Annotated in this window: 197 protein-coding genes, 7 tRNA genes and 1 other RNA gene (2 of these 205 cut by a window edge); 119 read left to right on the plus strand and 86 right to left on the minus strand. The window is 42.3% G+C overall.

Features of this window, described 5'->3' with window-relative positions; all coding sequences use genetic code 11:
• From JMW61_RS07570 to JMW61_RS07590, 5 genes are all read right to left on the minus strand, one after another.
• Positions 1-300: the 5' portion of a hypothetical protein gene (locus JMW61_RS07570; protein WP_197101774.1), read on the minus strand. Its footprint begins 24 nt before the window's first position; only the first 300 of its 324 coding nucleotides appear in the window; the start codon lies at positions 298-300; its stop codon lies beyond the left edge, outside the window.
• A 35-nt stretch (positions 301-335) separates the two neighbouring features.
• Entirely contained in the window at positions 336-1,094 is a 759-nt protein-coding gene (locus tag JMW61_RS07575; protein ID WP_197101776.1) for an ATP-binding cassette domain-containing protein, read from the minus strand.
• 14 nt (positions 1,095-1,108) lie between these two features.
• Positions 1,109-2,215 (minus strand): iron chelate uptake ABC transporter family permease subunit, encoded by a 1,107-nt coding sequence (locus tag JMW61_RS07580; protein ID WP_201550148.1) that lies wholly within the window; start codon positions 2,213-2,215, stop codon positions 1,109-1,111.
• 36 nt (positions 2,216-2,251) lie between these two features.
• Positions 2,252-3,229 (minus strand): ABC transporter permease, encoded by a 978-nt coding sequence (locus JMW61_RS07585; protein WP_227687420.1) that lies wholly within the window; start codon positions 3,227-3,229, stop codon positions 2,252-2,254.
• 206 nt (positions 3,230-3,435) lie between these two features.
• On the minus strand, positions 3,436-4,461 hold the full coding sequence (locus tag JMW61_RS07590) for a siderophore ABC transporter substrate-binding protein (RefSeq protein WP_201550150.1): 1,026 nt from the start codon (positions 4,459-4,461) through the stop codon (positions 3,436-3,438).
• Positions 4,462-4,894: 433 nt separating this feature from the next.
• Between JMW61_RS07590 and JMW61_RS07595 the strand changes: the two genes are divergently transcribed.
• The 3 genes from JMW61_RS07595 (at position 4,895) to JMW61_RS07605 (ending at position 7,199) form a co-directional block, all read left to right on the plus strand.
• Positions 4,895-5,782, plus strand: a complete 888-nt coding sequence (locus JMW61_RS07595) for a hypothetical protein (protein WP_201550151.1) — start codon at positions 4,895-4,897, stop codon at positions 5,780-5,782.
• Between the two features lie 209 nt (positions 5,783-5,991).
• Entirely contained in the window at positions 5,992-6,663 is a 672-nt protein-coding gene (locus tag JMW61_RS07600; protein ID WP_201550152.1) for a MotA/TolQ/ExbB proton channel family protein, read from the plus strand.
• 134 nt (positions 6,664-6,797) lie between these two features.
• Positions 6,798-7,199, plus strand: a complete 402-nt coding sequence (locus JMW61_RS07605; protein ID WP_110923171.1) for an ExbD/TolR family protein — start codon at positions 6,798-6,800, stop codon at positions 7,197-7,199.
• 218 nt (positions 7,200-7,417) lie between these two features.
• On the opposite strand, the gene JMW61_RS07610 is transcribed toward JMW61_RS07605, so the two are convergent.
• Positions 7,418-7,951: a DUF2799 domain-containing protein gene (locus tag JMW61_RS07610; RefSeq protein WP_227687387.1), complete on the minus strand. Its 534-nt coding sequence runs from the start codon at positions 7,949-7,951 to the stop codon at positions 7,418-7,420.
• A 256-nt stretch (positions 7,952-8,207) separates the two neighbouring features.
• Here JMW61_RS07610 and JMW61_RS07615 point away from each other — a divergent pair, with 256 nt between their 5' ends.
• Together JMW61_RS07615 and topA are read left to right on the plus strand one after the other, a co-directional pair.
• Positions 8,208-8,801 carry a hypothetical protein gene (locus JMW61_RS07615; protein WP_201550153.1) on the plus strand — a complete coding sequence of 198 codons (594 nt, stop codon included), beginning with the start codon at positions 8,208-8,210 and terminating at the stop codon, positions 8,799-8,801.
• A gap of 307 nt (positions 8,802-9,108) precedes the next feature.
• Positions 9,109-11,778: a type I DNA topoisomerase gene (topA, locus tag JMW61_RS07620; protein WP_201550154.1), complete on the plus strand. Its 2,670-nt coding sequence runs from the start codon at positions 9,109-9,111 to the stop codon at positions 11,776-11,778.
• Between the two features lie 147 nt (positions 11,779-11,925).
• On the opposite strand, the gene JMW61_RS07625 is transcribed toward topA, so the two are convergent.
• The 3 genes from JMW61_RS07625 to lon form a co-directional block, all read right to left on the minus strand.
• Complete coding sequence (locus JMW61_RS07625; protein WP_201550155.1) at positions 11,926-12,483, minus strand: superoxide dismutase family protein; 558 nt, start codon at positions 12,481-12,483, stop codon at positions 11,926-11,928.
• A 192-nt stretch (positions 12,484-12,675) separates the two neighbouring features.
• Positions 12,676-13,203: a superoxide dismutase family protein gene (locus tag JMW61_RS07630; RefSeq protein WP_201550156.1), complete on the minus strand. Its 528-nt coding sequence runs from the start codon at positions 13,201-13,203 to the stop codon at positions 12,676-12,678.
• A gap of 238 nt (positions 13,204-13,441) precedes the next feature.
• Positions 13,442-16,087 carry an endopeptidase La gene (gene lon, locus JMW61_RS07635; protein ID WP_201550157.1) on the minus strand — a complete coding sequence of 882 codons (2,646 nt, stop codon included), beginning with the start codon at positions 16,085-16,087 and terminating at the stop codon, positions 13,442-13,444.
• A 470-nt stretch (positions 16,088-16,557) separates the two neighbouring features.
• On the opposite strand from lon, the gene JMW61_RS07640 reads away from it, so the two are divergent.
• Both JMW61_RS07640 and JMW61_RS07645 read left to right on the plus strand, forming a co-directional pair.
• Entirely contained in the window at positions 16,558-17,919 is a 1,362-nt protein-coding gene (locus tag JMW61_RS07640) for a Na+/H+ antiporter family protein (protein WP_201550158.1), read from the plus strand.
• Positions 17,920-18,094: 175 nt separating this feature from the next.
• Positions 18,095-18,556, plus strand: a complete 462-nt coding sequence (locus JMW61_RS07645) for a hypothetical protein (RefSeq protein WP_201550159.1) — start codon at positions 18,095-18,097, stop codon at positions 18,554-18,556.
• Between the two features lie 159 nt (positions 18,557-18,715).
• Here the strand turns inward: JMW61_RS07645 and JMW61_RS07650 are convergent, their stop codons facing one another.
• From JMW61_RS07650 to JMW61_RS07660, 3 genes are read right to left on the minus strand one after another with little or no spacing between them, the layout of a single operon-like run.
• Positions 18,716-19,165 carry a hypothetical protein gene (locus JMW61_RS07650; RefSeq protein WP_201550160.1) on the minus strand — a complete coding sequence of 150 codons (450 nt, stop codon included), beginning with the start codon at positions 19,163-19,165 and terminating at the stop codon, positions 18,716-18,718.
• A gap of 9 nt (positions 19,166-19,174) precedes the next feature.
• Positions 19,175-19,408 carry a hypothetical protein gene (locus JMW61_RS07655; protein WP_201550161.1) on the minus strand — a complete coding sequence of 78 codons (234 nt, stop codon included), beginning with the start codon at positions 19,406-19,408 and terminating at the stop codon, positions 19,175-19,177.
• Positions 19,408-20,058, minus strand: coding sequence for a 5-formyltetrahydrofolate cyclo-ligase (locus tag JMW61_RS07660; protein WP_201550162.1), 651 nt, complete (start codon positions 20,056-20,058; stop codon positions 19,408-19,410). The genes JMW61_RS07655 and JMW61_RS07660 overlap by 1 nt, the downstream gene beginning before the upstream one ends.
• A 198-nt stretch (positions 20,059-20,256) precedes the next feature.
• Between JMW61_RS07660 and fumC the strand changes: the two genes are divergently transcribed.
• Together fumC and JMW61_RS07670 are read left to right on the plus strand one after the other, a co-directional pair.
• Positions 20,257-21,660, plus strand: coding sequence for a class II fumarate hydratase (fumC, locus tag JMW61_RS07665; protein WP_010196317.1), 1,404 nt, complete (start codon positions 20,257-20,259; stop codon positions 21,658-21,660).
• Positions 21,661-21,810: 150 nt separating this feature from the next.
• A complete protein-coding gene (locus JMW61_RS07670) occupies positions 21,811-22,338 on the plus strand; it encodes a peroxiredoxin (protein ID WP_201550163.1) in 528 nt (175 codons plus the stop codon).
• Positions 22,339-22,630: 292 nt separating this feature from the next.
• Here JMW61_RS07670 and JMW61_RS07675 read toward each other — a convergent pair whose 3' ends face one another.
• The 5 genes from JMW61_RS07675 to JMW61_RS07695 form a co-directional block, all read right to left on the minus strand.
• Positions 22,631-24,436 (minus strand): ATP-dependent nuclease, encoded by a 1,806-nt coding sequence (locus JMW61_RS07675; protein WP_201550164.1) that lies wholly within the window; start codon positions 24,434-24,436, stop codon positions 22,631-22,633.
• Positions 24,437-24,657: 221 nt separating this feature from the next.
• Positions 24,658-25,470 carry a MipA/OmpV family protein gene (locus JMW61_RS07680; protein ID WP_201550165.1) on the minus strand — a complete coding sequence of 271 codons (813 nt, stop codon included), beginning with the start codon at positions 25,468-25,470 and terminating at the stop codon, positions 24,658-24,660.
• 114 nt (positions 25,471-25,584) lie between these two features.
• The gene (locus tag JMW61_RS07685; protein ID WP_201550166.1) at positions 25,585-26,565 is read right to left on the minus strand and encodes a rhomboid family intramembrane serine protease; all 981 of its coding nucleotides are present in this window, start codon (positions 26,563-26,565) and stop codon (positions 25,585-25,587) included.
• Between the two features lie 136 nt (positions 26,566-26,701).
• On the minus strand, positions 26,702-27,901 hold the full coding sequence (locus tag JMW61_RS07690) for an alpha-hydroxy acid oxidase (RefSeq protein ID WP_194197792.1): 1,200 nt from the start codon (positions 27,899-27,901) through the stop codon (positions 26,702-26,704).
• 38 nt (positions 27,902-27,939) lie between these two features.
• Positions 27,940-28,248, minus strand: coding sequence for a glutaredoxin family protein (locus JMW61_RS07695; protein ID WP_201550167.1), 309 nt, complete (start codon positions 28,246-28,248; stop codon positions 27,940-27,942).
• 207 nt (positions 28,249-28,455) lie between these two features.
• Between JMW61_RS07695 and mtgA the strand changes: the two genes are divergently transcribed.
• The 6 genes from mtgA (at position 28,456) to JMW61_RS07725 (ending at position 32,818) form a co-directional block, all read left to right on the plus strand.
• Positions 28,456-29,133, plus strand: coding sequence for a monofunctional biosynthetic peptidoglycan transglycosylase (gene mtgA, locus JMW61_RS07700; protein WP_110923155.1), 678 nt, complete (start codon positions 28,456-28,458; stop codon positions 29,131-29,133).
• Positions 29,134-29,236: 103 nt separating this feature from the next.
• Positions 29,237-31,411 (plus strand): polyphosphate kinase 1, encoded by a 2,175-nt coding sequence (gene ppk1 / locus JMW61_RS07705; protein ID WP_406947826.1) that lies wholly within the window; start codon positions 29,237-29,239, stop codon positions 31,409-31,411.
• A gap of 275 nt (positions 31,412-31,686) precedes the next feature.
• Positions 31,687-31,857, plus strand: a complete 171-nt coding sequence (locus JMW61_RS07710; protein ID WP_201550168.1) for a hypothetical protein — start codon at positions 31,687-31,689, stop codon at positions 31,855-31,857.
• A gap of 56 nt (positions 31,858-31,913) precedes the next feature.
• Positions 31,914-32,159, plus strand: a complete 246-nt coding sequence (locus JMW61_RS07715) for a hypothetical protein (protein WP_201550169.1) — start codon at positions 31,914-31,916, stop codon at positions 32,157-32,159.
• 97 nt (positions 32,160-32,256) lie between these two features.
• Entirely contained in the window at positions 32,257-32,556 is a 300-nt protein-coding gene (locus JMW61_RS07720) for a hypothetical protein (RefSeq protein WP_227687388.1), read from the plus strand.
• Positions 32,557-32,617: 61 nt separating this feature from the next.
• Positions 32,618-32,818, plus strand: a complete 201-nt coding sequence (locus tag JMW61_RS07725; RefSeq protein ID WP_201550171.1) for a hypothetical protein — start codon at positions 32,618-32,620, stop codon at positions 32,816-32,818.
• 186 nt (positions 32,819-33,004) lie between these two features.
• On the opposite strand, the gene miaE is transcribed toward JMW61_RS07725, so the two are convergent.
• On the minus strand, positions 33,005-33,745 hold the full coding sequence (gene miaE, locus JMW61_RS07730) for a tRNA-(ms[2]io[6]A)-hydroxylase (RefSeq protein WP_201550172.1): 741 nt from the start codon (positions 33,743-33,745) through the stop codon (positions 33,005-33,007).
• Positions 33,746-34,377: 632 nt separating this feature from the next.
• Here miaE and JMW61_RS07735 point away from each other — a divergent pair.
• The 12 genes from JMW61_RS07735 to JMW61_RS07790 all read left to right on the plus strand — a co-directional run bounded on the left by JMW61_RS07735 (position 34,378) and on the right by JMW61_RS07790 (position 49,825).
• Positions 34,378-36,576: a malate synthase G gene (locus JMW61_RS07735; protein ID WP_201550173.1), complete on the plus strand. Its 2,199-nt coding sequence runs from the start codon at positions 34,378-34,380 to the stop codon at positions 36,574-36,576.
• A gap of 617 nt (positions 36,577-37,193) precedes the next feature.
• The gene (locus JMW61_RS07740; protein WP_201550174.1) at positions 37,194-38,294 is read left to right on the plus strand and encodes a porin; all 1,101 of its coding nucleotides are present in this window, start codon (positions 37,194-37,196) and stop codon (positions 38,292-38,294) included.
• A 257-nt stretch (positions 38,295-38,551) separates the two neighbouring features.
• Positions 38,552-39,595, plus strand: a complete 1,044-nt coding sequence (locus JMW61_RS07745) for a porin (RefSeq protein WP_201550175.1) — start codon at positions 38,552-38,554, stop codon at positions 39,593-39,595.
• A 193-nt stretch (positions 39,596-39,788) separates the two neighbouring features.
• Complete coding sequence (locus JMW61_RS07750) at positions 39,789-41,423, plus strand: CTP synthase (protein ID WP_201550176.1); 1,635 nt, start codon at positions 39,789-39,791, stop codon at positions 41,421-41,423.
• 339 nt (positions 41,424-41,762) lie between these two features.
• The gene (kdsA, locus tag JMW61_RS07755) at positions 41,763-42,638 is read left to right on the plus strand and encodes a 3-deoxy-8-phosphooctulonate synthase (RefSeq protein WP_201550177.1); all 876 of its coding nucleotides are present in this window, start codon (positions 41,763-41,765) and stop codon (positions 42,636-42,638) included.
• A 39-nt stretch (positions 42,639-42,677) separates the two neighbouring features.
• Positions 42,678-42,932 (plus strand): heavy-metal-associated domain-containing protein, encoded by a 255-nt coding sequence (locus JMW61_RS07760; protein ID WP_201550178.1) that lies wholly within the window; start codon positions 42,678-42,680, stop codon positions 42,930-42,932.
• A 103-nt stretch (positions 42,933-43,035) separates the two neighbouring features.
• Positions 43,036-43,260 (plus strand): heavy-metal-associated domain-containing protein, encoded by a 225-nt coding sequence (locus JMW61_RS07765; RefSeq protein WP_197134577.1) that lies wholly within the window; start codon positions 43,036-43,038, stop codon positions 43,258-43,260.
• A gap of 222 nt (positions 43,261-43,482) precedes the next feature.
• Entirely contained in the window at positions 43,483-45,828 is a 2,346-nt protein-coding gene (locus JMW61_RS07770) for a heavy metal translocating P-type ATPase (protein ID WP_201550179.1), read from the plus strand.
• A gap of 336 nt (positions 45,829-46,164) precedes the next feature.
• A complete protein-coding gene (gene eno, locus JMW61_RS07775; RefSeq protein WP_194197807.1) occupies positions 46,165-47,481 on the plus strand; it encodes a phosphopyruvate hydratase in 1,317 nt (438 codons plus the stop codon).
• Between the two features lie 125 nt (positions 47,482-47,606).
• Complete coding sequence (locus JMW61_RS07780; protein WP_110923142.1) at positions 47,607-47,915, plus strand: FtsB family cell division protein; 309 nt, start codon at positions 47,607-47,609, stop codon at positions 47,913-47,915.
• A gap of 151 nt (positions 47,916-48,066) precedes the next feature.
• Positions 48,067-48,819 carry a 2-C-methyl-D-erythritol 4-phosphate cytidylyltransferase gene (gene ispD, locus JMW61_RS07785; RefSeq protein ID WP_201550180.1) on the plus strand — a complete coding sequence of 251 codons (753 nt, stop codon included), beginning with the start codon at positions 48,067-48,069 and terminating at the stop codon, positions 48,817-48,819.
• 382 nt (positions 48,820-49,201) lie between these two features.
• Positions 49,202-49,825, plus strand: a complete 624-nt coding sequence (locus JMW61_RS07790; protein ID WP_201550181.1) for a BLUF domain-containing protein — start codon at positions 49,202-49,204, stop codon at positions 49,823-49,825.
• Between the two features lie 311 nt (positions 49,826-50,136).
• Here the strand turns inward: JMW61_RS07790 and JMW61_RS07795 are convergent.
• The 4 genes from JMW61_RS07795 to pyrC all read right to left on the minus strand — a co-directional run bounded on the left by JMW61_RS07795 (position 50,137) and on the right by pyrC (position 52,761).
• Positions 50,137-50,212: transfer RNA gene (locus tag JMW61_RS07795), tRNA-Glu, on the minus strand.
• A gap of 54 nt (positions 50,213-50,266) precedes the next feature.
• On the minus strand, positions 50,267-50,464 hold the full coding sequence (locus JMW61_RS07800; protein ID WP_197102895.1) for a hypothetical protein: 198 nt from the start codon (positions 50,462-50,464) through the stop codon (positions 50,267-50,269).
• Between the two features lie 294 nt (positions 50,465-50,758).
• On the minus strand, positions 50,759-51,478 hold the full coding sequence (gene rnt / locus JMW61_RS07805; RefSeq protein WP_201550182.1) for a ribonuclease T: 720 nt from the start codon (positions 51,476-51,478) through the stop codon (positions 50,759-50,761).
• A gap of 212 nt (positions 51,479-51,690) precedes the next feature.
• The gene (gene pyrC, locus JMW61_RS07810) at positions 51,691-52,761 is read right to left on the minus strand and encodes a dihydroorotase (RefSeq protein ID WP_201550183.1); all 1,071 of its coding nucleotides are present in this window, start codon (positions 52,759-52,761) and stop codon (positions 51,691-51,693) included.
• Positions 52,762-53,154: 393 nt separating this feature from the next.
• Between pyrC and JMW61_RS07815 the strand changes: the two genes are divergently transcribed.
• Entirely contained in the window at positions 53,155-54,393 is a 1,239-nt protein-coding gene (locus JMW61_RS07815; protein ID WP_201550184.1) for an argininosuccinate synthase, read from the plus strand.
• Between the two features lie 139 nt (positions 54,394-54,532).
• Here JMW61_RS07815 and JMW61_RS07820 read toward each other — a convergent pair whose 3' ends face one another.
• Positions 54,533-55,795, minus strand: coding sequence for a hypothetical protein (locus JMW61_RS07820; protein WP_201550185.1), 1,263 nt, complete (start codon positions 55,793-55,795; stop codon positions 54,533-54,535).
• 205 nt (positions 55,796-56,000) lie between these two features.
• Between JMW61_RS07820 and JMW61_RS07825 the strand changes: the two genes are divergently transcribed.
• The gene (locus JMW61_RS07825; RefSeq protein WP_201550186.1) at positions 56,001-56,516 is read left to right on the plus strand and encodes a L,D-transpeptidase; all 516 of its coding nucleotides are present in this window, start codon (positions 56,001-56,003) and stop codon (positions 56,514-56,516) included.
• A 258-nt stretch (positions 56,517-56,774) separates the two neighbouring features.
• Here the strand turns inward: JMW61_RS07825 and JMW61_RS07830 are convergent, their stop codons facing one another.
• Entirely contained in the window at positions 56,775-58,418 is a 1,644-nt protein-coding gene (locus tag JMW61_RS07830) for a CYTH and CHAD domain-containing protein (protein WP_201550187.1), read from the minus strand.
• A 530-nt stretch (positions 58,419-58,948) separates the two neighbouring features.
• Here JMW61_RS07830 and JMW61_RS07835 point away from each other — a divergent pair.
• Positions 58,949-60,160 carry a DUF4349 domain-containing protein gene (locus JMW61_RS07835; protein WP_201550188.1) on the plus strand — a complete coding sequence of 404 codons (1,212 nt, stop codon included), beginning with the start codon at positions 58,949-58,951 and terminating at the stop codon, positions 60,158-60,160.
• Between the two features lie 284 nt (positions 60,161-60,444).
• On the opposite strand, the gene JMW61_RS07840 is transcribed toward JMW61_RS07835, so the two are convergent.
• Positions 60,445-62,031, minus strand: coding sequence for an isocitrate lyase (locus JMW61_RS07840; RefSeq protein ID WP_201550189.1), 1,587 nt, complete (start codon positions 62,029-62,031; stop codon positions 60,445-60,447).
• A gap of 754 nt (positions 62,032-62,785) precedes the next feature.
• Between JMW61_RS07840 and JMW61_RS07845 the strand changes: the two genes are divergently transcribed.
• A complete protein-coding gene (locus JMW61_RS07845) occupies positions 62,786-63,775 on the plus strand; it encodes a LysR family transcriptional regulator (protein ID WP_110923131.1) in 990 nt (329 codons plus the stop codon).
• A gap of 321 nt (positions 63,776-64,096) precedes the next feature.
• Positions 64,097-65,470: an NAD-dependent succinate-semialdehyde dehydrogenase gene (locus tag JMW61_RS07850; protein WP_201550190.1), complete on the plus strand. Its 1,374-nt coding sequence runs from the start codon at positions 64,097-64,099 to the stop codon at positions 65,468-65,470.
• 147 nt (positions 65,471-65,617) lie between these two features.
• On the opposite strand, the gene purN is transcribed toward JMW61_RS07850, so the two are convergent.
• Both purN and purM read right to left on the minus strand, forming a co-directional pair.
• Entirely contained in the window at positions 65,618-66,328 is a 711-nt protein-coding gene (gene purN / locus JMW61_RS07855) for a phosphoribosylglycinamide formyltransferase (RefSeq protein WP_201550191.1), read from the minus strand.
• Positions 66,328-67,377 carry a phosphoribosylformylglycinamidine cyclo-ligase gene (purM, locus tag JMW61_RS07860; RefSeq protein ID WP_201550192.1) on the minus strand — a complete coding sequence of 350 codons (1,050 nt, stop codon included), beginning with the start codon at positions 67,375-67,377 and terminating at the stop codon, positions 66,328-66,330. The genes purN and purM overlap by 1 nt, the downstream gene beginning before the upstream one ends.
• 340 nt (positions 67,378-67,717) lie before the next feature.
• On the opposite strand from purM, the gene JMW61_RS07865 reads away from it, so the two are divergent.
• The 3 genes from JMW61_RS07865 (at position 67,718) to JMW61_RS07875 (ending at position 70,697) form a co-directional block, all read left to right on the plus strand.
• Complete coding sequence (locus JMW61_RS07865; protein ID WP_201550193.1) at positions 67,718-68,824, plus strand: AI-2E family transporter; 1,107 nt, start codon at positions 67,718-67,720, stop codon at positions 68,822-68,824.
• A gap of 329 nt (positions 68,825-69,153) precedes the next feature.
• Positions 69,154-69,957 (plus strand): DnaA regulatory inactivator Hda, encoded by an 804-nt coding sequence (hda, locus tag JMW61_RS07870; RefSeq protein WP_110923126.1) that lies wholly within the window; start codon positions 69,154-69,156, stop codon positions 69,955-69,957.
• A gap of 56 nt (positions 69,958-70,013) precedes the next feature.
• Positions 70,014-70,697 (plus strand): DUF2057 family protein, encoded by a 684-nt coding sequence (locus JMW61_RS07875; RefSeq protein ID WP_201550194.1) that lies wholly within the window; start codon positions 70,014-70,016, stop codon positions 70,695-70,697.
• Positions 70,698-70,791: 94 nt separating this feature from the next.
• Here JMW61_RS07875 and JMW61_RS07880 read toward each other — a convergent pair whose 3' ends face one another.
• Both JMW61_RS07880 and JMW61_RS07885 read right to left on the minus strand, forming a co-directional pair.
• Complete coding sequence (locus JMW61_RS07880; RefSeq protein WP_110923124.1) at positions 70,792-71,271, minus strand: Dps family protein; 480 nt, start codon at positions 71,269-71,271, stop codon at positions 70,792-70,794.
• 230 nt (positions 71,272-71,501) lie between these two features.
• Complete coding sequence (locus tag JMW61_RS07885) at positions 71,502-72,161, minus strand: YcxB family protein (RefSeq protein WP_201550195.1); 660 nt, start codon at positions 72,159-72,161, stop codon at positions 71,502-71,504.
• Positions 72,162-72,394: 233 nt separating this feature from the next.
• Here JMW61_RS07885 and JMW61_RS07890 point away from each other — a divergent pair, with 233 nt between their 5' ends.
• The 6 genes from JMW61_RS07890 (at position 72,395) to JMW61_RS07915 (ending at position 78,946) form a co-directional block, all read left to right on the plus strand.
• Positions 72,395-72,586, plus strand: a complete 192-nt coding sequence (locus JMW61_RS07890; protein WP_201550196.1) for a hypothetical protein — start codon at positions 72,395-72,397, stop codon at positions 72,584-72,586.
• 17 nt (positions 72,587-72,603) lie between these two features.
• Positions 72,604-73,890, plus strand: a complete 1,287-nt coding sequence (serS, locus tag JMW61_RS07895; protein WP_201550197.1) for a serine--tRNA ligase — start codon at positions 72,604-72,606, stop codon at positions 73,888-73,890.
• A 13-nt stretch (positions 73,891-73,903) separates the two neighbouring features.
• A complete protein-coding gene (locus tag JMW61_RS07900; RefSeq protein WP_197102864.1) occupies positions 73,904-74,284 on the plus strand; it encodes a hypothetical protein in 381 nt (126 codons plus the stop codon).
• Positions 74,285-74,377: 93 nt separating this feature from the next.
• Positions 74,378-76,375 (plus strand): transketolase, encoded by a 1,998-nt coding sequence (gene tkt / locus JMW61_RS07905; protein WP_201550198.1) that lies wholly within the window; start codon positions 74,378-74,380, stop codon positions 76,373-76,375.
• 443 nt (positions 76,376-76,818) lie between these two features.
• The gene (locus tag JMW61_RS07910) at positions 76,819-77,703 is read left to right on the plus strand and encodes a DUF2971 domain-containing protein (protein WP_201550199.1); all 885 of its coding nucleotides are present in this window, start codon (positions 76,819-76,821) and stop codon (positions 77,701-77,703) included.
• Between the two features lie 217 nt (positions 77,704-77,920).
• On the plus strand, positions 77,921-78,946 hold the full coding sequence (locus JMW61_RS07915; RefSeq protein WP_227687389.1) for a nuclease-related domain-containing protein: 1,026 nt from the start codon (positions 77,921-77,923) through the stop codon (positions 78,944-78,946).
• 96 nt (positions 78,947-79,042) lie between these two features.
• On the opposite strand, the gene JMW61_RS07920 is transcribed toward JMW61_RS07915, so the two are convergent.
• Complete coding sequence (locus tag JMW61_RS07920) at positions 79,043-79,981, minus strand: LysR family transcriptional regulator (protein ID WP_201550200.1); 939 nt, start codon at positions 79,979-79,981, stop codon at positions 79,043-79,045.
• A gap of 161 nt (positions 79,982-80,142) precedes the next feature.
• On the opposite strand from JMW61_RS07920, the gene JMW61_RS07925 reads away from it, so the two are divergent.
• Together JMW61_RS07925 and JMW61_RS07930 are read left to right on the plus strand one after the other, a co-directional pair.
• Complete coding sequence (locus JMW61_RS07925; RefSeq protein ID WP_201550201.1) at positions 80,143-80,562, plus strand: nuclear transport factor 2 family protein; 420 nt, start codon at positions 80,143-80,145, stop codon at positions 80,560-80,562.
• 45 nt (positions 80,563-80,607) lie between these two features.
• Positions 80,608-80,835 carry a DUF2798 domain-containing protein gene (locus tag JMW61_RS07930; RefSeq protein WP_201550202.1) on the plus strand — a complete coding sequence of 76 codons (228 nt, stop codon included), beginning with the start codon at positions 80,608-80,610 and terminating at the stop codon, positions 80,833-80,835.
• Positions 80,836-80,935: 100 nt separating this feature from the next.
• Here JMW61_RS07930 and JMW61_RS07935 read toward each other — a convergent pair whose 3' ends face one another.
• The 10 genes from JMW61_RS07935 to exaC form a co-directional block, all read right to left on the minus strand.
• Positions 80,936-81,907 carry a DUF4424 family protein gene (locus tag JMW61_RS07935; RefSeq protein WP_201550203.1) on the minus strand — a complete coding sequence of 324 codons (972 nt, stop codon included), beginning with the start codon at positions 81,905-81,907 and terminating at the stop codon, positions 80,936-80,938.
• Positions 81,900-82,871, minus strand: a complete 972-nt coding sequence (locus tag JMW61_RS07940) for a peptide ABC transporter ATP-binding protein (RefSeq protein WP_201550204.1) — start codon at positions 82,869-82,871, stop codon at positions 81,900-81,902. The genes JMW61_RS07935 and JMW61_RS07940 overlap by 8 nt, the downstream gene beginning before the upstream one ends.
• Positions 82,868-83,935 (minus strand): ABC transporter ATP-binding protein, encoded by a 1,068-nt coding sequence (locus JMW61_RS07945; protein WP_265090108.1) that lies wholly within the window; start codon positions 83,933-83,935, stop codon positions 82,868-82,870. The genes JMW61_RS07940 and JMW61_RS07945 overlap by 4 nt, the downstream gene beginning before the upstream one ends.
• A gap of 1 nt (position 83,936) precedes the next feature.
• Positions 83,937-84,851 (minus strand): ABC transporter permease, encoded by a 915-nt coding sequence (locus JMW61_RS07950; RefSeq protein ID WP_194197835.1) that lies wholly within the window; start codon positions 84,849-84,851, stop codon positions 83,937-83,939.
• A gap of 156 nt (positions 84,852-85,007) precedes the next feature.
• Complete coding sequence (locus JMW61_RS07955) at positions 85,008-86,024, minus strand: ABC transporter permease (RefSeq protein WP_110923113.1); 1,017 nt, start codon at positions 86,022-86,024, stop codon at positions 85,008-85,010.
• A 164-nt stretch (positions 86,025-86,188) separates the two neighbouring features.
• On the minus strand, positions 86,189-87,829 hold the full coding sequence (locus JMW61_RS07960; RefSeq protein ID WP_201550205.1) for an ABC transporter substrate-binding protein: 1,641 nt from the start codon (positions 87,827-87,829) through the stop codon (positions 86,189-86,191).
• A 469-nt stretch (positions 87,830-88,298) separates the two neighbouring features.
• The gene (locus JMW61_RS07965) at positions 88,299-89,942 is read right to left on the minus strand and encodes a GMC family oxidoreductase (protein ID WP_201550206.1); all 1,644 of its coding nucleotides are present in this window, start codon (positions 89,940-89,942) and stop codon (positions 88,299-88,301) included.
• A gap of 218 nt (positions 89,943-90,160) precedes the next feature.
• Complete coding sequence (locus tag JMW61_RS07970) at positions 90,161-90,487, minus strand: DUF779 domain-containing protein (RefSeq protein ID WP_110923110.1); 327 nt, start codon at positions 90,485-90,487, stop codon at positions 90,161-90,163.
• 319 nt (positions 90,488-90,806) lie between these two features.
• Positions 90,807-91,835, minus strand: a complete 1,029-nt coding sequence (adhP, locus tag JMW61_RS07975; protein WP_173240509.1) for an alcohol dehydrogenase AdhP — start codon at positions 91,833-91,835, stop codon at positions 90,807-90,809.
• Positions 91,836-91,931: 96 nt separating this feature from the next.
• Positions 91,932-93,458, minus strand: coding sequence for an acetaldehyde dehydrogenase ExaC (exaC, locus tag JMW61_RS07980; protein WP_201550207.1), 1,527 nt, complete (start codon positions 93,456-93,458; stop codon positions 91,932-91,934).
• 341 nt (positions 93,459-93,799) lie between these two features.
• Between exaC and JMW61_RS07985 the strand changes: the two genes are divergently transcribed.
• From JMW61_RS07985 to JMW61_RS08000, 4 genes are all read left to right on the plus strand, one after another.
• Positions 93,800-95,734: an AAA family ATPase gene (locus JMW61_RS07985; protein WP_201550208.1), complete on the plus strand. Its 1,935-nt coding sequence runs from the start codon at positions 93,800-93,802 to the stop codon at positions 95,732-95,734.
• A gap of 171 nt (positions 95,735-95,905) precedes the next feature.
• On the plus strand, positions 95,906-97,069 hold the full coding sequence (locus tag JMW61_RS07990) for a type I glyceraldehyde-3-phosphate dehydrogenase (protein ID WP_227687390.1): 1,164 nt from the start codon (positions 95,906-95,908) through the stop codon (positions 97,067-97,069).
• A 165-nt stretch (positions 97,070-97,234) separates the two neighbouring features.
• Positions 97,235-97,325, plus strand: a tRNA-Ser gene (locus tag JMW61_RS07995).
• An 83-nt stretch (positions 97,326-97,408) separates the two neighbouring features.
• Positions 97,409-97,499: transfer RNA gene (locus tag JMW61_RS08000), tRNA-Ser, on the plus strand.
• 288 nt (positions 97,500-97,787) lie between these two features.
• Here the strand turns inward: JMW61_RS08000 and JMW61_RS08005 are convergent.
• From JMW61_RS08005 to JMW61_RS08015, 3 genes are all read right to left on the minus strand, one after another.
• The gene (locus JMW61_RS08005; protein ID WP_227687391.1) at positions 97,788-98,522 is read right to left on the minus strand and encodes a hypothetical protein; all 735 of its coding nucleotides are present in this window, start codon (positions 98,520-98,522) and stop codon (positions 97,788-97,790) included.
• A gap of 435 nt (positions 98,523-98,957) precedes the next feature.
• The gene (locus tag JMW61_RS08010) at positions 98,958-99,311 is read right to left on the minus strand and encodes a CopG family transcriptional regulator (protein WP_110924297.1); all 354 of its coding nucleotides are present in this window, start codon (positions 99,309-99,311) and stop codon (positions 98,958-98,960) included.
• Positions 99,312-99,502: 191 nt separating this feature from the next.
• Positions 99,503-99,578, minus strand: a tRNA-Asn gene (locus JMW61_RS08015).
• A 540-nt stretch (positions 99,579-100,118) separates the two neighbouring features.
• Here JMW61_RS08015 and JMW61_RS08020 point away from each other — a divergent pair.
• The 13 genes from JMW61_RS08020 to JMW61_RS08080 all read left to right on the plus strand — a co-directional run bounded on the left by JMW61_RS08020 (position 100,119) and on the right by JMW61_RS08080 (position 114,705).
• Entirely contained in the window at positions 100,119-100,463 is a 345-nt protein-coding gene (locus tag JMW61_RS08020) for a DMT family transporter (protein ID WP_201550209.1), read from the plus strand.
• 1 nt (position 100,464) lies between these two features.
• Entirely contained in the window at positions 100,465-101,040 is a 576-nt protein-coding gene (locus tag JMW61_RS08025; RefSeq protein WP_201550210.1) for a TetR/AcrR family transcriptional regulator, read from the plus strand.
• Positions 101,041-101,239: 199 nt separating this feature from the next.
• Positions 101,240-102,754, plus strand: a complete 1,515-nt coding sequence (gene betB, locus JMW61_RS08030) for a betaine-aldehyde dehydrogenase (RefSeq protein ID WP_227687392.1) — start codon at positions 101,240-101,242, stop codon at positions 102,752-102,754.
• A 116-nt stretch (positions 102,755-102,870) separates the two neighbouring features.
• Entirely contained in the window at positions 102,871-104,568 is a 1,698-nt protein-coding gene (betA, locus tag JMW61_RS08035; RefSeq protein ID WP_201550211.1) for a choline dehydrogenase, read from the plus strand.
• 476 nt (positions 104,569-105,044) lie between these two features.
• Positions 105,045-107,090, plus strand: a complete 2,046-nt coding sequence (gene betT / locus JMW61_RS08040; protein ID WP_201550212.1) for a choline BCCT transporter BetT — start codon at positions 105,045-105,047, stop codon at positions 107,088-107,090.
• Positions 107,091-107,286: 196 nt separating this feature from the next.
• Positions 107,287-107,775, plus strand: a complete 489-nt coding sequence (locus JMW61_RS08045) for a M48 family metallopeptidase (RefSeq protein WP_197099915.1) — start codon at positions 107,287-107,289, stop codon at positions 107,773-107,775.
• Between the two features lie 450 nt (positions 107,776-108,225).
• Entirely contained in the window at positions 108,226-108,648 is a 423-nt protein-coding gene (locus JMW61_RS08050; protein ID WP_201550213.1) for a tetratricopeptide repeat protein, read from the plus strand.
• Between the two features lie 68 nt (positions 108,649-108,716).
• A complete protein-coding gene (locus JMW61_RS08055) occupies positions 108,717-109,850 on the plus strand; it encodes a flavin monoamine oxidase family protein (protein ID WP_201550214.1) in 1,134 nt (377 codons plus the stop codon).
• Between the two features lie 8 nt (positions 109,851-109,858).
• Positions 109,859-110,803, plus strand: a complete 945-nt coding sequence (locus JMW61_RS08060; RefSeq protein WP_201550215.1) for a DMT family transporter — start codon at positions 109,859-109,861, stop codon at positions 110,801-110,803.
• 186 nt (positions 110,804-110,989) lie between these two features.
• Entirely contained in the window at positions 110,990-112,750 is a 1,761-nt protein-coding gene (locus JMW61_RS08065) for a potassium transporter TrkG (protein WP_201550216.1), read from the plus strand.
• A 69-nt stretch (positions 112,751-112,819) separates the two neighbouring features.
• Positions 112,820-113,524, plus strand: a complete 705-nt coding sequence (locus JMW61_RS08070) for a potassium channel family protein (RefSeq protein ID WP_201550217.1) — start codon at positions 112,820-112,822, stop codon at positions 113,522-113,524.
• 68 nt (positions 113,525-113,592) lie between these two features.
• Positions 113,593-114,135, plus strand: a complete 543-nt coding sequence (locus JMW61_RS08075; RefSeq protein ID WP_201550218.1) for a DUF3124 domain-containing protein — start codon at positions 113,593-113,595, stop codon at positions 114,133-114,135.
• A 156-nt stretch (positions 114,136-114,291) separates the two neighbouring features.
• Positions 114,292-114,705 carry a PaaI family thioesterase gene (locus JMW61_RS08080; protein WP_201550219.1) on the plus strand — a complete coding sequence of 138 codons (414 nt, stop codon included), beginning with the start codon at positions 114,292-114,294 and terminating at the stop codon, positions 114,703-114,705.
• A 100-nt stretch (positions 114,706-114,805) separates the two neighbouring features.
• On the opposite strand, the gene JMW61_RS08085 is transcribed toward JMW61_RS08080, so the two are convergent.
• Both JMW61_RS08085 and JMW61_RS08090 read right to left on the minus strand, forming a co-directional pair.
• A complete protein-coding gene (locus JMW61_RS08085; protein ID WP_201550220.1) occupies positions 114,806-115,123 on the minus strand; it encodes a hypothetical protein in 318 nt (105 codons plus the stop codon).
• A 129-nt stretch (positions 115,124-115,252) separates the two neighbouring features.
• On the minus strand, positions 115,253-115,606 hold the full coding sequence (locus tag JMW61_RS08090) for a hypothetical protein (protein WP_201550221.1): 354 nt from the start codon (positions 115,604-115,606) through the stop codon (positions 115,253-115,255).
• Positions 115,607-115,964: 358 nt separating this feature from the next.
• Between JMW61_RS08090 and JMW61_RS08095 the strand changes: the two genes are divergently transcribed.
• The 3 genes from JMW61_RS08095 to JMW61_RS08105 all read left to right on the plus strand — a co-directional run bounded on the left by JMW61_RS08095 (position 115,965) and on the right by JMW61_RS08105 (position 120,247).
• Complete coding sequence (locus tag JMW61_RS08095) at positions 115,965-117,182, plus strand: acetamidase/formamidase family protein (RefSeq protein WP_201550222.1); 1,218 nt, start codon at positions 115,965-115,967, stop codon at positions 117,180-117,182.
• A 427-nt stretch (positions 117,183-117,609) separates the two neighbouring features.
• Positions 117,610-118,785 (plus strand): M20 aminoacylase family protein, encoded by a 1,176-nt coding sequence (locus JMW61_RS08100; RefSeq protein WP_265090109.1) that lies wholly within the window; start codon positions 117,610-117,612, stop codon positions 118,783-118,785.
• 148 nt (positions 118,786-118,933) lie between these two features.
• Positions 118,934-120,247, plus strand: a complete 1,314-nt coding sequence (locus JMW61_RS08105) for a DUF3100 domain-containing protein (RefSeq protein ID WP_197216818.1) — start codon at positions 118,934-118,936, stop codon at positions 120,245-120,247.
• Positions 120,248-120,426: 179 nt separating this feature from the next.
• Here the strand turns inward: JMW61_RS08105 and JMW61_RS08110 are convergent, their stop codons facing one another.
• On the minus strand, positions 120,427-121,101 hold the full coding sequence (locus JMW61_RS08110; RefSeq protein ID WP_197099927.1) for a GntR family transcriptional regulator: 675 nt from the start codon (positions 121,099-121,101) through the stop codon (positions 120,427-120,429).
• A gap of 326 nt (positions 121,102-121,427) precedes the next feature.
• Between JMW61_RS08110 and madL the strand changes: the two genes are divergently transcribed.
• The 11 genes from madL (at position 121,428) to JMW61_RS08165 (ending at position 132,265) form a co-directional block, all read left to right on the plus strand.
• A complete protein-coding gene (gene madL / locus JMW61_RS08115; protein WP_201550223.1) occupies positions 121,428-121,829 on the plus strand; it encodes a malonate transporter subunit MadL in 402 nt (133 codons plus the stop codon).
• Between the two features lie 78 nt (positions 121,830-121,907).
• Entirely contained in the window at positions 121,908-122,666 is a 759-nt protein-coding gene (gene madM, locus JMW61_RS08120) for a malonate transporter subunit MadM (RefSeq protein ID WP_197131901.1), read from the plus strand.
• A 21-nt stretch (positions 122,667-122,687) separates the two neighbouring features.
• On the plus strand, positions 122,688-124,343 hold the full coding sequence (mdcA, locus tag JMW61_RS08125; RefSeq protein ID WP_201550224.1) for a malonate decarboxylase subunit alpha: 1,656 nt from the start codon (positions 122,688-122,690) through the stop codon (positions 124,341-124,343).
• Between the two features lie 22 nt (positions 124,344-124,365).
• Positions 124,366-124,683, plus strand: a complete 318-nt coding sequence (gene mdcC / locus JMW61_RS08130; RefSeq protein WP_110924275.1) for a malonate decarboxylase acyl carrier protein — start codon at positions 124,366-124,368, stop codon at positions 124,681-124,683.
• Positions 124,676-125,563, plus strand: a complete 888-nt coding sequence (locus JMW61_RS08135) for a biotin-independent malonate decarboxylase subunit beta (RefSeq protein WP_201550225.1) — start codon at positions 124,676-124,678, stop codon at positions 125,561-125,563. Before mdcC ends, JMW61_RS08135 begins: the two co-directional genes overlap by 8 nt.
• Positions 125,564-125,567: 4 nt before the next feature.
• Positions 125,568-126,284, plus strand: coding sequence for a biotin-independent malonate decarboxylase subunit gamma (mdcE, locus tag JMW61_RS08140; protein WP_197216823.1), 717 nt, complete (start codon positions 125,568-125,570; stop codon positions 126,282-126,284).
• A 31-nt stretch (positions 126,285-126,315) separates the two neighbouring features.
• Positions 126,316-127,041, plus strand: a complete 726-nt coding sequence (gene mdcG, locus JMW61_RS08145) for a malonate decarboxylase holo-[acyl-carrier-protein] synthase (RefSeq protein WP_201550226.1) — start codon at positions 126,316-126,318, stop codon at positions 127,039-127,041.
• Positions 126,968-127,855, plus strand: coding sequence for a triphosphoribosyl-dephospho-CoA synthase MdcB (mdcB, locus tag JMW61_RS08150; RefSeq protein WP_201550227.1), 888 nt, complete (start codon positions 126,968-126,970; stop codon positions 127,853-127,855). The genes mdcG and mdcB overlap by 74 nt, the downstream gene beginning before the upstream one ends.
• A complete protein-coding gene (mdcH, locus tag JMW61_RS08155) occupies positions 127,833-128,741 on the plus strand; it encodes a malonate decarboxylase subunit epsilon (RefSeq protein WP_201550228.1) in 909 nt (302 codons plus the stop codon). The genes mdcB and mdcH overlap by 23 nt, the downstream gene beginning before the upstream one ends.
• A gap of 126 nt (positions 128,742-128,867) precedes the next feature.
• The gene (locus tag JMW61_RS08160) at positions 128,868-129,671 is read left to right on the plus strand and encodes a sulfite exporter TauE/SafE family protein (RefSeq protein ID WP_201550229.1); all 804 of its coding nucleotides are present in this window, start codon (positions 128,868-128,870) and stop codon (positions 129,669-129,671) included.
• Between the two features lie 332 nt (positions 129,672-130,003).
• Complete coding sequence (locus JMW61_RS08165) at positions 130,004-132,265, plus strand: TonB-dependent siderophore receptor (RefSeq protein WP_201550230.1); 2,262 nt, start codon at positions 130,004-130,006, stop codon at positions 132,263-132,265.
• A 493-nt stretch (positions 132,266-132,758) separates the two neighbouring features.
• Here JMW61_RS08165 and JMW61_RS08170 read toward each other — a convergent pair whose 3' ends face one another.
• The 5 genes from JMW61_RS08170 to JMW61_RS08190 form a co-directional block, all read right to left on the minus strand.
• Positions 132,759-133,532, minus strand: coding sequence for a sulfite exporter TauE/SafE family protein (locus tag JMW61_RS08170; protein ID WP_201550231.1), 774 nt, complete (start codon positions 133,530-133,532; stop codon positions 132,759-132,761).
• Positions 133,533-133,685: 153 nt separating this feature from the next.
• Positions 133,686-135,191, minus strand: coding sequence for a tripartite tricarboxylate transporter permease (locus JMW61_RS08175; RefSeq protein ID WP_201550232.1), 1,506 nt, complete (start codon positions 135,189-135,191; stop codon positions 133,686-133,688).
• 5 nt (positions 135,192-135,196) lie between these two features.
• Positions 135,197-135,652, minus strand: coding sequence for a tripartite tricarboxylate transporter TctB family protein (locus JMW61_RS08180; RefSeq protein ID WP_201550233.1), 456 nt, complete (start codon positions 135,650-135,652; stop codon positions 135,197-135,199).
• Positions 135,653-135,768: 116 nt separating this feature from the next.
• A complete protein-coding gene (locus JMW61_RS08185) occupies positions 135,769-136,782 on the minus strand; it encodes a Bug family tripartite tricarboxylate transporter substrate binding protein (RefSeq protein WP_201550234.1) in 1,014 nt (337 codons plus the stop codon).
• A gap of 577 nt (positions 136,783-137,359) precedes the next feature.
• Positions 137,360-138,649, minus strand: a complete 1,290-nt coding sequence (locus JMW61_RS08190; RefSeq protein WP_201550235.1) for an SLC13 family permease — start codon at positions 138,647-138,649, stop codon at positions 137,360-137,362.
• A gap of 337 nt (positions 138,650-138,986) precedes the next feature.
• Between JMW61_RS08190 and JMW61_RS08195 the strand changes: the two genes are divergently transcribed.
• Positions 138,987-139,712: a GntR family transcriptional regulator gene (locus JMW61_RS08195; RefSeq protein ID WP_201550236.1), complete on the plus strand. Its 726-nt coding sequence runs from the start codon at positions 138,987-138,989 to the stop codon at positions 139,710-139,712.
• A 131-nt stretch (positions 139,713-139,843) separates the two neighbouring features.
• Here JMW61_RS08195 and JMW61_RS08200 read toward each other — a convergent pair whose 3' ends face one another.
• Positions 139,844-140,794, minus strand: coding sequence for an EamA family transporter (locus JMW61_RS08200; RefSeq protein WP_201550237.1), 951 nt, complete (start codon positions 140,792-140,794; stop codon positions 139,844-139,846).
• Positions 140,795-141,523: 729 nt separating this feature from the next.
• Between JMW61_RS08200 and JMW61_RS08205 the strand changes: the two genes are divergently transcribed.
• From JMW61_RS08205 to JMW61_RS08225, 5 genes are all read left to right on the plus strand, one after another.
• Positions 141,524-142,606, plus strand: a complete 1,083-nt coding sequence (locus tag JMW61_RS08205) for a helix-turn-helix transcriptional regulator (protein WP_201550238.1) — start codon at positions 141,524-141,526, stop codon at positions 142,604-142,606.
• 663 nt (positions 142,607-143,269) lie between these two features.
• Entirely contained in the window at positions 143,270-144,241 is a 972-nt protein-coding gene (locus tag JMW61_RS08210) for an OmpA family protein (protein ID WP_201550239.1), read from the plus strand.
• 92 nt (positions 144,242-144,333) lie between these two features.
• Entirely contained in the window at positions 144,334-145,233 is a 900-nt protein-coding gene (locus JMW61_RS08215; protein ID WP_201550240.1) for an Ig-like domain-containing protein, read from the plus strand.
• A 17-nt stretch (positions 145,234-145,250) separates the two neighbouring features.
• Positions 145,251-147,218: an Ig-like domain-containing protein gene (locus JMW61_RS08220; protein ID WP_201550241.1), complete on the plus strand. Its 1,968-nt coding sequence runs from the start codon at positions 145,251-145,253 to the stop codon at positions 147,216-147,218.
• A gap of 30 nt (positions 147,219-147,248) precedes the next feature.
• Positions 147,249-149,519 (plus strand): Ig-like domain-containing protein, encoded by a 2,271-nt coding sequence (locus JMW61_RS08225; protein WP_201550242.1) that lies wholly within the window; start codon positions 147,249-147,251, stop codon positions 149,517-149,519.
• Between the two features lie 651 nt (positions 149,520-150,170).
• Here JMW61_RS08225 and JMW61_RS08230 read toward each other — a convergent pair.
• Positions 150,171-151,076: a LysR family transcriptional regulator gene (locus tag JMW61_RS08230; protein ID WP_201550243.1), complete on the minus strand. Its 906-nt coding sequence runs from the start codon at positions 151,074-151,076 to the stop codon at positions 150,171-150,173.
• 182 nt (positions 151,077-151,258) lie between these two features.
• Here JMW61_RS08230 and JMW61_RS08235 point away from each other — a divergent pair, with 182 nt between their 5' ends.
• Positions 151,259-151,972, plus strand: a complete 714-nt coding sequence (locus tag JMW61_RS08235; RefSeq protein WP_201550244.1) for a pirin family protein — start codon at positions 151,259-151,261, stop codon at positions 151,970-151,972.
• 183 nt (positions 151,973-152,155) lie between these two features.
• Positions 152,156-152,764 (plus strand): nitroreductase family protein, encoded by a 609-nt coding sequence (locus JMW61_RS08240; protein ID WP_201550245.1) that lies wholly within the window; start codon positions 152,156-152,158, stop codon positions 152,762-152,764.
• A gap of 211 nt (positions 152,765-152,975) precedes the next feature.
• Here the strand turns inward: JMW61_RS08240 and JMW61_RS08245 are convergent, their stop codons facing one another.
• Complete coding sequence (locus tag JMW61_RS08245) at positions 152,976-153,254, minus strand: peptidylprolyl isomerase (protein ID WP_194198313.1); 279 nt, start codon at positions 153,252-153,254, stop codon at positions 152,976-152,978.
• Positions 153,255-153,808: 554 nt separating this feature from the next.
• On the opposite strand from JMW61_RS08245, the gene JMW61_RS08250 reads away from it, so the two are divergent.
• From JMW61_RS08250 to JMW61_RS08260, 3 genes are all read left to right on the plus strand, one after another.
• Positions 153,809-153,994, plus strand: coding sequence for a hypothetical protein (locus tag JMW61_RS08250; RefSeq protein ID WP_201550246.1), 186 nt, complete (start codon positions 153,809-153,811; stop codon positions 153,992-153,994).
• 690 nt (positions 153,995-154,684) lie between these two features.
• Positions 154,685-155,323: a hypothetical protein gene (locus JMW61_RS08255; protein ID WP_201550247.1), complete on the plus strand. Its 639-nt coding sequence runs from the start codon at positions 154,685-154,687 to the stop codon at positions 155,321-155,323.
• Between the two features lie 15 nt (positions 155,324-155,338).
• Positions 155,339-155,494 carry a hypothetical protein gene (locus tag JMW61_RS08260; RefSeq protein WP_201550248.1) on the plus strand — a complete coding sequence of 52 codons (156 nt, stop codon included), beginning with the start codon at positions 155,339-155,341 and terminating at the stop codon, positions 155,492-155,494.
• 341 nt (positions 155,495-155,835) lie between these two features.
• On the opposite strand, the gene JMW61_RS08265 is transcribed toward JMW61_RS08260, so the two are convergent.
• A tRNA-Val gene (locus JMW61_RS08265) sits at positions 155,836-155,912 on the minus strand.
• A 311-nt stretch (positions 155,913-156,223) separates the two neighbouring features.
• On the opposite strand from JMW61_RS08265, the gene JMW61_RS08270 reads away from it, so the two are divergent.
• Positions 156,224-157,201, plus strand: coding sequence for a glutathione S-transferase family protein (locus tag JMW61_RS08270; RefSeq protein ID WP_201550249.1), 978 nt, complete (start codon positions 156,224-156,226; stop codon positions 157,199-157,201).
• A gap of 199 nt (positions 157,202-157,400) precedes the next feature.
• Here JMW61_RS08270 and hemB read toward each other — a convergent pair whose 3' ends face one another.
• From hemB to JMW61_RS08295, 5 genes are all read right to left on the minus strand, one after another.
• Entirely contained in the window at positions 157,401-158,408 is a 1,008-nt protein-coding gene (hemB, locus tag JMW61_RS08275) for a porphobilinogen synthase (RefSeq protein ID WP_197099950.1), read from the minus strand.
• A gap of 399 nt (positions 158,409-158,807) precedes the next feature.
• A complete protein-coding gene (locus JMW61_RS08280) occupies positions 158,808-160,622 on the minus strand; it encodes an efflux transporter outer membrane subunit (RefSeq protein ID WP_227687393.1) in 1,815 nt (604 codons plus the stop codon).
• A complete protein-coding gene (locus tag JMW61_RS08285; protein ID WP_201550250.1) occupies positions 160,619-163,864 on the minus strand; it encodes an efflux RND transporter permease subunit in 3,246 nt (1,081 codons plus the stop codon). The genes JMW61_RS08280 and JMW61_RS08285 overlap by 4 nt, the downstream gene beginning before the upstream one ends.
• 35 nt (positions 163,865-163,899) lie before the next feature.
• Complete coding sequence (locus tag JMW61_RS08290) at positions 163,900-165,300, minus strand: efflux RND transporter periplasmic adaptor subunit (protein ID WP_201550251.1); 1,401 nt, start codon at positions 165,298-165,300, stop codon at positions 163,900-163,902.
• 782 nt (positions 165,301-166,082) lie between these two features.
• The gene (locus JMW61_RS08295) at positions 166,083-167,108 is read right to left on the minus strand and encodes a polyprenyl synthetase family protein (protein ID WP_227687394.1); all 1,026 of its coding nucleotides are present in this window, start codon (positions 167,106-167,108) and stop codon (positions 166,083-166,085) included.
• A gap of 571 nt (positions 167,109-167,679) precedes the next feature.
• Between JMW61_RS08295 and rplU the strand changes: the two genes are divergently transcribed.
• The 3 genes from rplU to lolA all read left to right on the plus strand — a co-directional run bounded on the left by rplU (position 167,680) and on the right by lolA (position 169,414).
• Positions 167,680-167,991, plus strand: a complete 312-nt coding sequence (gene rplU / locus JMW61_RS08300) for a 50S ribosomal protein L21 (protein ID WP_110922591.1) — start codon at positions 167,680-167,682, stop codon at positions 167,989-167,991.
• Between the two features lie 91 nt (positions 167,992-168,082).
• Positions 168,083-168,340, plus strand: coding sequence for a 50S ribosomal protein L27 (rpmA, locus tag JMW61_RS08305; protein ID WP_021813611.1), 258 nt, complete (start codon positions 168,083-168,085; stop codon positions 168,338-168,340).
• Positions 168,341-168,730: 390 nt separating this feature from the next.
• A complete protein-coding gene (gene lolA, locus JMW61_RS08310; protein ID WP_201550252.1) occupies positions 168,731-169,414 on the plus strand; it encodes an outer membrane lipoprotein chaperone LolA in 684 nt (227 codons plus the stop codon).
• A 138-nt stretch (positions 169,415-169,552) separates the two neighbouring features.
• On the opposite strand, the gene scpB is transcribed toward lolA, so the two are convergent.
• The 8 genes from scpB to mrdA form a co-directional block, all read right to left on the minus strand.
• Entirely contained in the window at positions 169,553-170,152 is a 600-nt protein-coding gene (gene scpB, locus JMW61_RS08315; protein ID WP_201550449.1) for an SMC-Scp complex subunit ScpB, read from the minus strand.
• A gap of 216 nt (positions 170,153-170,368) precedes the next feature.
• On the minus strand, positions 170,369-171,208 hold the full coding sequence (locus tag JMW61_RS08320; RefSeq protein WP_201550453.1) for a segregation and condensation protein A: 840 nt from the start codon (positions 171,206-171,208) through the stop codon (positions 170,369-170,371).
• Positions 171,209-171,236: 28 nt separating this feature from the next.
• Complete coding sequence (locus JMW61_RS08325) at positions 171,237-172,322, minus strand: tryptophan--tRNA ligase (RefSeq protein ID WP_197099954.1); 1,086 nt, start codon at positions 172,320-172,322, stop codon at positions 171,237-171,239.
• A 124-nt stretch (positions 172,323-172,446) separates the two neighbouring features.
• Complete coding sequence (locus JMW61_RS08330; protein WP_201550253.1) at positions 172,447-173,538, minus strand: LpxL/LpxP family acyltransferase; 1,092 nt, start codon at positions 173,536-173,538, stop codon at positions 172,447-172,449.
• Positions 173,539-173,860: 322 nt separating this feature from the next.
• Positions 173,861-174,247, minus strand: a complete 387-nt coding sequence (rpsI, locus tag JMW61_RS08335; protein WP_110922597.1) for a 30S ribosomal protein S9 — start codon at positions 174,245-174,247, stop codon at positions 173,861-173,863.
• Between the two features lie 10 nt (positions 174,248-174,257).
• Entirely contained in the window at positions 174,258-174,686 is a 429-nt protein-coding gene (gene rplM, locus JMW61_RS08340; protein ID WP_010199223.1) for a 50S ribosomal protein L13, read from the minus strand.
• A gap of 253 nt (positions 174,687-174,939) precedes the next feature.
• Positions 174,940-175,629, minus strand: a complete 690-nt coding sequence (gene rsmD, locus JMW61_RS08345) for a 16S rRNA (guanine(966)-N(2))-methyltransferase RsmD (RefSeq protein WP_201550254.1) — start codon at positions 175,627-175,629, stop codon at positions 174,940-174,942.
• A gap of 24 nt (positions 175,630-175,653) precedes the next feature.
• Positions 175,654-177,633, minus strand: coding sequence for a penicillin-binding protein 2 (mrdA, locus tag JMW61_RS08350; RefSeq protein ID WP_201550255.1), 1,980 nt, complete (start codon positions 177,631-177,633; stop codon positions 175,654-175,656).
• Between the two features lie 480 nt (positions 177,634-178,113).
• On the opposite strand from mrdA, the gene JMW61_RS08355 reads away from it, so the two are divergent.
• The 6 genes from JMW61_RS08355 (at position 178,114) to adk (ending at position 185,081) form a co-directional block, all read left to right on the plus strand.
• Positions 178,114-179,445, plus strand: coding sequence for a hypothetical protein (locus JMW61_RS08355; protein WP_197099958.1), 1,332 nt, complete (start codon positions 178,114-178,116; stop codon positions 179,443-179,445).
• A 233-nt stretch (positions 179,446-179,678) separates the two neighbouring features.
• Positions 179,679-181,709, plus strand: a complete 2,031-nt coding sequence (locus JMW61_RS08360; protein ID WP_201550256.1) for a heme lyase CcmF/NrfE family subunit — start codon at positions 179,679-179,681, stop codon at positions 181,707-181,709.
• Positions 181,709-182,368, plus strand: coding sequence for a DsbE family thiol:disulfide interchange protein (locus JMW61_RS08365; protein ID WP_110922602.1), 660 nt, complete (start codon positions 181,709-181,711; stop codon positions 182,366-182,368). The genes JMW61_RS08360 and JMW61_RS08365 overlap by 1 nt, the downstream gene beginning before the upstream one ends.
• 65 nt (positions 182,369-182,433) lie before the next feature.
• Entirely contained in the window at positions 182,434-182,928 is a 495-nt protein-coding gene (locus tag JMW61_RS08370) for a cytochrome c-type biogenesis protein (RefSeq protein WP_245905654.1), read from the plus strand.
• The gene (gene ccmI / locus JMW61_RS08375) at positions 182,925-184,205 is read left to right on the plus strand and encodes a c-type cytochrome biogenesis protein CcmI (RefSeq protein ID WP_201550257.1); all 1,281 of its coding nucleotides are present in this window, start codon (positions 182,925-182,927) and stop codon (positions 184,203-184,205) included. Before JMW61_RS08370 ends, ccmI begins: the two co-directional genes overlap by 4 nt.
• Before the next feature lie 219 nt (positions 184,206-184,424).
• Complete coding sequence (adk, locus tag JMW61_RS08380) at positions 184,425-185,081, plus strand: adenylate kinase (protein WP_194197188.1); 657 nt, start codon at positions 184,425-184,427, stop codon at positions 185,079-185,081.
• A gap of 235 nt (positions 185,082-185,316) precedes the next feature.
• On the opposite strand, the gene secB is transcribed toward adk, so the two are convergent.
• The 4 genes from secB to rsgA form a co-directional block, all read right to left on the minus strand.
• Positions 185,317-185,769, minus strand: coding sequence for a protein-export chaperone SecB (secB, locus tag JMW61_RS08385; RefSeq protein WP_110922606.1), 453 nt, complete (start codon positions 185,767-185,769; stop codon positions 185,317-185,319).
• 181 nt (positions 185,770-185,950) lie between these two features.
• Positions 185,951-186,214, minus strand: coding sequence for a glutaredoxin 3 (gene grxC / locus JMW61_RS08390; RefSeq protein WP_110922607.1), 264 nt, complete (start codon positions 186,212-186,214; stop codon positions 185,951-185,953).
• A gap of 276 nt (positions 186,215-186,490) precedes the next feature.
• Positions 186,491-186,946, minus strand: a complete 456-nt coding sequence (locus tag JMW61_RS08395; RefSeq protein ID WP_201550258.1) for a rhodanese-like domain-containing protein — start codon at positions 186,944-186,946, stop codon at positions 186,491-186,493.
• A gap of 142 nt (positions 186,947-187,088) precedes the next feature.
• The gene (gene rsgA, locus JMW61_RS08400) at positions 187,089-188,192 is read right to left on the minus strand and encodes a ribosome small subunit-dependent GTPase A (protein ID WP_201550259.1); all 1,104 of its coding nucleotides are present in this window, start codon (positions 188,190-188,192) and stop codon (positions 187,089-187,091) included.
• 228 nt (positions 188,193-188,420) lie between these two features.
• On the opposite strand from rsgA, the gene orn reads away from it, so the two are divergent.
• Positions 188,421-189,008, plus strand: a complete 588-nt coding sequence (orn, locus tag JMW61_RS08405) for an oligoribonuclease (protein ID WP_201550260.1) — start codon at positions 188,421-188,423, stop codon at positions 189,006-189,008.
• A gap of 91 nt (positions 189,009-189,099) precedes the next feature.
• Positions 189,100-190,014: a WG repeat-containing protein gene (locus JMW61_RS08410; RefSeq protein ID WP_201550261.1), complete on the plus strand. Its 915-nt coding sequence runs from the start codon at positions 189,100-189,102 to the stop codon at positions 190,012-190,014.
• Positions 190,015-190,101: 87 nt separating this feature from the next.
• On the opposite strand, the gene JMW61_RS08415 is transcribed toward JMW61_RS08410, so the two are convergent.
• On the minus strand, positions 190,102-190,956 hold the full coding sequence (locus JMW61_RS08415; protein ID WP_201550262.1) for a UDP-2,3-diacylglucosamine diphosphatase: 855 nt from the start codon (positions 190,954-190,956) through the stop codon (positions 190,102-190,104).
• 102 nt (positions 190,957-191,058) lie between these two features.
• On the minus strand, positions 191,059-191,574 hold the full coding sequence (locus JMW61_RS08420; RefSeq protein ID WP_194197192.1) for a peptidylprolyl isomerase: 516 nt from the start codon (positions 191,572-191,574) through the stop codon (positions 191,059-191,061).
• 273 nt (positions 191,575-191,847) lie between these two features.
• Between JMW61_RS08420 and JMW61_RS08425 the strand changes: the two genes are divergently transcribed.
• From JMW61_RS08425 to JMW61_RS08445, 5 genes are all read left to right on the plus strand, one after another.
• Positions 191,848-193,587, plus strand: a complete 1,740-nt coding sequence (locus JMW61_RS08425; RefSeq protein WP_201550263.1) for a glutamine--tRNA ligase/YqeY domain fusion protein — start codon at positions 191,848-191,850, stop codon at positions 193,585-193,587.
• A 145-nt stretch (positions 193,588-193,732) separates the two neighbouring features.
• Complete coding sequence (locus JMW61_RS08430) at positions 193,733-194,506, plus strand: phospholipase D family protein (RefSeq protein WP_197216882.1); 774 nt, start codon at positions 193,733-193,735, stop codon at positions 194,504-194,506.
• A gap of 240 nt (positions 194,507-194,746) precedes the next feature.
• Positions 194,747-195,385, plus strand: a complete 639-nt coding sequence (locus JMW61_RS08435; RefSeq protein ID WP_201550264.1) for a peroxiredoxin — start codon at positions 194,747-194,749, stop codon at positions 195,383-195,385.
• A 337-nt stretch (positions 195,386-195,722) separates the two neighbouring features.
• On the plus strand, positions 195,723-196,385 hold the full coding sequence (locus JMW61_RS08440; RefSeq protein ID WP_201550265.1) for a glutathione S-transferase family protein: 663 nt from the start codon (positions 195,723-195,725) through the stop codon (positions 196,383-196,385).
• 440 nt (positions 196,386-196,825) lie between these two features.
• Complete coding sequence (locus tag JMW61_RS08445) at positions 196,826-197,809, plus strand: META domain-containing protein (protein ID WP_201550266.1); 984 nt, start codon at positions 196,826-196,828, stop codon at positions 197,807-197,809.
• Between the two features lie 100 nt (positions 197,810-197,909).
• Here JMW61_RS08445 and ruvC read toward each other — a convergent pair whose 3' ends face one another.
• A complete protein-coding gene (gene ruvC / locus JMW61_RS08450) occupies positions 197,910-198,494 on the minus strand; it encodes a crossover junction endodeoxyribonuclease RuvC (protein ID WP_045446965.1) in 585 nt (194 codons plus the stop codon).
• A 259-nt stretch (positions 198,495-198,753) separates the two neighbouring features.
• Between ruvC and JMW61_RS08455 the strand changes: the two genes are divergently transcribed.
• Positions 198,754-199,377, plus strand: a complete 624-nt coding sequence (locus JMW61_RS08455; protein WP_201550267.1) for an FxsA family protein — start codon at positions 198,754-198,756, stop codon at positions 199,375-199,377.
• Between the two features lie 109 nt (positions 199,378-199,486).
• Here the strand turns inward: JMW61_RS08455 and ssrS are convergent.
• Positions 199,487-199,682: non-coding RNA, 6S RNA (gene ssrS, locus JMW61_RS08460), on the minus strand.
• 244 nt (positions 199,683-199,926) lie between these two features.
• Between ssrS and gpmI the strand changes: the two genes are divergently transcribed.
• On the plus strand, positions 199,927-201,585 hold the full coding sequence (gpmI, locus tag JMW61_RS08465; RefSeq protein ID WP_201550268.1) for a 2,3-bisphosphoglycerate-independent phosphoglycerate mutase: 1,659 nt from the start codon (positions 199,927-199,929) through the stop codon (positions 201,583-201,585).
• Between the two features lie 353 nt (positions 201,586-201,938).
• Positions 201,939-203,420, plus strand: a complete 1,482-nt coding sequence (locus JMW61_RS08470) for a S41 family peptidase (protein ID WP_201550269.1) — start codon at positions 201,939-201,941, stop codon at positions 203,418-203,420.
• Between the two features lie 174 nt (positions 203,421-203,594).
• Here JMW61_RS08470 and JMW61_RS08475 read toward each other — a convergent pair whose 3' ends face one another.
• From JMW61_RS08475 to JMW61_RS08485, 3 genes are all read right to left on the minus strand, one after another.
• Positions 203,595-205,259: a sigma-54-dependent transcriptional regulator gene (locus tag JMW61_RS08475; protein ID WP_201550270.1), complete on the minus strand. Its 1,665-nt coding sequence runs from the start codon at positions 205,257-205,259 to the stop codon at positions 203,595-203,597.
• Positions 205,260-205,489: 230 nt separating this feature from the next.
• A complete protein-coding gene (locus tag JMW61_RS08480) occupies positions 205,490-207,247 on the minus strand; it encodes a sensor histidine kinase (protein ID WP_201550271.1) in 1,758 nt (585 codons plus the stop codon).
• 36 nt (positions 207,248-207,283) lie between these two features.
• Positions 207,284-207,919 carry a response regulator gene (locus JMW61_RS08485; protein ID WP_201550272.1) on the minus strand — a complete coding sequence of 212 codons (636 nt, stop codon included), beginning with the start codon at positions 207,917-207,919 and terminating at the stop codon, positions 207,284-207,286.
• Between the two features lie 415 nt (positions 207,920-208,334).
• Here JMW61_RS08485 and JMW61_RS08490 point away from each other — a divergent pair, with 415 nt between their 5' ends.
• Both JMW61_RS08490 and JMW61_RS08495 read left to right on the plus strand, forming a co-directional pair.
• The gene (locus tag JMW61_RS08490; RefSeq protein WP_201550273.1) at positions 208,335-209,396 is read left to right on the plus strand and encodes a serine hydrolase; all 1,062 of its coding nucleotides are present in this window, start codon (positions 208,335-208,337) and stop codon (positions 209,394-209,396) included.
• Positions 209,397-209,477: 81 nt separating this feature from the next.
• Positions 209,478-210,146, plus strand: coding sequence for a thiamine phosphate synthase (locus JMW61_RS08495; RefSeq protein ID WP_197099978.1), 669 nt, complete (start codon positions 209,478-209,480; stop codon positions 210,144-210,146).
• A 29-nt stretch (positions 210,147-210,175) separates the two neighbouring features.
• On the opposite strand, the gene JMW61_RS08500 is transcribed toward JMW61_RS08495, so the two are convergent.
• Positions 210,176-210,505: a TraR/DksA C4-type zinc finger protein gene (locus tag JMW61_RS08500; RefSeq protein WP_197099979.1), complete on the minus strand. Its 330-nt coding sequence runs from the start codon at positions 210,503-210,505 to the stop codon at positions 210,176-210,178.
• A gap of 411 nt (positions 210,506-210,916) precedes the next feature.
• Here JMW61_RS08500 and JMW61_RS08505 point away from each other — a divergent pair, with 411 nt between their 5' ends.
• From JMW61_RS08505 to ruvB, 5 genes are all read left to right on the plus strand, one after another.
• Complete coding sequence (locus JMW61_RS08505) at positions 210,917-212,119, plus strand: phosphoglycerate kinase (protein WP_201550274.1); 1,203 nt, start codon at positions 210,917-210,919, stop codon at positions 212,117-212,119.
• 256 nt (positions 212,120-212,375) lie between these two features.
• Positions 212,376-212,741 (plus strand): hypothetical protein, encoded by a 366-nt coding sequence (locus tag JMW61_RS08510; RefSeq protein ID WP_110922626.1) that lies wholly within the window; start codon positions 212,376-212,378, stop codon positions 212,739-212,741.
• Positions 212,742-213,192: 451 nt separating this feature from the next.
• A complete protein-coding gene (fba, locus tag JMW61_RS08515) occupies positions 213,193-214,230 on the plus strand; it encodes a class II fructose-bisphosphate aldolase (protein WP_197131567.1) in 1,038 nt (345 codons plus the stop codon).
• A 97-nt stretch (positions 214,231-214,327) separates the two neighbouring features.
• A complete protein-coding gene (ruvA, locus tag JMW61_RS08520; protein WP_201550275.1) occupies positions 214,328-214,951 on the plus strand; it encodes a Holliday junction branch migration protein RuvA in 624 nt (207 codons plus the stop codon).
• A gap of 175 nt (positions 214,952-215,126) precedes the next feature.
• Entirely contained in the window at positions 215,127-216,107 is a 981-nt protein-coding gene (gene ruvB / locus JMW61_RS08525; RefSeq protein WP_110922844.1) for a Holliday junction branch migration DNA helicase RuvB, read from the plus strand.
• A gap of 121 nt (positions 216,108-216,228) precedes the next feature.
• Here the strand turns inward: ruvB and JMW61_RS08530 are convergent, their stop codons facing one another.
• From JMW61_RS08530 to JMW61_RS08545, 4 genes are all read right to left on the minus strand, one after another.
• On the minus strand, positions 216,229-217,890 hold the full coding sequence (locus tag JMW61_RS08530) for an ABC1 kinase family protein (protein WP_201550276.1): 1,662 nt from the start codon (positions 217,888-217,890) through the stop codon (positions 216,229-216,231).
• Positions 217,891-217,942: 52 nt separating this feature from the next.
• Positions 217,943-218,647: a ubiquinone biosynthesis accessory factor UbiJ gene (locus JMW61_RS08535; RefSeq protein ID WP_201550277.1), complete on the minus strand. Its 705-nt coding sequence runs from the start codon at positions 218,645-218,647 to the stop codon at positions 217,943-217,945.
• Between the two features lie 101 nt (positions 218,648-218,748).
• Positions 218,749-219,882 carry a bifunctional demethylmenaquinone methyltransferase/2-methoxy-6-polyprenyl-1,4-benzoquinol methylase UbiE gene (gene ubiE, locus JMW61_RS08540; protein WP_406947815.1) on the minus strand — a complete coding sequence of 378 codons (1,134 nt, stop codon included), beginning with the start codon at positions 219,880-219,882 and terminating at the stop codon, positions 218,749-218,751.
• Positions 219,883-219,960: 78 nt separating this feature from the next.
• Positions 219,961-220,674, minus strand: a complete 714-nt coding sequence (locus JMW61_RS08545; RefSeq protein WP_110922632.1) for an FFLEELY motif protein — start codon at positions 220,672-220,674, stop codon at positions 219,961-219,963.
• 238 nt (positions 220,675-220,912) lie between these two features.
• Between JMW61_RS08545 and JMW61_RS08550 the strand changes: the two genes are divergently transcribed.
• Positions 220,913-222,595, plus strand: coding sequence for an ATPase (locus tag JMW61_RS08550; RefSeq protein ID WP_201550278.1), 1,683 nt, complete (start codon positions 220,913-220,915; stop codon positions 222,593-222,595).
• A gap of 523 nt (positions 222,596-223,118) precedes the next feature.
• Complete coding sequence (locus JMW61_RS08555) at positions 223,119-224,726, plus strand: inorganic phosphate transporter (protein WP_201550279.1); 1,608 nt, start codon at positions 223,119-223,121, stop codon at positions 224,724-224,726.
• 185 nt (positions 224,727-224,911) lie between these two features.
• Here JMW61_RS08555 and JMW61_RS08560 read toward each other — a convergent pair whose 3' ends face one another.
• Positions 224,912-226,561: an aminotransferase class I/II-fold pyridoxal phosphate-dependent enzyme gene (locus JMW61_RS08560; protein ID WP_227687396.1), complete on the minus strand. Its 1,650-nt coding sequence runs from the start codon at positions 226,559-226,561 to the stop codon at positions 224,912-224,914.
• 367 nt (positions 226,562-226,928) lie between these two features.
• On the opposite strand from JMW61_RS08560, the gene msrB reads away from it, so the two are divergent.
• The 4 genes from msrB (at position 226,929) to JMW61_RS08580 (ending at position 228,439) form a co-directional block, all read left to right on the plus strand.
• A complete protein-coding gene (gene msrB, locus JMW61_RS08565; RefSeq protein WP_194197216.1) occupies positions 226,929-227,354 on the plus strand; it encodes a peptide-methionine (R)-S-oxide reductase MsrB in 426 nt (141 codons plus the stop codon).
• Positions 227,355-227,524: 170 nt separating this feature from the next.
• Entirely contained in the window at positions 227,525-228,010 is a 486-nt protein-coding gene (locus JMW61_RS08570) for a glutathione peroxidase (RefSeq protein WP_201550280.1), read from the plus strand.
• A gap of 223 nt (positions 228,011-228,233) precedes the next feature.
• Positions 228,234-228,309, plus strand: a tRNA-Val gene (locus JMW61_RS08575).
• A gap of 53 nt (positions 228,310-228,362) precedes the next feature.
• Positions 228,363-228,439, plus strand: a tRNA-Asp gene (locus JMW61_RS08580).
• A gap of 274 nt (positions 228,440-228,713) precedes the next feature.
• Here JMW61_RS08580 and JMW61_RS08585 read toward each other — a convergent pair.
• The gene (locus JMW61_RS08585; RefSeq protein ID WP_201550281.1) at positions 228,714-229,895 is read right to left on the minus strand and encodes an MFS transporter; all 1,182 of its coding nucleotides are present in this window, start codon (positions 229,893-229,895) and stop codon (positions 228,714-228,716) included.
• Between the two features lie 267 nt (positions 229,896-230,162).
• Here JMW61_RS08585 and JMW61_RS08590 point away from each other — a divergent pair, with 267 nt between their 5' ends.
• Positions 230,163-230,686: the start of an aminotransferase-like domain-containing protein gene (locus tag JMW61_RS08590; protein WP_201550282.1), read on the plus strand. Its footprint extends 856 nt past the window's final position; 524 of the gene's 1,380 nt are visible here — the first part of the coding sequence; its start codon is at positions 230,163-230,165; the stop codon falls past the right edge of the window.

A 230,686-nucleotide genomic window follows, 5' to 3' on the forward strand; every position in this document is an offset into this window, starting at 1 on the left:
GTATGCTATCAAGACAGTAAAAATAAAGGAAGAAAATCTCTCACCTAGCATGACCCATTTATGCCATGTATTATTTTCATCGTAGTTCTTTGTGTAATCTACTGAAGAGATGTTTTGAGTAAAATCCATAGGAATAACCACCAATCTTAAAGCATATAAAGTGATTCCTAACCAAAAAAAAGTATTTGCTATCTCTTTATTTAAAGCATTAAAAATGAATAAGCAAAAGCTAATCACTAAAATTAATATAGATAGATTTTTATAGTTTATCCATCGATTATTCAATAAAGCTTTATGCATCGACAATTCCTTTTTTCGTTTGCAAAGTTCGGTCCTTAAACCGCATCAACAATCACTGGACGACCCTGATGGTTTAGCACGGTCACATCGACATTGTACAACTCTTTCATCGTTTCTTGTGTGATCACATCGACAGGCTGACCAACAGCCATCACTTGGCCTTCTTTCATCGTGACCACGGTATCAGCAAATTGTGCGGCTTGATTGATATCATGTAAGACGATGACGACGGTTTTCTGCTGACTGTGGCTCAGCTCTCGTAGTTCACGCATCAGGCGACCAGCGTGATACATGTCCAAATTATTCAGCGGCTCATCAAGCAATAAATAGGGCGTATCTTGGCAGACAATCATCGCAATTAACACACGCTGGCGTTGACCACCGGACAGGGTCGATAAGAAGCGGTCGGCCAATAGCTCCAGCTCAAATCGCTCAATAATTTCTAGCACTTTCTGCTGATCGTCAGCGGTTGGCTGCCCTTGATGATAGGGATAGCGCCCAAACATCAGCAGCTCATGCACGCGCAGTCGCCCTTGCACTTGGTTGTCTTGGCCAAGCATCGCCACCGTTTTGGACAACGTCCGAGCATGACAACTGACAATATCATGCTCACCAAAACACACTTGCCCTGACTGTAGCGGCTGCAAGCGTGCCATGACAGAAAACAAGGTGGATTTACCAGCACCATTAGGGCCGATCAAAGCAATGACTTGTTCGCTTGGTAGAGACAGCGTAATGTCATGTAGAATTTGCTGTTTGCCAATATGGTATGAGATATTATTTAGTTTAATCATAGTGCTTCTTGTCTTTATCTACGTTGTGTCGTAAAGATTAATAATAAGAATACCAAGCCGCCCGCCAGTTCAATCACGACCGATAATACGCCTGCCATACCGAGTACTTGCTCAAAGATGGTCTGACCGAGTACTAAGCAAATCATAGCGACCAGACTGACCAATATCAGCCGCTCGCTGTGGTACATATGGCGGGCGATACGATTGGTTAATGCACATACCAATAAGCCAAAGAACGTCACAGGGCCGACCAAAGCCGTAGCAGTGGCGACCAATATCGCGATGACAGTCAACAGACCAAATGCGAGACGTTGATAATGGATACCAAGATTGATGGCTTGTGATTTACCGAGCATCAATACATCACATTGATAGCGCCATCGCCAGATAAACACGGCACTCATAAGGCAAATAACTAGGCTGATGCCAAGCAGTTGTGGATTGACCGTATTGAACTGCGCATAACTGCTAGATTGTACGATGACAAAATCGTCAGGATTAATCAGCCTAGCAATCAAGGTTGATAAACTACGAAACAGCACGCCAAAAATAACGCCTACCAATATTAGCCGCGTCAAATCCTGACTGCTTTTTGAAAATAGCAGCTTAAATAACAATAATGACGCACCAAACATTAAGACAATTTCAAGTGTGAATTTGGCAAGGGGGTCGATACTGGTAAAGCTAATCGCACCCAAAAAGAAGACCAGTAGGCTTTGCAGTAAGATATATAGTGAGTCAAAGCCTAACAGGGAGGGCGTGAGAATAGGGTTGTGCGTTAAGGTTTGAAACAGTAGTGTCGACACCCCGATAGCATAGCCCACCACCATCAAGGCCAGCAGTTTTTTACCACGTAATGGTAGGGCAAAGTCCCAATGTCCATTGACGTTGAGTGTCAAAAATAGCAGCATCGAGATGACCAAGATAGCAGTGGCAATCGACTTTGGATGATTGACGATCCATGCCCAAAGTTGTGCCAGACGACTTTGCCAAGCTGTGGCAGTAGCACTGTTTTTCAAAGTGCTATCTTCCAAGGCACTGCTTTCTATCGAGCTGTCTTTTGTTGTATTGGTTTTAGCCATGGTCGTTTTTTCAGAGTGAGGCGTAGACGGTGAAAACATACGCGAATCCTGTAGTATCAAGCATAAATATCAGGCTTATCGATCAGCCGGAGCGCGCAATAGTAGCCATAAAAACAGCACGGTACCAACCACGCCAAATACCGTCGCGACGGGCACTTCAAATGGATAGCGGATAGAGCGACCAATGATATCGCAGAGTAGGACAGCGGATGCACCGAGTAATGCGACTGCTGGCAAGCTACGACGTAACTTATCTCCCATCAATCGGCTGACAATGTTGGGCACGACTAATCCGATGAAAGGAATCATCCCAACTGTGACCACGACGACAGCACTCATCATTGCGACCATGCCGACACCAAGCCAGGTGACCTGCCGTTTACTAATACCCAAGTTCAGTGCGATATTATCGCCCAAGCCTACGATGGTGAGCTTATCCGCAATGATGTAGGCCAATACACACAGACCTCCGGTCAGCCATAGCAACTCATAGCGTCCGGCTAGCACACCAGAAAAATCACCAAACTGCCAAACGCTGAGCATCTGCAATGACTCAGTCTGATAAGCAATAAAGGTTGTCACTGCTTCGAGAATGCCGCCAAAGACAATACCAATCAGTGGAATCATCAAAAAATCTGTCGGTGGAATCCGATGAATAAGCAGCATAAACAGCATCATGCCAAATACGGCTGCGACGGTCGCCACACCCATTTTGATAATGAGTGCGCTGGCTGGAAACAGCAGGCTGACCACCAATAATCCAAGCGCTGCACTCTGAGTGGCACCAACCATTGAAGGCTCAACAAAGCGGTTTTTTAGCACCACTTGGATAATCATCCCTGCAACTGCCATCGAGATACCGGTCAAGATAATCGCAATAGTGCGGGGTAGTCGGCTGACTAAAAATAGCGAGCTATCAGAGTTGGCGCTATGATTGATAAGGCTGCGTAGAAAACCGGACCACGAAAAATCTGCGACACCAATAGATAAGCTCAATAACACCAAAAGCCCCATAATAATGAGGCTTCCCGTGTTGATTAACCATGGTGGCATGGCGGCACGGTGATGTTTAGCATTTAGACTGTTGCCAGTGCTTCTTTTCCAACTCGCTGATGCGGCTGGCGAAGAAGTACTGGTTTTAACGCTGGGCTGTGCACGATGTGAAAATAACGACATAACGGCTACTGGCATACAGATGAGGTATAAAAACGGTCATTAAAAACGGCAATCAACCACAGTTAATGGGGCAATGATGACGTTTACTTAGCGTTAGTAAAGGCATTTTTGATGGTCGTCAAATCTTGTATCCACTGATAATAGCCGCCAAATGCAAGGTAAGAATCTGGGCTTAGATAAACCACTTGGTCTTTTTTCCATGCGGTGGTTTGCGCCACTAATGGATTGTCTAATACTGCTTTTGCACCGACACTGTCTTCGCCGATAGCCGCACTACGATCAATCACAAATAACCAGTCTGGATTTGTTTTTTGCAGATACTCAAAAGAGATTGGCTGACCATGACGCCCTTCTTTGATTTGATCATCAGCGATGGGGACGTTTAAGACGTTATGAATAAAGCCGTAGCGTGATTCAGCGCCATATGTCGACATTTTATTGCCATTGACCATGACCACTAGGCCAGTGCCGCTGTCTTTGGTGACGGCTTTGGTTTCTTCAATCAAACCATCAATGTCTTGTTGTAATTTAGTGGCTTGTTCACTTTTGCCAAACAATGCGCCTAAGTCAGCTAAGCGACGTTTGCTTGACTCATAGATGTTGGCGGTATCGATAGACATATCTAGTGTTGGGGCAATGCCAGACAGCTCGTCATATTTTTCAGCCATACGTGAGCCAACTAAGATAGCTTGCGGCTGCATCGCATTCAATGCCTCAAGATCTGGCTCAAATACCGTACCCATGCTTGAAGGTTCTGGTTGGTTTTTAGACTTCAAATTATCTAGATGCATCCCACTAGGCGCGCCATCAATAGCCACATCAAGCGCTGCCAAGTCCTGCATCAATGTCATGTCATACACCACGATTGGCGATGGGTTTACCGCTAACTCAACGTCTCCTTTTACGGTATCCACTGTGATAGTGCTAGCAGCGCTATTATCAGCCGTTTTATTTTCAGTCGTGGTATCTGTTGGCTCAGAGTCCGTTGATTCGGGTGAGCTACAACCTGCCACACTGATACTAGCAACGAGTGCGGTCGTCATAGCAGTCAGTAATGGGCGTTTAAAAAAGGCGCTAGGAAAGCGGTTAGACAATAAAGCGATAGACATAAATAACTCGGTATATTAGCGGTTTGGGCAGATTATTAAAAATATGATTACCCGTATAAAAAATGATATGAGTTTGTCTAATGTGATGTATATACCAGACAATGCTCGGCGGTATTTATTTAACTATTATGATTTTTATGAGGTGGTTTTATACTTATCTATTAAAGTGTTTAATTATCTTACGGTGTAAAATAAGAGATAGCGTTCGATAAGTAATTTTTATAAGTGCTATAAACTGTTAGAGAACCGCAATGATAAGGCAATTGAGATTCATTATCAATATAAATGATAATGATTTTTATTAACAAGGTGGATTTGGTTTGTTATAATTGTATTAATAAAAGAGCAATTATCTCAATTTATTATTGATAATAATTATCGTTTGCATTATTATCTACGCCATTCTATCTCAGTTAATTAATATTAGGGTGTTATGAGTTCAACGAATTTAGACGCGCCATCACCTAAGTTGACGCTTGCGACTATTGCGGTAGTTGTAGGATTGCATGTGCTGACGGCAGTAGCATTAGCGGCGGTCAAAACGCCTGAGATGAAAGTAGAACCAAAAAAAGTGACGCCACCTATTGAAATAGAGCTAATTACGCCTCCACCGCCTCCGCCACCTGTGGAGATTGAAGAGGTAAATCTGAAAGAAGATCCAGAGCCAGTCAGAGAGGTTAAGCCTAAGCCAAAAGCGAAGCCAGTTGCTGCACCCAAGCCTAAAGTTGTTCAGAAAAAGCAGCCAGTAGAGAAGCCTAAACCTGCCAAATTGACGCCGCCACCTGCCCCACAAAAAACTACCCCTCAAAAGAGTCCTGATACGAAAGTGGCTGATGATCAGCGTAGACTTTTGGCAGCGCAAGCGGAACAAGCAAGAATAGATGCATTATTAGCTGAACAGCAAGCAAAAGCCAATGCGGCTGAAATAGCAGCACAGGTAAAAGCTGCTGCTGATGCCAAAAAAGCTCAAGAGATAGCTAATGCTAAAGCCGCCGATGCACAGGCAAAAGCGGATGCACGGGCAAAGGCTGATGCAGAAGCCGCAGCCGCTGCAAGCAATACGCCACAAAGTTTTAGTGGTAGCGACGCATCATGGATAGTAGCGCCAGATTTTACAGGTATTTCTAGTAAATCCCAAACCTTGACGATACGGTTTACTGTAACAAAACAAGGTGCCATTCAAAGTGTCAATGTTAGTGGTAAGGATCGAGATGCAGTTCGGGAAGTTAAAAGGAGAATGGGTAATAGTAAAATAAAGCCTTTTATAAGAGGCGGGGTAGCTGTCGTGGGTAACGTTACTATGTCAGTTGTTGTCCAATAAAGGTTTATATGAAGTCTACTACCTGATAGTTAGTATTATTTATTTATAAAAGTAACCTCAGCAAAAGTAATTTTCTGACAAGCAGCTTCAAAATCTACAACTATTTGTTTTAACCACTATCATGATTTTAATGGATAGTTGTATAACACGATAAAACGCGTCAACTACATCAATATCAAGCCATAACACAAAAGACGAAGGAGTCTGACATGGACTTTATGCAATACTGGCAATATAGTGACATGGTGACCAAAACCTTGTTCTTTGTACTATTCGCTTTATCCCTTATCTCTTGGGTGACGGGTATCATTCGTGTACTACAAAGCCGCAAATTGGCAGCGACGGTTGCCGATGATTTAACTCATCAAATTCAAGCCAAACAGACTGGGTTGATAGAGCAGGATGCACCCACTCGTCGCTTGGTGATAGAGCAGGCGTTACTCAAGCATATTGGACGCTATCGCTTTTCTAGTGAGCGTGGACTGCCTATCCTTGGTACGACGGCAGCGATTGCCCCGTTTATTGGTTTGTTTGGTACCGTATGGGGCATTTTTCATGCGCTGCACAATATCGGTACGAGCGGACAAGCAGGATTAGGGCAAGTAGCAGGTCCAGTCGGTGAGGCACTTATCATGACAGGTTTGGGTATTGCTGTGGCTATTCCAGCGGTGGTCTTTTATAACCTCGCTGTGCGTATCAATCGCCGTGTAATGTATCATGCAAATGATAGAGCGCATGACTTGCTGGCGGATTCTGCGAATATAAAAGCGGTAGCAAACACGCAGCCTACCGAGCAAGTAACTTCAGTGAAAAGCTCAGCTGACACCCAAGTGAGCAATACCACTAAACAGTATCGTAATGTGTCTACTTCACAGCTATAGACGGCATCGTGCGATAGCGATGGTTATCTTTAGCGGGTAACGGCGCTTTCTATCATTGTATAAGTAACGATGCAACAAACAGTGAAGACAAGTACTGACTAAGCACACATAGCAAGCATATATTGAGAGTAATTATGGCATTTCAGTTAGGTGATGATGACGTCCAAGGCATGAATGAGATGAACCTCATTCCGCTTATCGATGTCATGCTGGTTTTGATGATTATCTTTTTGTTGACTGCGACCGTTCTCAATCCGACTGTTCCGCTTAACTTGCCGGAGACAAGTGCACAAGTCAATGAGCCGCCACCAGAAGCGATTCAGATCAGTATCGATCAGGATGCAGGCGTGTTTTGGGACAGTGATCCTATCACGATAGAGGAGCTGGATAAGCGTCTACAGCAGGAAAGCGCGCAAGGCAAAAACCCTTCTATTCAGCTGCGTGCAGATAAAGAAAGCAAGTATGACACGGTCGCACAAGTACTGGCATCTGCTAGCGAAGCAGGGCTGACCAAGATAGCTTTTGTCAATGAGTAAGGTGGGTATATAAAAGGTGGGGTGAGACCGTCATATGACGATTGCTAGATAGCCAACCATCAGATAGGTACATAGCAAGATAGGTAGCTAGTATAATAATAAAATAAAAATAATAAACTTTTCTCCAACCTCACTGAGTACTTAAACCTCAAATTAAGTACTCAGTGAGGTTTTCTTTTTTACTAGCGATGCTTTATTTTTATAATAATGTCTAATTTTTACCAGCGATGGCCTAGTGGGCGATATCTGCGATCAAAGGGACCATATCCGAAAGGATAAGGTGAGCGTAAATAGTCCAAATCTTGCTGGCGGATATAGTAATAGCGCCCTTGTGAGTAGGCTTCTTCTAACTTCTCGATGCCTTCAAGTGGACAGACCGCTTGCCACTCATAACCTTCGCGGCCGAGTTTGTAAGCCGTGAGCTCGGTGCAGTAATTTTTGAGCCCTTGCTGGCGCCCCTGTTCCCACTGTATCCGATTGGGTGTCGCACCGCCTATACTTGCACAGCTACCTGCATAGTGGCCGAAATAAGCACCTGAGCGGCCACGGCTGCCATCTGTATAGCCGACTTCTTGCCAGTTGCTGGCTTGGCATTGCTGCGGTGTGAGGCTTTGCGTGGTTGCACAGCCTGACAATGTCAGTAATGCAGCACCGGCCAGTGATATAGATATACCGGGTTTGCTCATGACTTTATTGATTAATTGGTTAGAAATATCGGTAGTCAATGAGTTTCGCTTAATAAGATAATTCATAATAAACCTGCGCGCGTTTAAAATTATGGTTTATCATAGCACTTTTTGCGGCCGACCACTTTTTCTATCTTATTATCAGGCTAGCTTTCAGTGCCACTAAGTAGTTGATATATCAACATATATAGTGGTGATACTGTGGCTTAAATGAGTCATCGTTGAATGGCTGCTAGCTCATCATGCTTGATTTTTCGTGGTTCGTGCTCATTATAAGCATCTATATAGTATTACTTTAATTCAGTCAAAAGGTCAGACCATCATGGGCATATTTATTGGCGTTATCATTGTACTATTTGTATTAGGGAGTATGATGGCGCTCAAACCGAACGGTATCGATCAGCGCTTGGATAAACTGCGCATGACGGCGCGTCGGTTACAGCTCAATCCAAAGTTGGTTGCTTGTCCTGATTGGATTAAAGGCAAAGACAACGAGTATGGCCGTGGCATGATGGGTCAATACTGCTTGGTGCTAGATGACACGCAATTACCGCATACACGTTATCAAGTGATTGATGGTCAGTGGCGTCCAGATAGTAGTTTTGTCGATACGACGAGAGATACGACCAAACTCACTATCCCGAGTGCCATTCGTTCCAATTATGGTCATGCGGATACCACGGTCAAAAAAACCAATTTTAGCTTGGATAAAGTACCGCTCGATTTGCCAGTCAGTATTGAGCCGTTTATAAAAGGCTTATGGACCAAAGCCAATAGCATTATTATTTATTGGGAAGACATCGCTTATGTGCGTCCATTGAGTAACCCTGCTTATCATCACTCACTGATAGAAAAAGACCTGTTAGCGTTGAAGGAAAATTTGGAAAAATGGGCAATAGAAGTACAGAAAACCTAAACAAGGTAGTAAATAATTTTTTAATCTCCATTAATAACTAATATGCAAGCGCTTTTGATAGACTCCCAGTCATTTTCAGTTGACAGTTTAGCGCTTAGCAGTGTAACGTCTTTATAACTATATCTTTATATTATGGTTATTGTTTGTTTTATAACTGTTTTTATGAGCAACTATCAGCGCCATGGTCGAATGTTTAATGCGCCCCAATACAATAATTCGCTGAGCTATTATAACCAATTATTATAAATTGCCATGTCGTTGAATTTATTCTTACTTTTAATTTACTTATATTATGGTGTCGTAAAATATGGCAAAAACCGCAGCCAAAAAAAGTACAGCAACTACTGCTGACAGCCCAAAGGGTAAGTCTTTGGTGATCGTAGAATCACCAGCTAAGGCGAAAACTATTAATAAATACCTTGGTGATGACTTTATTGTACGCTCAAGTATTGGTCACGTTCGTGATTTACCTGTTGGTGCGAGCAAGAGCGCCAAAAAAGCAGCAACGACCAAAAAAGATGAGAGCCTAAGCAAAGAGGAAAAAACCCAGCAAGCCTTAGTAAGGCGCATGGGCGTAGACCCAGAGCATGATTGGGCAGCAGTTTATGAAGTACTGCCAAACAAAACCAAAGTCATCAAAGAGCTAAAAGCGCTAGCCAAAGATGCTGACAAAATCTATCTCGCAACGGATATGGATAGAGAAGGGGAAGCAATCGCTTGGCATCTAAAAGAAGTCATTGGCGGTGCTGATAGCAAGTATGAGCGTGTGGTCTTCAATGAGATTACCAAATCTGCTATCCAAAATGCCTTCAAGCAGCCATCCAAGCTCGATATTGACCGAGTTAATGCTCAACAAGCACGGCGCTTTCTAGATCGTGTGGTTGGTTTTATGGTATCGCCACTATTGTGGCAAAAAATCGCGCGCGGTCTGTCAGCAGGTCGTGTACAGTCAGTTGCCATGCGTTTGGTGGTTGAGCGTGAGCATGAGATTCGCGCCTTTATTCCAGAAGAATACTGGCAGATTCATGCAGACACGCATATTGCCAATAGCAACTCCTCAAAAACTTCAGACGCTGAGCAAATTGGTATACGCTTAGAAGCGACCAAGAAAGGTGGCAAGACGCTTAAGCTGGTGAATAAAGAGCAGACTGATAAAGTACTAGCGATTCTTAATGCAAATGACTTCATCGTCAAAGAGCGTGAAGAAAAGCCAACACAGTCACGTCCTAGTGCGCCATTTATCACCTCAACATTGCAACAAGCCGCTAGTACGCGATTGGGATTTTCTGTTAAGAAAACCATGATATTGGCGCAGCGCTTATATGAAGCTGGCCATATCACCTATATGCGTACCGATTCGACATTCTTGTCGGGTGATGCACTGGCGGCAGTACGTGGCTATATCGAAGACAGCTATGGCGCAAAGTATGTGCCAGAAAAGCCAAACTTTTATGGTAATAAACAAGGCGCACAAGAGGCGCATGAGGCCGTTCGACCTTCTAACGTCAATATGAAGTCTATTCAGCTTAAAGGGGTTGAGCGTGATGCAATACGCCTATATGAGCTGATTTGGCGTCAGTTTGTGGCTTGCCAGATGCTACCAGCAAAATACCTGTCAGTGAACTTGTTTGTTGGTGCTGATGATGTTGAGCTAAAAGCCCGTGGTCGTACTATGGTGTTTGATGGCTATACCAAAGTATTGCCACCAGCCAAGACCGATGACACGTTATTACCTGATGTCAAAAAAGGCGATAAGCTAACGCTAGATAAGCTAGATCCGAGTCAGCACTTTACCAAGCCTGCACCTCGTTTCACCGAAGCCAGTCTCGTCAAAGAGCTTGAGAAAAAAGGCATCGGTCGTCCATCGACGTATGCTTCTATCATCTCGACCATTCAAGATCGCGGTTATGTGAAGCTTGAGAATAAGCGTTTATTTGCTGAAAAAATGGGTGATATCGTTACTGACAGACTGACAGCAAGTTTTCCAGATTTGATGGATTATACGTTTACGGCTGCATTAGAAGACAAGCTTGATCATGTGGCAGAAGGTGAGCAAGACTGGAAAGACGTGCTCGATAACTTCTATGGCGAGTTCAAAACCACTCTAGATCGCGCTAAAGAAAAAGACGGCATGCGTCCGAATGATCCGACCGACGTGCCAGACGTCCATTGCGATATTTGTGACCGTCCGATGCAGCTGCGTACAGGTTCTACAGGTGTATTCTTAGGGTGTACTGGTTATAATTTACCACCGAAAGAGCGCTGTAAAGGCACTAAAAACTTAATGCCAGTCGAAGCTTTTGCCAATCTCGATGATGCTGAAGGTGAAGAGGACGAAGCGGCCGAAGTCAAAGATTTGATGGAGAAAAAACGCTGTCCGAAATGTGGCACAGCGATGAACGGCTATATCGTGGATGGTGGTCTGAAGCTGCACATCTGCGGTAACAACCCTGACTGCGATGGCTATATTCTAGAAGAAGGTAAGTTTGAAGTACCGGGTTCAGATGCACCAACCATCGATTGTAATAAGTGTGATGGACAGATGGAGCTGAAGACGGGACGTTTTGGTCCTTACTTCGCTTGTCAAAAATGTGACAACACTCGTAAAGTATTAAAGACAGGCGAAGCCGCACCACCGCGCATGGATCCTATTCACTTGCCAGAGCTAAAATCGGTCAAGCATGAAGACTATTTCATCTTGCGTGAAGGGGCGGCTGGGATGTTCTTAGCAGCGTCTAAGTTCCCGAAAGTAAGGGAGACACGTGCACCTAAGCTCGCTGAGTTAAGAGAAATCAAAGATAAAATGGAAGACAAGTTCCAATATCTGTTTGAAGGCCCAGACGAAGATCCTGAGGGTAATGCAACGATTCTACGTTGGTCACGTAAGAAAAAAGAGCAGTATATCGGCTCTGAGAAAAATGGAAAAGCCACGCGTTGGGGTGTGTACTGGCGTAAAGGTGAGTGGGTAGAAGAGTAAATCTCTTTTACCTTTGTCATAAATAGTTTTAAATCGTAAAAAAACCTCTTAGATCGTCTAAGAGGTTTTTTTATGCTATCAATAATATTTAGCTCTAATGATATCCAGTTTCAATAACTTTTAGCTCTAAATATTATTAGTGCGTTATTACATCGTTTCGATAATACCGCAAGCAACACGGTCACCGGCATTACCTGCTGGCTGACTGGTGTAGTCATCAGTACCACCATGAACGATAAAGGCTAGGCGATTAACACTATATTTACCCGCTTCATTAGCAGATATTTTCTTATTTACATAGTTGATGGTCGCAACGCCGTTTTCATTGGCCGTTAGGTTAGGTAGGTCGCCAGCATGACCATTCATATCGTCTGGGTTAGAGTGTGGCTTGTTGTCTGGATTGAAGTGACCACCTGCCGCTTTGCCCATATCGGCACAGCTACCCGTTTCATGGATATGTAGCGCCACTGTTTGACCTGGCTTTAGATTCATCAACTTACCGTATACTTGTACGCCGTCATCAACTGGGCGTAAGAATACTTGACCAACTTCTTTTTTATCACCACTTACGGTGTGTATGGTTGATTTTAGAGTAGGTTGGCTCAAAGGGTTACCTGTTTGCATTTGGCCCTCTACTGTTTGGCAACCAGTCATCGCTAACGCTGAACCACATAATAGAGTACTTGCAAGCATCATTTTATTCATTATTTTCTCCAATTGTTTTAGTCATTACTTTTAGTCGTCATTAAATTTCGAATATCTATGGTTATTGTTCTATTAAGACTCGTATCAATATTCGTTAACATCAGAGTTAGTATAGCCAAGGTAACCCTATAGTTATTCATCAAATGCGCAACAATCAGTTAATAAATGTAAGAATCGTATATGATTTAACTTTTAGTATTGATTAATTATGCCACATGCAATACGAGGGTTAGCTTTTCCTAAAGATACGTCATTATCGTCAATTGGAACGGTATAAATAATGAAAGCTTGCTTATAAACGCTGTTTGGTAGATATTTCTTGTGGGAGATATCAGTTGTTACATAGTTAACCATGGCGATGCCTTGTCTATTAACCTTTATCATCGACGGAAAGCTGAATGAGAGTCTTGAATGTGATAATGGTGCAGATGTAGAGTTTAGATAGCCACCTGCTAGTTTACCACGGTTGATACAAGCGCCAGATCTATAGATATTAATGGCTAGTAATGAGTTGGGAGGTAAGTTGGCTAATGTGCCATATACTTGAATACCACTATCAACGCGACGTAAATAAATTTGTCCAACATCTTGTTTTTTATATGTAGTTTTAAGATTAGCCGTCATAAATGGTTTGCTTGATTTAATGTAACTGAGAGGGCTTTCACAACCAGTAATAATAAATACAAAAGCGCAAAGAAGAGCAGATAGCATTTTTCTCATTATTTATCCAATAATATCGTTTTAATAGTTATTTGAGTTAGCTGTAATAATTTTAGCTTATTTAGAACTATTGTTTACATTTTTAACTCATTTAGGTAGTTACTGAGTGAATTGAGGATAGAATCTAACAACGTCACAGTATTCAAGCTATAGAAAATAGCTCAAAAAAAAGCCGCCCATCATAGTGATAAGCGGCTCTTTAGATTTTGTAAGGCTTTAGCCATACCTGCATAAGTTATTAACTGTGCAATGCTTTACCTTTAGTTTTATCGACCGTTACTTTAGCAGGCTTGATTGGAACTGGCATGCTCACCAAAGCAACCTTTAAGATTTCTTCAATCGTCGCGACTGGCTGAATGGTTAAGCCTTCTTTTACGTTATCAGGGATATCCGCCAAATCACGCTCATTGGTCGCTGGAATCAATACGTGCTTGATACCACCGCGATGTGCCGCGAGTAGCTTCTCTTTGAGACCACCAATGCGTAGGATTTTACCGCGTAAAGTGATTTCACCTGTCATCGCAATATCTGGACGAATCGCAATGCCAGTTAACGCAGAGACTAGCGCTGTGGTCAGTGCACCACCCGCTGATGGGCCATCTTTTGGCGTAGCGCCTTCTGGCATATGAACATGGACGTCTGTAGTTTTAAACGTCTCGTAATCGATTCCTAAGCTTTCACCGCGAGCACGAACCACACTCATAGCCGCGCGAATCGACTCTTTCATGACATCGCCGAGCGAACCTGTAAAGCTAAGCTCGCCTTTACCTTTCATAGCAACGGCTTCGATAGTGAGTAGCTCACCACCGACTTGCGTCCACGCCAGACCAGTAATACGGCCAATCTCAGGCTCTTCTTCAGCCAGACCATAGTCATATTGATGGACACCGAGATAGTCATCGATGTTTTTGTCATCGACCACGATTAGCTCACGTTCTGCTTTTTTCGGAGCACGCGCGCCATGTGTCTCAACCGAACCGCGTACCACTTTACGGCAGATTTTATTCACTTCACGCTCAAGGTTACGGACACCTGCTTCACGCGTATAACTACGCACGATGCTGTGTAGTGCCGCTTCAACAATCTCAATCTCGCCTTCTTTGAGACCGTTATTCTTAATCGCTTTTGGCACTAGATACTTCTGTGCGATATTTACTTTTTCTTCTTCGGTATAACCTGGCAGACGAATAACTTCCATCCGATCAAGAAGCGCCGCTGGAATATCCATGCTGTTCGCCGTACAGATAAACATCACTTGCGATAAGTCTAAGTCCATGTCTAAATAATGGTCGTTAAACGTATCGTTCTGTGAGGGATCTAACACTTCAAGCAATGCTGATGCTGGATCACCGCGGAAATCTTGCGCCATCTTATCGATTTCATCCAATAAGAACAGCGGGTTTTTGACTTCAACTTTGGCCAATGATTGAACGATTTTACCTGGCATCGCACCGATATAGGTACGGCGATGACCACGAATTTCCGCTTCATCACGCACGCCGCCAAGTGCCATACGTACGAACTTACGACCTGTGGCACGTGCAATCGATTCACCCAATGAGGTTTTACCGACACCTGGAGGACCGACGAGACATAGAATCGGGCCACGAAGTTTTTTCACACGTGATTGCACGGCGAGATATTCTAAGATGCGGTCTTTTACATCTTGTAATCCGTAATGATCTTCGTCTAATACGGTTTTGGCTTTGTCTAAATTGATAGAAACTTTGGTCGTCGCATTCCACGGCGTGTCCAAAATCCATTCAATATAGTTGCGTACGACTGACGATTCACTCGATGCAGGTGGCATCATTTTGAGCTTCTTAAACTCTTGCTCAGCTTTCTTGCGGACATCTTCTGGCAGGTCAGCATCTTCTAAGCGCTGCTCAAGTTCAGCGACATCATCATCACCATCGAACGCGCCGTCATTCATATCTGACAGCTCGTTTTTGATGGCTTTCATTTTTTCGTTTAAGAAGTACTCGCGCTGATTTTCTTCCATTTGCTGACGGACAGCTTCTTGGATATCTTGTTCGATATTTTGCTCAGCACTTTGTTTGACCAAGTATTCAGTCAAGGTATTGATATGCGTTTTGATATCGTCTTTTTCTAAGAATGATTGCTTGATATCAAGATCCATCGACACACGAGTTGAGATGAAGTACACCAACTCAAGTAAGTCGTCGATACGTTTGGCCACACGAGTTAGCTCGCGAGCATTACGCAGACGTGCATCAGCATAGCTTTCGAATAATGTAGTCAGCGCTTGAATGGTGTTCTTTTGCTGACTCTCATCCATACTGACATCGAGGTCAGCACGCTCAAATCTGGCCATCAATAGCGTGTCGTGATCTTCTATATTGTCCACGCGTGCACGATACTGACCTTCGATTAATACCTTGATGCAATTTTCATCGCTATCATGTGGCATGGTGCTGACGATGCGGCACACCGTACCGTATTGATATAAGTTGTCTTGATCAATATCTTCGGTCAGCGAGTCTTTTTGCGCCACGACCAGTACTTTATTACCGTACTCAGCCTGTGCCAGTTCAACGGCTTTGACCGATGGTGCACGACCGACGAACAAGGCAATTTGCATATGTGGATAGACGACCACATCTCTCAATGCCAATAGCGGTAAGTAGGTGTCGTCTTCAACGCTGTTTTTAGCATCGTCGTCTTCACTAGTACTGTCTTCGCTATCGTCGTCTTTGGCAGTATCTTTGTCTTTTGTAATATCTTCGATACTGTCAGACGCGGTATCTAATTCGCTTTCTGACGCATGACTAGACAAAGTGTCTGGCTGGCTATCATCAGCAACAGTAGATGAAACGTCGACATCTATGTCGATATTGTCTTGGGCTATTTTATGTTCACTCATATATTTTTCCTCGTTCACCAGACTTGTAAAGTCAAGTTCGTGGTTCATGTTTAGATAAATGGTGCTCGCAGATAAAATTGCAAGGCTTGTACTCATACTCACCTGCTTAACTTTGCAAAATATTTATATCTAACTGAATACAGAGCGTCATACGGTTATCAGTTTTATGCGTCACTGATGAGAATTAGTATATCGGAAATAGCCATAAAAAAAATGGCATAAAGCAGTTATAACGACTGTTTATAGATTACTTATAAATAGCAGCTATCAAATATCTATTGGGTTCTACGCATAGGTTTTATAGGCAAAATAAGGTAAACTGTCGCGCGTCTTAAACGGTGTGTTTTAGAGTAGAACGCTTTAGAGACACATTCGAGAAAAAGCATTTTTGAGACGACGGTGATATCCATACATTATGAGATATCAATAAGTTTACATTGAAATAAAGCAAACAGAATACGAGGCAACACATGGCAATCAATGCGGTACTGCTGGCAGTTATCATTATGCTAGGACTGTCACTTTCGCGAGTGCACGTGGTGCTCAGTTTATTAATCGGGGCACTGGCAGGTGGACTGATAGCGGGTCTCGGCATTACCGATACGCTAAATGCTTTCCAAGAAGGTATCCGTAATGGGGCGCAGATTGCACTGTCATACGCGCTGCTTGGTGCTTTTGCGGTAGCGATTGCTCATTCAGGCTTGCCACAGTCATTGGCAGGCGCGGTGATTAGGCGTATTGACTCAGCGGGCACGAGTGGCATGATTAAGTACATGCTGTTTGCAGGTCTCATTACCATGAGCTGCTTTAGCCAAAACTTAATCCCTATTCATATCGCCTTTATTCCTTTATTGGTACCGCCACTGTTACTAGCATTCAATCGTATGCACATTGATAGACGACTAATCGCTTGTTTGATTACTTTTGGTCTGGTCACCACCTATATGTTTATCCCATATGGCTTTGGTGATATCTACCTCAATCAAATCATGCTCAAAAACGTTGGTGAGGCGGGGATTGATATTAGTGATATCTCTGTCACTAAAGCGATGGCGATACCAGCCCTAGGCATGTTTATTGGTTTGCTGATTGCTGTCTTTATCAGTTATCGTAAGCCACGCGCGTATCAACAAGTTGCCATAGATAAAGAGGCACATGATGCGGTCGTAGAAGGTGATGCGTTGAGCAAAACGGCGGCTGATGCACAGTCGCAAAGCAAGCTAAAGACGCTGGTTGCACTGGCAGCGATTGTGACTGCTTTTGTCGTACAACTTTATACCGATTCGCTATTACTAGGTTCAATGTTTGGTTTTGGTGTCTTTATGGCTACCGGCGTGGTCAAGTGGCGTGAAGCCGATTCGGTCTTTAATGACGGTATCAAGTTAATGGCGATGATTGGCTTTATTATGATTACGGCGCAAGGGTTTGCGGAAGTCATGAAAGTAACTGAGCAGATTCAGCCATTAGTTGATGGTGCGGCGTCATTGTTTGCGGGTAATAAAGCAATCGCTGCATTTATTATGCTATTGGTTGGCCTGATTGTGACCATGGGTATTGGCTCATCATTCTCGACGATTCCTATTTTGGCCGCGATTTATGTACCACTATGTATCTCGTTAGGGTTCTCGCCATTGGCGACTGTGGCGATTATCGGTACGGCTGGCGCGCTGGGTGATGCGGGTTCGCCTGCGTCAGACTCGACTCTTGGGCCAACGTCTGGTCTAAACATCGATGGACAGCATGACCATATCAAAGACAGTGTGGTGCCGACCTTTATTCACTATAATATTCCGTTATTAATATTCGGTTGGATAGCGGCGATGGTGCTGTAATCGGCTCTACTATTAATAACGATACAGATGGCTAAATGGATAGAAAAAGGTGAATATAGAGACAATCTATGTTCACCTTTTTTATTTAAGTATTCATGTATATTTGCTAGGCTTTTAGCCTAGACACTAAATCGAAAGCACACGATTAAACTTCTATTAGAATGAGAAAAAATCAATGATAAATTTCACAGTTAAGCATCAGGATACATTGGTAGGAGGGCTAACTTTTCAGATAGTAAGTAATACCAAAGATGCCTCACCTGCTGAATTTTTTAGAGACGTAAGTAACTTTACAGATTCAATTGTAGTCAGCGAAGAAGCATTTTCAATAATAGAGTCTTGCTTTGCATCTGAATTTTCAGCGGATGATAGGCATTGTATTTATTATCACCACGTATTTCATTCACATGACACTGAAGGTGTTAAGAGCATTATTGATAAACTGATTGAAAAAAAGCGTAAAATCGAGCAAAAGGGTATCGATACAAAAGAAATGTATTGGTTCACAGCGCAAGAAATCAAATTTTTAAACCAAAATAGAAGTTCAATATTCAATTTCATTGACGAAATTACTGTATATCTCGAAACTAGTATTAAAGAGCCTAAAAGCAAAGGGGTGTACGTGATCGGGATATAAACTTCGCAAGGTATAGGCGTACTCTACTCAAATCAGAGGCCATCTTCATCAAAATCTCTAATCTCACCGCTTAAACTACTCAAAAACGCATCGCTTTGCGCCAGCAGTTGTAGGGTAACTTGTATTTTTAATTAGGTATGAAATTTCCTATCTTCATTACTAGGTTCTACGGAATACACAACGTAAAAAGAATGAGCAAGCCTGACAAAAGCAAATAACTAAAAACAGTAAAAATGATAAGAAAGTCCAAAAAACCATAAAGCCTAGTGACGGCGGTGCATGCATTGCCACCATACCGAAGCAAAGCAAAAATAACGTGGTAATAATCAGCATGGTAAAAAACTTCCACCGGCTACGCATGTATACATCGATAGTGACGAGAAAGCTCAAATGAAAAAGCATCGCAACCACCAATATGACGACGAGCTCTATATCATATGAATGCGGCTCAGGAGCATCAAGCATCTGTAGCTCATGAGGGTTTGGCTCAAAACCTAAAGTAATAATAAGACCGACAAACAAAGCCCATAAAATAGCGAAAAATATTCGTAGTTTCTGAGCTTTAAAGTAGCTAGTGACTGTCCTCATAGAAACTTTTTTTGTGCTCATGTGTCATACCTAATCATCAAAATCTCTCAACTCACCGCTTAAACTACTCAAAAACTCATCGCTTTGCGCCAGCAGTTTATTTAGACGCTCTTCATTGACTAGCCGTGTCATCTCCTCAGAGCTAAAAGGCTGCTCTTGACTGTAGTAACGTAGCTCTCTAGCGTCCTCATTGCCTAATGTTTGCAAATACTCATCTACATGTTCAGCGCTAGAGTCTTTTTCAAACTGTTTATCATCTTTCATCAAAACCACCTTATGCTGCTTGGTGTGATTAAGCCATCTAATGGCACATCCCAAGGCTGCCGCGCTAATTGTTCAACCACTTGAAAGTCATAACACCAGCCAATTTTTAATGGCTTTTTAGCGCCAGAGCGATAGCCTTTGCCTAACGTCGTATCATAGAACCCACCACCCATACCCATACGGTTGCCGTGTAAGTCGACTGCCACTAACGGACAAATAATCACATCCAATTCTCGCGCCCAAAGTAGTCGACGATGATGGTTTTGCTTCATACCTAACCGATGGATACGCGTCGGTATGTTGAGTAGCTTTGAGTGATAAACAGGTACGAAGCGTAGATGTTTATCATCAGTGCCATTGCTAGCACGACCAAGTGAGCCGACGACTGGCAAATAAGGCAAATAGCCTAAGCGCTGACACCAGTCTAATATTGGCTGAGTGGGTAGCTCACCAAAGCCATCGTAATATAAACCAATACGCGCATGTGCTGGTAATCGCTGCTGTAACTTAGTCAAATGCAAGCTCGCTGCTTGAGCTAAATTTCTACGCGTGCCGTCGTTTAACTGGCGGCGCTGGCGAGTAAAGAGCCGTCTGGGCGGATTGCTAACTGCCGAATCCTCTGACGCTGAGCTTTTTGGTTCAGGATACATAGTTATACTATCCGCTAGTTTGTGAGTTTGATGATGACAGCTGTTTTTAGACGTCAGCAATGGCTATTTGTCAATATTCAACGGGTCGTAGTCATGCTATCATAACGCCACTTTATATCGTATTTTCCTTTAAGTGCAGCAGGTGTTGCATTTTTTATGGCTCAGCCACACAACAACAAACCATCAAAGAGGGTAGTTATGTCGACACAGAATCAGGCAACTCGTACCGAAAAAGATACCATGGGCAACGTGGAAGTCCCAGCTGATGCTTATTGGGGTGCGCAAACTCAGCGTAGCCGCGAAAACTTTAAAATCGGTGGCGAGACTTTGCCACGTCCGATGATCGAAGCGATGGCACTGGTCAAAAAAGCCGCTGCAATCACCAATGCAAGCTTAGAGCGTATTGACGCTGACAAGCGCGACCTAATCGTACAAGCCGCTGACGAAATCATCAATGGTGGTTTAACGGATCAGTTTCCATTGGTCGTATGGCAGACAGGTTCTGGCACACAGTCAAACATGAACATGAACGAAGTATTGGCTAATCGTGCCAATGAAATCGCTGGTTCTGAGCGTGGCAGCTACACGCCAATTCATCCAAATGACCATGTAAACCATGCACAGTCTACCAACGACAGCTTCCCAACAGCGATTCGTGTGGCTGCTGCTCGTCAGATCAATAGCTTATTGATTCCAGCGGTAAAAGCATTGCGTGATACATTGGCTGCTAAAGCAAAAGAATTCGATAGCATCGTAAAAATCGGTCGTACGCATTTACAAGATGCTACTCCATTAACGTTAGGTCAAGAGTTCAGCGGCTATGTTAGCCAACTTGACCACTCATTGGTACGTATTGATAACGCGCTACAAGGTCTATATGAATTGCCATTAGGTGGTACTGCGGTGGGTACTGGTCTAAACGCTCATCCTGATTATGCCGTAACTGCTGCTGAGCAATTAGCGACTTTGACTGGCTTGCCATTTGTCACCTCACCGAACAAATTTGAAGCACTAGCGGCTCGTGATGCTGAAGTATTTGCGTCAGGCGCACTAAAAACGCTAGCAGCCAGCTTAAACAAAATCGCTAACGATGTACGTTGGTTGGCATCTGGCCCTCGTTGTGGTCTAGGCGAATTGACAATTCCTGAAAATGAGCCAGGCTCCTCTATCATGCCGGGTAAAGTAAACCCAACTCAGTCAGAAGCATTGACGATGGTTGTCGCTCAAGTCATGGGTAACGATGTGACGATCAGCATGGCTGGTGCATCAGGTAACTTTGAGCTAAACGTCTATAAGCCAGTGATCGCGTTTAACTTATTGCAATCTATCAAACTATTGGGTGATGGCTGCAACAGCTTCAACGAAAACTGTGCCGTTGGTATCGAGCCAGTAAAAGACAAAATTGATGACTTCTTGCACAACTCATTGATGCTAGTGACTGCATTGAACCGTCATGTTGGTTATGAGAATGCAGCGAAAATCGCTAAGACGGCTTATAAAGAAAACAAAACGTTGAAGCAAGTTGCGGTTGAGTTAGAGTTGCTAACTGAAGCACAGTTTGATGAGTGGGTTATTCCTGCTGATATGGTAAATCCTAAGTAAGCAGTAGACCAAATAATGACCTGCTACGGCGTCAGACTCGCTTAATGTACGATAAGTACCATTTGCATTTGTCTTTCTGGTAGCAGCGTCATATTTGTGACACTAAGAATTTAGAAATAAAAAAGACAATAACCTAAATCGGAGTAAACAATGATTACCCATGTACCTGATATGACTTTTAAAACTCGTGTTCGTGATGACTCTATTGGAGGAGACAACCCGTTCACATGGTATGACCTAACCACAGATGAGTTATTTGCCAATAAAAAAGTGGTTGTGTTTTCTCTACCAGGCGCCTTTACGCCAACTTGTTCGACCAGCCATCTCCCTCGTTATGAAGCGCTTTATAATGAGTTTAAGGCATTAGGCATAGATGAAGTAGTTTGCATTTCTGTCAATGATGCGTTCGTCATGTACCAATGGGGTCTAAAGCAAAACCGTGAAAACGTTTTCTTACTTCCTGATGGTAATGGTGAGTTCACTCGTAAAATGGGCATGCTTGTTGATAAGAGTAATGTTGGCTTTGGTATGCGCTCATGGCGTTATTCGATGGTTGTCGACAATAAAGAAGTTAAAAAAGTGTTTAAGGAAGCTGATTTTGGCGACAACTGCCCAATAGACCCATTTGAAGTATCAGATGCAGACACTATGTTAGAATATTTAAAAAGTAATGCTTAAATTCTATTGAGTATGCTTGATTTTTAGAGCCAAACGTTTATAAGTCAGTTGTCGCGTTTAACCTATTGCAATCTATTAACTGAAGCGCAGTTTGATGAGTGGGTTATTCCTGCTGATATGGTGAACCCTAAGTAAGCTATTAAAGACTTATTAGCATAGAAACAGACCTTGTCATGTAATATGGCAAGGTCTGTTTTTGTATTTAAAACTGATTATTGCTTTGCTCTTTGTCAGAGGGTAATAAGAGTAATTTACCTTATGCACTAGATTAGTAATAAATATACGACTACTACTATGGTGTAAGCTGCAGACTATCGGATGTGCTGATCTTCAATAAATATTCTTTAACGCTTGGATACTTTGAATCATAGTTAACTATATCTCTAGAAAGTTTTTTGTTTCCTTCTAACTCATAAGATTTAGCTATTTCTTTTTTAACATTTTCACCAGAAAAATCTACAAAATGTCCGTTATCAGGATTTCTATCATTTTTGATTGAATCAAAGTTATATAAAACACCTTTATTTTTATGAGCGTTTGCGTTCAGACGTTTAGAGATATCTCTCCAATTAACTTTGTTAAATGATTTCTTCGATAAAATTATATTCGCTAAATTGACTAGTAGCTCCGGATAAATAAAATCTTCAATCTCATAATTAGAATGGACTTGATTATTTATGACTTTCTCGTGGAAGGGTGTTTCCCCTAAGTAATTAGGTATGAATTCACATGTAACAACTAAATTTGAATAACTTCCACCTTTAATTTTTTTGAAATTTTTCTTATACTCTTCACGGCCTGATGCATCATTATCAAATATTAATCTAATTTCAGGTTTTATGGATTTATTGTCATAAAATGAGTTATAAAATTCTAAATATTTTTGGTATTTAGTAACACCATGTGTTGGTATTATATTAGCAGCTTTAATACCAAAAAATTTTGAAGTTTCTTCAATAAACTTTTTATCTGAATCACCTTCAACTATTACATTGTAGTCGTTAAGTAAATCATACTCATCTAAATCGATACCTAGATATTCACGAATCTTCTGATTTCCAGTTGACTGCTCAATATCTACTAAACATGTATTCAACGGATGGAATTCTTTATTAGTTCTCTTATATAGTATTTTCTCACCTATCTCTAAATCTAGTAAAAAAGTATTTCTAAGGTTGTAGCTATCTATAAAAACAGGTGAATGACTTGTGAGAATTATTTGAGATTTAGGGCACAAGTTTTCTAAATGAGATTTTAGTTTCTTTTGTAATCCTTGATGTAGATATATATCAGGTTCATCAATAAGAAGAATTGGTTGCTTGTTTCTTATTTTGCTTAGTATTCTACTATGCATCAAAATGAAACCAAGTCTTTGAAGTCCGGATCCTTTAGCTTCAATATTTCTATTGGATTTATCATTAAAGAAGAATTCCACATCAGTCGAAATAAGATCTCTAAATTTCTTAACATCTGAATCATATTCGAAACCAACTTCCCAGTTTTCATTAAACTCTTGAAAAGTAGGGTTTATTTCTTTCGCAAGATCATTTAAAACATCAACTAACCCAGTCACGTAATTATCGAATGATTTTTTTAATTCTGATTTTAGGCCGCTAAACCTTGCCTTTGCATACTCTAAGTCATAAATTTCTTCAATTAGGTTGTTAATTAAATCAGGGAAGGAGATGTTAATTGAGGGTATATAGAAGAATGATATTTTGTTAAGTACAAAGTTTATTGAGTTTGCATCTAAAGATTGCTTTTGTTTATTTGGTAATATTTTTTCACCAGTAGTTTTATTTACACCTTCGATGTCGAAAGCCCTAGTAATTCTGTATATTGTATGATTATCTTCAAAATCTATCGAAATCTCAGGATAAACTTTACCGCCCCTAGAACCATAAAATTTATGATTTGGAGAGTCTTCACTTGCCTCGTAATCTTCTGGATTAAAGAATAGATTTATAGCTCTTAGAACATTAGTCTTTCCAGCATTGTTAGCTCCACAGATTGTTGTGATGTGTTCTAATGAGTCTAAATTTAATTTAAGGTTAAGTATCGAGCGGAATCTTTTGATTTGTATGGATCTAATCTTCATGGTTTTCTCAAATATTTTGTGAGCAATAAATAGAAGTAACTATAGCAAATTTAAACTTATGTTTTGAAAAATAAGTAGTGTAGGGTGATTCCCAATCACTGATTATGATAATTAGGTCCCTGATCGGTGCGCTAGGCGCACCCTACATTCAAAATTATTCAATAAAAAAGACCTTACCACATTACGCAGTAAGGTCTTTTTTTATAACAATCTAGGCCTAATTAAAACTTATAAAGCAAACCAAGCGTCGTCGCCGCTTCAGTACGTGAGTCGACCATTGGGCTATCATACTGCTCATTTGGGACATAGCTCACGCTTTGATTGGCAAACCCTGCCCAACGATCATTGAAATCATAGTTGGCACTAATGTTGATATATGGGTTCACACTCGAATTAGATTTATAAGCGTCAACGCCTGTTTCCGCTGATTCTTCATCACTGACGCCATAGTAGTATTCGTTGTAGTCAGCATCATGATACTCAAAACCAATGCTTGGATAGACCGTCAGCTTGCCTTTAGTGATTCTAGCAAGATACGTCAAGCGAGCTGTGTTGCCGCCACTACGATCTAACACATCAGTCCCTATCTGAGCACGGATGCCGCCAACAGACGTACGACGCTGATAGCTCAGACCCGCTTCTGCTGATGATTTGCGTTTATCAAGACCTTGAAGCGCACCAGTTGCGTCATCAGGATCAAACTCAGAACCAGCGAGTTTGGCATAGGCAGACAACTGATTGACACCATCATTGATCGCGTAGACACCCGCTTGCGCGCCGCGTATATAAAATCTGTTATTGTCATAAAATGCACCGGGTAACACATTTACCTCGGTATCATCTTCCAGATCATAAGCTGATTTGACCGCCATGACGTTGACGCCGACGCTGAGTACGGCATCTTTGTCAGTCGGTAAGTTGTCATTAAAAATCGCAGCGTTAGACAGGCTAGCCACACTGAGTAGCGCAGTAGCGGTTAACGCATTGAACATAGTACGCGTAGAGATATGAGGTAGCGCTGCAAGTGTAAACATAAGAGAATCTCGTAAAGGAGTGGTCGTCATAAGATAAAACAATTAGGTAGCAATAAGCGAGTAGGGAAAACCAAACTAAGAAGCCGTTGAGCCATGATAGATAAGTATGGACGTTTACTCAATAGCTTTTAATATTTGTAGTATCTGATAGTGAATATCTTGCCACCACCAGACAAAGCCAATACTGATCAATAACATCGCTAGCCATGGCAATAACTGCCAGATAAAGGAGGGTTTGATAGGTGTTTTTGGTGGGATGCTGTTGGCATGAGCAGTGTCGATATCTGACACTAAATTCATACCAGTACTACTTTGAGCATAAGTATCATCGCTACGTGAATTGGTCGTGTCTAAACCAGCAGCCTGACGAGTTGAGTAACTATCAATGCTAGGCGGTTGATTGATGTAGGTCGTTTGATAGCTGTGTGGATTTTGGTTTTGATAGACAGCTGCATTTTGTAGCGCGACAGCCAAACGTTGACGGTAAGCAATCGCGAAGGCCAGTGCAATGATTAGTCCGGTAATAGCACCACCGATATGACCCGCATTATCAATACCCGGTACAGCAAAACCATAAACCAAGTTGATGCCCATAATAAATATCAGACTTTTGAGATTCAGCACCATACCATTTACTGATATTTTAAACAGGGCAGCGATTAACAATGCTGCACCAATACCCATGATGCCGCCAGATGCGCCTGCCGACAGTCCGGGCTGCCCCGTATTATCTAGTAGACTCTGCCATGTCACATAACTATTGAGTAAGTTGCCACCGATTGCAGACAATAAAAACAATGCCAAAAACTTGGCTGAGCCAAACATCGGCTCGGCAACTTGACCAAAGAAATACATAGCAAAGCCATTAAACAACAAATGCATCAAGCCAATATGCAAAAATGCACTGCTCACCAGCCGCCATGGTTGTTCCTGCATGGTGTAAGGCAACGCATTCGCGCCCCATTTTAGCAAGGCCTCTGTCGATGGATTGTTAGCATCGACGCCTGTTAGCACTTGCATAATGAATAGGCCAATAAAGCTGACTAACAATAATGTGGTGACGGGCGCTGTTTTGAATAATTGTTGAATGGTCATAAAAGCTAACTATTAATGAAAGGTTATGAGTAGAGTATAAAGGGTATGGTCAGATAATGTTATGCATCAACCTGCCAGCGTGTTTTAAAGCTTGGCAAGTGAATGACTGACAGTTTTAGTGATAAAGATGGTGTTTCTAATAATTAGGAATTTTGAGGTTTTCATAAGTGCCTTTTACCAAGATATCATCTGTGACGTTATTGATATCGGTATGACCACAGAACGCCATCGATATATCACATTCGTTATAGATGAGCTCAAGTGCGCGGCGTACGCCATCTTCACCATAAGCGCCAAGCCCGTATAAGAATGCTCGGCCAATCATCGTGCCTTTTGCGCCCAGCGAGATGGCTTTTAGTACATCTTGACCAGAGCGAATACCACTGTCTAACCAGACCTCTATATCGCTATTTTCGGCATGGACAGCTTGCACGATATCAGACAGCGCAGAGATGGAAGACAGCGCACCATCCAATTGACGACCACCATGATTGGAGACGACCAGTGCGTCTGCGCCACTACGTGCGGCCATGATGGCATCTTCAGGTTCCATGATGCCTTTTATAATCAGCTTGCCACCCCATGCATCTTTGATACGGGCGACATCATCCCAGCTCAGCCGCGGATCAAACTGCTCTGCGGTCCATGAGCTTAATGAGGACAAATCCTCAACGCCTTTTGCATGACCAACGATATTACCAAAGTTGTGGCGTTTGGTGCCCAGCATGTTCATGCACCATTGCGGCTTGGTCATTAGGTTAATGATATTAGCGAGCGTGGGTTTCGGCGGTGCAGATAAGCCATTTTTGATGTCTTTATGGCGTTGTCCCATGACTTGCAAGTCGGCCGTTAATATCAGTGCCGAGCAATTAGCGTCTTTTGCCCGTTGAATCAGATTGGCCATAAAATCCTGATCACGCATGACATACAGCTGAAACCAAAATGGCGCACTGGTGTTTTCAGCGACATCCTCGATAGAGCAGATGCTCATGGTCGAGAGTGAAAAGGGCACACCGAATTTTTCGGCCGCCTGAGCAGCTTTAATTTCGCCATCCGCCCACATCATGCCGGTAAACCCTGTCGGAGCGATGGCGACTGGCATCTTGACGGATTCACCAATCATCTGTGTGGCCAGACTGCGATTGTCCATATCGACCAAGACCCGTTGACGCAACTTGATACGGTCAAAGTCAGTCTCATTACTGCGATACGTGGTTTCGGTCCATGAGCCTGAATCGACATAATCATAAAACATACGGGGCACTTTGCGTTCGGCGATTCGGCGCAGATCTTCGATTTCAGTAATCTTTTTTAAAATAGGCGTTAAGTCTCTCATGGCGTTCCCACTATCTGGTTTTTATGACTGTTTTAATATTATTGACTGAGCAGTTGCTGTAAGTCCAGTACCGAAAATGGATAATTTAATCGCTTTGACGGTGTCAAGATAACAGGAATCGTGGTGGCAAATTCCATCATCAGGGATTCATCAAAATCAGCGATATCGACATCGTGATAAGTAACGGGCTGTACTGCTTGAAACTGTGTCAGCAGTTGCGCGGCGACATCACATAGATGACAGCCAGACGTGCCTAGCAACCACCATTTATCCTGATAGGCATTAAGGCTAGGGGTTTTTTCAATGATCCGTGCTCGTAGCTCTTTTATATTGTTATCATCGTACATAGTTGTTCTCTTGTTTTGATACTTGTCACAAAAAGCTTTTCTTAGAATTTTAATCAAAAATTAACATAGTGTTTCACCGTTATGACATGATAAAGAAGTAGGGTAAATAATGACAGCGATTGTGAGATTAGGTAAGATGACCTGCTGCTTTTCATTACTGACTTATTACTTCATCTTATTACCTTTTTTAACATTTGGATATCGCGCATGGCAAGTTTTGGCAAATTTCTCAAACGACTATTATTGGTATTGATACTGTTAGTCGTGGCATTTCACGTGCTAGTCGCTGGACTGCTGTTAATTTGGAAAACGCAGCCGATCAATAACAGTATGTTTATGTTGTCGCATCGCCTAACGGGTGGCACGGTCACTCAAACGTGGGCTGATTATGATGCTATTGCAAAATCTGCCAAACAAGCGGCGATAGTGAGTGAGGATTCGACCTTCAGCCAACATAGTGGCTTTGATTTTAAAGGTATTAAAGCTGCACGTAAGAAAAACGAAGAGACAGGTAAGGCGTCTGCTGGCGGCTCAACGATTACTCAGCAGCTCGCAAAAAACTTATTTTTGACCTCGCATCGCTCGTACGCGCGTAAAGGCGAAGAAGCCATAATTACCGTGATGATTGAGACGCTATGGGACAAGCAGCGTATCTTGGCTGCGTATCTCAATGTGGCAGAGTTTGGCAATGGTATTTATGGTATCGACGCGGCGGCGCATCATTATTTTGATAAGTCGGCTGCTAATCTCAACCGTGATGAGTCAGCTTTGCTTATTTCTATGTTGACCAACCCAAAATATTACGAAGACAATCAGGGTGACAGACGATTACGTAACAAACAAAGCATCGTTAAAAAGCGTATGAAAAACGCAGTGTTGCCATAGTCACCCTAGTTTAATGACCCTATAACAGATGATGGCGTATCGATACAGTAAAAGGACTAATGACGTGTTAGATGTGAATAAAGAGCAAAGTAATGATAGCAATGTGAATGACGTTGTGGCTGTTGACCATAAAGCTCATACAGAGGGCAACCATGAGAATTTGACCACAGTGGCATGGCAGCGCTCAGAAGACGGCAGCTATTCACCGAGCAGCTATATCAATCGTGACCTGTCTTTATTGCAGTTTCATTTACGTGTGCTAGCGCAGGCGGCCAGTCCTCGCCATCCGCTACTTGAGCGCCTGTTTTTCTTGATTATTTTCTCATCAAACATCGATGAGTTTTTTGAGATTCGGGTCGCAGGTCTGATGCAAAAGCTCAATATTGGTGATGTCTCGACCAGCATCCATGGTATGCGTCCTAGTGAGGTGCTGAACGAGATATCCACAGTGATGCACGATGCTATCGATGAGCAGTATCGTATCCTTAATGAAGTTGTCTTGCCAGCGCTTGCCAAGGAAGACATTCGTTATCTAAAGCGCGATGAGCTGAATGCTGAGCAGTCGGCTTGGATGAAACGCTATTTCACTGAGCAAGTATCGCCAGTGTTGACGCCGATTAGTATTGATCCTGCGCATCCGTTCCCACGTTTGGTTAATAAAAGCTTAAATTTCATCGCTACGTTAGAAGGCAAAGATGCTTTTGGTCGTGATATCAATCTGGCGATTGTGCCAGCGCCGCGCAGTCTGCCACGTGTGATTCGTCTACCTGATGAATTGACAGGTGGCAAAGAGCATCACGTTATGCTATCTGCCATCATTCATGAGCATATCGGCGAGCTATTTCCTGGTATGAGTGTGACAGGGTGTCATCAGTTCAGGTTGACTCGTAATGCTGATTTAGATTTGGCTGATGATGTCGAAGATATTGCCAAAGCGCTAGAGGGTGAACTAGAGAATCGCCGGTTTGGTGATAAAGTGCGCTTAGAAGTCACAATGGACTGTCCGACGCATATCAGTGACTATTTGCTCAATGAGTTTGAGCTGCATGACAATCAGCTATACCGCGTCAACGGTCCGGTTAACTTAACACGGTTGCTGTTTGATTTTAATATTCCAGCGCTGCGTTATGAGCCATTTACGCATGTGATACCGAAAGAGTTCCGCCGTGAGATGGACAAGCTGGACAAAGCGACCAGTATGTTTGCCGCTATGCGCAAAAGAGATGTGCTCGTGCATCATCCTTTTCATGCGTTTTCGCCAATTATCAATTTGTTATGGCAAGCGGCCAGTGATCCAAAAGTGCTAGCGATTAAGCAAACGCTATATCGTTCAGGCACCAATTCAGAAATCGTCAAAGCACTTGCCGCTGCTGCTCGTAATGGTAAAGAAGTGACTGCCGTCATCGAGCTGCGCGCGCGTTTCGATGAAGCCTCTAATATTGCCGTTGCCAACTATTTGCAAGAAGCAGGCGCAGTTGTAGTCTATGGTATCGTCGGTTATAAAACCCATGCTAAGCTTATGCTTATCGTACGCCGTGAGGACGACCGTATCCGCCGTTATGTGCATTTAGGTACAGGTAACTATCACGCTGCCAACGCAAAAGTCTATACCGACTATGGTTTGTTCAGCGCAGATCCTGATATCTCTGAAGACGTTCATAAAATATTCCAAGAGCTAACAGGCATGGGAAAACCTGCCAATCTCAAAAAGCTATTACATGCACCATTTACGTTACATGATAAATTGATACGCTTTATCGATGATGAGATTGCACATGCAAAAGCAGGCAAACGCGCTCATATTATCGTGAAAGTTAATGCCCTGACTGAGCGTCGACTGATTGCTAAGTTATATGACGCCTCGCAAGTAGGGGTCAAAATCGAGCTGATTTTGCGTTCTATGTGTTGTCTACGTCCACAAGTAAAAGGCCTGTCTGAAAATATTACCGTGCGCTCTGTGATTGGCCGGTTTTTAGAACATACGCGTATTTATTATTTCTATAACAATGGTGATGAGCGTCTATATTGCGGCAGTGCTGACTGGATGGATCGCAATCTATTTCATCGCGTAGAAGTGGCATTTCCTATTGAAGACAAAAAACTGTTTAAGAAAGTCTATCAAGATGGATTACTCAGTTATCTAAAAGACAATACTCAAGCTTGGACGCTGGATGGCAATGGTGTGTGGACACATCTGCAACCAGTAGCGGGTGAAACACCGTATATCGCCCAAGAACACCTATTAAAGGTCATCAATGGGGTGGGAGATTCAGTCTAGCGCACTCTTGTAGATATACTTTTGATGTTGTAAATAGTTTTAAACGAATTAATAAAAGCAAGCGCTGGTCAGTACTGGCGCTTGGTTTTTATTTGGGCAAATGATTTGTATAAGTTACAAACTGTCTTGTAACCTCACATTTATTCACATATTGATACGGCAGTACACTGGTGAGGTACGCAACGTTCTACTTATAATCAATGTCAGTCCTGCTAGATAGGCAGCTATATAAAAAACAAGTAAAACCAATGAATTATAAAAATAGGGAAATCATTATGAGTACGACAAACCACGACAGCTCAGATATCAAACAAGCAGCAGAAAACGCTGACAGCAAACAAATTGCACAAAATCTCAAGAGTGATAAAAAAGTAGATACGCCTGAATCATTGAGTGAAGAAGAGCAAACCCCTTTCATTGAAGATGAACTACGCACTGACAAATAGTCACAATAATAAATGCTTTTATTTAACGTTTAACATATCAACGAGAGGAACATGCTATGACAATTGATAGTCAGTCAAACGAAAAAGTAGTAGTCAATGATTTGGCAGCATCACATCCAAATAATGCGCAGGACAGTTATGAAGGGCGTAAGCATGAGCCAGACATTGATGGTCCACAGCAAGACTCACAAGAAACAGATGAAATATATGCTGATCCCCGCAAAGAAGAAGACTTACCAGCGGGTGGCAAAAATGTTGCGGACTTGAATGTCCAAGACTTGAGCCAAAAAGGTAACGAGTAAAGACTGGCTGATGTCGAATGACATTCGATAAGCAGCCTTCAATAGCAAATAACATAGCCGTTAAAAAGAGACGAATAAAAATAATAAGGATATGACCATGGAAAACAAAAAATCAGCATTATCAGATGACCAGATAGAAAAAAATATCACTGAGAACAAAGGAACGGACACGTTTGAAGAAGGTATCGTTCACTCAGAACACGTAAATGACAACGATAATCCTGCTCGTCAGCCTGATCGCCGTGACCAAGAGGGCAATGCTTTTGATGACGGTATTAATGAACATACAGTTGGTAGTGAGCCTTCTAAAAGTGAAGGTATCAATAATCTAAACCGTTATGCAAACGCTGACAATGCGCAATCACGCGTGTTGAACCCTGATGAAAAAGACAGATAGTATTTACTCAGTAATTTATATGTAGATAAGATAATAATAACGATGAGAGCGAGGTGTCATTATGAGCATGCCAGACGATAAGGCAGTGAATGAGATTCATAAGTTAAAAGATGCAGATGATAACAATGGTATTGTTGCTGATGATGCCTTACAGAAAGCAAATCCTGCTGCTGCAGAAAGAGCCACGGACGATCATGACCCACATAATATTGCGAAAGATAATAAACAGTATGACAGTCCATTAATGAAAGACGATAAATAGTGATTTATTGTGATGGTTTTGGTTCTGGATTCTACAAAGAATGTCATAAGCAAAAACATCAATAGACAGATCTAATCAGAATCAGAAAAGGTTCTACTAGAGTTCAAGCTAAATATCTTGAATCCTAGTAGAACCTTTTCTATTTGTCTAAACGATTACCAGTATTTAAACGACTATCAACAATATCTAAGCAGGTGTACCGCTATGAAAGCGCAATTCGGCATCTGGGCTGGATATCAACTCTGATTCCACTTCTTTGAAGAAAGCCACTCTTTCATCGATATTGTCTTCAGATAGTGATTGAGCTAAGGCCAAGTAATCCTCAAAATGACGACTTTCTGACTTAAGTAAGTAACGATAGTACTTTGCCAAGCGCTCATCATTGATAACCTCAGCCAACGACGCAAATCGTTCGCAAGAGCGGGCTTCAATGAATGCCCCAATGATTAACACATCGACCATCGCTGCTGGCTCGTAAGTACGCTTGTGTTTTAACATGCCTTTAGCATAGCGCCCAGCACTGAGATATTTCCACTCCAGACCACGGTCATTCATGATGCCTAGTACTTGCTCGTAATGTAGCATCTCTTCACGTATCAACTGCGCCAGCTTACACTGCAAATCATAGGAAAACTCATAGCGGAATATGAGATTCATGGCGGTGCCTGCTGCTTTTTTTTCGCAATTGGCATGATCCTGAATGATTAATGGCAAGTTATTAATCGCCGCATCGACCCAAGCCTTTGTGGTTCGAGCACCCAAGAAATTATAGATAGGGGAGAGGTCTACCTTGATGGGCGTACGTAGCTGAGTGATATCAACACTGTCTTTTTCTATGCTATCTTTTACTATTTCTTTGTCGTTCATAAGTTCATCGTTTAAGGCGTTATCACTGCTGTTAATAGGTTTCATATTTTCTTTGTTCATAGTCTCTGTCATGGTTAAGTATTTGATAGGTATTGGCTAAACATAAAAATGAGATAGATAACTAATAACTATAAGTCGATACAGTAATGATTACTTACTGTTTATCTGGGTCTAGTTGTCTGTGCATGTAAAAGCACTGAGAATAGACTTTAGGCTCGACAGCTTATAGGTCATCATCATTATAAAACCCCCAACATTTACTTAGTGAATGGGGTTTTCTTGTTTATTTCTTTATTTGATAGTAGGATAAGATTTTGCTAAAGCAGAATCTTTCTTACTATTGATATATCAGTCATCGCTTGGTGATGGGTAATGAGTATTATAACTCATGCCAATACGACATAAAGCTATTGATACACAGGTATAGGCCGTTTGAAATAAATGGCTGTATTTATGACCTGTATCGTTTTCTATAATGTTATTAGCAAGGGTGCTTCAATGCAGCAAAAAATGTATGCTAGTAGCATAGCACAAATGTTTAAAGCGCTATTCATGACAAGCTTATATGATAGAACAACAGGTTTGATTCGTACTGCATCTAAACTTGGAATAGATGTCTAAGACCGACAATGTCCAATCATTGCGGTAGCAACTTCGTATTTACACTCTCACGAACAGATAAGGATAACAACATGAGCCAGTCTTCTAACGCCAATCGTATTCAAAAAGGCATCCTTGCCATCGACCAGCAATTGTATGACTTTATTGAAAACGAAGTGCTACCGAAAGTCGGTGTTGACTCAGACAGTTATTGGTCAGGTTTCGAAAAAGTCATTAAAGAATTTACCCCGCGCAACAAGGCACTGCTTGAGACTCGTGACAAAATTCAAGCACAGATAGATCAGTGGCATTTGGACAACCCTGCCAAAGACGGCGAAATCGATTACCCTACTTATAAGACATTTTTACAAGAGATTGGATATCTATTACCAGAAGGTGACGACTTTAAAGTTAGCACACAAAACGTTGATGATGAGATTGCTTATATCGCAGGGCCACAGCTGGTTGTACCTGTACGCAATGCTCGCTATGCACTGAACGCAACCAATGCACGTTGGGGTAGTTTGTATGATGCCTTATATGGTACCGATGTCATCAGTGATGACAATGGTCAAGAAGCAACAGGTGGCTATAACCCAACTCGCGGTGCTGCTGTCGTCGCTTATGCAAAAGCATTCTTAGATGAACATTTTGCGCTAGTATCAGGCTCATACAATGATGCGACAGGCTTTGCAGTGGTTGATGGCAGGCTTTCAATTGTTCAAGGTGATAGCAGCACTTCGCTAAAAGACACTGAAAAATTTGTGGGCTTTGTGGGTGATGCAGAGGCACCAACGGGTATTTTATTAAAAAACAACAATCTGCATGCCGAAATCCAAATCGATGCTAGCCATCCAGTCGGTAAAGATGATCCTGCAAATATTAAGGATGTCTTGCTTGAGTCAGCGATTACAGCCATTCAAGATTGTGAAGATTCAGTTGCTGCGGTTGATGCGGAAGAAAAAGTTGAAGTCTATCGCAACTGGCTTGGTTTGATGAATGCTGACTTGCAAGAAACCTTTGAAAAAGGTGGCAAGACACGTACTCGTAAACAAAACCCAGACCGCGAATACACTACGCCAGATGGTGGCAAACTTATCCTACCAGGACGTTCGTTACTACTCATTCGTAACGTCGGCCACTTGATGCAAAACCCAGCAATCTTAGTGGATTTGGGTAATGGTCAAGAACAAATCTTTGAAGGATTGATGGATGGCTTAATTACGCCGCTATTGTCTTTAAATGATTTAAAAGGTAAAAACGCGCTATCGAACTCACGTAAAGGCTCAATGTATATCGTTAAGCCAAAAATGCATGGTCCTGAAGAAGTCAAAATGGCCAATGATTTGTTTAATGCTTCAGAAGACTTGCTAGGGCTTGAGCGCAACAGCATTAAAATCGGTATTATGGATGAAGAGCGTCGCATGACGGTCAACTTAAAAGAAGCCATTCGCCAAGCCAAAGAGCGTGTGATCTTTATCAATACTGGTTTCCTCGACCGTACAGGTGATGAGATGCATACCAGTATGAATGCAGGCCCATTTGTACCAAAAGGTGAGATGAAGTCACAAGCATGGCAGCCAGCCTATGAGCAGTGGAACGTAGATGTTGGGCTAGAAACAGGTCTACAAGGTGTTGCTCAGATTGGTAAAGGCATGTGGGCAAAGCCTGATGAGATGAAAGAGATGATGGACACCAAGGCCGCACATCCTAAGTCAGGCGCCAGTACAGCATGGGTACCGTCACCAACAGGGGCAACCTTGCACAGCATGCACTATCATCAAGTAAATGTGACAGAAGTACAAGACAGCCTAAAATCACGTGAGCGTGCAAGCTTAGATGATATCTTGACCATTCCATTAGCGAAAGACACCAACTGGTCTAAAGAAGAAAAGCAGCAAGAATTAGAAAACAATGCGCAGGGTATCTTAGGTTACGTCGTACGCTGGGTAAACCAAGGCGTTGGTTGCTCTAAAGTACCTGATATCGATGATGTTGGTCTTATGGAAGATCGTGCAACGCTACGTATTTCTAGCCAACATATCGCTAACTGGTTGCATCATAATGTGATCACTGAGGAACAAGTGCTTGAGACAATGAAACGTATGGCAAAAGTTGTTGATGAGCAAAATGTTGGTGACAGCGATTATCAACCAATGGCTAGCGATTTTGAAAACTCTTATGCGTTCAAGGCAGCCTGTGATTTAGTGTTTAAAGGTCGTGAACAACCTAGCGGCTACACTGAACCACTGCTGCATCAGGCACGCTTAGATCTAAAGAAAAACACCTAAAATGATAGATTAGGTATCATTTTTTAGGTAGGCTTAAGCAAATTGGCAGGATAGTATATTGTACTATCTTGCTCGTTTGTGACTGTCAAATATGACAAAAATAAGACAAGCAGTATTTTAAAAGCGCTATTTATTGTTAAATAAATAGCGCTTTTTTTGGTTGAATACTTGATATTCGTTACTGGTATTTAAGATTATCAGTAATGATATTAATCAATGTTTTCTGTATCTTATTGAGTCAATAGAATTTTTTTTAGTGATCGCTCAAATACAACCAAGCATTTTTTATTTGATAATGGATGTATCGAAAAAGCAAAAAAACATGTTGCAAATTATGTCAAAGTTGTTATGCTTGTACTCGAAGTATGAGTTTGGTAACGGATGTTACGCACGGAGCAATAAATACCAAAGGTTACATGGCAGTTATGTTGTTTTAATCCCAGTCATGTGAGTCATGGTTTTTGATCCTACTGCAATAGCAATTCGCCACACTTGTTTCTGACTAATCTCGGTAGCCAGTTACACATTATATCTTTGAGGATTTGTGACGATACCATTATGAGCACCAGCTAATCATAGCTAGCTTATTACTAAAATTGTAAAGTGGAGATACACCCATGAAAAAACTACTTTTAGCTACAGCAGTTGCTGCTTTATCTGTATCTGCAGCCAATGCAGCCCCTACTCTATATGGTAAAGCATTCGTTACTGCTGACTACGTCAATGCAGAGTTTGATGGCCAGGATATGACTGGTACTACAAATTACAACGAAGATGAAAGCTCAGTACAAATCAACTCAAACGTTTCACGTCTTGGTTTCAAAGGTTCTGAAGCAATCACTGCTAACACTGATGTTATCTATCAATTAGAGTATGGCATCAACATCGACGACAGTGGTGATGACAATATTGGTTTCAAAAGCCGTGATACTTACCTTGGTCTAGATAACAAAAACTTAGGTCAGTTCCGTTTCGGTCGTAATTATTCAGTGACTGACTACATCAACAACGTAACTGTTGCTGAAGGTTATTGGGACAACATCGGTGCAAGCTCTCTTGACGACGAAGGTACGCTTAGCAGCGCTTTGACTCTTACTGATGGTGGTCGTGTAAATAACTCAATCGTATGGATTGCACCTAAATATAATGGTCTACCATTAGAGCTTGCACTTCAGTATGGTGCTGACGAAGCATTTGTATCTGATGACAATGACCGTGATAGTGGTTTTGGTGCTTCATTGATGTATGATCAAGGTACTGGCATTACTGCTGGTGTTGCTTATGACAAAGATATGACTCTTGCAGCTGGTGAAATCCTTCGTGGTAGTGCAACGGTTGATTTGAGCAAATTTGTGGCAGTACCTGTAACTTTAGGTGCCCTATATCAACAAGTAGACTTTGATGACTCTAACGACGACGAGAAAGGCCTAGTTGTAAGTGCTGAAATGGGTTTAAGCAACTTCGCTCGTCCAGCTGCAGTTTATGCTCAATATAATAAAACTGATAACTTAGGTGGCCTGAAAAATACTGATTCAGACCAACTAGTATTAGGTGGCAAATACATGTTCAAAGACAACGTGATTGCACATGCTTATATGGGTTATAACAAAGCTGATTTAGACAGCGGCCTTACAGTTAAAGACGAAGCTAGTTACGTTGACGTACGTGGTGATGCTGATGTATTCGCTATCGGCGGTGGTCTAGAATACTTATTCTAGTATCAGCCTTTGATAGTTGATAGATAGCATATAAAAAGACTCACCCTTCGGGGTGGGTCTTTTTTTGCGTTAAAAAATAGTAACTACTATGTAAACTTTGTTTTTTCACCTTACTGTAATATTTGTTCGGTAAAGTAGTGTTTAAGCAGTTTTCATGACTCGTTATATATAGTGGTTTTAAGTATCTTTGGATACGCCATTATATACATCAACTACCTAGCCAACTTATCACTCAAATTGTAAAGTGGAGATATCCTTTGAAAAAATTACTTTTAGCTACAGCAGTTGCCGCTTTATCTGTATCTGCAGCCAATGCAGCACCTACCTTATATGGTAAAGCATTCGTTACTACTGAATATGTAAATGCTGAACGTGATGGTACATTGTATGACGTCGACAGCGACTCAGTACAAATCAACTCAAACAGTTCACGCCTTGGTTTCAAAGGCTCTGAAGCAATGACTGCTAACACTGATGTGATTTATCAATTAGAGTATGGCATTGCTGTCGATGACAGTGGTGATGAGAATATTGCTTTAAAGAGCCGTGATACTTACCTTGGTCTAGATAACAAAAACTTAGGTCAGTTCCGTTTTGGCCGTAATTACTCAGTGACTGATTACATCAATAATGTAAGCGTTACTGAAGGCTTTTGGGATAACCTAGGCTCTAGTAATCTTGACATGGAAGGCGATGTTTTAGATGCGGTAACCATGGCCGATGGCGGTCGTGTTAATAATTCTATCGTATGGATTGCACCTAAATATAATGATCTACCACTAGAGCTCTCACTTCAGTATAGTGCTGATGAAGCTTTTGTATCTGATGATAATGACCGCGACAGTGGTTTTGGTGCCTCATTAATGTTTGACCAAGGTACTGGCGTTACTGCTGGTGTTGCTTATGATAAAGACATGAGCCAGGTAGGCGAGCTTTTGCGTGGTAGTGCAACGGTCGATCTAGGCAAATACATGGCAGCGCCAGTTACTTTAGGTGCAATGTATCAAGTAGCTGATTTTGACGAAGGCACTAAAGATGAAAAAGGTTTGGTCGTCAGTGCTGAAATGGGTCTAGCTAACTTTGCTCGTCCAGCTGCTGTTTACCTTCAATATAACGGTACTAGAAACTTAGCTGGTGTTGAAGACCGGGATTCAGACCAAGTCGTTCTAGGTGGCAAATATATGTATAAAGACAACATAATTGCTCACGCTTATGTTGGTAACAACTCTGCTGAAGATGGTGCTACTGGTGCTGATCTTGATGTATTCGCACTTGGTGGTGGTCTAGAATACAAATTCTAATCTAAGTATTAGAATCTGATTATAAAAAACTCATCCTTCGGGGTGGGTTTTTTGTTGGTTAGCATTTAAATTGTAGAAAAATGTTGATTACCAATATAAAAATAGAAGAGTTTCTGACAGTTTGCATTTTTGCCCTATATTTTATGGCGTATTTTTAGTAAAATCCTTCTTTACCAATTACCGAAAGAGTACTATGACCAAGTTTATATTTGTGACCGGTGGGGTAGTGTCCTCACTAGGAAAAGGTATCACCGCAGCCTCTCTTGCCGCTATCTTAGAAGCACGTGGCGTGACCGTCACGATGACCAAGATGGATCCGTACATCAATGTCGATCCAGGTACGATGAGCCCATTCCAACATGGCGAAGTTTTCGTTACCGAAGACGGCGCAGAGACAGATTTAGATTTGGGCTACTACGAGCGCTTTTTACGTCATTCAAAAATGAGTAAAAGCAATAACTTCACCAGTGGTCGCATCTACCAAAACGTTTTAAACAAAGAGCGTCGCGGTGAGTATCTCGGCGGTACAGTGCAGGTTATCCCGCACATCACTGATGAAATCAAGAGTAAAATCCTGGCCAGTGGTGAAGGCTATGACATCGCTATCATCGAGATTGGTGGTACAGTCGGTGACATCGAGTCACTGCCTTTCATGGAAGCCGTACGCCAAATGCAAGTAGAGCTTGGCCGTAATAGAGCCATGCTGATGCATCTAACGCTAGTACCGTATATTGCTAGTGCTGGTGAGACCAAAACCAAGCCGACCCAACATTCTGTAAAAGAGCTGCGTTCTATTGGTTTGCAGCCTGATATATTGATCTGCCGTTCTGAACATCATATCTCACAAGACAATCGCCGTAAGATTGCGCTATTCACTAATGTGGAAGAGCGTGCAGTCATTATGTGTGAAGATGCCCAAAGTATTTATCAAATACCGCGCACATTACATGAGCAAGACCTTGATGACTTGATTTGTGAGCGTTTCGGTATTGATGTACCTGAAGCAGACTTGAGCGATTGGGATAAAGTTGTTGAAGCGCAGCTCAATCCTGAGACGACTGTGACCGTAGCGATGGTTGGCAAGTATGTCGAACTGCCTGATGCGTATAAGTCTATCAATGAAGCATTGCTCCATGCTGGTATCACACATAAAGCAGACGTAAAGATTGATTATATCGATGCCGAGCGTTTGGAGAGTGATGATAGTTTATTCGCGCAGCTAAATAACGCTGATGCTATCTTAGTACCAGGCGGCTTCGGAGAGCGTGGTACTAATGGCAAAATGAAAGCCATTACTTATGCACGTGAAAACAACGTACCTTATCTAGGTATCTGCCTCGGTATGCAGTTGGCAGTGATTGAGTATGCTCGTAATGTGCTTAATATTAATGCTAACTCTTCTGAGTTTGATCGCAAGACTGCTGAGCCGATCATTGGTCTCATCACTGAGTGGTTAGATGAGCGCGGTGAGTTACAGATTCGTAGTGATGATTCTGATCTTGGTGGCACTATGCGTCTAGGCGCACAGCAAGCCGAATTAGTTGCTGGTAGCAAATTAAGCCAAATCTATGGCGCGAGCAATATCACGGAACGTCATCGTCATCGTTATGAGATGAATAACCGCTATATTGAACCACTAGAGCAAGCAGGTATGACCATATCTGGTTATTCAGCCAAGCAGCATTTGGTTGAGTCAGTTGAGATTTCTGAGCATCCATGGTTCGTTGCTGTACAGTTTCATCCTGAATTTACTAGCTCGCCACGCGGTGGTCATCCACTGTTTAACAGCTTTGTAAAAGCGGCGAAAAACTATAACGAAGCCAGATAGTTCAAACCAAGTCGTTATAAACGCCTGACATATTTACATGTATAAAAAAGACTGATTTTCGAATCGGTCTTTTTTTGAGCCTATATTTTAGAATTAGAGAACATGGTTATCGCAATATAATTGTCCATTACACCTTAATTACGGATAACACCAAACCCAAAAAATATCATTAACCACGTGAAAAGTGATTAGTCTAATAAATGAGGCAGTTGCACTCATTTCTCGGACTATTCTGATTTTTAGGAATGGTATGATTACGCTTGGATACTTTTATTAATTGGGCTATGGGTTACAATATGCGATAGAACCACTGATAACAATAAAGAGGATAGTTGTTTAATGGAAAATTTATTAAAAGCACAATCACATATTCAGCTTAATACGCCTAACAATAACACTATTAATATTGGTAACGATCAGCCGTTTGTATTGTTCGGCGGTATGAATGTTTTGGAATCTAAAGAGTTAGCGTTTGAGATTGTTGAACAGTATATTGATATATGCCAACGTTTGGGCATCGATTATGTCTTCAAGGCCAGTTTTGATAAGGCCAACCGTTCAAGCTTGCACTCTTATCGAGGCCCAGGGCTGGCGAAAGGCATTGACTGGCTTGGCCAAATCAAAGAGAAGTTTCAAGTACCCATCATTACTGACGTTCATGAGCCTCATCAAGCAGCACCTGTCGCTGAAGTAGCTGACATCATTCAGTTGCCTGCATTTTTGTCACGTCAGACTGATTTGGTCCATGCGATGGCGAAGACAGATGCCATTATCAATATCAAAAAAGCTCAGTTTTTAGCACCCCATGAGATGCGCCATATCGTCAATAAATGCTTGGAAGGTGGTAATGATAAACTGATATTGTGTGAGCGCGGCAGTGCTTTTGGTTATAACAATTTGGTCGTCGATATGCTTGGTTTTGATACGATGAAGCAGATGGATATTCCTGTATTCTTTGATGTGACGCATAGCTTGCAACAGCCAGGTGGACGTAGTGATAGTGCAGGTGGTCGCCGCGAGCAAATCACGACGCTTGCACGTTCAGGTATGGCAGCAGGGTTGGCAGGGTTGTTCTTAGAAGCACACCCAAGTCCAGAAACGGCCAAATGTGACGGTCCTTGTGCTCTACGTATGAGTCAGTTAGAGCCATTTTTACGTCAGCTTAAGCAGATTGATGATTTGGTCAAAGGTTTTGAAACGTTAGATACTCATTAGTAGTACTAGCTAATAGGTCAAAGATAGGAGGATAATGTAATGGCGATTCAAACCGCACAAGTAAGTATCGAAAATATCGATGACGCGGCAGGACTAACTAGCGTGATGACGGCATTGAAGAACATCACTGGCGTAACCGCTATCGATTTAGATACCACTCGCCACGTTGCTATCGTGCGTTATGAAGATACCGATACGAGTATCCATGCTCTGACGGCAGCAATTAGTATGGTTGATTATGTTACTCAGCCGTTTCCTATCGATGCACCACAAAACCCACATCATGATGATTAGTCTTTGATATCGGGTATTATTCCTCGAATGATCCTCAGCTCGAATGATCCTCAGATAGTATCTGCGTATCATTCATTTAAAACATAAAAATAAGGAGTCTCATATGACAGACCAAACTCGTGTTATCAAAATAGACGGCATGACTTGCGGTGGCTGCGTAGCCAGTATATATAACGCTACTGCTGATATTGATGGCCTAGATGATATCAGTATCGAGCTGATAGACAATCAAGCAACCGTTACTTTTGATGATAGTAAAACGAATATAGAAGCCATTGTTTCAGCGATTGATGATGCTGGCTTTGATGCGACTGTCGCTAACTCATAAGTACCGTCTCTCATTTGAAAAAACCAGCTATTATGGCTGGTTTTTTAATGGTTGAAAAGTAGTGATATTAGATTGCTTCCCAGATGGCTATAAATGAATTGATTTGAATGGATAGTAATCTTGAATGTTTTTTAATTTAGATTCATCTATCCACTGATATTTTTATGGCTCATCCAATTTTACAAACGTTATAACGAATAAATGCCATACCGAGTTTTCTTTATGAATGATATTACCCGCACCACTAATGACAAATCCTACGATGTTGAAACTGACGTTCAGTCAAATACGTCACTTACGCCGCAGCGTGCGCATCTACAACTGGCGATTGATGGTATGACCTGTCAGGCTTGTGCCTCACGAATCGAAAAGGTACTTAACAAAAAGCCATCGGTATACGATGTGAGTGTGAATTTTGCAGGTGAGACTGCCAATGTCGATTATGATCCGACTCAGACCACACCAGAGCAGGTCACAGAATGGGTGAATAAAACTGGTTTTGTGGCTAATTTACAAGTAGGTGAGAGCTTATTTGAGAAAACGGACAAGGATACAGCAACTGAATATCCTTGGCGCTTAATTGGGCTATGGGTTTGCTTAATCCCATTTTTAGTCGGTATGGCAGGCATGCTGACAGGTTTTGGTATGGCGTGGATGCCACCGATTTGGATACAATTCCTCATAGCGACGATTGTGCAATTTGGACTAGCACTGCCATTTTATAAGAGTGCATGGGCATCGATTAGAGGTGGTCTTGCTAATATGGACGTATTGGTCATTATCGGTACGGTCACCATTTGGGCGTATTCAACTTATCTTTGGCTCACCCATGGTGATGGTACGCTAAATAGCTTGCTGCAAGATGGTCTCATGGGTGGTCATGGTGCAGGTAATAGTCCTGCAGTGTATTTTGAAGCAGGAGTGATGGTTATTGCTTTTGTTCGTACGGGTAAGTATTTAGAAGAGCGTACCAAAAAGCACAGCTTAAATAGTATTGATTTATTATTATCACTGACACCTGACCAAGTTGAGCAGCAGCAGTCAAATGGTGGTTTTCATAATGTTGCACTCCAAGACGTGCAGGTTGGTGACATTTTGCGCGCTAAGCAAGGTAGCCGAGTAGCCACCGACGGCATGGTTATAAGTGGTAGTGGCTGGTGTGTGGAGAGTCATTTAACGGGTGAGTCCGTACCGCTCAAAAAAGAAGAGGGCGATGGTCTACTAGCGGGTGCTCTAGTCGAAAATGGCAGCTTACTATATCGCGTCAGTGCTAAAGGTAGCGATACCAAGCTAGGTGATATGGTACAAGCACTCAGCGATGCACAAGGCTCAAAAGCCAATTTAGCGCGTCTGGCTGATAGAGTGACAGCTATTTTTGTTCCTATTGTGGTTACGATTGCATTGGTTACTTTTGTCGTCACGTGGTGGCTGACAGGTATGGTGGATACGGCCTTAATGCACGCTGTATCTGTATTGGTTATTGCCTGCCCTTGCGCGCTTGGCTTGGCCACACCCGCTGCGATTATGGCAGGTATGGGTGTTGCTGCTCGTCATGGTGTTTGGTTCAAAGATGCACAAAGCCTCGAAGCAGCAGGCGACATCGATACCGTTGTCTTGGATAAGACTGGTACATTGACCATTGGCAAACCTACTATCGTTGACCATGTCATGGTGGACAAATCGCTTGCTGTTGATGACGTATTGCAGATTGCCGCCAGTGTTGAGGCACATGCTAGCCATCCGCTTGCCACAGCGTTGATCAACACTGCCAAAAATCGTAATTTACCATTAATGAATGTTACTAATATCAGCGTGATAAAAGGCGCAGGTATACAAGCGAATATTGACGGACTTGGGCTTATTAAGGTTGGTACGGCAGAGTTTGCTAACTTGACGCTGCCAAAGTTTATGCCAAAAGCATGGCAAGTGGCCAGTACAGTTGCAGTTAGTATTAATGACGAACCTTTAGGCGCTTTTGCTTTAGCGGATGACCTAAAAGCGGATACTCCACAAGCGATTACTGCACTACAGGATGCAGGCATTAATGTGATTTTGATGAGTGGTGACAAGCAGTCCGTCGTCGATTATGTCGCAGGGAAACTGGGTATCAAGGCTGCTTATGGCAAGATGAGCCCGAGAGACAAGGCAAGTCAAATTGCTAAATTGCAAACGGCTGGTCATAAAGTCGCTATGGCAGGTGATGGTGTTAATGATGCACCAGCGATGGCAACTGCCGATGCCAGTTTTGCTATGTTTGAAGGCACTGACGTTGCACAGCACAGTGCTTCTGCGCGATTGATGGGTGAGTCATTGATGCATATCGATGCGGCACAAAAAATCGCTCAAGCAACACTGCGTAATATTAAGCAAAATTTGTTTTTTGCCTTCATTTACAATTGCATTGGCATTCCACTCGCTGCTTTTGGGTTTTTAAATCCTATGATTGCAGCTGCTGCCATGGCGCTTAGTTCCATCTCAGTATTAATGAATGCACTGCGATTGACACGATTTAAGACAGAAATTGAGCTGGATAATACAGTCTCAAACACCAATATTAAAGCAGAGTAGTTGTCTAAAGCTTAGGCATCCATTCGCTTTTTACATCGTCACCGATAAAACGATTCGATAACGGCTGATATTGCTGCTCATATTTCATTTTATGGGCGCAAGTTGGTGTAAGATAAGGGAAGTTCGGCAAAATTTATGCTATGATGCCAAGCACTATAGCCAGCTATCGATACGCCAAATAAACCTTTAATCGTACTTAGAATTGACCGATTTTACAAATAGGCAAAGCTGTTTTAGGCGCACGTGCTATACGATAATTTGCTTTATCTTTTTTGTATTCTAGTTGCCGTTATTTACCCCATAAACTTGGCATGACCAAAGGAATTAACAGACATTATGTACGCTGAAGAAACCAACAACGTCACCGCAATTAAAGACATTCGCGCTCGTGAGATTTTAGACTCACGCGGTAACCCAACGATTGAAGCCGATGTTATCTTGGCTGATGGTACGATTGGCCGTGCTGCAGCACCAAGTGGCGCGTCAACTGGCTCGCGTGAAGCGCTTGAGCTGCGTGATGGCGACAAAGATCGCTACATGGGTAAAGGCGTGAAAAAAGCCGTTGCCAATGTGAATAGCCAAATCCGTAGCGCTTTGATGGATAAAGACGTTACAGAGCAGCAAGGCATTGATGATGCAATGATTGCGCTAGACGGTACAGAAAACAAAGACAGCCTTGGTGCCAACGCCATGCTAGCGGTGTCACTTGCCACGGCTAAAGCGGCTGCCAAATCAAAGAACTTGCCATTACACCAATATATTGCCAACTTGCGCAATCAGACGTCGCTCACGATGCCTGTGCCAATGATGAATATCTTAAACGGTGGCGAGCATGCGGATAATACTGTAGATATCCAAGAGTTCATGATTGAGCCAGTTGGGTTTACGAGCTTCTCAGAAGCATTGCGTGCTGGTACGGAGATTTTCCACAGCTTAAAATCTGTCCTAAAATCACAAGGCTTGAATACAGCGGTCGGTGACGAAGGTGGTTTTGCACCAAACCTACGCAGCAACGAAGAAGCCATCACTGTCATTATGCAAGCGATTGAGCAAGTCGGCTATAAAGCTGGTGAAGACATTCATCTTGCGTTAGATTGTGCAGCAAGTGAGTTCTATAAAAATGGTCAATATATCTTGGCAGGCGAAGGTAATAAATCTTTTGATAGCCAAGGTTTCTCAGACTATCTAGTTGGTTTGGCACGTCAATATCCTATTATCTCTATCGAAGATGGTCTTGATGAGTCAGATTGGGATGGTTGGAAGTATTTGACTGAGCAAATTGGTGATAAAGTTCAATTGGTTGGCGATGATTTATTCGTAACCAATCCTGCTATCTTGCAAGAAGGCATCGATAAGAAAATTGCCAACGCGATTTTGATCAAGTTTAACCAGATTGGTACGTTATCAGAAACGCTAGATGCTATTTATCTGGCGAAGAAAAATGGTTATGCGACGATTATTTCGCATCGTTCAGGTGAAACTGAAGACAGTACTATTGCAGATTTAGCAGTTGGTACAGCTGCTGGTCAGATCAAGACTGGCTCGCTATGCCGCTCAGATCGCGTCGCAAAATACAATCAATTGCTTCGTATCGAGCAGCAAGTACGTGCAAGCTATCGAGGCCGTGAAGAGTTCATTGGTCTACGTGGTTAATAAGTCCAAGTTAATCAGGACTTAATGCTAAAGCTGGGCAGTATGTAATCATTATTGTGTTTATATATTGCCTAGTTGCTTTAGCTAATTTTTACTATATCTTTGTCGTTTGGCGTTATCCTCTTATGAAATATTTTAGCCAATTTATGTTACTCGCGTTAGCCGTTGCTGTCCTGTTAGGGCTGCAATATCAGTATTGGCTAGGCGAAAATGGTCGTTTCGAGCACAACGAATTGATGACTCAGACAGAAGAGCAGCAGCGCTTGAACGAGAGCCAAGTAGCAGCAAATAATTTATTACGTACCGACGTATATGATTTAAAAAATGGTCTCGAAGCAGTAGAAGAACATGCTCGTTTAGATTTGGGTTTGATTAAACCAAACGAGACATTCGTGCAAGTATCCACTGCACCTACCACGCACAGCAGTCAGTAATCATTCTTAGTTTTCTAAAAAGTACTACCTGTTATTATCTAGAATAGGTATTCTGTTCACCTCGTTCTCTTTACCTCTCTTAGCACTTGTTTTCCTTTAGCCATATTGTCATGGGTCTCAATTACTAGATCTGCTTGATGAGTACTATCTTATGAACACCACACCTCATATACATGCCATGATCGTCGCTGCTGGTCGCGGTAGTCGTTTCGGTGCGTCTGTTGCCAAGCAATACACGATGCTACAAGGGCGGACACTGCTACAGCATAGTGTGGCAAGGCTCGCCTGTAGTGATTATGTTGATAAGTGCTTGTTGGTCATTGCAGCAGATGACACCACCGCTCAAACACTCGATTTTGCACTTCCTATAGATTATGCCATTGGCGGTGCTGAGCGTTGGCAATCAGTGCAGGCAGGTGTAGAGGCAATCAGTCATTCAGGCGCTGACGATTCAGACTTAGTGTTGATTCATGATGCTGCGCGTCCTGCTGTACCCAGTAATGATATTAATCAGGTGATCGAAGCGGCGATGACAGAGCCTTATGGCGCTATCCTAGCAACACCTGTGGCTGATACACTAAAAGAGTCGTACGTCTATTCTACTGCACAATCTGAGCTTACGAATGAGACTATTATTAGTAACCATGCACATTCTTATGCTAAACGCACTATCGACCGCAGTAATATGTGGCAAGCTCAAACCCCACAAGTATTTCGATTAGGTGAGTTGAAGAGGGTGTTGGCTTATGTTCTTACCCATAACCTTTCTATCACGGATGAAGCCAGTGCCTTTGAATACTTAGATTTCCCTATTCGTCTAGTGACTGGCAGTCGCCAAAACATAAAGCTCACTTATCCAGACGATGCTATCTTACTTGCCGCTATTCTGACTGCGCAATCGTAATTATCCTAAAGTATTTCCAATAGCTTTTTTTATTCACCTACTGTGACCTATCTCGTATCAAATACGTCTATTTAATGGAGATGTAGGTGTGCCTATATCTCACATATTTCAGCTAGCACCTATTTTAAAATAAAAACATAGGCTACTTCATTCATTTGAAGTCTTCTCAATTATGAAGAACAAACAGTATTGTCAAACATAGATTGCTTTGATGACCAAACTAGCCTATGATGTAACCAACTTAATGCAATTAATATAAACATTTATAAAATCAATAATATACCAGACCAATTTGATGCTTCTAAAAGTCTTGTCTCTATGTTTTTTCTAAAGTTAGTATGGTTGTTTTAGCTCCATTTATCTAAAAATAGGGAGAATCGAATTGTCAAAAATTAATGATTCGACAAATCCAGTCACAATAGATCTCTGCCAGCTTGTATATATCAGCCAAATCACTTCGACTGGTCTGTCAGGCTCTAGTACGCTTAATGACATTTCAGAGATTTCGATTGAGCAGAACCAAGCCGATAACGTCACGGGTATTCTTTGCTATGGCAATGGTTATTTCTTACAGTGTGTAGAAGGGTCAGAACAAGCGCTCACTAATTTAAAAAATCGATTGCTAGTAGATGACCGTCATAAAGAACTAAAAATTCTAGATTTTTCACAAATCTCACAACGCCGTTTTACGAATTGGTCTCTACGTTCTGTCACACTTGAACGTTGGATGACAAAAGAGCCTGAGCTGAAAAACTTTATGCCGTTTAAGCCTTACGACTGGGATTCTAGTGAATGGCCAAGGTTTGTAAATATCCTACAAGGGTATTATGAGGAACAGGCAAGAACAGGTAATATAGATACGCCACCTATTAAGTACAGTACATTAGGGGTGACCTTAAGCAAGGTGGTCGGTCAGCATCAAGCGTTCTTCTTGATTCAAACTGTACTTGGTGTGATGGTTATCATGACATTGTTATGGTTGATGTTATCAGATAAAATCTGGTAGATTTTATAAAGAAATTGTATTCGATCTAAAAAGCCAACAGTCAATGTTGGCTTTTTTGTCAGTAAATTTTCGATAAAACTTTTAATATAGATGCAGCAGCAAATCAAGTTGCGTATTCATAGTACACATTACTAGCTGCATTAAATTAATAGTGATAGAGGTTTGAAGGTCTTAGGCATTGTCTTTTTGAGACAGTTAAATGCACGCATAAAAAAAATCCCAATCATGATGTGATTGGGATTTTCGATGGTACGCTTGTTAGTCTTAATAGATGCTTTGCAGCAAACTTGCTAACGAGTGACGCCAAATAGTGGCGTCCCCAGGGGGATTCGAACCCCCGTTACCGCCGTGAAAGGGCGGTGTCCTAGGCCTCTAGACGATGGGGACTAGTAACACAACACCTCAGCTGCTTTCACCATTTATGCCGAAGTGGTGCGTATTCTAATGGTGTCTGCGCTTGCTGTCAAGCCTTTTTCTTCGTCTTTTTAAAATTAAGTATCTTTTTTTAATTGCACGGCGAGGATGTAAGTCTTTACGCTTTAAATGATAGCGAATCCACAAAGAAGTACAAGCGCTAATCGTCAAAGCTAGCAGCATATAGCCTATGATTGTTCCCCATAATTTGAGTTGTGGATCCATGATAAAGTCCCTCCTATCAAGCCTTATAGTATGAGCAATGTCATGCTATAAGGCAGTGTGGGCAACTTAAACCATCTACAGGATACGACAACACCGTTTCAGAGTGCATACTTACAGGTCGTCGACTCGTTTGTTACTTTTGAATGATGGCCATACCATATTCAATAATTAAACGAGAGGCTTGTTTATCATGATATCAATCATATCCCTATTGATTGTAAAATCAAGATGCCAAAGTCATCAAGTGTTAAAAGTAGCACTATTAGGAGACATGGGCAATATAGGATATGTGGCTTATTTATTATCGCCGTCAGGTAATTCATCTGTATTTGCTTCATTATGCATTGCATTAGCCAGCATGGGGTAATGGTTAAGAATATGACAAAACAGCTCAGCAGTCTTTTGCGTATCATATAGTGCTGAGTGAGCGTCTTTACCATCAAAATCTAGCCCTGCTGCCTTACAGGCACGTGCCAGTACCGTCTGACCAAATGCGAGTGCTGATAGCGTGACGGTATCAAAGACTGAGAAGTTATGGAACGGATTGTGGCTCTTGTTATTGGTACGTAGCACAGCTGCATTCAAAAACGCCAAGTCAAAATGGGCATTGTGTCCGATTAATACACATTGACGGCAGTCTTCCTCACGGCGTACTTCTTTTAAACCCTTAAAAATCCGGCGTAATGCAGTTTTTTCGTCTTCAGCAATAGCTTTACGCAGTGGGTTTTTAGGATCAATCCCTGTAAAGGCGAGAGCGCTTGGCTCTAGATTTGCCCCTTCAAAAGGTTCGATATGCGCATTGAAAGCCTCTCCGGGATAAAACACACTTTGCTCATTAAGCAGCACAGGAATACAGGCAATTTCTAATAAAGCATCGGTTTGTGCATTAAAACCAGCTGTCTCAACATCGACGACCACAGGTAAAAACTTACGAAAGCGATCTTTTAAGCGTATTGGTGCTTGTTCATCTGTCACGGTATTGTCAGGCAAGGTGGCATCGTTTTGAGTGGTCATATCAGGTAAAATCGCTTTTATCAGTCGTAGTGTTATATTAAATGAAAAATAAGTATGTGATGAGATCTGTCACACCGCCTAAGATAGGGATATGACAGATATTATAGAATAAAATATAGAGGGCTTTATGTCAGGCACGTCATCAATTGGTTCACTTAGCACTCAGTACTCTTAAGTTTTACAATCTAAATGATGACATACCTTAGCGTGCTCTAGTCTCTAAGAGACCATGGTAGCGTTTCACCTGCCATAAGCGGGGTAAGAGAGCTGCCATCGAAGTAAGGATAAGCGATAGGCACTTGCATAGGCGTATTGACAAGCGTAATCGTACTCTCATTCAGTGGCATGCCGTAGAACTGGGCACCAAAACGACTGGCAAAACCTTCTAGCTTGTCTATTTTGCCAACGCTATCAAAGGCAGTGGCATACAGTGGCAAGGCAGTCGCAGCACTATAACAACCAGCACAGCCACAAGCAGCTTCTTTTTTATCCGTCGCATGTGGAGCAGAGTCGGTACCTAAGAAGAACTTTGGATTGCCGCTGGTCGCGACATCTAATAGTACTTTTTGATGGCTTTCACGCTTTAAAATAGGTAAGCAATAAAAGTGCGGTTTGATACCACCGACCAATAAATGATTACGGTTAAACATCAAATGCTGCGGGGTGATAGTGGCGGCAACGTGATTGCCTTGAGCCAATACAAAGTCCGCAGCGTCACTGGTAGTGATATGCTCGACTACAATTTTCAAAGTAGGGAACTTTACGATAATCTGTGCCAACACTTCATCTAAAAAGCGCTTTTCACGATCGAAAATATCAATATGATCTTGAGTGACTTCACCATGTATTAATAAGGGCAAGTCGTATTTTTCTAGTGCTTCAAAGACATCAACACAAGCATTGATATTGGTGACGCCGTCAGCAGAGTTGGTGGTTGCTCCAGCAGGATAGAGCTTAACGGCCTGTACGATACCTGATTTTGCTGCCATTTCGATGTCTTGTGCAGTCGTTTTATCCGTCAGATATAAGGTCATACGGGGGTCGAACGCCGTTTTGCGCTCTGTGCTCAAGCTACTAGTTTCTAGATGCGACATGATACGCGCGCGGTATGCACGTGCATCGTCGACATTCTTGACGGGCGGTACTAGGTTTGGCATGCAAATCACACGATTAAAGCTATTTGCGGCATGCGGTACTGTCGTACTCAATGCTGTGCTATCACGTAAGTGGATATGCCAGTCGTCTGGTTGAAGGATGGTCAATTCTCTAATCGAATCAGTCATAATGTCGTAGCGCTCTGTGTCGTCATATATGGGAATAAAACGGAGTGGTGTTATGTGGCTATCATAACAGATTTGCCCACTTGACTAAATATGCGACTAACGCTCTGTACATAATTCATTGGTCGTACTGTAGAAGGTTTTGATTGTTCTGCTACCATTCTATGGAGAGTAATGATTTTTGGATGTATAAAATGGCTTGGTTTATCATGATTAGATAACAATCTCATAGAGATAGCTTATATTCATTGGCCCACCATTCAACCAAAAGCTTACTCCTTATGGCAGTGGTACTTTTGCCTATAGTAAATATGATGTACACTGAGTCAGTAGTTTATCTTTCGATTGAATCTTAGCGCTTTTACCACAATTAAATTCTCATAATAGGAGTTATTCATGGCTCAACTTGATCCGAAAAATATTAATAAAATCGTATTGGCATATTCAGGTGGTCTTGATACCTCAATCATCGCTAAGTGGCTGCAAGAGACTTATGATGCAGAGGTTATTACCTTCACTGCAGATATCGGTCAAGGCGAAGAAGTTGAGCCAGCACGCGCTAAAGCAGAAGCCATGGGTATCAAACATATCCATATCGAAGACTTGCGCGAAGAGTTTGCTCGTGACTATGTATTCCCAATGTTCCGTGCCAATGCTATCTATGAAGGCGAGTATTTGCTCGGTACTTCTATCGCACGCCCGCTAATCGCCAAGCGTTTGGTTGAGATTGCTAAAGAACATAATGCTGATGCCATTAGCCATGGTGCTACTGGTAAAGGTAATGACCAAGTACGTTTTGAGCTGGGTGCGGTCGCCTTGTCACCAGACGTAGTGACCATTGCCCCTTGGCGTGAGTGGGATTTGTCTAGCCGTGAAAGCTTGATGGACTATGCGAAAGAGCACAATATTGCGATTGATTATGCGGGTAACAAGAAAAAATCTCCATACTCAATGGATGCTAACCTGCTACATATCTCCTATGAAGGCGGAATCTTAGAAGATCCATATGCTGAAGCAGAAGATGATATGTGGCGCTGGTCAGTTAGCCCAGAAGAAGCACCTGACGAAGCACAATATCTAGAGCTAGAGTATCAAAAAGGCGACATCGTTGCTATCGATGGCGAAGCACTCAAGCCTTTCGAAATCATGATCAAGCTTAATGAGATTGGCGGTAAGCATGGTATCGGACGTCTAGATATCGTAGAAAACCGTTATGTTGGCATGAAGTCACGTGGTTGCTATGAGACGCCAGCGGGTACGATTATGCTAAAAGCGCATCGCGGTATTGAGTCATTGACCTTAGACCGTGAAGCCGCGCATCTAAAAGATGAGCTAATGCCACGCTATGCTAAAACTATCTACAACGGCTACTGGTTCAGTCCTGAGCGTATGATGTTGCAAGCGTTGATTGACAAATCACAAGAATACGTCAACGGCACGGTTCGTGTGAAGCTATATAAAGGTGCGGTGAGCGTGGTTGGACGTAAGTCTGATGATTCGTTATTTGACGAAAAGATCGCAACTTTTGAAGATGATGCAGGCGCTTATGATCAAAAAGATGCAGAAGGCTTTATCCGTCTTAATGGTCTACGTCTAGCTATCGAAGCCAGCCGTGGTCGCGATTTATCTAAGTAAGATTGTCAGATTATTCGTAATCAATTAGAAAATTAAATCGCACAAAAAAGAGGCCTTAGATATAGGGCCTCTTTTTTATTGCTGATAGTTTGTGATTAAATACTTATGACAACAATTGCATTTAAATCACTGCTCTTTTCTACTCAGCTTCTGCCGTTTCCGCAACATCTTCATCGTCTACCATCACGATTGCAACATCCTGCTGCTGGCGTTCTTCGAGAGTCTTTTGTTCTAGTAGTACTTCTTCTGTTGCCAACATAGCACCGTCAGACTTTTGCATCTGATATTTGAGGGTTGCCAATCCACCCAGTATACTAATGACCAAAATGATAATGATAATGACGGGGTTTTTCCAAAGCGGCGTGGCGGCTTCGTATTCAATCGGTTTTTCACTGATCGTTGCGGGCGTGTTGTCGCTATTGCCACCGATGAGTCCCAAGCTAACCAAAGGTGGCTTGGGCGGGGTAGCAGGTTCAGAATTTACGCGCAGTCGATTGCGACTGAGATAGATATCTGATATTTTTGCGAGTTGTAATAACCAACGTTGATGTGGCAATGCAATATCATGCATTTCTGCAAACACCAGCATGTCATTATGACGCCCTTGTTGCAAGTTGTCAGGTGAGCGGCCAATGGCTTTTAGATAGTTACCTGTGGCCATCTGCATGTCTTGCACAGGTTCATAGTTTTCAGGTTTGAATGCCGTCAGTTCGTACCAGTAAGGATCGAAAGGTGGTGGGTTATTTGAGAGCTGTTCAGTGCTTAATAAGCCAACATCTGATGGACTTTCTGTTCCTGTATCTACCGTATTTTCGGCTGCTATCGCGGGCGCTTCGTTGTTTTTGTTAGACGGTTCAGCTGATAGCGTTTCTGGTTCACTGGCTGCGAAACGAGCTAATGACAAAAATTGTGGTTGTAGCGCAAACCATTTGTTAATCTCGTTATTATCAAGTTGACTGTATTCTGCCAATATAGCCAGCTCACGGAGCACAACCACACATAAAGAGGTCAGTAAAATTTGGACTTGTTGCGTCGTTGCGTCAATTTGACTGGCGATACGATCGCTCGCTTTTATGACCCGAGCATTATCAGAGAATATGGCATCTGCCGCATCGTGACGATGATATAACGTCGCACTAATGGTCGCAAAGTTCATAGAGTTGTATTGACGGAGTTCTTTGACAGCACCACGCCCAAACAGTTTTTTACTCACTGCCTGAGCATCGTAACGCTGTTGGTAAGCGAGAAGGGCACTAATAATTGCCTGCAAACTGGCATCCATTGCTAAGCGGGCTTGTGGTAATGAAAGCTTTGCGGCATCTGCCAATAATGACACCATCGGTATGGTATCTTGATATAGAAAATCATACATCGACACACGTGTCGGTGAAATAGTCGTCATAATCTGCTAGCATCAAAAAGTGTGCCCCTATATTACGGTGCCCAATGCCTTGATACAATCCCTTGATAATAGAAATTTTCAATCATTTTACGAGGATGTGTTGAATAATCCGAATATAGTCACTGTGAGTGACCTAGTTGGAAGTTTAATATGTCCTAATTGCCCTAACGGTATTTTTACGAATGACTGATAGTTGGAAGCATTTATGAAAAACAGCAATAATCTTGATATACAGATAGTTATTAACATCGCTCAGCAACATCTAACGGTACACCAGCAGAATAAAGAAATATCACGATACTCGGTATCGACTGCTAAAAATGGCATTGGCAGTCAGCAAGATAGTGGCTGTACACCGCTTGGCAAACATGTCATTGCTGAAAAAATAGGGGGTAGTGTCCCTAGCAACGCTGTGTTTATAGGCCGTGTGCACACAGGCGAGATATATAGTGCGGAACTCGGTAAGTCTCATCCTGAGCGCGATTGGATATTGAGCCGTATCCTTTGGCTAAGTGGTCTGGAAGAAGGCGTGAACAAAGGCTTCAATAGCCAAGGTGGTTGTGATACTTACCAGCGTTATATCTATATACATGGCACACCGGATACCGAGCCAATGGGCGCACCATTTTCGCATGGTTGTATACGTATGCGTAATGCGGATATCATTCAGCTATTTGAGCAGGTAAACGCGGGTACGTTTGTGACTATTACAGCTGAATAGTATAGTCAATCCTCTATAAATTGGATACTGTGTCAGTCTCGCTTAGTCTACTATTTGTAGTACTTTCACTCGTCTTCCTTGTATCCAAACTATATTGAACCGACTATGGTATAAATGGATGAAACAGAATGATAATACAAATATATTGATTAAATCATCTATCGTAATTTTCTTGAATCAGACATTATAAAAAAGACAGTCCTCATAGAGCGAGCTGTCTTTTTTATTCTACGTTTTTGCTATTTTACGATGAATGTTTTACCAAAATATCGAACGATCTCTAACTTTGGCCAAGCATTTATCGCTGTGTTTCGTGTCATTTTTGAGTACGGCTGCAAACCAACCTGCACCATATAATGCATTATTATCTACAGCTGATTTTAACTGATAATGCTGTTGATATTGTGCATAACCATGATATTTCTCTAATGATTTTTGAGCTTTGAGCAAAAATTTTAGCTGGCGTTCGGTGCGTTTTTTAGACCCTTTCTTACTTAATAGAGGTGCACAAAACTCAGTGATGTAACGCAAATCTTTTAGCTGATGCAATTCAAAGTCTGCTTGGTCATCAGTATCAAGGTTTGAGTTCGTACTTTCTAAATCAATATCTTCTAAATCAATGTTTTTTAAATCAATGTCTTCTAAATCCATACTATCGCTTTCAACATTGTTTCCCTCACCAAGCTCTTCATCAGTATGGAGCAGCTTTTCATATTGTTTGGATAGGATCTTCAAGATTTTATCGGTAGCAGGCTTGTTGTTTTGAGGCTCAAGGCTTGGATCACTCATGGTAAAAGCAATGAGTTCTAATAAGGTCAGCTGAAAATCAGGGATGCTAATGGCATCAATAGGCTTGGTTTTGAGAGCGTCAATATCCATCGTCCAGTTAGTCTCAGGCGCGCCATATTCTTGCAGCTTAGGATCGATATGATTTGCTAGGTAATCCAGCTCCTGATAATCATCAATAAAGGTGGCCGTTTGGTTTAGTATTGGCTGCCAATCAGGATTGATTTCATCAGAGAAGCTAGTAAACGCATCTAGGGCAGCTAGCAGGCGGCGAATGCCTATCTGTGATTGTAATATGTGGTCACTGTCAGTACTACCCGCCACGATAGCACTGCTGTTCGGTAGTATTTGCAGTAGACAGTTATGTACGGCAGCCCTCACAAAAGCAGGCATGCTAGTTTTTTTATTGATGTTTAGCTGGCTAAGATCCGCACTAACTGCTGGGCTATGATTTTGTCCGTTGATGAGTAACCCACCACGTTCAGCTTTGGTCACAGTAGATAAGCATAGCTTGTAGCGCTGACACCAAGTTTTGGCTGTCATGAATAGAAAATCTAAATCTCCTGATATCAGCTCGAATTCTATCTCTTGGATGACTTCTCGCTGAGCATCATCATTACTATGAATAATCTCTCCATGATCGTAGGCTATCTCAATGCTATTGTTTATTTGATTGTCTACTTGATCGCTACTGTCTTCTACTAGCAATCGAGTGGTGCGCTGTACATCAGTGATATACAATCGTGTCAGTGTTTTTGCCAGCTTTTTGAGCTTAAAGTCAGACAATGCAGGAGCGATTGGTGTGTCTTTATAAATGGTCAAATCAGGCATGAGGGAGTTGGTATCGAGCATTGCTTGTACTTGTTCGTTATCTAACACCGCATTGTGCTCTAAGCGCGCTGCAATACCATCGCCGCCAGCTTTGATGGTCTGTACCCACGAATCGCCTTCTTTACGAATCCGCAAGCCAATACCTGCCTGTGCCAACTGTTGATCGGGCGTATCGTAATAATGGGCAGCCAGTTGCGTCAGCTGTGAGGATTTGACTTGAGCTTGACGCATCAAGCCTTTTAGCCGTGGTTCTGGCACCAAAAACTTCAACTCTATCTCTTGCATGGTGGCTCCCTATTATTTTAATAAACGTTAAGTGAGTACTTTAGTCAATCTATAGCTAGTTCAATATAATTTGGATACAAGGAAGTCGAGTGAACGTACTACACATCTGTACTCGGCTACTTTGTGCTTTTTTAGATTGAATCAACTCTATCGTATGAAAGCTATCATTTAATAACAAGTAATATTCTATAGAACTGCCTAGGGCGTGTCATCAATTAGCACATTAATACATTTAGTGGCCTTAAAATGGCCAAATTTTGCTAAACATCGTCAGTAATTTTGTCAATATATTCATATTAACGGTAATTCCTTCCTTGTTTATCTACAATTTTTCTCATTTTAAGCCTCACAATCTAATTGATGACACACCCTAGGTGTTTTTTCTATAAAAAATACACTTTTGTTTTATTGTCGCTATAATTGAGAAAATATTGAACAAAAGTATATTTAATATGAGAAAAATCTTTATGGTATCTGAAAGCCGTCTTTTGAAAAAACAGGTTAGTTTTGATCAGCAGCAGGATTCTATGATGAGTAAGCTTAAAACATCATTACCACCCAATCGTTTGTCATTATCTATAGCTACGGTAATGCTCGGGTCTGTATTACTAATGAGTGGCTGTAGTCAATCTGAGGAATATGCAGAAAGTGCCTCAGAAGAGCCAAGCGATTATGTGAATGAACAAGACGTTAGTGCTGATATAAATACCGTGATGTCTGAACAATCAGCTGTTGCAGAGCTAGAATCAGAGGCTGACAATCAAGCCAATGAGCTTACGGTTGAGAGTTTATCAGAGAGTAGTGAGCAGACACTTGCTAGTCAGGCCGCTAATATCCAGATACAAGGTAAAGAGCTGCTAATCAATGCCAGTGCAAACTTTACTGTCAAAGACGTGGTCAAGAGTAGCGCTGCTATTGAGACATTGACACGGCAGCAGGGTGGCTATGTGGCGCTCAGTAATATTAGCAACTATCCACGTAGCGATAGAACCTTTGTCCAAGGTGATAAAAATATTACAATCACAACCTATAATCGCCAAGCTGAAATGACGGTTCGGGTTCCTCGGGTCAACGTCAATAAGTTCTTGGAGCAAATGCAGCAGCAAGTGGCTTTTTTGAATGGTCAGGAGTTCACGGCACAAGACGTTACTTTAGATATTTATCGTGAGCAGCTGGCAAGTCAGTTGAATAGCGATATGGCGGATGAGCTCAGTCAAGAGCGTCTCGATAGTAAAAATGATAAAGATCAGGGTAGTAATGTCGATGCTATCACCGCTACTTATGCAGCACGTCGCCAAAAAGAATTGGCAAAGCTTGAGCAAATGGATATCGCCGATAAGGTTAAATATAGCACCATCAATCTGAGCTTTATGCAGCCAGATGTCAGTTATAAAGAAACCACGCAAAACCTAGACGTTTTGATAGATGCTGAGCGGCCGAGTTTTGGCACCGAAGTCAACAAATCATTCAAAGATGGTTGGAGTATGCTCAGGTCATTTGCACTTGGCATTATACAATTGTGGTGGCTAGTGGTGCTTGGTGGTGTTTTTTATCTCATTTATAGAATGATAAAAGCGATCTATCGTAAGTTTTTTAAACACAGCCCTCGTGTAGAACACTTACGACGTAATCTGATGGGTGAAAACCAAGACGTCCATCATTCAGAGGGTATAAAGAGCAATCAGGTAGGTGATAATACCGACAGTGCTAAAGAGACTGATAGCAAGGATGCTAAGCATTAGGGCGTGTTCTCAATTCAAACGAGTGTCCTCTAAATGAGCTAAAAATAGCTAAATTTTGCCAAAAGTCGTCAAATAGCTGGTTAATATCCTGATATTATCTGCGCTATTTTCCTCGTTTGACGACAACTTATCTCATTCTTATCATCATTTTTAAAATGAGGACACGCCCTAGAATTGAAGCTTAAAAAGCTCACAATGACAGAGTATCAATAAACAGCCATAAAAAAGCCGCCCTACATTATGTAGGGCGGCTTTTTTAGCAATTATTTATAGAGAGTCGGTTATTAGAACTGGTTCATTGTGTTCTTGCCGCCGCCAGCTTTAAGTGCGTTGTCACCAGAGAAGATTTCTTTGTGATCATCGCCTAGGTCAGAACCCGCCATTGCTTGGTGCTTAACACAAGCGATGCCTTCACGGATTTCTTTACGTTGTACGCCAGCTGCATAAGCAAGCATGCCTTCTTCACCGAAGTAGCCTTTAGCAAGTTCATGAACGCTAAGTGCAGTCGTGTGATAAGTCGGTAGGGTGATTAAGTGATGGAATACACCCGCTTCACGTGACGCATCACGTTGGAAGTTCTTAGCGGCTACGTCAGCTGCTGCATCAAGCTCAGTACCGTCGTAATCAGCACTCATCAAGTCATCTTTATTGTATGCAGAGAGGTCTTTGCCTTCTTCTTCCCACTGAGCGATAACTTGCTTACGGAAGTTAAGCGTCCAGTTGAATGATGGGCTGTTGTTGTATACAAGCTTCGCTTTAGGCTGTTGCTCTTTAATACGGTCAACCATCATTTTGATGTGTTCTACGTCTGGCGTTGGTGTCTCAATCCATAGTAGATCGGCACCGTTTTCTAGAGCGGTCACACAGTCAAGTACAACGCGGTCAATGTTTGTGTCTTCGCGGAACTGATATAGGCCATTTTGCAGACGAACTGGACGTACTAGTTTGCCGTTGTGCTTAAGCAAGCTGTCGTTTTCTTGAGCGTTTTCTAAAGTCACTTCTTCCATTTCGATGAAGTCGATGTATTTAGAAGCCAAATCGCCTGGCTCATTTGATACTGGGATTTTTTGCGTCAGTGATGCGCCTTCAGAGTCAGTACGAGCAACGATAACGCCGTCTTCAACACCAAGCTCTAGGAATGCATAACGGATAGCGTTTAGTTTAGAGATGAAGTCTTCGTGCGGTACAGTTACTTTACCAGCTTGGTGACCACATTGCTTAGCATCAGATACTTGGTTTTCAACCTGAATGGCACAAGCACCAGCTTCGATCATTTGCTTAGTCAATAGGTAAGTGGCTTCTTCGTTACCGAAACCTGCATCGATATCAGCAATGATTGGCACAACATGTGAATCAAAGTTTTCGATTTTTTCTACGATAGCTGAAGTATCTTGACCAGCTTCTTCAGCAGCATTTAGCTCACGGAAGTAATCGTTCAATACTTTAGCATCGGCTTGACGTAGGAAAGTATAGATTTCTTCGATTAGCTTAGGTACTGACGTTTTTTCGTGCATAGATTGGTCAGGTAGTGGACCAAACTCAGAGCGTAGGGCTGCAACCATCCAACCTGATAAGTAGATATAAGTTTTAGAAGTAGTGCCAAAATATTTCTTTTTAGCGTACATAGTTTGTTGTGCAACAAAACCATGCCATGCACCTAGAGACTGTGTGTACTGAGACGTATCATTGTCATAGTCTTCCATGTCTTGACGCATGATTTTTGCAGTATATTTTGCGATATCCAAGCCCGTTTTAAAACGGTTTTGTGACATCATACGTGCCGCATCGGTTTCGCTGATATTCTGCCAGTTACCGTGTTTTTGCTTCAATTCACGTACTAAGTCGATCGCTGATTTATATGCAGTTGACATCTATGTCTCCTTGGTGGGGTGTAAAAACAAATAAGTTAAGTGCTAAAATAATGACAATTGTGTATGACTGAAAAGGTATACATTTAGACTTTATATTAGTGCTATTGACATCTCATAAGGTCAGACAGAATTACAAGCTATCAGTTAAAGCCTTATTTACCCTAAACAAACTTAGTCACTAATACAAGAGAATTACTAGAACTTGGTAGTGAAAAAACAATGGGCAATGTATAAAAGGTTGCTGAGCTTATTCATATATTTCTAAAGCACTTGCGTTCTTTATTGAATGGCCATGTCATTATCGGCAGTAAGAAATGTTACAATAATAAACAGTTTGTGCGATAGATTTAGTCATTGTCTAATGACTATAACGGTCTTTTAAGCAATCAATTCATCGTATGATGCTACCGATAAAGACCATCAATATACTATATAATTGTGTCGGTCAAATGAATGTAGCCAGTCTATAAAACTAAGCTGTATCGTTTGCGTTACAAGTCATCCTATGAGACTTACTATAACTGCCTTACCAAGATTTATCTAATTTATGATTATTATCTTGGGTATTTTCTTTAGTTATAATTCATATATAACAGTACCTTACGTTAGACAGTTTGGGTTATACTTAGCAGATATCGCATGAAATCAGATAAAAAGTAGCAGAATTACACTGCTATAGACCATAAATTGTTAGAACAGCACCAAAAATGCCAAGCTTATAACGGCACTTATCCAAAGGCCAAGAGAACTATATATGAATTTGCAGCGGGTAGATTTAAACTTATTGGTACATCTAGATGTGTTGTTACGAGAGAAAAATGTCACTCGTGCAGCTGAGCAGCTTGGCATTACCCAACCTGCGATGAGTAACATTTTGCGCCGTCTGCGCAAATTGTTTAATGACCCTCTATTGGTTCGATCATCTGAAGGTATGACGCCAACGGAGCGGGCTTTAGAGTTGCAACCTCGTATTCGTGAGATACTGGCAGATTTAACCCAAGTGTTAGAGCCACGTACTGAATTCCGTCCTTATAGTACTTCTCGCGTCTTTCGTATTATGACGTCAGACTATGCGGAAGCGACGCTAGTTCCTAAACTGGTCAAAGCCCTACGCTCAGAAGCACCCAATGTTATCTTGGATTTCTTGACACCATCGGACGTCTCTTATCGTGATATGGAGCAGGGGCGCGTTGATTTAGCGATTAACCGCTTTAATGAGATACCACAGAGCTTTCACCAAGTGTTGGTGTGGCGTGATACTTTTAGTTGCCTGCTGTCTTCTGACAGCCCTTATGCCAATCGTTTTAACTTAAAGAACTATCTAAAAGCGCAGCATGTTTGGGTATCAAAAACAGGTATGGGTGTCGGCTTCGGTGTCAATCCAGAGAAGTCTGGTGGCTTAGGTTCTATCGATCAAGCGCTACAACGTTTAGGACAAAAACGTCAGATCAGTGTCTTTACTCGTCATTATCAAATGCCAGCCATGCTTGCTGCTAACAAAGATTTGGTAGCAACGTTGCCAACCCGTGTGGCAAAAATGCAGGCAAATAACGACAGTATCAAAATGGAAGAACCACCATTCTTCATTCCTGAGTTTGAGCTAACAATGGCGTGGTCACCGTTATTGCAACATCATCCAGCCCATCGCTGGTTACGCCAACTTATCATGCATGTGGCGCGTCAAATCGTTGACGAAGAAGAAAACCCACCGCAGGAAATACCTGTGATGAACCATCTATTTTAAATTGATTATTTTCTAAGACAGATAAATTTTTAATTAAACCAGCCGCAGGGCTGGTTTTTTTATGTTCTAGCGATTAATGATTTATATATGATGTTTAGCTGTACTTAATATATCAGTCACACTCTTAACATCTTCCACACACTTCACAATATATTGTAAAACTCTTAGCCAAATAGCTTGTTAAGATAACGGCAGATAGAAAACAACCTACCTATCGTTTTTGATATTGATGTAGATTTCATAATTAAAAACCGTGACAGAAAAATAATGATAAGTGCCAATAACCCCAACTATATAAATTCTAATAACAAGGACAATAACATGTCAGATATTACTACTATCAACCCAACCACGGGCGAAGAGATTAAAAATTACGATTACATGAGCGTGGACGAAGTTAATAAAATTGTTAATGCCTCACATGAAGCATTTTTAGCATGGCGCACTGTTAGCCATGAAGAGCGTGGCCGGGCGATTAAGTCTATCGGCGACAAACTGATTGAGTATAAAGAAGAGCTGGCTAAGCTGATGACAGAAGAGCGCGGTAAGCTATACAGCCAAAGTTTAGAGGAGATTGATCTGTGTAAGGCAATCTGTGATTATACTGCTGAAAACGGTGTTGAATCACTAGCTGATGACGTACGTGACATTGAGGGCATGAGAAAAGGATTGGTCAGCTATCAACCTATTGGTATCATTTATGGTATGCAGCCTTGGAACTTCCCAGCGTATCAAGTATTCCGCTATACCATTGCTAACTTGATGGCAGGCAATAGTATCCTGCTAAAACACGCTTCTAATGTAACAGGCTCTGGTTTGCTAATTGAAAAAATACTTCATGAGTCTGAACTGCCAAATGATCTTTTCCGTACTATTATCATTGGTCATGATCAGTCAGAAGAATTAATCAACAACGACAAAGTACGCGGTGTCACACTAACTGGTAGCGATAAAGCAGGTGTCATCGTTGGACAGCAAGCCGCCAAAGCAATCAAAAAAGCTGTGTTAGAGCTTGGCTCAAACGATGCTTTCATCGTATTAGAAGATGCTGATTTAGACATAGCAGTAGAAACTTGTACACAAGCACGCCTAATCAATAACGGTGAAACTTGTGTCGCCGCAAAACGCTTCATTGTAGTAGATAGCGTATACGACGAATTTCGCAAGCGTATTGTTGAGAAGTTTGAAGGTGCGAAATATGGCGATCCTATGGATGATAGCTCAGATATCGGACCATTGGCTCGTAAAGATCTACAAGAGCAGTTACATGAGCAAGTAGAGCAAAGCGTGGCTAAAGGTGCAACGATTGCTGTTGGTGGTAAAGTTCCTGATAGCAAAGGCAGCTTTTATCCAGCCACTATTTTAGAAAACGTTGAGAAAGGTCAACCTGCGTATGATGATGAGTTATTCGGACCAGTAGCCTCGCTCATTCGCGCAAAAGACCAAGACGATGCCTTACGTATCGCTAACGACAGTCGCTATGGTCTAGGCGGTGCAATCTTCTCAAAAGATACAGACAAAGCGGTACGTCTAGCACGTGAGGAGTTTGACACTGGTATGGTCTATATCAATGGTTACGGTCTAGCCAATCCTGCATTGCCATTTGGTGGTGTCAAAAACTCAGGCTATGGTCGTGAGCATGGCGGTTTTGGTATCAAAGAGTTTGTAAACATCAAGGCCGTGCATGTTTTTTAATGGCGGTTGATATTACTACTAGATATTGATATGGTCGTCATTAGATGACCATTGAATAAAAAAAGCCTAGTTACTCATCATGAGTGACTGGGCTTTTTATTGCATCAAATAGAACGGTAAAACATGAAATTTGATAAGCTGAAACTTTTACGTGTTTATAAACAGCTGTAATGGCAAGGCTGGCAAGTAATTTGCCTTAGTTTTATTACAGGCTTCATTACTGGTTCCATTGCTAGTATCAAGTGATAATACTTTATTTGCTAATAGCAAAATTGTCCAAGGTAGCAATTTATGCTCAAGTTTTTGTACACGTGCTTGTAAACTATTAGCCGTCTCTGTTTGGTTGATCTCTAGCAGCGCTTGAGTCAAAACAGCGCCTGCATCGAGCTTAGCAGTGACAACATGAATACTACAGCCATGGTGACGCTCACCGGCTTGAATAGCTCTTTGATGGGTATCAAGTCCCTTGTAAACAGGCAATAGAGAAGGGTGCAAGTTAATCATAGGCGCTGGCGCATTGTCGATAAATGGGCCACTTAACACACGCATAAAACCGGCTAACACTATTAAATCAGGTTGCCATTCAACAAGCTGTGCATTTGCATGAGTTTCAAAAGTTTTGATACCCATGCGTTTGCCGTTAGCCACGTGTGACAGTACCGCGACTGGAATATTAGCATCATCGGCACGTGTGATGGCATAAGCGTCATCACGATTGCTGATGACACCTACTATTTCAATCGGTAGTGCGCCAGCTTGCATGGCATCGATCAATACTTGCAAATTGCTACCACTGCCTGATACCAGAACGGCAATGCGTAATGGCTTGTTGGCGTGACTGGTATTATTGGCTAGCATTAACGGTACACCACTGCATCCGCTTCACGACTGACCATTTCGCCTAACTGCCATGCTTTTTCGCCAGCGTCATTCAATGTGTTGATAGCCGCTTCAGCTTTATCTTTAGGCACTACAATCACGAAGCCAACACCGCAGTTAAAGGTGCGGTACATTTCACTCTGCTCGATGTTACCTTGGGTTTGTAACCAAGTGAATAGTTCTGAAAACTGCCAGCTATTGGTATCGATGCTAGCGGCTAGCGTTTCAGGCAATACACGCGGTAAGTTATCTGTTAAGCCACCACCTGTGATATGTGACATCGCATGAAGGGCTGAACTACCAAGGGTATCTTGCAAAGCTTTGATGGCTTTAACATAGATACGAGTAGGGGCCATGAGTGCGTCTTGAATAGGCTGACCATCTAATTGTGCATCGCTAGTGGTGACATCAACGCCACTCACTTCGATGACTTTACGAACTAATGAATAGCCGTTTGAATGCGCGCCACTTGATGCTAGTGCAATCAGTACATCACCTTCTGCGACATTTTCACCAGTGATCACTTCTGCTTCTTCAACCACGCCCACACAGAATCCAGCTAGATCATAATCGTCATCTTGATACATGCCTGGCATTTCAGCTGTCTCGCCACCGATGAGCGCACAGTTTGATAATTTACAACCTTCGCCAATACCAGTGACGACAGTCGCTGCTACGTCAACATCGAGCTTGCCTGTTGCGTAGTAATCTAAGAAGAATAATGGCTCAGCACCGCAAACTAATAAGTCATTGACGCACATAGCGACCAAATCAATACCGATAGTGTCATGACGATTCAGTTGCAAGGCCAGTTTAAGCTTGGTACCGACGCCGTCAGTGCCCGAAACCAATAAAGGTGAGGTGTAACCGGTCGGAATACGACAAAGCGCGCCAAAACCGCCAAGTCCGCCCACAACCTCAGGACGAGAGGTGGCTTTTGCCACTGATTTAATACGTTGAACCAACGCATCGCCTGCATCAATATCAACGCCGGCATCTTTGTAGCTTAAAGAAGGCTTGTTACTCATGGTCATCTCACAAATTTTATAGGGAATGAAGGTCTATCGGTAGAAAAGCGAGTTGGTCGTGTTAATTCTGAATATAGTGGGCGCATTATACCCAAAAACGACCCACACTCGCAAAGCAACTTGTGGATATTTGGCTGATATTTAGTGAAGACTTGCTTTAAGTGGCAAATAAAGCGTCAAGAAACAAAAAATGACTGATTTTTAACGGTACTCTGCGATAATGGAAATCTAAATCTACTGTCAATAACTGTTTGCTATTAATGTGTTGTTACTCAATAACACTTATTTCAAAGCAATCATATCGCAACCTTAAATCAGCCTACGCCTAGGATAACTTGTTATGATGAACCAACCAATCGACCTCTTTTTTCGACGCTTATTTATCGTCGTTGCTATGGTGGTGGTTGCCTTTTTATTGTATTTAATGATGCCAGTCATTATACCGTTTGTCTTTGCCTTTGTACTCGCTTATCTATTCAATCCGCTGGTCAAACGTCTATCGAAATATATCAAACGCTGGATAGCGATTATCATTGTCTATTCGACCATTACTTTAGGAATGGTACTGCTGCTATGGTGGTTGATACCGACATTGTGGAATCAGTTACAAGCGGCGTGGGACTACTTACCCAAAGTGTTGAACTGGTATAACCAAGTGGTGCGAGAATGGTTTGTTAATAATAGCCGTATTAGTTTGCCTGAGCTGGAGTCAAAAGGGTTTTCTGAGACGCTAGTCGATTACATGCAAACGAATTATAAGTTTGAAGATGCCAGCACGATGATGAGCCATATTATTGCCTCAAGTATGAGCTTTATTAATAATGCAGGACTCATCGTATTAGTGCCTATTCTGACCTTTTATTTCTTATTCAATTGGGATCAGCGTTTACATACTTGGAAAATAGCGGTTCCAACGGCTTATAATGAAAAATTTGTTCAGATTGCCAAAGAGTGTGATCGTGCATTGATGGCTTTTATTAAAGGTCAGTTATTGGTGATGGTGCTGTTGGGTATGATTTATGCGGTGCAGTTGCAGCTCATTGGTCTTGAGCTTGGACTTATCATTGGTATGGTTGCGGGTGTTGCTAGCTTTGTTCCTTATTTGGGGTTTGGTATCGGTTTCATCGCTGCCATTACCGCATGCCTATTTCAGTTTGGACTAGACTGGACTTATCTGTCATTAATCGCTGGTGCATTTTTGGTTGGGCAGGCCGCTGAGGGTTATGTACTGCAGCCGTTGCTATTAGGTGATAAGATTGGTCTATCACCGCTATGGGTTATTTTTTCGGTATTGGCAGGGGCAAGCCTGTTAGGTTTCGTTGGTATGTTGATAGCCTTGCCTGTCTCAGCGGTGCTTAATGTATTGTTCCGCCATTTATACGCTTACTATCGTTCGACTGATTTTTATAAAGGTCGTAAGCAACTGGCTTTGTTTGAAAAGGATTAGATAATTTACTGTCAAATTAACGTGTTTATCATAAATTGGCAGTAGAATTATGAGAGAGATGAAAGGTGATTGATAAGGCTTAATAGGTAAAAGACTTGTCAGTCATTTTGCAAATATGTTATATATAGGCGCAGTGTTGATGGTATCAGTGGTTATTCGTTGGCAAAAGCCATTTTGATAATAGCAGTTCGACGATATGTCCATAGCCAAGAATATGGCAGACCAATACCGCAAGTTTGTATTAAGTCGTATTGAACACAGTAAAGTCAGTTCTACGACCGTTACGCCTCCTATTTTCCATTGTATTACGCAAAACGAGTTGATGATTCATGGCAGAAGCACAGCTAAGTCTCAATCTGGACATTAAGCATGATGCAAGTCTAAGCGACTTTGCCGGTCCTGGTTGGATGTCGATTATTGATGCAGTGCGGCAGTTACATGTCGGCCTGATAGGACAGCTGTATCTATTTGGTAGTCCTGCTACTGGTAAGTCTCATTTGCTATCAGCAATCTGTGAGTCGTTTATTGAGATGGACAAATCCGCAATCTGTTTGTCACTCAACGAGTTGATTCATGCCGATGTCCACGTGCTTTCATCTTTAGAGAACTTTGATCTGATCGCAATCGACGATTTAGAAGTCCTTGAGCAAAGCAGTCAGTGGCAAGAAGCTTTATTCCATTTGATTAATCGTAGTCGTGAAGGTCAGCGCCAGTTATTGTTTGCAGCCAATAAACCTGCTGATGATTTACCTTTTCAGCTGAGAGACTTATTGACCCGTTTGGCACAAGCGCCTACGTTCAAAGTACCGAATGGTCATGATCTGGCAGATCGTCAGGCATTATTGCAGTCTATCTTGCGTCGACGTGGCTGGCAGTTTGATGATCGAATTATTGACTATTTGCTTACGGAAGGACCGCACCGTATCGGGGCGATGATGGACGTGCTCAACTATATTCAGCCAATGTTTTCCAATCTTGGCCGCAACAATATATCCAAAGCAGTCATAAGTGATGCATTACGTACTATTGATGAACAGACACTAGCGGCAGAGCTAGCTGATATTGCGCAAGAGACGCAAGTAGATCATGACGCTGCAGATCAAGATCAACATACTATGCCATTCGACTTTTAGCCCTAAAAATACGAATATTTTTATCCAAAACGTTTTTACTATTAATGGAATCACTTATGAAACTCAATGCTTCTTTGCTAAAAAAAATGACTATCGGTACGTTACTTATTGGTGCTAGCTCTTTCTCTACGCTGTCGCAGGCAGAGGTCACTCTGCTAGTTGATGACTATATTAAGGTCACTGCGATTAATGGGCAGGAAATTCAGCAGAGTGCGTTTCAGCCGCTGACAAAAAAGTTCACACTACAGCCTGGACAACATGCTATCACTGCTAAGTATGATCGTCTATATAATCTACCTCGTGATGAGCATGACTATTTGCGTTCAGGTAACGTCAGTGTGATAGCACAATTGGCTGATAATCAAACCTATCGTTTGACTATGCCAAGTCAACCAGAAGAGTATAAAGCGGCTAGAGAATATGCCAAGCAGCCAACGCTTGCCGTACAGCAGAACAACACTATTATTGCCAGTCAGCAAAGTACAGGTAATAATCAAGGTGGGTTGTTTTCAGGTTTGGGCAAAGCGCTAGGTGGTGTGTTCAGCGGTTCTGGTGATGCTGAATTACAAAATCAGCGTGCGATTGCATCATTGGATCAGCCAGCGGTAGCGAGCCAAGGTACTGTACAGCAAACGACAAGCATAAATTCATCTAACAGTAATTTAGATCAATTTATGCAAATCTGGCTACAAGCCACACCTGCTGAGCGTGAAAAAATGAGTCAGTGGATTCAAAAATAAATTATCGTTTTTGTAAATGTACAGACGATAAAAGAGCACCTAATTAGGTGCTTTTTTATTGTCTGTACATTATCTCATTTTGGTCTGGCTGTTATTAGCCTAAAAATGCATTGTACATCCATACTAACTTCTCTTGCTCTTGTACATAGGCGTCGACAAGATCAGCTGACCCTTGGTCTTCGCTATCTGCTGCTAGAGTAGATACTTGACGCTGTTCTTCGATAAGCTCTTGTAAGCCTTTGACCACGCCTTTAACACAGGTCGTGCCGTCTTTGACATTCTTATCTTCGCTAATGCTTGTGTGTTGAGCAAAGTCGCTGTAAGCATGCAATGGCGTGCCACCTAACGTTAGAATACGTTCAGCGATTTCATCAATTTGTATTTGTAGTGAAGTATACAGCTCTTCAAACTTTGGATGTAAAGTGAAGAAGTGCTCACCTTTAACGTTCCAGTGATAGCCGCGTACATTAATGTAAAACATATGGTAGCTTGATAATAGACCGTTTAACTTAGCAATGACTTCGCTCATGTCTGCTCTTTCTAGACCGATTTGGTTAGTCTCATTATTACTCATGATATTATCCTTATAGTGTGAGTGTTGATGTAAAGATTAAATGAAGAAAGTTATAACTTTAACTTATTTATATAATCCAGTGCTTCTACTATCTTTCTTCTGATACCTATTATAATAACAAAGCATCATCGACAAGTTAAGTTTAATAAATACAATAATGCGATTGGTTTATCAAAATAGCTAAACCCTTTATCGTTCAATGAATGAGCAATAAAGAGCTATTTAATGCTTTATGCCGGTGGTTGTAAGTTCTCAGGATTTAATCCTTTGACTGCAACGAACTCTTCTAAATGCTGACGCACTGTGTCGATTGGAAATTTCTGTGCTTGCAGACGTTTAGGCACAATTTGACTGCCTTGCTGACCTTTCATTTCAAACATGATAAAGATGTAGTCATCAGTTTCATCCCAGCTTTTGACCGCAGACCATGGGATAACCGCTTGTTGAGTATTGCTCGCGCGCATTTGCATACCACGCATTTGCGAGTTTTTCATCAAATCAGGTTGATTGACGGGCATTGCCATCACTAAGCCATGTTTTTGTACACCCAGTTTCATCTGGCGCATTTCATCTGGCATTTCTTGGTCGGCAACTTGTTTTTCGAATTCTCTTTTGACATACCATTTAAAACCAAGGGTACGAACCAGTAAGTAAACCACCACTGAAACCAACATCAACCAAAAAATAATGGTTGAGTAGCCTGTTACAAAGACCAACCCTGCAATCGCTAATACCACGACTACTGCCATAATAATCCACTCTTTCGTTTTGATGCTTTTTAGACCAAAAGAAGGGCTGGCACTAGAAAATAGCTCGTATTGTGCTTGATGAAATTCTGCCTCAGTAAGGTTTAAGGCAACAGGTTGTAGCGTATAGGGGTACAAGGCCATAAAGGTTTCTCAAATACTTGTGTTAAAAGTGTTGGGTTTAAATCGCCAAAGTGAAGTAGCTATACGGCACTTGGCTGAAAGTGGAAAAAAGGTATGGACTTATCTTACCGAAAAGCGCTCTCAAATGAAACATATAAGCAGCTATGAATGTTGATAGTTGTCATATTATTGCCATTAAGCCGTATTATGAGGGTTTGTCGATTTTCAGAGCTGGTTATCAAGTTAAAAATCGCATGCCATTAATCATTAAAGTGATGGATGAAAGTATCGCCAAAACATGGTCAAACCTGTCGGGTCTTGGTATTATAGCGGCTACCACTTATTTTGATAAAACCAGCACCTTTAAAAACAGTACCTTTAAAGACAATATCTTTAAAAATGGTACCTTCAAAAATAATACTTTTAAAATTCTCACTCACTTTTAGCGTTACAGGCAACCATTATGATTGATCCAAAACTCTTACGCGGCGATTTAAGCGATTTACAACAGCAGTTAGCCACTCGTGGTTATGCACTTGACATGGATTTTTGGCAAACGGTTGAGTCCGAACGTAAATCTTTGCAAATCAAAACTGAAGAGTTGCAGTCGCGCCGTAATGCGGGTGCTAAGCAAGTGGGCGCTCTGAAAAAATCAGGTGAAGATGCCAGTGAGCTATTGGCCGAGATGCAGAATATCAGCGGTGAAATTAAAGCGGCTGAAGATGAATTGCGTACTTTGCAAGAACGCATCACTAAAGCTGGCATGCAAATCCCTAATATTCCAGCAGCGGATGTGCCAGTGGGTACATCAGAAGATGATAATGTAGAAGTGCGCAAGTGGGGCGCGCCGCGTACGTTTGATTTTGAGATTCAAGATCACACTTATATTGGCGAGACACTTGGCATGCTTGATTTTGAAGCGGCGACCAAGCTGACTGGTAGTCGCTTTAATGTGTTAAAAGGACAATTGGCGCAGATGCATCGCGCACTGATTCAATTTATGCTGAATACGCATACTATGAAGTACGGCTATCTTGAGACCTATGTGCCTTATATTGTGAATTCAGACAGCCTCAAAGGTACGGGGCAATTACCAAAGTTTGAAGATGATTTGTTTAAGCTGAAAAATCACACAAATAATGAAGACATGGACTTTTATTTAATTCCTACCGCCGAAGTGCCAATGACCAACTTGGTACGTGGCGAGCGTTTGGATATCAAAGAGCTACCATTGAAATTCACCGCGCATACGCCTTGCTTCCGTAGTGAAGCGGGCTCTCATGGGCGTGATACTCGTGGTCTGATCCGTCAGCATCAGTTCGAAAAAGTTGAGATGGTCAATATTGCCACGGCTGAGCAGTCTGATGAATTGCTAGAGGCAATGACTGGACAAGCTGAATATATCTTGCAGCAGCTTAATCTGCCATACCGCACCGTTCAGTTATGTACGAGTGATATGGGTTTTGCAGCACAAAAGACCTATGACATCGAAGTATGGTTACCGAGCCAAGATACGTACCGTGAAATCTCAAGCTGCTCTAACTGTGGTGATTTCCAAGCACGCCGCATGGGCACACGTGTCAAAGATGGCAAGCAAACCAGCCTAGCACACACGCTAAATGGTTCAGGTTTGGCAGTTGGTCGTACGCTACTGGCAGTCATGGAAAATCATCAAAACGCAGATGGCAGTATCACCATTCCAGAAGTATTGCGTCCGTTTATGGGCGGTGCTGAAAGAATAGAGTTGTAATAATAGTAACGTTATGAAGACATTGTCTACAATTGATCTGCTCAATTACTCACAACATCTCATCCATGGTCAAAGTAGTGGTGACGATTTGTTAGGCTTTGAAATAGATGCCAATGTGTTTTTCTGCTGTATGGAAAAAAATCTTGGTTGCGACTTTCTTTATCAAGAGCGCCATGATGATGCAAATTGTATGCTGACGTTGTGTTGCAGCTTTGCACATAATGTAAGCCATCAGCAAATAGCAGATTTTCTAGAGGAGAAATGGCTTCAGTATGTTTGCTATCAAGAATTTGAGAAACATCATATTGAAGTCGTTAACGATCAGTTGATTTTTTATTATGTGACCCGATCAAGTTCTGGACTAGGGGTAACAGGGAAAATTGTTGCCACTTAGTTTATAATGAGCCATCTATTTCAGTATCTAAGCAAATTTAGTTCAATAACTTTTTTCAATCAAATAAACTCTCCTTTAATCTTAGGACACTCTATGCCAGCTCCAATTAGCGAACGTAAATTAGCCAATGCCATCCGTGTACTGTCGTTTGACGCGGTACAAAAAGCCAACTCTGGTCATCCAGGTGCTCCGATGGGCATGGCTGATATTGCTGAAGTTCTGTGGCGCAAGTTTTTGAAGCACAACCCAACCGATCCACAGTGGCATAACCGTGACCGCTTTGTCTTATCGAACGGCCATGGCTCAATGCTTATTTACTCATTGCTGCATTTATCTGGTTATGATTTGAGCATCGATGATCTGAAAGGTTTCCGCCAATTGCATTCAAAAACGCCAGGTCACCCTGAGCTTGGCTACACACCAGGTGTTGAGACAACTACTGGTCCACTAGGTCAAGGTATTGCTAATGCCGTTGGTTTTGCTATCGCTGAAAAAACTTTAGCGGCACAGTTCAATCGTGATGGCCATAACATCGTTGACCATAACACCTACGCGTTTTTAGGTGATGGTTGCTTGATGGAAGGTATCAGTCATGAAGTGTGCTCATTGGCTGGCACGTTAGGTCTTGGCAAGTTAGTCTTCTTCTATGATGACAATGGCATCTCTATCGATGGTAATGTCGAAGGTTGGTTCACTGATGATACGCAAGCGCGTTTTGAGTCTTACGGCTGGCAAGTTATCAAAGTAGATGGTCATGATGCTGAAGCAATCACGCAAGCAACTGAACAAGCGCTTAAAGAGACTGCTAAACCAAGTCTTCTGATTTGCAAAACCACGATCGGTGCTGGTAGCCCGAACAAACAAGGTCTAGCAGCCAGTCATGGCGCACCATTGGGTGATGACGAAATCGCCTTGACTCGTGATGCACTGTCTTGGAAGCATGCTCCATTTGAATTAGATGATGAAATCTATGAAGCGTGGGATGCTAAAGCCAAAGGTGACGTACAACAGAAAAACTGGGATGCGGACTTTGACGCTTATAAGAAAGCCTATCCTGAACTGGCATCTGAGTTGTTACGCCGTCTAAATGGTGATTTGCCTGCTGACTTTGATAGCCAAGCACAAGCCTATATTCAGCAAACGCAAGAAGCGGGCGGCGATGTTGCTAGCCGTAAAGCCAGTCAAAACGCTATCAATACCTTACAGCCATTATTACCAGAATTGCTAGGCGGTTCAGCGGATCTAGCTGGCTCGAACCTGACGCTATTCAAAGGCGCTAAAGGCATCGAAAAAGACGCTGACGGCAACTATATCTATTATGGCGTGCGCGAGTTCGGTATGACCGCGATTGCCAATGGTATCGCATTGCATGGCGGCTTTATCCCTTACGTAGCGACCTTCCTGATGTTTATGGAATACGCACGTAACGCGGTACGCATGGGCGCACTCATGAAGCAGCGCGTCATCCATGTCTATACGCATGACTCTATCGGTCTAGGTGAAGATGGCCCAACGCATCAGCCAGTTGAGCAATTGACTAGCCTACGTACTACGCCAAATCTACGCACATGGCGTCCGTGTGATGCGACTGAATCTGCAAGCGCTTGGGTAGAAGCAATCAAGTCTGAAAACAACCCATCAGCGTTAATCTTTAGCCGTCAAAGCTTGCCACATCAAGCACGTGACAGCGAGCAAGTAGCGAACATCACCAAAGGTGGTTATGTACTTGCGAAAGAGCAGGGTGAGCTACAAGCTATCATCATCGCCACTGGTTCAGAAGTTGGCCTAGCGATGGAAGCATATGAAGCGTTGAGCGCAAATGGCGTTGGCGTCCGTGTGGTCTCTATGCCATGTGCTGAGATTTTCGTCGAGCAAGATGCTAGCTATCGTGAAGCCGTATTGCCTGCCAATATCCGTGCACGCGTCGCAGTCGAAGCCGCGCATGTAGATTACTGGTATAAGTTCGTTGGTCTAGATGGCAAAGTCATTGGTATGACCACTTATGGTGAATCTGCCCCTGCTAGTGATTTGTATAAAGAGTTTGGTATTACAACTGACGCTGTGGTTGAAGCGGTAAATAGTTTGGTGTAATAAATCTAACTTAGTTAGTGTTTAAAAAAAGCCATTAGAGAAATCTGGTGGCTTTTTTTATGATTGAAACGTTAATTTTAGATATAATTCTGCTTTTAGCTATTACCTATCGGCTTTGTCAACGGATTACGAATTATCTTTTCTATATGTTCTCCATCATTCGAACGACCATCTCACCTATGATTTTCAATGTTGATTTCATTAGCACTATAATTGCCTTAATCAAAGCTAAAAATTGTCTTAAGACGACTGTTTTGTGATAAATTAAGTCACTTAGATTTTTAATTTATTATATTTTATATATCTTATTTTACATGGACTTAAGTTTATATATTAGAGTTAATAAAGAAAGTACAGTAATTAAATCACCTTTATTTTTGAGTTAAGCAGTACTTGTATATATTAAAAATATACAAGTACTGCTATGTCAGGAGTCGAAATTTATGAACGAGAAAAAATACTTTACAAATGATAATGTAGAATATGAAGGTGGCTATCCTCAGTATTTATATCGGTATCGTTCTATAGATATAAATAATATAGACAGATTAATTAATTTTGAATTGAAGAATGAAAATATATTTCTAGCAGGTATGGGAGATCTAAACGATCCAAACGAAGGACGGTTTATTTCTGAGTTTTATAAAGACAGAAATGAGGTATTGAAGTACTTTGATAAGCACATGCCAAAAAATATACAATCGATATCTAAAAATATTAGCAGAGATGACTACATAAAACTATGCGTAGAAATGGTAGAGAATGGTGATTATAAGGTTATTGGAGAAGTTCCAAAAAATATAAGAGAAAAATTTGGAAAAATAATTAGGATAGCTTGTTTTACGGAAAAACCTCTTAATCTACCAATGTGGGCTCATTACGCTAAGTATGTAAATAATAATGAGTCTATCGATAGAGGTGGTTTATGTATAAAATACGAGGTTGGAGCAGGGTTAAAAAGTCTTAATTTGCATCCTGTTGTATACACTGATGAAAAACCTAAGGTTACAATTAGTTTAGAATTGAAAAAATTTCCGCTTTTAAATTTTTATAAAAAAACGAAAGATTGGCAATATGAAAAAGAATGGAGAGTGCTAAAAGCATTAAAGGATAGTATTCCATCTGATTCAGAAATTATTAACCATTCTAAGGTTAGTTTAAAGCCTACTATCTCTGAAGTAATATTCGGGGATAAAACTCCAAACGATATAATCGAAAATATCTGTAGTGAAGTCACTAAAAGTAATACTAATATAATATTTAGACGATTGGTTTGGAATGATACAGATCAAGAATTAAAGACAGAAATAATTACTACATCTATATAAGCCTCGTAGGTAAGAAGTTATTAAGGTTAGTTTTGAGTAGAGAAAATTTGAGTTGGCAATAGCATAAGCTATAAATTAATAGAGGAATACATTAGTAGGTTACAAAAAGCTTATAACCAGCCTGCCGAGCAAAGAATATAAAAGCTAAATTAAAGATTATTGAAGTTTTTACTCAAAAACGATCTGTACTGTTAACCTACTTATAAAGATTATCACCATGTCCCTAAAATCTAGCTTTAAAGGTTTCCTAGGTGAAACCGTCATCAACGTCGCCATGTGGCTAAAATTAGAAAAAAATGTCTATCACCGATTAAACGGTATTACCTTGCCAAGAGCCAACGGTGGTAGTACCCAAATCGATCATATCATCGTCTCTGTATACGGCATTTTTGTCATTGAAACCAAAAATTATAAAGGCTGGATATATGGTAGCGAGAAGCAAAGACAGTGGACACAAGCTTTCCCGAATGGCAGTAAATTCAAATTCCAGAACCCACTGCGCCAAAATTATCTGCATATTAAGACGCTCGCCGATTTATTAGGATTGGAGTTGAGCTACTTCCATTCGATGATTGCTTTCATCGGTGAGTGCGAGCTGAAAACCCGTGATGAGTTACCCGAACACGTCTTAACAGGTGGTATGGTGTCTTATGTGAAGAAAAAGCAGGATAAGATACTCACTGAAGACGAGGTCAAGTCCATCGTTGAGCAGATTAATAGCAACAGATTTAGTAAGTCTTGGCGCATCAATCGAGAGCATAAAGCCTATCTAAAAGACAAGCATAGCCCGTCAAATAATCAGCCTAACGGTAACGCTACTGATAAACCAGTTGATAAAGTGGCTAATAAGCCTAAACCAGAGCCGATAGTAAAAGAAACCGCGAAAAGAGCCACGCTGAAAAGTAGAGAAGTGCTGCAATGGTCTGGTCAGACTGAGATTGAATCTAGCGAATTAATAACTGACAGTATGAATACTCAGCAGGCAAACACACCATATGATATGGCTAATAAAGTGTTTCTTACACCGTTTGAAGTTATGGAGCCTGAGTCATCGGACAATGATTTTAAAACGGCTGAATGTGAGATTATCACGTCTAATAGCATCGATCTTAAAGCTGTTGAGCAAATCAATCATACAGCTATTACAGAGCAAGTACCTGCCTGTCCAAGATGTCAGGCAGCAATGGTCAAACGTGTTGCAAAAAAAAGGCCAGCACCAAGGGAAAGACTTTTTTGGTTGTAGTCAATTTCCTAAATGTTGGGGCGTAGTGAATATTGATTAGCGGTATTCTATATAAGCCTTACTCTATACAAGCTGTACTCTATATAGCTACTTGAGTTAAGCACAACTGGCAATTAACCAATCAGCAACTGCTCTCACTCGTGCAGAGCGTCTGACATCGGGATGCATCACAAGATAGAGAGGGTAGTCTTGAGTGAGTGGAATGCTGGTATTTGAGATTGAATCCTGATTGTCTGAAACGAGTGTTGAAGAATGAATGTTCTCCACTGTTGGTTGTGTCCGAGCGGTCAGCGCTACTCGATTAATAGGGTCAACTGCCGTCAGCTCTGGGTATTGGTGAGCTAAAAATTCTGGCAGTAACGCGATGCCTATTTTTTTACGAGCAGCATGACAGGCCATATATAAATCATTAGTGTTAAATGCAACCGTATAGGCATGCTGTTTCATCAATGCCTGTGACCAAGCAAGTACTCTAGCATTGGCTTGAAACTCTATTAATTGCCATCGATCAGAATGGGTGTTTTTGAGGTATTCATTATTAGCAAAGAAACCGTATCTTGTGGACCCAATGATACGAGCAACCAGATCTTCCTGTGTGGGACAACGTGTTCTTATGGCGATGTCTGCTTCTCTGTGATGTAAATTGCTCAAGCCAACTTCACCGCTCAATGCGACTAATATATCTGGGAACTGCTGGCGAAACTCAGCCAGAGCCGGTATCAGCACTTCATTTGCCCAGACAGGTGGTGCCGATATAACGACTTTGCCCTGCATCGCGTTCTGATCAATTGCCATTCTCTCAAATACGGCTATCTCTTTTTTCACCTCAATGGCTTGGCTGTAGAGCATCGACCCTTCTGGCGTCAGTGCATAGCGTTTACCTAGTCGATCAAACAGATTTACCGATAATGTTTGCTCAAGATGAACAATTCGCCTCGCAACCGTACTGTGTTGTACCCCCAGCTCTTCAGCGCAAGCAGTCAGAGTCTGTTTTTCCACCAAGCAGACAAAGTAAGCCAAATCATCCCACTGCATATCACTACTACCTTTCAGTATGAGCACTAGTTTTAGTATAAATAATCAGTTTAGCAAATTTCACCGTGCATTTTTGCACAGTGATTGCCTATCTATAATCTGTTTATCTTTACGCCACTATATTAGACTCGTTATCTACTTTATAAAGTATTGAGAGACGTATGCAATCACCATCAAACACCCAAACACTCGATCAATTTATAGCACACATCTTTATGGGTGAATATGAGCAAGCCATGCAGCGATGTGATGAAAACGTTAAATTCGTGGTTTTTCGAGAGGATACAGACAGTCAGGTGCCTATTTATGGCACGCACAGTGGCAAAAATGAAAGCATTAATTTTTTTAAAAATCTTGCAAAAATGTTCGAGTTTGGCGAGTTTGTAATGGAGGAGTCTATCGTCGCTAATAATTACGTGATCAGATTTGGCAAGCTTGCTCACACAGTCAAACACACGGGGAAAGTATTTAATAGCCTGTGGTCAATGATTGTCCGTTTTAATGATGTTGGCGAGATTTGTCTGTACCGCATGCATGAGGACACGGCGGCTTTAGAAGCTGCTATGCAAATCTCAAGATAAAAGGTAAATGAAAGGTTGAAACTGTTTGAGGCTATGATGAATCAGATGAAGCAAAAAAGTTATAAGTTCCGCATTGTTAATACTGCAATTATGGCAGTTTCATTATCAGGGATGATGACAATTTATATTACCTTTATCAACCTTGGTATGGTGGATAGGTTTGTTTATTACTGGTTTAAGGCTTGGATGCTGGCTGCGCCTGTCGCCTTTGTTTGTGTCATGATAATAGCCAATCCGGTACAAAAATTGACTAAAAGACTGCTAGACTCATAATTCATCAGAACGCTACTACTCAGAACGCTTGAATTTATTGCCACGACTGCTATCGAATCAAGTTTTATCGGTGAGCTACGTACACCCGAAACACTAACCGCTACTTCATAATAAAAGCGACGTCAAAATCATGGGTTGGCACAAAATTACTTTCTTTGATTTCAAACGTCGTTGGTCCAATCTTCTTAACTTTGCCCTTACCTTTCCAGCAGAACGAGACCAGTTCGTTAGGGTCGCGTTTTACAGTCAGCTTAAAGTTGGCAATCGGTTTGGCCCAATTTGCTCCCGTAGTTAGGATATAGCTTAAGGCATGATAGGGACGACCACCATTCTTGTTAAACCCTTTCTGAGTTGAAGCATCAACGCAAAAATCTGGGAATTCTTCCTCACCTAGATGCACAGAGCCACCCACTAACGGTTTATAGGTGTGTTTGACCTTGGTGATAGTATTGGCTTTAAAGGTTTGCTCCCAACTATAAATCACTTGCGATTCCCAAAAGATATCAAGGTCTTCTCTATCATCGATAAACCTATCGAGTGCCTTGCTATTACAATCCAAAAGCCGTTGATTGATATCATCGGTATCAAATTTATAGGTCCAAGGTGACATCATTTGAGCATCACTAATACCGCACGCCTTAAAAAGGTTGGTGGTATCAATAGCTTTTTCCGCATAGTTTTTCTCACCATTTTTGATGATGATCGGGTACATAAAAGTGCGGACATGCTGATCAGGAGTGATAGGCTTGCCATTGGCCCAAACTTTAAAGTTATCATAAGTGGCATTAATATCAGCGTAATCTGATTCTATAAAACTGGGCACAGCCGGCATAGGAAAAAGAACCGTCTCAGTAATGTCTTTATTACTGAGATTTTTGAACTCATAATTAACGCGCACTTCATCTTTTGAGATGTATAAATCTTCACTATGCATGCTGATATTTTTATTTTTAAGATACTCAACACCGCCTGTGCCGACGTAGCCCGTAGAGTCATTGGCTTGAGCAGTAGTCATCGCTAGCAGCACAGCGTAAGCTAACGTACCGCTAAAAATTAGATGGCGCTTATCCATATATTTCTTCCAAACGTAAACAAGCCACTAATCGACCGTCCCACTCTCGCAGTTGCGGTTCTATTTCGCTGCATTGTTGCTTGGCATATGGGCAACGTTTGTGTAGGGCGCAGCCACTTGGTGGGTTGAGCGGACTGGGTAATTCGCCTTGTAGCGTCAGATCGTTCTTGTGGCCATTTACCGTTGGTGCAGCCGCCAATAGGGCGATGGTATACGGATGTTTTGGCGCATTATAGATCGCTTCTTTAGGGCCGTGCTCAACAGCTTGACCTAAATACATGACCATCACATCATCAGCGACGTGGCGTACGACCGATAGATTGTGCGAGATAAAAACGTAAGCGGTACGATACTCATCCTGCAAATCCATAAATAGATTTAAGACTTGAGCCTGAATGGAGACATCGAGGGCGGAGGTCGGCTCATCAGCGACGACGATTTTTGGATTGAGCATCATCGCGCGGGCGAGGGCAATACGTTGGCGCTGACCACCAGAAAACATATGCGGATAACGACCAGCATGTTCGGGACGTAGACCAACATTTTTCATCATCTCGTTGATTTTGTCGCGCTTTTCCTCTTTGGACAATTTGGTATGGATATCCAATGGTTCCGTCAACTGATAGCCGATAGTATGGCGCGGGTTGAGGCTACCATAAGGGTTTTGGAAGACCATTTGAATTTCGGTACGCAACTCTTTCAGCGCTTTTCTACTATAGCCAGTTGTTGCTTCATCGTTGATAAATAGCTCGCCATGAGTAGGCGCTTCGATGAGTGTCAGCTGGCGGGCAAGGGTTGATTTACCGCAGCCTGACTCACCAACGACAGCTAATGTTTTGCCAGCCTCAAGCTCGAACGAAATACCATTGAGGGCTTTTACGTATGCTTTTGCTTTGCCCAGACCTTGTGATACTGGGTAGTGCTTGTGTAGGTTGTCTGCTTTTAAGACCACTTTATTACTCATACTTGGGACTCCAAAGTAGCAGCGTGAGAGGGGCGAGAGGTAATATTAGAATCAATACAACGTACCTTGCCAGTAGGTGTATCTAATATAGGTGGCGGTACTTCGCAAGCAGGTTCTTTATACGGGCAACGAGGAGACAGTAAGCAGCCAGCTGGTCGATCGTATTGACTGGGTACGACACCGGGCAAGCTGTTTAGACGGTCTTGACCGATAGCCAGTTCAGGTATGGCTTGCAGTAACGCTTCAGTATAAGGGTGAGCAGGATGTTGAAAAATCTCTGGCACCGTACTGGTTTCAACCACTTGTCCGGCATACATGACCGCGACATCACGTGAGTTCTGTGCGACCAGTCCCAAGTCATGAGTGATTAATACCATCGCCATTTGCTTTTCGCGTTGTAATCGGCTCAGCAAATCCATGATTTGTGCTTGTACGGTGACATCCAGAGCAGTAGTTGGCTCATCTGCGATAAGTAGTTTTGGCTCACAAGCAATTGCCATCGCGATCATGACCCGTTGACTCATACCACCTGATAGTTGATGCGGATAGACTTTGAGTCGGTTTTTGGCATCGGGCATCTCGACCAATTCTAGTAGTTCTAATATGCGCGTCTGTACTGCGGCGCCTCGTAAACCAAGGTGCTTGCGTAGTACTTCGCCCAACTGCATTTCAACGGTGAAACTTGGATTTAGGCAAGACATCGCATTTTGAAAAATCATAGAGATATCTTTACCAATGATACCGCGCTTCTCTTTGGCTGGCATGCTGAGCATGTCTTTGTTATCAAACACCACTCGCTGTGCGCGGACTGTCGCAGAGGGTGGCAACAGCCCCATTAGCGCCATCATAGTGACGGACTTGCCTGAGCCAGATTCACCCACGACGGCGATGACCTCACCTTGTGCGATTTTCAGTGATACATCATCTACCGCGCGAAATGCGCGTATCCCTTGACCGAACGTAACCGATAGGTTCTCGATATCTAACAACAACGGTGATTCTTTTGCTGATGCACCATTCATAGAGGTATGATTGATAGGCGTTTTAATTAATGGATCAGTCATGTTAGGTCACCTGCTTTAATTTGGGATCTAGTGCATCGCGTAAGCCATCACCAGTCAAGTTAATCGACAGGGCAGCCAAGAAAATAGCGACACCCGGCCAAATAGCGAGCCAAACATTACTCTGAATATATTGACGTGCCGTACCTAACATGGCGCCCCATTCGGCATCTGGTGGCTGTACACCAAAGCCTAAGAAACCAATCGCACCCGCTTCTAGAATGGCAGAGGAAAAAATCATCGTTGCCTGTACGATGAGCGGTGCCATGCAGTTGGGTAAAATGGTAATAAATAATAAGCGCAGCACGCCAGCACCCATTACTTGTGAGGCGATAAAGTACTCACGTTGTAGCTCTACCATTGCAGTGGCACGAGTCAAACGAATAAAAGGCGGCGTACAGACCAAAGCGATGGTAATAATAGTATTAGTCATAGATGGCCCTAAGATAGCGGCAATGATGATGGCCAGTAGCAAGCTCGGATAGGACATTAAGATGTCATTGACCAACATGACGGCCTTGCCCCAGACTTTTGGCCAAAACGCAGCACTCAGCCCTAACGAAATACCAACCAACATCGCAAGAGTCGTAGCACTTAGACCGATAAACAGTGAATAACGCGCACCATACATCACCCGAGACAGCGTATCTCGACCCGCATCATCAGTACCGAGCCAAAACATCGTATTGCCGCCATCTAGAAAGGCAGGTGGTAATTGCTCTTGACCAGTGAACAATTCGTAAGGGTCATGGGGAGCAATGGTAGGCGCGAGTATGGCAATAAGCACCATCAAAGCCAGTACAATAAAACCAAGTACCGCGCCTTTATTGCGACAAAACGTCGATAAAAATAGCTGCCAAGACGAGGGCGGCGTGAGTGCCGCAAGCTTAAGATCAGAGGGAACAGCAGAAGGCTTCATGAGCATTTCCTATAGTGGCTAACGCGTTGCAAGTATGTAGAGTCCTATTTCTAGCAACCATTCCTAGCAATCATTCAGGAATGTGCTGAAAACGACTCAAAACCATGTAATCGCTATTTGTCACTACTTATAATATGAGTATTTATCAATGTTAGATTAAGAAGTATGTCGAATACGTGGGTTGATAAGACCATACAAAATATCAATAAATAAACTAACCAAAATCAAGGCAGTGGCGACCAGTAAAATACCGTTCTGTACGATAGGATAATCACGAGTGAAAAATCCGTCGAGTAGCCAATTCCCAACGCCTGGCCAACTAAAGATGGTCTCGGTAATAATGGCACCCGCGAGCAATGTTGCCATCTGTAGGCCAACGACTGTGACTACCGTAATCAAAGCGTTACGCATCACGTGTACCATGATCACGCGGCTCGGTGATAGACCTTTGGCGCGCGCGGTACGCACGTAATCTTCATCTAGCACTTCTAGCATCGCCGAGCGCGTCATCCGTGCAATCATGGCAAGCGGAATAGTCGATAAAGCAATAGAGGGCAAGATAAAGTGTTTGACCACGTTCCAAAACGCACCAGGTTCTCCCGACGTGAGAGAGCCGAGTAGCCACGAGCCATATAAGGGCTGCACATCTAAGAACTGTGCGACAGATATCACCCCAGCGACAGGTAGCAGGCCCAAGTAATGAGCAAATATACCTGTGAGGATTGGCCCCAATAAGTAGATGGGCATAGAGTAACCTGCCAGCGCCCCTGACATGAGAGTGTAGTCAATCCATGTACCACGTCGCAGCGCAGCAAAGATGCCTAAGCTCACGCCAATAACACTAGCAATGACAATGGCGCATAGAGCCAGCTCTAAGGTTGGAACGAAATGGGCAAAGAAATCTTGTAATACGGGGGTACGAGTACGAAAAGACTCGCCAAAATCACCCGTCAAGATGCCAGTCAGATAATCCCAATATTGGGCGACAAGAGGTTTGTCTAATCCCAGTCGCTCTAGGGCACGAGCATGTAGCTCTGGATCGACCATACGTTCGCCCATCATAATCTCAACCGCATCTCCAGGGACGAGACGAATCAGAGTGAAGGTTGATAGGGTCAAGCCAAGATAGACAGGAATGAGAATAGCGATTCGACGCAGAATATAAAGTAGCATGGGCTGCTCAATAGTTGTGATTCAATGATAAGAGTGTTTGCGATGGTAAGAGGGTCCGCGACAAAGCGTTTAATGCAGATGAATACGGCTGGTGCAGGAAGTCTGACCCAGCCGAATATAAATTAAACCATTATGTATGTCGTATCGGATCTAATCAGTGAAGATTATTCAACTTTCACACCATCAAAACGTATTGAGCCAAGTGGACTGATTTTATAATCGAACACGTTTGGTGCGGTGAATACCGTTACCACCGAATGCGCCATCGTTGTCCAAGGCAGTTGCTCTTTGAATATCTGCTGAGCTTGTACATATTCATTCACACGCTCATCTTGATCATTGATCTGACGGGCATTGGTGACTAAATTATCGAAATCTTTGTTACACCAGCGCGAGTAGTTATTACCGCCGACAGCGTCACAAGACAATAATGAGCCAAGCCAGTTGTCCGGATCTCCATTGTCACCAGTCCAACCCGCTAGAATGACATCAGGCTCACCTTTAGCCGCGCGTTTTAGGTACTCACCCCATTCATAAGTCACAAGCTTGGTATCAACACCAATCTTGGCCCAATCTGCTTGTAGCATTTCAGCCATCAGTTTGGCGTTAGGGTTATATGGTCGTTGAACTGGCATATACCATAAGTCGATAGAAAGGTTGTCTGCACCCGCTTCTTTGATAAGGGCTTTTGCTTTCTCAACGTCATAAGGTGCATCTTTGAGCGACTTGTCGTAACCCCACTGCGTTGGCGGCATTGGATTGGTGGCTTTTAAGCCTTCGCTCTGATAAACCGCATTGATAATGGCATCTTTGTTGATGGCCATGTCCAATGCTTGACGCACTTTCAGATCGCTCAGTTTAGGTTTTTCGACGTTATAGCCGACATAGCCAACGTTGAAACCGGGTTGGTCTAGTACCGTAGCCTTACCAGAATTTTTGACTGCTTCAATCTCAGCAGGTTTTGGATAGGCGGATACATGACATTCGCCTGCTTGAACTTTTTGGGCACGAACGGCTGAATCTTTTGTGATGACAAAGACGAGGTTGTCGATATAAATATCGTCTTTGTTCCAATAGTCTGGGTTTTTGGTATAACGAATTTGCGCGTCTTTTTGATAAGAAGTAAAGACGAAAGGTCCGGTACCCACTGGCTTGGTATTGATATCAGCTGCATTGCCATCAGCCATCAATTTGTTGGCGTATTCAGCAGAGTTGATATAAGCGAAAGGCATCGCTAGGTTCTGTAAAAACGGGGCGTTGGTCTCGCTGAGCGTGACTTTTACCGTATAGTCATCTACTTTTTCGATATTAGAGATAATATCTGGTAATCCCATACCAACCGAATACGGGAATTCAGCAGGATAGGCTTTATTAAATTCAAACTCTGGGTTGGTAATACGCTCTAGCGTAAAGAGAATGTCGTCTGCATTAAAATCACGAGTCGGGGTAAAGTAGTCAGTTGTACCAAATTTGACCCCTTTACGTAGATTAAAGGTATAGGTCTTACCATCTTCGCTCACATCCCAACTTTCGGCCAATCCTGGTTGAATTTCGGTACCCGCTCTTTTGAATTCTACCAAGCCATTATAGATAGGGAAGGCGCTCGCATCAAAATCAGTACCCGAAGTGTATTGTGCTGGATCGAAACCTGCAGGGCTACCTTCTGAACAATAAAGCAATGTTTTAGCCGCTTTAGCATCTGAGCTAGCAGCAGAATCGTCGGTGGTTTTGTTGTCGCCGCCACAGGCACTAATACCTAAGATAAGTGTCGTCAGCATGGTAAGTTTAAAGAGGGATTTTTGCATTATTACATCCTATGTAGTGATAGGTAGCTACTCGTATATCTACATGTTCGTACTCGATCATGAACATAATGAGCAAGCATTTAATAACCTTGAAAATATCTATGTATGTGATCTTTTATATGACTTTCCATACATACAAAAATAAACATATTACAGGTTGTTATAACTTTAATTTATATCTATAGAAACTAATAATATAAACAACTCGTTCGAATATACTCTCTAATCTGCAATAACGCAAGATATAATTAAACTAATTTCGATAAAAAATACATTAATGTGCCGATCACAGCACGAATTTAATGGAATATGCGGAATTTTACTATTTTTATCTATTTATTTAAGGTAAAGAGTTAGATGATTACGAAATTACTTGAGTATGGTTTTATAACGAATTGCAGACGAAAAGAAATAATATGGTTACGTCTACTTGACGCAACCAGTTATAAAATGCTTTTATGATGGTTATTTATATGACAGTGTTTTCGACATGGTTATGAGTTGCCTTGATAATATCTGCCAGTTTTTCAGCAATCATAATTGTTGGAGCATTGGTATTGGCGCTAATCAACGTTGGCATGATTGATGCGTCAATGACTCGTAGTCCGCTCACGCCGCGTACCTTTAACTCTAAATCCACTACAGAGCGTTCATCTGAGCCCATACGGCAAGTACCGACAGGATGATAGATGGTATCGGATTTATTGCGAATATAGCCGAGCATGCCGTCTTTTTCTATGTAAGGGGCAGGGTAGTCTTCCGTAATGTATTCGGCGAGAGGAGACTCTTGCATGATGGCTCTGGTACGCTCGGCACCGGCCACCATGCACTCTACATCTTTTGGATGGGAGAGATAGTTTGGATCAATCAGGACTGCATCAGAGGGGTTGGCAGAATCTAGTCGTACGGTGCCGCGACTCTCAGGACGCAGATAGCAGCTGTGGCAAGAGATGGCAAAGCCACGTCTGAGATCGCGACCGTGTTCGATTACACGAGATATGACGAAGTGTAGCTGAGTATTTGGCCACTCTTTTGGGGCATCGCCGACACTGAAGAACGCACCTGCTTCGGCATAGTTGGTAGACAGCAATCCCGTGCCATCTTTTCTCCATTGTCGAATGCTTTTGGTCAAACGGGAAATCGTTGCCATACCAATGCCAATGACATCAGTGGTATTTACTTCGTAATCAAAGACCACGTCTAGGTGATCTTGCAGGTTGCCACCGACATCAGGTGAATCTACCACGACCTCGATACCGTGAGATTGCAAGTGTTCTGCTGGGCCAATACCTGATAGCATCAACACTTTAGGCGAGCCGAAAGCGCCGCCTGATAGGATGACTTCACGATGTGCCATGACAGTATGTTTGACACCATCCTTTTCATAAACCACACCAGTCGCTTGTTTATCTTCAATGATGACGTGGTTGGCTTGCGCGTGAGTAATGACAGTTAGGTTCGGGCGGCTTTGGACAGGATGTAGATAGGCTGCAGCGGCAGAGCAACGTTGACCTTGTTTTTCCCCATGAAAATGGGTGACCTGATACAAACCTGTACCGTCTTGTTTTTCGCTATTAAAGTCTGTGTTATGGTCGAGACCGTTGGCAATGGCGGCTTCTACGAAGGCTTTTGAGATATCACGTGGACTGAGCAAATCGCTCACGTGCAGCGGCCCACTATCGCCATGTAGCTCACTACTGCCATGAACGTTGTTTTCAGCTTTGATAAAGTAGGGTAGGACATCGTCAAATCCCCAACCATCACAGCCTTCCTCTACCCAGCGCTCATAGTCTAGCGCACTGCCGCGTGTATAAATCATGGCATTGATAGCAGAGGAGCCGCCTAGGCATTGGCCGCGTGGTTGGAAGCCGCGTCGATTATTGAGATGAGTTTGAGGCGTAGTGTGAAAGCACCAGTTATTTAACTTTAGTGGTTTGCCGGGCACCATCAGAATCAGTCCGGCAGGTACACGAATGGCAAGGTCTTTGCCTTCGCCGCCAAACTCTAATAAGCATACACTGATTTCTGGATTTTCGGTGAGGCGGCTGGCAAGTACACAGCCGGCAGAGCCGCCACCCACGATGACGTAATCAAACGTTTTATCAAATTCCATTTTATCTTCCTTATAGCATCCATGCTAATCAAAACGAGCTTTTCAAAGTAAGCTACTCTTTACAATATCTATTATTTTGCCAGAATAATAAAATAAAAATGACTAGAGCGTGTAGATAGAGAAAATAGACTATCAATAGGAGCCTATTGATAGGTTTTTTTAGGGTATTTAGCAGTATTTATCATCATTTCGAAATAAGGGCATGCTCTAACAGCCATTTATATTGAGCAAATTTCTGAACGTACAATAAAACGTTTGCCTTCAGGAATTTCTAGCGAAAAGCTGGCGCCACGCCCGTCAACCACATCAATGGTCAAATCCGTATTTTGCCATAATTTGTGCTGCGCTTTGCCCATATAAAATGGACAACCAGCAATCTCACCGACCAATACATCTTGGCCGCCTACCTTAAACTCACCTAGCGGATAACACATGGGGGAGCTACCATCACAGCAGCCACCAGATTGATGAAACATCAGCTCACCGTGCTTGGATTTAAGTAGTTCGATTAGGTCTATGCAGGACTCTGTCGCTTTGACTTTCATGATGATTTCCTTATCATAAGAATGTAATTGTAGAAAACGTCTCATTAGCTATGAGCGTCTTATTAAGTATAAGTGTCATACTGGATGAGAATATAAAAAGCCGTATCGTTTTCACTCACATCATTTATAGCATGTGAATGAAGACGATACGACTGATGGTTTGTGATTAAATGTGTGAAGCATTAAGACAATGTCAGAATCTCACAAGCAATATAGTCAATCCTCTATAAAAGAGTTACAGCGTTAACCTCACTTGAGGTATCACATATACATCTGCGCTCGGTTGCCTTGACTCTCTTTTAAACTGAATCAACTATAACTACATACTGTAGTCAATCACAATGCGACCTTCGATTTTGCCGTTACGCATACGTTCAAATATATCGTTAATGTTTTCCAACGGCTCAGCGCTAACAGTGGCTTTTACTTTACCTGCTGCTGCCATGTCCAACGACTCTTGTAAGTCGAGACGCGTACCGACGATAGAGCCGCGAATGGTAATACCGTTGAGCACCGTATCAAAGATAGAAACAGGGAAGTCACCAGTTGGTAAGCCGTTAAAGACCACCGTGCCACCACGTCTGACCATGCTCAACGCTTGATCGAACGCGATAGCAGATACGGCTGTTACTAACACGCCATGAGCACCGCCAATTTCTTCTTTTAAGTAAGTACCAGGATCTGTATTTTTAGCATTGACGGTAATGGTCGCGCCTAGTTTTTTGGCGAATGCGAGCTTTTCATCGTCGATATCGACTGCCGCAACGTTCAGTCCCATTGCAATGGCATACTGTACTGCCATATGACCGAGACCACCGATACCAGAAATAACAACCCAATCACCAGGCTTGGTGTCGGTCATTTTAAGGCCTTTGTACACGGTGACGCCTGCGCATAAAACGGGTGCAATTTCAATCGAGTCAACACTTTCAGGGATGATACCGACGTAGTTGGCATTCGCCAGTACATATTCTGAAAAGCTACCATTAACTGAATAGCCTGCGTTTTGTTGACGCTCGCACAAGGTTTCCCAGCCACCTAAACAATGGGTACAGTGACCACAAGCAGAGTAGAGCCAAGGTACACCGACGCGGTCGCCTTCTTTTACATGGGTCACACCTTCGCCGACCGCAGTGATTAGACCAACACCTTCGTGTCCAGGGATAAATGGTGGGCTAGGTTTTACAGGCCAATCGCCTTCGATAGCATGCAAGTCAGTATGACAGACACCGGATGCTTGCATCTTGACAACAATCTCACCAGCGCCCGGCGTTGGAATATCAACTTCTTCGATCTGTAATGGTTGGTTAAACTCATGTAATACGGCGGCTTTCATTTTATTACTCATATAATTCTTCCTTGTTAGAGTTTTTGCATAAAAATAATCTGTGAATATACCTAACACACTTTGCAACCTCGATTGCAAAGTGCTTCGAACTTTAGCTTAAAAGAACCCCATTTTTTTAGGATCGTAAGACACCAGCATATTTTTGGTTTGTTGATAATGATCCAGCATCATCAGATGGTTCTCACGGCCGATACCAGACTGTTTATAACCACCGAATGCAGAATGCGACGGATAGATATGATAGCAGTTCGTCCACACACGGCCTGCCTGAATACCACGTCCGAAGCGATACGCCTTATGTACACTGCGCGTCCAAATACCAGCGCCCAGACCATATAACGTATCGTTGGCAATTCTCATCGCATCTTCGTCATCTTTAAAAGTCGTTACCGCAAGCACAGGTCCAAAGATTTCCTCTTGGAACACCCGCATATCGTTTGTGCCTTCAAAGATAGTCGGTTGCACGTAGTAGCCATCACCAAGATCACCGTCGTGTGTGGCTCGTTCGCCGCCGACCAATACTTTAGCGCCTTCTTGCTTACCGATATCTAGATAAGACAGGATCTTCTCTAGTTGGTCTGAGCTTGCTTGTGCACCAATCATTGTCTCCGTATCTAGTGGGTTACCCATTTTGATGGCTTCAACACGAGCGATACAGCGTTTGATAAACTCATCATAGATACTCTCATGTACCAGTGCGCGCGATGGGCACGTACAGACTTCACCTTGGTTGAGTGCAAACATCACCAAACCTTCAACGGCTTTGTCTAAGAAGTCATCATCTTCGTCCATAATGTCAGCGAAGAAGATGTTTGGACTCTTACCACCCAGCTCCAAGGTCACAGGAATGATGTTTTCACTGGCATACTGCATGATGAGGCGACCCGTCGTGGTCTCACCCGTAAAGGCCACTTTATTGATACGGGGGTTAGAAGCTAGGGGTTTACCAGCTTCAACACCAAAGCCATTGACGACGTTTAATACACCTTTAGGTAACAGGTCAGCAGCACCGATAAGCTCTAACATATATAGAATAGAGGCAGGGGTTTGCTCAGCAGGTTTAAGAACCACACAGTTACCAGCAGCTAGTGCAGGTGCCAGTTTCCACACGGCCATCAGGATAGGAAAGTTCCAAGGGATAATCTGACCAACAACACCAAGTGGCTCATGGAAATGATAGGCAACGGTATCGTCATCAATCTGACTGATGCCGCCTTCTTGGGCACGAATGGCACTGGCGAAATAACGGAAGTGATCAACGGCTAGCGGGATGTCTGCTGCGAGTGTCTCACGCACCGGTTTGCCGTTTTCATAACATTCAGCAATGGCGATAGACTCAAGATTGGCTTCCATTTTGTCAGCAATTTTGAGGAGGATATTGGCGCGTTCCGTCACACTGGTTTTGCCCCACGCATCTTTGGCAGCATGAGCGGCGTCTAGGGCTTTTTCGATATCAGCAGATTTTGAGCGGGCAACTTGGCAGATGACTTTGCCATCTATCGGACTGGTGTTGTCAAAGTACTCACCATCAACGGGTGCGACCCATTCGCCATTGATGAAGTTGTCATATTTTTCGCGGAATTGGACTTGGCTTTTTTCGGTATTTGGATAGGGATATAACATTAACTGCTCCTTGTTGTTTTATGTATGAGGCAAGTCATATATAAGCAATTATTTATTACATCATCGTGTAAAATAACTGCTTATCTCATCGCCACCGAATCTTCCTGATCAAGTTCTCATTTCATAATAATCAACTTTTGAGCAGAGTTATACTCACTTTTAATAATAACTAATGAATTAACTCATAAAATTTAGTTATGGAAAATGTGTCAGTTAAAAGGGTTCGTAAAGTGGATGTAGCTGTTATAATTATTGCCAATATTTTAAGCTACGGCATTTATAAAATTGCTGATGGCTGCTCTCTTTTCTTTTTCTTCTAAGTTATTGGTTGGTTTGAATATATGCGTCAATCTTCTGCTCTTGATATCCTAAAAACAGGTCAAAATGTCTTTTTGACTGGCTCAGCAGGTTCAGGTAAGACCTATACACTCAATCAATACATCGACTATCTACGTGCACGGCGTGTACCCGTGGCGGTCACTGCCAGTACGGGCATTGCTGCCACGCATATGAATGGTACGACCATTCATAGCTGGTCGGGTATCGGTATCAAAGATGAGCTAAGTGACCGAGACTTGACCACATTGTCACGTAAACAATTTTTAGCAGATAGATTAAAAGATACGGCAGTGCTCATCATTGATGAGATATCGATGCTGCATGCCAAGCAAATTAATTTGGTCAGTCAAGTACTCAAGCATGTGCGCAAAAATGACCAAGCCTTTGGTGGTATTCAGGTGGTGGTTGCAGGGGATTTCTTTCAGTTACCGCCCATAGGTAGCAAAGGTGAGAGCAACCGTGAGAAGTTTGCTTTTATGTCTGAGGCATGGCTCGATGCCAAGTTTCATATTTGCTACTTGTCTGAGCAGCATCGACAAGTGAGCGAGGCGGCCAACGGTGGTCTTGATTTGGACGATATTTTAAATCAAATTCGTCGTCAAGAAGTCACCTTTGACGCGATTGCTGCACTAGAAGCCACCTTTGACCAAAACGTCGATATCAAGCGTACTCGTCTGTATACGCATAATCTCAATGTCAATAAAATCAATGATAAAGAATTGGCGGCACTGTCTGGTGAGATGATGCGTTTTGAGGCTACGTCTACGGGTGATAGCAAGCTGGTTGAGACCCTTAAGAAAACAGTACGTACTCAAGATGATTTAGTGCTTAAAGTTGGCTCAAAGGTAATGTTTATCAAAAACAACACCGAGCTTGGTGTTTCTAACGGTACGATGGGTGAGCTGATAGGTTTTGCTGCTGTAAAAATCGACGATAGCAAAGACACCAGTGATGCTTTGATTGAAGATGATGATATCGACAGCACTGCCGACAGTGATGAAGCATCTGCCAAAAGCACAAAGAGTAAAACCAAAAAAGACAAAGAAAAACCAAAAGCCAAAAAGCCAACGACACAAAAAATGCCAGTAGTCAGGCTCAACTCAGGGCGTGAAGTGATCGCTGAGCCTGAAGAGTGGATCATCGAAGATGAGACGGGTGAAGTGCTAGCGAGCTATGAGCAAGTGCCACTTTGTCTGGCATGGGCGATTACTATTCATAAGTCACAAGGCATGACTCTCGATGCGGCTGAAATCGACTTGTCACGTACCTTTGAGTTGGGGCAGGGCTATGTGGCATTATCAAGGCTCAAGTCGCTAGCAGGGTTGCAATTGCTGGGCATGAACGACATGAGCCTGCAGCTAGATCCATTAGCTCGCGGTGCAGACAAGCGATTTTTAGTGCTATCTGATGAAGCTGATGCCAATTATGCCATGCTCGATGAAGAGAGTATGACGCAGGCACATGAGAAGTTCGTTCTAAAATCAGGCGGCACACTGAGTAAGTCAGTGATTGATGGTTATGCCAATCTGCAAAAGAAGCGCCGCGAGCAACAGCAGGCGCAGCTAGATAAAAAGCAAAAAATGGGCAATCAAGTATCTGATAAGTCGGACAGTACATTGCTAGCGACCAGAGTACTATTAGAAGAAAGCTTGTCTATTGCAGAAATCTCTCAAGCCCGTCAGCTTTCACAATCCACCATCATGCGCCATATCGGCGAATTAAAATCTCAAGACCCAAGCTTGGCTTGTGATCATCTGCGCCCAGAAGATGAGGTGATGACTGCCGTTGGTAATGCCTATGTGGTGATTAAAGTTGCCAACAATCCAAACGATTTTAATGACGATGGTAGTATTAAGCTGCGTCCGATATTTGACCATCTTAAACAAAGCATTGACTACAACACCATCCGATTGGCACTTATCTTTATAACACCTTAGCGCTTGTTAAACATTCGACTATGGCAATCAGCAGTGCCTACTTGTGAATGTGCAACACGCCCTAATATCCAACCTATTGTTAAAACCATTAAAGCGCATTGTTTTTGTTCCATTGTAGTGCTGAAATTGCAGTGCTCAATTTTATATCTCTCTTTATAGCGATAATTTGTTATGCCTGATTTTTCTAGCGCCACGTACCAATTAACGTCTGACCCTGTCGTAGCAGCACTTTATGCCACTGGTGAGCACACACAGCCACTGAGAGTGGCTATCAATGGTTTTGGACGTATAGGACGCAATGTATTGCGTGCATTGTTAGAACGCTTTGAAGTGTTAGGTCGTGCGATTCATGTGGTGGCGATTAATGATTTAGCGCCAGCGGATATCTTGCTGCATTTATTAAAGTTTGATAGTACACATGGGCGTTTGAGCCGACTTGGTGTTAGTGCCGAGATTGTAGAGAGTGGTGCCGATGATACTAGCAAGATTCAGCTCTGTCTGACGAAAAGTAATCTAACCTACTGTATCAATATGCTGTCGGAGGCAGATCCGAAAAATCTGCCTTGGGAGGCGTTAGGTGTTGATGTGGTACTAGAATGTACAGGTCATTTCCGCTCTTATGAGCAGTCTCAACTGCATAGAGAGGCTGGTGCTCAGCAAGTGATTATTGGTGCGGCACCTTTTGATGATGTGGATGCTTGTATCGTTATGGGTGTCAACACGGACGAGTTAACGCGTGAGCTGCCGATTATCTCGAGTGTCTCTTGTACCACGCAAGCATTGGTGCCATTGATTGCGACCCTTGATACTGCATTTGGCGTCAAGTCAGCGATGATGACAGAGATTCACGCAGTCACGGCTGACCAAACAGTACTGGATCAGGCGCATCGAGATCCAAGACGAGCGCGGGCTTCTGGTTATAATATTATCCCGACCACTTCTAGCAGTATCGCTGCGACAGAGCGGGTGCTACCAGCGATGATAGGCAAAATAAATGGGCACTCAATACGTGTACCAACTATCGATGTTGCCGCCATTGATGTGACTTTTGTGTTTGATGCGCCTAACGTGAGTGTCGATGATATTCGTGACGTGCTGAAATCGGCTAGCCAAGGTGGTTTGATTGATATTATGGCTTATACCGAGGAACCATTGGTTTCAAGTGATTTCATCCATCAGACAGAGTCGCTTATCGTCGATGGGCAGCAGTTGATGCAAGTGGGCGAGCAATATAAGGTTTTTGCTTGGTATGATAATGAATGGGGTTATGCCAATAGGTTGCTCGATATGTGCCTACATCTGGCATCTAATAAAAAACCTATAGTCAATCCTTGATAAAAGAGCTACAGCGTTAATCTCGCTTGAAGTGTCACCTATACATCTGTACTCAGTTGCCTTGACGCTCTTTTAAATGGAATTAATGATAGCATCAAAATAATTTAAATTCGTTCAATTAATTGCTTGCAATCTCATTTTATATCGCTATAATGATGCACCTATGGAGACGTGGCAGAGTGGTTGAATGCACCGGTCTTGAAAACCGACAAGGGTTCGTAGCCCTTCGAGAGTTCGAATCTCTCCGTCTCCTCCAAATTCGAAAGCCGTAATCATTATTAATGATTGCGGCTTTTTTTGTTGCATTTTTATTTTATATCGTTATAATGATGCACAAATGGAGACGTGGCAGAGTGGTTGAATGCACCGGTCTTGAAAACCGACAAGGGTTTGTAGCCCTTCGAGAGTTCGAATCTCTCCGTCTCCTCCAAATTTGAAAAAAGCCCCAATCAATAGTGATTGGGGCTTTTTTTATGTGCTTTTACAATAACTTTCTTCAATAATGTGGCAATGAACTAACTTGTAATGAACTAGGGCGTGCCATCAATTAGATTGTGAGGCTTAAAATGAGAAAAATTGTAGATAAACAAGGAAGGAATTGCCGTTAATATGAACATATTGACAAAATTACTGACGATGTTTAGCAAAATTTAGCCATTTTAAGGCCACTAAATGTATTAATGTGCTAATTGATGACACGCCCTAGCAACGACATCCTTTATTTCATTAGCGACTCATCAAACTCCACTGTTTGTCCATCCTCTAATGTCAATATACCTTCGTTAATCATGATGGTCATGTCCTTGGTATTTTTTATGGCACGCATGACATTGATGTCTTCTATGCTACTCTCAATGATGATTTTGCCAGACTGCTCTGGTTGAATGGGCGGATCAAACTGTGTCGAGGGCACGTTGAACCTTTTGCCTTTCGTCAGCTTGGCATCTTGCATGATTAGCGTCCCTTTAAAGCTTTGAATAGCGACCTGACCGTGGTTTGATAGCATGAACTGTAGTTTTACTTGGTTTAAGCTGTCGTCGTCGCTAGTCTTGACTGGCAACAGGGCGATAGGGTAATTCTGTGCGTTAGCGGTTGCTGCTTGCTGACCCTTGACGATAGGGCTCTTCTTACCTGTCGGGTTGTTTGGGTGCAAGCGCTCGTATTCACGCTGCTTTATGAGGGCTTGTTTGATAGTGGTACGTGGCATCGCGCCTGACTCATAAGCACCGCTAAGCTTCATTCGCAACATATAGCGGCTAAGGATTTGTTGATCAGCCTTGGGTAGCTGCTCAAAGGTAGTACCGAGCTTTTTTTGCCACTGGTCAGAGTTGGTCGGTATTGTTTTTTTGTTTGGATCGGTTTGTGGCTGTGAGCACGCAGAAACGACTGGCAGCACTGCCAAAGCAACTGCTAGCAACAACGCTTTGTCTACACGCTGATATAAACCCATCATCGTACACCTCCTTGTAAATCCTCATGAAAAATAAAGAGCGATAATATAGTCACGTTTATATAAATCTGCTACATCGTCATCTTCGCTTAGTTTTTTGATATCGACATTATATTGAACCGACTATAGTGGTCTTTTTATTAATATACCTCGTTTGAAGATTGCTTGTGTTTAATTATCGCTAAAGGGAGTATGGAAATAAAACAGATATGTTTTTATGTTTGTGACAGCAGAAAGGGTAGGAGGGGTGTTGGTCAGAGTGGATGATAGTAAGGACTAGCAAAGGATATGTTTATGATGCCCATAAAAAAAGACTGAGTGCGATTAGGCGGACTCAGTCTTTTTTTATTAAAAGCCGTAAAAGCTGACGATTAATAGTGGTATTGAATGGTTGTTATTATTCAATACACATTGGCATGTTGCTTTTAATGCAGCTGGTTAGTTATTCGTTTGGTCATTAGCTTGATCGTTTTCTTGTAGCTCAGACAATGAATGCGTAATATTATTATTATGCGTTACAACAATAGCTTCATCAATAATATGCTGGCTAACACCGCGCTTACGTAGTGTTTCGATAAAAACTTCATCATGGGCTAACGTATAATCCTGATGATCACGATCAAGACCCTGACGAATATATAGGCGGATAAGACCTTGAATACGTTTGAAACCTAAATCCGACGAAGTCGCTTCTAGTAGCGAAATCATTTCTTCAGACAGGCGAATGCTGACTGGACGCATGATTTTTTGTGGATGATCAGAAAATCTATTTTTTACACGTACAGGTATCATAATAAACCATTACTTTTAGTGAGTAGGAGTAAAGCGCTCAGACAAAAATTAACCCAATCAATACTTCACTTACCATACAACAAAAATGCACAAAAGAACACAGTAGCCATGCGAATATTGTGACCATCACATATATAAATGGCGACCATAAAAAAAACCTTCATCAAGTAATGATGAAGGTTTTCAGTATATGGCTCTCCAACCTGGGCTCGAACCAGGGACACACGGATTAACAGTCCGTTGCTCTACCAACTGAGCTATTGGAGAATAAGTTGTCATAACAGTAAGTTTAGTAAGCATTATATAAGAACAATTGCTTATCTTGTTTGCGTTATGTGGGGCGTATTTTAGCCAAGTCATCATAGGCTGTCAACCTTATTACGCCATTAATTATCAATATTGTTGTAATTAATTCAAAATAGCTCGTTATCGCCTGTTAAATGGGCAGTTCTGGTAGATAGGTGAGTCTCAAGTTGTTATTTATTGGCTCGGCAGTCGATAATTTTATTAAGTGCATCGGCCAAAGATAAAAGTGCTTCTAATAAGTAGTCGGAGTAACCTTGCATCCGTCTTTGCGCTTAGGTTTCAGGCATATATTTGATTAGACAACTCGTCTATCTTTTTGAATATTAACGCAATACATACATCACTTGAAACAAAAAACTTATGAGTTAGCCCTTCACATTGCTAGAATATGTCTATAGAATACCGACCGTACGGTATCTTTAATACATGCTCAAACAATTTATTATGACTAATTGATATTGAATCGAGAAATATGCTTGATTCGAAAAAGGTATGTTAAATATGAGTCCTACCACTATTGCTTATGGTTATTTGGCCATTGCCATCATTTGTGAAGTGATCGGCACTACTTTTTTGATGAAGTCAGAGCAGTTCACGCGTTTGATACCGACGCTCATTATGGGTTTGCTTTATGTCATCTCATTTTACTTGTTGACTCAGACCCTGAAGACCATACCGCTTGGTATTGCCTACGCGCTGTGGGGCGGACTCGGAATCGTACTAACATCGCTTGTCGGCTTGGTGTTTTTTAAGCAAAGCCTTGATACAGCGGCAGTGGTTGGTATTGCTATGATTGTAGGCGGTGTGATGGTGATGAATTTACTCTCTAATTCTGTGGTGCACTGATATGGAAATTGAAAACGCTCATAAACGTAAAAAACAACCAGAAGTTATTCGTCGCGCGCTGCTCGATCAGGCCGCACGAATAACGCTAGAGCAAGGGTTGTCGAAAGTCACTTTCCAAGCCGTGGCAGATGCAGTTGGGGTGACCAAAGGCGGCATCATGCATCATTTCGCCACTAAAAACGCACTCATTCTTGAAGTATTTCATGATGCGATGGCGAAGTTTGAGGCAGAGGTGGATAGCGCAATGGCGAAAGATCCAGTGCGCTATGGCTCTTTTACCCGTGCTTATATAGATGCCACCATCAGTCTAGGCGAAAAAGGGCAGGAAGAATTTGACAGCCAAGCGACGCTATACGTATTGATGCTAGGTGATAGTGAGCTGCGTGAATTGTGGGCCAGGTGGTCAAATGAGCAATTGAAGAAGCATGAAGCAACCGATAATACCGAGACATTGTGTATGGTGCGGTTGGTCGCTGATGGGATTTGGCTTTCTGACTTTTCAGGTATTAATATCTCGGATAAGAAATCGCTACGTGAGCGTCTAATAAAAATGACGCAACGTGGTTTTGATTCATAAGCATGATGTAGCACGTTAATTAAAATGCAACACCCAAAAGTTTATTAAAGAACAATTGATAATTAAATAACGATTTTTAGCCATATAACGACTTGTCATCATATAACGATGCAACTTTTTTTAAAACTGAAACCATGACGAAATTATTCGGTAGGCGTGATTTTATAGCGCTTGTACCAGTCGTCGTAAGGAGCACTCCATGACAGCTACTCATACAAACTCAAATAACTTAACAGACATTATCGACTTAGAACAAATACAAACCGCTTATATCAATGGTCGTTATCTGGCTGTCGATGAATCTTTGGCTACTTTTGAAGACATCAATCCAGCGACAGGTGAGTTGTTGGCTACTGTTCAACAAACGACCAATGAGCAAATCGACGAGGCTGTGAAAGCTGCGCAAAAAGGTCAAAAAGTTTGGGCAGCGATGACAGCGGTTGAGCGTGGTCGAATCTTATCAAAGGCCGTTGAGATATTGCGCGACCGCAACGATGTATTGGCATTGCTTGAAACGAAAGACACAGGTAAAGCGTATTCTGAAACCAAGTATGTCGATATCGTTACGGGTGCTGATGTGGTTGAGTACTATGCAGGTCTTGCACCGATGATAGAAGGTCGTCAGATTCCACTACGTGATACCAGCTTTGTTTATACTCGCCGCGAGCCACTTGGCGTGGTTGCTGGTATTGGTGCATGGAACTATCCGATTCAAATCGCGATGTGGAAAGCAGCACCGGCACTAGCCGCTGGTAATGCGATGATATTCAAACCATCAGAAGTGACGCCGTTAACTGCATTGAAACTGGCAGAAATTTTGACAGAAGCAGGTTTACCAGATGGCGTATTCAACGTCGTGCAAGGCAATTATAAAGTGGGTGAGGCACTAACTCAGCATCCTGATATCGCCAAAGTCTCGTTTACCGGTGGCGTGCCGACTGGTAAAAAAGTCATGTCGAGTGCAGCATCATCGTCTCTTAAAGACGTGACATTAGAGCTGGGTGGTAAATCTCCATTAATTATCTTTGATGATGCAGACATCGACATGGCTGCGGACATCGCGATGATGGCAAACTTCTATAGCAGTGGTCAGGTATGTACCAATGGTACGCGCGTGTTCATTCCTAAAGCCATGCAAGCTAAGTTTGAGCAAGCGATTTTGACGCGTGTTGAGCGTATTAAGTTGGGTGATCCAATGGATGAAAACATCAACATGGGCCCACTAGTCAGCTTCCCGCATATGGAAAAAGTGCTTGGCTATATCGAGCAAGGTAAAGCTAGCGGTGCAAGACTGCTAACAGGTGGTGACCGTGTGACCACAGGCGAATTGGCAAATGGCGCATTCGTTGCCCCGACGGTATTCACTGACTGTACTGATGAGATGACTATCGTACGTGAAGAAATCTTTGGCCCAGTCATGTCGATATTGACTTATGAGACTGAAGAAGAAGTCATTCGCCGTGCCAATGATACCGAATATGGATTGGCAGCTGGCGTTGTGACTGCTGACTTGACCCGAGCGCATCGAGTCATCGCTCAAATTGAAGCAGGTATCTGCTGGTTAAATACGTGGGGCGAGTCAGCCGCTCAAATGCCAGTCGGCGGTTACAAGCATTCAGGTGTTGGCCGAGAAAACGGCATTGAAGCCCTTGAGTATTATACGCAGACCAAATCTATCCAAGTAGAGTTGGGTAAGTTTGAATCAGTCTTTTAATCAATCTTATTGAGAAAAACGAAGCCAGTAAGGGTTATTCATTAGGTCTTATCTTTCCTTTTTAATTGGCCTTACTGATAGTAAATGATTTATTTTTCAATATTATGGAGCGTTTTATGACATCAACCACACCTGAGTATGATTACATCATCGTCGGCGCAGGCTCAGCAGGCAATGTGCTGGCCACACGTTTGACCGAAGATGCCAACATTAAGGTGCTGCTGCTAGAAGCGGGTCGTCCAGATCATCGCTTAGACTTTCGCACGCAGATGCCAGCAGCGCTCGCCATGCCGTTGCAAGGAACGACCTATAACTGGGGCTACAAAACCGATCCCGAACCGTATATGAATAATCGCGTCATGGACTGCGGTCGCGGTAAAGGACTTGGCGGCTCGTCATTGATTAACGGTATGTGTTATATCCGTGGTAACGCACTAGATTTTGATGATTGGTCTAAGATTAAAGGCCTAGAAGATTGGACGTATCTGGATTGCCTACCTTATTTTAAAAAGTTGGAAAACCGTGATGCTGGCGAGAATGACTATCACGGTGTAGGTGGCCCTGTTGAGATGACTACTTCAAAACCAGGGGTCAATACACTGTTTCAAGCGATGATTGAAGCAGGCGTGCAAGCTGGCTATCCAAGTACCGACGATTTAAATGGCTATCAGCAAGAAGGTTTTGGGCCAATGGATCGTTTCGTGACGCCTAATGGTCGCCGCGCTTCAACGGCTCGTGGTTATCTTGACCGTGCTAAACCGCGCAGTAATATCACGATTTTGACGGGTGCACTGACTGATGTGATTTTGTTTGACGGTAAGCGTGCTATCGGTGTCAAAGTCGAGCATCAAGGTCAAACCAAAAACTTTCATGCTTCTCGTGAGGTGATTGTCTCATCAGGTGCGATTGCTTCGCCACAATTATTGCAGCGCTCTGGTATTGGCCCTGGTCAATGGCTAAAGGATTTGGGTGTTAATGAGATTATAGACTTACCAGGTGTTGGTAATAATCTGCAAGATCATTTAGAGCTGTATATGCAGTATGAATGTAAGCTGCCAGTCTCAATCGCACCTGCCAATAAATGGTGGAACAAGCCAGCCATCGGTGCTGAGTGGTTATTCAATGGTACGGGTCTTGGCGCGTCAAATCAGTTCGAAGGTGGCGGTTTTATTCGTACCGATGAGAAATTCACGCATCCTAATATCCAGTATCATTTCTTGCCACTTGCGGTACGCTACGATGGTCGTAGTGCAGTTAAATCGCATAGCTTCCAAGCACACGTGGGCTCATTACGCTCGCCAAGTCGTGGCCGTGTCAAGCTGACCTCGAAAGACCCAAGTGCTCATCCGAGTATCTTGTTTAACTATATGTCCCATGATCAAGACTGGCAAGAGTTCCGTGCTGCCATGCGTATCACTCGTGAGATTATGCATCAGCCAGCACTTGACCCTTATCGTGGTCGCTCGATCGCACCAACCGATGATCTAGTGACCGATGCGCAATTGGACGAGTATGTCCGTAACCACAGCGAGACGGCCTATCATCCATCTTGTACTTGTGCGATGGGCGAAGACAATGATTCAGTCGTCAATGGCCAAGGTCTGGTGCATGGTATCGATGGCTTGCGCGTTGTTGATGCGTCTATCATGCCAAATATCATCAGTGGTAATCTCAACGCGACCACGATTATGTTGGCAGAAAAAATTGCCGATAAGATGCGCGGTGTGCAGCTACCACGTTCGACAGCAGACTATTTTACTGCCGATGGTGCACCATTGAGAGCTGAGCCGATGCGGGCTTATGGTTCTGTTTAAATTAAGCGTGAATAAATAGACGACTGTCTACATAGCGATATAATATAGCTATATGACATAGCGTTTATGAAGAGTGTTAATAAATGATGTTGATAAGAAGGCCTTTTTATAAAGGTCTTTTTTATCCCCTCTACTGTTTTAGAAAATGAATATAGTCAATCAATCTTAAAAATGGTATAAGGCAGACGAGCGCAAGTACTACAGTAGTAGGCTAAGCGAGTCTAACGCCATAACACTTTAAGAGTGGTTCGACTATACGATTAAGATTGGTTTTTTAATCACTTACCTTGTTGCTTAAGTACTAATTATTGAAGTAGCAATTACTGAAATGGTCATTACTTAAGTAGCAAATCTTTATTTATTGGTACTGCTTTGTGCGTCATGCGGTGATTTATATCTTGTATGACTATCAGTCATAAGATTATGACGGACAAAGCAATATCAGACCCTGTTTAATTTACCTATTGAGGTCTTTTATGTACAGCTCGCCATCAAATGATGTGGCAAAACCCTTGACTCTAAATAAGACGGTTTTTTTAGGCTCAGCTATTATTTCTATTTTATTGATAATTTGGACGATTGCGTTTCCAACTTATAGTGAGACATTGTTAAGTTCGAGTATGTCATGGATATCAGAGAGCTTTGGCTGGTATTACATGCTGGTGGTTGCCGCTTACAGTATATTTTCCTTGTTTGTTGGTTTCTCCAAGTACGGTGATATTAAGCTTGGGCAAGACCATGAGAAAGCACAGTTTCCTTTCCTAGCATGGGCGGCGATGCTGTTCTCCGCTGGTATCGGTATTGACTTATTATTCTTTGGTGCCTCTGAGCCTTTGATGCACTATTTGACACCGCATACTGGTTTAGAACCTGCCAGTGCGGAAGCTATGCGCGAAGCACTTGCGCAGACCTTTTTACATTGGGGACTACATGGCTGGGGCATTTATGCCCTAATCGGTATGGCATTGGCATACTTTGCTTATCGTAAAAATATGCCATTGGCACTACGTTCGCCGTTGACACCTATCTTTGGTGAACGACTCATCAAAGGCTGGCTTGGTGATGGTATTGATACCTTTGGTGTTGTTTGTACCTTGATGGGTATCGCCACCAGTTTGGGTATTGGGGTATTACAGGCCAATGCTGGCTTGACCCATGTCTTCGGTATCGAATCGAGCAAAACGGTTCAGACAATTATTATCGTCTGTGTTGTTGCGGCGGCAGCTGTCTCTGCGATGACAGGTGTAGAGAAAGGCGTACGTCGTCTCTCTGAATTCAACATGCTATCGTCTATATTGCTATTGATAGCGATATTAGTAATGGGTAATACGGTCTATTTGCTTAATACTTTTACTCAAAATATCGGACAGTATTTCCAAACCATTATTTTCAAAACCTTTGATGTTTATGCTTATGACGGTCAAGCTGGTGCCGACTGGAAGTCAGGTTGGACGATATTTTTCTGGGCATGGTGGGTCGCTTGGGCACCATTTGTCGGTCTATTTATCGCGCGTATCAGCCGTGGTCGTACGCTACGTGAGTTTGTCTTTGGTGTGATGTTTATCCCGCTTGGTTTTATTTTTGCATGGTTCTCTATCTTTGGTAATTCAGCGATAGATTTGGTTGCCAATGGTGCCACTGAACTGGGCGAAATTGCTGTTAATGATGCAGCGATGGGTATGTTTGCTCTGTTTGAGCACTTTCCTTACAGCGATATTTTATCATTCGCTGGTGTGATTATTGGACTTATCTTTTTTGTGACCTCAGCGGATTCAGGCGCGTTAGTACTCGCGAACTTGAGCTCAAGAGGCATGACCAATGACACAGATGCCCCTGTTTGGTTACGCTTGTTTTGGGCAGCGGCAACAGGCTTTATCACTTTAGGACTATTATTTGCCGGTGGTTTTGCCTCATTACAGTCAGTATCTGTGATTGCAGGTTTGCCGTTCTCGCTCATTCTCGTTCTTTATATGGTATCGATGTGGAGATCATTAAAAGAAGAAGGCAATAAACGTAAGGCCAGTACGATTGGTACGGCTAACGTGTTGGATAGCGGTAAGAGCTGGAAAGCACGCTTGCAACGTATTGTCAGTTTCCCTAAACATGCACAAGTGGAACAGTTCTTACAAAATGTGGTCAGACCTGCCATGACGGAAGTTGAAAAAGAGTTTGCGGCAGGCGGTCTAAAAACATCTTTGGACATCCGTAACCCTGCACATATCGGACAAGATATAGATGAAGGTATGGATGAGAGTAGCGGTCAAATAGATGGTCTAAAATTGCGAGTTGGACATGGCGATGAAGATGACTTTATTTATGAAGTTAACTTGATTAAAGCGGAACGTCCTAACTTTACATTGAGTACCTCAACTAAGAATGCAGAGTACTATTATCGTGCCGAAGTGTTCTTAAGCGAAGGCTCGCAAGAGTATGACTTGGTTGGCTACTCTAAAGAGCAAGTATTGGTTGATATCTTAAATCAGTACGAGCGTCATTTACAGTATCTACATTTAGAGCGTTAATTCACTCATTAATATGCTCTAAATAGTTCAGCAAAAATATTGTAAAAAATAACCCCATAAGTTGAATACAGCTTATGGGGTTTGTTTATGCCTCACAACCTAAATGATGACACGCTCTAATAAAGCGCACCAATATAAGGTAAAATTCATTTAGACCGCGTCGATACGTGGTAATGCATCAGTAAAGGATAGGTTCGTGACCAAATTAAAATACATCGCTCATTATTCTGAGCAAGTTCAAACACAAGCGGCATTACTTATTAGCGATGGTAACTTGGGTGCGTATCTAGAAAAAAAGTATCCCACTCAGCACCAAATAAAAAGTGATAAAGCTCTTTATCAATATATCAATGATATTAAAAACCAGTATATGCGCAAAGTGGGGCAGCTATCGAATGTCAGCTATAGCAGCAAGTTAAAAGTTCTCAAACATGCGCTAGGTATTCATACCACCCAGTCTCGCATACAAGGCAGCAAGCTGAAATCGCACAACAGCATCACGGTAGCGAGCTTGTTTCAAGAAGCGCCCCCTGAGTTTTTGCGCATGATTGTCGTGCATGAGTTGGCACATTTTAAAGAGCATGACCATAACAAAGCTTTTTATCAACTATGCTGCCATATGGAGCCTGAATATCACCAGTTTGAGCTAGATACGCGGCTTTGGTTGCACTGGCGAGAGTTGTAACCTTAATATAGTCATTCCACTATAAAAGTATTACAGCGTTAACCTCGCTTGAAGTATCACATATACATCTACACTTGGTTGCCTTGTACTACTTTTAAATTGAATCGACTATAGTATGAATAGCAACCCTAATAAGGTTCATAGCAATCTTAATAGTAATCTTAATAACAGCCATATAAATATCGTGTCCTTTTCTGCAGCAATCATCTGAGCCGCTAGGGCGTGTCCTCATTTTAAAAATGGTGATAAAAATGAGATAAATTGCAGTCAAACAAGGAAAATAGCGCAGATAATATCGGGATATTGACCAGCTATTTAACGATGTTTGGCAAAATTTAGCCATTTTTAGCCCGTTTAGATATGATCAATTGAATTGAGGACACGCCCTAGAATTACGTTATAATCCTAACCAAATAATCTATACCCCAAGTCAATAAAAGGTTGTAAGCAATGATTAATACCAAAATATATAAATCTATTTATAAATTAGCAGAAGAGTTACTAGAGGCTGACCGTATCGGTAATCAAGAAAAATTTGATGCGTTTTATGCTGAGCTAAAAGCCGTCTGTACGGATAACGAAAACACAGACAAAGATCATCCAGAGCAGTGGGAAACGCTTGCTGACTTTACAGAAGATTTGGACGAAGCACTGGTCATTTATGACAAAGCACTAGCTAAAGCCACGGCGATCAATTCAAAAGATCATCTGTCGTCGATTGCTTTTTCTATGGCGGTGTTACAGCTTGAGACAGGTAACAAAGAAGCGGCTATTCACAGTCTACAAAATGCCAAAATCACGGCAAATAAGATTGAAGATAAAGAGTTTAAAGTTGAGATAGATGAGATGCTGACTAAGTTGTTGGCTGAGTAGTTTCGCTCGAACAATTTTGATCGAGTAGTCCTGATTAAATGTACTTGATGAGATAGGACGTATTTGATATGCAAAACGTACCAGTGGTGATCGTCGGTGGCGGATTAAGCGGATTGTATGCTGCCTTCTTATTAGAACAAAAAGGCATTGATTACATACTGATAGAGGCTCGTGATAGATTGGGCGGGCGTATCACTGTTACCAAATCATCAGTAGCTCAGAATGCTAGCAGTCAAAGTGTTAATCATGAAAAATCAAACGACGGCTTCGATTTAGGGCCGTCGTGGTTTTGGCCAGCGTATCAGCCGCAGCTGAGCAGTCTTATCGAGGCATTAGGCTTACCACGTTTCGCCCAGTTCGAAGAAGGCGATATGATGGTAGAACGTGGTGCCAATGAGTTACCTGTCCGTACGCAAGGTTATCAGAGCTCACCACCATCTATGCGCCTCATGGGTGGAATGACGGCGCTAACTGATGCTTTATACGCTCGCTTGGATGCCAAGCGTATCGTAACGGGACAGACAGTAAGGCGCTTAACCAAGACTGGTCATCATATTAAAATAGACAGTGAGTATGGCTCTGAACATATCAATGCTGGTCAAATAATCACTTATCAAGCGCAGCATGTATTACTTGCGCTACCACCGAGGTTGGCGGTTAGTAACATCGTATTTGAACCTGCTTTACCGCAAGATTTAGCGATAGAGTGGCGAGAAACAGCCACTTGGATGGCACCACATGCCAAGTATGTGGCAGTTTATGACTCACCATTTTGGCGAGATAACGGTCTCTCGGGTGCAGCAAGAAGTGCAATAGGGCCGCTTACTGAGATTCACGATGCTTCACTAGTAGAAGGTGAAGGTGCTGTGTTTGGTTTCTTTGGTGTTCCCGTTAAGGTGCGCCAAAGCGTTTCAGAGATGGCGCTAAAAGCACATTGTCGCGCGCAGATGGTACGGCTGTTCGGCGCGCAAGCAGACAAACCAAAGGCTGAATATATTAAAGACTGGTCTCAAGATATTTTTACTGCAACGGCTGCCGATGCGAGTGGTGCAGGGCAGCATGCTGTAGCACCGCCATCAAAACCAAAGACAGGCGAGTGGCAGGACTGTCTAACAGGTTGCGGTAGTGAGTGGTCAGTGCCGTTTTCTGGCTATGTCGCTGGTGCAATCGACGCGGCAAGCAAAGCGGTACAAAACTTATAGGATCGTTGATGAGTGAGCCTACGGAACAGCAAATATCTCGCAACAGAAACACATGGCTGATTCCTTTCGCTTGCTTGTTGACTGGCGGTGCACTCACCGGTATCTCAACCAATTTGGCGAAATATGCAGGCGACATAGGTCTGACGCCATTAGCCTTTCAGTTTTGGTCCATCACTGGTGCGGCCTTCATTTTATCAATTGTTGCACTAGTACGGCATGAGTCACCGCCGTTTAGCACGCGTAGCTTTGAGTACTATTTTATCGCTGCACTGGTCAGCGTTGCAGGGTCCAATTTACTGCTGTTTTCTGCTATCCCTCATGTCGGGGCAGGTTTCGTTGCGCTGACTATCTCGCTACCACCACTTCTTACCTACCTCGGGGCACTGGCCCTACGCATAGAAAAATTCAACATCATCCGTGCTACTGGTGTGGCTACCGCACTGATTGGGGCTGGAGTATTGGCTGTGCATAAATTCTCTGCACCAGATGCCAGTATTTTTTGGATATTAATAGCGCTTTGTGGCCCTGTCTTACTCGCCATTGGCAATATATATCGCACGCTACGCTGGCCTGATAAGGCATCTCCTAGCGCACTCGCTCCAGGTATGCTGATTGCGGCGGCACTCCTGCTAGGCTTATTCAGTATGATGTCTGATTTTTCTATCGATATACCACGAGAAGGTCTGTTGCCATTAGGTTTAATCGCTGTCCAATCTTGTGTATTTGCTGGTCAGTTTTTACTATTATTTCTGCTGCAAAAAACAGGCGGACCAGTATTACTGAGCTTATTAGGCTCGGTAGGGGCCATCGTCGGTGTTCCCGTCGCTATACTCTTGCAAGGAGAGCAGCCACCAGAAGGCTTATTCTTAGGTGCTACGTTAATAGCTATTGGTGTGGCTCTAGTGACATGGGGTGGAGTGAAAATAGCGAGGGTAGCCAAAGAAGATGTTTAGTAAATATCTATCAAACTGAAAACCTATTAAATACGCTATGTCCTTGCGAGTATCCTTTCATGTTGTTTTCACAATCAGTGTCTATTCTGGCTCAATAATTGGTTACGATTAACTTAAATCACTTTTTGTAGATACGATAAAAAAGGAGTATAAGTATCGTGGTTATCGTTGTCATGGACTCAGGCTATGAATGCAGCCACGCGTTATCGATTATTAAACAATTTTACGATTCTCATTAGTGTCATCGGAGTAGCTATTGCTCTATTCGATAGTGGTTTTACATTACCGACTTGGCTACAGCAAGTGTTCCATATTTTTTATCTGGTGATTATCTTTTTAAGTTTTATAGTGACTGCTGGTCGCTATATCTACACAAAAAAACCGCTAACCTTCAATAAAGTTGCTGTCTTTGACACACTGACCAGCATCGCGATTATCGTTCTATTGACCGCGCATTTCACAGACCTAGTGCGCTCGGGATTGTCCGCTGCGGTTGATGGGTTTGTTGCAATCAAAATAGCTGTATTTGTCACCTTTATTCGTGAACTCTCTGATCATAATTTTAATCTCAATCGTACCTTTCTGCACCCTGCACAGTTTTTTATTCTGAGCTTTCTCGTAGTGATATTGGTTGGCGCGCTACTACTAATGATGCCCAATGCGACGACGCAGCCGCTGTCTTTTATTGATGCGTTATTTACCGCGACCAGCGCGGTTTGCGTGACAGGGCTTATTGTCGTGGATACGGCGACCTATTTTACGACTTTCGGGCAAGTTATCATCATGGGGCTGATACAAATCGGTGGCTTGGGTATTCTGACCTTTGTGACCTATTTTAGTTACTTTTTCAAAGGCGGTGTCAGCTATGAGACGCAAGCAAGTATCAGCGAGATGTCTTACATGCGCGGTATGGGTAATGTGGTCTCGACACTCAAGTCTATCTTGTACGTCACCTTTGCCGTCGAGGCAGTGGCGGCTGCATTAATTTATATTAGTATCTACGACATCCCCGATATGGATTGGTCTGAGCAATTATTCTTTTCTGTTTTTCATGCGATTTCTGCCTTTTGTAATGCTGGGTTTTCGACATTTAGTGCTGGCTTGTATGATGACTCGCTTCGCTTTAATTATCCGCTACAGCTGATCCTTGCGATGACATTTATCTTCGGTGGTATGGGCTTTACCATTGTGGTCAATGTACTGCGGTATTTGCGTCATCGTGCTCAGCGGCTGATATATCGTCATGACCAGCGCTACATTTATCAGCCTTGGCTACTTAATATTAATAGCCGTATTACTTTGATTACTACAGGTGCACTATTGCTAGTCGGTCTGATCGGCGTGATGATATTTGAGTACAATAATGTGCTCGCTGAGCATACCAGTTTTTTTGGGAAGCTAGTAACAGGGTTCTTTACTGCTGCTACCCCGCGTACCGCAGGATTCAACGTCGTTGATATGGGTGATCTCACGTTTCCAACGGTGATGCTGACGATATTTTTGATGTGGATTGGTGCCTCGCCAAACTCGACAGGTGGTGGTATTAAAACCAGTACCTTTGCCATTGCGCTGCTAAATACGTTGAGTCTGGCACGTGGGCAGACCAAGATAGAGATATTCAAACGAGAGATTGCGGAGATTTCTGTACGCCGCGCATTTTCTATTATGTGGCTGTCGCTACTGGTTATCGGTACTGGCGTGACGCTCATCAGTTATGATCAGCCAGAGCTTGACTTGATTAAAGTGGTGTTTGAGTGTTTCTCAGCTTACAGCACAGTGGGGCTCAGTTTGAACTTGACGGCAGATTTATCAGATTTTAGTAAAGTGGTGGTTTCGGTCATTATGTTTGTTGGGCGCGTCAGTATGCTGACGATATTTATTGCGCTGCTCAAAAATATGCGCCAACGCAATTATCGCTATCCCACTGAAGAGATTACGATTAACTAATTCATAAAAAACAAACGGGTTCGCTTTTAAAAAATAGCAAAAAAATACTATAAGAAGGTCATAAATATTATGAGATATATCATCGTAGGGCTAGGAAATTTTGGTGCATCGCTAGGGTCGGCATTGACCAGCCAAGGCCATGAAGTGATTGCCATTGATAGCAGTATGCAAAGGGTAGAAGCCTATAAAGAGGTGATCTCTCATACCCTCTGTATGGATGCCACCGACGAATATGCTGTTAGTGGATTACCCATTGTTGATACTGATATTGTTATCGTAGCTATTGGGGAAGACCAAGGCGCGAACGTCATGGCAACGGCGCTATTTAAAACCTTAAAAGCAAAACGTTTGATAAGCCGTAGTATCAACCCGCTACACGAAAAAGTCCTACAAGCTATCGGTGTAGATGATTTGATTCACCCTGAAAAAGAAGCGGCCAATCGCTGGGCCAAAAGACTGTCGCTACGCTACTTTGTTGATTCGTTTGAATTGAGCGACAATTTCAGCATGGTAGAAATTAAGATTCCAAACGTTTTGATCGGTAATACCGTTGATGAGTTACAGTTCGAGCAAAGGTTCAATATCCGATTGCTTAGTACCATGCGCTATGAGTATTATGAAGACAGCTTTGGTCGTACGCAGAGTAAGCCTAGTATTCAAGGTTTGGCGACGCCTGAGCAAGTATTGCAAGAGCGAGATGTATTGGTTATTTATGGTGCTAATAAACACATCAACCAGTTTTTACGTAGTGTGGGTGTAAAAATAAAGGTGTGAAAATAAAAGTATAAAATCAAATAACGGTTTGCCAATCGCAGTGATGCTGAGGCCACAGGGAAATTATTATGAATAAGCGCAGAGTATCCGTTCTATTAATCGCTGTAATGGCACTACTGTCAGGCTGTGATGAGTCCGCACAAGACCCGAATGTCCTTCTGTCCGAGCATCAAAAAGATCCAATTGAAGCATTAGAGATTACCTCAGACGTGGATCACAGTCAGTTCGGTTATAAACAAACCTTTTATGTGCCGATTTATTCTGATATTTATACCGATAGAGACGCTCGCAAAGTGTTACTGTCGGCGACGCTGAGCGTGCGTAATACGACGTTCAAAAAATCACTGTATATCAATAAAATTGATTATTACGATACAGATGGTGCACTGGTAAAGTCATATCTAGACAAACCCATTGAGCTACCAGCGATGGCCACGCTCAATTATATCGTCGAAAAAGAAGAGGACAAAGGTGGCTCAGGTGCCAACTTTATTATCGAAGTCGAAGGTATAGATGAGACGGTTAAACCAGTTATCGAAGCCGTTATGATTGGTAACTTTAGTAATAAAGGATTTGCGTTTAGTACGGAAGGCACGCCAGTGGTACATTAGTGGATAAAGCTAGTAGGTCATTATCTATAAAACTAAAAGCTCGCAGTAGAAAAACTGATGGCCTATTTTGGCAGTCAGCGATAACGATATAAAGTTATTCAGCAAAATCAAAGTATTAAGTGCAGTAACAAGGACCATTCAATTCAAGGAAGAATTATGTCTGCAACCAAAGAAGAAATCAGTGCCTTTATGGCATTGGAGTTTCCACAAACCAAATGTGTCGTCGAGGCAGTCAGTGAAAAAGGCGCGATTTTATCGCACGAAATTGGTGTCGATGAGCTGCGCCCTGGTGGCACAGTCTCTGGCCCCGTCATGATGGCCGTTGCTGATGTCGCCATCTATGTGGCGATACTCGGAAGAATCGGTATTGTCCCGTTAACAGTAACGACAAGTCTGACCATCAACTTTTTGCGTAAACCATCAGCAGATGCTCGTATTATCGCCGAATGTACCTTGATGAAAGTAGGGCGTACGCTGATAGTAGGTGAGGTGTCTCTTTATTCAGAAGGCTCTGATGATGCCGTGGCTCACGTAGTCGGCACGTATTCTGTACCGCCCAAACGTATTTAGCTATTTTCAAAGTAACCTATCACTTAAGAAACATATCACTCAAAAAATAGGTGCTCTTCTACTATTTGGAGACTAACCGCTTATCACTTCTAAGAGGTTTTTAGTCATGCAGTATATCGGTGTTGTGTTTTTCAAGATCTCTAAACTGCTTGCTTTCTCTAATCAACGTTGAAAATTTTGATTTATTACTAAAAGCAGTGAGATGTTCGTTCTCTCTCTTCAAATTGCCTTCTTTGGATAACGCTTTTTTGATCAATGCTGTTTCGGTGCTAGACGTGGTTTCAGATAACTCTGTCTGAAAAAACTCTGAGCCCAGTGGCAATATGGCAACCGCAGAAGTCACCGGCATGATGGTCGATCCAAATAAGGCTAAGCCCAGTAGTAACTGTTGATTGGTACGAGTCAGTTTGTATTTCATGATAAAACTCCTTTTACACAGAAAATAGGCTACTACGTTGCTAGCAGAATATAGTGTAACCAGTATTAGAGCGTGATATCAGATGTCTATTAAAGATACCTGATATCACAGTCGAGATTTTTTGTTTAATTAAGACTTATGATTTTTGTCGTATTTACTGTCTTTCGATTTATGGTCAGATGTTACGTTTTTAGACTTGCTAGGTTGTTGTTGTGCTGTAGATTTTTTTGGCGTGACAGCCTTTGTGTTTACAGACTGCTTTTTATTATTGGTCTGGTCAGCTTTTTTGACGACTTTAGCCGCTGGTTGTTGTTTGACAGTCTTTTGATTTGTAGATTTATTTTTCTGTGCAGACGTGTCGTCTTTATGGTTTTGTACTTGGGTGCTGTATTTTGATGAGTCATGTAGCGCCGCATTGGCTGATCCCATCACTGCAACGCAAGTAGAGGTCGCTAGCATTAGGCTTATCATTATTTTTTTCATTATTTTTATTTCCTATTGGGGTAAAACACAGTGGCAACGCGTTACACGTTCGATAGAAGAGATGATAAACGATTGCAATGTTACGTATATTTATGAAACTTGAAGAAAGGTAACGATTGTCATTAGGTATTGTTCGCATAAAATGTTGTTCGCACATGCCATGTGGCATTTATATGGACATGCACTAAAACCATCCTTTTTATATATAAAAGCACCTCACTGGAGCAGTAAGTTGTATCAAAACAGTGCTTTTTCTACTCAAATTAAGCGATAAGACGGATTTTTCTGTGGCATGGAACTTGCGCTACCTTAGATGTAAGACAATGTTGTTATGTTTCATTTATCAAGGGTATATTCTATGTTTAAAAATACAGTTCTTTCATTATTCGTTCTCAGTGCACTAGGCGTATCAGCCGCTCAGGCAGAAGACTTTACTGTGCTTAAGCAGATGTCAGATAAACCCACGCAGCTAACAAATGGCGAATACAAAGGGAATTATTACGTACCTTCGACTCTAGATACGATAACGTGGGGATATTTGCCGAATAGAGATGCCAAACCTATTATGTCCGTGGCCTCTGGCAGCGTGGTAACGTTTGATACGGTCTCACATGAAGGCTTGCTCGAAGATCAGGGACGTGATGCTGCCAAGTACTTTAAGTCTAAAGGGGTCAAAGATGATTTTATCTTGGATGAAGCAAAGAAAATTACGCAATCTAAATTAGATCATGACTTTGATAAAGATGGCCCGCATATTGTGACAGGACCGATTGAAATTAAAGGCGCGCAACCGGGCGATATTCTAAAAGTAGAAGTCATCAAAGTTGAGCCGCGAGTGCCTTATGGCGTCATCTCTAATCGTCATGGTAAAGGTGCTTTAGCAGGAGAGTTCCCAAAAATTCCAAAACAAGCCAATGCTTCCGCTGCTCATCCTGAGCGTTATGGCAACGTGTCCGTGTTTACCCCGATAGAAAAAAATGCTAAAGGCGACTATGAGGGTGTGCTAAAGACCGACTCTGGCAAATCTATCCGTTTTCCACTTGAGCCGTTTATGGGTCTGATGGGTGTCGCAGCCAATACCTCAGAAAAAGTACACTCTGTACCACCTGCTATGTATGGCGGCAATATCGATATCAACGAATTGGGTGCAGGTTCAACAGTTTACTATCCTGTACAAGTCGCTGGTGCATTGTTTTACACAGGTGACAGTCACTTTGCACAAGGCGATGGTGAGGTTGCATTAACGGCACTTGAAGCCTCTGCGCGTGCTACGTTCAAATTTACCTTATTAAAAGCTGGCAAGGATAAAATCCCTGGTAAAGAAATCATTCAACCTTTGGCAGAGAATGCGGAGTTTTGGATCACGCCAGGGCTAGATGAAGATCTAGATGAAGCAATGAAAAAATCTACCCGTGAAGCCATTCGCTTTTTAAATCAAGAATATGGTATTGATGAAGCGACCGCGTATGCTTACCTCAGTGCTGCTACAGATTTTGAAGTATCACAGGTCGTGGATAAAACCAAAGGTATCCACGCCAAGATTCGTAAAGCAGATTTTAAAGAGTTCGATAAGTAATTTAATAAATGACAGTAAAGTTATCATCAGCTAGTTAGAAGCTTTTTAGTTAGAACCCTTGAAAGCAGAATGATAGCTCTCAAGGGTTTCTAATTGAGTGATTAACAGATAATACAACGTCCAAGTTACTGGTTATTTGTTGACTATAAATCATGCTAATACATTCACAGACGGGCATTTCGTCCAAAGTTGTGACAGTTAGGTTTCTCAATACGTGTAGATAGGCTAATATACTGTCTTTAGAAAAACAAAGCCACATCTATATCTGGTTATACAAAATAAGCCACTTTGAGTGGCTTATTTGTTTTTCTAAAAACCACTATCAGTTTGCGTATTTTTAGCGTGGCTACTGTGATATGAGAACAGCAACAGCCTGCATCAGTTTTACATGGTTTTTATCAATAAATAATCTCAAAGGAGAAAGTCAATGTCAGTTTCAATGTCGGTTAATGACGCATTGCTGGACGAAGTCAAACAATGGCGTAAACAGATTCATAGCCAACCTGAGCTAGGGTTTAAAGAATTCAAAACCTCGTCATTTATCGTTGATAAGTTAAAGTCTTTTGGAATTGAGGTTCATCAAGGATTGGGTGGTACTGGCGTTGTCGGCACATTAAAAAACGGCACAGGACCTACCATTGGTATAAGAGCTGATATCGACGCTTTGCCCATCGAAGAGCAAAACGACGTTGAGCATAAATCTACGCATGCAAACTGTATGCATGCCTGTGGTCATGATGGCCACACTTCAGTCTTGCTAGGCACAGCTAAGTATCTGAGTGAGAATAAGAATTTTAGCGGTACTATTCACTTAATCTTTCAACCTGCCGAAGAAGTATTGGGCGGTGCCAAAGCCATGATTGATGATGGTTTATTTGATAATTTCCCAATGGATGCAGTCTACGGGCTGCATAACTGGCCGGGTCTGCCTGTGGGTCAAATCGCTGTGAATGATGGACCGATGATGGCGTCTTTTGATACGTTTGAAATCACCCTAACTGGGAAGGGCACACATGCTGCCATGCCGCATTTAGGCGCTGATCCTATTGCAGCGGGTGCCGCGCTCATTACGAATATTCAGTCGATTATCTCGCGCCGCATATCACCATTGCAGTCAGGCGTCATCAGTGTCACACAGATGAATAGTGGTGACACGACCAATGTCATTCCTGATATTGCGATTTTGAAAGGTACGGTACGTAGTTTTGACATGAATGTACGCCAGTCGCTACAAGACTTGCTCACAGAAATGGTGACGACGTTGCCACCGTTATATGGCGTTACAGGCGAGATGGATTACCATATCCGCTATCCAGTGACCACCAATGACAGTCAGGCTTATCTCGAAATAAAAAATGCAGCGACCAAAGCATTGGGTGCTGACAAGGTAAACACGGACGTAGAACCATCAATGGCTTCTGAGGATTTCTCATTCATGAGTCAAGTCGTAAAAGGTGCTTATTTTTGGTTAGGCGTGGATGGCAGTACGCCGTCTAAACCTCTGCACAATGCAGCCTATGACTTTAATGACGATGCTATTGAAACCGGTATAAAAGTTTGGGTGTCTCTAGTTGAGTCTGAATTACCGAAAACATCTGCATAAGAAAAACTTTATAAAAACTCTTGATGGACAGTTGCTTCATAAAAAGCGTCTTCGTAAAAAGTTGCTTCGTAAAAAATTTCTTCATAAAAAATCGCTTCGAAAGTTGAACGATTAAAATATACAGTAATCATATACAAAGAGAATTGATATGAATAATAATAGCGTGTTGTCACCGACAATGACAAAGCACCTACTGGATTGGAAGCTGCATTTATTGGTCATTGCTGTGTCATTACTGGCAGAATGGATCGGTATTATTAAGATTCCTATCGGCATTGGTATTTTGGTATTACTGCCTCTACTTTATGCTTTTATCTTTGCAATTCTACTCAACCCAAACGTCATTCCTTCTATGAAGGCGGTCATAACCAAAAAACGCGCCAAGTTTGCCAGTTATGCCATTCTTTTAAGCATCATGCCTTTCATTGCAAAGTTCGGTGTGGGCGTTGGCCCGAATATCGAAGAAATCATCGCGGCAGGTCCTGCATTGCTATTACAAGAGCTGGGTAATGTAGCGACTGTACTGATTGCACTACCGGTTGCAGTATTGGTCTTCGGTATGGGAAGAGAGGCTATCGGTGCAACACACTCTGTCGCTCGTGAGCCTAACGTGGCATTGATTGCTGATAAATATGGTCTCCAAAGCGCCGAAGGTATCGGTGTGATGGGCGTCTATGTAATGGGTACTTTGTTTGGTGCCATTTACTTTTCATTGATGGCAGGCATCATTGCCTCTATGGACATCATGGATGTTCGAGCGCTTGCCATGGCTTGTGGTATCGGTAGTGGTAGTATGATGGGTGCGTGTTCAGCTGCGTTGGCAGAGACAGTGCCAGATCAAGCTGAGACCATTACGGCATTTGCCGCGACGTCTAACTTATTGACCTATGCCACCGGACTATTCGTTAGCTTATTTGTCGCGCTACCTTTTACAGAGTTTTTATATAAGGTCGTTAGCAAATTTAAAAAGAACACTGCAGACGCTACTACCGACACAGATTTCGGTGCGGTTATGGAAGAGCCTGCCGTATTGTCGATGGGACAGACATTCATCTTGCTAGCTGTGATATGTGTGGTGCTGCTACTCAGTAACTGGGTAGGGCAAGGCGTTGATCCAATCGATGGATTGCCTGCCATGTTGATTCTGTTTGCCTGCTGTGTGGTCGGCATATTACTCAAACGAGTCATCCCTTTCAACGTGCCTGCTATCGCATGGATATCGATTGTGGCTATCCTTATATCCTTGCCACAGTTTCCATTTAACGCCTATGTGCTGGAAGAGACTGCGAAAATGGGTGTATTACAATTACTGACACCTGTGCTTGCGTATGCTGGTTTTGCTATCTCGCAAATGGAAGTAGATCTGTTCAAAAAATCTGGATTTAAGATTGCAGTGGTTGCGATATTGACCTTTACAGGTACGTTCATCGGTTCGGCCATGATTGCACAAGTGATGCTGTAGTAGATGCTCACTTTGAGATCTGATATTGAACCGACTATAGAGTAATCATTTAAACTAAAAAACCCGAGGATTTAATGAACTTAAATCTTCGGGTTTCTGTTATATAGATAATGGAGGTGGTTTTGCAATGATTCTGGCAGAAATGCAGTAGCCTTTTCCCAGGAAACTTATGAAGTCGTCTAGTCTTTAGTATTATCAGGACCCATCGTTGCCACCAAGTCTGTAAACTTCTCTCCCTGAACTGACACATGCTCTTTGATCAAACGCTCAGCCAAATCTTCATCAGAATTAATAACGGCATCCACAATGCTTTGGTGCTCTTCAAAGGAATGCTGCATCCGATTGTTTACTCGCAGCTGTAGTCGTCTATAAGGGTGCAGTCGGTTATGTAAGTTGCTGGCTTGCTCTATCAAAAAACTGTTATGACTGAGTTGATACAGGAAAAAATGGAACTTTCTATTTGCTTCATAATAGCTTTCTGTATTCCCTTCCATCAAATACGCTTTACATTCATTATGCAGCGCCAATAGCTCAACTTTCTCTTCCTCATTGATTCTTCGAGCAGCCAACCGCCCACACATACCTTCAAGATACGCCATCACTTCAAACATCTCAAACAGCGTCACGATATTTAGTGTGGGGATAATTGCGCCTCTACGAGGGCGGATTTCTACCAAACCTTCAGATGCTAAAAGCTTTAGAGCCTCACGGATAGGTGTTCTTGATACCTCATATTTTTCACACAGTTTTGCTTCGTCAAGTTTAGTACCAGGTGGAAGACGACCGTAAATAATTTCATCTTCTATCTTTTTACTGACCTGTACAGATAAAGGTAAGTCGTCAATTAAACTCATAAATTCTCCATTTGTATACAATAAGTGATTTAATAAATACAATATGGTTGCACTTTCAAACCAACTGTATTAGATTATATCAAACAAGTGGGTAGTACATGGTAGATCCTTACAAAGGTTTTGAGCTTTATTAGGGCTGATATTCTTTGTGAAGGGGAGGGATAGATAGGGAAAGTCAAAGAACCTCAAAAGGTATTACTAAGCGATAGTTATCCGTACTTGTGTCTATATCTGGTGTTATTAATTGAGGTTTTTATTTTAAACAGGTCGTGTATCAAGTTAGATACCACTAAAGCGGCTGTCATTCATATCCAAGGAAGGTTTTTATGATCATATATGGTACTGCTTTGCTAGCAGTTTGTTATCTATTGGGGGTGTTCCTCGGTGGGCTATTGGGACAAATATTAGGTGTCGATGCCAACGTTGGCGGTGTAGCAATCGCAATGATTCTATTAATTATCGGTAAAGAGCTGCTTGCCAAAAAAGGTATGCTGCCGAAATCTACGCAGTTTGGAGTTTTGTATTGGGCAGGAATGTATATTCCTATTGTAGTTGCAATGGCAGCAGGTCAAAACGTTGTTGCTGCGTTATCTGGTGGAATGGTAGCGGCTGTTGTTTCTGTTATTGCGCTTACTGCCACTGTGTTCGTTGTACGTTGGCTTAATAACATAGCCAACGATTACGATACATTCACATGGGACGACGATAAAGAGGTAACTGTCGAATAGTTCTTATCTATAAATGAGAGTTATTAATAATATACGAAAAACTACGCAACTAATTAAAGCGCGAAATGGAGTAATTAAATGGACTTAATTATACAGACGCTCACTAAGAATGCCTTTGTCACTGCTATTGCAGTAACAGGTCTGGTGATGCTTTTCTCTCAAGTACTATCCAAATACCTAACTAAAGGCAAACTACAGTCATCGGCGATTGCTATCACCCTCGGTTTGATTGCCGCTTACTTTGCAGGTCTATATACAACTGGTAGCAAAGGCATTTCTGATATTGAAATTTTCTCTGGATTCACCCTCTTAGGCGGAGCGATGCTTCGAGATCTTGCTATCTCATCCACTGCATTTGAGGTAGATGTCAAAGAACTAAAACGTGCTGGAAAAATTGGCGTTATTGCCTTGTTATTAGGCTGCGTTATCCCGTTCGTGGTAGGCGCTGGTGTTGCATGGACATTAGGTTATAGAGACGCTATTTCTATGACGACTATTGGTGCAGGTGCGATGACTTATATTGTGGGTCCAATTACAGGTACTGCTGTTGGTGCAAGCTCTGATGTGATTGCCTTGTCTATTGCGATTGGTTTAATCAAAGCCGTATTTTTTATGATTTCAACGCCATTGCTTGCTAAGTTCATGCAACTTAAAAGCCCTCGTTCAGCCATGATTTTCGGCGGCTTAGTGGGTACGACTAGTGGTGTAGCAGCGGGGCTGGCAGGTACAGATGTAAGGTTGGTTCCCTATGGCGCATTAGTGGCTACGTTCTACACAGGGCTAGGGTGTTTATTAGGGCCATCTATATTTTTCCTAACTTTAAATGCCATATTTTAATAAGTAGATAAAGGAAGTCTTATGAAAACGAATATCGAAGAAAAAACATGGGATATACAAAAAAGAAGACGGGCTACAAAGCTGAATGAAGCGAAGAATAAAGGCTTGGAAAAACTGGTACCGAGTAATAGAACGATTGAATTGCTGGAAACGGTACTGGTGCCTGAAGATAAAGTCTGTATAGAAGGTAACAACCAAAAACAAGCTGACTTCTTATCGGAGTGTTTGTCTCAGTGTAATAATGAAGTGCTGAATGATTTGCACATATTACAGTCGGTTTTAGCACTTCCGAGTCATATCGATATCTTTGAAAAAGGTATTGCGAGTAAGGTCGACTTTTCCTTTTCTGGTCCACAAGCATTAAGACTGGCAAAGCTGGTTCAGCAACAAAAAATTCAAATTGGCTCCATCCATACCTATTTAGAGTTATATGGTAGATATTTCATCGATTTAATACCAAACGTGTGCTTGATCACGGCACATTCTGCAGATGCCGAAGGCAACCTATATACGGGCCCAAATACCGAAGATACGCCAGCAATTGTAGAAGCCACAGCATTCAAAAGCGGTATTGTCATTGCACAGGTAAATGAGCTAGTAGATAGCGTACCACGCGTTGATATTCCTGCGGACTGGGTGGACTTTTTCATTGTGGCACCCAAGCCTAACTATATAGAGCCTTTGTTTACCCGTGACCCTGCTCAAATTACGGAAGTACAGATACTGATGGCAATGATGGTCATAAAAGGTATCTATGCACCTTATCAAATTAAACGCCTGAATCATGGTATCGGCTTTAATACGGCTGCCATTGAATTGCTGTTACCTACTTATGGGGCAGAATTGAACCTTAAAGGTAAAATTTGTACTAACTGGGCGCTCAATCCTCATCCGACTATGATTCCAGCGATAGAAAGTGGGTTTGTCGATAGTATTCATAGCTTTGGCTCAGAAGTAGGGATGGACGAATATATTCAAAGTCGCCCTGATGTGTTTTTTACGGGCAAAGACGGCAGTATGAGATCTAACCGTGCTTTTAGTCAAACGGCAGGTTTGTATGCTTGTGATTTATTTATAGGGGCAACTTTACAGATTGATTTACAAGGTAACAGCTCGACAGCGACGGTAGACCGCATTGCAGGTTTTGGTGGCGCTCCCAATATGGGGTCAGATCCACATGGCCGTAGACATTCTAGCTATGCATATCTCAAAGCAGGTCAAGAAGCGACAGACGGACGCGTGGTAAAAGGTCGGAAGCTAGTGGTGCAAATGGTAGAAACTTACCGTGAGCATATGGATTCTGTCTTTGTTGAAGAGCTTGATGCATGGCAACTACAAGAAAAAATGGGAAGTGATTTTCCACCCATCATGATCTATGGTGATGATGTCACGCATATCGTGACCGAAGAAGGGATTGCAAACTTACTATTGTGTCGCACTCCAGAAGAGAGAGAGCAAGCGATACGCGGCGTAGCGGGTTACACACCTATCGGTATGCAACGAGATCATGAAAAAGTCAAAGAATTAAGACAGCGTGGGATTATCCAAAGACCAGAGGATATTGGCGTAGATGCTTCAAAAGCGACGAGAGATCTATTGGCAGCCAAATCTGTCAAAGATTTAGTGAAGTGGTCCAATGGTACTTACTCTCCACCAAGTCGTTTCAGAAACTGGTAAAAATAATACTAAGGATATAACTATGAATGTACTTAATTTCGACTTCATTTCACAGCCCATCGAAAATATCAAAAAAGAAGTTATTTGCGGTGTGGTTGGTTCAGGCAACTTAGAAGTATTAGTAACACCGCTAGCGAATAATGAAAGTAGTAAATTCATTATTGATACCTCAGTCGCAGGCTTTGATCATATTTGGGAGACTGTGTTGCAGGATTTCTCTAGTCGTTATGCAGTAGGCGGATTGGAGTTTAAGGTCAATGATATGGGCGCGACTCCCGCAGTAGTGAGTCTACGCTTAAGCCAAGCGATTAATATCTTAGAGGAAGAATCACATGGATAATTCACATATTCAACAAAGCTTTTATGAAAAGACGGCACGTAATCGAATCACCAGTATTGTTGATAAGAACAGTTTTCAAGAAGTTCTTAAGCCCGGTAGCATCCCTGTGAGTCCTAATCTTGCCTCGTTAGATATCGTAGGCAGTTTCGATGATGGTGTCATTATTGGGCAGGCAAAAATTCAAGATGAGCCAATATACATGATTGCTCAAGAAGGCAAATTCATGGGTGGTGCTGTAGGGGAAATACATGGGGCAAAAATTGTCGGCATGTTACTCAAAGCTATTCAAGAAAAGCCTAAAGCCATTATCTTTTTGGTTGATTCAGGTGGTGTTCGCCTTCACGAGGCAAACGCTGGTTTGATTACGATTTCTGAGATTATGCGTGCGATGTTAAAGGTTCGCAATGCGGGCATTCCTATTATTACCGTCATTGGTGGCACGAATGGTGCCTTCGGTGGTATGGGGATATGTGCGTGTCTAAGTACACATGTCATTATGACAGAGGAGGGGCGTCTGGCTCTTTCAGGCCCTGAAGTGATTGAAACCATTAAAGGTGTAGAAGAGTTTGATTCTAAAGACAGAGCTTTAGTATGGCGAGTGACAGGTGGTAAGACACGTTATTTGCTCAATCATGTCGAATTTTTGGTAGAAGATGATGTAAATGATATTACTCAAGGGATTGTTGAGGCTCTTCAGCAACCTGCTATTGATTTGGACTTAGCGTATTTACAGCAACAGCAAGCCTCATTGCAAAGCCAGTATGATAAATGGTTTGGTGAAAAAGACAGCATACCAATTTGGCAGTCGATGAATATAGACAACCCTGAATCTATTTCCATGCTTAGCGCTCAACAGATTAGAGCTATTAAAAAAGGATAATATCATGCAAACGAAAACAATTTTAGAAGCGTTGTTTCCCAACGAGCTTGAGTATCACATTGAGCATTCAATGATACGAGGTAGTGCAGAAACCAAAATGGGCAAGGTTGAAATCATTGGTACCGTTGATTCCGCCGCTATGAACCAACTGATTGCAATGACACTTGCTAATGAGATATTAGATGTCATAGCACAAGGTAAAAAAACGCCTATCGTATTTATCGTAGACACGATGGGACAAGACTCATCGAGAGCTGACGAGTTGTTATGTCTCAATAGAACGTTTGCCCATCTGGCGTCTTGTGTTGATCTGCTCAAACGCAGCGGTCATCCAAATTTGGCTATCGTTTTGGGTGAGGCGGTCAGTGGTGGGTTCTTATCTTATGGTCTCATGGCAAATCAAGTGTTTGCCATGCAATCAAGCCAAGTGAAAGTGATGGATTTAAATGCGATGTCGAGGGTGACTAAGATACCGTTAGATAAGCTGAAGTCCTTATCACAGACATCTGCCATTTTTGCACCAGGTGTAGAGAACTACTATGCAATGGGCGCGGTTAACGATATTTGGAAAGCGCTTGATGAACATCTGGTCGAAAACGCTCTTGAATCCCAACTGACACATATTGATGATTTTCTTACAGATAATCGCCGGCAAGTGGCAGAAGAAAGAAAAGGGCGTTTGTTATGCAATGATATTGTTCAGTCGGTTTTGACCGCTTAATGTTAAGCAAGTCTTTATAGAGGTGAGATGTATGCAACGTCATGATTTAGTTTACTTACAGCGCCATGAGCCATATGACTTTATGAATGCATCTCTACCTTTATCGGTGACCATGGCTGTTAGTAAGATGATTGAGTCTCAACAACCACTGACGGCTTGTAGACAAGATATAAGCGATGTCATCAAGGTTGCGACCAGTTATATAGAGGACGGTCGTAAATATCGATTGGCACTAACGCTATCTACAACTCCTAAAGTTATCAAGCCATCTTTAGCGCTTGAGGCTTTAATACCTCAGTTACCGAAAACGATTCAAAGGTCTACTCAAAAATTTATTGAACGCTGTGCTCATTTAGATTGTGATGTGCGTGTCTATGGCTCCTTTGCCAATCAATACTTTACGGGTTTGCCTTTTGTGAAACCAACATCAGATTTGGATATTTTAATCGTTGCACACAGTAATAATATTGCACAAATATTATTAGAAGTGGAAGCCTTTAACCTGCTTGCGCAATCTGCCGTGGGTTTAAAAATAGATGGAGAGATAAGGTTACATGGATGTAACGACGTATCTTTTAATGAGCTAATCTACGCCATTATGTTTGATGTCCCAACCGTTTTAGTAAAAACCCTTTGTGATATTAAGCTTCAAAAAATAGACGTATTACTAGGATGGAATACTGATGAATTTGAACACTTTATTAGATCGCACAAACAAACCCTTATTGCTAACACAGGCAGTCTGGCAGCAGATTGATGAATTAGCATGTGAAGCTTTATATGATGAGTTAAGTTTGGAAAATAAACCAGGTCTTGTCTGTCCCTCCAGTAATGGCAGTCACACAGATATGAACCATCTTACTTTTATTAATAGCATCACTTCTTTGAAAGGTTATTTTTCTACATTAAGTCAGTTTGGCTATGATGACAGACCATTTGATGATTTAAAAAATATGGGGATTTATCAAGAAGCAAAAATGAGAGAGGCGACCAAAAATATTAATACTCATAAGGGTGCAATATTTAATTTAGGTTTTGTCTGTGCAGCGATTGGTAGATGTATACAAGCAGAAATACCATTAACCGCTAACAATATCTGTGAGCAACTGATAGATCGGTGGCAGTTTGATTTAACGACTCGTCTGCAGCGTGAGCCAGATAGCCACGGTCAAAAAATGTTCAAGAAGCACGGCATAACTGGTGCTATCGAGATGGTTTCTAATGGCTTTGAGATTATTTTAACTGACGTTTTGCCATGCTTCTATGACACTATTTATAGCACTCAAGATTTTGAAAAAGCCAGTATGCAAGCATTAATGACACTGATATCCGTATTATCAGATACTAATATCGTGTGGCGAGGCGGAATAAAAGACTTAGAAAATACTCAAGCATTGGCGAAACAGTTTTTGCAAGCAGGGGGCGTACATCAATTAGATTGGCGCCAAAAAGTAAGTAATATTAATCAGTATTTTATTCATAATAACCTCAGCCCAGGTGGCAGTGCTGATCTATTGGCCGTCACGATATTTTTTTATAAGGTGGAAAATGAATTTAATTATCCTATTTAGTGGGCAAGGCCTACAAAGCCAAAAGCACGTGAATGAAATACTGACCTATACCTCGGAGCACGAGCGATCGATTCTAAGTGCTATGGCACCAGATCTATTCGATGAAAATTCTGATAGTGATAAATTATTTGATAACAAAGTTGCGCAACCGTTCATTTATACTTTGCAATATTATCGATGGCATCAGCTACGTCAATTGATTGCAGCACCAACGGCTTTTGCTGGATATTCTTTGGGAGAAGCAAGTGCCTTTTGTTGTAGTAGCCAACTCACATTTGAGGACGGGTTAGATTTAGTTAGTAAAAGAGCCAACCTCATGCAGCAAGAAGTGACAGAGTCTAGCGGGTTATTAGCAATCAAAGGTGTGCCTGATAGTAAACTGGATCAACTGCTTGAAGAGAGTAAAACCTATCTATCTATTAGGATTAATAGAGACCAATTCATTATAGGTGGTCACAAAAAAAATCTTGAACAGGCTACACAAGTTGCCCAAACATTGGGTGCACAAAACGTGCAACTGCTAAATGTGTCAGTGCCGTCGCACACGGTAATGATGCAGGGTGCGACGGCGAAGTTCCGTAAATATACAGAATCATTAGCTTTATCCGCTATGACAACACCGATTGTTAGTGCGACTGAAGGTATAAGGTACAGTGAGACAAATCAAGGTTTAGATATCTTATCACGTCAAATAGATCATGCATTAGATTGGTACTGCTGTATGGAAAGTATTGAAGAATATCAGCCGAGCATGGTGATAGAGATAGGCCCGGGAAATGCTTTGTCCAGAATGGTAAATAACTTGCTACCGCATGTGCCTTGTAGGAGTTGGGATGATTTTCGTAACTTAGATGGATTAAAAGACTGGATAGAAAGAAATCGTTAATGTGCTAGCCGTAAATTTTAGAATACAGAGCCAGATATCTGATTTTTAGAATATTGTTAATAAAGCTATCAGGTCAAAGTAAATCTTAATGATTTACTTTGACCATAATCAAAAGGTAGGATCTAGATGTTATATGTGTGGTTTATTATTGCAGGGGCATTCGCAGGCGTTAGCGCTGGCTTGTTTGGTGTGGGCGGCGGCATGATTATTGTCCCAGTACTCGTATGGATTTTTACGGCATATAATTTTCCTCCTGAAGTTATTACTCATCTAGCGATTGGTACTTCTCTTGCGACGATTGTTGTGACCTCTATCAGCTCACTAACGGCTCATAATAAACGTGGTGGTATACGCTGGGAGGTCTGGCGTCATATGGCCTTGGGTCTAGTTATTGGCAGTCTGGTTGGCGCAGGCATTGCTGATATGATTGAAGGTCAGATGCTACAAATTATTATTGGTATTGGTGCATTACTAATGGCGCTAAAAATGTTGTTCTTCTCTAATCAAGAGTCAGTAGAGAAGCCATTACCACCTGCTAGTGTACAGTTTGGGGCGGGTACCGGTATTGGTATGGCATCGTCTATTTTTGGTATTGGCGGTGGTAGTTTGACCGTTCCATTTTTAAATTGGGCAGGCTTGCCAATGAAGCAGTCAGTTGGGACTTCCGCTGCCTGTGGTTTACCGATTGCTTTAGCTGGTGCGGTAGGCTTTGCATGGTTTGGTCAAGACGTGGTCAACCTTCCTGAAGGTACGATAGGCTTTGTGCATATTAGTGGTTTCTTATGTATTTCAGTGGCGAGCTTTGCGATGGCAAAAGTTGGTGCCAAGCTTGCCCATGTATTGCCAGCTTTGATGCTTAAGCGTGCCTTTGGCCTATTATTGTTAGTCGCAGGTGGTCAATTACTGCTGAGTGGTATTGGCATATTGTAGGTGGTTTGTCAGCCAGCTTTCATCAAAATAATGCACTAAAAGAAATAGCTTACTAAGCAGTCGCTTACTTATTAAAAAAAAATTAAATAATCCCCAATCGTTAGTTGTTACTAGTGATATTGGGGATTTTTTAGTTGTGTCAAAATCTGATTTATTTAGTTTCTAGTCGGTAGTACGCATACTCCTTTTCTTTAAGTAGGTAGCCATAAGATAATGATAATTGTTTTCATTACTATTTATAGTTATACTCTATTGTTAATAATTGATACTAATTATTGCTACAGTGAAAACCAATGATTTCAGCTTTCTTAAACTTGCCATGAGTAACTACGATGAAAAAACTCCCGACACCTGCTGTTCAAATGCCATACCATTTTTTATCGTTATCAGTGATATCTATCATGGTCACCATGGCAAGTCAGACGGTACTAGCCAATGATAATATGCAACCTATTACACAGGTAAGTAACAAGTCTTCATATGTTGAAGCAGATGAAGCGTCGAATGAAGTGCCTTCGACCACTTTAGATACGATAGTAGTGACGGCGTCCAGCATAAGCAATAGTGAAGATACAGACGAGTATATTTATGATCGTCAATCAACTGCAACAGGATTGACGTTAACAGCTAAAGAAACCCCGCAATCAGTGACGACCATCACCAATCAGCAAATTGAAGACCAAAAGCTAGAAACAGTATCTGATGTCCTTCGCAATACTCCTGGTATTAGTGCAGCAAGTTTTGATGGTGGGCGTAGTGGTGCATCAGCAAGAGGCTTTGATATTGACCAGTATCGTATTGATGGTCAAGATGTTGATTTCTATGCACAGTGGTCAAATGGTGAGGACTTGGCGAGCACTGCCATTTATGATCGAGTCGAAGTAGTACGAGGTGCGGCAGGGCTAACTGCTGGATCGGGTCAACCTTCTGCGTCAATTAACTTAGTGAGAAAGCACGCTAATAGTCGTGAGCCGACTGCGACTATCAGCGCTACTGCAGATAATTATGGTAAATATGGGACGACGATAGATGCCAGTACACCGCTGACAGCTGACGGTGATGTACGCGGCCGCTTTGTCGCTGAGTATCAGAATGGTGATACTTATGTCGATCGAGAAGATAAACAGCTTGGACTGTTTTATGGTGTGATCGATGCGGATATTAGTGATGATACTACGATAAGTGTCGGTGCTTCATATCAAGATAATGTACAAAACTCAACCATGTGGGGATCGTTACCGGCTTATTTTAGCGACGGTAGCAAGGCTTCTTGGGATGTGAGCAAAAACGGCAGTGTTGATTGGGTAAAATGGAATAGCATCAACCGCAGTTATTTTGGCTCTGTAACCCATGATTTGAATGATGATTGGCGCTTTGAGTTGAAAGGCAGTCGTAGCGAAAACGAGTCCAATGACAAGTTGTTTTATCTATTAGGAAACACGATAGACAAAGAGATGGGTCTGGGTCTGTCAGCATACAACGGACGTTTTGAGAGTGAGCGTAATCAAGACAATGTACAAGCGAGTGTCGATGGTTATTTTGATGCTTTTGGCCAAACACACGAGGTACGTTTTGGCGCTAGCTATAATAAAAACGATTTGACCGCCTACAGTTATACCGCTACTCCTAACTTTGGTGCTATCGGTGATTTTTTCAGTTGGGATGGTAGTTATGCAGAGCCAGCATGGAGTGATAAGAGTCTGTCTACCGAGCTCACGACTAAAGAGACCAGTATATTTGGTTCAGGCCGACTCCAATTGAGCGAGCCTCTAGCCATTATTTTAGGGTCACGAGTCACAGACTACGAGAGCGAAGGTGTGAATTTTGGTACAGATATTGATGTGTCACATGACGCTATCTGGGTACCTTATGTTGGTGCTACTTATGACGTTAATGACAATCATACGTTATTTGCCAGTTACACCAGTATTTTCAAACCGCAAACAGAAGTGGATGTGAATAATGGTTATTTAGACCCTATCGATGGTGATAACTATGAGCTGGGCATAAAGAGTAGTAATGATGCGGGTACGATACAAAGTCAATTTAGCGTCTTTCGTATCAAGCAAGACAATCTAGCTCAAGCAGATGGTGACAATATGGTGTCTGGTGTCGATATCCCAACACAAGCTTATGTTGGTGCTGAAGGAGCAACCAGTACAGGTATCGATGTTGAGGTGACTGGAAAAATAACACCGGAATGGCAGACAAGCATTGGATATACTCAGTTTACGGCTGAAGATAAGGATAATGTTACGGTCAATAGTGGCTATCCTGACAGAGTGTTCAAGCTATTCACTACCTATGATATGTCTAACTGGGTTTCTGGATTGACCGTGGGTGGCGGTGTTAGTTGGTCTGATGAACGCTATAGCTTGTTAACTAATCCCGCAAGTGGTCTACAAGAAAAATACCAGCAAGATGCCGTAGCCTTGGTTGATTTGATGGCGCGTTATGCTGTAAACGAAAAGCTAGCACTACAACTCAATGTTGAAAATTTGTTTGATGAGCAGTATGTAGACAGTGTCAACTTTAGCCAAGTTTATTATGGTACACCACTCACTGTGTCAGGCAAGGTAACTTATAAGTTTTAGCTATTTTAGCACTTATCACTCAAACCAGTTGTTTCCGACTTTTTAGCAAATAGTAGGGATCAAAAAGAGGGTTTTAGTTTTAATAGATTTTAAGAGTTAGTTGCGTTTTGGTCATCGCCGCTTTTCCAAGTAACTCAACCTTGATTGAATAATTATGATTAGAGATTAATAAAAGCAGATGTTTCCGCCGCAGCCCGTGTTTAACGGACGAAAAAAAGCCCCAGTCTTAAGATTGGGGCTTTTTAAATTTGGTAGGCATAAGCAGATTCGAAAAAACGCTAAAACAGATGTTATTTTACTGATATCGTCAGTCTGTTCGATCAAAACTATCTGTGTTGGTTTTGATAGCATTGCTCAGGGATAACCAGTATGCATGTAGCCAACAAAGACACTATGTGTAGCGACTCCATTGGTAAAGATATATGAGGTGAAAGTACTATCATTGTTTATGCAAATGTACTGTGAATAGCTATGGCGTAGAATGGAGGAGTCTCTAGAACAGCACATCAATATTTCTTATTATCATTATTAGGCCACTGATGACCATTAGTATCAGAAGCATGATTCTAAACTGGCTGATACTGATTCCTGCCAAAAAGCGTTTGCCAATGATATTGCCAATCACGGCGCCCAGTCCTAATACAAGAGCATACACCCATATTTTGAAAGTGAGTATTCCAAAAAAGGTGTAGCTGACGATTTGTACAATACCTACAAAAAAAGAATTAGCTGTTTTGGTCGCAATAAGGCTTTCTTTTTCTAGTCCAGCATTCATATAGAAAGGGTTAAGAATAGGGCCGAGACCACCCACCAATGTGCTCATAAAAGCAATGGCAAAGCCTACAGGTACAAAACCTACTTTTGGCATATCAAATGTTTTACTGACTTTACCAAACTTGTATTGGAAAATAGTCGAGACTAAAAATGCACCAACCAATAACTGAATCCAGCCTGCGTCCAAACGACTAAACACCAGTGCGGCGAGCCATGCACCTACGATAGCGCTTGGGACATAGTATTTAGTCAATGACCAATCAATATAATGCCAGAATAAATAGAGCCGCGAGGCATTACTCATAAAGGTAGCCACGTTGATCACAGGTGGTGCAATCGCTGTCCCTATCATCGAAGAGGTGACTGGTATCAGGAGCATCGCACCGCCACCACCGGATATAATGGAGATAATAAAAGCGACCATGCCAGCGACAAACAAACCTGCTAAGTGCCAAGTTGGAATGGTTTGCAGTAAATCTAAAACAAAGAGCACTATAAAATCCTATTTCATAAGTTACATCAAGTAGGGAGGCATAACGCATTTCGGATGACTAATAAAAGCTTTACTGTATCCCAAAAAAACGGTGGTCACACATAGAGTACGACCACCGTAGAAACAGCATTTAGAGAACATAATCGCTAAAACCTAAACAATCATTTTCTTAAAGCGCTTACGATACATTTTACGAATAATTGGCATGAATATCATAATAACTACCAGACCCCATAGTGACACGGTGATTGGGCTACTCCATAGAATAGACATCTCACCTTGAGAAATAGACAAGGCACGTCTGAGGTTAGACTCCATGAGCTCTCCTAGTACATAACCTAGAATAAGGGCTGATAGAGGGAACTGTAATTTACGTAAGAAATAACCAAATATACCAAGTGCGACCATAAACACCATATCAAAAGTTGTACTATTGATAGAGTAGACACCAACGAAACTGATAGCAGCAATTGATGGTATCAAGATATAGTTTGGTACATTAAGTAGCTTTGAAAACACACCAACTAGCGGAATGTTCATTACTAAAAGAATGACGTTACAGATAAATAACGAGGCAATAAGACCCCAAACAATATCTGGCTGCTCAGTAAACAACTGCGGACCTGGCGTGATGTTATACAATGTTAGTGCACCCATCATAACCGCTGTCGTACCAGAACCTGGAACACCTAAAGTCAACATTGGTACGAATGAACCACATGCTGATGCGTTGTTAGCTGCCTCTGGAGATGCTAAACCACGAAGATCGCCTTCACCAAATTTGCCACTGTCTCCAGCAATTTTACGTTCACTAGCATAGGTCATCGCACTCGCGATAGTCGCACCTGCACCAGGCAAAATACCAACGAAGAAGCCCATTATGCCACTACGCACCATGGCGCCAATGGTAAAGAGGAATTCTTTTAGGTTGAACAGGCTACGCTTACCTTGCGCGATTACTTTACCACCAGTACTGGTTCTTTCGAGCAAAATCAAGATTTCACTGACGCTGAAAAAGCCAATAACGATCGTTGTGAACTGAATACCATCAGATAAGTTGACTGAATCAAAGGTATAGCGATAGATACCTGTGACCGCATCAACACCAACAGTAGCCAGACCCAAACCGATTAACGCTGACACTGCTGTCTTGATAGGTTGATCACCAACCAAACCACTTAAACAGCAAATTGCGAATACCATCAATACGAAGTATTCAGCAGGTCCAAACGACACTGCCCATTTAGCCAATAGAGGTGCGAACAACACCACACCAATGGTCGCAATCGTAGAACCAATAAACGAGGCAACCGCAGAGATGGATAAGGCGATGCCGGCTTTTCCTTGAACCGCTAGCGGGTTACCATCTAAAGAGGTCATAACCGCCGCGGCAGATCCCGGCACGTTAAGTAGAATGGCAGAAATACGACCGCCATATTCGCAACCAAGATAAACAGCTGCTAGTAAGATAAGTGCACTCTCAGGTGGCAGACCAAGGGCAAAGGCAAAAGGTAATAGAATTGCCACACCATTAATAGGGCCAAGGCCAGGCAACATACCCACAACCGTACCAATAAAAGCGCCAATGAGTGCAATTAGTAAGTTTTTGGGCAACATTGCTACGCCAAAACCCTGCATTAAAAAGTCAAAAGTTTCCATAATAGCTATCCCATTATTCCTGATAATATTCCAAGTGGCAGAATCACATCCAAGGCCATGTCAAATAAGACATACAAGGCGATACTGATCACAACTGAAAAGATAAGGCTTTTAATAGGATTTCCGGCAAATAATAAACCAACCGCAAAACACATCAGTGTGGTAGCAACCACAAAACCTAAAGGCTCAAAAATTAAGCTATAAATCAATAGTGCGCTGACACACAGCACAAGATTTCTAAGCACTACGTTGTTGTAGCCTAAATCGATGACTTTCGTAAATCGTGCTGGACGAAAGGCAATAACCAAGGTCAAAAGCGCCGTAAGTGAGAAAATCAAAATAGGATAGGGTCTAGGGCCGATAGGATCATAGGCAATAGGAGCAACGTAACCAATAGCTAAGTAGACTAGAAATAAGCTAAACAGCCCCATTAATCCAGAAAATGCACGTTCCATTGTCATAGAAGTATTCCTTAAATTCCAAAATAAGAAGGTTGATAGATGTCTCATCTGTCAACCTTCGATAAATACTATAAAAATCAGTATTCAATCATTAAGGGGATATGATCTGAGTAATGCTACTTAGCTGCAGCATCAACAAGACCGTACTCAGCAGACAACTCACGTAGCTCACCTGTACGTTTATAAACGTATGCTTCCAGCTCATCACCAGTCATAGAGAATGGTAGTAGCTCTTGCTGCTCGCGTAATTCAGCGAATTTTGGATCCGCAAGCATATTATCAAAGCTTGATTTCCACCAGTCATAAGCGGCAGGGCTGACATCTGGACCCATGTAATAACCACGCATGACTGGCCAAGTAACGTCATAGCCTTGCTCTATAGCAGTAGGAATATCGGCCATCGTGCCACCCAATCTCTCATCTGCAAATACGGCCAATACACGTAATTTGCCAGCATTGGCTTGTGGCATGATTTCAGCAATACCAGCACTTACGACAGTTACATGGTTACCCATTACGGCAGTAATAGCTTCACCGCCACCTTCCATCGCAACATAAGTCATATCGCTAGGATTAACGCCAACCGCTTTGGCTAAAATAGCTGTTTGCATCCAGTCCTGACCACCAACACTACCACCAGCGGCGAAACTAACTGCTTTTGGGTTTGACTTAAGCTCAGCAACCAGCCCTGCCAAGTCTTTGATAGGTGAGTCTGCATTGACAGCGATAGCACCATAATCAGTACCAACGGCTGCTAGCCATTTCACATCTTTTTCAGTGAATTTACCAAACTTACCTTGCGATAAATTGAGGATAGAGCCAGTAGAGAAAGCAATGATTGCATCATTATTAGCACGATCATTGGCAACGATTTTGTTATAAGCCACAGCACCGACGCCGCCCGGCATATAAGTGACTCGCATAGGATCTTCTAATAGACCAGTATCTCTGAGGCCAGCTTGAGCAAGTTTACAAGTCAAGTCAAAGCCACCGCCTGGTTTTGCTGGTGCAATACATTCTGGACGTGAAGGGGCATCAAAACTGGCATCAGATGCAGTCGTATCAGATTTATTACATGCGGTAAGGGTGAGTACAGAAAGGCCAAGAGCCAAATAGGATAGTTTGTTCACACGACACTCCTTGTGTGTATTTTTAATGAAAAACTCAATAGAGTTTTGAGCAAAATAATAAAGTGATTACAGATGAAGTTCAGATTATCCTAACAATAATCACTAAACTTCATAAAAGTAGATTTTTTAGCGTTTTGCAAAAGTAACAGAATATATTAAAAATAACAAGAAACATATGTATGTATACATGAATTTTATTTTAAGATACTATCACAATGACTTATGATTATTTGTTTATTACCTGCACATTAAGAAAAAATAAGACTGTGTAATTCTTCGAAAATAGGATATCTTTATAAATAAAAACTAATAAATACAATGGATTATAGAGATAGGCAACCATGAGAACATGTCAGAAATATGCTGGGGTATGTTATTACAGATAAGGATAATAGCTGATTTAGTAGATGACGTTAGTAATATACAAATAAGTGCTATAAATGATAATGAAGTGGATGTTTGATAATTTTAGGCGCATATGTCAGTCAATAGGCGGACGTATCAAAGCTATCTTTACGAATGTGAATTTTTATAGATAGGGTGTGTCTCTCTCTTTTCAAATGAGGACAGGATCTAGTTAAAATATCAGCTGGATAATTAAAATTGCTAGTATGCCAATACCAATATCTAAAGGCACCGCTTTGAATAGTAGCGCATTGAACAGTTTGTTTTTTTCTATGACCACTTGAGAAGCGCCTAACATAAGGCTACCTCCTGATGAGAAGGGTGAAAGGGATGAGCTTTGCGCCCCCACAACAATACAGGTAAATAGCAATAAGGGGTTAAGTCCAGAGGCCACGGCTAAGGGCAGTACCATAGGAAATAGAGTAGGGGCGACCACGCCAAGTGTACTAGCAAAGAGGGACATAATTACACTGATAACGAAGATTAAAATCGGTATCAGCCAGATAGGAACGTTGGTACTTAGCCATTCTGTTAGCTCGTAGATAACACCGATCTCAACGCCAAGGCCGATCAACATACCGACCCCACAAATCATGATAAGCGTGTTCCAAGGTATCAAGGCTATTACCTTTTTTTCGTCACCCAATTTTAACAATAAGCTAATTAAGGCGAAAATAATGGCGATAAAACCAATGTCAATCCGAGCGTTCAAAAACTGAATCGCTTCTATGTTAGGCATTAGTAGATTTAAGATAGGTACAATAAGCACGATAGCCATCATAATAAAAATCAGCATAATAGATTGTTTTTGCTTATTATCGAAAGGCTCTGGTACTATCGTTTGAATCGCAATTTTGCTATTTTTGGCATTAAAAAAGCAATAGATACTTAAGACGATCACTGGCATTAGAAAGGTAACCGCGAAGACACCTAAAACATAAGTAAAGGTATTATCATTTGCGACGCCGGCCCCGCGCATCAGCTCTCGAAAGATAACCCCGCTTTGTGAGGTGATAAAGTTAGCACCAGCCAATGCACCATAGTTAACAGATAAGGTAGCAATGACAAGATTCAAATTAGTACGTTTAGACAATAACAGAATCATAGGTGCCATCGTGGCTAAGACGGTGTAATAGCCAGCCCCTAAGCCAGCAACGATCGTAGCGGCAAAGAAAATAACCAAGGGTAAAAACTCAGGAAAATGACGGCATCTATAGATCAAATGATTCGATAGTTTTTCTAAAGCGCCATTCGCTAAAGGAAAATTATAGAAGAGAGTAACCGCAAAAATAACAAAGAAAATTTTGAGAGGCCACAGCTCAACAATTTCATAAGCGCTCATTCCCATACCGAAACAGCCGATGAGGTATGAAAATGCAATAGCAAATAGACCAATATTGATCTTGGTGGTATAGCCCAAAATAATACATATTACTATTGCGGCTAGAATATAAAGAGTCATTACTGTCCCTTGAGCTTAACTATATGAATTCTATAGAGAACGGTATTGACTTCTATAGGTAAAGAGCATTACAAGATATTGATAAACAATTTTCTAGATTAGAGAATCGTATAAGCCTGAAATGCACGTATAAATAAGTGGAATAATAGCAAAAAAAGTAATATGAATTAGATAAGATTGTCCACAAAGTGCCAGACAGTCGTTAGTATGGCAATGATGTATAAGGTTTTCTTAGCGCTTAAAATTAAGTGATCCGTTATATCCTAATCTCTAAAATGATAACAATGCTTAAAAACAGTAAAACAGTTCATAAACCCCCTTAAATTGTGGTGAAATAATGCTGAAAAATTTAGAAAAATTTAAAATGCCACGGTATGAGCAAGTACGATGGCACATCCTAACGCTGCTTACGGAAAGTAAGTGGGATGAAAACACACCTTTACCGACTGAGCAAGAGTTTGCAGATAAGTATCAAGTATCAGTCGGAACCGTTCGAAAAGCGGTTGAGAAGCTGGTCGACGATGGCGTATTAACCAAGTATCAAGGCAGAGGTACCTTTCTAAAGCGTCCAGATTTTGAAAGCTCATTATTACGGTTTTTTAAATTTCGTGATAAAGATGCTTGTTATGCGACACCGACAGGCGTGGTCAAAAAGGTCATGGTAATAGAGGGTATTGAAGAGATTAACGAAAAGCTAGATATTGGTAAGAATAAAGCGCTTATTTATATAGAACGTGTACGTATCATTGAGGGCAAAGTTTCGCTCAGTGAAAAGATTTGGTTACCCAAGAGTCGCTATCAAGCATTTGTCAATCTAGAGCCTGAAGATTTTGAGAATCTGCTATATCCGTTCTACTATACCAAGTGTGGTCAGTTTGTCTCGTCTGCCGTGGAGACTTTGTTCTTTATTGCTAACCACATAGATCCTTATTTGGGCAATACTAAGCAAGAAAACCTCGTAAAGGTATGCCGCATCGCTAAGAACCTATCAGGTGACCCTATCGAATATAGGGAGTCATATGGGTTAGCAGAGAAGTTCAGCTATGAAGTTAATATTATTTAGTGGTTAGTAACGCTAGTGAGCAAGTCATCTAAGTGAGTTTGATAAAAATACTTTATCAAACGTGCTTTTTTATTTTTTACAGACAATGAAAAGCGGCCTATGCTGTTTGATAGGAACATAAGCCGCAAATATCATACTAATCGAGGCTTCTTTTTTAGCTTCATATTTGCCAATAACAAACCTGACAAGATCAATATCATTGCTAGCATCTTCCACCATGTCACCACTTCCCCTGTAAGCAGCACTGACGTTGTCATACCAAATACGGGTACTAACAAAGCAAACGGCATCACCTTAGAGGCCGCATTTTGGCTAAGCAGATGTGCCCACAGTCCAAAACCGATCAAGGTTGAGATATACACGATAAACCCAAGCGATAACCATGACTTAAGCGAGGCCTCTGTAAATGTCGCCAACTGCCATGCATCAGTCTCAAATATGAGAGAAGACAGCGTCAAGATTACACAAGCAATTAGACCGCCCCATACCACTAGTGCTAGCGCAGATAATGCAGACGCTTTGTTTTTACCAGTGGTAGGCGAAGTAATAGAAGCGCTTGATTCCTGCTGCGCAGACTTTAAAGTTGCTTGAGCCGATGCTTGCTTTGATGCGATATTGCCAAAACTCCAACCTATTGCCGCAATCAATATACAGACAAATCCAGCCAATGGCATATCACCGCCAAGGTTTAGCGCAATCACGCCCAATCCTAGTACGCCAACTATCATACCGATGATTTGCATGCGATTTACTGCCTCACCCAGCATGACATATGCTAGCAGTACGGTGATAAAAATCTGAATTTGTAGCAATAGCGCCGTCAATCCTGCCGATGCACCCAAATGCATAGCAGTAAATACAAAAGCATATTGCATGACAAACGTACCGATGGCATAGATAAATAACGTACGGTTAAATTTAGGTGGCTTAAGAAAAAACACCAGTGGTATAGCGGTAAAGAAAAAACGTAGGGCCGTGAGCATCAGTGGAGGAAAGCTGTCGAGCCCCCACGCAATAAAGGTAAAGTTCACACCCCAAATAAAGGTAACCAGTACAGCTAATACAGTATATAAAGGGGTCATATAATTGGCCTAGGAAGTGATGACTGGTTAAGTTATCAGCGTTATCAATTGGTTGAGATGTCGTGACTCTCACATAAAGCAGATATAGTACTAGGGCATGTCATCAATTAGCACATTAATGCATTTAGTGGCCTTAAAATAGCTAAATTTTGCTAAAAATCGTCAGTAATTTTGTCAATATGTTCATATTGACGGCAATTTCTTCCTTGTTTATCTACAATTTTTCTCATTTTAAGCCTCACAATCTAATTGATGACACGCCCTAGTTTCCTTATGTCAATACTGTTGTGGCTTGACTATATGCGCCTAACTAGAGTGGTATAGAGTGCAGTTTATAATAGGCTCTAGTCAATTCGATATTATAAATATTAGGTAAAATGCATGATAACAATCATAGATATAAGTTTTTTTAAAGGTATTCTATGAATATTGTGTAGTAATATGAGTCAAAGTTAGGTTCTGCTGTATTCTTTCAGGTAAAACTCTAGATAATTCGCTCGTCAAAAAAGACTGGTATATAAAGAAAATTCTTAAATTATTAGCTGGTTCTATAGTTTGTCAAGGAGCGAAAAATGGCGCTATTTTAGATAACTAAAGTTGTTTAAAGTAGGGGCTATAGTAAAAAAAACCAATATAAATATATATTTTAGGAGTCTATAGCCTAAACAGCATCGGCCTTAGTCTCGTCAAAAGATAGATTGAATATCGTCAATCGTAATTGAGTCAAAAATGATAGAAGCTGAATACAGTACCCATAAGAGTATGATGTTTGCAATAAGAGAAGCAATGACATTGTATTTGTTTGATAAAAAACGTGAAAAAGACATTCCTAAAATTGCAGAGATTTTTTTATCAATGGACAGTTACGGCGGTGATAGAGTACCTATGTCGGCTGTTATGAAAGAAGTAAACGACTTATGCAACACCTTGCAAGACAACTATTTAGGATTAAGCCTAAATTTTTTGGTTAACATTGAATCATTACCGTCTTATAAAGCTATCAGCGAATGTGTCAGGCCTTTTGCCAATGTAAATAATGAGCTGCCTTTCTTGTTGGTCATTCGGCTTGTATATCGTTTTTTCCCCCTGATTACACAGTCTATTACCCTCAAACTGTCTGTAGAGAAAGGATTGCTTCGATTTGATTTTATCTCCAACGCGCCAGATATGATGAATAAGCATCAGATTGATGGCGCTATGGTACTGGTCTATCGAATCGTAGAAGCATTTTGTCCAGGTATGTTGCAGAAACTATATGTTGCACAGCGTCATACCGCTTATGAGTTGGAGTACTATAAATCTGTCTTTGGGGCACCTGCTGAGTCTGCTAATAAAACAAGTTTGGTCTATGCCTTAAAGTGTAAAGATCATTATAAAAACGCCGCCAGCTTATTGATAAAAGCTGAAGAGGAGCTTGGCAGAAAGTTTTATATCAATCCTTTGTTTAATATGTTGTTTACTCAATTTTCTGAAATTAGTTACAAACAGCGCTGTGAGATAATTATCGATACTATGATGGGTGTGAGCTCGCCAACTCGTATTCAGGTCGCAGACTCAATGAATATAAGCGTCAGTACACTACAAAGAAGGCTACATGATGAGGGATCTACGTTCCAAGAGATTTTAGAAGAGACTAGAAAGCGATTGGCCAAACTGTATCTAACTGAAAGGAAGATTTCAACAACGGACGTTGCGTATCTATTGGGCTACAAATCCCACAGTCAATTTTTTAAAGTTTTTAAAACTTGGTTTGGGATAACACCGAAAACGTATCAAAACAACCAGCTAAGTCATATAGAAGATAACATCTAAGCATGTTTGGTATTGGAGCAAGACATGGATAACAATCATTCGATAATAGATTGAATAAGTATTCACGCCAATACACTTTGATTGGTCCAAATTGCGTAAAAACCCCATTAAAAAAGCCACTTATTTTTAAGTGGCTTTTTTAATGGGGTTTTTAATAATAAGTTTCACTATGCTGACAATCAAAACATGACAAACGTCAATTATATTGATTGTAGTGTTGCTTCTTTACTACTGGGACTTTTCAGTTATTTGTTGCATTTCGAGTCAATATAATATGGCTTTGTCCGCTTGCGAGTTAACTTGTATTAAAGAGGTTATCAGGTAGTAGTACGTCTTTTATAATCTGCACTTTTGTAAAAACATCCTTTAACTGACTACTGACAGCATGGCTGCCAGAACTGGCGATGACTTACGCAGGAAGTTTAATACAACATAGAGCTTAAAGGTATTTCACAGTCATAGTAAGTTGCTTGACTAAAATCATTTCAAATGAGTTGTTAGGAAGTTAATAGCTTAGCCTAATTTTGAAATTGAGCTGACTAACATGTTCTAAGAATAGCTAGGTAACTGATATTTTTATGTAAATAATTTTATTAAATAAATGAAGTCAGCTTTTCTGTTTCTTTACAAAGAAGTTTTTAAACGATTATTTAGGGATACGTTATGGGAATTAAGTTCAAAAAAATAATTTTGGCGGCTGTACTACCTGCTGCTCTATTGGGTATATCTTCTTGCGCGATGATGGGAGGTATCGATAATGAAGGAGATACACGTCGTGTCGATGGTGTTATGTGGAGCAATCAAATAGATACAGATATTGATGACGTATTAGAAAAAGAAGTGGCTAACGATAAAACTCGTTTGGTATTCATCCGTAAAAACGATAATCACTCTGAACAAACCAGCGCCAATGTTTCAGTGAATAATAGGTTTCAGGTCAGTTTACATGCAGACAACTATACCGTGGTTAATTCTTGTGTCGGTACGAATCAGCTAAGTGCTCATGCCACGGGTTTCAAAAATAATAATTTATTAGCAGATAAGCAAGACTATGAGCTAACAGGTGGTCAAACTTACTTTTTTCACATTAGTATGAATGAGCAAGGGCAAAGCACGTTAGAACAGATAACGCATGAAAGTGCATTGCCACTTCTAGCGAATAGGCGTTATCAAAGCCATCAGATCAGTCGTGTTGTATCCAATTGCCCACTACCTGTAGCAGTTATGCAACCTATCACTCCATCTCCAGTTGTAGAAGTGAAAGCACCTGCTTTGATGGAGAAAATGACGATTGACCTTGAGGTGCTGTTCGAAACTGACAAGGCTATTGTACGACCAGATTATTATTCAAAAATAACTGAAGTAGCAGCGTTCATGAAGCAGTATCCCAATACAGTGGTAACCATTGAAGGCCATACCGATAGTCGCGGTAAAGATGCTTATAACCAAGCCCTGTCTCAACGCCGAGTAAATGCAGTAGAAGAGGTGTTAATTACTCAATTTGGCGTGGAAGCTGATCGCCTCAGTGCGATCGGTTATGGAGAGTCACAACCACGAGCAAGTAATGATACCGTAGACGGTCGTCAACTTAATCGTCGCGTTGTCGCTGTGGTTGAAGAGCGCGCGCGTAACTAATAATGGTATTACCCTTTGGCAACCAAACCTGCCTAATATGAATATATATCAATCTGTATTATTTGAATTAAAAAATCGAAGGTAAAAATCATATGAATACTATTGTTGTTAAAACTAACGATGTGACTCAGACCATAGATCAAGTGCAAGTAGTGACTCAAGATGGGAAACCTACCATCATTACCGCTATGGATAAAGTAAATTATGAGTTTCATGATACTGCTATAGGCCGTGCGCCAAACCATATTATTACTAAGCGTCTAAAAAATGATTTACATGTCTCTTTTGAGGAAGATGGTGAAGAAAGCGATCTTATTATAGAAGGTTTCTACGATAATCCAGACAGCGCATTGCTTGGAGTCGCTGAAGATGGAGAGTACTACTACTATATACCAGATACTGGTGAAACTTTTGATTACGTAACACAGCTAGAAATAGGTGATGCAGAAGGACAAGCATTAGGCGGTGTAGAATATATGGCGGTGGCGATACCATGGTGGATACCTGCGGCAGCTGGAATTGGATTGGTTGGTTTAATCACTGGTGGCAGTAATAACAACAGTAACGATTTGGATAATAATGCTCCTATCGCAGGCGATGACACGGTAACGCCTGAATGCAATACACCTGCTGAAAAAGACCTGTTTGAAAACGACAGTGATGCAGATGGCGACACCTTAACCATTGACGGCTTCACCGTAGATGGCAATAGCTATCAGCCAGGTGATACGGCAACCATTTCAGGTATCGGTACTATCACGATCACACCAGAGGGCATCTTAACCTTCACGCCAAACGATGGCTATGAAGGTGCTGTGCCAGACGTCACGTACACCGTGACCGATGGCAATGGCGGTAGCGATGACGCGGTTGTGAGCTTTGCGGATGTACCAGCCGCGCCAAACACACCACCTATCGCAGGCGATGACACGGTAACGCCTGAATACAATACACCTGCTGAAAAAACCTGTTTGAAAACGACAGCGATCTAGATGGCGACACCTTAAGTGTGACCGAGTTCAGCGTTGATGGTAATGCCACGGCTTATCAGCCAGGTGATACGGCAACCATTTCAGGTATCGGTACTATCACGATCACACCAGAGGGCATCTTAACCTTCACGCCAAACGATGGCTATGAAGGCGCTGTGCCAGACGTCACGTACACCGTGACCGATGGCAATGGCGGTAGCGATGACGCGGTTGTGAGCTTTGCGGATGTACCAGCCGCGCCAAACACACCACCTATCGCAGGCGATGACACGGTAACGCCTGAATACAATACACCTGCTGAAAAAAACCTGTTTGAAAACGACAGCGATCTAGATGGCGACACCTTAAGTGTGACCGAGTTCAGCGTTGATGGTAATGCCACGGCTTATCAGCCAGGTGATACGGCAACCATTTCAGGTATCGGTACTATCACGATCACACCAGAGGGCATCTTAACCTTCACGCCAAACGATGGCTATGAAGGCGCTGTGCCAGACGTCACGTACACCGTGACCGATGGCAATGGCGGTAGCGATGACGCGGTTGTGAGCTTTGCGGATGTACCAGCCGCGCCAAACACACCACCTATCGCAGGCGATGACACGGTAACGCCTGAATACAATACACCTGCTGAAAAAGACCTGTTTGAAAACGACAGCGATCTAGATGGCGACACCTTAACCATTGACGGCTTCAGCGTTGATGGCAATAGCTATCAGCCAGGTGATACGGCAACCATTTCAGGTATCGGTACTATCACGATCACACCAGAGGGCATCTTAACCTTCACGCCAAACGATGGCTATGAAGGCGCTGTGCCAGACGTCACGTACACCGTGACCGATGGCAATGGCGGTAGCGATGACGCGGTTGTGAGCTTTGCGGATGTACCAGCCGCGCCAAACACACCACCTATCGCAGGCGATGACACGGTAACGCCTGAATACAATACACCTGCTGAAAAAAACCTGTTTGAAAACGACAGCGATCTAGATGGCGACACCTTAAGTGTGACCGAGTTCAGCGTTGATGGTAATGCCACGGCTTATCAGCCAGGTGATACGGCAACCATTTCAGGTATCGGTACTATCACGATCACACCAGAGGGCATCTTAACCTTCACGCCAAACGATGGCTATGAAGGCGCTGTGCCAGACGTCACGTACACCGTGACCGATGGCAATGGCGGTAGCGATGACGCGGTTGTGAGCTTTGCGGATGTACCAGCCGCGCCAAACACACCACCTATCGCAGGCGATGACACGGTAACGCCTGAATACAATACACCTGCTGAAAAAGACCTGTTTGAAAACGACAGTGATGCAGATGGCGACACCTTAACCATTGACGGCTTCACCGTAGATGGCAATAGCTATCAGCCAGGTGATACGGCAACCATTTCAGGTATCGGTACTATCACGATCACACCAGAGGGCATCTTAACCTTCACGCCAAACGATGGCTATGAAGGCGCTGTGCCAGACGTCACGTACACCGTGACCGATGGCAATGGCGGTAGCGATGACGCGGTTGTGAGCTTTGCGGATGTACCAGCCGCGCCAAACACACCACCTATCGCAGGCGATGACACGGTAACGCCTGAATACAATACACCTGCTGAAAAAGACCTGTTTGAAAACGACAGCGATCTAGATGGCGACACCTTAAGTGTGACCGAGTTCAGCGTTGATGGTAATGCCACGGCTTATCAGCCAGGTGATACGGCAACCATTTCAGGTATCGGTACTATCACGATCACACCAGAGGGCATCTTAACCTTCACGCCAAACGATGGCTATGAAGGCGCTGTGCCAGACGTCACGTACACCGTGACCGATGGCAATGGCGGTAGCGATGACGCGGTTGTGAGCTTTGCGGATGTACCAGCCGCGCCAAACACACCACCTATCGCAGGCGATGACACGGTAACGCCTGAATACAATACACCTGCTGAAAAAACCTGTTTGAAAACGACAGCGATCTAGTATGATTCACATTATGGCGACACCTTAAGTGTGACCGAGTTCAGCGTTGATGGTAATGCCACGGCTTATCAGCCAGGTGATACGGCAACCATTTCAGGTATCGGTACTATCACGATCACACCAGAGGGCATCTTAACCTTCACGCCAAACGATGGCTATGAAGGCGCTGTGCCAGACGTCACGTACACCGTGACCGATGGCAATGGCGGTAGCGATGACGCGGTTGTGAGCTTTGCGGATGTACCAGCCGCGCCAAACACACCACCTATCGCAGGCGATGACACGGTAACGCCTGAATACAATACACCTGCTGAAAAAAACCTGTTTGAAAACGACAGCGATCTAGATGGCGACACCTTAAGTGTGACCGAGTTCAGCGTTGATGGTAATGCCACGGCTTATCAGCCAGGTGATACGGCAACCATTTCAGGTATCGGTACTATCACGATCACACCAGAGGGCATCTTAACCTTCACGCCAAACGATGGCTATGAAGGCGCTGTGCCAGACGTCACGTACACCGTGACCGATGGCAATGGCGGTAGCGATGACGCGGTTGTGAGCTTTGCGGATGTACCAGCAGGATTAGCAACTAATGATATTATCTCTATGTCCGAAGATTCTGGAACTATCTCTGGAAATGTTTTAGACAATGATAAAACTGGTTTGACAGTAACCACCATTCAAATTGCTGGCACTGAATACAGTGTTGGAACTGCGGTTGACATTACAGATGTAGGTACTGTGCAGGTTGATGCGAATGGTGCGTATAGCTTTACCCCTGTAGAAGACTATAGTGGTGAGGTTCCTGACATTACTTACACTGTTAGTGATGGCACTATAATAGACACGGCAAATTTAGATATTGAGGTGACAGCTGTTGCTGATCAACCAACAACTGGTTCCTTTGAACTTGATCCACCTGCATTAAGCTTAAATATTCAAACATGGTCTAATGCTAAAAATGTCAATGGCCAAAATTTATTGGCCAATGGTGGTGGTGGTGCAAGCAAAGAAGCTTTACTAGATGCAATTGATTATTTAAGAGGCAATTCAGATGTATTAAATAGTGATGGTACTAGTGTTAATGCAACTGGCTCTGGAACCACAGATAGCTTAGTTGACAGTAACCTACCGGAGTATGATGCTGTTTATATTTCCGGTTACGTGTTTCTTGAGGCTGGCGAAACTTATCTGTACTCGGGAAGTGGTGATGATAGCGCTGCTATTGTCATTGGTGACAATGTTTCCTCATTGCATGTGAACTGGAAAGGTACTAGTACTAGTGGGGATGGTGAGTTTGACGTAACCGATTCAGGTTACTATAGTTTCCAATTCTATGCACATAATGCAGACGGTCAAGGCAATTATAACTTTGCCGTTCAGAATGCTGATGGTACAGAAATGAAGTACTATCAAAACCTATCTGCGATAGAAGATAGTTTGACAGATACGAGCTATATTTTGGGTGATTATGATGCTGGGATTGATGGAAGCTATGATACCGGTTTTTATTCAGTAAATAGGGGTTATGAAGGCGCCTCTACTAATAGTATTGAGCTAACTGGTATTAATTTGCAAGCGACTGATACGGATGGTTCAGAGTACTTATCATTTGAAATGTCGGGTTTGCCAACTGGCGCTATTCTCACTTTCAAAGATGCGCTTGATAACCAGCAATCAGTAACTGCAGATGCAAATGGCACAGCCAGTTATACTCCAACAGAAGGTGATACAGGTACGAGCGAATATAGTGACTTTACGTTGATTGTTGGGGACACTATTGCTTCTTCACTTGATGTGAGCTTGACCGTGACGTCTACTGAACCATCTAACAATGACAGTTCATCAACGACATTAGACTTTGAAGTTGAAGTGACAGATAGTAATAATAGTGATGATACTATTATATTTAACGCTGATAGCACCTCGATGAATGGTGGTAATGGTACTGATACCTTGCTCATTGATGTCGATGGTACGAGCATTGACTTTAGCAACTTTGATAGTAGTGTATTTGAAAGCCTTGAAGTTATTGAAATGACAGGTAATGGGACACAGTCGCTCACGAATCTCACTACTAGTGATGTGCTTGAAATCACTAATGAAACTGTAATGACCGATAAAGGTCTGATCATCAATGGTGATAGCGCAGATAGTGTCTCACTATCTGGAAGTGATTGGACGAGTACTGGTACTGTTAATCAAGGCGGCAATGATTACAATGTCTATAGCTTTAATGATACTAACGGTACACACGAGTTATTGATTCAAACTGACATCACTCAATCTATTTTATAAAAATAGGGGTGTAAGGGTTGGCTATTATAGCTTCCTTTATTATTGATATTAAAAGTCTCATTGTTATCTATAAAAGCCATAATTCGTTATGGCTTTTAGTTTTTGGGTGCTCTGTATTCATTTATGATCTTTCAATACTTATTTTTTACGTCACTAAAATCTTCTAAGTTAATATATATAGGATTGATAATATAGGTGGTTTTTAGCTAAGGTCAATTTATCAGATGCTCAAAACACGCTCAAGTGAATAAGACAATAACTGTCGTACAGAGATAATCCCCGCTACAACGATTAAGATCACTCCAATCAAAGAGATCGTATCTGGCGCGTCTGCAAAGAATACCAATCCCCATAATATAGCAAATCGAATCTAAGCAAAGTCAAACCTGTCAATGACTGCAGGTGCTGCATTTTGATAAGCAGTTGCAGTTCCTAGTTAGGTTTGTAGTACAGTCACATCCATATAAACCCGCTACATCGCAATCCTCGCTAACCATACTAATGTATAGCTTGCACTCGGTTTCTTTGTATCGAAATTATTTGAATTCAACTATATTCAAGATATTCTTCATTTGGAAATTCCTAAAAATTTGAATCGTCTTTTTTAAGATTCTTAATCCTCTTCGATTTTAACTTGATGAACTGGCAAAGCTAACACTCATCCCAATAAGGATTATCACCGAAACGCTCAGCGATAAAATCAATAAAATAGCGGCACCGCTGAGACAAGAATCTATTCTTTGGATAGACCGCATAGGCCGTTAGCATGGGTAGTTGATATTGCTGCAGGATAGGCACTAGCTCGCCACTGGCTACGGTCTGATAGGTGATAAAGGTTGGCAAAGAGGTAATACCATGACCTTTCACCGCCATATCACGCAAAAAATCACCATTATTGATTTTTATTTTTGAGTTAATACCCACCTGATGTTTTTTGCCTTGCTCATCTGTCAATTCTATCGTGTTGGATTTGCTCAAGCTGTATTGCAAAAATTCATGATCCGCTAAATCTTCTACCGTTTTAGGTATGCCCATTTTATCTAGGTATTCAGGACTTGCGCATAAGGTATGGCGGATCAACGATAGGCGTTTGGCCTGATAGCTAGAATCTTGCATCTCTCCAATACGGATGGCCAGTTCAAACCCTTCTTCGACTAAATCCGTATGCCGATCAGAAAAATCCAATTCAAAATTCAGATTGGGATGTTGGTTGGCGTACTCATCAATAACATCCTTTAAATGAAGCAAGCCAAACGATAGCGGTGCGGTCATCTTTAGTGTGCCTTCGATACGTGTTGGCGCACCACTGGACGCTTCATTCAGTGCATCCACCTCATTCAGTATGTTGCTCACCTTTTGGTAATACTGCTCACCTGCCTGCGTCAAGTTCGATTGGCGTGTGGTTCGGCTGATTAACTGACTGCCTAAGCGCGTCTCTAACTCCTTGAGACGGCGGCTGACAGCTGACTTGGCGATATTCAACTGCTCTGCAGCTTTGGTAATGCTGCCTGCTTCGACAATGCGTACAAACATGGCCATGTCTTCTAGTTGCCCCATTTTAGCCGCCCCTTAATTGTTCTTTAAATGAGAACTGATATTTGCAGTTATCAATGTTTATCTATAATTAGACAACAATTATAATATATCCATCACTTAAACCAATTAACTAATCAATATTTATCGTTATTTAACTTTTGAATAACTAAGTTAATCAATAAGTTAATAACTAGGGATAAATGATGCAAACGATCTATCATGCAGCAGACTCTCGTGGCAGGGCAAATCATGGCTGGCTAAAAAGCAACCATACCTTTAGCTTTGCTAATTATTACAATCCAGAACGTATGGGCTTTGGCGCGCTACGTGTCATTAATGATGACTTTGTGACTGGTGGCCAAGGTTTTGGTAAGCACTCACACCGTGATATGGAAATTATTACTATTCCCTTATCAGGCAAGCTCAGTCATGGCGATAACATCGGTAATGAAGGTATTATTGCAACGGGTGAAATACAAGTCATGTCAGCCGGCACGGGCATTACTCATAGTGAGATGAATGGTAATGCTTATGAGGCTGTGCAGTTTTTGCAAATATGGGTGCTCCCTAATAAAATTAACGTCACCCCTCGTTATCAGCAAATGCGCATGGGTGATATCATGCAGCCGAATATGTTTAACCAAGTGCTATCGCCAAATGCTGACGATGCAGGTGTCTGGATTCACCAAAATGCATGGTTCAGTATGGGTGATTTTGATAAAGGCGTGACAGCGTCTTATCAGCTAAAAGATGCTAATAATGGGGTTTATCTCTTTGTCATTAGCGGAAAAGCCACTGTAAATGGTAAGACGTTAGATACTAGAGATGCGCTTGGTATTTGGGATGCTCAGCAGTTCACTGTGGATATTGAAGAAGACACCAAAGTGTTGCTCATGGAAGTACCGATAACTGCTTAATAGCTTTCTATGCTCATTATCTGTAATACACAAAATGTTAAATGGCGAGATTGAACCTAGAACCAGACTTTGAGTACGGTATCTTGGTTTCAAAGGCTAATGACCATTTATCCCCATGCATCAATATTTTATCCCCATGCACCAATATTTAATTTTAATTCATAAAAACTACTGGAGAAAACCATGTCAAATTTACAAGATTTACAGCAATTAGCAGAAAAACGCCGTTCAATTTACGCGCTAAGCAATCAATTACCAGTATCGAATGATGAAGTAGTAAAGTTGGTTGAGCATGCTATTTTGCATACGCCATCAGCGTTCAACTCACAGTCAACGCGCATTATTGTGTTGTTCGGTGAAGAACATCAAAAACTATGGCAAATGACGGAAGATACCTTACGTGATATCGTCAATGACGATGAGAAGTTTGTGTCAACCAAGCAAAAAATTGATAGTTTTAAAGCGGGTGCAGGTACTATATTGTTCTTTGAAGATCATGCAGTGGTGAAAGGTTTACAAGAAGCGGCACCGTTGTATGCTGACAAATTCCCAGTGTGGTCTGAACATACTAGTGCCATGCATCAGTATATGATCTGGATGGCATTATCCAGTTTAGATATCGGTGCAAACTTACAGCATTATAATCCTATCATTGATAGTCAAGTTGCCGACGCTTGGAATGTGGATAAGGACTGGGAATTGGTTGTACAGATGGTATTTGGTGCGATCGAGCAGCCTGCAGGTGACAAAGCGTTTAAGCCTGTAGACAGTCGTTTAAAAGTGTTTGGCTAATAAATCTTAGCTTTGAAGACCGTAAAAATAATGAACCCGCTATGAATAGATATCATAGCGGGTTCATTGGTTTTTTATAACTGATAAGCAATCATAAGATTACTGTCATTTTAAATACAGCCATTTTAAATACAGTTATTTGAAATATGGGTCTGAATGATGTTCAGGACATGCTTCAGTTAGATTGCAATCAAAGCTCCGACTCTAACACTTATGTTCTGTAAAGCACTTTAACCACATGCCAGCCAAATTTGGTTTTCACTAAATGCGGGGTGTAGAGTTCACTGCTGAAGCAGACTTTATCAAATGCCGGCACCATGTCGCCTTTTTGAAATTCGCCTAAGCTGCCACCTTTCTTGCCTGATGGACAGTTTGAGTGCTTTTTAGCCAGCACATCAAATTTAGCACCTTTTTTAAGCTTGACAATAATGTCCTCAGCCACTTCTTTGTGTTTTACTAAAATGTGTAATGCGCTAGCGGTACGAGCCATAATGTAAACCTTTCATAAAATATCGATTATCAAGATATTATATCACGGCTCATCTTGGTTGCTCATTTCAACTGTCGGCTCTACTTTATCAAAAGTAATGGAGCGACAAGTTATGCAGCCAAAATGGAAAGTCCGTATGTAGCTCACTGAGTTGGAAGGTACTACAAAGCAAATAAAGTCATTGGATTATGTCTTTTGGGTTTGAAGTTCCGCATATATTACAGACAAAAAAAAGCCCCAATCGTGAGATTGGGGCTTTTTAAATTTGGTAGGCATAAGCAGACTCGAACTGCTGAACCTCTACCATGTCAAGGTAGGTCGAGCAACTGCCTTAATACAATCTAATCCCACATCGACCGTATATAAAGAGCTATAGCCTATTTTGATAATTATATATCGGTATGATATTTATGTAATTTAATATTTAACTCGTATTTAGGCACTGTGCTTTTATAGTATTTTTGACTGCTACTCTGTCCATAATATCTTAGGTGATAGTTGGTTTTTAGCCATTTACAACGGTCAGCCACTTTATTTTAAGGCAAGGGTATTTTTTGCTAGCCATATATTATTGTCTAATTCGTACTTATACAACGCCGTTAAAAACCAAGTTAACCAGATTAAATGCTGAGTTTGAACAATTGCGAGATCATGCTCAAGTTCTGCAAGAGAAGCATCAGATGGCACCGACAGAAGGGGAAGGTCAAAGTCAAATCTTAGGTACCGTTGGACACATATAGCGGTATCTTCTATATCTCTACCAAGTTGTTCTGTTTATCTTCCATAAATCATAGAGCCTCACATCGTTCAATATGCACTTCTATAACGCTATTCCTCATAGCGGGCAAAAATTCAACATATCAAGGTTACCATCCACGCTCCAGCATGTGCTTGCACTTCTCTATATTCATCTTTTTAACCTTTATGTTTTCTAGTCCTTTTATCAATAATTGAGAGCATGTATTTTACAAAGTTACATTAGATTCAAGATGATGATGCTTAGTATTGAAATGGAACAAAAAATCTATACAATTATGTAAACAATTGTTAGTATTGGTTACTAATTATCTCTGAAATACTACCGTTTATGCGAAAAATAAATAATTTCTTGAATAAAACAATAATCAAGAGTTTAGTAGCAATAATCATTATATCTACTTTACCTGCCTGCGATAAAACGCCTTCCGAGCATCTTCAAGCCCTCACCGCAGAAAAATACCCTGTGGCAAACATGCCAGATGAGCCGTTAGAACATTCAGTCGTCGTTAATACCAAGCTAACTAATTTTACCGTTGAGAAACGCCAACTGGACACCTGTGTTTGAAAGTTGGACGGTGTTAGATCAATTTGACTCATTAGCGTCAGATTGTTCTATGCAAGCGGCGTAAACAAGAATGATAAATCACTTTCACTATTAGAGAAAACATCATATGACATTAAAATCCTTATTTAGACCGCTATTACTAGCCATAACCCTGCTACCACTATCTGCGTGTAGTGCTCTTGTTGGACCCAAAGATTTAACTATTGAGTACGATGAAGAAGTTAAGTTGCATAATGGCGAGATGATATGGGTACATATCACACGGCATTACATAGAAGGGGGCGGTAAAGAAATTTCCGAGATGTTTCGTGGAGGTGGCAAGAATGTCATTCCTACGAACGTTGAGATTAGTTGGGATACGGGCTTTGAAGGGGTGGGTCGTAAGTCGGTTTATTTTCGAAATGTTGCATATATATCAAAATATGATAACAAATGGTATGTATTTGGCTTTATGCCTCAAGGGTCTGCAAATAAGAAAAATGGAAGTGTGAGTTGTGAGACTGTTGGAGTTAAGGTAGGAAAATTTGGCTGTACTGTAGTAGTAGGTTCAAATGGTTTAATTAAAGCTCCAGATTCAGATACTAATCTTGAGTGGAAGGGTTGGAATATCCTCTATCCAATTGGTATTAAAGACTGGGGGTCTGTCCCACGGCCTTTAGAAGGGCAAAGAGTTACATGGTCTGAAAAGATAAAATTAGAAAAGACACAACCGCAACATTTACGTCGAATTGATAGAAATAATTAAACTTGGAGTAATAATATGAGCAACCTAACCAACGCACAAAAAGCAACCTATGCATTACTAGCCGATAACGTTTACTGGGATGTCAGATATGGATTTAATGACGACGACCCAAATAATCCCGACTTCAGCAACTCCAACTGGACTCCTGTGCCTGAGGGTTGGACGGCGTGACTGTAGGATAGTCATTTTTTTCTAAGTTACCCGAAACCCCCTCTCGAATACTTTCAAGCCCTTACTGAAGATAAATACCCTGTGGCAAATATGCCAGATGAGCCGTTAGAAACCCCACCTGAGATTAATATTGAATTCAATAGCCTAGTCGTGACAAGCTCATGAAGCGCAGGTGGTCTCTCTTCTTGATAATAAGAAAGTACATGCTCTAATAATGAGAATTTGATGTCTTAAATAAATGTTAAGGATAAGGAGTTGGATTATGTCTTTTGGGTTTGAAGTTCCTTATTTTTTACAGACAAAAAAAGCCCCAATCGTGAGATTGGGGCTTTCTAAATATTTGGTAGGCATAAGCAGACTCGAACTGCTGACCTCTACCATGTCAAGGTAGCGCTCTAACCAACTGAGCTATACGCCTATTTAGGTCATGCATTTTAGCAAGTTTTTCAAACTTTGCAAGCCTTTTCTATCAGAATATCGCCTTATTATTATTATATTTAGAAATGAGATATAGATTGACTTCCTTAAGATGATTATTATGTATTTTTACTAAATATTTAATTAAACTGGTTTAGTTTTTATTGTTAATTAAAGTGTGAAATCAAATGAATAAGCATCTATAACTGATATGATATCTCTGGAAACGAGGTGATTATCATCATGATCATAAGTTAAAACCAATCATATTTCACAAAAGTTAAATAAAAGTCAGAGAAATCGGAGAATAAGATGGGTCTATTGGTAGATGGGCAATGGCAAGACAAATGGTATGACACAGAATCTAGCGGTGGGCGTTTTGAGCGTGAAGATGCAGGCTTTAGAAACTGGGTCACAGTAGATGGCAGCGCAGGACCATCAGGGGTAGGCGGTTTTAAAGCTGAGCCTAATCGCTATCATTTATATGTGTCTTTGGCCTGTCCTTGGGCACACCGTACTTTGATTTATCGTAAGCTCAAAGGCTTAGAGAATATGATTTCACTGTCTGTCGTTCATCCGTTTATGGGTGAGAATGGTTGGACGTTTGCAGCGGGAGAAGGGGTTATTGCTGATCCATTGAACCATGTGTCGAATGCCTATGAGATTTATATCGCGGCAAAACCAGACTATACTGGGCGCGTCACGGTGCCCATTTTATGGGATAAGAAAACCAATACCATCGTTAGCAATGAGTCGTCAGAAATTATTCGTATGTTTAATTCAGCTTTCGACGAAGTTGGTGCTGTAGCGGGTGATTTTTTACCGACTGAGTTATTAACAGAAATAGATGAGATTAATGCCTTTGTCTATTCTGCGATAAATAATGGTGTATATAAAGCAGGGTTTGCGACCACACAATCAGCCTATGAATCCGCAGTGACTGAGCTGTTTGATGCATTAGATACTTTAGAGGTACGTCTGGCAGAGCAGCGTTACTTGGTAGGGAGTACGATAACAGAGGCCGATTGGCGATTGTTTACGACCTTAGTACGTTTTGATGCTGTTTATGTCGGACATTTCAAATGCAATCTGCATCGAATCATTGACTACCCAAATCTATGGGGATATCTGCGTGATTTGTACCAAGTACCAGGTATTGCAGAGACGGTGAATATGACGCATATCAAGCAGCATTACTACACCAGTCATGCCAATATTAATCCTACTCGTATTATTCCTATGGGGCCCGTGATTGATTTTAATGAGCCACATAACCGTGCACGTCTATAGTTTTATAGTCAGCGAACTGCTAAACCGCTACGGTGTTACCCTCCTTAGATGTACTATTTGTACAATCTGCAGTCGGCTGCCTTGTACCCATTTTAGAGCTCTTTGACTATATTTATCAAAAAATATTCAAAAAAAAGCCCCAACTGCTTAATAGTAGTTGGGGCTTTTTTTTATGAGATGAAATACCGTTTATTTAACACTAAGCGTTGTTTAGCTGACGTGCTGCTTCTAGGGCAAAGTAAGTCAAGATACCATCAGCACCAGCGCGGCGGAAGCCAATTAATGACTCTAGAATTACTGCATCACTCAACCAGCCGTTTTGAATGGCTGCCATGTGCATGGCGTATTCACCAGAGACTTGATAAGCAAAAGTTGGTACGCCGAAAGTATTTTTAACTTCACGAATCAAATCTAAGTATGGCTGACCAGGTTTAATCATCACCATATCAGCACCCTCATTGATGTCCATTGCTACTTCATGCAACGCTTCTGCACGATTGCCAAAATCCATCTGATACTGTTTCTTATGGCCACCTTTTAGGTTGCCCGCACTGCCGACGGCATCACGGAATGGGCCGTAATAAGAAGAGGCGTATTTAGCCGAGTAGGCCATGATAGCGGTATTGACAAAGCCTTCAGATTCTAGGGCATCACGCATGGCTTTGATACGGCCATCCATCATATCGCTCGGTGAGATAATATCAGCACCTGCGCGTGCATGTACCAATACTTGCTTCACCAATACTTCGACGGTTGCATCATTGACCACATAACCGCTGTCATCGAGCAGACCATCTTGACCATGTGAAGTGTAAGGGTCTAGCGCCACATCAGTCATGACGACCATTTCTGGTACGGCATCTTTCACCGCTTTTACCGTACGTGCTGTCAGGGCATTTTCGTCATACGCTGATCTGCCATCTGGTGTCTTTAGTGAGTTGTCAATCACAGGGAAGATATCGATGGTCGTAACACCTTCTGCCAATAGCTCTTTGGCATATTTAATCAGTAGGTCAATGGATAGGCGCTCGACACCTGGCATACTCGCAATTGTTTCGCGCTGATTTTCGCCTTCTAATACAAAGACGGGAGCGATGAAATGCTTAGGATGTAGTTCCACTTCACGAATCATCGCTCGCACGTTATCATTGTAACGTAGACGGCGCAGGCGAGTAGCAGGGTATTGGCGATTAAAAGTGTAAGTCATCATAATTCCTTATTTTAATTACAATCAGGGTTATTCGGATGTTAACTGCGTCAGGCTCTGTTAGATATGCTTTATAAAGCAGTCCAATTTTTTATAGAATTCATGTAGGCAACAGTGTGTTCGATAAAATGTCACTATAGTCATATCATTATATAAGTATTACTGCATTAACCTCGCTTGGAGTATTTAATATACATCTACACTCGGTTGCCTTGTACCACTTTTAAATTGAATCGACCATACTATAACCAATAGTCGCTACCGAAAGCAAAAAGCCCCACCAAGTCGGTAGGGCTGATTGTACGTATCGACTGTCAATGTGATGATATCGTTACGTCACAAGATGATGATTGTCTAATTTAAGGCCTAACAATCTTAGTAACGTGAACCGACTCTACACTATTTTTTAATTAAGCGCGTTTCTTCAGTGATCACACCTACGGCAGCATCTTTTTTACCATCATCGTTAACATCGACTACAGCAGTAGGGGTAAAGGTAGTCGTTTCTACAGGTTGTGCCTGTTTGATAGCCACGGCTTCTTGCTGAGAAGCAACACGTGCCGAACCAGCCGCATCGATAGCCTTGGTCGCTTTTGCCTTATTGGTATTGGCAGCTACATTGGCGATTTGAGCTAAATTGGTATGTTGCGGCACAGGAATGGCAGTCGGGATGTCTAGATTTGAACCACCACCTAACACTTGATATAACTCAATCTGGCTAATGATTTTTTGTAGCTCTAAATTCAAGATGCCTTGCTGAGTTGAGAACAACGAGCGCTGTGCATCGAGAACGTCTAGATAGTTAGAGATACCAGCTTTGTAGCGAGCATTGGCAATCTGATACGTCTGGTCAAAGTTATCCTGCAAGCGATACTGTGCGTCGAGCTGATCACCCAATGTGGCACGTGTCGCTAGGACATCTGATACTTCGCGGAATGCCGTTTGGATAGAGTTCTCATAGCTAGTCAGCGTTTGCTCACGTTCAATCTGCGCCACATCATAGTTGGCATCCAAGCGACCAGCATCAAAGATAGGCACGCTAATGCTAGGGCCAAATGACCAGCCAACCGAGCCAGTATTAAATAAGTCGTTCAAGCTACCACTACTGACACCAATGCTACTGGCTAGACTGATAGACGGGAAGTAAGACGCGCGCGCTACTTCGATATTGGCACCAGCCGCTTTTAGATTATATTCCGCTTGCAGTACATCTGGGCGATAGCGTAGTAGCTCACTAGGTAGTCCAGCACTAAATATCTGCTGGTTAGTGATGTTGGTAACAGATGCGTTCGGAATAAGATTACTAGGTATTGGTGCACCGACTAAATACTGCAAAGCATTACGGGCTGTTAACACACTGCTCTGTGCACTCAGCATCGCAAGATTGGCGTCTTCTAATGAGGCGCTGGCTTGCAACGAAGCTAGCTTGTCATCAATACCAGCCTCAAAGCGCTTGGTAGTGATAAATAGCGACTCTTTACGACTTTCATAAGTTTTAGAAGCCAGTTCAAGCTGTGCTAGGCTATAACTTAAGTTAGCGTAGCTTTGAGCAATACTACTGATTAGACTGATTTGAGTGGTATCTTTTGCGGCAGTGGTGGCCAAAAAGTTCTGTAAAGCCTGATCTTTTAGGCTTGAGATTTTACCCCAAAAATCCAGCTCGTAGTTTGCCAAGCCTAGATTGACGTTATAGCTGCTACTAGAGTTACGATCCACGCTATTTTGAGCACTGCGAGAGTAACCACCACTACCATCAATCGTTGGCAGATCATTAATATCAGTGATTCGATATTGCGCACGCGCTTTTTCAATGGCCAAGCGTGCATTCTCAAAGTCTTTATTGTTTTCAAGACCGAGCGCAATCAAACTTTTTAAACGCTCATCGCTATAGAAGTTCTGCCAGCGTTGACTGGCGATACTCGCCTGATCAGCACTACTGACAGTTTCTTTGTCATACGCGCCATAAGCTTGCTGAACCGGAATATTAGGCTCAGCAAGTACAGGACGCATATCCGCTTTTGGGATGGTGTTACAGGCAGCCATGCTTATTGCTAAAGCGGTCAGGCCTATTAGACGACCGCCATTTCTGCAGGCGCTAGATAATGATAAAGGGGTAGAGGTCACGGGGCACTCACCTGTCGTTGCGCACGCGCCGGCAGTAATACTGACTGCCGAGTGTGCTGAGTTTGAGGTAAAAAGAGAACGAAAACTCATTGTGTATTATCTCCTAAGTTCACAGGCTGATAACTCTTAGAGAGAGTCGGGCTTTGTGGATCACTGTTTGGTGTATGCGGCGTGTCATCACCATCGTTTCGATCATTTGGCTTATTATTTTCATAGTTATGAGGGAAGATGCTACGTATCCAAATATAGAACATTGGAATAAAGAATACACCTAATAATGTCGCACTGACGACCCCACCAACCACACTGGTACCGATCGCACTTTGACTGCCAGAGCCAGCGCCAGTGGCTAAAAATAATGGTACAACACCAAGACCAAAGGCAAGCGATGTCATGATAATAGGGCGCAGACGTTGACGCGCTGCTGTCATCACGGACTCTTTGAGACTATAACCAGCTTCTTGATAGTCTCTCGCAAATTCGATAATTAGAATAGCATTCTTAGCAGATAGTCCGACTACAGTGAGCAGACCTACCTGCAAATAAACGTCGTTGGCGAAGCCACGCATCCATGTAAATACTACCGCTCCTAAAACACCAAGCGGAACGACCAATAGGACAGAGAATGGGATAGACCAGCTCTCATACAAGGCGGCTAAACATAAGAATACCACTAAGAGCGAGATTGCATATAGCAATGGAGCCTGAGCACCTGATTTTTGCTCTTCAAGTGACGTGCCTGTCCACTCATAACCAACGCCTTCCGGCAGATTGGTTATCATCGTCTCTACCGCAGCCATTGCTTCACCCGTACTGAGTCCAGCAGCAGCAGCACCCTGAATGTTCATAGAAGGGAAACTGTTGTAACGGGTCAGACGCGGAGAACCTGCCTGCCATTCACTGCTAGAGAACGCATCGAATGAAATCATATCGTTATTGTCATTACGTACGTACCATTTACCAAGATCGTCAGGGTTGGTACGACTACTTGGCTCGCCTTGTACATAAACGCTCTTAATACGACCACGGTCAACGAAGTCATTGATATAACTTGAGCCCCATGCAGTCGAGATAACGCTATTGATACTGGACATCGACAAGCCATATGCAGCGGCCTGTTCTTGATTGACATTGACTTTGAGCTGCTGTGCATCCTCTTGACCATTAGGACGTACACCAGAGACTTGGTCGTTTTGAGCGGCCATACCCAACAACATATTGCGGGCTTCGAGCAGCCCTTCATGACCGACGTTTCCGGTATCCTGTAGCATCAAGTCAAAACCACTGGCATTACCAAGTTCAGTAATAGCGGGCGGTACAATCGGGAATACTTGCGCCTCATTAATCTGAGTAAAGAAATAACCCATTGCCCGGCCAGCCACAGCTTGCGCGGTGTTTTCATCACCTGGGCGTTCATCCCAATCTGACAAGCGTACAAACGCCAGACCCATGTTTTGGCCTGATCCGGCAAAACTAAAGCCTGCAACGGTAAAGACAGAGGCAATATTATCGGCTTCTTGAGTATCGTAATAGTTTCTAACTTTATCCAGTACGTTTTGTGTCTGATCGAGTGTAGAACCAGAGGGGAGCTGAACTAAGGTAAACATAATACCTTGATCTTCTTCTGGCAAAAACGAGCTAGGAATGCGTAAAAAGACCACCGTCATAATACCAATAATGGCGGCATAGCCAATTAGATATAACCATTTACGACCGAAGCTTTTACCCACGAAGCGCTCATAAGAGATGCTTGCTTTAGAGAAACTACGGTTAAACCAACCGAAGAAACCTTTTTGAGTGGCCATATTACTCTTGTCATGGCTCTTGCTACGTTTAAGCAAGGTCACACACAGGGCAGGGGTAAAGATAAGGGCAACTAAAGCCGATAGTACCATGCTGGTAATCAAGGTAATGGAGAACTGACGATAGATAGCACCAGTTGAACCGCTAAAGAACGCCATAGGTACAAATACTGCTGATAGAATCAGAGCAATACCGACAACAATCTTACTAATTTCACCCATCGATTGAACGGTAGCATCTTTAACAGAAATGTCAGGATCTTCTTCCATAATCCGTTCGACGTTCTCTACGACTACGATGGCATCATCGACCAGTAGTCCGATAGACAGTACCATGGCAAACATAGTCAGAACGTTAATACTAAAACCTGCGATATATAGCACACACAAGGTACCGAGAAGTACCACAGGTACAGCCAGTGTCGGGATAATCGTTGCACGCCAGTTCTGTAAGAAAATGAACATGACGATAAATACAAGCACAATAGCTTCGATGAGCGTATGGACTACTTGTTCAATAGACAACCGAACGAATGGTGTCGTGTCATAAGGAGTAACCGTGGTTAGGCCAGCAGGAAAGCTTTGTTCCAACTCAGCCATACGAGCACCAAGTGCTTCGCGCGTATCAAGTGCGTTAGCGCCACCTGCCAAGGATATACCCATACCAGCGGCTTCTTGACCGTTAAATAGTGAGTTAACACTGTAGTCTTGACTTCCAATCTCAACATCTGCCACATCGCTTAAGCGTACTTGCGCGCCTGAGGCATCCGTTTTCAATAATATGTTTCTAAATTCATCAGGTGTCTGTAGGTAGCTTTGTACCGTTACCGTGGCGTTTATAACCTGTTGCTCAGTGTCAGCGGGCGCTTGACCTAACTGGCCTGCAGAGACTTGCGCATTTTGCGCACCGACGGCAGTGATGACATCAGAAGGCATCAAGTTATAGCTACGTAAGCGTGCAGGGTCTAGCCAGATACGCATCGCGTAGGTAGAACCAAATACACGAACTTCACCAACACCTTCGACACGGCTGATCTGATCAACGATGTTTGAGTTAATGTAATCGGCGATATCACGGCGATCCATACTGCCATCTTCAGAGATGAATGCTTGCACCATCAAAAAGCTGCTAGAGGATTTGTTGACCGTGACACCTTGACGCTGAACGGATTCAGGTAGTGAGCTTGTTGCTGCTTGAAGCTTATTCTGTACCTGTACCTGAGCGGTATCAGAGTCAGTACCAGTCTCAAAGGTTAGCGTCACTGATGCGCTACCGTTTGACGAGCTGGTTGATGACATATACATCAAACCATCAAGACCTTTCATTTTTTGTTCAATAATCTGAACAACCGAGTCTTCGACGGTTTGCGCACTGGCACCAGGGTAATTTGTGCTAACTGTAACAGTCGGCGGTGCAATACGTGGGTACTGTTCGATCGGTAGATTAATGACCGATATCACCCCGATGAGCATGACTAAAATAGCCAATACCCATGCAAAAATAGGGCGATTAATAAAAAAACGTGACATAGTATATCCCTAAGTCTTCCTATCTTTGAATGGAATTAGTTAGCTGCATCTTCCGCAGGTTTCTTGGCCGTGTTGCTCTCAGCAGGTTTCTTAGTTTCTGTTGCTGCTTGCTGTGGTGTTTTGGCCGAAGTACTAGCAGGCGCGCTATTTCCAGTTGATGCTGGCGTAGCGTTCTCTACAGGTTTGGCAACGACTTCTTGATCAGGCTTAACTTTTGAGCCACCTATGACGACCAGTTTTTCGCCTTCTTTGAGACCGTCAGTTACTACCCAATTACCATTATAAGTACCACTCACTGTGACAGGGCGTACTTTGATTTTATTGTTTTCATCAACGATATAAACCTGAGTTTCACCTTTAACAGAGCGTGTGACAGCACTTTGTGGTACCAGTACCGCATTGTTGATCACACTTTGGGTCAAGCGCGCACTGACATACATGCCTGGTAGCAGAATACTGTTACTATTCGGGAAGATTGCACGTAGAGTGACAGCACCAGTTGACTCATCAACCTTTGCTTCAGACAATGCCAGTTCGCCACTGACGGGATAAACCGTACCATCTTCTAATACCAGCTCAACGGTATTCAATCCCGCTTGAGCCTTGCCAGCAGAAATCTGTTGACGCAGTTTAAGTAGTTCGGATGAAGACTGGCTGATATCGACATAGATAGGATCTAGGCGTGAGACAGTCACAAGTGGATCAGCTTGGCTTGCGCTAACCAACGCACCAGCAGTAAAGCTCGAACGATCGCTACGACCTGATATTGGGGCACGTACTATAGTGCGGTCCAGATCTAGTGAGCTGGATTGCAAACCCGCTTTGGCGCTTTCGATACCTGCTCTTGCACTTTCGATACCTGCTTTTGCTTGACCAATAGAAGCGTTGGCACTTTGTACAGCAGCTTGCGCCGTACGGACAGTGGTTACCGCTTGTTCATATTGTTGTTTAGAGATGGCATCAATTTCGACCAATCCGCTCAAGCGCTGCAAGTCGTTTTGAGCTTGAGACAGTGTGGCTTGTTGGCTAACCAGATCAGCTTGTGCATTGACACTATTGGCCACTGCTGTCTGATAGTTGGCCTGTGCCTGTTGTACGGCTGCTCGACCACTCGTCACAGAAGACGCATAGTTGTCCGTATTAATACGATAAAGTGGTTGACCTTTTTTGACTGTACTTCCTTCACGGAACAGTATTTCGTCAATGACGCCATTAACCTGTGGACGGACATCTGCAGTTTGATAGGCTGAGGTGCGACCAGAAAAGGTTTGTACTTGTGGTACGGTTTCAAAAGTTACGGTCTGTACGTTGACGACGGAGGGTGGCATTTGCTGCTGTGCGGCATCCCCAGCGGCATCCTCGTTACTGTCACAGCCCACCAGTACAGCTCCAGATAGTACAGCTGCTATTACAAGCGCAAGATAAGAGTGCTTCATCAATGTCCTCGTCAATAATATAATTGCGGTATAAATAAAAGAGTAATAATCAGTAGTAGCGTTCGAGATATTGTTATTTGTTCTATAGTCATTCCACTATAATTGAATCGACTATATGACAATCAATGCTAAGCGTTATGAATAATAGATCTACGCATGACAATATTGATTGTTTAATAAATATAAAGATGGCTACTGGTACTAAATATATAATTAAATAGTTAGATTTAGCCAGTAAACATAGTCCGCTATTATAAACTAAAGGGTTAACCCCACAGTCAAGCTAATAAAAACAATTATTCTGAAAAAGAAATCCACATTTGTTCTTATGAACTGTACAAACATTGAAGGGGTAAGCATCACAAGAGATAACGTTTACCATAGCGTAACGTTGTGACAGCGCAAGACAGTGTTGTTTTTTTGTTATAGAGTCTATTTTTATATACATATCTGAGGTTGTACTTAAGAAATGTTGCGCAGACAGCAAAAACGTGATTTTAGCAATACCTAAAAACATCTTTGACCTGAGCGAAGGTGCATGGAGTATCAATCAAAGTTTTTTGATCAAACATTATCCGACTGTCAAAACAGTCCTTACACGATTATAGTACTGCGAGGATTTATAAAACTTAAAGAAAGGTAACAATTTAGCTGAGATATTGGTTATTAAGCGACAGCTTTTTGGGTCGTTAGCTTTCTATTTGTGAATCGTTAAAAAATACTGCTCAAAAATGAGCCGTCTTAATCCCTTGATAGTACAGAGTACAGACGACTCACCTTAATTATACTAACCTTGCGCTTGCGAGTTCTGTCAATTGATACAAGCCTGTACGATAACGGTTGTCAGGCAGAGTGCTTAGAGCGTCTTGAGCCAGTTTGGTTTCCTCCAGCGCGCGCTGCTTGCAGTAGTCTAGAGCGCCTGAACGACGTACCAACTCAATAAGTTGTTCAGCGTTCGGTGTCTTACCTGTCTGCACAGCAATACGCAGCTGCTCATAGCCTTCAGTGTCGCTATTTTGTAGCAGTTCAAGCGCTTTGATAGTTGGTAGAGTTGGTTTGCCTTCAGCAAGATCATCGCCGAGGTTTTTGCCCATCACTTCACTATCACCACTGTAATCAAGCACGTCATCGATGATTTGGAACGCATTGCCGAAGTGCTGACCAAAATCACCCAATGCCTGCATATATTCTGTCTTGTCTTGCAAGATAGCAGCACCTTGGGTCGCCATCATAAACAGACGCGAGGTTTTGCCATCGATAATACGCAAATAGTCATCTTCTGTAGCGGCAGGATTATGCTGATGTTGTAACTGCAACACTTCACCTTCAGCAATATCGCAGGTGCCGTCTGAAAAAACCTGCAGTAACGGTAAGCTTTGAAAGCCGACCAATAGGTTGAAGGCTCGGGCAATCAGATAGTCGCCGACCAGTACGGCTGTGGCATTATCCCATGTAGCATTGGCGGTTGGCTTGCCACGACGCTGGCCTGACTCGTCAATGACATCGTCATGGACTAAGGTTGCGGTATGTAGCATCTCGGTGATGGCTGCTAAATGCATGGCTTTTTCTGATGGATTGTCATTGAACATGCGTGCACATAACAACGTAATCAGCGGGCGCATACGTTTACCGCCAGCATTAATAACATGTTGCGAGACGCTCATGACGAGTTGTACTTTGGAATTAAGACTACCGAATACTTGCTTGTCCATAATCTCAAAATCATCAGCCACGATACTTTGGATATCAGCATAGTTAGGTGTTGATGAAGTCATTGAATCTGTATTATTTGAAGGGGTGAGGGTCATAATAAATAGTCATATTAATAAGAGTAGAAAGAGTTTTTAGCCTTGATGCTTTTTAACCTTGAGCCTATAGCAGGCAAGGCATTTTTCTATAATAGCATAGCTATGTCTTTAAATTGTTGGTTAAAGCATTTAGGGAATAGAGCGATTATATTTTATACAATACTTATGGTATATAGCTATTAGCATAAAATGCTAGAGCCAGTCTAAATGATACCTATATAAAGTCGCCTGTCTTTGCTGTAGTTTTATAGGCAAGCATGAGTGATAAAGGGCTATAAGTAACTGATTATATAAGTTATAATAGCGCCTGTTGGGCATAAACTGTTATCCATCATTGTTATGTTAGCTGTTTTTTTATTGAGTAGCTTCTCAGATGCGTTCACAATCAACAGCTTATATAGTAATAACGGATAGGGTTATTAGTGTAACCACCTTACAAAAACAAGATGAGCGGCTTGCTTTTATGAGCAAAAAGCCGTAAAATCTTGCCTTTAATTTTTCCCTGTCGTGTTCGTCGTAAAAGCGTTGGTATAACATCAGCCACGGCACACGGGTTAAACGGAGTCATACAATGTACGCAGTAATCAAAACTGGTGGTAAACAGCACCGTGTAGTCGTCGATGAATTGCTTAAAGTTGAATTACTAAAAGCAGAAAAAGGCGAAACAATCAAATTTGAAGACGTATTGATGGTTGTTGACGGCGATAACGTCAAAATCGGTCAACCTGTCGTTGAAGGCGCTAGCGTAGAAGTTGAAGTTGTTGAGCATGGTCGCGGCGAAAAAATCCGTATCATCAAGCACAACCGTCGTAAGCATTATCACAAAGAACAAGGTCACCGCCAATGGTACACCTTGTTAAAAATCAAAGCCATTAATGCCTAATTACCCATTTAGCAATTATTGCTAAACAGCGCACTAAATGCTTAAGAGTTATCGCATCAGCGGTAAGTCAAATTAACAAGGAGATTTTCTCATGGCACATAAAAAAGCTGCCGGTTCGAGCCGTAACGGTCGTGATTCAAACCCAAAAATGCTAGGCGTAAAAATCTTTGGTGGCCAAGCTATCACAGCTGGTAACATCATCGTTCGTCAACGTGGTACAGAATTCCACGCAGGCGAAGGCGTTGGCATGGGTCGTGACCATACTTTATTTGCACTGAATGACGGTGTTGTAAAGTTTGCGACCAAAGGCAAATTTAACCGTCGTTATGTGACGGTTGAAAACGCATAATTATCTATTTAAATCATTTTATTTTTTGAGTAAAATGATCGGATAATTAAAAAAGCTCCTATTGCCTTATGGTAGTAGGGGCTTTTTTTACGTGTATTCATTCTTATTGAAGCTTGCCAGAAGCAGTGAAAAATAATAAGAAAAACGGCTCATACTACTTAATAGCGTATAACCAATACGTTTACAAGCGTGTATGGCAGGCGTAGTAATGATTGCAAATCATGACTAGGCGCGCAATAAAAAAACTGGCACACTGTGGTCATTGTTTATGAGCACCAGTTCTATATTGGTCAGATAAGCACTTATAGAAAACAAAAAATTTAATGAGATGTTTTACTTTTAAGCGACTATTTTTTAAAAGCTACTAGGCTTTTTTAGAGAGGATTTATAATGACTTTATCAATGAACAAATCAATCAAACAAAAAATGATGAATGGTGCTCTAGCGGGTGTATTAATGACATCACTTGGCGTGGCAGCTCCTATGATTGCGATGACTCAATCGGCAACGGCAGCACCTGCAGACAACTTAACTGCTGCGAAGCGTTTGAACACACTTTTGACCAATACTAAGAGTATGACGGCCAACTTTACTCAAACGACTAAAGGCGCAAACAGTGGTACGTTTAGCGGCTCTATGAGCGTTCAACGTCCGAACAATTTCCGCTGGGAAACAAAGTCGCCATCACAGCAGACAATTGTTGCCAACGGTAGTTCAATGTGGGTTTATGATAAAGATTTGGAGCAAGCGACCAAGCAAAATGTCGATAGCCAAGTGGGTAACACTCCAGCACTATTGCTATCAGGTGATCCGAGCAAAATTGATCAGAACTTCAAAATCACTCAGCCATACTCTAATAAAAACTACTATGTGCTCTATCCAAAATCAGACAGTGCTAGCTTTAAGAGCTTATCAATGAGCTTTAGCGGTGGTAAGCCTGTGATGATGGTACTAAACGATAGCCTTGGTCAGACCACATCGATTAAGTTCAGTAATATCAGACTGAATCCAAGCATCAGCAGCAGTCAGTTTAAATTTACACCACCAGCAGGTGTTGATGTTATCAATCAGTAAAAATTAATCACGACGCTAGAGTTAATGATTCAATAAAAAAGGACAAATCTTAAATGATTTGTCCTTTTTTGTGGCAATAAGTAGGGCTGTAAGATTGTATCTTTACAATGATATTGTGCGTTGAGTATATTCAAAGATTTAAGACATTGCTTTGATAGCATTCATATCTGGCATCGGTGGTAATGCATCTAAATCACACAATCCAAAGGCGTCCAAAAATTGCGGTGTGGTGTGTAGCAATGCAGGACGACCTAACGTATCTTTATAACCGTCTTCTTTGACCCAACCTTTATCAAAGAGCTGCCTAAGTATGTTGCTCGATAGCGTCACACCGCGTACATACTCTATGTCACTACGGGTGACAGGCTGTTTGTAAGCAATGACACTTAATGTCTCTAGTAACGCTTGGCTGAGGCGTTCCTGACGTTGTGGAAAGACGGTCTGAATGAGGGCACTGTAGTTATCTGCTATTTGTAATCGATAGCCACTAGCGGTCTCGTGTAAGCTAAGTACGCCCGTGTCCAATCGTGTTTGTAATAATGCGAGCGCTTGTTTTAGCTCTTTGGTAGATAAAGTCAGATGCTTCTTTAATACAGTGGCAGTCAGTGGCGTTTCTGAAGCATGTAATAGTACTTCGATATCTTTGCTGATACTTTCAAATCTTTGCAGTTCCTCATCAGGTAGTGATGAGCGTTCAGATGCTGATACCAATTGTTGTGTCTGATCGTTTAATGCCATGTCGTTTGGTGTTATGTAATTTGGTACTGTGTTATTTAGTGTTATGTCGTCAATATCTACCATCGAGAGTATGCTCTTTTATAAGTATTGTATTTTTAATATAGGGCAGGTTAAATATAGTCGGTTCAATAGCATCTAGATACAAGGAAAGCGAGTGAAAGTACGACAAGTAGTAGACTAAGCCCGTAGCCAGTTTACAGAGAACTGATTATATGGCTAAGCTAGCCACTGCAAGGTTAATGGCCCAATATGCGAGTCGTTTTCAGAACCACTATCAGCAGTGGGACTGCTTGCTCGATCAGCATTCACCACACCGACCAACTGCCGTTTTATCAGCTCTAATACGGCGACGAAACTGACGACCACACCTATCTTACCTTGTGCTTTGTCCAATAACTCATAAAAAGAGCGTGCACCATCAGTACTGAGCTGCCGACTGATACTTGCGATACGATCAGCAAGCGGTACGGCATCGACCTTAATATTGTGCATTTGATAGTCGGGCTGTAGTTGCATCTTAAATAAACTATCAATCAATAAATTTGGCGAGTAGTTTGGGAGTTCGGTATTCATGATTTCTTGACTGGGCATACTCACCATGGCCAAAAACACATCGCGCTCAAGACGAACCAAATTGTCTAGGCGTTGACTGGCTACCTTAATCTGAGCGTAGGCTTCAAGACGTTCAATCAACTCTGCCTTTGGGTCGCGCTCATCGGTAGGTGCTTCTGGTTTAGGCAGTAATAGCTCTGTTTTGATGGCAATCAACGTCGATGCCATCAGTAGGTAGTCGCCTGCCAATTCAAAATGCTCAGTATCTAACTCACCAATGTATGCCAAATACTGCTCAGTAATGGGCAATATTGGCATTTGTGTCAAATCGACATTGTTTTTTTTGACCAAATACAACAAAAAATCCAATGGCCCAGCAAACTGCTCTAGCCAAATGGCAAAGGCTTGCGGGGGCACGTACAAATCTTCTGGCAAATGTTGTACTGGCGTCTGATAAATACGCAACGACATATCATGAGTATTGCCAGCAGATACCGGTATCATTTCTGGTACATGGTCTGTCTTCAATGGATTACTTAAGCTTGGCAAGTGGACGAATACCGATGGCACGGCGAGTCTTGTCTAGTTGCTTACGGCTATGACGACGTGCTTTTTCTGCACCCATTTGCAAGATTTCTTCAAGCTCTTTCGGATTGGCCATCAGTTCTTGATAACGCTCGCGGAATGGTGCAATTTCGTCATTTATTTTTTCAAACAGGGCTTTTTTTGCATCGCCCCAACCAATACCAGCTGCAAACTTCTCACGCATGTCAGCAATTTCTTCAGGCGTCGCAAAGGCTTTATAAATCTCAAAAATAGCAGAGTCGTCAGGATCTTTTGGCTCTTCAGGCAGTTGCGAGTTGGTGACGATTTTCATGATGGCTTTGTGCATCTGTTTTTCGGCGCTGACTTGCGGATTAGCATCACCGAACAGAGGAATGGTGTTGCCATAGCTCTTACTCATTTTACGGCCATCAAGACCCGTCAATAACGGGATATTGTCATCGACGACCGCTGATGGTAGCGTAAAGAGGGTTTTGTAACGATGATTGAATGTACCAGCAATATCACGTGCCATTTCAATATGCTGAATTTGATCACGGCCAACAGGCACATGAGTGGCATTAAACATCAATATATCAGCTGCCATGAGCACAGGATAGCCGAACAGCCCCATATTGATACCTTGATCAGGATCGACGTCTTCTTTATCCATATTGATATCGACCGCTGCTTTATAAGCGTGAGCACGGTTCATCAAACCTTTGGCACATGAGCAGTTCAATACCCAAGCCAGCTCTGGAATTTCAGGCACGTCTGACTGACGATAGAAGGTCACACGCTCTGGGTCTAGACCACAGGCAATCCAAGTCGCGGCAATCGCTTTGGTTGACTCGTGAATGATAGCGGGATCGTAACAGCCAATAATGCCGTGGTAATCTGCCAAAAAGAAAAATGCTTCATCGTCACTGTTTTGAATAGCTTGGATGGCTGGACGAATCGCACCAACGTAGTTACCCAAATGTAGAGTGCCAGTCGGTTTGATGCCAGTCAATACGCGCTTTACAGCTGGTGCTTCGGTAGGGGTTTGGTTGTTAGATGTACCATTACTAGTCATAGGAAATCCGTTATTTCGTTTATCAAATTATTATAAATGCGTTATTATTTATGAGTCGATCATAGTGAAAGTATTGACCACAAAGTATAACAAATTTTTCGACCATTTTTCTTTGGAATAACGGCTACTTGTAGATATCTGTGCGACCTGTCGGGCCGTGTTTAAAGCGCCGATGAAACCACATCCATTGGGTAGGATCGATACGAATGAGTCCTTCTAAGACTTCATTAACCTGAGTGGCGTCAGCGATCTCATCATTACTCGGATAGTTACTTAACTCAGGCGTAATCGTCAGGTGATAATGCGGACGTTTGCCCTTTGGTAAATTGTCCGGTGTTTGACGATAAGTATGTAGCGCCATTAGTGCGGGTGGATGTGTCTTGTCGCCCAATTTAGCCATGCGTCTTGAGGCAGTAATAGTGGCCGCTGGTACACCGAAAAATGGTGCCATCACGCCTTGTTTAAGACCATAGTCTTGATCAGGCGAGTACCAAATAACATGTTTTTCCTTGATAGAGCTGACAAAACTACGCATGTCTCTACTCGCTATTTGCTTACCAAGAATGGTACTGCGCCCATTATAAACAAACCAATCTAACAGGGCATTGTTCTGAGGTCGATACATACCATCCATTGGAAAAAACTGCGTACATAACATACCACCTAGATCAAGCATCGTGTAGTGGGCGCCGAGTAAAATAACAGGGCGTCCTTCTTTTTGTGCGTTAACTAAATGCTGTAAGCCTGAGATAGAAACCGTGCGAGTAAAGACATTGGGGCGAAACCAAGCGCATAGGGTTTCAAATACCCCAATACCCTGATTGACGAAGACTTGCTTGGCCATCAGTTCACGTTCAACTTCTGGCTTTTCTGGAAAGGCCAGCTTGAGGTTAATCAGGGTATCCCGCCTGCGTGAGCCTGCTATTTTATAGAGCAAAACACCCAGTTTACGACCTAGCCAAAACTGATAACGCAATGGTAAGTAAATCAGTGGCAACACCAAAGCGAGCAATAACCAGATACCCCAGTACTTAGGCGATAAAAACTGCCATTGAAAGGGTTTCTTATCGGCTTGCGCTGTACGCTTATGGGTTTGCGTAATCGTGGGCGTACCAGCAGGGAGTGTTGGTGACTTAGCCGACGGCTGTATGCTCGGTGAGGGCATACTGTCTTTTGAAGGTTGTTTACTGGGATCGTATTGTTCAGGCGCTTTCATAATATCCTTTTGCAGCACTTTTATGGCATCGGGTTATAGCATCTTATAGCATTGTCGCTATTGATGAAAAGTTATTATGATAATGGGGTAGTGGCTACGGGTTTACAAGTTGGTCTTTGGCAAAGTAGGTCTATAAAGATGCGATGGATTGGCATATCTATAAAATATGAAAGATAACGCTCTATCTAATCAATAGCCATAAAAAAACCTTACAAGCTGCGAACAGCTTGTAAGGTTTTGCAAATCTACTCTTTCATTTAATGCGAATACTGCCGCTCTGAGATAAAGACAACAGTCGCAAAAAGATAAGAGATAGCTTTGATTAACGTTTCGAGAATTGTGGACGTTTACGTGCTTTACGTAGACCCAATTTCTTACGTTCAACTTGACGTGAGTCACGAGTAACAAAGCCAGCTGCTTTTAGAGCAGGTTTCAAAGCTTCGTCAGCTTCGATTAGTGCACGAGTGATGCCGTGGCGGATTGCGCCAGCTTGACCACTAATACCACCGCCTGCAACAGTTACATATAAGTCATATGCGTTAGCAGAGTCTAGTAGTTCTAATGGTTGACGTACTACCATGCGTGAAGTTTCACGGCTGAAGTATTCGTCAAGTGGCTTGCCGTTAACGACAATGCTACCAGTACCTTTTGATAAAAAGACACGAGCAGTAGAAGTCTTACGACGACCAGTTCCGTAATTGCGTTCCATAAGTGTATCCTTAGATGTCTAGTGCTTTAGGTTGCTGTGCTTCATGTGGATGTTCAGTACCCGCATATAGTTTCAGCTTCTTGATCATCGCATAGCCAAGAGGGCCTTTTGGAAGCATACCCTTAACTGCTTTGTGTAGAACATCTTCAGGCTTATGTGCAAGCAATTTACTGAAGTTAGTTTCTTTGATACCACCTGGGTAGCCACTGTGACGATAGTATTTTTTGTCTTGCGCTTTTTTACCCGTTACCGTGATTTTGTCAGCATTGATGACAACAATAAAGTCACCAGTATCAACGTGCGGCGTAAAAGAAGGCTTATGCTTGCCACGTAAGCGAGTAGCAATTTGAGTGGCTAAGCGACCAAGGGTTTTGCCGTCAGCATCTACGACATACCAGTCATGGGTCACTTCAGCTGGTTTTGCACTAAGTGTTTTCATGATAAAACCTTAAAATTAGAATTCGTTGAGAGTTTAGCTGGGAACGGGGCTCTCAAAAAACAGACTGCACATTATAAGCAGTAGAGCCTACGCTTGCAAGCTGCATTAGGGTTTATTTTTGCCTTATATACATTTAACTGCAGCGTTTGGCCAGTTTTAAGCGGTTTTAGACATTTTTAGTGGGTATTAAGTGATTTATCAAACATGACAAATGACATAACCGTCAATGTTACGTTTGGTAATCACCGTGCAATTATGACGATGATAGCCGATAAAGTCCAGCGACAACTTGTCCAACTTTGGTTTGTTTCAAACATTCAAACGCCACAACCTTTAGGGTTGTCTGCTCTTGAGCAGTTAAATTATTATTTAAAGTATTTGCCAATTGCTGCAGTTGACTCTCTAAATCTTTGTCAGCTTCCAAATAAATGAGCGTGTCAGTATCAATTAATGATTGAGTAATTAGGGCTGTCAAAATTGGTTGCCACAGATCCTGAGCATAAGGCGGGTCAATGAACACGATATCAAAAGTTTGTGGGACGATTTGCTGCTGTATTAAGACTTTTTCTGCTGTACCAGTGATGATTTTGTGGCTGTCAGCATCAATACGTAGCTGTAAAGCGCTTTGGCGTAGCATATCGCTTTGCGCATTATTTATTTCAATGAAAGTGCAATGTGCAGCGCCACGAGACAGCGCTTCAAAGCCTAGCACACCACTGCCTGCGCAGCTATCCAGCACATAGGCCCCATGAATATCAGCCAGTAGCCAGTTAAACAGTGTCTCGCGCAGGCGGTCAGGCGTTGGTCGTAAACCCTCTGCGTCGATAAAGCCCACAGTGCGGCGTTTAAATTGACCACCAATGATACGCACATCGCCACCAGCAGATGCCTTTTTTGTCTTGTGGTTTTTCTTAGTATCTCGGCTGCTTATAGACTTTTTCATTATATTTTCTCGCTGACCGTCTTTTTATTCAGGCGCTGCTGCTTCTGTTACAGTTTCAGTTTGCTCTTTTAGAGCCTGCTCTTCTTTATCACGCAGTGCATCACGTAGTGCTTTATCAAATGCCTTTTGACGTTTGATGGCTTTTAACTCATCAGCTGTTGGAGGTAATATAGGGTTGGTTTTGCGTTGTAATACCCAGTAGTCAAACAGCGCACGTCCTATCGGTGCAGCAACTTTACTACCGCCACCACCATTTTCGACCAATACGGCAAGGGCAATCTGAGGATCTTCTACTGGCGCAAAGCCATTGAACCAAGCATGATCCCAATAGCGTTTGTCTATGGCGGACTTGTCATAACGTTTACCTTGCGCAATCGATTTTACCTGCGCCGTACCAGTTTTACCTGCAATGCGATAGCGCGGTGTGTAGATACCGCGCCCAGTACCGCTTTTGACCGTGGCTTCCATCGCGTCATGCATGCGTAACCAGTCAGAGGGCTTGCCATTGTAGTCAATCTTACCATCTGGTTTGGTGATAACTTTGACCTCTGCTGCACCATCGCTATTTTTTAATAAGTGCGGCGTAATATGATAGCCCTTATTCGCCGTCATGGCTGTGGCGTTGGCCACTTGCAGCGGCGTGGCTAGAAAATACCCTTGACCGATACTGACTGAAATGGTTTCACCTGGTAACCAACGTCTATCATAAGTGTCTTTTTTCCATTTTGGCGATGGCATGATGCCTGCTCTTTCATTAGGCAAGTCAATGCCTGTTTGCTGACCAAACCCAAAGCGTGTCATCCAATCGTGTAGGCGCTGAATACCCATTTCATAGGCCAGTTTGTAGTAATACGTATCCACCGACATCATGATTGATTTTTTGAGATCTACTGACCCGTGTCCACCGCGCTTCCAGTCGCGGAATCGATGTGAGTCTCCCGGTAGGCTAAAATAACCAGGATCATAAATAGTGGTTTCCCAATTACGCAAGCCATAATGGATACCGCCCAGACCTTCAAAGGGCTTAATAGTCGAAGCAGGCGGGTACATACCTTGTAACGCACGATTGTACAATGGCTGATCAAGGTCGTCGCGCAAATCACCATAGTCTCTAAAGGAGATGCCCGAGATAAAAGGGTTGGGGTCATAGCTTGGGTTACTGACAAAAGCCAATACGTCGCCGTTTTTTGGATCGATTGCAACAATGGCACCGCGACGACCATCCAGCTGCTGTTGGGCGATCGTTTGTAGGCCATAGTCCAAGCTCAACGTAATGTCGTTACCCGCTATAGGTGGCTTGGTATCTAGCTGACGGACGATATTGCCAAGGGCATCCGTTTCGACCGATTGATAGCCCGGCTGCCCAAGCAAGATGTTTTCATAGTAATCTTCGATACCAATCTTGCCGATGAGGTCGGTACCAGCATAGCGTTCTTTATCAATACGTTTGCTTTCTTTGTCATTGATACGACCGACATAGCCAATAACGTGTGCAAATAGCTTGTCATAAGGGTAAGAGCGCGTTAACTTACTCTGAATACTGACACCACGAAAAAAAGGCTTACGTTCACTAAATTGTGCCAGTTGTGCATCAGTCACGTCGATTTTGATCGTGACAGGGTCATTCTTGCTTTTGCTCAGGCGCGCCAAAATATCAGTAATGTCTTTTTCTGTCAGATCAAAAATAGGTGCTAGTAACCGTAATGTACGCTCTGGATTTTCAACTTCGTTAGGGCTTAGCATTGCGGTAAATACGGGTTGATTGTCCGCGAGTATGACCCCGTTACGATCGTAAATATAGCCGCGGCTAGGCGGTGCTGATATCAGCTTGATTCGATTGTTATCAGCTTGCGTTGTGTACTTGTCATGGGCGTAGACTTGTAGGTAGCCATAACGCATTATTAGGCCGCCTAAGCCAATTAATATTAAAAAACCAAAGACAATGATACGGTTGGTAAAAATTCGATTGACCTGATCGGTGTTGGGAGTTATCGGTTTATTCATATAAAGTCAGAGCCCAAACGGTCAGTAAGTCAATTAAAGAGAAATAAGATAGGCGGGGTCGTTAACCAAAGTGCGGTGAGCAAAAAGGATAATACAAAGGATTTCAAACACATAAGCGATATGGTTGGAAATGATGACATATACAATCTGTCTATAGATATTCGTTGTCACTTAATCACAAATTATAACAGAACAAACGCGAGGACGCAGTACTTCACTGTCTGTTTTGTCTTTATTATTGGCACATCAATGATAGCTTATATTTCTGAGTTTGCCGTCTAAGGTGAACGATAAAACGTGTCATGTCTGGTCACAACTTGGCTAGGGTCTACGTGTGCTAATGGATAGCAAGTATGCTAAAATCAGGCGGTTTATTTTATAGTCATTATTATGGGTAGAGCGTGTGTTTGTGCAGCGTTCTAATGTGCTAACGGTATGTTATTAGCAACGACAATCAACCTGTCAGGGACAAGATAAGTCATGGACACAACTTCATTGTGGCAGGCGATAGCTGAGCACCCAGAGTTCTTTGCCATGCTAACCATTCCGCCGGTAACTGCATTCGTTACTTGGATACATGTGTGGATGGCGCTCAAAATGCTGTTTTATCCGGTTAAGTTTTGGGGTATTCGTATTCCTAACTTTCCGTTTTTTGGGTTGCCGGGTATTGGCTGGCAAGGTATCGTGCCGCGCAAAGCTGGCAAGATATCAGGTGTCATCGTTGATCAGACGTTGTCAAAACTGGGCTCGCTTGATGAGTTCTTTCAGGCGATGGAACCTGAGCAGATGGCCGTCTTTATCACTGATACAGTCGATAAAAACCTTGAGGCATTGATTGATGAAATTATGCTGGATCATTCGCCTGCGCTGTGGGGCAATCTGCCTTATGCGTTAAAGCGTCGTGTCTATGCCCAGGCACACCAAGAGCTGCCCAATATTATGCAGTCGTTGGTGACAGACTTGACCCATAATGTCGAAGACTTGGTTGATATGCGTAAGATGATCGTCAACACGATGGAGGGTGATCGTCGGTTGATGGTTAATATGTTTTTAAAAGTAGGCCAAAAAGAGATCGATTTTATTTGGCATATCAGTGCCTTGATTGGTTTGATTTTCGGTCTTATCCAAATGTTCATATTTTTGGTAGTGCCACAGCATTGGACAGTGCCGTTTTTTGCAGCAATTTGGGGCTTTCTTACCAATTGGATTGCTATTTGGATGGTGTTCAATCCGGTCGAGCCACATTTTATTCCCTATGTTAAGTTTTTTACTGTACAGAGCCATTTTCCATTTATAAAACCACAGATACCGCGTATTGATCGATACCGTCTACAAGGTGGCTTTATGAAACGTCAAGAGGAAGTCTCTGAGGTTTTTGCTGAGATTGTGGTAAAGGATTTGGTCACGCTTGAAAACATCATGAATGAGATGATGTATGGCGACCGTGCTGTGCAAACGCGCGAGCTGATGAAGTCCCATCTATATAAAGTATTAGAGTCACCGGTGATTAGTACGACGTTGCGCGTGGGATTGGGTCGCCGTGAGTATGGCCAATTAAAAAACACGATTATAGATAAATCCATTGTCGCAACGATGGTGCCACTGCGCGATCCTGAGCTGAATGAGAGCCGAGCGAGCAAGATATTTGGACTGTTTCGTGATCGTATTCGTGCATTGACGCCAAATGAGTTTCAAAATTTATTACGTCCCGCTTTTCGTGAAGACGAGATGACGCTAATTGTATTGGGTGGTTTGACGGGATTTTTGGCTGGTTGGCTGCATCTTATTTTGGTCTTTTTTCCATCGACTTAGTCAGATATTAAATTTTATGCGCTTTATACACATCGCATACAGAGTGGATACAAAAACGTGACAAGTTGGCGCTAATGTACCATGCTGTAAGCGTCTCAAGCTGCAAGGGCTAGTGACGCTCACCATCGCACTCATAAATATAGCAGTCACAAATACTGGATGCTTATAACGTCTTAACATTCTAATCCCTCAAATAAACTATGACCGTATCAAGGTAAACAAGGTTAGACCGTATGTTAATCACAGAATTGGGTTATTTTGCCTTGCTCGCCGCCTTTATGCTGGCGATTTTGCAGGTAGTATTACCGACCATCGGTATTATGCGCGACCACGTTGCATGGCAACGTCTAGCGCCAAGTTTGGCATGGGCACAGTTTGCCGCAATGATTACCTCATTTGCCGCGCTGATGGCAGGCTTTTATTACAATGACTTTAGCCTCGTCTATGTCACTCAGCATTCTAATACTCTGTTGCCTTGGTACTATAAGTTATCAGCAACGTGGGGCGGACACGAGGGTTCATTGCTGCTTTGGATGACCATTATGGCCACTTGGTGCGCGTTGGTCTCTTATTTCAGCCGTGGTCTACCATTGTCTATGCGTGCGCGAGTGTTGGTAATATTAGCTGGCGTGCAGATGATGATGCTAGCGATGCTTATCTTTACTTCATCGCCGTTTGACCGTACATTGCCTAATTTACCTGTTGATGGTGCGGATCTAAATCCTGTGCTACAAGATTTTGGCTTGATTATTCATCCACCGATGCTTTATATGGGCTATGTGGGTTTAGTCGTGCCATTTGCTTTTTGTATGGCGGCATTGTGGGAAGGCCGTTTAGATGCGGTATGGACACGTTGGTCGCGTCCATGGGCGCTAGCTGCTTGGGGCTTTTTAACCGTTGGTATCGCACTAGGCTCATGGTGGGCTTATTATGAGCTTGGCTGGGGTGGTTGGTGGTTCTGGGATCCAGTAGAGAATGCGTCACTGATGCCATGGCTGGCAGGTACGGCATTGCTACATTCGCTTGCTGTTACTGAAAAGCGCGGTGTGTTCAAAGCATGGACTATTATGCTGGCGATTTTTGCCTTTGCACTCAGTTTGCTGGGCACATTCCTGGTGCGCTCAGGCGTGATTACCTCTGTGCATTCGTTTGCCGCTGATCCAACTCGTGGTCTTGTCATCTTGGTGATTCTTGGTGTGATTATCGGTGGTGGCCTGTTGATGTTCGCTGTACGCGGCTGGCGCTTGACGGTCGAAAGTCAGTATCAGTTGATTTCACGTGAATCGTTCTTAGTTATTAATAACGTCATTCTTTTGATTTCGACTTTGGTCGTACTGCTCGGCACGCTATATCCTATCATTGCTGATTCCTTCAATTTAGGACAAGTCTCTGTCGGTCCTCCGTATTTTAATGCGCTATTTGTCCCATTGACTTGGTTGATATTAGTCGCGATGGGCATGGGCTCCAATATTCGCTGGAAAAAAGACAGCCGTCCGCTATTGGGCGCCGGCATGGTGATTGCGGCGAGTAGTGTTGTATTGGCAGCAGTTATTGCATATTTCACTAGCCCGTCTGCGATGCTTAACATTGGTGTTACGTTGGCAGTCAGTTTTTGGGTACTGTTCTGGATGGTGGTGGATTTCAAAGACAAAACCAAAAATGCCCCGAGTTTCCTTAAGGGATTACGTCAATTACGTCTGAGCTATTGGGGTCAACAGACCGCTCACGTCGGTGTGATTGTGGCGGTTATTGGTATTGCATTTACCAGCACATTAAGTATCGAGCGGGATGTCGCGCTTGGACCAAATGACAGCGTTCATGTCCAAGGCTATGACTTTACTGTCAAAGGCTTTAGCGAAGTAAAAGGCAGTAACTTTGATGCCACACAAGCTGAAGTTGAGATAACTAAAGACGGTCAGGCTGTGACCACACTATATCCTGACAAACGTAACTACATCATCAGCATGATGCCAATGACAGAGGCGGCTATTGATGCGAGCCTAATGCGTGATGTCTACGTAGCACTTGGTGAACCTATCGCAGAAGATAGTAATGAATGGGCCTTCCGTATCTACGTCAAACCGCTTATCCGTTGGATATGGCTTGGTGCTTTGATTATGGCATTTGGTGCATTGCTCAGCATGCTGGATCACCGTTATCGTATTAAGAAAGCTAAGACTCCTGCGCAAATTGCGGCAAGCAAATCAGGCTTTACGACAGTGGCCGATTTGGATTCACCAGCAATAAAGATGGGGGATAAGTAATGAGTACATCAAATCATTCTTCTGACCCAAGTCCGAAAAAAGACAAGGCAAGCAACACAAAAACCATGAATAAAAAACAGCTTAAGTTATGGTTTGTTATTCCGTTGATTGTATTCCTTGGTTTTGTCGTCATGTTATATATGCGTTTGGGTAAACCAACGGATATCGTTACCAATACGGCACTTGAGCGCCCAGTACCAACCTTTGAGCTGCCGCTATTATCAGACACTAGCCGCATCATGACCAATGAGAATTTGCCTGACAAGCCCTTTCTAATGAATATTTGGGGCTCTTGGTGTCCAACCTGTATCATTGAACACCCGTTTTTAATGCAATTAGAAGAGCGCGGTGTCAATCTGGTCGGTGTCAATTACAAAGACGATATTGGCGATGCATTAGGGTACTTAAATCGAGGTGGTGATCCGTTCTCGATGTCCATTCAGGATTTGTCTGGTCAGTTTGCATTAGACTTGGGTTTGACGGGTGCGCCTGAGACTTTCATCGTCGATGGTGAGGGTATTATTCGTCAGCATATTATCGGTGAGATCAATGAAAGCAATTGGCAAAGTCGTATCACGCCTTGTTTGATGGTACTCAATGAAGCCAATGATAAAAACATCAGTCCAGAGCTGAGTCAGGTTCAGGAGGCGTGTCAATGATCGCTTATCAAGTAAAGAAGGTGACGCTACAGTTAGCAGGCTTTATCATTGCTTGTCTCTTAAGTATGAGCAGTTATGCGGCAATTGAGGTCTATGACTTCGATTCTCCGCAGCAAGAAGCCCAGTATCGTGGTCTCATTGAAGAGTTTCGTTGCCCCAAATGTCAAAACCAAAATTTAGCAGGTTCTGATGCACCAATTGCTCAAGACTTAAAGCAAAAAACGTATGACCTGATAAAAGACGGTCGTAGTGATGGTGAGATTCGCGCTTATATGCAGGAACGTTATGGCGACTTTATTAGTTATAAGCCGCCTGTACGTCCATCAACGTGGATTTTATGGTTTTTTCCGCCATTATTGCTCATCATTTTGGTCGCAGGTTGGTTCTGGCAAAGCAAACGGCGCCAGCTGGTGGCTAGCGGAGAGAGTGGGGTGACAGTAAATAATACTGCTACGGCGCTATCTGCTGCCGAAAAAGCTGAACTTGATCGCTTGTTATCACGTGCTGATAGCGATGATAAGAAAGATCATGACATCACAAGTCTCGAGGACAAAAAATGACCATATTCTCTACTGTGGGCTTATTTATTGCTCTAAGCTTACTTACAGCCTTAATACTTGCTGTGATTACTATCATACCGTGGTTAAGATCGCCTCGTTCACAAGAAAAACAAGTAGATAATCAGCTATTAGATATCAACGTTGCGGTGTTCCGCGAGCGTTTAGCAGAATTAAAAACCGATAAAGATAGTGGCACTATTGACGACAGTCACTATGAGAATCAAAAGCTTGAGCTTGAGCGTCAACTGTTAGATGCTCAGCGTGAAGTCACACCGATGGTCACACCTGGCGTTAAGAGCCGCCTGATTATTATCGTTTGGGTACCTGTATTGTCGGCTCTGGCGTATGTTATGGTCGGTGATCGTACCCCTGTGTTTGAGCTGTGGGCAGCCGAAGACAAAGTCAGCCAAGTTGCTGATGATTTACTGACTGGTAAGATTGATCAGCCACCAGCTTGGGCGATCGAAGATGGTCAGCAGCTCATTAGTGCTATGCAGACCAATGTTTATCGTCATGCGGATGATCCTAATCGCTGGATGCGCCTATCGGAGCTTTTCTTATCATTAGAGGCGACCGATTCGGCACTAGAGGCATTGTCACGTGCTTACCGCTTAACACCAGACAATGAAGAAATCGCGACTACCTACGCACAGATTAGCTTTTTTGCTAATAAAGGCCAGCTAGATGCGAATACTCGCCGAGTGCTAGAAGGCGTATTGATCAAAAATCCAGCGCATGAAGGCGCGCAAATGCTCATGGCAATGGGTGAGGCACGCAGTAGTAATTTTGACCAAGCACAAGGCTGGATTAGACGTCTACGCGAGAGTATTTCTGCCAAGCCTGGCGACCATACCCAAGCGCTATCGAGTTTGGATGAGTTAAGTGCCAGTGTGAGTGCTCAGAAGCAGCAAGCATCTGAAGGCGTCGAAGTCACCGTGAAAGTGAATACAAGTCTGTTGCCATTGGTTAAGGCTGACGACGTGCTATTTGTGGCAATACGTGACGTGAATGGTGGTCCACCATTTGCAGCTAAGCGTTTACCGATTAGTGTCATTAAGCAAGGGGAAGCCAATATTAGCCTAAGTGATTTGGATGCTATGATGCCTGAACGTACTTTGAAGTCTGCTCGAGACGAGAAGGTGCAATTAGCAGTCATCGCACGCATCAGTCATAGCGGTACTGCTAGTGCTGAGTCAGGTGACTTGTCAGGCAATCCAGTCGTGATTGGCCCTGAACAAACTGAGGTCAACGTAGACATCAATCAGCAAATCCCTTAGCTGGCTATCTGTTGCTGTCAGCCCCTATGACACAAGCGCTGTTGTCCAACACAGCAGCGCGCAACAGCGCTATATGAACAGGTAAGTCATCGCAACTTATCACCCCAAATAATTAAAATACTTGAGCTTTGCAGGGCCACAAGGTAAGGTAGCCTTGCAAACAACCAATCCCAACGTTGTATTAGTCCCAAAATCCTATTTATTAAGGAGAAACGTGTAATGATGCGTATTATTTTGCTAGGTCCACCAGGCGCCGGTAAAGGTACCCAAGCCCAGTTCATTTCGAAAGAATATGATATCCCGCAAATCTCAACTGGCGATATGCTGCGTGCAGCAATCAAAGAGGGTAGCGAACTTGGCAAAAAAGCCAAAGACATCATGAATGCTGGTGGCTTGGTTTCTGATGACCTTATCATTAACCTAGTGAAAGAACGTATCGCTAAGCCTGATTGTGTCAACGGTTGTATCTTTGATGGTTTCCCACGTACGATTCCACAAGCTCAAGCGCTTGCAGATGCTGACGTTGCGATCAACCATGTGGTTGAAATCAGCGTTCCTGATGATGAAATCGTCAACCGTCTGTCTGGTCGCCGACAGCATCCAGGCTCAGGTCGCGTTTATCACGTCCATCACAATCCACCTAAGCAAGACGGTCTTGATGATGTGACTGGCGAAGCGTTAATCCAGCGCGAAGATGATAAAGAATCTACGATTCGTGATCGCCTAGCGACTTATCATGAGCAGACATCTGCATTGGTTGGTTTTTATCAAGATAAAGCCAAAGAAGGTGCTGATGCTCCTAAGTATGACAAGTTTGATGGTACGCAAGGTATCGATGATGTGAAGCAACAAATTTTGTCTGCGCTAAAAGGCTAATTATCAATTTTAGCTAATTGATATAGTCATTAAAAACCCTGTTTAATAGCAGGGTTTTTTTTATGGCTAATGATCTTGCATCTGATGGTTTTATATCTCACGAATCTATTTTTCGTAATGGCTTGTTCATTTAGAATTAAAAAGCACCCACAAAAAAACCGCTCACTCATCATAAGTAAACGGCCTTTTTATCAAAATATGCGACTGATAAAGCTCGCATATTTCTGATTAAAGCTTAGGCATTACCTTCAGCACCAACTTGTGCTTGCTGCTGGCTTTGTGCGTAAGCTTGATCAAAGTTAACTGGTGCTAGCAATAACTGCGGGAAACTACCACGTGTCACGATGTCACTGATGACTTCACGAGCGTATGGGAATAGCACGTTAGGGCAGTAGGCACCCAAGATTTGACCGATTTGGTCTTCTGGAATGTCTTTTAATAAGAAAATACCCGCTTGATGCACTTCAGCGATAAAGGCTGCTTCATCAGCATTTTTAGCCGTAACGCTCACAGTCAAGATGATTTGATAATGATCATCATCAAGTTTTTCAGCATTGCTAGATAGGTTGATATCAAGCTCTGGGTTCCACTCTTTGGTGAATACACCAGCGCCTGGCACTTCAAGTGACATGTCTTTTACATAGATGCGTTCTAGTGCCAATTGCGGTTGTGCTTGTTCGTCAGCCATGGTAATTCCTCTAAAATTGAATCAAATAATTGGGAAAATGGTCATTTTAATCAAAGTTCATTGTAATATAAATCGAGACTGAATCTCGATATTTTTATCAATACTTTTTATTGCTAGTCTTGAACCTACCTCTTTCTCTCTCTTTGTATAAGCAGAGGTGGGTTCAAAAACAGGCAGCAAATTAACCCGCTAATAGCTCATCAAGTTTGCCTTGTTGATTCATCTGATTGAGCTCATCGAAACCACCGACAAAGGTATCACCAACGAAGATTTGTGGCACCGTGCGATAGTTATTGGTTTTTTTCATTAATGCTTGGCGCTCTTCGCTACTGATGTCGTGCATGCCAATCTCTTCATAAGCAACGCCTTTTGTTTTTAGCAGTTGCTTGGCATTTGAGCAGTATGGGCAGATAGGGGTCGTGTAGACTTTAACAGATACGGTCATGATGAATCCTTATTTATTGGTTTAGAAGGTAAACGTTTTATTGTAATCCGCTACCAGTACATAAATTGATATTAAAAATATATTTGGTGATGCTCATTATTAAAGTGGGGATGAGCATATCAAATTCAAGATGCTGAAGCATAAAAGCGCTGAGGGTAGCATAAATGCCACAAACAAAAAGACACCTATCGATAAGGTGTCTTTTTTTAAGCGTATCAATCAGATGTCAATTGATGCTCGCTGAGCATTTTTCTAACTAAATAGTTATAAGCTTTACTACTTGTGTAAACTCGGCTTGGCTTTACCTTTGTTCTTCGGCTTGACATCTTTTACACCAACTAACGGCATGCCTGCGCCTTGCCAGCCGCCAACACCACCTTCCAAACGGTAGACGTCGTCTTTACCGATCATCTGAATCGCAGCGCCTGCTTGCACACCCATGTCACAGATAATAATGACGGGTTGCTCAATGGCACGAATTTCTTCTAAGCGGTCTTTGAGATCAGTGAAAGGTATGTTGCGGCTGCCTTGGATATAACCTGACTCAAACTTCTTTTTGGCACGAATATCGATCAGCTGCGCATTTTGCGAGTTAACCATCATACCAAGGGTATTAGGCGATATTTTTCTGCCACTACGTTTGTTTTCAATAGCAAAAAATAGCACGGCAAGTACGGCCAATATACCAAATAAAAACGGGTGGTTGCCCACAAAATCCAGCGCACGATCCAAACCATACCTCCAAAAAATAAGTGTTCTGTTAAGCCGAGAAGCCAGCTCAACGATATTGAACAAGGCGCTATTATACCGATTAGACCATCCATAGTAAACGTGTGATGGTCAACCTAGTGATGAACGATTAATAAGGCAGCGATTAATAAGGTTTAGTATCAGCCTCTTCTCTAAGGGTCACAAGGTTTTCGACACGGCGCTGCAATACTTCACCATCAGCCACGGCTTGCCATAATGCGCAGCCTTTGCTGTTATGAGTGTGACGACAGTCACGGAACTGACAGTAGCCTGCTAAGGGTGCAAGCTCAACGAAGCCAGAGATGATGTCATCTGGACTCAAATGCCAAATACCGTATTCACGGATACCGGGTGTGTCAACGATGCCACCTTGGGTTAAGTCATCTGGATTAAACGGTAATAAGCGGCTGGTGGTGGTGGTATGCTGACCGAGCTTCGAGTTTTCAGAGATGATGTTTACCACTTGACCCGATTCTGGCAGTAGCGCATTGATTAAACTACTCTTACCAACACCAGACTGTCCTGCAAAGATAACCAGTTTTTTGTCTATGTAGCGTTTTAGCTCGTCCAGTCCTTCTTGTTCATTACTATCAGCGACGTTTTCAGGGCAGTCGACTGAGGTTAAGACGCTCTCATACCCAAGTGCTGCATATTGTGCCAATAACTCATTGGTATCGACGCCGTTTTCTTGCGCCAGTAAATCGGCTTTGTTCAGCACCAATAATGGCTTTACGTCAGCAAGATGACAAACCACTAGGTAGCGATCAATCAGTGTGGGTGCAGCAGCAGGCAGTGGTGCAAAGACAATGGCCAAAATATCAACGTTGGCAGCGACGGGTTTGAGTTTATGATAGCGGTCAGGTCGAGAAACGAGTGAGGTACGTGGTTTGACGGATTCAATACGGCCAAATCCAGTATTGGAGTCGGCGTTCCAACGTACTTGATCACCAGCGGCTAGCATCGGCAAATTGGTACGTACATGACAACGCCAAATATCACCCAACTCAAGCATTTGCCAAAACGGCTCAGGATCATCAGGCCCAATCTCTGGCTGCTCAGATATCACAGCAGGCAAACTGGTGACTTGTACTTCTAGTTGCTTACCGTAATGCGCCATGACCACGCCATCCATCAAACTGTCATCGATGCTGTCTTGACTTAACAATTGCTGCTTGTCGATGCGACGAATCTGCTGTTTGGTCAGTTTGCGTTGCCGGATTAATGCCATGGGTTTGAACCTATTAAAAAAATATTGCTAAGTGTAGCGTGAAAATTTGCTAACATACAGCCTAAAGCGCCTATACCGGACGGTGGTTTTGTAATGTTTTAAGTTTTTGAGACGTTATGAATCCGTCAGCGCAATATAATATCATTTGAGCATGACCATTTATATGTGGTTTATTTAGTTCACATTGCCCCAAAGTTGTTCCAAGCTTTATTGACCATAGGACAAAATATGAGTACCGATGACCATCCCAATAAAATCAAAATCAGAAACCAAGGCAAAAAAGGGCTGGTATGGATTGACCTAGAAATGACAGGTCTTGATACCGTCAATGACGAGATTATCGAGATTGCCACTGTCGTCACTGACGAAGATTTGAATGTATTGGCAGAAGGCCCTGTGTTTGCCATTAAGGTATCTGATCAAGTCTTAAATAAGATGGATGATTGGAATACCAAACAGCATGGCCAGTCAGGATTGGTCGACCGTGTGCGTCGTAGTACCGTGACATTGGCAGAAGCAGAAGCTGAGACCATTAAGTTTTTAAACAAATGGGTGGATAGCGGCAAGTCGCCAATGTGCGGCAACTCAATCTGTCAAGACCGTCGCTTTATGGCACGCCAAATGCCAGAGCTTGAGCGCTTCTTTCATTATCGCAATCTCGATGTGTCCTCTATCAAAGAGCTTTGCTTCCGCTGGCGTCCTGATATCTTAAGAAACTTTGAAAAGGGCGGCAGTCATTTAGCCCTAGATGATATACGTGACTCTATTCGTGAGCTAAAACACTATCGTCAGCATTTCTTTAAATTGATGGATTAGAAGTAGAGAGTTTGCTAGCTTTTGTAGGTTACATCTAATCTGTCCCGTTTAGAGTAAAAGCTTAGTAGCTATTAATAATTATGAGAAGCTGATGGACGTTAAACCTATATTGATAAAAATAGCTATTATTTCAAGTATATTATCTCCAGAGCTTTCTTACAGTAGTAGCGATTTACTAAGAGATAATATTGATACTACTACGCAAGAAAATAGTAGTATCAATATTGTTGGAACCAGTAAAGATAAGACCGAGCTAGATAATATCAGAAATAAGATTCTTTCTACTTCTCGGTATAGCTTCGTTGGTAATTTTTCAGAGGGTTTAGCCGCTGTAGAACGAAATGATAAGTATGGTTTCATTAATACTGATGGCAAAGAGGTCGTACCATTACAATATGACCTAATCGGTATCGGAGGTTTTAAAAGAGGTTTGATAGCTGTTCAGAAGAATCATAAATGGGGCTTTATTAACAATTCTGGTCAGGAAGTTGTTGAACTAAAGTATCAAGATACTTGGAGCTTTGAAGAAGATATAACCGGCGTTAAGAAGGATGATAAATGGGGTTTTATTGATACTAATGGAGAAGTATTTGTCCCATTCCAGTACGAGCACGCTGGTTACTTCGCAGGAGGTCTTGTACCTGTTAGTAAGAATAATAAGCATGGCTATATAGATGATACAGGTCAGACAGTTATTGAATTACAATATGATTGGGCTTATGTCTTTAATGAAGGTTTAGCAGGTATCGAAATAGATGGAAAGGCTGGCTTTATAAATACTATGGGTCAAGTTGTTATACCCCTCATATATGATAGTGCTTGGGCCTTCTCTGAAGGTCTAGCGCCTGTTAAGAAAGACGGTAAATGGGGGTATATTAATACAGAAGGTAACGTTGTTATACCTTTTAAATATGATTATGCAGATATATTCTCAATGGGCGTGGGTATAGTCAAATTAAACGGCGAAGAATTGAGAGTTAATCGACAAGGTCAAATCGTTGACTGATTTTAAATTTTTTTAAATAGCGTTATAGGCTGCGCCTTACGCACCGATTTTATAGAGTCTAATTTTCAGTGGTGCACGGGTTTCACTCTACACTGAATATCTAAACTCAAACAATCCAAACTCAGTATTATTACTACTAAAACTGTCATTTGATTGTTCATCATCTATCACTGCACCAATAACGGCACTGACTTTCGGCTGGCGTGTCTCTGTATCTAATAGTCGCCAATCACCTAAGACATAACGCATTTTATCATTGGCAGTTTGATGAATGTCTGGACGATGTGTGTGCCCATGTAATAAGGCATCACTATCAGCCATTACTGTACTGACTGCGTCTGCATTGACATCCATAATATGGGTGGCTTTATTAGCATTATTTCTTTGACTTTTTTGTCGCATGTTATCTGCAATAGCCAAGCGTTTTTCTAACGATTTATTGAGCAAATACCACTGAGTTAAACGGTTACGCATTACTTTTCGAAAGAACTGATATTTTTTATCATCGGTACAAAGCGCATCGCCATGCTCTAATCGGTAGTTTTTCTGCCCGACGTTTAGAGTGTATGGCTCATAAATAAGCTCACCACCGAATAAATTACAGAATGGTTGATCTAATAGAAAATCACGATTGCCATGCATCACTAAAATCTCACAGCCAGCCACTCGCAGTTTTTTTAATTTCACGATGAGCGGGGTGAGCCAATGGGTTTGGCATTCATCTTCTGACAACGATAGATAAACATCATCACCTAGCCATACTTCGAACCAATCACCCAAGATAAACAGGCGCTTGAGAGCAGGCAAGGCAAGGCAATCGTCAAGCAGCGCCAAAAAAGCCTGCACTAAGGCAGGCTCTTCAGGCGATAAATGCAAATCGCTAATCAAAACTTGCCGCACCTCATGAGGGCGGGTCGTGATTAAATGATTAAAATTTTGCATTTATCTTTATCCTCGTGACTTATCAAAATGCTTTCTTAAAAAGTTATTCTAATAAGTGCTTATTGAGTAAATATGACTACTTGGACTGCTAATGAGAAACAATTACTGAGTAATGATGGTCGCTGAGTTGATAACGACAGGCTCTTTTGGTACATCAGCATGCATACCGAAACGACCTGTTGGTACGCCGCGCATTTTTTCGATGACATCCATACCGCTTGTGACTTTACCAAATACAGTATAGCCCCAACCTTGCATATTTTTGCCAGTGTGGTTTAGGAAATCGTTGTCTTTTACGTTTACGAAGAACTGGCTGGTTGCTGAATGCGGATCTTGCGTACGCGCCATCGCAATCGTACCTTTGTCATTCTTTAGACCATTATCTGCTTCGTTTTCAACGGGAGCATTGGTTGGCTTTTCATTCATTTCAGCGTCCATTCCGCCGCCTTGAATCATGAAACCATCAATGATGCGATGAAAAATCGTACCGTCATACTGACCAGATTTTACATAGTTCAAAAAGTTTTCTACGGTTTTTGGTGCTTTTTCTTCATTGAGTTCGATAACGATCGCACCCATACTGGTGTCTAGTTCTACTACTGGTGGCATGTCTACCATGTGATATTCCTTTTTGATTACGGCGCCTTAAATGACGCTGTCAAGTGGTGGGTAAAAAGTTGGTTAATAAAAAGTCATGGGTAGTCTAACGGCTTTTTTAGTCTGTGTCATGTATCAGGCTGTTAATGCGTTCGCAAAAGCTGATAGAATAACGCAACTTTAACTTTTTATTATCATTTTTGATAACCTGTTTTTAATAGTTTGGTTTGAATTTTCCATGATGTGTGATGGCATGCATCATGAACTGACAATTTGCGTTAGGAGCAATACCCGATGAGTGAGAACTCAAGCAATAATGCACAAAAAGACGAACACAAAAACGACTTTATTCGTAATATTATTCGTGACGATATCAAAGCGCAAAAACAGCAACAGATTGTGACGCGTTTTCCGCCTGAGCCAAACGGCTATCTGCATTTGGGTCATGTAAAATCTATCTGTTTAAACTTTGGTGTGGCCAAAGAGTTCGACGGTGTGTGTAACCTGCGTTTTGATGACACCAACCCAACGGCAGAAAAGCAAGATTTCATCGACAATATCGAAAACGATGTGAAGTGGCTAGGATTTGAGTGGTCAGGTGAAGCGCACCATGCGTCAGGTTATTTTGACCAGTTGCATGCATGGGCCGTACAGTTGATTGAACAAGGTGATGCGTATGTTGATTTGCAATCGCCTGAACAGATGAAAGAGAACCGCGGCTCATTCAATGAGGCAGGCACGCCGTCTCCGCAGCGTGACGCCAGTGTTGAAGAAAACCTAGCGCTCTTTAATGATATGAAAGACGGAAAGTATACTGAAGGCAAAGCCGTGTTGCGCGCCAAGATTGATATGGCAAGCCCAAACATGAACATGCGTGACCCTGTCATCTACCGTGTCATGCATCAAGCGCATCATCAAACAGGGGATAAATGGTGCATCTATCCTATGTATGATTTTGCTCATCCGCTCTCTGATGCTCTCGAAGGGATTACTCACTCACTATGTACGCTAGAGTTTGAAGATCATCGTCCATTCTATGATTGGGTCATCGCAAAAATAGGCTTTGACGTACCACCGCATCAGTACGAGTTTAGCCGCCTAAACGTTGATCATACATTGACCAGTAAACGCAAACTTAAGCAATTGGTTGATGAAAACATCGTTAGTGGTTGGGATGATCCACGTATGCCAACGGTCGCTGGTATGCGTCGCCGTGGTTATACGCCAGAGGGTTTACGTGACTTCTGTGAACGTGTGGGCGTGACGAAAGTAGATAGCGTGGTTGATTTTCGCTTATTAGAGTTTAGTATTCGTCAGTCGCTAGAGACGACGACTGCCCGTGGTATGGCAGTACTCAAACCATTGAAAGTAACCATCACTAACTTTGCAGAAGCGGTTAGCAGTTGGGACTCTCTAAAAGCCGATAGCGTCAACGCGCGTTTTGATGATGCCGCACAAACCTTATGGTTGACTCAGCCGAACCATCCCAATATCGATATGGGTGAGCGTGAAATCCCATTCACTGAGACGATATATATCGATCAAGGCGATTACGAGATTGAACCGCCAGCAGGCTATAAGCGTTTGTCACCAGAAAAGCCAGAAATTCGTCTGCGTAATACCTATGTGTTGGCAGTGACTGAGCATATTACGGATGAAGCGGGCAATGTGGTCGAACTAAAAGCCACCATTGATCCGACTACTTTGGGTCAAAATCCCGAAGGCCGTAAGGTTAAGGGTGTCATTCACTGGGTATCGGCCAGTCAAGGCGTTCCAGCCACCGTGCGTATGTATGAGCAGCTATTTAGTGTTGAAGACCCAAGCAGCGTTGCTGATGTCCATCAAGCATTGAATACCAACTCGTTGACTGAACTTAATGCCGTGGTTGAGCCATCACTTGCCAATGCTGACGCTGGCACGCGTTTTCAGTTTGAGCGTGAAGGTTACTTTATCTCTGATAGCGAAGACCATAGCACGGATAAACCAGTCTTTAACCAGATTGTTAGCTTGCGTGATAGCTATAAGCCTGCTTAATGCATAACAAGCAATGCAAAATGCTTTTGTTTTGAGATAATACTGAACAATAGTGGTTTGCAAGCCTGCCCATTTCTAGTACGCTAGGGATGGGCTTTTTTGTGCATCTGTAAAGTTGAGTATCGTAATATTTAAGGAAATGAAAATGGCAAAGTTTTTGAACAGTAGTGGTACGACTTATCATTTAGAAGAATTAATTAAAAATGCCTCTGATAGGCTGATTATTATCAGTCCGTATCTAAAGCTTAATGAACGTATTAAAGAATTATTGGAAGATCGTAATCGTCTTAAAATTGATATTAGAATCGTCTATGGTAAAAATGATCTACACCCCGAAGAGATAAATTGGCTCAAAAATCTGACCTTTATTCGTACCAGTTTTTGCAAAAATTTGCATGCGAAATGCTATCTGAATGAAAATGAGTGCATCATTACCAGTCTGAACCTGTATGAGTTTAGCCAAGTCAACAATAATGAAATGGGCGTGCTGATTTATCGTAATGAAGACAGTAAGCTTTATGCTGATACTTATGAGGAAGCTCAACGCATTATCAGAATCAGTGATGAAGTGAGAATGTCGCTTGAAAAAGTGACTGAAATTGAATCTGGAACCGATGCTAGCACTGATAAAAAATCCGCGTCTAGTCATGCTGCGGTAAGTGCTAATAATGCTAATACAACGGCAAAATCTACCACAGAAGCGGCGACACCGAATTACTCTAGATTGACGACTGCCAAGCTTGCTAAAGAACTGGGGTTTAAAACTCAGGCGTTAAATGATAAGTTGTTGGCAGCAGGTTATTTAGAAGCGCAAGATGGTGAGCTAGTATTGACTGATGCTGGACGAGCAGCTGGTGGTACTAGTAAAAAGGGCAAGTTTGGTGAATTTTGCTTGTGGGATGCAGGGATGGTCATCTAGTTGACTCTCTAGAAATGTATGGGTTTATTTATTGCTAAATGGAATAAACGCATTACAATCTATCACAAGACAGTCATAACCAGTTTGCTAAGATAGAATGAGTTTTTTGCTGACGTGCTTTACGTTATTGTGTAGTATCTGACTGAGTATGTTGATAATAAGAAGTACGTTGATAATAATAGAGAGTGTGGATATCTTTGGATACTAGCACTCATCACTAACAAAGCTAAGGAATCAAGCATGGCACATTTACGTTTAGGCGATACCGCACCAAATTTTGACGCTACAACCACAGAGGGTGACATCAATTTCCACGAGTGGGCAGGCGATCATTGGGTGGTGTTTTTTTCGCATCCAGCCGATTTTACCCCAGTATGTACCACTGAGCTTGGTCGCGCCGCTGCCCTTAATGGCGAGTTCCAAAAGCGCAATGTCAAGCCGATTTGTATCTCTGTCGATAGCTTAGAAGACCACAAAGCATGGGCGAGTGATATCGGTGAGACCCAAGGGACAGAGATGAATTTCCCAATCATCGCTGACCCAAATAAAGAAGTCGCTGAATTGTATGACATGATGCACCCAAATGCAGACAGCACTCATACCGTACGCAGCGTATTCATCATTGATCCAAGCAAAAAAATCCGTCTGACCTTAACTTATCCTGCGAGCTGTGGTCGTAACTTTGATGAAATTCTTCGCGTTATTGATGCGATGCAGTTGTCAGATGAGTACAATATCGCGACGCCAGTAGATTGGAAAGACGGTGATGACGTGATCATTCCACCAAGTGTGAAAAACGAAGACATTGCTGCCAAATACCCTAAAGGCTATACAGAAGTTAAGCCGTATCTACGCACCACACCTGCACCAAATAAGTAAGTTGAGCGTACGTGCCCTATAGTGATAAATATTAAGCCCTGTAACGTAACGTTATGGGGCTTTTTGCTACTCATATAACAAGCAGCGTTGGGTTTTGCTATAGTCAAAGCACTCTAAAATGGTTACAAGGTAGCCGATTGTAAATTGTACAAGTAGTACATCTAGGAAGGATAACGCCGTAGCGATTTAGCAGTTCGCTGACTATATGATGGAAAAAGAACCATATATTATGTCTAGGTAATATCGTCTTTGAATGATATATTTTTAATGAGCGTTACCTACTATAAAAACCAACTGCATTCATTCGCTCTTCAATCCATATTTTAAGGAGTTTGCCATGAAAAAACTATACGTCACCCGTACTGCACCGAATCCACGCAAAGCACTTATCTTATTAGCATCAAAAGGTATTGATGTTGATGACATGGACGATATTGATGTTATTGATATTGACTTTGCTGCTAATGAGCAGAATTCAGATGAGTTCACTGCAATGAACCCGATGCGTACTGTGCCAGTGCTCAAGTTGGGTGATGGTACCGTACTCAATGATTCACAGGCCGTTTGCGAATATCTCGACCGTGTCTATGGTGAGCGCTCTGTGATGGGTAACGATGTCATACAACGTGCACAAGTTTGTTCTATGCGCCGCATTGCAGAGTTTGAGGTGTTATATAACTTCATGTTAGCGTTTCAGCACAGTAATCCCGCTAAAGCCCAACGTGTTGAGCAAGTGCCAGAGTTTGTCGCACCCTCTATCGCACGAGGGGTCAAAACACTCGCGTATTTTGAAAACATATTAGAAGGTCGTGAGTATTTGGTCGGCGAGCAATTGAGTTTTGCAGATATCGTGCTCTATTTAGGTCTAGATTTTGGTAAAGTGCTCAAAGTTGATCCCAATGAGCAAGGTGAAAATCTTGCCCGTTTTTATCACATGATGAATGAGCGTTTTAGTATCAAAAACATGGCGAAAGCCAAGCCTACTCATAAAGAAGACTGAAGCAAACACTAAGAATTAAAAATCATCTATAATCAGCGGTCTTAGGTAGTTGATAGTAATGTCAATTGCCTAAGACTATTTTTATGGATGTATGGCAAGTAAGAATAACCCGTAAAATAGTAGTTATACCAAACCCAAGAAATACGATTAGCTGCGTCAAACTCGTTTAGTCTACAATGCGTAGTACTTGCACTTGTTTTCATTGCTACTCTAATTTTTGTGAATGGTATTACTATGACTACATAAAATTAAACACTTTGTTACAACCGCTATAGTCATCAGCGCTATAGTGGTGAAATCATTACGCTTTTTGTGTTAGATACGGTTCGCTATCTGACCCTAAAATTCGTAATTTAGCCTCAAAGAGTTGATAGTTTAAAGCTTATTTCTGTAAAAAGGATAATCGCGATGCATGTGAATGGCCAAAAGGTATGATTGTTATGACATCGTTTGTTAAAAAACAGCCTGTTCGTTCGGTGTTGGTATTAACTATGCTAGCCACCAGTTTGGCATTAAGTGCTTGCCACGGGTCTGCCGACGAAAATGAGGGGCCAGATAATACAGATGTAGCTGCTAGTGAAGTAGGTGATGCAGATGTTGATAGCAATATTGTTAATCAAGATGTTATTAATACCGATACGATAGCCAGCGAGGCAATATCCGGTAAGATGAGTGTTGAAGATGCAATGATTAGCAATCTTTCACGTTATCGTTGGACACTGATATCTGCAACGGACAGCCATGATCAACCACTAGATATGTTGATGCAAATCACAGACCAAGTGCGTCTGTCACTCAACCAGTATCAAGGTCAAAATACCTTAAACTATAGTGTTGGTTGCAACACCATCAGTGCGGCTTATCAGTTGCAAGGTTCTGCTTTAACCGTTGAAGATAGCATGAGCACTAAAATGTCCTGTGGCGATCTTAATAAGGCTGAAGATAACTTAAGTACGCTGATGCAAGGTGATAGCGAACTGGTATTGGCAATGGCTAACAATGCTAGCGTTGACAGCCTTAAAAGCGATACGCCAATATTGACACAGACTACCAGTGATGCCGCTACTTTAGTTTGGCAAGGAAAGCTGACCCCACAAGCCAGATATAATAGTAAGGGCGAGGCTGTATTTTGGGCAGTAAGTGCAGACATGATACCGTGTACTGATAATAACCCACAGATGTGTTTACGAGTGAAGCCCGTTACTTATAACAGTCAAGGTATTAAAATCAATGAAGGTAAATGGCGCGTATTTATTGGTGAAATCGATGGTTATCAGCATGATGGCCAGCATGAAGAAGTATTACGTCTACAGCGCTATCGATTAGACGGCAGCGATACGGAAGAGGATGATACTTCCAACACATCAGATGAAGAATATGCTTATGTATTGGATGCAGTCATTGAAAGTTCAGTAGTAGAATAGATTCGTTCATTATCGTTATGAATATATTGAGTCAATGATTCAAAAAAACACGCGTCCATATGAAGCGTGTTTTTTTATGGTTGTATAACAGACTTTATATTTAACGTAAATTACCTAAGTCTTCTTCCGTTAAGCGCCAACGGCCTTTCTTTTTAGAGGCACCGCGTCCACGCATAGCGCTATTCAATATCAGTTTGTTCATTGAATGGCTTGAGTGAGCATGACAGATGGCGCAGGCGAGTCCATCAGCAGCATCTTGTTGTGGTACCACATCTAGAGACAAGATACGGCAGACCATCTCTTGCACCTGCTCTTTTGCTGCAGCACCATAGCCGCAGACAGCTTGCTTGATTTGGCGAGCCGTATATTCTGACACTTCTAAGTCCAGTGCTACCATGGCAGCAATCGCCGCGCCTCGTGCTTGCCCAAGTTTAAGCGCAGAGTCTGGATTTTCAGCCATAAATACCTGCTCAATAGCTGTATAGATAGGCTCGTCTGCATATTTCAAATGATGTTGGGTGATCCGTGTCAGACCGTTAAAAATACGCTTAAGTCGTTCAGGCATCTCTTTGGTATCCGTACGAATAGTACCTGCATCGATATAAGTCAGTTTGTCGCCGGTTTGTTGAACTATTCCATAACCCGTCATGCGTGAGCCTGGGTCAATCCCGATAATAATGGCCATAATATCCCGTCTTGCTTTCATTTTATTTTATATTTAATCTTATATAAATCGGATACGGTGTCAGACTCGCTCCGCCTACTACTCGTAGTACTTTCACTCAAATTCCTTGTATCCAAATTATATTGTACCGACTATATGGCTTAAAAATTAGCCGTAAGTTTGATAGTATAGCAATCAATCCCCATATACATCATATGTTAGCCATCTTAATTTGCATGGCGCTCAATTTATTGGTTTTTATTTTATAGGACGACACTTTATGGGTCAGATAGTTGGTATTGCCATCGTTTGGTTTATTATCGAGATGCTGCTTTGGTATTTGCTTGCTCAGTTTATGAGTGGTTGGTGGGTGTTTATGTGGTTTATCATTGCCGCCGTCATCGGTATCTCACTGCTGCGTAAAGGAATGGCTGCACTTAATCCAATGGCACAGCAGATGAAAGCTGGTGGTATGACGAACCCGTCGATGCGCCCGCAAGAGTCGACCATGATTAAAAGTGTCGCGATGGCAGCAGCGGGTATTTTACTGCTTATACCAGGGGTACTCAGTGATTTGCTTGCGCTATTGGTCGTATTACCACCTGTACAGAAGAAGCTTAAAGACTTTGCCAATAACTATGTCATGAACAATCAGCAGAAAATGATGGAAATGATGGCAAAGCAGATGGGTGGTCAAATGGGCGGCGGTCAAAATCCCTTTGGTGGTATGGGTGGTCAAAACCCATTCGGCGGAGCAGGCGGCACGAATGGCCAAAACCCATTTGGTCAGCAACAACAAAACCCGTTTGGTGATGTGTTCAAACAGCATACAACCGTTAATGGTACTGCCAAAAATATTCCTAAAGATGTAAAGAAAATTACAAGGTCTGCTAATGACGAATAACTATTTAGTTAAATCGTAAGCATAAAAAAGCCCCTTTCGTTAATTACGAAAGGGGCTTTTTGGTGGTAATAAATACATAATTAATAGGAAATATATTTATCGACCGAATAAAACAACCGAAGTGCCGCTGTAAGATGGTGACCCATGAACCGTGAAGTTCAGGGCGGATGCGTCATCATCTCTGCAGGTTTCCTGATACACCGCAAGCGGTGCAGGCATACACAATGAGACGATAGGTACCACATCCTGGTAAAGCATTATCGGCTCAGGGAATAAACATCTACTAGCCAACACTTCAGAATATAATTATCTTAACCAATGGATTGAATGATTGCAAGTACGATTTACAGATTGATACTTAGGATTAATGATTACGTGATTCATGTCGAGTTTTAACCATTTTTGAATGATTTAGGATCATATTAGGCGCTTAATTACTAGTTAAAAATAGCGATTTTTCAGCTATTTTGAGATGTGTGTTAATATAGAGGGCTTTAAACTTCCTAGTACAGCATCATAGGCGTTCATTCACTTGAGGAGCGGTAATTCATGACCCATAATCAGCAACAATCAGAATTTATCAACGATAGTCAGGCTCAACTCAATAATAAAAGCGACAGCGATAACAATAAAAAAATACCGCATGTCTTAATGATATTAGATGGTTTTGGGCATCGTGAAGACGATAAGGACAACGCAATTGCTGCTGCCGAAATGCCAAATCTAGATAAGATTTATCAGCAGTACTCACACGGATTGATATCTGCTTCAGGAGAAGACGTTGGTTTGCCAGATGGTCAATTTGGTAACTCCGAAGTTGGACATATGAACTTGGGTGCTGGCCGTGTTCTTTATCAAGACTCGACTCGTATCTCCAGTGAAGTGAATAATCGTGAGTTTTATAAAAACGAAGCATTGGTAAATGCTGTAAAAGCGGCAAATGAGCTTGGTGGCAACGTGCATATTATGGGGCTGCTGTCGGACGGTGGAGTGCATTCGCATCAAGATCATATCGAAGCGATGTGCCATTCAGCACTTGTCCATGGCGCTAAAAACGTCTTTGTCCATTGTTTTTTAGATGGCCGTGATACACCGCCAAAATCTGCTGATAAATACATAAATCGTTTGCGTACACATATCGGCAAGCTCAATGAGCACTACGAAGGTGGTCGAGTACAGATTGCGAGTATTATCGGACGTTATTATGCGATGGATCGTGACAACCGTTGGGACAGAGTGCAAAAAGCCTATGAGCTTATCACTGAAGGTAAGGCTGACCGCTTGTCGACCCGAGCCGATGGTGCTGTACAAGCTGCTTATAAAGCACGTGAGACAGATGAATTTATTAGTCCTACTACCGTAATCGGGCGTGATGAAGTGCCATACACGGTCGATGACAATGATGCTTTGATTTTTATGAATTTCCGTTCTGACCGTGCTCGTGAACTTGCACAAGCCTTTGTACTGCCAGATCATGAGTTTTCTGGATTTGCGCGAAACAAGCAACCTAAACTGGCAGCTTTTGTGATGCTGACCAAGTATTCAGACGTTTTGGCGGATAACTCAAAAACCAGTATCGCGTATTATCCAACGTCACTGACCAATACACTTGGTGAATATCTGCAAGATCAAGGCAAGACGCAGCTACGTATCGCAGAAACCGAAAAATACGCTCATGTAACATTTTTCTTTAGTGGTGGACGTGAGGAGGAGTACAACGGTGAGACACGTATTTTAGTGCCTTCTCCAAATGTTGCCACTTATGATTTGCAGCCTGAAATGAGTGCGCCTGAAGTGACAGATAAATTGGTAGAAGCGATCGAATCTGGTAAATATGACGTGCTGGTCGTCAATTATGCCAATGGGGATATGGTTGGACACACAGGTATCTTTAATGCTGCTGTACAAGCGGTAGAGGCGTTGGACGTATGTGTGGGTCGTGTTGCGACTGCAGTGCGAGCAGCTGGAGGCGATATGTTAATCACGGCCGATCATGGTAACTGTGAGCAGATGCAGGATTATGACAGCGGTCAAGTACATACTCAACATACTACTGAACTGGTACCTTTTATTTATGTTGGTGACAAAAAGTTAAAAGTGCGTCATGGTGGTAAGTTGAGCGATATCGCACCGACTATTTTGGCACTGATGAATATCGAAGCACCAATTGAGATGACGGGTGAAAGCTTATTATTACCAGTATCGTAATTGATGATTGAAAGATTTTAGCCTTCGTATTCTGATAGCAGACTATCGTTATTAGAAACTAAAGTTGTTGGACACTAGAAAAGGAAAGATATCTAATATCTTTCCTTTTTTTTGATACATTTGGCCTAAGATATTTGCAATACTATTCTAGTTTTAAGCATGCGCTTGATGTTATGTTATGAGGCATGTTTGATAAATATATCTATAATAATAATGTTGTATAGTTGATTCAGTTTAAAAGAGATACAGGGCAACCGAGCGCAGATGTATATGTGATACTTCAAGTGAGGTTAACGCTGCTACTCTTTTATAGAGGATTGACGATACATTCTATTATTTAAACGAGTTGTCTTATGCATCCTATCTATTCTGTGCGATCGTCTGTCTCTAAGCGATTGGGTAAACCAACGCTGAAGCTATCTGCCACACCGACTTTTTTTAAGCCTGTATTAATGATAGGTTTACTGGGATTGAGTACTTTTAGTGTGTATGCACAGGCAGCAATATTGCCTGAGAACGATGCACGTAACCCTACAGCCAACCTACAACTTATCAGTTTAAATGATGATGAGATAGCGGCCAAAAATGACACTAATAATTTATCAGATATTGCGGATATGCTTGAAGCTGCAGACGATGCGGATGACTCAATAGATAGTGTGCCAGATGAAAGTGCTTTAACTGACGATACGGATGATATCGATACCAGTATTCCTTCTGACGTTGCACAAGTATCACTGAATGCCATTTCTCCAGAGACGCTTAAGACGTTCGTCGCAGTAGTGGATTTAGTGCGCCGCGAATATGTGGATACGGTGAATGATGAAGAGCTATTTAGTAATGCGATGAGTGGTATGCTGACCAAGCTTGACAGTCATGCTGAGTTTTTAGATGCTGAGGCTTACGAAAACCTACGTGCTTTTACAGAAGGTGATGTGGGCGATGTCGGTATCAAAGTTACTTATCAACCTGTGGCTGGCTACTGGGTAGTTACAGACGTCGATGATGACTCACCTGCTGATAAAAAAGATATCGCTGTTGGTGATTATTTGCATCAAATTGGTGATCTCAAACTGGATGCTAATAAAGAAAGTAACGATATCAAGCAACTCCTGACAGGGATTGCGGGGACGCAAGTGGATATCGTAACCTCGAGAGCTGGTCGCCGCAAACATACCACTACCTTACAGCGTAATAATAGTCACCCTCAAGTCGTTGAAGCAAAGCTCATCAATGGTATTGCCGTTATTAAGTTGCCTGCGTTTCAAAATAACAGCCGTGAAAAATTATTGGAAAGCTTGATTGACTTAGAGGCACCCGTATCTGGTATTTTGTTAGACATGCGCGACAATCCAGGTGGTGTATTAACGTCAGCGGTGAGCGTTGCCAGTTTATTCATGACTGATACTGATGTGGTACAAGTAAAAGCTCGTCAAAGTGACACACGGACTCTATCGACTCAAGGTGCCGCATTATTCGAATCACTGCCAGTTGTTGTTTTACAAAATAGATATTCGGCATCAGCAGCAGAGGTGCTGGCCAGTAGTTTACAAGCACAAAAGCGAGCCACTATTGCTGGTGAGATCAGCTATGGTAAGGGATCTGTACAGTCAGTTATCCCGCTCAATGATGAGCAAGCCGTTAAATTGACAGTTGCTAACTATATGACAGCATCAGGCAAAAAGATAGATGGTATCGGTGTAAAGCCTGATGTCACATTATCAGGTAATGAGGGCACATGGGAGCAGCAGGCACTCGAGATACTACAAGCACAAAAGTTAGGTTCAGGTATTCGTTTTGTTCGAAAGCCTACTGAAAATAACAAAGCGCCATAGGCCGAAGATAGCTGGCTAAGCGCTACTCATTATAGGTAGGCTATAGAGTCAAATCATCACTATAGTCAATCCTCTATAAAAGAGTGACAGCGTAAACCTCGTTTGAAGTATCTCATATACATCTGCACTCGGTTGCCTTGACTCTCTTTTAAACTGAATCAACTATATAAAGGTTTATGATTCAGACTCATCCTCAGATATTTCTAACTTTTTCATGCGGTAGCGCAAAGAGCGAAAAGTCGTACCTAATAGTTCGGCTGCCTGAGTTTTGTTCCATCCGGTTTTTTTGAGCGCAGTAATAATCAGTTGCTTTTCTTGCTCTTGCAAGTAAGTTTCTAGCCCTTGAACGGGCAGTTGTCCATCAGATAACTCGCTTAGATTAACCTTTTCATTACCTTCCTGTTGAGTAGAGTCAAGGCTGTTGGCTTCTTCATTGTTATAAGATGTTGTAGGGTTCAGTATTTCTGCTTGATTGACTGATGAACGCTGTCTCATTGCAGGGAAGTGCTGAGTGCTAGTGCGATAAGGGTGCAGATTAGTGGTTGTTTGCTGGATCTGCGGTGCTATTGCTTCATGTGTTGGTTGGATGGTTTTTTCACCCGCTTCTAGCGTTCCACCCACTGCCTTATCGTTTAACTCAGTTTCTGGTATTTGCGCATGATTGATATCAATATCTGTAAGACCTAAGTGATTGACGTCAATGTGTGAGCTTTCTGCTAGAGTCACGGCTCGCTCAAGGATATTGCGTAGCTCACGGACGTTGCCAGCAAAGTCATGATGTTGCAAGCGCTCGCAAGCCTCATTGGTCAATGATGGTGGCGTCTCTAACTGCCATTCATTAGTAATCATTGCCAAAAAATGCTCAGCTAAAACAGGTATGTCGTCACGACGTGCATTTAGAGTAGGGAGTTTTAGTTCAATCACATTGATACGGTAGTACAAATCTTGTCGAAACGCACCACCTTGTACCAATTGATTTAAGTCTTTATGCGTTGCGGACAAAATGCGAATATCTACCGGCACTTCCTTGGTATCACCAATTGCTCTCACTGTTTTTTCTTGAATGGCACGCAGTAGTTTTACCTGCATTGCGAGTGGCAAGTCTGCTACCTCGTCTAAAAATAACGTGCCACCATTTGCTTGTTGGAACAGTCCTTGTTTGTCAGCGACGGCACCAGTAAAGCTGCCTTTTTTGTGACCAAAAAACTCTGACTCCATGAGCTCTGAAGGTATAGCACCGCAGTTGACTGGCACAAAGCTACCATCTCTACGTGGGCTTAAGTCGTGAATCAGTTTGGCAACCACTTCTTTACCTGTACCCGATGCGCCTGATAAAAAAACAGGTGCTTGTGAGCGTGCCAGTTTTAAAATAGTTTTTTTCAGAGGATGCATCACGGCAGAATTGCCGATGAGCCTACTGTCTAACATTTTTTGCTCAGGTGAGGATTCAGGTGTGGCACTTGCTGCATTGTCTTGATGTATAACCTTTAAGGCATTTTCGACCAGTTGGCGTAAGCGTGGCAGCTCAAGTGGTTTATTAACGAAATCAAAAGCACCAAGTTTGAGTGCCTCAATCGCTAGATCCATACTGCCGTGGGCGGTAATAACCGCTATTGGAGTGCTAGAGCTGTCACTTATTTCCTTCACTAACTCTAACCCTGACCCATCAGGGAGGTTTAAGTCGGTCAAGCAAAAGTCATAGTCATTGTCTTTCCAGAATGATCTTGCTTGTGACAACGTATATGCGACATCACTTTTGATGCCCATTTTGGTCAAAGTAATTTGCATTAATCGGCACAAATCTACTTCATCATCGACGACTAGCGCGGTTGTTGTCATACATTATCTCATTGTGTTCAATAGCTATAGTCTGTCCTATATAATTCAGGTACGATGTCAGGAGCGTTCAGTCTACTGTTTGTAGTACTTTCTCTCGCATTTTTTGTATTTGAATTATCTTAAACCGACCATATAGAATTAAAAAAATAAATAGTAAACTTTAAAATCAATATAACCCAATGGTAAAAATTTACCACAGGATAAGACTGCTACTCACAAAACGTTCTTATTCACGTTGTTTTATGCATTGTGCCATACGTACTAGCATTGGCAGAAGGCGCTATCAAGCGAAAGCATGTTTTCTTATGCTCAGGTATATAAAGTAAACGAGTCTGGTTGGCCTCACAAAATGCTTGTGATAGGTACAGTCCTAAGCCTGTACCTGCTTGATCTGTAGTAAAGAACGGATTAAATAAATGCTTTAAACTTTCGGTGCTCACGCCAGCACCATCGTCTAAAACATCAATTATAACATCGTTGTCGGCACAATAAATCTCGATTTCTACATAAGCATGAGGGTTAGCATAGCTACTATAACGTAGGCCATTATTGATTAAATTAATCAAAACTTGCTCTAACTGATGAGTGTCGAATGATATAGTAGGTTGTGTTTTTACTCGTAAAAAAATGTCATGTCCTTGAAAATAATTTTCTAAAAATGTTGGCATCCACTCAGCCAATACGATCGATTGTTGACTGGCTGCTTGCTGGCGCGACAGTTTTAATACATCTTCTATAATACGATTGACGCGCTTGGTTTGCGCAAATATCATCTTATAAAGCTCATAATTACCGGACAGGTCATCATTTGAGTTACTAACCGCTGTGCTTCCATTTGTGGTATTGCTTTCCTCGATCTCTATCACATCTTCCATCAATAGCTGACTGGCCTGAGAAATAGCCGCTAAAGGATTTCTTATTTCGTGAGCAATACTGGCGGTTAATTGTCCTAGAGATGCCAACTTTAACTGTTGAGCGCTGGCTTGCTCACGGCGTAAATCTTCTAGCATTATTAGCTTGCTACCATCCGTTAGTGGAATGATATGTACACGTAGTTTACCAAATATAGAGGCATTTGCTACTGCAGGCAGGTCGTACGTAAAGGTGCACGATTGACCTGCTAAGACCGACAAGCAGGCATGCAAGAGTTGGGTGTGTTGTTTGCTAAGCTGTTGCTCAAAGTTAGTTAATAATTCGGTATAGCTCTCATGTCGTGTACTACTATCTGCTTCGTCAGATACGCTTGGCAATGTTATTGATGAATTATAGGGAAGGCTAAGTAATTGATGAGCGGCAAGGTTAGCTAATACAACATGCTGTTTGTCGATGACAATGACACCATTAGCCATTTGCGTGATGACTTCTTGATTGATGACATTCAGTCGCGCTACTTCTTTGGCATGACTCGCTGCTACTTTTTCTAGCTGTACTAAGCGATAGGAGATCGACCAACTTAATCCACCAACTGCCAAAAAGCTGGCAGACATGAGTAAAGCATTACCTAAATTGGCCAAATTCATACTATTTGCAATGGCATAAAAAAATTGCTGATAAATGACAAAGATAATAGCAAGTAGCGTAATAATTAGTGCTTGTGAGCTGTGTAATAGCATAAAACTCGCTGCGACTACTACCATGTACAGCATGGTTAACTGTAAATCAGGCGCGCCAGCTGTGTAAAGCAACAAGCTTAATATAGTAACGTCTAAGACCAAGCCAAAGGCTAGTTGACGTCGCATCTTTTTGTGTACGACATAAAACAGTCCTAGCAGGATTAAACTCAGTAAAATATAAAAGCTGAGGACGGTTTGTTGCAAAAAGCTTGGTAGAGAGACGATATTGCCAGTCTGAGCAGTGATATACACCATCAACATAGAAAATAGGCCAACGATGAAGCGGTAACTACTATAGATCAGCCCTAATCTGCGTAACTGTATCAGCGGAAGGGTTTCATCTTGATGCAAATAATGCGTAATAGCAGGCTTCATAAATTGACCATGGCAAAGAAAGAAGGGTTAAGTGACTTATGGTTGGATAAGACCGTGGCGAATGGCCAAATGAGTCAATTTAACATCACTATCCACACCGACTTTTTCGTAAATACGATAGCGGTACGTATTGATGGTTTTAACACTGACGAATAGCTGATCGGCTATTTGTTGAGGACTTTGACAGTTAACTACCATCATAGCTACTTGCTTTTCACGGTCACTTAACAATTCAAACGGTGAGTTGGCATTGTCTGATAATAGAACATCGGCCAATTGTTCAGCAACATCTTGACTGAAATAGCGTCCGCCTTGATAGATTTTTTTGACCGCTCTTATCATCTCATCAAGTGGTGTACCTTTAGTGATGTAACCATTGACACCTGCTTTGATGAGCATTGAAGGATAGGGCTGTGCGGACATACTACTGACGGCTAGTATTTTAACGCCTATATCAAGCTGAATTAAGCGTTTGGTTGCTTCGAGACCACCGATATTAGGCATATTGACATCAAGTAATATCACGTCAGGGCGCAGCTGTTTAGCCAGTTTAATAGCCATATCGCCACTATCAGCTTCACCGATGACTTCGATGTCGATACTGTCTGATAACATACGGCTAATACCCATTCTCACCAAATCATGATCATCTACTACCAATACTTTAATCATAACGATACTCTTTATTATTTGTCAGAATGAAGCTGTTGACTGATGTTAAATGACAAGTAGTTTCAGGTCATCTAAACCATTTTTTAGTCTTGAAAAAAATCATATACTGCTAACATATTGTGTCGTTATCGCTGCGCAATATAACGAAATATAAACGGTTGCTTTGTGCACGATGAACATATGTTTCTGAAATGTGAAGCATTGTTTCTATAGTATCAAGTGGTTGTAGCGAAATTTGAATTAGGTCGAAATAAACTACTAAATCAGTTTGATAGATTAAACTTAAATGCAATCCATGATACACTAAAAATACAAAAACTCTATATGAGTACTCATAAACACATCCATAAAGGCTACGTACGTTTGTGGCGTCAGGCAGTGTATAACTGGCGTGATAACGACAGCAGGGGGCATAATGAAGCAACTACCATTAACCAAACAGCAATTAATCGCTGCTATGATTTCATTGAGTTTGGGCAGTGCTGCACAAGCCGCACTTACGATTAATGGTAGCGCTGACAACGGTTCTAGTGCTCGCATGAGTTGGGGCGGTGCGGACAGTCTATCTGAAGCACGTAATATCATGTACAAGTCTAACAGCTCTACTATCAAAAAAATTGATAATGGTTCTGGTACAACGACTTCTAATAGTTTTGGTAGTAGCAGTAATAGTTACAATACCACTTACCGCGGTGCATTCGGTAGTAGTGATATGATTCCTATCAGCACTGACTCTCGTAGTGTCGCTGTCATTGATGCCGAGACTGGCGAGTCTATTTACGAAAAAGATGCTGATGTTGCGCGTCCGATGGCCAGTATTACTAAAGTAATGACTGCCATGGTTGTACTTGATGCTGGTCTCGACATGCGTGAAGAGATTACCCTTGATCCAGAAGATTTCGTCGGTCCTAAGCGTGCAAGCTCGAAGCTAAAGTCTGGCGATCGCATGAATCGTGCTGAAATTTTATTAATGGCATTAATGAAATCAGAAAATCCGGCTGCAAAAAGTCTAGCGCGTAACTATCCAGGTGGTTATAGTGCCTTTATGCGGGCGATGAACCGTAAGGCTCAAGACTTAGGCATGACGACCGCTTTCTTCGGTGATCCAACAGGACTTGATAAGCGCAACGTCGCTTCACCAAAAGATCTTGTAAAAATGGTACGTGCTGCTGGTAACTACGATGTGATTCGTCGTTTCTCTACCACTAAGAGCTATGACTTTTTTGTCTCAAACTACTCCAGTGGTAACCGTACCTATAAAGCCAATAACACCAGTAGTTTGGTTCGTGATGGCAGTTATCCAATCGGTATCTCAAAAACAGGGTTCATCAACGAAGCGGGTCGTTGCGTAGTAATGGAAACTCGTGTCAATAACCGCCCAGCGATTATCGTGATCTTAGGGGCGAACAGCTCAGCCACGCGTTGGGGTGATGCCAAAAATATTCTTAACAGTTTAGCGACACGTCGTACAGTGTAAGCTTATTGGTTTGGTACTTATAAAAAAGCTGTTATGTGATATAACAGCTTTTTTATTGTGTGAATATTAAGGACACATTGTATGATCCAGTCATCAAATTTTTTAACGCCAAAGCTATACTTGTTGACCAACGACGATGAGTTTTCGCTTCTCTATCAAAAGTTAGAAGCAGCATTAGCAACTGGCTTAATTGCGCTACTACAAATCAGGCGCAAGAAGATACTCGCATTACCCGATGGTGACTCGCAACTATATGATGAGGCGCTACAGATCGTTGATTTGGCCAATGTGTACAAGGTTCCAGTTGTCATAAATGATGATATTGGCTTAGCAGCGAAGCTGGGTGTCGGTGTGCATCTGGGTCAAAAAGATGGCAATGTTAGTGATGCTAAACAGACTTTAGCACCGAATCAGATTATCGGCCGTACTTGTCATCGTGACTCAGCATTAGTTAAAGAAGCAAAAAGTGATGGCGCAAGTTACGCTGCAATGGGTGCAGTCTTTACTTCTACAACTAAACCAAATGCTTATATTGTATCTCATGACCAGCTTGTTACTGGTTGTCAGCAAGGCATAGACATGTGCGTGATAGGTGGTCTAACGGCTGAAAATGTTTCGACTCTAGCGGGGTTGCCTATTAAATATGTCGCGGTAGTAGGCGATATTATGGATTTACCAGTCGCACAAATCGCTGAACGTTGCCACCAATGGCAGCAGGTATTTTCTGAGTGGGAAAAACCTGCTTTATAGTCTATTTATTGAAAATAGAAGCCAAATGCTTATTTAGCATGTTCCATACACAGTGTGGCGTACGGTAGGGCTTCTAAGCGTTGTATTTCGATTGGCTTGCCGCATACCTCACACTCGCCATAAGTACCGTTTTCAATACGGCTTAAGGCATTGTCTACATAAATTAAACTTTGACGAGCTTCGCCCATGAGGTTTTTGCGCATGTCATTTTGACGGTATGAGATGGCTTGGTCGTCCCAGTGCTCATTGAGATCATCTTGTGGGTTTTGAATATGGTCTTCAATTTTATCGATTCGAGTCTCATACTCGTTTTTTAATGTTAAGAGATTCTGTTTGGCAATATCTAAGTTGATGGTCATTATATTCTCCTAATAGTTTATTTTTATTATCCACACTTCTATCGTAGAGATGCTGACGGTTAAGTACCACCACAAAATGTTACTGGGCCTTTAATAAGAGCCAAATAATAAGATTCAAAGAATAACAGTCAGTTTTTGGCAAGTTCCGTATGAGCTTTTGAAAGAAAACTGGTAGAATGCACCGCCGTTAATTTTTGCCTAAACAGATATGTTGATAATCGAATAACAAATATAAAAAATTATCACAAAGGTAAAGCTCAACTCAAGAATATGAAGATCAATATAGACAACAGTTGGTCAACTTCTTTTATAAAAATCATGTCATAACACATGTCATAACACATGTCATAACACATGTCATAGCAATAGTAATCGTAAATTAACCAATAGATTGATGCATAGGAGCAGGTAATGAATTTTTTGCGTATGAGTGAGCTGAGCTTGACGGATAAAGTCGTGTTAGTTCGAGAAGATCTAAACGTACCTATCAAAAATGGTAAAGTTACGAGTGCTGCTCGTCTGCAAGCAAGCCTACCTACTATAAAGATGGCACTAGAAAAAGGCGCTGCTGTTATCGTTTGCTCACATCTAGGACGTCCGACTGAAGGCAACCCTGAAGCAATATATTCATTAGCGCCTGTTGCTGACTATTTAAGCGAAAAATTAGCAGCGCCAGTGAGCTTGAATCGTGATTATTTGACGCAAGGTGCTTCTATCAAAGCTGGTGAAGTCGTACTGCTAGAAAACGTGCGTTTCAATGAAGGCGAAAAGAAAAACGATGCCGCTTTAGCAAAAAAATACGCAGATTTATGCGATGTGTTTGTGATGGATGCTTTTGGTACGGCACATCGTGCGCAAGCATCGACAGAAGGTGTTACTCAAGCCATGCGTCAAGCGGGCAAAACAGTTTGTGCAGGCCCTCTATTAGCTGCTGAACTTGATGCACTGAGCCTAGCGCTTGAGACCCCAGATCAGCCGATGTTAGCTATTGTCGGCGGATCGAAGGTATCGACGAAATTAGAAGTTTTGCACAGTTTGGCAGAAGTATGCACACAGATTATTGTTGGTGGCGGTATTGCCAATACTTTCTTGGCCGCTCAAGGTCATAGTGTTGGTGCGTCATTGTATGAAGCGGATTTAGTAGATACGGCTCGTGACATCATGAGTAAAACTGAGATTTTATTACCTGAGTACGTCGTAGTCGCTGATAAAAATGATATCGACTTCGCTGACTTTACTGGCTCACTGCAAAAGGCCACCGCAACGATTAAGTCTGTTGATGCGATTGGTGACAATGACATGATATTGGACATTGCACCAGAGAGCGCAAAGCAGCTTGCCGATGCGATTATCAATGCAAAAACGATCTTGTGGAACGGCCCAGTGGGTGTGTTTGAAGTAGATGCTTTCGGCCAAGGCACGCATATAGTGGCAAATGCTGTTAAAGCCAGCCAAGGCTTTTCAATTGCTGGTGGTGGCGATACATTAGCAGCAATCGATAAATATCAAATTGCTGATGGTGTCAGCTATATGTCAACAGGCGGCGGTGCGTTTTTGGAATTCGTAGAAGGTAAGGTGCTTCCAGCGGTTGCTGCTTTGCAAATTGAAGCTTAATTAAGTCGATGTTACCTAGCCGTTTGGTAACATTAGACGTACAACTAGAGCTAAGTATCTCATGTAGGCTATCGACATAATGTGATGGCTATCGCTTTTTTAGTCTGTCTTCAGATCAGTTATAAGCAATAGCCGTTGATTATTAAGTCATTATTATTTATCTATATACTTAAAATTATTATTGCATGTCTCATTTGCACTCTATAAAATAGTGCCACCATGTATTTTGACATGTCTTATTTACGAGAGGTTTATTATGTTAAAACGTCATTTGTTACTTGCTAGCGTACTTGCTGGTACTTTTGCAGTTACTGCATGTAGCCAACAGACAGAAGAAAACGCTGAAGCGACTACTGAGTCTGCTGCTGACGACATTTCTGCTGAAACTGAAGCGACTGCTGCTGACGCTGAAGCGGCTGCTCAAGACGCTGGTACTGAAGTTACCGAAGGCGCAGAAACTGCTGGTGCAGCTGCTACAGATGCATTGCAAAACACTGGTGATGCTATTGCTGAAGGTACTAGCACTGTCGTTGAAGGTACTGCTTCTGCGGTATCTGAAGGCGCTACTGCTGTTGCTGAAGGTGCGGACGATATCGCTGTTGACGCTGAGCAACAGTACTAAGTTAAGTAGTAAGCTAAGTAATAAGTCACTTCATTACTGATTTATCGACCTGCTATTGATTGAATAAATCAATAGATTAGTAACGAACATAGATTTTTGTATTATAAGCCTCATGATATATTAGAAAAGCCTTGGTGATTGCCAAGGCTTTTTGCATTTCTTATTTTTAATTTGAAACTTTATATGAACTAACCTATTAGATGATTATTTATAGAATGAGCCAAAACGAAGCATAGAGTAAACATATAAACAAATAGTCAGGCAACGACTACGAAGACAGAGCAATTTTTGTTATAATCATCGCGTATTCATTGTCCTGAAATGATTCACTATTATGCTGATTGGCAGTGCTGTTACTGTTATCAAGCAATGCTTTTTGCTAATGGCTTTTAAAGCTGTCATTTCAAGAGCTACTTTTAAAATACTATTCAAAACTCAATCAGAGAGCGCTATGGCCTTAATATCTTTACGTCAACTTCTAGATCATGCCGCTGAACACAGCTATGGTGTTCCTGCCTTCAACGTCAATAACCTAGAGCAGATGCGTGCAATTATGATGGCTGCAGATGCCTGTGATTCACCTGTTATCGTCCAAGCCAGCGCTGGCGCACGTAGTTATGCAGGGTCAGCATTTTTGCGTCATTTGATTATTGCTGCTATTGAAGAGTGGCCACATATTCCAGTCGTTATGCATCAAGATCATGGCATGTCACCAGCGATTTGCCAACGTTCAATCCAGCTTGGTTTTTCATCAGTGATGATGGACGGCTCACTGGGTGAAGATGGTAAGACGCCGATGGATTATGATTATAATGCTAGCGTTACTCGTGAAGTCGTTAAGATGGCGCATGCTTGCGGTGTGTCTGTAGAAGGCGAAATCGGTTGTTTGGGCAGTCTTGAGACTGGTATGGCAGGCGAAGAAGACGGCTCTGGTGCAGAAGGCGTATTGGATCATGAGCAACTATTGACCAGTGCTGACGAAGCTGAGCAGTTCGTTAAAGACACCAATGTCGATGCGCTAGCGATTGCTATCGGTACGAGCCACGGTGCGTATAAATTCACGCGTCCACCTACAGGTGATATCCTGTCTATTGAACGTGTAAAAGAGATTCATGCCCGTATTCCTAACACTCATTTGGTCATGCATGGCTCGTCATCAGTACCGCAAGAGTGGCTAAAAGTCATCAATGAAAATGGCGGTAATATTGGTGAAACTTATGGCGTGCCTGTTGAGCAAATCGTTGAAGCGATTAAGCATGGTGTACGTAAGGTCAATATCGATACAGATTTACGCTTGGCCTCAACAGGTGCTATTCGTAAATTTCTTGCAGAAAACCCGAGCGAGTTTGATCCACGTAAATACTTTAAAGCATCTATGGTCGCAATGTCAGATATTTGCACCAATCGTTTTGAAGCTTTCGGTTCTGCAGGACAAGCGCATAAAATTCGTCCAACCAGCCTTGAAGGGATGGTAAACTTTTACCAGTAAGATTTTCTGGCAAAAAAGTCGCGGACAATAAAGTGGCAGCTGATGTTATTTATGCTGATGTCGTTTATACAATGACCTATATAAGAGGTAGTAAGTGATGATTGGATTGATTACCGGACAAGTGCAATATTTAATGGCACCAACCGCTTGTATCATGACTACCTCTGGTGTGGGTTATGATATTGAGATGCCATTGCCCTCATTTTGTCAGCTACATCTTAATGAGCAGGCAAGTATTTGGACGCATTTTCATGTGCGTGAAGATGCGCAGCTGCTCTATGGATTTATTGATCGCAAAGAGCGAGATGTCTTTCGTCAGTTGATTAAAATCAATGGCGTTGGGGCAAAAATGGCCTTGGCTATGCTGTCTGCGATGTCAGCAGCTGAGCTCAAAATGCACGTTGAGCAGGATTCGGAGACAGCTCTGACTCGTATTCCAGGTATCGGTAAAAAAACGGCGCAACGTTTGCTGATTGAACTAAAAGACAAACTGAAAAATATTGAAGTGGATAATAGCAATTTAGAATTCGCTATTCAGCCTGCTGAGATTTCTGCCGAAGACAATATCATCGCTGAAGTAGAAGGCGCTTTGATTAGCTTGGGTTATAAAGAAAAAGAAGCCCAGCTAGCCATTAAAGCTGCTAAGAGTAACGGTGATGTCTTTGCAGATACGCAAGGGTTGTTAAAAGCCACGTTACAGCAGCTATCAACGTTTAAGTAATTTTGGCTGCTGTTGCTATTAATAGTTGTATCAGAAAGTATTAAACAAATAAGCGACATTAATTGTCGCTTATTTTCGTTTTGGCAGATAACTTTTGATGTTTTGCATGACTTATAGGTGGCGTTTGGTTATGCTATTTATTACCTAATTTTTTAATATAATGATAAAAACTATGATGCAAGATCGTTTGATTAATCCACTAGAAGGCGCAGGGGATGCTCCTGACTCCAATATTCGACCAGCACTATTGGCTGAATATATTGGCCAGCCAGTCGTACGTGAGCAAATGGAAGTATTTATTGGTGCAGCACGAGGTCGTAAAGAAGCGTTAGATCATACCCTTATTTTTGGCCCGCCAGGTCTAGGTAAAACCACGCTTGCTAATATTATCGCTCGTGAAATGGGCGGTAATTTGCGCTCGACCTCAGGGCCAGTGCTTGAACGTCCAGGTGATTTGGCAGCCATGCTGACCAATTTAGAGGAAGGCGATGTACTATTTATTGATGAGATTCATCGATTGAGTTCGGTTATTGAGGAAATACTATATCCAGCAATGGAAGATTTTCAGCTGGATATTATGATTGGTGAAGGGCCTGCTGCCCGTTCTATCAAGCTTGATTTGCCACCATTTACCTTGGTCGCCGCGACCACTAGAGCAGGGCTATTGACCTCACCGTTACGTGATCGCTTTGGTATTGTACAGCGACTTGAGTTCTATAATATCGCTGACCTAACGACGATTGTCAGTCGAGCAGCACGTTTGATGCGTGTACCTATGAGTGAGGATGGCGCGGTAGAGATTGCTCGCAGGGCGCGTGGTACACCGAGGATAGCTAATCGCCTATTGCGCCGTGTTCGTGATTATGCTGAAGTAAGAGGTGATGGCAGTATTAATGGAGCGATAGCGGGCAGTGCGCTAGATATGCTAGCTGTTGATAGACGTGGTCTCGATCATTTAGACAGACGTTATATCGAAATATTACATGAGCGTTTTGATGGTGGTCCCGCTGGTGTTGAGGCGGTAGCGGCTGCTATGGCAGAGGATCGCGGTACACTCGAGGATGTGATTGAGCCGTATCTGATTCAACAAGGTTACGTACTTCGTACTGCTCGCGGAAGGGTACTGACCCAAATGGCGATTGATCAGATGCTATAGTATTCAGTATTTAGCATAAAAAATGCGCCTGCTTCTCATTAAAAGCAGGCGCATTTCTTTGTTTGAGTCTAAAGTTACGAAGCTTTTTCTGAACTAAGTAAATAAAAGATAAAGCTGGTCTTTAAGCCAATATACGCCAAACAACTACTAACACAGCCAGTATATAAAATATAGGTGATAGCCAACCTATGACTTGCGTAGCAATAGCGATAAATATGGCAAACCCTGCCAGTGCTAGCCAGTCACGGCGACGGTCATTGAGCATGTCAGCACGAATTTGCTGTATTTCACGTAGTTGACTGTCTTGGCGTGATCCTTGTGAGGCAAGACTTTGTAAGCCTTGATCCAACAATTTTGGAATATCAGTGGTAGACAGTAATATCTCAGGTAATTGCTGACGTAGCTGTTGTAAGTTACGCATAGGGTCTAGCTGCTCTTTGATCCAACTGCTTAGAATGGGCTTGGCAAGTGACCAAATATCAAGATCAGGATATAAATCGCGACCAAGGCCTTCAACATGTACCAATGTCTTGAGTAATAGCATGAGTTGCGGTGGAATGCTCATATGATGACGGCGTGCAATGTCTAGAATCTGCATCAAGACACCAGCAAAGTCGATATCATTAATGGATTTTTTTAGCATTGGGCCGACAGTGCGCTTCATATCGCGCATCAAGGCATGTTTGTCAGTATTTGGTGGTATCCAACCTGCTCGGCTCACAATATCAACCATTGCCGTAAAATTGTCATTCATGACTGCCAACAGCATACGCGCGACGATGAGTTGATCGTCTTTTGATAAAGTGCCCATGATGGCGCAATCTAGACCGATATAGCGTGGCTCATGACCTAAATCGACCGTTGCCATACCTGCGTGTAGTGTTTGAACTGGCGGCGTCTCTACAAATACATTACCCGGATGCATATCGGCATGAAAGAAGTTATCACGGAAGACTTGAGTAAAAAATATCGTTAAGCCTTTTTTTGCCAGTGCCGCACGGTCATAGCCCAGCTGGTCAAACATCTCAACTTGTGAGATAGGGACACCTTGGATACGCTCCATGACCATCACGTTTTTGGCAGCGTCATAAACTTCAGGCACATACATCAAAGCTGAACCCAAAAAGTTATTGCGCATTTGAGTAGTGTTGTCTGCTTCAAGCGTTAAATCTAGCTCGTTAAGCATGACTTGACGGTAGTCTTCGACAATATCAATAATGTGTATGGCACGTGCCGCTTCGATACGAGCAGATGCCCAGTTGGCTAACTCACGTAGTAGCTCAAAGTCCGCAACAATGGTGGTACGGATATCGGGACGAACCACCTTTACGACGACTTCACGGCCATCATGTAGGGCAGCAGTATGAACTTGAGCGATAGAAGCGGCGGCAAGCGGTTTGATGTCAAAGCGTGCAAACAAGGTTTGGATAGATTGTCCAAGACCGTTTTTATTATCTTGAATTTGTGCAATAGCAATCTCAGCATCAAACGGTTTGACTTTGTCTTGTAGCTGAACCAGTTGCTCAATAATCTCAGGTGGCACCAAATCACGACGCGTAGAGAGCAGCTGTCCAAGTTTTAAAAACAGCGTGCCCATATCTTCAAGCGCATATTTAATCGCATTTGGTTGATGTTTTTTACCCCAAGCAGCTGGATGCATACGGATTAGACGTGCTAAAGGTTGCAGCTGCGGTGCGTCTTCAACCGAAAAATGGGTATCGATGCGATACGTAGCGGCAATACGCCAAAGCTCAAATAAACGGGCGCGATGAGATAATAGCATGAGATATATGTACTCTAAATAAAGTCAGAAATAGGGTAAGCGTAGTGATTGTCTATTGATGAAATGAGTTATTAAGGAAGCGTACTTGTTCATCCTTGATAGCCGCAAGTTTGGCCTCTTCACGTTCGACGTCAGCACGTAGCTTTAGGAGTTGTTGCTTGAGGTCATCTACTTCTGCCGTCTCAGCAGGATTAGGAGCGCTATTGCCCGCTACATCATTTGCCCAATCACTGACATCGTTAAAAGCACGCTTAGCACCATGACGCCAGCTACCTTTGAGCTGCGAGATCAGCAGATGCAACTGACTCGCCATAGGTCTACCAATGAATGGCTCAAGTTGTCCGGCAACATCAGGATCAAAGCCTGCAACTAGCTGTTTGAGCTGCATCAGTACTTTATAGTCACCAGCGATAGGCAGATTACCTTCAGTGCCACGCATCAGATTGAGCAGTTGAGCGGGGTTTTCTACAGTAATGGTACAGTCTGGATGACTGTGACCCAGACGTGCCCGTTCCATACTGGCTTTTTGGCGTTCATTCATTTGGCCGCTTGGCTCAAATACGCTATCAGTCGTGACAGGCTCAAAGCGTAAACGCTCGTGAGTAAACAGCACATCTAGATTGATTTCAGGCATACCCATATTCAGTCGTAACACTTTGCCAGCAAGTGGTGCCAGGCCTGCTTTAGTAATCTCATCACTAGCAATGGCAAGGTTGATCAGCTTTTCGGCACCAGCTAATAGGAGGACAGTCAGCATAAGGCTCTCGCATCGTTAAATGAGCGCCTCTGCATTAGCTGCATCAGCGCATAGTATGTTCGTGTCAGGCTCAATAAGGTCTGACTAATCGTACTTTATCGTTACGCTTTAAAGCCACGATGTACGGCAACGATACCAGCAGTTAAGTTATGATAATCACAATTTTCAAAGCCCGCTTGTTGCATCATTTGTTTCAGCGTTTGCTGATTAGGGTGCATGCGAATTGACTCTGCTAAATACTTATAGCTTTCTGAATCGTTGGCGATGATTTTACCCATCAATGGTAGTGCGGTGAAAGAGTATAGGTCATACGCTTTTGATAATGGTTCAAAGACAGGCTTTGAAAACTCTAGTATCAACAAACGACCGCCCGGCTTCAACACGCGATACATGGCTTTTAACGCAGCATCTTTGTCTGTGACATTACGCAGACCAAAGCTAATGGTTACTAAGTCAAAGCTTTCATCATCAAAAGGCGCAAGTGTCTCAGCATTTGCCAAGACAAAATCAACGTTATTACAGCCCGCATTGATTAGGCGCTCACGACCCACTTCTAACATGGCCGCGTTGATATCAGATAATACTACGTGGCCGTTTCTACCAACTTCACGACTAAAGACTTTAGCCAAATCTCCAGTACCGCCCGCGATATCAAGCACATGTTGACCTGAACGCACACCTGACAAGCTTATGGCATAACGCTTCCACAGACGGTGAATACCAAAAGACATTAGGTCATTCATAATGTCGTATTTTTTGGCAACAGAGGTAAAGACATCAGCCACACGTGCCTGTTTTTCTGCTTTATTGACTGTTTTATAACCAAAGTGTGTTTCTTCTTCACCATCAGTATCAGAGGTATGTGGATTATTGATGTCATCACGCTGATTAAAAAGGGTTTGCTTGGCGGCTTCTACCTTTGCAGAGACACTTTCTACTTTGCTATGGCTATTATCGATGGTGTCATTGGTTGGCATAGTGGTTTGTTGGCCTTGTGGTGTTCCAGTCGGTAAGTCTTGGACTTGCGTGAAGTCATTGCTTTTTACACTATTACTGTGTGTTTTTACATTGGCTGTTGGCAGAGTCTCTACATTAGCAGTTTGTGCTGCTAGGACTTGGGCTGTAATGTTTTGATTGTTGGCGATACTATCTTTTACCAGCTGATCTTGTAAATGACCGTTGGTTGTCGTTGGTTGGTCGAGATGCGTGTTTTTATTATTTGCAGTATCGGTCATGGTAGTGTCCTATCATTCATTTTATGATTGTATTTCTAAGAGATATAAGATGGCGGTGACTCAGGTGTATTATGTATCCTATGATACACCAAACGTCATTGGCTTACCGCCATTATCCGTATCATGGACTTGGTCAATAATTATCAGCTCACGCTCACAAAAAGGCTCGATAAAATCACTCACGCTTTTGAGCGGTTTCATGGCTTTAAACCCTGTATCAATGAAGTCGTAAAGTGGTTGGAAATTGTAGCGATACGCAGTGCCTTTAGCTAGGGCAAAGGCTTTTTTGAGCATGAACGAGTTTAAGTGCTTGTCAGTGCGGTAGCAAACCTCTTTCAGGTTGCGAATCTGCACTCTACGCTCATCAGCTTCATCGACAGCACGATACGCAGCAAGCATATTCTCTTCATTAACTGGTAACGCTGCAGCGACCAGCCATTGAGCCAAATGCAAGTCTAGCTCAATCGCTAAAATCGCCGCTTGGATACCCATGCTACCTGCTTCTAACGCAGACTCTTTAGCTAGGCGCTCAAGTTTTTGAGCTTTAGGTAGAATTCGTGCTAGCTGCTTGGCCAGTAATTTGAACTCGTCTCCGCCGTATAGCTGCGTTAGAAAATAATCTGCCATCAGTTGATTCTTTGGCTGTTCAAAGAGGTCGCTGTGCGTGTGTTTAATCCGTGTTTGTTGCCATGATTGTACGTCTTTGAGCTTGGCATCTAATGCCAAATCTTCATGATAGGGCAGCGCCCAAAAACGTGTCAAATGCTGTTGTAAATCGGCTAAAGCGGCCATAATGTGTAAACCTACAAATAAGTAAAAGTAGTAAAAAAAATGTGATCAAACTGATAATTTATACTTAGTGTCTTACACTGATAAATAGTTATTAAAGCATGTATTCTAGATGGTGTTCACAATAAAAGAAAATAAAGTAGAATACAAATGTCAAACTGTTACATAGCATCGTTATTTACTCGATTAATCGAATGCTATGATTAAAGGACTGCGTTTTAAATCATAGGACGATTAGGTTATGAGCAAACAGAATAATACGACTGGACCAACCGAGCTAGAGTCAGTCAGTGCGCAATTTAGTGAGCAGGTTGTCGATCAGCGTCTGACGCCTAATCCCCTTAGTCAGTTTTCTATGGATACAGATTCTCTGAGACTGGCCTTGGTTACCGCTCAATACGCTCTACGAGCAACGCGGCAACAGACGCCGCCCACACTCAATAAGCCAACAGGTTTATTAGTATTGGTCAATGGGATGGAGCAGGCAGGTAAAGGCACGGCGGTTAAGCAGCTGCGAGAATGGGTTGATCCTAGGTTGCTTAAAGTTGAGGCTACGATAGGTTCTCGTCCATTGGCGTCTCAGCCTATTTGGCAAGCGCATACCCACATGATGCCACGTCATGGTGACGTGATGGTGTATTTCGGGAACTGGTACGCCGATTTGCTCTACAATGCTATGCGAATGGCGACATTAGACAGTGATAATGAACAGTCAAAAAGTAAAAGCTTGAAAGGTAAAAAATCGCTGCCTATCGCTAAATGGCAAGTATATCTAGAGCAGCAACTCATCAAGCTACAAGCCTTTGAGCAAGATCTCGTTGCCAACCAAACTAGACTATTAAAGTGCTGGTTTCATGTCGATATCGAAACCCTACAATCACGGCTGAACGACAAAGAAGCTGATCCACATTTTTTATATCAAATTGACTGGAATAGTCAAAACGTTATCGAAAAATTCAATGAAGTGGCCGCAGCCTTACTACGACAGCAAGATGACTGGGTCATTATCGATGGTGATGATAAGTCACAAGCGGCCGATCATTTTTGTCATGAAGTGCTACATGCGATGCAAACTGCACTAGTGAGTAGTAAAGCAAGCTCGACTGAGACGGCTAAAAAGCAAACCTCATCCGATAAATCAGAATCTAATGACCAGACAAAAACAGCGCTAGAGTTAGAAGCTTTTAAATCAGTAAAAATACCGAAGCAATTAAAGCGCATCGTTGATGTAGACATAGATAAGTCTGATTATCGTAAAGCATTGGCAGAGAAGCAAGCGCGTTTCGCTGAATTGCTACGTGCGCGCAATGGCCGGCATGTGGTATTTGCCTTTGAAGGCATGGATGCGGCTGGCAAGGGTGGGGCCATTAAAAGGTTGGTCGCGCCGCTCGATCCACGTGAGTATCAAGTTTATAACATTAGCGCGCCAATGCTGTATGAGCTGCAACATCCTTACTTATGGCGCTTTTGGACGAGACTACCTAATGAGCAAACCGATCATATCAGTCGTGTCGCTATCTTTGATCGGACTTGGTATGGACGTGTATTGGTTGAGCGTATCGAAGGGTTTGCAACGCGTGATGAGTGGCAGCGCGCTTATGATGAGATCAATCGTTTTGAAGCGGACCTAGTCACCGCAGGCACGATAGTGATTAAGTACTGGCTGGCAATTGACAAAAAAGAGCAGCTTAAGCGTTTTGAAGAGCGTCAAGAGACCCCTCACAAACAATTCAAACTAACGGATGATGATTGGCGGAACCGTGATAAATGGTCTGATTATGTGCAATCTGCCGCTGATATGTTGGCGTACACAGATACCAAAAATGCCCCTTGGTGTGTCATCGCTACTAATGAAAAGCGCCAAGCACGATTGGACGTGCTAGATCACGCTATTGAGCAGTTATCTTCAGCATATGATAGCTAGTACTTGTTTTTATACTGGCTTTTATACTTGGTTGGCTTGTATCACTTTTAAATTTAATCGACTATAGTCAGCCATAAATAATAGAGTTGTATCGCTCAAATACTGGCAGTTACAAATCTCGCAATATCATCATGCATTATGCGCTCATATTTAATATAATAGAGCGCGTAACAGCGTCTGCTAAATAACAATTCTGATTTAGCAAATATCGTGTTTTGGTTATTTGATACAGATACCTTAATAATTACGACAAAAATTGTTACAATAGCCACTACTAGTAGTACCATAAATATCACTATGAAATATCTAAGCCGCAAGATGCTGTAATCAGACGATTTGGCAATATTACTTGCGGCTTTGTGACATGTTGAGGGATGTGTTTTTTGCCTTGACCATAGTTAGTTTAAGACCATTTAAAAGCATGTTGCGTGCTTGATATATGCTACAACAGGCATTATGAGTAGCAGCGCAATGTTATCAACCTCATATAATTTCAATCAGCTTACGCAGGACGTATTAATGTATGGGTATTAGCAGCAGTTCTACAGAGTCAGTCAAAACCGTTGGCTCTATGAGAATAAATCTATTTTTTGCCATTTTACTGATTGCGATGACTTCCTACTTTTTATGGTGGGGTCTAGATTACACAATGCGTCAACAGACCACGCTATTTATTGTAGCGACTGCCTTTGGTGTCTTTATGGCATTCAATATCGGCGGTAACGATGTTGCCAACTCTTTTGGTACGTCGGTGGGCGCAGGGACGCTGACTATCCCGCAAGCATTGGGTATTGCCGCGATATTTGAAGTATCGGGGGCAGTCCTCGCAGGCGGTGAAGTTACTGACACGATTCGGAGTGGAATTGTCGATCTAGATGGTCTATCCGTGACGCCCAATCAGTTTATCTATGTCATGCTTTCCGCATTGATTGCTGCGGCATTTTGGCTGTTATTTGCGACCAAAAAAGGTTTGCCCGTCTCGACCACTCACTCTATTATTGGTGGTGTGATTGGTAGCTCCATTGTTTTAGGTATCACATTAGGTGGTACTGATATGGCGTTATCAACGGTAGACTGGGGAACGGTTGGAACGATCGCTATTTCTTGGGTGCTGTCACCGTTACTAGGTGGCATCCTGTCCTATCTCTTGTATGGACAAATCAAGAAAAACATCATTGAATATAATGATAAAACAGAAGCCTACATTGCGACGCTAAAAGGCAATAAAAAAGTCTTAAAGCAAAATCATCGAGAGTTTCTGGATGGTTTGACAGAGTCTGAGCAGTTGGCCTATACGTCAGCTATGTTACGCGATCAAGAAATCTACAAAGATGACGATTGTGACGTTGAAGACTTAGAGACTGATTACTACAAAAAGCTTTATGATATCGAGAACGAGCGCAGTAGCCTTGATACGCTAAAAGCCCTTAAGCAATGGGTTCCTATCATTGCTGCGGCAGGTGGTGCAGTGATGACCTCTTTGGTCGTCTTCAAGGGCTTAAAGAACGTCAATAATGGCCTGACGACCTTGCAGGGCTTTTTGATTATGGGAATGATAGCGGCGCTAGTATGGCTAGCGACCTATATTTATACCAAGAGTATCCGCGGTAAGCATAAGGAAGATTTGACCAAGGCGACATTTATTATGTTTAGCTGGATGCAGGTCTTTACAGCATCAGCATTTGCTTTCAGTCATGGCTCAAACGATATCGCCAACGCTGTCGGTCCTTTTGCAGCTATTATGGATGTGATTCGTACCAATAGCATTGCTACAGAAGCGGCAGTGCCACCTGCTGTGATGCTAACCTTTGGTGTTTCATTGATTGTCGGTCTATGGTTTATCGGTAAAGAAGTGATTCAGACAGTGGGTACGAACTTGGCAAAAATGCATCCTGCTTCTGGCTTTTCAGCTGAACTGGCTGCTGCGGCTGTTGTTATGGGTGCATCGACCATGGGATTACCTGTATCGAGCACGCATACGCTAGTAGGTGCGGTATTGGGTATTGGTATTGTCAATAAGGATACCAACTGGAAACTTATGAGACCGATTGGTTTGGCTTGGATCGTTACGCTTCCTGCAGCGGCCACCATGTCTGCCATCAGTTATGTCATATTGAGTAATGTTTTCTAATATGGGGCTAATCTGCTTAGTTAGTTAGTTAGTTAGTTAGTTAGTTAGTTAGTTAGTTAGTTAGTTAGTTAGTGAATGAATGAATGAATGCATCTTTAAGACTGAATTTTTATAGCTAAGTTCAATACAATAAAAAACGCTTATCGGCATTATGCTGATAAGCATTTTTTATATCCATTTAATATTTAATCAGTGCCAAACTGTTGGCGTTTTTTAGCAAAGAAGCGATCTAAGCGATCCATTGCGTCTTCTAGTTCATGTAAATTGGGTAGGAATACTAAGCGAAAATGATCTGGTCTGTCCCAGTTGAATCCAGTGCCTTGTACCATTAAGACGTTTTCTTCAATCAGTAAATCCATCATAAAGTCCATATCATCCGTGATAGGGTAAACGTCAGGATCTATCTTTGGAAAACAATAAAATGCGCCTTGAGGCATGGTGCATGAAATACCTTTGATAGCGTTGAGACGTGTTACAGCCATTTCGCGCTGTTTATACAAACGACCTGTCTTAGAGGTAAGTTCTTTCATACTTTGGTGGCCACCCATCGCTGTTTGGATGGCATATTGCCCCTGAACATTAGAACACAAGCGCATAGATGCGAGCATGTCTAATCCTTCGATGAAGTCTGTTGCGTGTTGCTTACGACCAGAGACCATCATCCAGCCTGCACGAAATCCAGCGATACGGTGCGACTTTGATAAGCCGTTATACGAAAGGACCAACACGTCGTCAGTCAGTGTGCTCATTGGTGTATGTACGGTATCGTCATAAAGAATACGATCGTAAATCTCATCAGCCATAATGATGAGATCATGTTCTTTGGCGACGTCGATAATTTGTAATAGTAGCTCATCGCTATAAAGGGCACCGGTCGGGTTATTGGGGTTGATAACCACGATGCCTTTTGTTTTGCTAGTAATCTTAGACTTGATGTCTTCGATATCAGGGTGCCAGTTGTCTTCTTCGTTACAACGATAGTGCACTGCCGTACCACCAGACAGGTTGGCTGCTGCTGTCCATAGCGGGTAGTCCGGCATTGGAATGAGCACTTCATCACCATCATTCATTAGTGCTTGCATGGTCATAACGATCAGCTCAGATACGCCATTACCCAAATACACATCACGCACATCAACGGCTGATAACAACCCCTTTGATTGATAATATTGCAATACCGCTTTACGTGCAGAAAAAATACCTTGAGAGTCTGAATATCCTGTCGCTTCTGCTAAGTTCATAGCCACATCACGTAAAATTTCATGCGGCGCTTCTAGACCGAACGGTGCTGGATTGCCAACATTTAGTTTTAATATGCGCTTGCCTTCCGCTTCCATTCTATTTGCAGTCTGTAGTAGGGGACCACGGATGTCATAACAAACGTTTTGTAATTTATCAGATTTTTTGATTGTATTCATAGAGTGACCACTCTTAGGGTTATTTTGTGAGTTTTTTCGAGCATTAGGTGTTGTAGAGACTGTTTTCGATTGATTTTGGTCTGTATGGTTGGGCTGCATGTCTACAGGTAAAGAAGCAGATATATCGTCATTCTTGCCTGAGCTACCTCTTGTTGATTTTATTGTCGCACTGACTTCGCTCTGAAGTTCGCCACGTAGCAGATAGCCTTCGCTACAGCCTAGGATGCGTGCTAATGTCGGCAGCTTAGACGAGACAATACCGTTCGTGCCACGCTCCCAGTTAGAGATAGCGCCACGACTTACTTTTGCTCCTGCTGCTGTCATCGCTTGTGCCAATTGTTCAGCGGTAAAACCTTTACCGCGGCGCAACTGTACAAGTCGCTCAGCTTGTGTATTTTTATTCTTATCGCTAGCCATAATCAGTTAAGCCTGTGTTCATCAATAGGTTGTAATAAACAGATTAATTTGATTGAAGAGTAATGTTTAGATACTAATGCAAGATATTATTGCATAAACAATAGCAATGCAAGTTATCTTTGAAAGTATTAGAAAAATGAAAGTAAATCTTGCATTCATAAGTATGTGAGACAGTTCTATACTAAAATGACACATGATTACCTATTACTAATTGCTTTACCAATATAATATTATTGTAATGTATGCCTTGAATATTGCAGCAATAACCAATAGATAGGGCGCATCGTTTTTATAAAGCAATAACGATAAAACTTTAATAGTAGAAACATAAAATATTAGATAATACCTATCTAACTAAGGGTAAATTATGCAAGATAATCAACTTAGCAAAGAAGAAATCAGCCAATTAACTGAAGCTGACTGGAAAGAGCGTTTGAGCGCTGACGAATATCATGTACTGCGTGAGAAAGGTACAGAGCGTCCGTTCACAGGTGTTTATAACGATGCGACCGATGATGGCGTTTATCGTTGTAAAGGCTGTGGTGCTAGCTTATTTGACTCAAGTAATAAGTTTGATGCTAGCTGCGGTTGGCCAAGTTTTGACCAAGGAATCGATAACAGCGCTATTGAAGAGCATGTCGATAACTCGCTGGGCATGACTCGTACAGAAGTAACCTGTAGTAATTGTGGCGCGCATTTGGGTCATGTATTTCCTGATGGACCTAGTGAAACGACTGGCATGCGCTACTGCATTAACTCAGTATCTATTGATTTGGATAAATCTGAGAAGTAGTTGTCAGCTGTTTAGATAAGCTTAGATGTACAAAAAGGAAGCACTATGCTTCCTTTTTATTTGTTGGTACTCTTTTTATTTATTGGTAGTATGGTTATGGTTGCTACTAAGAATATAGTAAGGCTTAACAAACAACTAAAATAATAATTCAATCAATTTAAGGATAGATGATGAGTACTATTTATGATTTTACGGCTGAGCGCATGGATGGTAGCTCGCAAGCCTTTTTAGATTATCAAGGTAAGGTGCTACTAATCGTTAATACTGCAAGCAAATGTGGATTTACGCCGCAGTTCGAAGGGCTAGAGTCGTTATATCAACAATACAAAGATCAAGGGTTAGTAGTTATCGGTTTCCCTTGTAATCAATTTGGTAGCCAAGATCCAGGCAGCAATGATGAGATTGGTGAGTTTTGTCAACAGAACTATGGTGTTAGCTTTCCAATGATGGCAAAGGTTGATGTGAATGGTGAAGATGCTCATCCTATCTATGAATGGCTCAAAGAGCAAAAGGGTGGTGTGCTCACAGACGGTATCAAATGGAATTTTACCAAGTTTTTAATAGGTAGTAATGGACAAGTCATTGACCGCTATGCACCAACGACCAAGCCAGAAGCCATTAAAAATGATATTGAGCAAGCATTAGCCAATAAATAAGTATCTAACTCAAAAAACATTGGTTTTTTATAAAAGTATAAAACCAATAAAAACATATGCTTGCTAGAAATTTCGATAAAAATGCAAAAAATATGCGAAAAAGTCGAAAATACTGTTTGACACCCAACTGTAAATCTATATAATACACACCCACAGCAGCAGAGCTTAGTGACAAACTTAAGAGCTCAGTTGATGTTGAATAAATTGCATAGCAATTGTTCGCGGGTGATTAGCTCAGTTGGTAGAGCGTCTGCCTTACACGCAGAATGTCGGCGGTTCGAATCCGTCATCACCCACCACTACTTTAGCAAAGTGGGCCTCTTCATAAAGGTAAAATGCTAAAGAGACCTAAGCAGCGGTAGTTCAGTTGGTTAGAATACCGGCCTGTCACGCCGGGGGTCGCGGGTTCGAGTCCCGTCCGCTGCGCCATATTTAAAACGAATTTAGACTTTCGAGTTTAAGCAAGTTTCGCCTCAAACATTAGATTGTTTGAGGTTTTTTTGTGTCTGTGATATGACATAAAACTCAGATTGGTGTGTGGCTAGACTTTCGAATAGAAGAGAACAGACCATCTAAAACATTTACGTCCTAATGCTGTCCTTATTTTCTGCCTTTCTATTCTATTTTTTTACTTTATCGTGTATCGCATTTTACGATTGGTCGAAGAAAAATATTACTTCTTTTATTTCTACTTAAGGTTTGATCAGGTAATCTTTCTCATTTCTAAGGTTGAATGACGCCTAACTTTCAGCATAGGCTGGCTGGCAAACAAGACAATCACACCAACTAATGAAAACACACCAAAGGTGTAGAATGCAGTAGCAGCACCATACCGATCCACAATCAAACCAGTAAAGATGACAGGCACACTAAGCCCTATATATGCCATCAAAAAATAGCCTGCACTCGCACGTGCCTGCTCATTGCCAGCCGAGCGTGCGACTCCTAGCATACCTCCTAGATAGACAAAGCCATAACAACTACTGCTAGCTAAAAAAGCAGCCAAAAGAATCACTGGAAGGCTGGCGTTCAAAGTTCCCCAAGCCAACAAAGCATATGCTGGTAGTAAGATCAAAAGACCAAGCTTACTGGAGGTTTGAGGGTCAAGTTTTCGGGCGATTGGCTGAACGATCAATCCACAACTGATGGCTAACATAGAGGATATCCCTGCATACTTAGCGAGTCCATGCGTGGCCAGCACTGAGGGAATAACTGATAATACCAATCCTGTCGTCGCCCAACAAATCAAAATACCGCTACCATACCAAATGACTTCACGATTAAAATAAGGTAGCCGTAGCATAGATGTGGGCAAATTAGTGCGTTTAGGTGCTGTCTCTGGTAATTGACATAACAAAAACATAGCGAATATCCCGCTCGCTAGCAGTAAGAAAAAACTGGCTGGCTGATCGGTTTCGTAAAGCATCAAAGAAACTGTCGTCAATACAGGACCAAGACCAAAACCTATCGTCGTACTGGCCGTCACCCACGCTGTCGCACGCATCGTATCTGATGAGCCAAGCAGCTCAATCATATAGGCAGTCGCCGTAGCAGCCATTAGAGCAGTTCCCACACCCAGTATGAATCGTGCTACTGCTAACGCTCGTGTGTAAGGATAAAACAACATGAGAGCCGTCGCTGTTATTGATAACGCTAAAGCTATTAAAATTGTCTTGCGCCGTCCAATTCGATCAGACAATCCGCCAAAAGCCAACAATACAGGTATGACGCCTAATACATAAAAGGAAAACGCTATCGTAGTTGCTAGTACGCCATAGCCATCATTGTGTGCGTAAACGGCATAAAGCGGCCCTTGGATATTGACGCTTGTCGTTATTACGCATAAGGCAAAAGCCAGATATTTATTATATTTTTTCGTGGTCATAGATCGCTACTTTTTGAAGAATAATCGTTGAATTGGCTGGGGTTAGTGTGATTCACAGTAGAGTCTCACATCCACCTCTACATCGTTTACGTTCAATGATTAAAACAAAAGCGCAGTAGGTTATCTATATACAATCCAGTACAATTAGACAGAACTGTTTGGTCTATAGAACCGATACAGTTCGAAAATCAAATCAATATATTGTCCCATCTACAATTTTGAGACAAGACATCCATAGAAGCTAACCTATTAAAAACAGTAAAAAATATGAATAATAAATTCACACGCATCGAAATTGTCATGGCTGACATAAAAGAGAAAATAGCGACTGTCATCTACATGCCAGAGTCGCGGTTACCATCCATCCGTGCCGCGGCCAAAGACTATGGGTTTTCACCTTCTACCGTGGTTGAAGCCTACGAGCGCCTACAAATCGAGGGAGCTATCTACTCTCGTCCGGGTGCAGGATTTTATGTAGCAGAGACGACAGCGCCACTATCGTTAACAGATATAGCGCCAAAAATTGATCGAGTGGTAGATCCATTGTGGGTGTCGCGGCAGTCGCTTGAGCCACCCGATGGTGCGCTAAAGCCAGGCTGCGGTTGGTTACCAGCGGATTGGCTGTTTGAAGCAGGTATGCGCCGTGGTCTACGAAATGTGGCAAAGGCTGACGCGTCCATTATCAGTGAATATGCAACGCCGCTAGGACTGTTAGCATTACGCCAATTACTCACGCGACGTATGGCAGGATTGAGTATCAATGCAGAACCGTCACAGATAATACTGACGGA

It is taken from the genome of Psychrobacter fjordensis (genome assembly GCF_904845995.1).
GTDB lineage: Bacteria > Pseudomonadota > Gammaproteobacteria > Pseudomonadales > Moraxellaceae > Psychrobacter > Psychrobacter fjordensis.

Excerpts from the sequence above, each read along its gene's own strand:
- JMW61_RS07625 (WP_201550155.1), bottom strand. The coding sequence starts at position 12,483 with ATGAATAAAATGATGCTTGCAAGTACTCTATTATGTGGTTCAGCGTTA.
- JMW61_RS07690 (WP_194197792.1), bottom strand. The coding sequence starts at position 27,901 with ATGAGAGACTTAACGCCTATTTTAAAAAAGATTACTGAAATCGAAGAT.
- JMW61_RS08475 (WP_201550270.1), bottom strand. The coding sequence starts at position 205,259 with ATGACAACAACCGCGCTAGTCGTCGATGATGAAGTAGATTTGTGCCGA.
- JMW61_RS08095 (WP_201550222.1), top strand. The coding sequence starts at position 115,965 with ATGTTTAAAAATACAGTTCTTTCATTATTCGTTCTCAGTGCACTAGGC.
- JMW61_RS08585 (WP_201550281.1), bottom strand. The coding sequence starts at position 229,895 with ATGACCACGAAAAAATATAATAAATATCTGGCTTTTGCCTTATGCGTA.
- JMW61_RS08245 (WP_194198313.1), bottom strand. The coding sequence starts at position 153,254 with ATGGCTCGTACCGCTAGCGCATTACACATTTTAGTAAAACACAAAGAA.
- JMW61_RS08195 (WP_201550236.1), top strand. The coding sequence starts at position 138,987 with ATGCTGAAAAATTTAGAAAAATTTAAAATGCCACGGTATGAGCAAGTA.
- rpmA (WP_021813611.1), top strand. The coding sequence starts at position 168,083 with ATGGCACATAAAAAAGCTGCCGGTTCGAGCCGTAACGGTCGTGATTCA.
- JMW61_RS08080 (WP_201550219.1), top strand. The coding sequence starts at position 114,292 with ATGTCTGCAACCAAAGAAGAAATCAGTGCCTTTATGGCATTGGAGTTT.
- JMW61_RS07590 (WP_201550150.1), bottom strand. The coding sequence starts at position 4,461 with ATGTCTATCGCTTTATTGTCTAACCGCTTTCCTAGCGCCTTTTTTAAA.
- JMW61_RS07970 (WP_110923110.1), bottom strand. The coding sequence starts at position 90,487 with ATGAAAGTCAAAGCGACAGAGTCCTGCATAGACCTAATCGAACTACTT.
- msrB (WP_194197216.1), top strand. The coding sequence starts at position 226,929 with ATGCAAGATAATCAACTTAGCAAAGAAGAAATCAGCCAATTAACTGAA.
- JMW61_RS07720 (WP_227687388.1), top strand. The coding sequence starts at position 32,257 with ATGGAAAACAAAAAATCAGCATTATCAGATGACCAGATAGAAAAAAAT.
- JMW61_RS07740 (WP_201550174.1), top strand. The coding sequence starts at position 37,194 with ATGAAAAAACTACTTTTAGCTACAGCAGTTGCTGCTTTATCTGTATCT.
- JMW61_RS08285 (WP_201550250.1), bottom strand. The coding sequence starts at position 163,864 with ATGTCACGTTTTTTTATTAATCGCCCTATTTTTGCATGGGTATTGGCT.
- JMW61_RS07645 (WP_201550159.1), top strand. The coding sequence starts at position 18,095 with ATGATAAATTTCACAGTTAAGCATCAGGATACATTGGTAGGAGGGCTA.
- JMW61_RS08440 (WP_201550265.1), top strand. The coding sequence starts at position 195,723 with ATGAAAAAACTATACGTCACCCGTACTGCACCGAATCCACGCAAAGCA.
- JMW61_RS08025 (WP_201550210.1), top strand. The coding sequence starts at position 100,465 with ATGGAAATTGAAAACGCTCATAAACGTAAAAAACAACCAGAAGTTATT.
- hemB (WP_197099950.1), bottom strand. The coding sequence starts at position 158,408 with ATGACTTACACTTTTAATCGCCAATACCCTGCTACTCGCCTGCGCCGT.
- miaE (WP_201550172.1), bottom strand. The coding sequence starts at position 33,745 with ATGAACAAAGAAAATATGAAACCTATTAACAGCAGTGATAACGCCTTA.
- JMW61_RS07735 (WP_201550173.1), top strand. The coding sequence starts at position 34,378 with ATGAGCCAGTCTTCTAACGCCAATCGTATTCAAAAAGGCATCCTTGCC.
- JMW61_RS08480 (WP_201550271.1), bottom strand. The coding sequence starts at position 207,247 with ATGAAGCCTGCTATTACGCATTATTTGCATCAAGATGAAACCCTTCCG.
- JMW61_RS08270 (WP_201550249.1), top strand. The coding sequence starts at position 156,224 with ATGGGTCTATTGGTAGATGGGCAATGGCAAGACAAATGGTATGACACA.
- JMW61_RS08490 (WP_201550273.1), top strand. The coding sequence starts at position 208,335 with ATGAAGCAACTACCATTAACCAAACAGCAATTAATCGCTGCTATGATT.
- JMW61_RS08360 (WP_201550256.1), top strand. The coding sequence starts at position 179,679 with ATGTTAATCACAGAATTGGGTTATTTTGCCTTGCTCGCCGCCTTTATG.
- JMW61_RS07585 (WP_227687420.1), bottom strand. The coding sequence starts at position 3,229 with ATGCCACCATGGTTAATCAACACGGGAAGCCTCATTATTATGGGGCTT.
- madL (WP_201550223.1), top strand. The coding sequence starts at position 121,428 with ATGATCATATATGGTACTGCTTTGCTAGCAGTTTGTTATCTATTGGGG.
- JMW61_RS07915 (WP_227687389.1), top strand. The coding sequence starts at position 77,921 with ATGTCCCTAAAATCTAGCTTTAAAGGTTTCCTAGGTGAAACCGTCATC.
- JMW61_RS07830 (WP_201550187.1), bottom strand. The coding sequence starts at position 58,418 with ATGCAAGAGATAGAGTTGAAGTTTTTGGTGCCAGAACCACGGCTAAAA.
- ruvC (WP_045446965.1), bottom strand. The coding sequence starts at position 198,494 with ATGGCCATTATTATCGGGATTGACCCAGGCTCACGCATGACGGGTTAT.
- betT (WP_201550212.1), top strand. The coding sequence starts at position 105,045 with ATGTACAGCTCGCCATCAAATGATGTGGCAAAACCCTTGACTCTAAAT.
- JMW61_RS08290 (WP_201550251.1), bottom strand. The coding sequence starts at position 165,300 with ATGAAGCACTCTTATCTTGCGCTTGTAATAGCAGCTGTACTATCTGGA.
- JMW61_RS08530 (WP_201550276.1), bottom strand. The coding sequence starts at position 217,890 with ATGCTATTATCTCATCGCGCCCGTTTATTTGAGCTTTGGCGTATTGCC.
- eno (WP_194197807.1), top strand. The coding sequence starts at position 46,165 with ATGTACGCTGAAGAAACCAACAACGTCACCGCAATTAAAGACATTCGC.
- lolA (WP_201550252.1), top strand. The coding sequence starts at position 168,731 with ATGACTTTATCAATGAACAAATCAATCAAACAAAAAATGATGAATGGT.
- fba (WP_197131567.1), top strand. The coding sequence starts at position 213,193 with ATGGCCTTAATATCTTTACGTCAACTTCTAGATCATGCCGCTGAACAC.
- JMW61_RS07890 (WP_201550196.1), top strand. The coding sequence starts at position 72,395 with ATGCCATTAATCATTAAAGTGATGGATGAAAGTATCGCCAAAACATGG.
- mrdA (WP_201550255.1), bottom strand. The coding sequence starts at position 177,633 with ATGAATAAACCGATAACTCCCAACACCGATCAGGTCAATCGAATTTTT.
- JMW61_RS08260 (WP_201550248.1), top strand. The coding sequence starts at position 155,339 with ATGAGCAACCTAACCAACGCACAAAAAGCAACCTATGCATTACTAGCC.
- JMW61_RS07640 (WP_201550158.1), top strand. The coding sequence starts at position 16,558 with ATGGCAATCAATGCGGTACTGCTGGCAGTTATCATTATGCTAGGACTG.
- JMW61_RS08560 (WP_227687396.1), bottom strand. The coding sequence starts at position 226,561 with ATGGCTAGCGATAAGAATAAAAATACACAAGCTGAGCGACTTGTACAG.
- ruvA (WP_201550275.1), top strand. The coding sequence starts at position 214,328 with ATGATTGGATTGATTACCGGACAAGTGCAATATTTAATGGCACCAACC.
- JMW61_RS07935 (WP_201550203.1), bottom strand. The coding sequence starts at position 81,907 with ATGGATAAGCGCCATCTAATTTTTAGCGGTACGTTAGCTTACGCTGTG.
- JMW61_RS08545 (WP_110922632.1), bottom strand. The coding sequence starts at position 220,674 with ATGGCCGCTTTAGCCGATTTACAACAGCATTTGACACGTTTTTGGGCG.
- gpmI (WP_201550268.1), top strand. The coding sequence starts at position 199,927 with ATGACCCATAATCAGCAACAATCAGAATTTATCAACGATAGTCAGGCT.
- rplM (WP_010199223.1), bottom strand. The coding sequence starts at position 174,686 with ATGAAAACACTTAGTGCAAAACCAGCTGAAGTGACCCATGACTGGTAT.
- JMW61_RS07920 (WP_201550200.1), bottom strand. The coding sequence starts at position 79,981 with ATGCAGTGGGATGATTTGGCTTACTTTGTCTGCTTGGTGGAAAAACAG.
- JMW61_RS07685 (WP_201550166.1), bottom strand. The coding sequence starts at position 26,565 with ATGACCATTCAACAATTATTCAAAACAGCGCCCGTCACCACATTATTG.
- JMW61_RS08470 (WP_201550269.1), top strand. The coding sequence starts at position 201,939 with ATGCATCCTATCTATTCTGTGCGATCGTCTGTCTCTAAGCGATTGGGT.
- JMW61_RS08235 (WP_201550244.1), top strand. The coding sequence starts at position 151,259 with ATGCAAACGATCTATCATGCAGCAGACTCTCGTGGCAGGGCAAATCAT.
- JMW61_RS07675 (WP_201550164.1), bottom strand. The coding sequence starts at position 24,436 with ATGAAGATTAGATCCATACAAATCAAAAGATTCCGCTCGATACTTAAC.
- orn (WP_201550260.1), top strand. The coding sequence starts at position 188,421 with ATGAGTACCGATGACCATCCCAATAAAATCAAAATCAGAAACCAAGGC.
- JMW61_RS07945 (WP_265090108.1), bottom strand. The coding sequence starts at position 83,935 with ATGACTGATCCATTAATTAAAACGCCTATCAATCATACCTCTATGAAT.
- JMW61_RS08060 (WP_201550215.1), top strand. The coding sequence starts at position 109,859 with ATGAGTGAGCCTACGGAACAGCAAATATCTCGCAACAGAAACACATGG.
- JMW61_RS08255 (WP_201550247.1), top strand. The coding sequence starts at position 154,685 with ATGACATTAAAATCCTTATTTAGACCGCTATTACTAGCCATAACCCTG.
- JMW61_RS07930 (WP_201550202.1), top strand. The coding sequence starts at position 80,608 with ATGAAGCAAAAAAGTTATAAGTTCCGCATTGTTAATACTGCAATTATG.
- JMW61_RS08555 (WP_201550279.1), top strand. The coding sequence starts at position 223,119 with ATGGGTATTAGCAGCAGTTCTACAGAGTCAGTCAAAACCGTTGGCTCT.
- purN (WP_201550191.1), bottom strand. The coding sequence starts at position 66,328 with ATGCTAGCCAATAATACCAGTCACGCCAACAAGCCATTACGCATTGCC.
- JMW61_RS07965 (WP_201550206.1), bottom strand. The coding sequence starts at position 89,942 with ATGGAATTTGATAAAACGTTTGATTACGTCATCGTGGGTGGCGGCTCT.
- JMW61_RS07940 (WP_201550204.1), bottom strand. The coding sequence starts at position 82,871 with ATGAGTAATAAAGTGGTCTTAAAAGCAGACAACCTACACAAGCACTAC.
- JMW61_RS07815 (WP_201550184.1), top strand. The coding sequence starts at position 53,155 with ATGGCTCAACTTGATCCGAAAAATATTAATAAAATCGTATTGGCATAT.
- JMW61_RS08495 (WP_197099978.1), top strand. The coding sequence starts at position 209,478 with ATGATCCAGTCATCAAATTTTTTAACGCCAAAGCTATACTTGTTGACC.
- rsmD (WP_201550254.1), bottom strand. The coding sequence starts at position 175,629 with ATGAAAAAGTCTATAAGCAGCCGAGATACTAAGAAAAACCACAAGACA.
- JMW61_RS08065 (WP_201550216.1), top strand. The coding sequence starts at position 110,990 with ATGAATGCAGCCACGCGTTATCGATTATTAAACAATTTTACGATTCTC.
- JMW61_RS07955 (WP_110923113.1), bottom strand. The coding sequence starts at position 86,024 with ATGCTACTTTATATTCTGCGTCGAATCGCTATTCTCATTCCTGTCTAT.
- JMW61_RS08020 (WP_201550209.1), top strand. The coding sequence starts at position 100,119 with ATGAGTCCTACCACTATTGCTTATGGTTATTTGGCCATTGCCATCATT.
- adhP (WP_173240509.1), bottom strand. The coding sequence starts at position 91,835 with ATGAGTAATAAAATGAAAGCCGCCGTATTACATGAGTTTAACCAACCA.
- JMW61_RS07820 (WP_201550185.1), bottom strand. The coding sequence starts at position 55,795 with ATGACGACTATTTCACCGACACGTGTGTCGATGTATGATTTTCTATAT.
- JMW61_RS07865 (WP_201550193.1), top strand. The coding sequence starts at position 67,718 with ATGATGAACCAACCAATCGACCTCTTTTTTCGACGCTTATTTATCGTC.
- JMW61_RS08200 (WP_201550237.1), bottom strand. The coding sequence starts at position 140,794 with ATGACCCCTTTATATACTGTATTAGCTGTACTGGTTACCTTTATTTGG.
- JMW61_RS07750 (WP_201550176.1), top strand. The coding sequence starts at position 39,789 with ATGACCAAGTTTATATTTGTGACCGGTGGGGTAGTGTCCTCACTAGGA.
- JMW61_RS08430 (WP_197216882.1), top strand. The coding sequence starts at position 193,733 with ATGGCAAAGTTTTTGAACAGTAGTGGTACGACTTATCATTTAGAAGAA.
- JMW61_RS08280 (WP_227687393.1), bottom strand. The coding sequence starts at position 160,622 with ATGAGTTTTCGTTCTCTTTTTACCTCAAACTCAGCACACTCGGCAGTC.
- JMW61_RS07610 (WP_227687387.1), bottom strand. The coding sequence starts at position 7,951 with ATGAATTATCTTATTAAGCGAAACTCATTGACTACCGATATTTCTAAC.
- madM (WP_197131901.1), top strand. The coding sequence starts at position 121,908 with ATGGACTTAATTATACAGACGCTCACTAAGAATGCCTTTGTCACTGCT.
- JMW61_RS07840 (WP_201550189.1), bottom strand. The coding sequence starts at position 62,031 with ATGTCAACTGCATATAAATCAGCGATCGACTTAGTACGTGAATTGAAG.
- JMW61_RS08100 (WP_265090109.1), top strand. The coding sequence starts at position 117,610 with ATGTCAGTTTCAATGTCGGTTAATGACGCATTGCTGGACGAAGTCAAA.
- JMW61_RS08110 (WP_197099927.1), bottom strand. The coding sequence starts at position 121,101 with ATGAGTTTAATTGACGACTTACCTTTATCTGTACAGGTCAGTAAAAAG.
- scpB (WP_201550449.1), bottom strand. The coding sequence starts at position 170,152 with ATGGCATTAAACGATCAGACACAACAATTGGTATCAGCATCTGAACGC.
- JMW61_RS08160 (WP_201550229.1), top strand. The coding sequence starts at position 128,868 with ATGTTATATGTGTGGTTTATTATTGCAGGGGCATTCGCAGGCGTTAGC.
- JMW61_RS08295 (WP_227687394.1), bottom strand. The coding sequence starts at position 167,108 with ATGACCCTCACCCCTTCAAATAATACAGATTCAATGACTTCATCAACA.
- JMW61_RS08210 (WP_201550239.1), top strand. The coding sequence starts at position 143,270 with ATGGGAATTAAGTTCAAAAAAATAATTTTGGCGGCTGTACTACCTGCT.
- JMW61_RS07990 (WP_227687390.1), top strand. The coding sequence starts at position 95,906 with ATGCCTGATTTTTCTAGCGCCACGTACCAATTAACGTCTGACCCTGTC.
- JMW61_RS08370 (WP_245905654.1), top strand. The coding sequence starts at position 182,434 with ATGAGCAGTTATGCGGCAATTGAGGTCTATGACTTCGATTCTCCGCAG.
- JMW61_RS08330 (WP_201550253.1), bottom strand. The coding sequence starts at position 173,538 with ATGAAAGCGCCTGAACAATACGATCCCAGTAAACAACCTTCAAAAGAC.
- lon (WP_201550157.1), bottom strand. The coding sequence starts at position 16,087 with ATGAGTGAACATAAAATAGCCCAAGACAATATCGACATAGATGTCGAC.
- JMW61_RS08500 (WP_197099979.1), bottom strand. The coding sequence starts at position 210,505 with ATGACCATCAACTTAGATATTGCCAAACAGAATCTCTTAACATTAAAA.
- JMW61_RS08365 (WP_110922602.1), top strand. The coding sequence starts at position 181,709 with ATGAGTACATCAAATCATTCTTCTGACCCAAGTCCGAAAAAAGACAAG.
- JMW61_RS07985 (WP_201550208.1), top strand. The coding sequence starts at position 93,800 with ATGCGTCAATCTTCTGCTCTTGATATCCTAAAAACAGGTCAAAATGTC.
- ruvB (WP_110922844.1), top strand. The coding sequence starts at position 215,127 with ATGCAAGATCGTTTGATTAATCCACTAGAAGGCGCAGGGGATGCTCCT.
- JMW61_RS07825 (WP_201550186.1), top strand. The coding sequence starts at position 56,001 with ATGAAAAACAGCAATAATCTTGATATACAGATAGTTATTAACATCGCT.
- grxC (WP_110922607.1), bottom strand. The coding sequence starts at position 186,214 with ATGACCGTATCTGTTAAAGTCTACACGACCCCTATCTGCCCATACTGC.
- rplU (WP_110922591.1), top strand. The coding sequence starts at position 167,680 with ATGTACGCAGTAATCAAAACTGGTGGTAAACAGCACCGTGTAGTCGTC.
- JMW61_RS08415 (WP_201550262.1), bottom strand. The coding sequence starts at position 190,956 with ATGCAAAATTTTAATCATTTAATCACGACCCGCCCTCATGAGGTGCGG.
- fumC (WP_010196317.1), top strand. The coding sequence starts at position 20,257 with ATGTCGACACAGAATCAGGCAACTCGTACCGAAAAAGATACCATGGGC.
- JMW61_RS07780 (WP_110923142.1), top strand. The coding sequence starts at position 47,607 with ATGAAATATTTTAGCCAATTTATGTTACTCGCGTTAGCCGTTGCTGTC.
- JMW61_RS08005 (WP_227687391.1), bottom strand. The coding sequence starts at position 98,522 with ATGATGGGTTTATATCAGCGTGTAGACAAAGCGTTGTTGCTAGCAGTT.
- pyrC (WP_201550183.1), bottom strand. The coding sequence starts at position 52,761 with ATGACTGATTCGATTAGAGAATTGACCATCCTTCAACCAGACGACTGG.
- JMW61_RS07850 (WP_201550190.1), top strand. The coding sequence starts at position 64,097 with ATGTCAGATATTACTACTATCAACCCAACCACGGGCGAAGAGATTAAA.
- mdcA (WP_201550224.1), top strand. The coding sequence starts at position 122,688 with ATGAAAACGAATATCGAAGAAAAAACATGGGATATACAAAAAAGAAGA.
- ispD (WP_201550180.1), top strand. The coding sequence starts at position 48,067 with ATGAACACCACACCTCATATACATGCCATGATCGTCGCTGCTGGTCGC.
- JMW61_RS07725 (WP_201550171.1), top strand. The coding sequence starts at position 32,618 with ATGAGCATGCCAGACGATAAGGCAGTGAATGAGATTCATAAGTTAAAA.
- JMW61_RS07880 (WP_110923124.1), bottom strand. The coding sequence starts at position 71,271 with ATGAGTAATAATGAGACTAACCAAATCGGTCTAGAAAGAGCAGACATG.
- JMW61_RS07615 (WP_201550153.1), top strand. The coding sequence starts at position 8,208 with ATGGGCATATTTATTGGCGTTATCATTGTACTATTTGTATTAGGGAGT.
- JMW61_RS07575 (WP_197101776.1), bottom strand. The coding sequence starts at position 1,094 with ATGATTAAACTAAATAATATCTCATACCATATTGGCAAACAGCAAATT.
- JMW61_RS08085 (WP_201550220.1), bottom strand. The coding sequence starts at position 115,123 with ATGAAATACAAACTGACTCGTACCAATCAACAGTTACTACTGGGCTTA.
- mdcG (WP_201550226.1), top strand. The coding sequence starts at position 126,316 with ATGCAACGTCATGATTTAGTTTACTTACAGCGCCATGAGCCATATGAC.
- JMW61_RS08240 (WP_201550245.1), top strand. The coding sequence starts at position 152,156 with ATGTCAAATTTACAAGATTTACAGCAATTAGCAGAAAAACGCCGTTCA.
- JMW61_RS08410 (WP_201550261.1), top strand. The coding sequence starts at position 189,100 with ATGGACGTTAAACCTATATTGATAAAAATAGCTATTATTTCAAGTATA.
- JMW61_RS08205 (WP_201550238.1), top strand. The coding sequence starts at position 141,524 with ATGATAGAAGCTGAATACAGTACCCATAAGAGTATGATGTTTGCAATA.
- JMW61_RS07695 (WP_201550167.1), bottom strand. The coding sequence starts at position 28,248 with ATGTACGATGATAACAATATAAAAGAGCTACGAGCACGGATCATTGAA.
- JMW61_RS07760 (WP_201550178.1), top strand. The coding sequence starts at position 42,678 with ATGGCGATTCAAACCGCACAAGTAAGTATCGAAAATATCGATGACGCG.
- JMW61_RS07600 (WP_201550152.1), top strand. The coding sequence starts at position 5,992 with ATGGACTTTATGCAATACTGGCAATATAGTGACATGGTGACCAAAACC.
- JMW61_RS07925 (WP_201550201.1), top strand. The coding sequence starts at position 80,143 with ATGCAATCACCATCAAACACCCAAACACTCGATCAATTTATAGCACAC.
- mdcE (WP_197216823.1), top strand. The coding sequence starts at position 125,568 with ATGCAAACGAAAACAATTTTAGAAGCGTTGTTTCCCAACGAGCTTGAG.
- JMW61_RS07910 (WP_201550199.1), top strand. The coding sequence starts at position 76,819 with ATGAACGAGAAAAAATACTTTACAAATGATAATGTAGAATATGAAGGT.
- JMW61_RS07715 (WP_201550169.1), top strand. The coding sequence starts at position 31,914 with ATGACAATTGATAGTCAGTCAAACGAAAAAGTAGTAGTCAATGATTTG.
- JMW61_RS07835 (WP_201550188.1), top strand. The coding sequence starts at position 58,949 with ATGAGTAAGCTTAAAACATCATTACCACCCAATCGTTTGTCATTATCT.
- mdcB (WP_201550227.1), top strand. The coding sequence starts at position 126,968 with ATGAATTTGAACACTTTATTAGATCGCACAAACAAACCCTTATTGCTA.
- JMW61_RS08050 (WP_201550213.1), top strand. The coding sequence starts at position 108,226 with ATGATTAATACCAAAATATATAAATCTATTTATAAATTAGCAGAAGAG.
- secB (WP_110922606.1), bottom strand. The coding sequence starts at position 185,769 with ATGGCTGACGAACAAGCACAACCGCAATTGGCACTAGAACGCATCTAT.
- JMW61_RS08505 (WP_201550274.1), top strand. The coding sequence starts at position 210,917 with ATGAATTTTTTGCGTATGAGTGAGCTGAGCTTGACGGATAAAGTCGTG.
- JMW61_RS07680 (WP_201550165.1), bottom strand. The coding sequence starts at position 25,470 with ATGTTTACACTTGCAGCGCTACCTCATATCTCTACGCGTACTATGTTC.
- JMW61_RS07950 (WP_194197835.1), bottom strand. The coding sequence starts at position 84,851 with ATGAAGCCTTCTGCTGTTCCCTCTGATCTTAAGCTTGCGGCACTCACG.
- JMW61_RS07800 (WP_197102895.1), bottom strand. The coding sequence starts at position 50,464 with ATGGATCCACAACTCAAATTATGGGGAACAATCATAGGCTATATGCTG.
- JMW61_RS07580 (WP_201550148.1), bottom strand. The coding sequence starts at position 2,215 with ATGTTTTCACCGTCTACGCCTCACTCTGAAAAAACGACCATGGCTAAA.
- mdcH (WP_201550228.1), top strand. The coding sequence starts at position 127,833 with ATGAATTTAATTATCCTATTTAGTGGGCAAGGCCTACAAAGCCAAAAG.
- JMW61_RS07900 (WP_197102864.1), top strand. The coding sequence starts at position 73,904 with ATGAAGACATTGTCTACAATTGATCTGCTCAATTACTCACAACATCTC.
- JMW61_RS08105 (WP_197216818.1), top strand. The coding sequence starts at position 118,934 with ATGAATAATAATAGCGTGTTGTCACCGACAATGACAAAGCACCTACTG.
- JMW61_RS08010 (WP_110924297.1), bottom strand. The coding sequence starts at position 99,311 with ATGATACCTGTACGTGTAAAAAATAGATTTTCTGATCATCCACAAAAA.
- JMW61_RS07710 (WP_201550168.1), top strand. The coding sequence starts at position 31,687 with ATGAGTACGACAAACCACGACAGCTCAGATATCAAACAAGCAGCAGAA.
- mtgA (WP_110923155.1), top strand. The coding sequence starts at position 28,456 with ATGGCAAGTTTTGGCAAATTTCTCAAACGACTATTATTGGTATTGATA.
- mdcC (WP_110924275.1), top strand. The coding sequence starts at position 124,366 with ATGAATGTACTTAATTTCGACTTCATTTCACAGCCCATCGAAAATATC.
- JMW61_RS07595 (WP_201550151.1), top strand. The coding sequence starts at position 4,895 with ATGAGTTCAACGAATTTAGACGCGCCATCACCTAAGTTGACGCTTGCG.
- JMW61_RS07960 (WP_201550205.1), bottom strand. The coding sequence starts at position 87,829 with ATGCAAAAATCCCTCTTTAAACTTACCATGCTGACGACACTTATCTTA.
- JMW61_RS07655 (WP_201550161.1), bottom strand. The coding sequence starts at position 19,408 with ATGAAAGATGATAAACAGTTTGAAAAAGACTCTAGCGCTGAACATGTA.
- JMW61_RS08455 (WP_201550267.1), top strand. The coding sequence starts at position 198,754 with ATGGGTCAGATAGTTGGTATTGCCATCGTTTGGTTTATTATCGAGATG.
- serS (WP_201550197.1), top strand. The coding sequence starts at position 72,604 with ATGATTGATCCAAAACTCTTACGCGGCGATTTAAGCGATTTACAACAG.
- JMW61_RS08425 (WP_201550263.1), top strand. The coding sequence starts at position 191,848 with ATGAGTGAGAACTCAAGCAATAATGCACAAAAAGACGAACACAAAAAC.
- JMW61_RS08165 (WP_201550230.1), top strand. The coding sequence starts at position 130,004 with ATGAAAAAACTCCCGACACCTGCTGTTCAAATGCCATACCATTTTTTA.
- JMW61_RS08135 (WP_201550225.1), top strand. The coding sequence starts at position 124,676 with ATGGATAATTCACATATTCAACAAAGCTTTTATGAAAAGACGGCACGT.
- JMW61_RS08550 (WP_201550278.1), top strand. The coding sequence starts at position 220,913 with ATGAGCAAACAGAATAATACGACTGGACCAACCGAGCTAGAGTCAGTC.
- JMW61_RS08435 (WP_201550264.1), top strand. The coding sequence starts at position 194,747 with ATGGCACATTTACGTTTAGGCGATACCGCACCAAATTTTGACGCTACA.
- betA (WP_201550211.1), top strand. The coding sequence starts at position 102,871 with ATGACATCAACCACACCTGAGTATGATTACATCATCGTCGGCGCAGGC.
- JMW61_RS08510 (WP_110922626.1), top strand. The coding sequence starts at position 212,376 with ATGTTAAAACGTCATTTGTTACTTGCTAGCGTACTTGCTGGTACTTTT.
- JMW61_RS08485 (WP_201550272.1), bottom strand. The coding sequence starts at position 207,919 with ATGATTAAAGTATTGGTAGTAGATGATCATGATTTGGTGAGAATGGGT.
- topA (WP_201550154.1), top strand. The coding sequence starts at position 9,109 with ATGGCAAAAACCGCAGCCAAAAAAAGTACAGCAACTACTGCTGACAGC.
- JMW61_RS08215 (WP_201550240.1), top strand. The coding sequence starts at position 144,334 with ATGAATACTATTGTTGTTAAAACTAACGATGTGACTCAGACCATAGAT.
- JMW61_RS07630 (WP_201550156.1), bottom strand. The coding sequence starts at position 13,203 with ATGAGAAAAATGCTATCTGCTCTTCTTTGCGCTTTTGTATTTATTATT.
- hda (WP_110923126.1), top strand. The coding sequence starts at position 69,154 with ATGGCAGAAGCACAGCTAAGTCTCAATCTGGACATTAAGCATGATGCA.
- JMW61_RS07660 (WP_201550162.1), bottom strand. The coding sequence starts at position 20,058 with ATGTATCCTGAACCAAAAAGCTCAGCGTCAGAGGATTCGGCAGTTAGC.
- JMW61_RS07770 (WP_201550179.1), top strand. The coding sequence starts at position 43,483 with ATGAATGATATTACCCGCACCACTAATGACAAATCCTACGATGTTGAA.
- rpsI (WP_110922597.1), bottom strand. The coding sequence starts at position 174,247 with ATGGAACGCAATTACGGAACTGGTCGTCGTAAGACTTCTACTGCTCGT.
- ccmI (WP_201550257.1), top strand. The coding sequence starts at position 182,925 with ATGACCATATTCTCTACTGTGGGCTTATTTATTGCTCTAAGCTTACTT.
- betB (WP_227687392.1), top strand. The coding sequence starts at position 101,240 with ATGACAGCTACTCATACAAACTCAAATAACTTAACAGACATTATCGAC.
- adk (WP_194197188.1), top strand. The coding sequence starts at position 184,425 with ATGATGCGTATTATTTTGCTAGGTCCACCAGGCGCCGGTAAAGGTACC.
- JMW61_RS07605 (WP_110923171.1), top strand. The coding sequence starts at position 6,798 with ATGGCATTTCAGTTAGGTGATGATGACGTCCAAGGCATGAATGAGATG.
- JMW61_RS08075 (WP_201550218.1), top strand. The coding sequence starts at position 113,593 with ATGAATAAGCGCAGAGTATCCGTTCTATTAATCGCTGTAATGGCACTA.
- JMW61_RS08180 (WP_201550233.1), bottom strand. The coding sequence starts at position 135,652 with ATGACAATGGAACGTGCATTTTCTGGATTAATGGGGCTGTTTAGCTTA.
- JMW61_RS08355 (WP_197099958.1), top strand. The coding sequence starts at position 178,114 with ATGGACACAACTTCATTGTGGCAGGCGATAGCTGAGCACCCAGAGTTC.
- JMW61_RS08320 (WP_201550453.1), bottom strand. The coding sequence starts at position 171,208 with ATGATACCGGTATCTGCTGGCAATACTCATGATATGTCGTTGCGTATT.
- JMW61_RS08175 (WP_201550232.1), bottom strand. The coding sequence starts at position 135,191 with ATGGAAACTTTTGACTTTTTAATGCAGGGTTTTGGCGTAGCAATGTTG.
- JMW61_RS07670 (WP_201550163.1), top strand. The coding sequence starts at position 21,811 with ATGATTACCCATGTACCTGATATGACTTTTAAAACTCGTGTTCGTGAT.
- JMW61_RS08055 (WP_201550214.1), top strand. The coding sequence starts at position 108,717 with ATGCAAAACGTACCAGTGGTGATCGTCGGTGGCGGATTAAGCGGATTG.
- rsgA (WP_201550259.1), bottom strand. The coding sequence starts at position 188,192 with ATGGCATTAATCCGGCAACGCAAACTGACCAAACAGCAGATTCGTCGC.
- JMW61_RS08190 (WP_201550235.1), bottom strand. The coding sequence starts at position 138,649 with ATGACTCTTTATATTCTAGCCGCAATAGTAATATGTATTATTTTGGGC.
- rnt (WP_201550182.1), bottom strand. The coding sequence starts at position 51,478 with ATGACCACTCAAAACGATGCCACCTTGCCTGACAATACCGTGACAGAT.
- JMW61_RS08570 (WP_201550280.1), top strand. The coding sequence starts at position 227,525 with ATGAGTACTATTTATGATTTTACGGCTGAGCGCATGGATGGTAGCTCG.
- purM (WP_201550192.1), bottom strand. The coding sequence starts at position 67,377 with ATGAGTAACAAGCCTTCTTTAAGCTACAAAGATGCCGGCGTTGATATT.
- exaC (WP_201550207.1), bottom strand. The coding sequence starts at position 93,458 with ATGTTATATCCCTATCCAAATACCGAAAAAAGCCAAGTCCAATTCCGC.
- JMW61_RS07650 (WP_201550160.1), bottom strand. The coding sequence starts at position 19,165 with ATGAGCACAAAAAAAGTTTCTATGAGGACAGTCACTAGCTACTTTAAA.
- JMW61_RS08325 (WP_197099954.1), bottom strand. The coding sequence starts at position 172,322 with ATGACTAGTAATGGTACATCTAACAACCAAACCCCTACCGAAGCACCA.
- JMW61_RS08420 (WP_194197192.1), bottom strand. The coding sequence starts at position 191,574 with ATGGTAGACATGCCACCAGTAGTAGAACTAGACACCAGTATGGGTGCG.
- JMW61_RS08535 (WP_201550277.1), bottom strand. The coding sequence starts at position 218,647 with ATGCTGACTGTCCTCCTATTAGCTGGTGCCGAAAAGCTGATCAACCTT.
- ubiE (WP_406947815.1), bottom strand. The coding sequence starts at position 219,882 with ATGACCGATACTGCAAATAATAAAAACACGCATCTCGACCAACCAACG.
- JMW61_RS07885 (WP_201550195.1), bottom strand. The coding sequence starts at position 72,161 with ATGGCCTTGTACCCCTATACGCTACAACCTGTTGCCTTAAACCTTACT.
- JMW61_RS07765 (WP_197134577.1), top strand. The coding sequence starts at position 43,036 with ATGACAGACCAAACTCGTGTTATCAAAATAGACGGCATGACTTGCGGT.
- kdsA (WP_201550177.1), top strand. The coding sequence starts at position 41,763 with ATGGAAAATTTATTAAAAGCACAATCACATATTCAGCTTAATACGCCT.
- tkt (WP_201550198.1), top strand. The coding sequence starts at position 74,378 with ATGCCAGCTCCAATTAGCGAACGTAAATTAGCCAATGCCATCCGTGTA.
- JMW61_RS07845 (WP_110923131.1), top strand. The coding sequence starts at position 62,786 with ATGAATTTGCAGCGGGTAGATTTAAACTTATTGGTACATCTAGATGTG.
- JMW61_RS08230 (WP_201550243.1), bottom strand. The coding sequence starts at position 151,076 with ATGGGGCAACTAGAAGACATGGCCATGTTTGTACGCATTGTCGAAGCA.
- JMW61_RS08090 (WP_201550221.1), bottom strand. The coding sequence starts at position 115,606 with ATGAAAAAAATAATGATAAGCCTAATGCTAGCGACCTCTACTTGCGTT.
- JMW61_RS08445 (WP_201550266.1), top strand. The coding sequence starts at position 196,826 with ATGACATCGTTTGTTAAAAAACAGCCTGTTCGTTCGGTGTTGGTATTA.
- JMW61_RS08070 (WP_201550217.1), top strand. The coding sequence starts at position 112,820 with ATGAGATATATCATCGTAGGGCTAGGAAATTTTGGTGCATCGCTAGGG.
- JMW61_RS07875 (WP_201550194.1), top strand. The coding sequence starts at position 70,014 with ATGAAACTCAATGCTTCTTTGCTAAAAAAAATGACTATCGGTACGTTA.